The sequence below is a fragment of the Hyphomonas polymorpha PS728 genome (assembly GCF_000685315.1).
GTDB classification, from domain to species: domain Bacteria; phylum Pseudomonadota; class Alphaproteobacteria; order Caulobacterales; family Hyphomonadaceae; genus Hyphomonas; species Hyphomonas polymorpha.
Genome location: NZ_ARYM01000001.1, coordinates 106,532 through 326,971, shown reverse-complemented (window position 1 = coordinate 326,971; position 220,440 = coordinate 106,532). Strand labels below are relative to the sequence as shown.

200 protein-coding genes and 1 tRNA gene (1 of these 201 running past the window's edge) are annotated in these 220,440 nt (G+C 63.1%); 90 read left to right on the top strand and 111 right to left on the bottom strand.

The genetic code is table 11. From position 1 onward, the window contains the following. Positions 1–394 (top strand): hypothetical protein (locus tag HPO_RS20680; protein WP_035593564.1); only part of this gene is annotated, 394 nt, incomplete at its 5' end. Between the two features lie 157 nt (positions 395–551). Here HPO_RS20680 and HPO_RS01600 read toward each other — a convergent pair. Together HPO_RS01600 and HPO_RS01595 are read right to left on the bottom strand one after the other, a co-directional pair. Beyond that, on the bottom strand, positions 552–1,790 hold the full coding sequence (locus tag HPO_RS01600) for an EAL domain-containing protein (RefSeq protein WP_035593562.1): 1,239 nt from the start codon (positions 1,788–1,790) through the stop codon (positions 552–554). Positions 1,791–2,114: 324 nt separating this feature from the next. Then, complete coding sequence (locus tag HPO_RS01595) at positions 2,115–2,948, bottom strand: fumarylacetoacetate hydrolase family protein (RefSeq protein ID WP_035593560.1); 834 nt, start codon at positions 2,946–2,948, stop codon at positions 2,115–2,117. A 111-nt stretch (positions 2,949–3,059) separates the two neighbouring features. Between HPO_RS01595 and HPO_RS01590 the strand changes: the two genes are divergently transcribed. Further along, the gene (locus tag HPO_RS01590; RefSeq protein WP_035593558.1) at positions 3,060–4,724 is read left to right on the top strand and encodes a DUF262 domain-containing protein; all 1,665 of its coding nucleotides are present in this window, start codon (positions 3,060–3,062) and stop codon (positions 4,722–4,724) included. Between the two features lie 6 nt (positions 4,725–4,730). Here the strand turns inward: HPO_RS01590 and HPO_RS01585 are convergent, their stop codons facing one another. The 3 genes from HPO_RS01585 to HPO_RS01575 form a co-directional block, all read right to left on the bottom strand. Beyond that, entirely contained in the window at positions 4,731–5,228 is a 498-nt protein-coding gene (locus HPO_RS01585) for a YciI family protein (RefSeq protein ID WP_035593556.1), read from the bottom strand. A gap of 103 nt (positions 5,229–5,331) precedes the next feature. Next, positions 5,332–7,347, bottom strand: coding sequence for a TonB-dependent receptor family protein (locus tag HPO_RS01580; protein ID WP_035593554.1), 2,016 nt, complete (start codon positions 7,345–7,347; stop codon positions 5,332–5,334). A gap of 70 nt (positions 7,348–7,417) precedes the next feature. Continuing rightward, positions 7,418–7,846 (bottom strand): DUF2946 family protein, encoded by a 429-nt coding sequence (locus tag HPO_RS01575; protein WP_084324094.1) that lies wholly within the window; start codon positions 7,844–7,846, stop codon positions 7,418–7,420. Positions 7,847–7,991: 145 nt separating this feature from the next. Between HPO_RS01575 and HPO_RS01570 the strand changes: the two genes are divergently transcribed. From HPO_RS01570 to HPO_RS01555, 4 genes are all read left to right on the top strand, one after another. Continuing rightward, the gene (locus HPO_RS01570) at positions 7,992–8,759 is read left to right on the top strand and encodes an SDR family oxidoreductase (protein WP_035593550.1); all 768 of its coding nucleotides are present in this window, start codon (positions 7,992–7,994) and stop codon (positions 8,757–8,759) included. After that, entirely contained in the window at positions 8,759–9,130 is a 372-nt protein-coding gene (locus tag HPO_RS01565) for a tRNA-binding protein (RefSeq protein WP_035593547.1), read from the top strand. The genes HPO_RS01570 and HPO_RS01565 overlap by 1 nt, the downstream gene beginning before the upstream one ends. Further along, complete coding sequence (locus HPO_RS01560) at positions 9,127–9,600, top strand: PaaI family thioesterase (protein WP_051612159.1); 474 nt, start codon at positions 9,127–9,129, stop codon at positions 9,598–9,600. The genes HPO_RS01565 and HPO_RS01560 overlap by 4 nt, the downstream gene beginning before the upstream one ends. A 189-nt stretch (positions 9,601–9,789) precedes the next feature. Next, a complete protein-coding gene (locus tag HPO_RS01555) occupies positions 9,790–10,266 on the top strand; it encodes a hypothetical protein (RefSeq protein ID WP_035593543.1) in 477 nt (158 codons plus the stop codon). 3 nt (positions 10,267–10,269) lie between these two features. On the opposite strand, the gene HPO_RS01550 is transcribed toward HPO_RS01555, so the two are convergent. From HPO_RS01550 to HPO_RS01540, 3 genes are all read right to left on the bottom strand, one after another. Further along, the gene (locus tag HPO_RS01550; RefSeq protein ID WP_035593541.1) at positions 10,270–11,166 is read right to left on the bottom strand and encodes a DUF1499 domain-containing protein; all 897 of its coding nucleotides are present in this window, start codon (positions 11,164–11,166) and stop codon (positions 10,270–10,272) included. A gap of 64 nt (positions 11,167–11,230) precedes the next feature. Continuing rightward, positions 11,231–11,578 (bottom strand): DUF3088 domain-containing protein, encoded by a 348-nt coding sequence (locus HPO_RS01545; RefSeq protein WP_035593539.1) that lies wholly within the window; start codon positions 11,576–11,578, stop codon positions 11,231–11,233. Between the two features lie 6 nt (positions 11,579–11,584). Next, positions 11,585–13,177 (bottom strand): long-chain-fatty-acid--CoA ligase, encoded by a 1,593-nt coding sequence (locus HPO_RS01540; RefSeq protein WP_035593537.1) that lies wholly within the window; start codon positions 13,175–13,177, stop codon positions 11,585–11,587. Between the two features lie 120 nt (positions 13,178–13,297). On the opposite strand from HPO_RS01540, the gene HPO_RS01535 reads away from it, so the two are divergent. Beyond that, on the top strand, positions 13,298–14,269 hold the full coding sequence (locus HPO_RS01535) for a glycerophosphodiester phosphodiesterase family protein (protein ID WP_241767847.1): 972 nt from the start codon (positions 13,298–13,300) through the stop codon (positions 14,267–14,269). 10 nt (positions 14,270–14,279) lie between these two features. On the opposite strand, the gene HPO_RS01530 is transcribed toward HPO_RS01535, so the two are convergent. Then, positions 14,280–14,663: a DUF4345 domain-containing protein gene (locus HPO_RS01530; protein WP_035593535.1), complete on the bottom strand. Its 384-nt coding sequence runs from the start codon at positions 14,661–14,663 to the stop codon at positions 14,280–14,282. A 273-nt stretch (positions 14,664–14,936) separates the two neighbouring features. On the opposite strand from HPO_RS01530, the gene HPO_RS01525 reads away from it, so the two are divergent. Next, positions 14,937–15,386: a glyoxalase superfamily protein gene (locus tag HPO_RS01525; protein WP_035593533.1), complete on the top strand. Its 450-nt coding sequence runs from the start codon at positions 14,937–14,939 to the stop codon at positions 15,384–15,386. Positions 15,387–15,402: 16 nt separating this feature from the next. On the opposite strand, the gene pdxH is transcribed toward HPO_RS01525, so the two are convergent. Beyond that, positions 15,403–16,062, bottom strand: a complete 660-nt coding sequence (pdxH, locus tag HPO_RS01520; protein WP_035593731.1) for a pyridoxamine 5'-phosphate oxidase — start codon at positions 16,060–16,062, stop codon at positions 15,403–15,405. An 84-nt stretch (positions 16,063–16,146) separates the two neighbouring features. Between pdxH and aroC the strand changes: the two genes are divergently transcribed. Then, positions 16,147–17,238 (top strand): chorismate synthase, encoded by a 1,092-nt coding sequence (gene aroC, locus HPO_RS01515; RefSeq protein ID WP_035593531.1) that lies wholly within the window; start codon positions 16,147–16,149, stop codon positions 17,236–17,238. Positions 17,239–17,318: 80 nt separating this feature from the next. Here the strand turns inward: aroC and HPO_RS01510 are convergent, their stop codons facing one another. The 3 genes from HPO_RS01510 to HPO_RS01500 form a co-directional block, all read right to left on the bottom strand. Next, positions 17,319–17,819: a porin family protein gene (locus tag HPO_RS01510; protein ID WP_035593529.1), complete on the bottom strand. Its 501-nt coding sequence runs from the start codon at positions 17,817–17,819 to the stop codon at positions 17,319–17,321. A gap of 239 nt (positions 17,820–18,058) precedes the next feature. Then, complete coding sequence (locus tag HPO_RS01505) at positions 18,059–18,559, bottom strand: porin family protein (protein WP_051612158.1); 501 nt, start codon at positions 18,557–18,559, stop codon at positions 18,059–18,061. Between the two features lie 164 nt (positions 18,560–18,723). After that, the gene (locus HPO_RS01500; RefSeq protein WP_035593527.1) at positions 18,724–19,821 is read right to left on the bottom strand and encodes a class I SAM-dependent methyltransferase; all 1,098 of its coding nucleotides are present in this window, start codon (positions 19,819–19,821) and stop codon (positions 18,724–18,726) included. A 141-nt stretch (positions 19,822–19,962) separates the two neighbouring features. Here HPO_RS01500 and HPO_RS01495 point away from each other — a divergent pair, with 141 nt between their 5' ends. Both HPO_RS01495 and HPO_RS19480 read left to right on the top strand, forming a co-directional pair. Further along, positions 19,963–20,730 carry a glycine zipper domain-containing protein gene (locus tag HPO_RS01495; protein ID WP_035593525.1) on the top strand — a complete coding sequence of 256 codons (768 nt, stop codon included), beginning with the start codon at positions 19,963–19,965 and terminating at the stop codon, positions 20,728–20,730. Positions 20,731–20,821: 91 nt separating this feature from the next. Further along, entirely contained in the window at positions 20,822–21,400 is a 579-nt protein-coding gene (locus HPO_RS19480) for a copper chaperone PCu(A)C (RefSeq protein WP_051612157.1), read from the top strand. Here the strand turns inward: HPO_RS19480 and HPO_RS01485 are convergent. Continuing rightward, on the bottom strand, positions 21,397–22,152 hold the full coding sequence (locus tag HPO_RS01485) for a TlyA family RNA methyltransferase (RefSeq protein ID WP_035593523.1): 756 nt from the start codon (positions 22,150–22,152) through the stop codon (positions 21,397–21,399). The two genes, HPO_RS19480 and HPO_RS01485, sit on opposite strands and share 4 nt — an antisense overlap. A 165-nt stretch (positions 22,153–22,317) precedes the next feature. On the opposite strand from HPO_RS01485, the gene HPO_RS01480 reads away from it, so the two are divergent. The 3 genes from HPO_RS01480 (at position 22,318) to HPO_RS01470 (ending at position 28,329) form a co-directional block, all read left to right on the top strand. Next, positions 22,318–23,817, top strand: a complete 1,500-nt coding sequence (locus HPO_RS01480) for an amidase (RefSeq protein ID WP_035593726.1) — start codon at positions 22,318–22,320, stop codon at positions 23,815–23,817. 163 nt (positions 23,818–23,980) lie between these two features. Next, positions 23,981–25,057, top strand: a complete 1,077-nt coding sequence (locus tag HPO_RS01475) for an efflux RND transporter periplasmic adaptor subunit (protein WP_035593521.1) — start codon at positions 23,981–23,983, stop codon at positions 25,055–25,057. Next, a complete protein-coding gene (locus tag HPO_RS01470) occupies positions 25,054–28,329 on the top strand; it encodes an efflux RND transporter permease subunit (protein WP_035593519.1) in 3,276 nt (1,091 codons plus the stop codon). Before HPO_RS01475 ends, HPO_RS01470 begins: the two co-directional genes overlap by 4 nt. Before the next feature lie 20 nt (positions 28,330–28,349). Here the strand turns inward: HPO_RS01470 and HPO_RS01465 are convergent, their stop codons facing one another. After that, on the bottom strand, positions 28,350–28,628 hold the full coding sequence (locus HPO_RS01465; RefSeq protein ID WP_035593517.1) for a hypothetical protein: 279 nt from the start codon (positions 28,626–28,628) through the stop codon (positions 28,350–28,352). 86 nt (positions 28,629–28,714) lie between these two features. Beyond that, positions 28,715–29,140, bottom strand: a complete 426-nt coding sequence (locus tag HPO_RS01460) for a hypothetical protein (RefSeq protein ID WP_051612156.1) — start codon at positions 29,138–29,140, stop codon at positions 28,715–28,717. A 186-nt stretch (positions 29,141–29,326) separates the two neighbouring features. On the opposite strand from HPO_RS01460, the gene HPO_RS01455 reads away from it, so the two are divergent. Then, positions 29,327–30,307 carry a Gfo/Idh/MocA family protein gene (locus tag HPO_RS01455; RefSeq protein WP_035593515.1) on the top strand — a complete coding sequence of 327 codons (981 nt, stop codon included), beginning with the start codon at positions 29,327–29,329 and terminating at the stop codon, positions 30,305–30,307. On the opposite strand, the gene HPO_RS01450 is transcribed toward HPO_RS01455, so the two are convergent. Next, positions 30,308–32,068, bottom strand: a complete 1,761-nt coding sequence (locus HPO_RS01450; RefSeq protein WP_035593513.1) for a DUF4332 domain-containing protein — start codon at positions 32,066–32,068, stop codon at positions 30,308–30,310. 252 nt (positions 32,069–32,320) lie between these two features. Between HPO_RS01450 and HPO_RS01445 the strand changes: the two genes are divergently transcribed. From HPO_RS01445 to HPO_RS01430, 4 genes are all read left to right on the top strand, one after another. Beyond that, positions 32,321–33,685, top strand: a complete 1,365-nt coding sequence (locus HPO_RS01445) for a tryptophanase (protein WP_035593511.1) — start codon at positions 32,321–32,323, stop codon at positions 33,683–33,685. A gap of 76 nt (positions 33,686–33,761) precedes the next feature. Beyond that, positions 33,762–34,412 (top strand): SRPBCC family protein, encoded by a 651-nt coding sequence (locus HPO_RS01440; protein WP_035593509.1) that lies wholly within the window; start codon positions 33,762–33,764, stop codon positions 34,410–34,412. Next, entirely contained in the window at positions 34,412–34,753 is a 342-nt protein-coding gene (locus HPO_RS01435; protein WP_035593507.1) for an ArsR/SmtB family transcription factor, read from the top strand. Before HPO_RS01440 ends, HPO_RS01435 begins: the two co-directional genes overlap by 1 nt. Before the next feature lie 61 nt (positions 34,754–34,814). Next, the gene (locus HPO_RS01430; RefSeq protein WP_051612155.1) at positions 34,815–36,128 is read left to right on the top strand and encodes a cytochrome P450; all 1,314 of its coding nucleotides are present in this window, start codon (positions 34,815–34,817) and stop codon (positions 36,126–36,128) included. 72 nt (positions 36,129–36,200) lie between these two features. Here the strand turns inward: HPO_RS01430 and HPO_RS01425 are convergent, their stop codons facing one another. Continuing rightward, positions 36,201–37,541: an acyl-CoA dehydrogenase family protein gene (locus tag HPO_RS01425; RefSeq protein ID WP_035593504.1), complete on the bottom strand. Its 1,341-nt coding sequence runs from the start codon at positions 37,539–37,541 to the stop codon at positions 36,201–36,203. A 255-nt stretch (positions 37,542–37,796) separates the two neighbouring features. Here HPO_RS01425 and HPO_RS01420 point away from each other — a divergent pair, with 255 nt between their 5' ends. The 3 genes from HPO_RS01420 to HPO_RS01410 all read left to right on the top strand — a co-directional run bounded on the left by HPO_RS01420 (position 37,797) and on the right by HPO_RS01410 (position 40,417). After that, positions 37,797–38,090, top strand: coding sequence for a DUF8200 family protein (locus HPO_RS01420; protein WP_051612154.1), 294 nt, complete (start codon positions 37,797–37,799; stop codon positions 38,088–38,090). A 448-nt stretch (positions 38,091–38,538) separates the two neighbouring features. Further along, positions 38,539–39,390 carry a 3-deoxy-8-phosphooctulonate synthase gene (gene kdsA / locus HPO_RS01415; protein ID WP_035593502.1) on the top strand — a complete coding sequence of 284 codons (852 nt, stop codon included), beginning with the start codon at positions 38,539–38,541 and terminating at the stop codon, positions 39,388–39,390. 16 nt (positions 39,391–39,406) lie between these two features. Then, entirely contained in the window at positions 39,407–40,417 is a 1,011-nt protein-coding gene (locus tag HPO_RS01410) for a glycosyltransferase family 2 protein (RefSeq protein WP_035593500.1), read from the top strand. On the opposite strand, the gene rfbA is transcribed toward HPO_RS01410, so the two are convergent. From rfbA to HPO_RS01390, 4 genes are all read right to left on the bottom strand, one after another. Further along, positions 40,411–41,280 carry a glucose-1-phosphate thymidylyltransferase RfbA gene (gene rfbA / locus HPO_RS01405; RefSeq protein WP_035593497.1) on the bottom strand — a complete coding sequence of 290 codons (870 nt, stop codon included), beginning with the start codon at positions 41,278–41,280 and terminating at the stop codon, positions 40,411–40,413. The two genes, HPO_RS01410 and rfbA, sit on opposite strands and share 7 nt — an antisense overlap. Further along, positions 41,277–42,182 carry a dTDP-4-dehydrorhamnose reductase gene (rfbD, locus tag HPO_RS01400; protein WP_035593495.1) on the bottom strand — a complete coding sequence of 302 codons (906 nt, stop codon included), beginning with the start codon at positions 42,180–42,182 and terminating at the stop codon, positions 41,277–41,279. The genes rfbA and rfbD overlap by 4 nt, the downstream gene beginning before the upstream one ends. Positions 42,183–42,214: 32 nt before the next feature. Continuing rightward, positions 42,215–43,276, bottom strand: coding sequence for a dTDP-glucose 4,6-dehydratase (rfbB, locus tag HPO_RS01395; protein ID WP_035593493.1), 1,062 nt, complete (start codon positions 43,274–43,276; stop codon positions 42,215–42,217). A gap of 195 nt (positions 43,277–43,471) precedes the next feature. Beyond that, the gene (locus tag HPO_RS01390; RefSeq protein ID WP_157532601.1) at positions 43,472–44,944 is read right to left on the bottom strand and encodes a hypothetical protein; all 1,473 of its coding nucleotides are present in this window, start codon (positions 44,942–44,944) and stop codon (positions 43,472–43,474) included. 41 nt (positions 44,945–44,985) lie between these two features. Here HPO_RS01390 and HPO_RS01385 point away from each other — a divergent pair, with 41 nt between their 5' ends. Genes HPO_RS01385 through HPO_RS01375 form a run of 3 tightly spaced genes read left to right on the top strand, consistent with a single transcriptional unit; the run spans position 44,986 to position 47,199 of the window. Next, positions 44,986–45,372 (top strand): GtrA family protein, encoded by a 387-nt coding sequence (locus tag HPO_RS01385; protein WP_051612153.1) that lies wholly within the window; start codon positions 44,986–44,988, stop codon positions 45,370–45,372. A 25-nt stretch (positions 45,373–45,397) separates the two neighbouring features. Further along, positions 45,398–46,450, top strand: a complete 1,053-nt coding sequence (locus HPO_RS01380) for a glycosyltransferase family 2 protein (protein WP_051612152.1) — start codon at positions 45,398–45,400, stop codon at positions 46,448–46,450. Then, positions 46,441–47,199, top strand: coding sequence for a class I SAM-dependent methyltransferase (locus HPO_RS01375; protein WP_035593489.1), 759 nt, complete (start codon positions 46,441–46,443; stop codon positions 47,197–47,199). Before HPO_RS01380 ends, HPO_RS01375 begins: the two co-directional genes overlap by 10 nt. Positions 47,200–47,267: 68 nt before the next feature. Here HPO_RS01375 and HPO_RS19475 read toward each other — a convergent pair whose 3' ends face one another. The 5 genes from HPO_RS19475 to HPO_RS01350 all read right to left on the bottom strand — a co-directional run bounded on the left by HPO_RS19475 (position 47,268) and on the right by HPO_RS01350 (position 54,770). Further along, complete coding sequence (locus HPO_RS19475; protein ID WP_051612151.1) at positions 47,268–51,065, bottom strand: glycosyltransferase; 3,798 nt, start codon at positions 51,063–51,065, stop codon at positions 47,268–47,270. A gap of 112 nt (positions 51,066–51,177) precedes the next feature. After that, entirely contained in the window at positions 51,178–52,350 is a 1,173-nt protein-coding gene (locus tag HPO_RS01365) for a glycosyltransferase family 61 protein (protein ID WP_035593488.1), read from the bottom strand. A 39-nt stretch (positions 52,351–52,389) separates the two neighbouring features. Beyond that, the gene (locus tag HPO_RS01360; protein ID WP_051612150.1) at positions 52,390–53,160 is read right to left on the bottom strand and encodes an ABC transporter ATP-binding protein; all 771 of its coding nucleotides are present in this window, start codon (positions 53,158–53,160) and stop codon (positions 52,390–52,392) included. 11 nt (positions 53,161–53,171) lie between these two features. After that, positions 53,172–53,957, bottom strand: a complete 786-nt coding sequence (locus tag HPO_RS01355) for an ABC transporter permease (RefSeq protein ID WP_157532599.1) — start codon at positions 53,955–53,957, stop codon at positions 53,172–53,174. Between the two features lie 171 nt (positions 53,958–54,128). Continuing rightward, entirely contained in the window at positions 54,129–54,770 is a 642-nt protein-coding gene (locus HPO_RS01350) for a class I SAM-dependent methyltransferase (RefSeq protein ID WP_051612148.1), read from the bottom strand. Between the two features lie 300 nt (positions 54,771–55,070). Here HPO_RS01350 and HPO_RS01345 point away from each other — a divergent pair, with 300 nt between their 5' ends. Then, positions 55,071–56,225 carry a hypothetical protein gene (locus HPO_RS01345; RefSeq protein ID WP_157532597.1) on the top strand — a complete coding sequence of 385 codons (1,155 nt, stop codon included), beginning with the start codon at positions 55,071–55,073 and terminating at the stop codon, positions 56,223–56,225. Between the two features lie 525 nt (positions 56,226–56,750). Beyond that, positions 56,751–57,902: a glycosyltransferase gene (locus HPO_RS21155; protein WP_084324091.1), complete on the top strand. Its 1,152-nt coding sequence runs from the start codon at positions 56,751–56,753 to the stop codon at positions 57,900–57,902. A gap of 201 nt (positions 57,903–58,103) precedes the next feature. Here HPO_RS21155 and HPO_RS01335 read toward each other — a convergent pair whose 3' ends face one another. From HPO_RS01335 to HPO_RS01295, 9 genes are all read right to left on the bottom strand, one after another. Further along, positions 58,104–59,000, bottom strand: coding sequence for a glycosyltransferase (locus HPO_RS01335; RefSeq protein ID WP_051612145.1), 897 nt, complete (start codon positions 58,998–59,000; stop codon positions 58,104–58,106). Positions 59,001–59,039: 39 nt separating this feature from the next. Continuing rightward, positions 59,040–59,654 (bottom strand): PulJ/GspJ family protein, encoded by a 615-nt coding sequence (locus tag HPO_RS01330; protein WP_162173990.1) that lies wholly within the window; start codon positions 59,652–59,654, stop codon positions 59,040–59,042. 23 nt (positions 59,655–59,677) lie between these two features. Beyond that, positions 59,678–61,612 (bottom strand): hypothetical protein, encoded by a 1,935-nt coding sequence (locus tag HPO_RS01325; protein ID WP_157532593.1) that lies wholly within the window; start codon positions 61,610–61,612, stop codon positions 59,678–59,680. Positions 61,613–61,678: 66 nt separating this feature from the next. Beyond that, positions 61,679–63,109 (bottom strand): class I SAM-dependent methyltransferase, encoded by a 1,431-nt coding sequence (locus HPO_RS19470; RefSeq protein ID WP_051612144.1) that lies wholly within the window; start codon positions 63,107–63,109, stop codon positions 61,679–61,681. Positions 63,110–63,205: 96 nt separating this feature from the next. Further along, positions 63,206–64,600, bottom strand: a complete 1,395-nt coding sequence (locus HPO_RS01315; RefSeq protein WP_035593482.1) for a hypothetical protein — start codon at positions 64,598–64,600, stop codon at positions 63,206–63,208. A 341-nt stretch (positions 64,601–64,941) separates the two neighbouring features. Next, entirely contained in the window at positions 64,942–65,361 is a 420-nt protein-coding gene (locus HPO_RS01310; RefSeq protein WP_035593480.1) for a hypothetical protein, read from the bottom strand. 32 nt (positions 65,362–65,393) lie between these two features. Then, positions 65,394–67,571, bottom strand: a complete 2,178-nt coding sequence (locus HPO_RS01305) for a secretin N-terminal domain-containing protein (RefSeq protein ID WP_035593478.1) — start codon at positions 67,569–67,571, stop codon at positions 65,394–65,396. A 72-nt stretch (positions 67,572–67,643) separates the two neighbouring features. Next, the gene (gene gspG / locus HPO_RS01300) at positions 67,644–68,150 is read right to left on the bottom strand and encodes a type II secretion system major pseudopilin GspG (protein ID WP_035593476.1); all 507 of its coding nucleotides are present in this window, start codon (positions 68,148–68,150) and stop codon (positions 67,644–67,646) included. Between the two features lie 25 nt (positions 68,151–68,175). Further along, entirely contained in the window at positions 68,176–69,372 is a 1,197-nt protein-coding gene (locus HPO_RS01295; protein WP_035593474.1) for a type II secretion system F family protein, read from the bottom strand. Between the two features lie 157 nt (positions 69,373–69,529). On the opposite strand from HPO_RS01295, the gene HPO_RS01290 reads away from it, so the two are divergent. The 6 genes from HPO_RS01290 (at position 69,530) to HPO_RS01265 (ending at position 74,845) form a co-directional block, all read left to right on the top strand. After that, positions 69,530–71,290 (top strand): GspE/PulE family protein, encoded by a 1,761-nt coding sequence (locus HPO_RS01290; RefSeq protein WP_051612143.1) that lies wholly within the window; start codon positions 69,530–69,532, stop codon positions 71,288–71,290. Next, positions 71,290–72,312, top strand: coding sequence for a type II secretion system protein GspK (locus HPO_RS01285; protein ID WP_035593473.1), 1,023 nt, complete (start codon positions 71,290–71,292; stop codon positions 72,310–72,312). Before HPO_RS01290 ends, HPO_RS01285 begins: the two co-directional genes overlap by 1 nt. Then, entirely contained in the window at positions 72,305–73,324 is a 1,020-nt protein-coding gene (locus HPO_RS01280) for a hypothetical protein (protein ID WP_035593471.1), read from the top strand. The genes HPO_RS01285 and HPO_RS01280 overlap by 8 nt, the downstream gene beginning before the upstream one ends. Positions 73,325–73,353: 29 nt before the next feature. Next, positions 73,354–73,929 (top strand): hypothetical protein, encoded by a 576-nt coding sequence (locus HPO_RS01275; RefSeq protein WP_035593469.1) that lies wholly within the window; start codon positions 73,354–73,356, stop codon positions 73,927–73,929. A gap of 13 nt (positions 73,930–73,942) precedes the next feature. Beyond that, on the top strand, positions 73,943–74,395 hold the full coding sequence (locus tag HPO_RS01270; protein ID WP_157532589.1) for a hypothetical protein: 453 nt from the start codon (positions 73,943–73,945) through the stop codon (positions 74,393–74,395). A gap of 90 nt (positions 74,396–74,485) precedes the next feature. Continuing rightward, positions 74,486–74,845 carry a pilus assembly FimT family protein gene (locus HPO_RS01265; RefSeq protein WP_035593464.1) on the top strand — a complete coding sequence of 120 codons (360 nt, stop codon included), beginning with the start codon at positions 74,486–74,488 and terminating at the stop codon, positions 74,843–74,845. Positions 74,846–74,862: 17 nt separating this feature from the next. On the opposite strand, the gene rfbC is transcribed toward HPO_RS01265, so the two are convergent. Then, positions 74,863–75,420: a dTDP-4-dehydrorhamnose 3,5-epimerase gene (gene rfbC, locus HPO_RS01260; protein ID WP_051612142.1), complete on the bottom strand. Its 558-nt coding sequence runs from the start codon at positions 75,418–75,420 to the stop codon at positions 74,863–74,865. A gap of 164 nt (positions 75,421–75,584) precedes the next feature. On the opposite strand from rfbC, the gene ahcY reads away from it, so the two are divergent. The 4 genes from ahcY (at position 75,585) to HPO_RS01240 (ending at position 80,193) form a co-directional block, all read left to right on the top strand. Next, on the top strand, positions 75,585–76,994 hold the full coding sequence (ahcY, locus tag HPO_RS01255) for an adenosylhomocysteinase (RefSeq protein ID WP_035593462.1): 1,410 nt from the start codon (positions 75,585–75,587) through the stop codon (positions 76,992–76,994). Between the two features lie 22 nt (positions 76,995–77,016). Further along, a complete protein-coding gene (gene purU, locus HPO_RS01250) occupies positions 77,017–77,874 on the top strand; it encodes a formyltetrahydrofolate deformylase (RefSeq protein WP_035593460.1) in 858 nt (285 codons plus the stop codon). Positions 77,875–77,900: 26 nt separating this feature from the next. After that, the gene (gene metK / locus HPO_RS01245) at positions 77,901–79,082 is read left to right on the top strand and encodes a methionine adenosyltransferase (protein ID WP_035593454.1); all 1,182 of its coding nucleotides are present in this window, start codon (positions 77,901–77,903) and stop codon (positions 79,080–79,082) included. A 172-nt stretch (positions 79,083–79,254) separates the two neighbouring features. Next, entirely contained in the window at positions 79,255–80,193 is a 939-nt protein-coding gene (locus HPO_RS01240; RefSeq protein ID WP_241767846.1) for a HEPN domain-containing protein, read from the top strand. A 253-nt stretch (positions 80,194–80,446) separates the two neighbouring features. Here HPO_RS01240 and HPO_RS01235 read toward each other — a convergent pair whose 3' ends face one another. The 3 genes from HPO_RS01235 to glmS form a co-directional block, all read right to left on the bottom strand. Further along, on the bottom strand, positions 80,447–81,601 hold the full coding sequence (locus HPO_RS01235) for a DegT/DnrJ/EryC1/StrS family aminotransferase (RefSeq protein WP_035593451.1): 1,155 nt from the start codon (positions 81,599–81,601) through the stop codon (positions 80,447–80,449). A 96-nt stretch (positions 81,602–81,697) separates the two neighbouring features. Next, the gene (locus HPO_RS01230) at positions 81,698–82,618 is read right to left on the bottom strand and encodes a hypothetical protein (RefSeq protein WP_035593449.1); all 921 of its coding nucleotides are present in this window, start codon (positions 82,616–82,618) and stop codon (positions 81,698–81,700) included. 36 nt (positions 82,619–82,654) lie between these two features. Then, complete coding sequence (gene glmS / locus HPO_RS01225) at positions 82,655–84,481, bottom strand: glutamine--fructose-6-phosphate transaminase (isomerizing) (protein WP_035593447.1); 1,827 nt, start codon at positions 84,479–84,481, stop codon at positions 82,655–82,657. Between the two features lie 302 nt (positions 84,482–84,783). On the opposite strand from glmS, the gene cysD reads away from it, so the two are divergent. The 3 genes from cysD (at position 84,784) to HPO_RS01210 (ending at position 88,737) form a co-directional block, all read left to right on the top strand. After that, positions 84,784–85,644 carry a sulfate adenylyltransferase subunit CysD gene (cysD, locus tag HPO_RS01220; RefSeq protein WP_051612141.1) on the top strand — a complete coding sequence of 287 codons (861 nt, stop codon included), beginning with the start codon at positions 84,784–84,786 and terminating at the stop codon, positions 85,642–85,644. Further along, on the top strand, positions 85,644–87,575 hold the full coding sequence (cysN, locus tag HPO_RS01215; RefSeq protein WP_035593443.1) for a sulfate adenylyltransferase subunit CysN: 1,932 nt from the start codon (positions 85,644–85,646) through the stop codon (positions 87,573–87,575). Before cysD ends, cysN begins: the two co-directional genes overlap by 1 nt. Positions 87,576–87,666: 91 nt before the next feature. Next, positions 87,667–88,737: a mannose-1-phosphate guanylyltransferase gene (locus HPO_RS01210; protein ID WP_035593439.1), complete on the top strand. Its 1,071-nt coding sequence runs from the start codon at positions 87,667–87,669 to the stop codon at positions 88,735–88,737. A 15-nt stretch (positions 88,738–88,752) separates the two neighbouring features. Here HPO_RS01210 and der read toward each other — a convergent pair whose 3' ends face one another. The 5 genes from der to HPO_RS01185 form a co-directional block, all read right to left on the bottom strand. Next, positions 88,753–90,279, bottom strand: a complete 1,527-nt coding sequence (der, locus tag HPO_RS01205) for a ribosome biogenesis GTPase Der (protein WP_035593437.1) — start codon at positions 90,277–90,279, stop codon at positions 88,753–88,755. A gap of 51 nt (positions 90,280–90,330) precedes the next feature. Beyond that, entirely contained in the window at positions 90,331–91,680 is a 1,350-nt protein-coding gene (locus HPO_RS01200) for an outer membrane protein assembly factor BamB family protein (RefSeq protein ID WP_035593434.1), read from the bottom strand. Next, a complete protein-coding gene (locus HPO_RS01195) occupies positions 91,677–92,393 on the bottom strand; it encodes a hypothetical protein (RefSeq protein WP_035593432.1) in 717 nt (238 codons plus the stop codon). The genes HPO_RS01200 and HPO_RS01195 overlap by 4 nt, the downstream gene beginning before the upstream one ends. A gap of 81 nt (positions 92,394–92,474) precedes the next feature. After that, positions 92,475–93,302 carry a 3-methyl-2-oxobutanoate hydroxymethyltransferase gene (panB, locus tag HPO_RS01190; protein ID WP_035593429.1) on the bottom strand — a complete coding sequence of 276 codons (828 nt, stop codon included), beginning with the start codon at positions 93,300–93,302 and terminating at the stop codon, positions 92,475–92,477. 57 nt (positions 93,303–93,359) lie between these two features. Beyond that, positions 93,360–93,941: an NnrU family protein gene (locus HPO_RS01185; protein ID WP_035593427.1), complete on the bottom strand. Its 582-nt coding sequence runs from the start codon at positions 93,939–93,941 to the stop codon at positions 93,360–93,362. 720 nt (positions 93,942–94,661) lie between these two features. On the opposite strand from HPO_RS01185, the gene HPO_RS01175 reads away from it, so the two are divergent. Together HPO_RS01175 and HPO_RS01170 are read left to right on the top strand one after the other, a co-directional pair. Further along, a complete protein-coding gene (locus tag HPO_RS01175; RefSeq protein WP_035593423.1) occupies positions 94,662–95,744 on the top strand; it encodes a GGDEF domain-containing protein in 1,083 nt (360 codons plus the stop codon). A gap of 235 nt (positions 95,745–95,979) precedes the next feature. Continuing rightward, positions 95,980–98,298, top strand: coding sequence for a putative bifunctional diguanylate cyclase/phosphodiesterase (locus tag HPO_RS01170; protein WP_162173989.1), 2,319 nt, complete (start codon positions 95,980–95,982; stop codon positions 98,296–98,298). Between the two features lie 15 nt (positions 98,299–98,313). On the opposite strand, the gene HPO_RS01165 is transcribed toward HPO_RS01170, so the two are convergent. Beyond that, positions 98,314–100,323, bottom strand: coding sequence for a transglycosylase domain-containing protein (locus HPO_RS01165; protein ID WP_084324089.1), 2,010 nt, complete (start codon positions 100,321–100,323; stop codon positions 98,314–98,316). A gap of 255 nt (positions 100,324–100,578) precedes the next feature. Between HPO_RS01165 and HPO_RS19465 the strand changes: the two genes are divergently transcribed. Then, a complete protein-coding gene (locus HPO_RS19465) occupies positions 100,579–101,037 on the top strand; it encodes a c-type cytochrome (RefSeq protein WP_114104956.1) in 459 nt (152 codons plus the stop codon). An 8-nt stretch (positions 101,038–101,045) separates the two neighbouring features. Here HPO_RS19465 and HPO_RS01155 read toward each other — a convergent pair whose 3' ends face one another. Both HPO_RS01155 and rsmI read right to left on the bottom strand, forming a co-directional pair. After that, on the bottom strand, positions 101,046–101,414 hold the full coding sequence (locus tag HPO_RS01155; protein ID WP_035593418.1) for a YraN family protein: 369 nt from the start codon (positions 101,412–101,414) through the stop codon (positions 101,046–101,048). After that, a complete protein-coding gene (gene rsmI / locus HPO_RS01150; RefSeq protein ID WP_084324088.1) occupies positions 101,404–102,279 on the bottom strand; it encodes a 16S rRNA (cytidine(1402)-2'-O)-methyltransferase in 876 nt (291 codons plus the stop codon). The genes HPO_RS01155 and rsmI overlap by 11 nt, the downstream gene beginning before the upstream one ends. A 47-nt stretch (positions 102,280–102,326) precedes the next feature. On the opposite strand from rsmI, the gene HPO_RS01145 reads away from it, so the two are divergent. From HPO_RS01145 to HPO_RS01135, 3 genes are all read left to right on the top strand, one after another. Further along, on the top strand, positions 102,327–103,628 hold the full coding sequence (locus tag HPO_RS01145) for a penicillin-binding protein activator (protein WP_084324087.1): 1,302 nt from the start codon (positions 102,327–102,329) through the stop codon (positions 103,626–103,628). Positions 103,629–103,727: 99 nt separating this feature from the next. Next, positions 103,728–104,879: a molecular chaperone DnaJ gene (gene dnaJ / locus HPO_RS01140; protein ID WP_035593414.1), complete on the top strand. Its 1,152-nt coding sequence runs from the start codon at positions 103,728–103,730 to the stop codon at positions 104,877–104,879. A gap of 100 nt (positions 104,880–104,979) precedes the next feature. After that, positions 104,980–106,806, top strand: coding sequence for an ankyrin repeat domain-containing protein (locus HPO_RS01135; RefSeq protein WP_035593411.1), 1,827 nt, complete (start codon positions 104,980–104,982; stop codon positions 106,804–106,806). Here the strand turns inward: HPO_RS01135 and HPO_RS01130 are convergent. Continuing rightward, complete coding sequence (locus HPO_RS01130) at positions 106,772–107,422, bottom strand: TetR/AcrR family transcriptional regulator (protein ID WP_051612137.1); 651 nt, start codon at positions 107,420–107,422, stop codon at positions 106,772–106,774. The genes HPO_RS01135 and HPO_RS01130 overlap by 35 nt on opposite strands. A 105-nt stretch (positions 107,423–107,527) precedes the next feature. On the opposite strand from HPO_RS01130, the gene HPO_RS01125 reads away from it, so the two are divergent. Together HPO_RS01125 and HPO_RS01120 are read left to right on the top strand one after the other, a co-directional pair. Next, positions 107,528–108,814 carry an HlyD family secretion protein gene (locus HPO_RS01125; protein WP_084324084.1) on the top strand — a complete coding sequence of 429 codons (1,287 nt, stop codon included), beginning with the start codon at positions 107,528–107,530 and terminating at the stop codon, positions 108,812–108,814. A 1-nt stretch (position 108,815) separates the two neighbouring features. Further along, positions 108,816–110,411 carry a DHA2 family efflux MFS transporter permease subunit gene (locus HPO_RS01120; RefSeq protein ID WP_035593408.1) on the top strand — a complete coding sequence of 532 codons (1,596 nt, stop codon included), beginning with the start codon at positions 108,816–108,818 and terminating at the stop codon, positions 110,409–110,411. A gap of 12 nt (positions 110,412–110,423) precedes the next feature. Here HPO_RS01120 and HPO_RS01115 read toward each other — a convergent pair whose 3' ends face one another. Next, positions 110,424–112,154: a pilus assembly protein TadG-related protein gene (locus HPO_RS01115; RefSeq protein WP_035593406.1), complete on the bottom strand. Its 1,731-nt coding sequence runs from the start codon at positions 112,152–112,154 to the stop codon at positions 110,424–110,426. A 1-nt stretch (position 112,155) separates the two neighbouring features. Beyond that, on the bottom strand, positions 112,156–112,575 hold the full coding sequence (locus HPO_RS01110) for a TadE/TadG family type IV pilus assembly protein (protein ID WP_035593403.1): 420 nt from the start codon (positions 112,573–112,575) through the stop codon (positions 112,156–112,158). Between the two features lie 432 nt (positions 112,576–113,007). Here HPO_RS01110 and HPO_RS01105 point away from each other — a divergent pair, with 432 nt between their 5' ends. From HPO_RS01105 to HPO_RS01095, 3 genes are all read left to right on the top strand, one after another. After that, a complete protein-coding gene (locus HPO_RS01105) occupies positions 113,008–114,258 on the top strand; it encodes an acetyl-CoA C-acetyltransferase (RefSeq protein WP_035593400.1) in 1,251 nt (416 codons plus the stop codon). A gap of 142 nt (positions 114,259–114,400) precedes the next feature. Next, on the top strand, positions 114,401–115,444 hold the full coding sequence (locus tag HPO_RS01100) for a class I SAM-dependent methyltransferase (RefSeq protein ID WP_051612136.1): 1,044 nt from the start codon (positions 114,401–114,403) through the stop codon (positions 115,442–115,444). Between the two features lie 18 nt (positions 115,445–115,462). Beyond that, positions 115,463–116,134 (top strand): pseudouridine synthase, encoded by a 672-nt coding sequence (locus HPO_RS01095; protein ID WP_035593397.1) that lies wholly within the window; start codon positions 115,463–115,465, stop codon positions 116,132–116,134. A 4-nt stretch (positions 116,135–116,138) separates the two neighbouring features. Here the strand turns inward: HPO_RS01095 and HPO_RS01090 are convergent, their stop codons facing one another. Next, positions 116,139–116,570 carry a PaaI family thioesterase gene (locus tag HPO_RS01090; protein ID WP_035593395.1) on the bottom strand — a complete coding sequence of 144 codons (432 nt, stop codon included), beginning with the start codon at positions 116,568–116,570 and terminating at the stop codon, positions 116,139–116,141. Positions 116,571–116,650: 80 nt separating this feature from the next. Between HPO_RS01090 and HPO_RS01085 the strand changes: the two genes are divergently transcribed. Next, positions 116,651–118,483, top strand: a complete 1,833-nt coding sequence (locus HPO_RS01085) for an ABC-F family ATP-binding cassette domain-containing protein (RefSeq protein ID WP_035593392.1) — start codon at positions 116,651–116,653, stop codon at positions 118,481–118,483. A gap of 78 nt (positions 118,484–118,561) precedes the next feature. Continuing rightward, positions 118,562–119,041: a PAN domain-containing protein gene (locus HPO_RS01080; protein WP_035593390.1), complete on the top strand. Its 480-nt coding sequence runs from the start codon at positions 118,562–118,564 to the stop codon at positions 119,039–119,041. On the opposite strand, the gene HPO_RS01075 is transcribed toward HPO_RS01080, so the two are convergent. From HPO_RS01075 to HPO_RS19460, 9 genes are all read right to left on the bottom strand, one after another. Continuing rightward, entirely contained in the window at positions 119,010–120,617 is a 1,608-nt protein-coding gene (locus HPO_RS01075; protein ID WP_035593388.1) for a peptide chain release factor 3, read from the bottom strand. The two genes, HPO_RS01080 and HPO_RS01075, sit on opposite strands and share 32 nt — an antisense overlap. Positions 120,618–120,705: 88 nt before the next feature. After that, positions 120,706–121,074: a hypothetical protein gene (locus HPO_RS01070; protein WP_035593385.1), complete on the bottom strand. Its 369-nt coding sequence runs from the start codon at positions 121,072–121,074 to the stop codon at positions 120,706–120,708. A gap of 78 nt (positions 121,075–121,152) precedes the next feature. After that, positions 121,153–121,557 (bottom strand): hypothetical protein, encoded by a 405-nt coding sequence (locus tag HPO_RS01065; RefSeq protein WP_035593383.1) that lies wholly within the window; start codon positions 121,555–121,557, stop codon positions 121,153–121,155. 105 nt (positions 121,558–121,662) lie between these two features. Beyond that, entirely contained in the window at positions 121,663–122,049 is a 387-nt protein-coding gene (locus HPO_RS01060; protein ID WP_035593380.1) for a hypothetical protein, read from the bottom strand. After that, a complete protein-coding gene (locus HPO_RS01055) occupies positions 122,046–122,381 on the bottom strand; it encodes a hypothetical protein (protein ID WP_035593378.1) in 336 nt (111 codons plus the stop codon). Before HPO_RS01055 ends, HPO_RS01060 begins: the two co-directional genes overlap by 4 nt. A gap of 91 nt (positions 122,382–122,472) precedes the next feature. Further along, entirely contained in the window at positions 122,473–122,838 is a 366-nt protein-coding gene (locus HPO_RS01050) for a DUF1491 family protein (RefSeq protein WP_241767845.1), read from the bottom strand. A 38-nt stretch (positions 122,839–122,876) separates the two neighbouring features. Next, complete coding sequence (locus HPO_RS01045) at positions 122,877–123,179, bottom strand: hypothetical protein (protein WP_051612135.1); 303 nt, start codon at positions 123,177–123,179, stop codon at positions 122,877–122,879. Between the two features lie 98 nt (positions 123,180–123,277). Beyond that, positions 123,278–124,525, bottom strand: coding sequence for a glycosyltransferase (locus HPO_RS01040; protein WP_051612134.1), 1,248 nt, complete (start codon positions 124,523–124,525; stop codon positions 123,278–123,280). A 103-nt stretch (positions 124,526–124,628) separates the two neighbouring features. Next, positions 124,629–126,230: a sensor histidine kinase gene (locus HPO_RS19460; RefSeq protein ID WP_084324082.1), complete on the bottom strand. Its 1,602-nt coding sequence runs from the start codon at positions 126,228–126,230 to the stop codon at positions 124,629–124,631. Positions 126,231–126,390: 160 nt separating this feature from the next. On the opposite strand from HPO_RS19460, the gene HPO_RS01030 reads away from it, so the two are divergent. After that, positions 126,391–127,362 (top strand): hypothetical protein, encoded by a 972-nt coding sequence (locus tag HPO_RS01030; protein ID WP_035593374.1) that lies wholly within the window; start codon positions 126,391–126,393, stop codon positions 127,360–127,362. Between the two features lie 85 nt (positions 127,363–127,447). After that, positions 127,448–127,867 carry a SufE family protein gene (locus HPO_RS01025; protein WP_114106980.1) on the top strand — a complete coding sequence of 140 codons (420 nt, stop codon included), beginning with the start codon at positions 127,448–127,450 and terminating at the stop codon, positions 127,865–127,867. 108 nt (positions 127,868–127,975) lie between these two features. Here the strand turns inward: HPO_RS01025 and HPO_RS19455 are convergent, their stop codons facing one another. The 14 genes from HPO_RS19455 to HPO_RS00955 form a co-directional block, all read right to left on the bottom strand. Then, positions 127,976–128,476: a PAS domain-containing protein gene (locus tag HPO_RS19455; RefSeq protein WP_051612132.1), complete on the bottom strand. Its 501-nt coding sequence runs from the start codon at positions 128,474–128,476 to the stop codon at positions 127,976–127,978. 147 nt (positions 128,477–128,623) lie between these two features. Beyond that, positions 128,624–129,037: a Ros/MucR family transcriptional regulator gene (locus HPO_RS01015; RefSeq protein WP_035593659.1), complete on the bottom strand. Its 414-nt coding sequence runs from the start codon at positions 129,035–129,037 to the stop codon at positions 128,624–128,626. Between the two features lie 180 nt (positions 129,038–129,217). Then, positions 129,218–130,993 carry a Na(+)/H(+) antiporter subunit D gene (locus HPO_RS01010; RefSeq protein ID WP_035593373.1) on the bottom strand — a complete coding sequence of 592 codons (1,776 nt, stop codon included), beginning with the start codon at positions 130,991–130,993 and terminating at the stop codon, positions 129,218–129,220. Beyond that, complete coding sequence (locus tag HPO_RS19450; protein ID WP_051612131.1) at positions 130,993–131,436, bottom strand: hypothetical protein; 444 nt, start codon at positions 131,434–131,436, stop codon at positions 130,993–130,995. The genes HPO_RS01010 and HPO_RS19450 overlap by 1 nt, the downstream gene beginning before the upstream one ends. Positions 131,437–131,461: 25 nt before the next feature. Next, a complete protein-coding gene (locus HPO_RS01000) occupies positions 131,462–132,940 on the bottom strand; it encodes a monovalent cation/H+ antiporter subunit D family protein (RefSeq protein WP_035593370.1) in 1,479 nt (492 codons plus the stop codon). After that, positions 132,937–134,475 (bottom strand): monovalent cation/H+ antiporter subunit D family protein, encoded by a 1,539-nt coding sequence (locus HPO_RS00995; protein WP_035593368.1) that lies wholly within the window; start codon positions 134,473–134,475, stop codon positions 132,937–132,939. Before HPO_RS00995 ends, HPO_RS01000 begins: the two co-directional genes overlap by 4 nt. After that, positions 134,472–134,972, bottom strand: coding sequence for a cation:proton antiporter subunit C (locus HPO_RS00990; RefSeq protein ID WP_035593366.1), 501 nt, complete (start codon positions 134,970–134,972; stop codon positions 134,472–134,474). The genes HPO_RS00995 and HPO_RS00990 overlap by 4 nt, the downstream gene beginning before the upstream one ends. Before the next feature lie 3 nt (positions 134,973–134,975). Next, the gene (locus HPO_RS00985; protein WP_035593363.1) at positions 134,976–135,428 is read right to left on the bottom strand and encodes a Na(+)/H(+) antiporter subunit B; all 453 of its coding nucleotides are present in this window, start codon (positions 135,426–135,428) and stop codon (positions 134,976–134,978) included. Then, positions 135,425–136,036 (bottom strand): DUF4040 domain-containing protein, encoded by a 612-nt coding sequence (locus HPO_RS00980; protein WP_035593361.1) that lies wholly within the window; start codon positions 136,034–136,036, stop codon positions 135,425–135,427. The genes HPO_RS00985 and HPO_RS00980 overlap by 4 nt, the downstream gene beginning before the upstream one ends. Next, complete coding sequence (gene mnhG / locus HPO_RS00975) at positions 136,033–136,401, bottom strand: monovalent cation/H(+) antiporter subunit G (RefSeq protein WP_035593359.1); 369 nt, start codon at positions 136,399–136,401, stop codon at positions 136,033–136,035. The genes HPO_RS00980 and mnhG overlap by 4 nt, the downstream gene beginning before the upstream one ends. A gap of 1 nt (position 136,402) precedes the next feature. Beyond that, a complete protein-coding gene (locus HPO_RS00970; RefSeq protein WP_035593356.1) occupies positions 136,403–136,699 on the bottom strand; it encodes an MrpF/PhaF family protein in 297 nt (98 codons plus the stop codon). Continuing rightward, a complete protein-coding gene (locus tag HPO_RS00965; protein ID WP_233349251.1) occupies positions 136,696–137,151 on the bottom strand; it encodes a Na+/H+ antiporter subunit E in 456 nt (151 codons plus the stop codon). The genes HPO_RS00970 and HPO_RS00965 overlap by 4 nt, the downstream gene beginning before the upstream one ends. 127 nt (positions 137,152–137,278) lie before the next feature. Continuing rightward, positions 137,279–138,481: a DUF2336 domain-containing protein gene (locus tag HPO_RS00960; RefSeq protein WP_035593352.1), complete on the bottom strand. Its 1,203-nt coding sequence runs from the start codon at positions 138,479–138,481 to the stop codon at positions 137,279–137,281. 64 nt (positions 138,482–138,545) lie between these two features. Next, positions 138,546–139,031, bottom strand: coding sequence for a hypothetical protein (locus tag HPO_RS00955; RefSeq protein WP_241767844.1), 486 nt, complete (start codon positions 139,029–139,031; stop codon positions 138,546–138,548). Positions 139,032–139,177: 146 nt separating this feature from the next. Here HPO_RS00955 and HPO_RS00950 point away from each other — a divergent pair, with 146 nt between their 5' ends. Genes HPO_RS00950 through HPO_RS00935 form a run of 4 tightly spaced genes read left to right on the top strand, consistent with a single transcriptional unit; the run spans position 139,178 to position 143,316 of the window. Next, positions 139,178–140,656, top strand: a complete 1,479-nt coding sequence (locus HPO_RS00950) for an MFS transporter (RefSeq protein WP_233349249.1) — start codon at positions 139,178–139,180, stop codon at positions 140,654–140,656. Positions 140,657–140,704: 48 nt separating this feature from the next. After that, positions 140,705–141,763, top strand: coding sequence for an alanine racemase (gene alr / locus HPO_RS00945; protein ID WP_084324081.1), 1,059 nt, complete (start codon positions 140,705–140,707; stop codon positions 141,761–141,763). Between the two features lie 9 nt (positions 141,764–141,772). Further along, positions 141,773–142,555: an MlaE family ABC transporter permease gene (locus HPO_RS00940; protein ID WP_035593350.1), complete on the top strand. Its 783-nt coding sequence runs from the start codon at positions 141,773–141,775 to the stop codon at positions 142,553–142,555. Next, complete coding sequence (locus tag HPO_RS00935) at positions 142,552–143,316, top strand: ABC transporter ATP-binding protein (RefSeq protein WP_035593348.1); 765 nt, start codon at positions 142,552–142,554, stop codon at positions 143,314–143,316. The genes HPO_RS00940 and HPO_RS00935 overlap by 4 nt, the downstream gene beginning before the upstream one ends. On the opposite strand, the gene HPO_RS00930 is transcribed toward HPO_RS00935, so the two are convergent. Continuing rightward, entirely contained in the window at positions 143,313–144,500 is a 1,188-nt protein-coding gene (locus tag HPO_RS00930) for a TIGR03862 family flavoprotein (protein ID WP_035593346.1), read from the bottom strand. The genes HPO_RS00935 and HPO_RS00930 overlap by 4 nt on opposite strands. A gap of 36 nt (positions 144,501–144,536) precedes the next feature. Continuing rightward, the gene (locus HPO_RS00925; protein ID WP_035593344.1) at positions 144,537–144,989 is read right to left on the bottom strand and encodes a hypothetical protein; all 453 of its coding nucleotides are present in this window, start codon (positions 144,987–144,989) and stop codon (positions 144,537–144,539) included. A gap of 139 nt (positions 144,990–145,128) precedes the next feature. Here HPO_RS00925 and radA point away from each other — a divergent pair, with 139 nt between their 5' ends. The 5 genes from radA to HPO_RS00900 all read left to right on the top strand — a co-directional run bounded on the left by radA (position 145,129) and on the right by HPO_RS00900 (position 150,281). After that, the gene (gene radA / locus HPO_RS00920) at positions 145,129–146,511 is read left to right on the top strand and encodes a DNA repair protein RadA (protein ID WP_035593342.1); all 1,383 of its coding nucleotides are present in this window, start codon (positions 145,129–145,131) and stop codon (positions 146,509–146,511) included. After that, complete coding sequence (locus tag HPO_RS00915; RefSeq protein ID WP_035593340.1) at positions 146,504–147,031, top strand: CvpA family protein; 528 nt, start codon at positions 146,504–146,506, stop codon at positions 147,029–147,031. Before radA ends, HPO_RS00915 begins: the two co-directional genes overlap by 8 nt. A gap of 67 nt (positions 147,032–147,098) precedes the next feature. Continuing rightward, positions 147,099–147,977: a hypothetical protein gene (locus HPO_RS00910; RefSeq protein WP_157532585.1), complete on the top strand. Its 879-nt coding sequence runs from the start codon at positions 147,099–147,101 to the stop codon at positions 147,975–147,977. 114 nt (positions 147,978–148,091) lie between these two features. Beyond that, a complete protein-coding gene (gene purF / locus HPO_RS00905) occupies positions 148,092–149,543 on the top strand; it encodes an amidophosphoribosyltransferase (protein WP_035593336.1) in 1,452 nt (483 codons plus the stop codon). 21 nt (positions 149,544–149,564) lie between these two features. Then, positions 149,565–150,281: an SDR family NAD(P)-dependent oxidoreductase gene (locus tag HPO_RS00900; protein WP_035593334.1), complete on the top strand. Its 717-nt coding sequence runs from the start codon at positions 149,565–149,567 to the stop codon at positions 150,279–150,281. A gap of 2 nt (positions 150,282–150,283) precedes the next feature. On the opposite strand, the gene HPO_RS00895 is transcribed toward HPO_RS00900, so the two are convergent. Beyond that, positions 150,284–151,210, bottom strand: coding sequence for a Gfo/Idh/MocA family protein (locus HPO_RS00895; RefSeq protein ID WP_035593332.1), 927 nt, complete (start codon positions 151,208–151,210; stop codon positions 150,284–150,286). A gap of 218 nt (positions 151,211–151,428) precedes the next feature. On the opposite strand from HPO_RS00895, the gene HPO_RS00890 reads away from it, so the two are divergent. The 3 genes from HPO_RS00890 (at position 151,429) to HPO_RS00880 (ending at position 153,731) form a co-directional block, all read left to right on the top strand. Next, on the top strand, positions 151,429–152,451 hold the full coding sequence (locus HPO_RS00890) for an NADP-dependent oxidoreductase (RefSeq protein WP_035593329.1): 1,023 nt from the start codon (positions 151,429–151,431) through the stop codon (positions 152,449–152,451). Between the two features lie 2 nt (positions 152,452–152,453). After that, positions 152,454–153,365, top strand: a complete 912-nt coding sequence (locus HPO_RS00885) for a hypothetical protein (protein ID WP_035593327.1) — start codon at positions 152,454–152,456, stop codon at positions 153,363–153,365. A gap of 99 nt (positions 153,366–153,464) precedes the next feature. Then, complete coding sequence (locus HPO_RS00880) at positions 153,465–153,731, top strand: HU family DNA-binding protein (RefSeq protein WP_035593325.1); 267 nt, start codon at positions 153,465–153,467, stop codon at positions 153,729–153,731. Positions 153,732–153,761: 30 nt separating this feature from the next. On the opposite strand, the gene HPO_RS00875 is transcribed toward HPO_RS00880, so the two are convergent. The 3 genes from HPO_RS00875 to HPO_RS00865 all read right to left on the bottom strand — a co-directional run bounded on the left by HPO_RS00875 (position 153,762) and on the right by HPO_RS00865 (position 157,509). Then, complete coding sequence (locus HPO_RS00875; protein WP_035593323.1) at positions 153,762–155,180, bottom strand: MATE family efflux transporter; 1,419 nt, start codon at positions 155,178–155,180, stop codon at positions 153,762–153,764. Positions 155,181–155,346: 166 nt separating this feature from the next. Next, entirely contained in the window at positions 155,347–156,063 is a 717-nt protein-coding gene (locus HPO_RS00870) for a CPBP family intramembrane glutamic endopeptidase, BDIM_20840 family (protein ID WP_035593321.1), read from the bottom strand. Between the two features lie 69 nt (positions 156,064–156,132). Then, on the bottom strand, positions 156,133–157,509 hold the full coding sequence (locus tag HPO_RS00865; RefSeq protein ID WP_035593320.1) for a class II 3-deoxy-7-phosphoheptulonate synthase: 1,377 nt from the start codon (positions 157,507–157,509) through the stop codon (positions 156,133–156,135). A gap of 153 nt (positions 157,510–157,662) precedes the next feature. On the opposite strand from HPO_RS00865, the gene HPO_RS00860 reads away from it, so the two are divergent. Continuing rightward, positions 157,663–158,970, top strand: a complete 1,308-nt coding sequence (locus HPO_RS00860; RefSeq protein ID WP_162173988.1) for an AAA family ATPase — start codon at positions 157,663–157,665, stop codon at positions 158,968–158,970. Here HPO_RS00860 and gor read toward each other — a convergent pair. The 3 genes from gor to glmU are packed head-to-tail and all read right to left on the bottom strand — an operon-like array spanning position 158,967 to position 162,504. Continuing rightward, positions 158,967–160,352: a glutathione-disulfide reductase gene (gene gor / locus HPO_RS00855; protein ID WP_035593315.1), complete on the bottom strand. Its 1,386-nt coding sequence runs from the start codon at positions 160,350–160,352 to the stop codon at positions 158,967–158,969. The genes HPO_RS00860 and gor overlap by 4 nt on opposite strands. Positions 160,353–160,407: 55 nt before the next feature. After that, a complete protein-coding gene (gene rpiA, locus HPO_RS00850; protein WP_035593312.1) occupies positions 160,408–161,109 on the bottom strand; it encodes a ribose-5-phosphate isomerase RpiA in 702 nt (233 codons plus the stop codon). An 18-nt stretch (positions 161,110–161,127) separates the two neighbouring features. Next, a complete protein-coding gene (gene glmU, locus HPO_RS00845; protein WP_035593308.1) occupies positions 161,128–162,504 on the bottom strand; it encodes a bifunctional UDP-N-acetylglucosamine diphosphorylase/glucosamine-1-phosphate N-acetyltransferase GlmU in 1,377 nt (458 codons plus the stop codon). Positions 162,505–162,585: 81 nt separating this feature from the next. Between glmU and HPO_RS00840 the strand changes: the two genes are divergently transcribed. Beyond that, on the top strand, positions 162,586–163,299 hold the full coding sequence (locus tag HPO_RS00840) for an HAD family hydrolase (RefSeq protein ID WP_035593306.1): 714 nt from the start codon (positions 162,586–162,588) through the stop codon (positions 163,297–163,299). Here HPO_RS00840 and HPO_RS00835 read toward each other — a convergent pair. Continuing rightward, the gene (locus HPO_RS00835) at positions 163,269–163,511 is read right to left on the bottom strand and encodes a hypothetical protein (protein ID WP_035593304.1); all 243 of its coding nucleotides are present in this window, start codon (positions 163,509–163,511) and stop codon (positions 163,269–163,271) included. The two genes, HPO_RS00840 and HPO_RS00835, sit on opposite strands and share 31 nt — an antisense overlap. A 502-nt stretch (positions 163,512–164,013) precedes the next feature. Here HPO_RS00835 and HPO_RS00830 point away from each other — a divergent pair. The 5 genes from HPO_RS00830 (at position 164,014) to HPO_RS00810 (ending at position 168,171) form a co-directional block, all read left to right on the top strand. Further along, positions 164,014–164,088, top strand: a tRNA-Val gene (locus HPO_RS00830). An 88-nt stretch (positions 164,089–164,176) separates the two neighbouring features. Further along, on the top strand, positions 164,177–164,920 hold the full coding sequence (locus tag HPO_RS00825; protein ID WP_035593645.1) for a lysophospholipid acyltransferase family protein: 744 nt from the start codon (positions 164,177–164,179) through the stop codon (positions 164,918–164,920). Then, entirely contained in the window at positions 164,917–166,206 is a 1,290-nt protein-coding gene (locus HPO_RS00820) for a 3-deoxy-D-manno-octulosonic acid transferase (RefSeq protein WP_051612129.1), read from the top strand. The genes HPO_RS00825 and HPO_RS00820 overlap by 4 nt, the downstream gene beginning before the upstream one ends. Continuing rightward, a complete protein-coding gene (gene lpxK / locus HPO_RS00815) occupies positions 166,203–167,189 on the top strand; it encodes a tetraacyldisaccharide 4'-kinase (protein ID WP_035593302.1) in 987 nt (328 codons plus the stop codon). The genes HPO_RS00820 and lpxK overlap by 4 nt, the downstream gene beginning before the upstream one ends. Positions 167,190–167,208: 19 nt before the next feature. After that, positions 167,209–168,171, top strand: a complete 963-nt coding sequence (locus tag HPO_RS00810) for a lysophospholipid acyltransferase family protein (RefSeq protein ID WP_051612128.1) — start codon at positions 167,209–167,211, stop codon at positions 168,169–168,171. Positions 168,172–168,292: 121 nt separating this feature from the next. On the opposite strand, the gene HPO_RS19445 is transcribed toward HPO_RS00810, so the two are convergent. Next, positions 168,293–168,877: a squalene/phytoene synthase family protein gene (locus HPO_RS19445; protein ID WP_162173987.1), complete on the bottom strand. Its 585-nt coding sequence runs from the start codon at positions 168,875–168,877 to the stop codon at positions 168,293–168,295. Between the two features lie 133 nt (positions 168,878–169,010). On the opposite strand from HPO_RS19445, the gene HPO_RS00800 reads away from it, so the two are divergent. The 3 genes from HPO_RS00800 to HPO_RS00790 all read left to right on the top strand — a co-directional run bounded on the left by HPO_RS00800 (position 169,011) and on the right by HPO_RS00790 (position 173,075). Beyond that, positions 169,011–169,619: a superoxide dismutase gene (locus HPO_RS00800; RefSeq protein ID WP_035593299.1), complete on the top strand. Its 609-nt coding sequence runs from the start codon at positions 169,011–169,013 to the stop codon at positions 169,617–169,619. A gap of 197 nt (positions 169,620–169,816) precedes the next feature. After that, positions 169,817–171,406 carry a DEAD/DEAH box helicase gene (locus HPO_RS00795; RefSeq protein WP_035593296.1) on the top strand — a complete coding sequence of 530 codons (1,590 nt, stop codon included), beginning with the start codon at positions 169,817–169,819 and terminating at the stop codon, positions 171,404–171,406. Between the two features lie 370 nt (positions 171,407–171,776). Beyond that, positions 171,777–173,075: a M20 metallopeptidase family protein gene (locus HPO_RS00790; protein ID WP_035593631.1), complete on the top strand. Its 1,299-nt coding sequence runs from the start codon at positions 171,777–171,779 to the stop codon at positions 173,073–173,075. Positions 173,076–173,130: 55 nt separating this feature from the next. Here HPO_RS00790 and HPO_RS00785 read toward each other — a convergent pair whose 3' ends face one another. Continuing rightward, positions 173,131–174,231, bottom strand: a complete 1,101-nt coding sequence (locus tag HPO_RS00785; protein ID WP_035593293.1) for a cytochrome P450 — start codon at positions 174,229–174,231, stop codon at positions 173,131–173,133. A gap of 375 nt (positions 174,232–174,606) precedes the next feature. Here HPO_RS00785 and nadA point away from each other — a divergent pair, with 375 nt between their 5' ends. The 6 genes from nadA to HPO_RS00755 all read left to right on the top strand — a co-directional run bounded on the left by nadA (position 174,607) and on the right by HPO_RS00755 (position 180,914). Beyond that, on the top strand, positions 174,607–175,749 hold the full coding sequence (nadA, locus tag HPO_RS00780; protein WP_035593289.1) for a quinolinate synthase NadA: 1,143 nt from the start codon (positions 174,607–174,609) through the stop codon (positions 175,747–175,749). Positions 175,750–175,824: 75 nt separating this feature from the next. After that, entirely contained in the window at positions 175,825–176,286 is a 462-nt protein-coding gene (locus HPO_RS00775) for a hypothetical protein (RefSeq protein WP_233349337.1), read from the top strand. A 12-nt stretch (positions 176,287–176,298) separates the two neighbouring features. Continuing rightward, on the top strand, positions 176,299–177,888 hold the full coding sequence (locus HPO_RS00770) for an L-aspartate oxidase (protein ID WP_051612126.1): 1,590 nt from the start codon (positions 176,299–176,301) through the stop codon (positions 177,886–177,888). Between the two features lie 44 nt (positions 177,889–177,932). Then, positions 177,933–179,099, top strand: a complete 1,167-nt coding sequence (locus HPO_RS00765) for a hypothetical protein (RefSeq protein WP_035593286.1) — start codon at positions 177,933–177,935, stop codon at positions 179,097–179,099. 92 nt (positions 179,100–179,191) lie between these two features. Continuing rightward, the gene (gene nadC, locus HPO_RS00760) at positions 179,192–180,049 is read left to right on the top strand and encodes a carboxylating nicotinate-nucleotide diphosphorylase (RefSeq protein WP_035593283.1); all 858 of its coding nucleotides are present in this window, start codon (positions 179,192–179,194) and stop codon (positions 180,047–180,049) included. A 55-nt stretch (positions 180,050–180,104) separates the two neighbouring features. After that, positions 180,105–180,914, top strand: coding sequence for an SDR family oxidoreductase (locus HPO_RS00755; RefSeq protein WP_035593625.1), 810 nt, complete (start codon positions 180,105–180,107; stop codon positions 180,912–180,914). On the opposite strand, the gene HPO_RS00750 is transcribed toward HPO_RS00755, so the two are convergent. From HPO_RS00750 to HPO_RS00705, 10 genes are all read right to left on the bottom strand, one after another. Beyond that, a complete protein-coding gene (locus tag HPO_RS00750; RefSeq protein ID WP_035593280.1) occupies positions 180,911–181,567 on the bottom strand; it encodes an O-methyltransferase in 657 nt (218 codons plus the stop codon). The genes HPO_RS00755 and HPO_RS00750 overlap by 4 nt on opposite strands. Before the next feature lie 3 nt (positions 181,568–181,570). Then, positions 181,571–182,707, bottom strand: a complete 1,137-nt coding sequence (locus HPO_RS00745; RefSeq protein WP_241767843.1) for a cell wall hydrolase — start codon at positions 182,705–182,707, stop codon at positions 181,571–181,573. A gap of 451 nt (positions 182,708–183,158) precedes the next feature. Next, entirely contained in the window at positions 183,159–185,876 is a 2,718-nt protein-coding gene (gene ppdK, locus HPO_RS00740; protein ID WP_035593274.1) for a pyruvate, phosphate dikinase, read from the bottom strand. 151 nt (positions 185,877–186,027) lie between these two features. After that, on the bottom strand, positions 186,028–188,172 hold the full coding sequence (gene glyS / locus HPO_RS00735; protein WP_035593271.1) for a glycine--tRNA ligase subunit beta: 2,145 nt from the start codon (positions 188,170–188,172) through the stop codon (positions 186,028–186,030). A 99-nt stretch (positions 188,173–188,271) separates the two neighbouring features. Then, positions 188,272–188,805 (bottom strand): hypothetical protein, encoded by a 534-nt coding sequence (locus tag HPO_RS19440; protein WP_051612125.1) that lies wholly within the window; start codon positions 188,803–188,805, stop codon positions 188,272–188,274. Between the two features lie 57 nt (positions 188,806–188,862). Further along, positions 188,863–189,750 carry a glycine--tRNA ligase subunit alpha gene (locus HPO_RS00725; protein ID WP_035593263.1) on the bottom strand — a complete coding sequence of 296 codons (888 nt, stop codon included), beginning with the start codon at positions 189,748–189,750 and terminating at the stop codon, positions 188,863–188,865. A 263-nt stretch (positions 189,751–190,013) separates the two neighbouring features. Further along, positions 190,014–190,757, bottom strand: coding sequence for a tRNA1(Val) (adenine(37)-N6)-methyltransferase (locus tag HPO_RS00720; RefSeq protein WP_035593260.1), 744 nt, complete (start codon positions 190,755–190,757; stop codon positions 190,014–190,016). Then, complete coding sequence (gene coaA, locus HPO_RS00715; protein ID WP_035593256.1) at positions 190,754–191,713, bottom strand: type I pantothenate kinase; 960 nt, start codon at positions 191,711–191,713, stop codon at positions 190,754–190,756. The genes HPO_RS00720 and coaA overlap by 4 nt, the downstream gene beginning before the upstream one ends. 165 nt (positions 191,714–191,878) lie before the next feature. Then, positions 191,879–192,085 (bottom strand): putative signal transducing protein, encoded by a 207-nt coding sequence (locus HPO_RS00710; RefSeq protein ID WP_035593253.1) that lies wholly within the window; start codon positions 192,083–192,085, stop codon positions 191,879–191,881. Further along, positions 192,085–192,573: a CC0125/CC1285 family lipoprotein gene (locus HPO_RS00705; protein ID WP_035593619.1), complete on the bottom strand. Its 489-nt coding sequence runs from the start codon at positions 192,571–192,573 to the stop codon at positions 192,085–192,087. The genes HPO_RS00710 and HPO_RS00705 overlap by 1 nt, the downstream gene beginning before the upstream one ends. Before the next feature lie 169 nt (positions 192,574–192,742). Here HPO_RS00705 and HPO_RS00700 point away from each other — a divergent pair, with 169 nt between their 5' ends. Next, complete coding sequence (locus tag HPO_RS00700) at positions 192,743–193,756, top strand: polyprenyl synthetase family protein (RefSeq protein ID WP_035593250.1); 1,014 nt, start codon at positions 192,743–192,745, stop codon at positions 193,754–193,756. Between the two features lies 1 nt (position 193,757). On the opposite strand, the gene HPO_RS00695 is transcribed toward HPO_RS00700, so the two are convergent. The 4 genes from HPO_RS00695 to HPO_RS00680 form a co-directional block, all read right to left on the bottom strand. Continuing rightward, positions 193,758–194,858, bottom strand: coding sequence for a glycosyltransferase family 4 protein (locus HPO_RS00695; RefSeq protein WP_035593247.1), 1,101 nt, complete (start codon positions 194,856–194,858; stop codon positions 193,758–193,760). Then, positions 194,822–195,718, bottom strand: a complete 897-nt coding sequence (locus HPO_RS00690; protein WP_035593244.1) for a 4-(cytidine 5'-diphospho)-2-C-methyl-D-erythritol kinase — start codon at positions 195,716–195,718, stop codon at positions 194,822–194,824. Before HPO_RS00690 ends, HPO_RS00695 begins: the two co-directional genes overlap by 37 nt. 11 nt (positions 195,719–195,729) lie before the next feature. After that, complete coding sequence (locus tag HPO_RS00685) at positions 195,730–197,475, bottom strand: tetratricopeptide repeat protein (protein ID WP_051612123.1); 1,746 nt, start codon at positions 197,473–197,475, stop codon at positions 195,730–195,732. 72 nt (positions 197,476–197,547) lie between these two features. Further along, positions 197,548–198,753 (bottom strand): N-acetylmuramoyl-L-alanine amidase family protein, encoded by a 1,206-nt coding sequence (locus HPO_RS00680; protein WP_051612122.1) that lies wholly within the window; start codon positions 198,751–198,753, stop codon positions 197,548–197,550. A 428-nt stretch (positions 198,754–199,181) separates the two neighbouring features. Here HPO_RS00680 and HPO_RS00675 point away from each other — a divergent pair, with 428 nt between their 5' ends. Further along, entirely contained in the window at positions 199,182–201,947 is a 2,766-nt protein-coding gene (locus tag HPO_RS00675; RefSeq protein WP_035593241.1) for an Rne/Rng family ribonuclease, read from the top strand. Positions 201,948–202,040: 93 nt separating this feature from the next. Here the strand turns inward: HPO_RS00675 and HPO_RS00670 are convergent, their stop codons facing one another. From HPO_RS00670 to HPO_RS00645, 6 genes are all read right to left on the bottom strand, one after another. Further along, positions 202,041–204,272: a 3-hydroxyacyl-CoA dehydrogenase NAD-binding domain-containing protein gene (locus HPO_RS00670; protein ID WP_035593238.1), complete on the bottom strand. Its 2,232-nt coding sequence runs from the start codon at positions 204,270–204,272 to the stop codon at positions 202,041–202,043. Between the two features lie 29 nt (positions 204,273–204,301). Further along, positions 204,302–205,507, bottom strand: a complete 1,206-nt coding sequence (locus HPO_RS00665) for an acetyl-CoA C-acetyltransferase (protein ID WP_035593235.1) — start codon at positions 205,505–205,507, stop codon at positions 204,302–204,304. A 19-nt stretch (positions 205,508–205,526) separates the two neighbouring features. Then, a complete protein-coding gene (locus tag HPO_RS00660) occupies positions 205,527–205,967 on the bottom strand; it encodes a PaaI family thioesterase (RefSeq protein WP_051612121.1) in 441 nt (146 codons plus the stop codon). Positions 205,968–205,973: 6 nt separating this feature from the next. Then, positions 205,974–207,149 carry an acyl-CoA dehydrogenase family protein gene (locus tag HPO_RS00655; protein ID WP_035593231.1) on the bottom strand — a complete coding sequence of 392 codons (1,176 nt, stop codon included), beginning with the start codon at positions 207,147–207,149 and terminating at the stop codon, positions 205,974–205,976. A 110-nt stretch (positions 207,150–207,259) separates the two neighbouring features. After that, positions 207,260–209,044, bottom strand: coding sequence for an acyl-CoA dehydrogenase C-terminal domain-containing protein (locus tag HPO_RS00650; RefSeq protein ID WP_035593228.1), 1,785 nt, complete (start codon positions 209,042–209,044; stop codon positions 207,260–207,262). A gap of 110 nt (positions 209,045–209,154) precedes the next feature. Then, complete coding sequence (locus tag HPO_RS00645; RefSeq protein WP_035593225.1) at positions 209,155–209,634, bottom strand: MerR family transcriptional regulator; 480 nt, start codon at positions 209,632–209,634, stop codon at positions 209,155–209,157. Positions 209,635–209,907: 273 nt separating this feature from the next. Between HPO_RS00645 and HPO_RS00640 the strand changes: the two genes are divergently transcribed. Beyond that, positions 209,908–213,474 carry an SEL1-like repeat protein gene (locus HPO_RS00640; RefSeq protein WP_035593211.1) on the top strand — a complete coding sequence of 1,189 codons (3,567 nt, stop codon included), beginning with the start codon at positions 209,908–209,910 and terminating at the stop codon, positions 213,472–213,474. Continuing rightward, complete coding sequence (locus tag HPO_RS20155) at positions 213,471–213,599, top strand: peptidoglycan-binding domain-containing protein (RefSeq protein WP_084324080.1); 129 nt, start codon at positions 213,471–213,473, stop codon at positions 213,597–213,599. Before HPO_RS00640 ends, HPO_RS20155 begins: the two co-directional genes overlap by 4 nt. Positions 213,600–213,610: 11 nt before the next feature. Here the strand turns inward: HPO_RS20155 and HPO_RS00635 are convergent, their stop codons facing one another. Further along, positions 213,611–215,782, bottom strand: a complete 2,172-nt coding sequence (locus HPO_RS00635) for a beta-propeller domain-containing protein (protein ID WP_035593209.1) — start codon at positions 215,780–215,782, stop codon at positions 213,611–213,613. A gap of 131 nt (positions 215,783–215,913) precedes the next feature. Here HPO_RS00635 and nudC point away from each other — a divergent pair, with 131 nt between their 5' ends. Next, positions 215,914–216,831: an NAD(+) diphosphatase gene (gene nudC, locus HPO_RS00630; protein ID WP_051612120.1), complete on the top strand. Its 918-nt coding sequence runs from the start codon at positions 215,914–215,916 to the stop codon at positions 216,829–216,831. 430 nt (positions 216,832–217,261) lie between these two features. On the opposite strand, the gene HPO_RS00625 is transcribed toward nudC, so the two are convergent. Together HPO_RS00625 and HPO_RS00620 are read right to left on the bottom strand one after the other, a co-directional pair. Next, the gene (locus HPO_RS00625; protein ID WP_035593207.1) at positions 217,262–217,726 is read right to left on the bottom strand and encodes a YHS domain-containing (seleno)protein; all 465 of its coding nucleotides are present in this window, start codon (positions 217,724–217,726) and stop codon (positions 217,262–217,264) included. Continuing rightward, positions 217,723–218,271 carry a hypothetical protein gene (locus HPO_RS00620; protein WP_241767842.1) on the bottom strand — a complete coding sequence of 183 codons (549 nt, stop codon included), beginning with the start codon at positions 218,269–218,271 and terminating at the stop codon, positions 217,723–217,725. The genes HPO_RS00625 and HPO_RS00620 overlap by 4 nt, the downstream gene beginning before the upstream one ends. 142 nt (positions 218,272–218,413) lie before the next feature. Here HPO_RS00620 and HPO_RS00615 point away from each other — a divergent pair, with 142 nt between their 5' ends. Then, complete coding sequence (locus HPO_RS00615; RefSeq protein ID WP_233349245.1) at positions 218,414–219,316, top strand: LysR family transcriptional regulator; 903 nt, start codon at positions 218,414–218,416, stop codon at positions 219,314–219,316. On the opposite strand, the gene HPO_RS00610 is transcribed toward HPO_RS00615, so the two are convergent. Then, entirely contained in the window at positions 219,300–220,136 is an 837-nt protein-coding gene (locus HPO_RS00610; protein WP_035593606.1) for a prephenate dehydratase, read from the bottom strand. The two genes, HPO_RS00615 and HPO_RS00610, sit on opposite strands and share 17 nt — an antisense overlap. Before the next feature lie 162 nt (positions 220,137–220,298). On the opposite strand from HPO_RS00610, the gene HPO_RS00605 reads away from it, so the two are divergent. After that, positions 220,299–220,440, top strand: the 5' end (the start) of a protein-coding gene (locus HPO_RS00605) for a c-type cytochrome (RefSeq protein WP_051612119.1). Its footprint extends 632 nt past the window's final position; only the first 142 of its 774 coding nucleotides appear in the window; it begins with the start codon at positions 220,299–220,301; its stop codon lies off the right edge, out of view.

The following is a 220,440-nucleotide window of genomic DNA, read 5'->3' as shown; positions in this document are numbered from 1 at the left end:
GCAGAAAGCCGCCCAGCCCCGCGCCCCCGTCTTCAACATGCGAGAGCCTCAGCCCCGTCCGGAGACGGATCATCTCCCGGTCTCAAGGCTGCCCCGCATCCGCGCCCTGACAGAGGATGTTCTCAGCGCCCCGACCGTGCCCGCTGCGCCGCCGCGCGACCTTTCCGCAGGCTTCGCCCGCCGCCTCGCCGCGCTGCATGGCGCCCTGAACAATCCCCACGCCGTCGCTGCCCGCTGGCTGCGCCGCCAGTTCGCCGGCGCAGCGCCCAAGCCCTGCCCCCTCTCGCCCCACCGTATCCCCGGCCTGCGCAGCGCCCTCCCCGGCCCCGAAAAAGAAACCCTCCGCAGCCTGACAGACATGGCCTTCAGCTTCTTCGCCGCCGACACTTCCTGACGCGCCGCGCCCTGGCCACAATCGATCTCCCCCAGCCTCCCGGCACCCCCGGCGAGGGCGCGATCGCATGTGCCGCGCTCTGCGCCCGAAACGAAACGGCCCGGCAGCCATCTGGCGACCGGGCCGTTTGAAATCACAGCGTGAAACGCGCGGAACTTCAGTGATAGTTCGACAGGCGCTCGATCAGCTCGCGCGGGGGCGCGGTGTCTTCCATCAGGGAGGATTTGATCGGGCGCGGGGCGCTGAACACATGGCCCTGGCCGAAGGGGATCTCGTATTCGAGAATCTCCACCACGCTGGCTTCGTCCTCAATCTTCTCGGCGATCAGCATGATGCCATAACGCGAGAAGGCGGCGCCCACTTCATTGGCCGCCAGTTTGCGGTTGAGCGCGGTCAGCGGGCGAGGGCCCTGCGGGTCGCGCAGCTGGTCGATCAGCTGGCTGCCATTGACCTTGACGAAACGCACCCCCGCCGCCTGCAGGCGCGGCAGGTCAAGGTCGAGGCCCGTCACATGGTCGATGGAGAAGCGGAAGCCGAGCGCCGTCAGCTTGTCCATATTGGCGCGCATCGCGGGCGAGCGCTGCTCAAACCGGTCGGCCCGGATCTCGAAGATCACCGAGCCGGAAAGGTCGCGGTTTTCCATCATGAATTCCAGGAACATCGGGAAGAAGGTCGGGTCTTCCAGCGAGATCGAGGAGATGTTGCAGAACACGCCCACGCGCCGGTCCCGCTCGGCCAGGCGGCGGACGATCTGCACGCAGCGGAACAGCATGAAATTGTCGATCACGCCCATCAGGCTGGCGCGGCGGGCCGCGTCCAGAAAGTCTGCCGGGGTGATATGGCTGCCATCGGGGCGGCGCAGGCGCGTGAAGCCCTCATAGAAGGTCACCCGGCGCTGGGGCAGCGACACGATCGGCTGCAGGTGCAGGTCAACCCGGCCATCCTTCAGCGCGTCGCGCACATCCCGCAGGGCGGCGTCTTCCACCGGCTGAACACGGGCCAGCGCCGTGCTGTCGGTCAGGCGCGTCTCGAAGCTGCGGGTCAGCTTGTCGATCAGCCCTTCCAGCTGGCGCATCTCGTTGACGAGCGCATCCCGGCGTTCGCCCAGTTCGATCTTGACGGTTTCCTCGATGGCATCGGTCCGGGCCTCCACCACATTCATGCGGCGGGCCGTATCGGTCAGCTCGCGCTCGAACCCGTGAACGCGTTCCTCGGCCTGCTTAGCCGCCTTCGCGGTCAGCGAGGTGCGCACCAGTACGTGGATCTGAATGAGGACCGCCGCCAGCCCCGCCCCGCCCGCAATCGACAGCGGCAAGCCCGCCGTGGTCAGCGTGAAGAGGCCGTAGCCGGTCCCCGCGCCTGCGGCGAGATAGAGGAGGATCAAGAAAAAAGTCATCAGGTCAGCACCCGCAAACAGCCCATCAATCTTAAAAATAAGGCGAAATTAGTTAACGAATTGCTGGGAATTGTCCTGATTTGCCCCCTCCCGCAAGCCAGCCGCAATCCGTTGCAAATCAGCCACAACGGCCCGTTTCCTGATGTTCTGGCTACAGAAGGCGCGTGGACACGGGGATTATCAAAGGTTAACCAGGAGCTGTTCCCGGTTGTGAACGCCCCCGGTCCGCGGCCAGTGCTGGCCGGAGCGGGGGCGATCTCGGGGGAGACTGGGGCCTTGCCCACAAGGCGAGGCCCCGTCGTTCCCGCCGGAAGGCGCCCCGGTTCACCCGATTCGCGTCGTGTCAGGCTCGGGAACGATCTCGTTCTCGATATGACCCAGCCCGTCGATCTCGATGCGTACACGGTCACCTGCCTTCAGCCATTTAGGCGGGTCGAAACCCGCGCCGACCCCTGCCGGCGTTCCGGTAAAGATCACATCCCCAGGCTCCAGCGTAAAGGCTGCGGTGAGATGTTCAATCTGCGCCGCAATATCATGGATCATGTCGCGGACATGGCCCGACTGGCGCTGCTCGCCGTTCACATAGGAGCGCACTTCCAGCCCCGGCAGGTCCTCGATTTCATCGGGCGTCACCAGCGCCGGGCCGAACGGGGCATGGGTATCAAAGCCCTTGCCCATGATCATCGTCTGGCTCGCCTTCTGCCAGTCGCGCACCGAATAATCGCAACCGATACAAAAGCCTGCGACGATCTCCATCGCCCGCGCGCGGGGCACATGCCGGCCATGCCTGCCGATCACGGCCACCAGCTCCCCCTCATAATCGAGCTGTCCGGACACCTTGGGCAGGTGGACCGGATCATAGGGCCCGTTGACCGCCGTGGCCTGCTTGTTGAACCATTTCTGCACCTCCAGTTTGGCGGTGTTGATGAAGCTTACGCTCTCGGCGGCATGGGCAGCATAATTGACACCTATCCCCAGAATTTTTCCCGGCCGGGGCACCGGTGCCAGAAGATGCACCACGCTGAGCGCCAGCGGCGCGCCCTTCTCCTTGCCTTCCAGCGCCTCGACAAAGCTGTCGCCTGCAACCGGCACGACAGTATCGCCTTCCAGATGGCCAAACCTGACCAACCCTTCGGCCACGAATCTCACGAGGCGCATATCGTTACTCTCCTGTCACACAAATGCCCAAAGAACCTTGCGGGGTGTTCATCTCGCGTTGTCGGCCCCTTTGGCAAGAGCTAGGGAGGGCGCGAGTAGAAGGGTAGACTAATGCAACTTGGAGTCCGCGCGCAGGAAAGTTCTCTGAGCGAAGTGTTCGCGCCCGGCGAGCGGCTGCGCATGCCTCATTACCAGCGCAGCTATTCCTGGGGCGACCGTGAAGCGCTCGATCTTCTGGCAGATCTCGTCGATGCGATGGACGCCTCCATCGCCCACTTCATCGGCGCGCTCGTCTTCGTGAATGGCGAGGAGCCCGGCCATCTGGAAATCGTCGACGGCCAGCAGCGCCTGACCACGCTCACCATCCTGCTCTGCGTGCTGCGCGATCTGGAGACAGACCCCGCCCTCTCCAAGGAGCTGCACAAGCTGATCGCCGACGAGGACCGCCCGCTGCTGGGGGAAGGCGCCAACTGGCGCATCGCCCTCAACTATGATGTCGGCGCCTTCTTCCGCGATTCCATCCAGACGCCGGGCGCCACGCTGAAGCTCGACAACGAGCCTGGCGACAGCGAAAGCCAGCAGAAGATCATCGCCAACGCCGCCGCCTTCCACCGCGAACTGCGCGAGATGGCGCCCGAGCGCCGCCGGGCGCTGGCCGATGTCGTCACCGGCGGCTGCGCGCTCGTCCGCGTGGTCGTCGACAACAAGGACCAGGGGTTCAAGGTGTTCCGCGTGCTGAATACGCGCGGCAAGGAGCCGGGCGCTCACGATATCATCAAGACCGAACTGTTCCAGCGCGCAAAGTTTACGGCCGACGAAGCCAACGCCTATGCCGAGCGCTGGGCCGAGCATGAGTCCCTCCTCGGCGGCGGCGCCTTTGACGATCTTCTCCGCCAGATCCGCGCCATCCATGACCGCTCGCCCAAGGGCGACCTCTTCGCCGGCTTCCAGAAGGCGGTGCTCAACAAGATCGATCCGCGCACATTCCTTGACGACATGCTGCCAAGCTATGTCGCCGCTTTCCGCGTGGTCGAATCCGGGCAGGACCCGCTGGACATGGGCGCCCCCCAGGGCGTGCTCGACAGCATCAACCAGCTGCGCGCCCTTGAGCACAAGACCTGGCGCGCGCCCGCCATCCAGTTCATTGTCGAACGCGGCCTGACAGACCCGATGGCGCCGGACTTCTTCGCCGCTCTCGAACGCCTCTCCTACATGTCTCAGGTCATGGTGCAGGAGCGCGAAACCCGCAACAAACGTCTCGCCCGCATCACCGAAGCGGTGAAGAATGACCGGGTGCTGTTTGGCAAATCCGGCCCCCTGTCGATCAGCCGCGACGAAGCCCGCAAGCTGCGTGACCGGCTGACGACGCGCTTTGGCACCTATGGCCAGCGCCGCGCCATTGCCCTGCGCCTCTGCGCGGCCATAGCGGGCGGGCGCACCATCCCGCCGGAATCCGACGCTACTGTCGAACACGTCCTGCCGCGCAACCCGCCCGAAGACAGCCACTGGATGATCACCTGGCCCGACCCGGTGAAACGCCGCGAACAGTGCGACACGCTCGGCAATTTCGTTCTGCTCACGAACAAGGTGAACCAGCAGGCAGACCGGCTGGACTATCGCGCCAAGAAGGAAATCTACTTCAATGGCGGCGGCGGGCAGGACTTTGCCCTGACGCGCGACCTGATGGAACAGGATGCCTGGACCTCAGATGTCGTCCGCCGCCGGACGGAAAAGCTCGCCGACATCCTGATGCAGGCCTGGGGCCTGGCGGGCTGAGCCGCCCTACTCCCCAATCCCTTTCTTCTGGATCTTCGCGTGAACCTCGTTCACCTGCATCAGCGCAGCTGAGCCGTAATACTTGCTGTAATCTACCGTGAAGATGCCTGCCTCAATCGTGGGGTCGCTCGCCACCCATTCCTGCGCGGTGGCAATGTAGGCTGTGTTGAGAATGAACAGGCCGCGCCGCCCGTCTTCCCCGCCCAGCGGCCCGGCCAGCACCAGTTTTCCGTCTTCGGCCAGCCGGCCCATATTCGAGAAATGCCCGGCAAACAGCTCCGCCCGCTGATCCTTGTCCGTGATCGCGGCGTCCTGCGGCCCGGTCTTCAGGATCGCCAGCACATAGGACCGCATCCCCAGATCATCCGCCCCCAGCCTTTCGGCCAGCGCCGCATCATAGGCAGGTGGCGTGGCCGTGGCCGCAGGCGTTTTCCCGGCACTTGCACAGGCAACCGGCAGCGCCAGCAAGGCCGCCGACACCAGAAATCGCAGAGCATGAAACATCGAGCCCTCCCTTCAATGAGACGCGCAGTCTGCGCCTTCAAGGGTGGGTCTGGCAAGCAGAGCTGCGGGCCGCCCACGAAGGGGAAGCCCGCAGCCAGCCGGATCAGAAGCGTGCGCGGATGCCGCCGAACACGGCCCGCCGCTCCACCGGATAGTAGATCGCCGAAGCCGGCGTTGCCGTGATCACCGCGGAAATATCCCCGGCGGCCTTCTCCCCGGCGAGGTTTCGCGCGTCGAGGAAGAGGTCGATATTCCCGGTCGCCTGATAGCTGCCGGTCAGGCCCAGCAGGGTATAGCCGTCCGTGCGGGTCGTGTTGTTGTAATCCGCCCAGGCGCCCTCCGGCACCCATTCAAGATTGGGCGCAACCGTGAACCGGTCATGGCTGAAGCGCAGCTCCGCCCGGTAGACATGCTCGGGCACCACCGGCAGCGTATTGTCCCCAAACTCGGCGTCACCGTCAAACTTGAAGTCCGAATACTGATAAACCTGGCGCAGGGTCAGCCAGTCAGTGAACTCCAGATCCAGCCCCGCCTCAATGCCCCGGTGGATGGTCTTGTCGGCATTGAATGTGGAGGCCGGAATATCCGGCCCGACCGTGAACTGCAGCATCTCGCCATCAATATCGGCCGAATAGAGCGACACGTCCCAGCTGGCGATCCCGGCGCGCCCGCGCGTGCCGATCTCTGCCGTCCAGGCCGTCTGCGCATCGACCGGCACGAAGCTCGCAATCTGTGCCACTTCGCTGAAGCCGGGGAACTCAGCCGAGCGGCTGTAATTGGCGTAGAGCTGGATTTCCGGGGCCAGATCATAGAGCAGGCCGAACTTCGGCGAGAACGCGTCAAAGCTGGCCGTCCCCAGAACGTCCGTGGCGGCGCCATTGTTGAAATTGAGCTGCTGTTCCCGCTCGCCTTCGGCATAGATTGCCCCGGCGATCAGGGTCAGCTGATCGGTCACGCTGTAGCGGCCTTCGGCATAGAGGTTTGCTGTCCAGGCTTCCTGATCGGCCTGAAAGGTCAGCGCGCCGCTGCGGCCATTGATGTTGACATAGCGCTTGGCGTCGGTCTCGCCTTCGCGCGCAGCCCCGCCCACGGTCAGGCCCAGCTTGCCGCTTTCCCAGTCATAGCGGGCCCACACACCCCTGTCCTGAGAGGTATAGTCCAGCACCTGGAAGATCGGATGGAACAGCTCCTTGTCATTGAAGAAAGCGCCGATGGCGAGTTCTCCCTCGCCCAGGGCAATCCGTGTCTGGTTCTGCACACGGATCGATTTGATGTCGCGCGCCTGGTCGCCCACGAAATTGCCCTTGGTGGGATTGTTGAGCGCGTCGCTCAGCGTCAGCGCGCCGGGCAGTTCCTGGTCGATGTCATTGAGGCTGAGATAGAAGCGGGTGCTTACCGCGTCCGTCACCTGATAGCCCACATTGCCCTGGAAGCGCACCGAGTCGCGGCGCACATGGTCCCGGTCGCCCTGCGAGGTGTCAGCGCTCACCGCGCCCCAGGCGTCCAGCTTGCCCTTGACGGCGCCGGCCGAGACAAGCCCGCGATAGGTCTCAAAGCTGCCAACGTCGGCGCGCACATAAACGCCCGGCGCGGTTTCGCCCGTCGGCGTCACACCATTGACCGCCCCGCCCAGCGTGCCCGAGCCAAAACGCAGCGCGTTCGCCCCGCGATAGACTTCCAGGTGATCGAAGAAGATCGGCTCCAGTTCCTGGAAGTCGCCATTGTCGTCGGCAAGGTTGATCGGCGCCCCGTCCTGCAACAGCGTGATGCCGCGCATGTGGAAGCCCCGGCTGATGCCCGAACCGCGAATGGAGATCCGCACTTCCTGGCCATAGCGCGGCTGGGTGTAGACGCCCGGCGAGAAGCCGAGCGTATCGCGCATCGACACGAGGAAGCGGTCGGCAAACTCCTCATAGGTGATCACGTCCGTGCCGCCCGGCGTCCTGGCGGCCTGCTCCATCGCGGCGGCGGCGCGGGCGGTTGAGGTGACGAGGATCGTCTCTTCGATCTTCGGCGCGTCTTCGGTGGCTTCCTGCGCCGCGGCGGGCAGCATGGCCCCGAAGGCAAACGACAGGGCGGTCAGGCTCACGGCGGAGCCCTGTTTGAATGTAAGTTTCATGGTGTTTGGATTCTTCAGACAGATAAGGTCCGGGCACGCCCGGCTTTGCCACCCGGTCTCCGGGCAGCGCTCAGATCGTATCTGCCAGGGCGGGCGGCGCCCGCGCGCCCAGCGGCGGCCCGCGGGCCACCTTCACAAAGCGCACCTCGAACAGCGCAACATCCGCAGACACCGGCTGCATCACCGGCGCCTTGAAGGTCACCGCATCGGGCACCGGAACCGGCTGGCCCAGCACGCAGTCCCCGCAATCATGCGGCGGGTCGCCTTGCGTCTTTTTGCCTTCCTTTTCGGCCAGCAGCTTGGAAAGCTCCGCGCCGATGGCCACCGCGCCGGCGGTCTCTCCCGGTGTCGAACAGTAATGGGCCACGAGGTCGGGCGAACGCTCTGCCGCCGCTGCCATGGCCCAGGGCATCACCGCCTGGATCAGCAGCGCGACAACCGCCAGCAGGCGGGCCAGAGAGGCGGTGAGGGAGCGCGACATCGCCGCGCGGTCTAGCATGGCTGCCCCGTACGCAAAGTTGCGTAATCGCCGCAGAGGTGCCAGCCCCCGGAAATTCCCTTACGGAACCCCTAGCGGTTCTGACAGGTACGCCCTAGCGTGCGCCGAGCAAAAAACTTGGAAACGACACAAAGAGGAGCGCCCCATGAGCCTGTTCGACCTTACCGGCAAAACCGCCATCATCACCGGATCTTCGCGCGGCATCGGCCGCGCCATCGCCGAGGCGATGGCAGATCAGGGTGCCCGCGTCGTCATCTCCTCGCGCAAGCCTGGCCCGTGCGAGGAAGTCGCCGCCGAGATCAACAAGAAGCATGGGGACGGCACCGCCATCGCCATCCCGGCCAACATCTCTTCCAAGGAAGAGCTGCAGGCCATGGTCGACGAGACCACCAAAAGCTTCGGCAAGATCGACATCCTCGTCTGCAACGCCGCCTCCAACCCCTATTATGGCCCGATGGCCGGCATCTCGGATGATCAGTTCACCAAGATCCTGCAGAACAACATCATCTCCAATCACTGGCTGGTGCAGATGGTCGCCCCGCAGATGCAGGCCCGCAAGGATGGCGCCATCATCATCGTCTCCTCCATCGGTGGCCTGCGCGGTACCCCGATCATCGGCGCCTACAACATTTCCAAGGCGGCCGATTTCCAGCTCGCCCGCAACCTCGCCACCGAGTTCGGCGCCGACAATATCCGCGTCAACTGCATCGCGCCGGGCCTGATCAAGACCGACTTCGCCAAAGCCCTCTGGGAAAACCCCGAAACCCTCAAACGCTCCCTCACCGGCACCCCGCTGAAGCGGATCGGCGAACCCGAAGAGATCGCCGGCGCAGCTGTCTATCTCGCCTCCAAGGCTGGCAGCTACATGACTGGCCAGATGCTCGTCGTCGACGGGGGCGCCACGGTTACCTGATGCACTACACCGCTTCGCCGGACGCACCCCCTGCGCCCGAAATCACCTTCGAGGATTTCCTGAAGGTAGACATCCGTATCGGGACGATCCTTGAGGCCGCCCCGCTGGAGGGCGCGCGCAAGCCCGCCCTCCGCCTTGTCATCGATTTCGGGCCGGGCGTGGGCCGGAAGAAAAGCTCCGCCCAGATCACAGCCCATTATGAGCCTGACGCGCTGATCGGCCGTCAGGTGGCTGCGGTGGTGAATTTCCCGCCGCGCCAGATCGGAAAGTTCATGTCAGAAGTCCTCACCCTCGGCTTTGCCGACAGCGCCGGAGAGATCGTCCTCTTCTCGCCCGACCAGCCCGTTCCCAACGGGGCCCGCCTCGCATGACCCAGCGCACGCAAATGTCCGCCCAGCAGGACGCCTTCTTCAAGCGCCTGCGCTCTGGCGAATGGGAACTGCCCCCCGGCATCCGCAATCTCGGCATCCGCCCGCAGGACTGGCTGAAGGAAGTCTCCTATGGCCACGTCTATTATGAATGGCCCAATGATGGCAGCCGCGACATTGGCCCGGACCGCGTGTTCGGCGGCTGGGTGGCTGGCCTCTCCGACCACATCGTCTCGATGACGATGGCCAGCGCGCTGGAAGAGGGCGAATGGTTCACCACCACAGAGCTGCAGACCCGCATCTTCCGCCCGGTGCCCAATGGCCTCATCAGAATCGAGGGCCGCCTCATCTCGCGCGGCAAGACCTCCGGCTTCGTCGAGGCCGACTGGCGCGACGAAAAAGGCCGCCACCTCGTCCGCGTCTCCGCCGCCAAGGCCATCCGCACGATGGAAGAGTTGAACCTGAAGCGCTGACCGCGCCCCAAATGCCCACGCTCATCCTGAGCGAAGTCAAGGATGTGCCACACAGCGCAACGCTAGCCCCGGCTCGCCCTTCGACTTCGCTCAGGGTGAGCCGTTTGATAGGTCAATCAATCCGGTTATCTGGAACTCTGGCCAAGTTCGGCGCGTTCTGGCAGCCTGCGCCTCAAAGGAGACCGCCCCATGCTGAAGCCCCTCGCCACTCTTGCCGCGCTTGCCGCCGTATCTGCCCCCGCCGCGCTTGCCTGCAGCTGCCTGCCCTGTGACAGCCAGCCCCCGCTGCTCGAAAGCGAATACACCGCCGGCGCCTTTGTCGGCGAGCTGATGTCGGTGCGCAAGCCCGCGACCGGGAACTTCCCCGCCGAGACCGAGGGCGGCTTCGAATACCCGCCGCAGCTGGTCTACCTCTTCAAGGTCACCCGCAGCCTGAAGGGCGACATGCCCAAATACGTCATGGTGCGCAGCGCATCCAACTCCGCCGCCTGCGGAGTAACGTTCAGTTTCGAGGGGCTGAATGCCGTGGCCGTCTCGCAGGATGAGGACGGGCGCTACCATGCCGGCTCCTGCTCCCAGATGTGCTGGGGCGCCGAGCCCAATCGCAGCCTCATCACCGAAGACACGATGCAGACCTGGCGCGATCCGATGGCCAGCGAAGAGTAAGCCTCAGCCCGGCGCGGACGCCGCCTTGTTGAGCCGCACTTCCAGTTCGTCCAGCAGGTTGCGCACGCGCTTGGCGTTCACGCCAAGGTCTGACAATCCCACCCGGCTCACCGAGCGCACATCAATGCGCACGCCCGCCTCATCGGGGCGTATACGGATGAGAATGTCATCCTTGAAGCCATACCAGAAACTGGTCTCGGTCGCCTCGATGCGCCCCGCTTCCGGTTCGGCCAGCACGATCGTCCAGCCGCGCGCCTCCACAGCGGCCAGCGCGGCGGCATAGCCCTCTTCCGGCGTGCCCGGCGCAATCAGCGGGGCGAGCTTGGGATAGGGTGTGGCGCGCGGCGATTTCTGCTCGCCCGGCACAAACTCCGCCTCCTCCTGCACCTCGGCGACACGCCGCCCGGAAAGCCCCGGCCAGCGCGCATCGGCCTCCGCCGAAATCAGCGGGTCGTCTTCAATCGCGTTCTGCGCGCCGGCCGCTTCCCGCTCGGTCACCAGCGCGTCACTCGGCGCAATCGGGTCGCTCCAGTCGGTCTGGATGTCGTGCAGCGGCGGCAGGCGGTCCATCTGGCCTTCATGCGCGGCCAACCGCCCCATGGTGAGACCGGACACCAGCAGCGCCGCCATCGCCATCATGAACGGCCGCTTGCGCGGCGCCTTCGCCAGGGCGGCAATGCCCGCCGCGAGCGACAGGCCGATCACCGCCGAGACCATCGGCGGCCCGAACTGCAGCGTCAGCGTCTCCAGCCCCGTCTGCCAGCTCCAGAGCCCCGCCCGCGTGCCCAGCGCCGCCACGCCAAACCACACCACTGCGCCAATCGCTGCCAGCAGCGCGGCCCCGGCGAGTTTTCCGCGCCAGCCTGCCGGCTCATTGCCTGTGTATGGGGTGTCGCTCATGGCCGTCCTCATGCTTCGCGCGCGACCCTAGCGATTTTGCCCCGCCCCGCAATGAGGCGCGGTGTCAGGGATGGGCGCGCGGATAACCATGCCGTGTGTGCAGCAGATCGAGGATCGCCATCGGCTCGTTCACGAACTGGCGCCCGTTGAACGATGCCGCTGAGAGAAGCGCGGGCGCCCCCTCTGCCAGGACCAGAACCGGCAGCGACTGGTTGGCCTCTCCGATCAGCGCGGCGACATCGCCGCGCGGCCTTGGAAAGGCAATCCGGCGCACGTCCAGCGCAGGGCGGTGCTCCGGAAACGAAGCCAACACCCCCTCCATCAGCGCGCAGTGCCAGCAATAGAAATCCTGTTCCGGGAATGCCGGATCCCGAAAGCCCGGCTTCAGCAGGAACAGGATATCTTTTTGCATGGCCCCTTACGCCGTCGGCAGCTTGTTGATCTTGCCGGTGGCGCCCAGCGGAATGCTGTCCACAAACTGCACATCATCCGGCGTCCACCATTTGGCGATCTTGCCTTCGAGGCTGGCGAGGATTTCTTCCTTGGTCGGACTTTCGCCGGGCGCGGGCTGGACGATCAGCAGCGGGCGTTCATCCCATTTCGGATGGTAGATGCCGATGGCGGCGGCGTTGGCGACCTTGGGATGGCCCACGGCGATGTTCTCGATGTCGATGGAGGAAATCCATTCCCCGCCAGACTTGATCACATCCTTCGCGCGGTCGGTGATGGTCATCGTGCCGATCTCGTCGATCGTGGCCACGTCGCCGGTATCAAACCAGCCCTCCGCATCCAGAACATGCCCGCCTGCGCCCTTGAAATATCCCGCAGCAACAGCGGCGCCGCGCACCATCAGGCGGCCAGAAGACTGCCCGTCACGCGCCACGTCCTGGCCGTCATCATCCACCAGCTTCAGCTCCACACCAAATGGCGGGCGCCCCTGTTTCAGCTTCTGCTTCATGCGCGCGTCAACCGGCGCATTCTCCAGGTGCGGTGGCAGCGCGCCGAGGGTTCCCAGCGGTGAAGTCTCGGTCATGCCCCAGGCATGCACCACATCCACCTCATACTCCTCCTCGAAGGCCCGCAGGATCTTCTCCGGAATGGCAGAGCCCCCGATCAGAACCTTCTTCAGATATGGCAGTTTCAGATTGTTCTGCTGAAGATGCGTCAGCAGCATCAGCCACACGGTCGGCACGGCAGCCGTCAGCGAAACTTTCTCCGTATCCAGAAGTTCATAGATCGAGGCGCCGTCCATCTGCGCGCCAGGCATCACCATGTTTGCGCCCGTCGCGGGGCAGGACATCGCCAGCCCCCAGGCATTGGCATGGAACATCGGCACCACCGGCATCACCGAGTCCGACGCGCCCATGCCCATCGCATCCTTGCCCATCGTCACCAGCGTGTGCAGCACATTGGAGCGGTGGGAATAAAGCACGCCCTTGGGATTGCCCGTCGTGCCGGAGGTGTAGCAGAGGCCGCAGGCGGTATCTTCCGGGAAGTCGCCCCAGCGCACGCTCTTGCTGCGCCCGTCAATCCAGATGTCGAACGCAATCGCGCCGAGCGTATTCTCCGGCATCGTGTCGGCGCCGGCATAGATCACGAAGGTCTTCACCGTTTCCAGCTTGTCCTTGATCGCCTCGACAATCGGCAGGAAGGTCTTGTCGAAGATCAGAACCTTGTCTTCGGCATGGTTGGCAATCCAGGCGATCTGCTCAGGGTGCAGGCGCGGGTTGATCGTGTGCAGCACGGCGCCAATGCCCATCGTGCCATACCAGCTGGCCATATGCCGCTCGGAGTTCCAGCCCAGCGTCGCCACCCGGTCGCCCAGGCCAATGCCTTCGTCTTTCAGCGCCGTGGAGACCTGTTTCGACATGTCATAGAGGTCGGAATAGGTGATGCGCGCGATATTGCCTTCCACGCGGCGCGTGATGATCTCGCGGTTGCCGTGCTGCAGACGCGCATGTTCGAGGATCTTGTCCACCGTCAGCGGCCAGTCCTGCATAATGCCTTTCATGTAACTCTTCCTCCGGAATAGGTTTTGTCTTCGCTGTCTCTGCGCAGGGTCGTGTCTTGTGATTTATCAAAGCCCTGTCTATTCGGGCAGACGCGCTGACGCAAGGAAAGGACAACGCTGATGTCACGACTTCTGGTAGCGGGCCTTTCTGCCCTTCTCCTTGCCGCCTGCAGCGAGGCCCCGGCCACTGATCCGGTAGACACCCCCATCGTGATCGCGGATCCCGGCAGCACGCCGCCGGCGATGAGCACGGCGCTGACCGCCCCGCTGCCCGATTTTTTCAACTGCCTGCGCGAGAACAATGGCGTCGTCGTCGCCGCCCATCGCGGCGGCCCGGCCATCGGCTTTCCCGAGAACGCCATTGAAACGATGCAATACGGCTTCGAGCGCGGCATCCGCGTCTTCGAGATCGACGTGGCCGAAAGCCGCGACGGCGTCCTCTTCCTCCACCATGATGACCAGTTCGGCCGCACGGTGGACGCGACCGGCTATAATTCCGACACCGACTGGGCCACCATCGCCGGCTACCGCCTGAAGGACATCGACGGCGAGGTGACGAGCTTCCACCCGCCCAAGCTGACTGACGCACTGATCTGGGCCCGCAATACGGGCGCCATTGTCGAACTGGACCGGAAGAAGACCACCTCCTTCGCCAATATCTGGGCCGCCGTTCTCGCCGCCGGCGCCGAGGGCAACGCCATCCTGATTTCCTATTCGGATGAGGAAGCCGCCGAAATCGCCCGTGTCGCCCCGGGCGCCATGATGACCGCCTCGGCCTTTGGCGGGCGCGACATCGAACGCCTTGAAGGCCTCGGCGTTGACCGCAGCCGCGTCATCGCCTGGACCGGCACCCGCGAACCTGACCCCGCCGCCTATGCCCGCCTCCTGGCCGAAAGCGTCGAGCCCGCGTTCGGCACCCTCGGCCGCCCCGGCGAACGCCTCGACGATCAATACTGGGCCGATGACGATGGCAGCGAGTATCAGCGCCTCGTCGATGACGGCGTCGTTCTCATCGCCACGGATGAGCCCTACAAGGTCGCCGAATGGCTGACCGCCGATGACGAAGGCTGGACCTCCTGCGCGACGCCTTGAACCCCCGCCGCTACCCCTTCGCACGCCGGGCGACAAGCCAGACCCACAGGAGGACGAGCGGGGAGCCCAGTTCGATGAACATGCCGGTCAGCTGATAGCTGGTGCCGAGCCCTACGGCCTGCCAGGAAACGTAGCGGGCGAGACCGCCGATGAAGAGGGCCGCGCAGATGATCGCGGCGGTCCGGAAGTGTTTCTCGATCTGCGGGATGATGCTCCACAGCAGCAGGGTGACGATAACATACATCCCGGATAGATACCGGAACTGGTTATCCACCGCCGAAGCCACCGGCGCATGGGGCGACAGCGCAGCCGCGCCCCCCATGACGCCCATCACCGCAAAAGCCAGCGGAACAAGCGAGAAAATTCCAAGGACGATCTGCAGGCCGAGTTTCATTTTGTTTCATCCGGAGTCGATTTTGTCACATCTGGTGCCATCTCTCCATCGTTCCGCACGCATTGGCAATTCTTGACGTTTTCGGCGCGCCGGCGTATTGCGCGCCCCAAGGTTCGGGACGCCCGCCGCTCGCAAGGCTTGTCGCCTCAAGGTGAAGATCCCCCCCGCGCGCCGGCGCGGGATCATGACAGCAGATGAGACCTCCTCTCCCTGCCAGTCCTGCAGCAATGCGAGCCCTGCTTCATCGAGACCGGCGGCAGAAGGAACCTTTTGATGTCTTCCCCCATCACCAATCGCGAGCAGGCGAAAGCCCGCGCCCGCGAAATCCGCGCCGAGCGCGCCCGCAGCGGCGATCCTGTTTCCCATTCCCAGGCGCTCGAACTGGTCGCCCGTGAACTGGGATACCGGGATTGGAACACCGCCTCGGCCCGGCTGTCGAACGAACCTGAAGTGCCCTTGCAGGTCGGAGATTTCGTCTCGGGCAGGTATCTGAAACAGCCTTTTACGGGCCGGGTGCTCGGCGTGAAGGAGCTTTATGACGGGGCCGCGTTTGAAGTGACGATCCACTTCGACGAGGCGGTCGATGTGGTCGAGTTCGACAGCTTCTCGAACCTGCGCACGCGTGTGACGATCACCGTTTCAGCGGCCGGCGTCTCGCAGGCCCGCACCAGCGATGGGGCGCCCCACATGATCGTGGAGCGGACCGGCACCGAAATCGTCTGACGGCCAGGGCGGCGGTTTACGGGTAAAGCCGCACCGTTGCCCAGCCGCCGCTTTCCTTCCGGTAGAAGCGCAACCGGTCATGCATCCGGAAGGCCTGGTCCTGCCAGAACTCGATCTCGGTCGGCGCGAGGCGGAAGCCGCCCCAATGCGGCGGGCGGGGAATGTCCTTGTCGTCGCCATAGATGGACGAGATTTCGGCCACGCGCTGCTCGAACACTGCCCGGTCGGCCAGCGGGCGGGACTGGTCGGACGCGATCGCGCTGATCCGGCTCTGCGCCGCGCGGCTGGCGAAATAGGTGTCGGCTTCGGCCGCGCTGACCGGGGTTACCCCGCCGCGCACCCGCACCTGCCGGCGCTGGCTTTTCCAATGGAAACAAAGCGCCGCCACCGGATGGGCGGCGAGTTGCACGCCCTTTGTGCTCTCAAGATTGGTAAAGAAGGTAAAGCCCTCCTGGTCGACGCCCTTCAGCAGCACAATGCGCACATCCGGCCGGCCCTCGGCATCGACGGTGGCCAGCGACATGGCGTTGGAATCGTTGGGCTCGCTGGCGCGGGCCTGCGCCATCCAGTCCTGGAAGAGGCCGATGGGGTTATCTGTCTCCGGCACCAGCGGGCGGTCGCCCTCGGCAGCATAGTCAGCCGCGCTGGGGCTGGGCGGAATTACAGGAGAGGTCATGGGCACGCCCACCTTTTCGCGGTTTGTAAGCCTTCGTTTTTCATATAGGACGAGGCCCGCAGCCGCGAGAGGATAGCCTGTCACATGTCCCACAATACATTTGGCCACCTGTTCCGCGTCACCACCTGGGGCGAAAGTCATGGGCCGGCGCTTGGCTGTGTCGTGGATGGCTGCCCGCCCGGATTGCCTCTGGACGCGCCGTTCATCCAGCAATTCCTGGACAAGCGCCGCCCCGGCACCTCCCGCTTCGTGACGCAGCGCCAGGAGGCCGATGAGGTGAAAATCCTCTCCGGCGTGTTCGAGGACGACCGCACGGACGGGCCCGTGACCACCGGCACGCCGATCTCGCTGATGATCGAGAACACTGACCAGCGTTCCAAAGATTACCGCGAAATCCGCGACCGCTACCGCCCCGGCCATGCCGATTATGCCTATGACCAGAAATACGGCGTACGCGACTATCGCGGCGGCGGCCGCTCCTCGGCGCGGGAAACGGCCGCCCGCGTGGCCGCTGGCGCGGTGGCACGCCGCGTGCTCGGCGAGGGCGTCGTCATTCGCGGCGCCGTGGTGAAGATTGGCCCGCACATGATCGACCCGGAGCGCTGGAACTGGGCCCAGACGCAGGAGAACCCCTTCTGGGGCCCGGATGCGGCGATGGCCGCGCAGTGGGAGGAGTATCTCGACAGCGTGCGCAAATCGGGCAGCTCGACCGGGGCGATTGTCGAGGTGCATGCCTCCGGCGTTCCGGCCGGATGGGGCGCGCCGGTCTATGGCAAGCTCGACGCCGAACTCGCCGGCGCGATGATGAGCATCAATGCTGTGAAGGGCGTGGAAATCGGCGCAGGCTTTGCCGCCGCCGCGATGAGCGGGGAAGAAAACGCCGACGAGATGCGCGCGGGCAATGGCGCGCCGCGTTTCCTCGCGAACAATAATGGCGGGGTGGCCGGTGGCATCTCTACCGGGCAGGACGTAGTCGTCCGTATCGCGATCAAACCGACATCTTCCATTCTCAACGAGGTGAAATCCATCACCCGCGACGGAGAGGAAGTGGATGTGCGCACGATCGGCCGGCACGATCCGTGCGTGGGCATTCGCGCGGTGCCGGTGGCCGAAGCGATGATGGCCTGCGTGCTGGCGGACGCAAAGCTGCGCCACCGGGGACAGACAGGGCGGTAGCTCAATTATTCTGCCCGCAGAACAAAAAACCCCGGCACGTTCTGTGCCGGGGTTTTTCTATTCAAGTATGCAGGGGAAGCTTAGAAGCGAACCACTGCGCCGATCGAGAACACGTCGGCATCATTGTCGTCGCCTTCATATTTCGTGAAGTCGCCGCGGATGCCGAACCGTTCGGTGGCGAAGAATTTCGCGCCGACGCCGTAAGCAACGCCGTCGAAATCACCCGAAGCCGAGCCGACGCCCGGAACGCTGGCGCTCAGTTCGGAGGTGGCATAACCAACCCGGCCGAACATGTGGAAACGTTCAGAGATCGGAGCACGCACGACGCCGAAAGCGCCGATGGAGTGGTCGAGTTCGACCTTGCCCAGACCAACATCATCGTCTTTCACGCCAATGGATGCCTCACCTTCAACACCCAGGTGACGGGTGAAGAAGTAAGAGCCGCGGCCCGTCAGAGCGCCGAGATCGGCAGAACCGATATCAACGTTCGAATAGCCGGCGCTCAATTCGACATCGCCCTGAGCGAAAGCTGCAGGTGCAGCCGTGAGGGCAATGGCGAGGGAAGCAAGTGCGATTTTCATTATACGCTTTCTCCAAATAACTGCGCTGAGCGCAGGGCGGAAATAGCAATGAAAAATCCGTGTGCCACCTTTCTTCGCAGCAATGTGACAGAAAACCCTAACCCCTGTGTCAGAAAAAGCACGATTAATTACAGGCCCTTAATGTTTACCTTTAGGAAACACTCTGTCCACAGACAAAAAAATCCCGGCGCACAGGGCGCCGGGAAGATGTTTGGGAGGAAATTGGCTGTGGAATTACATCAGAAGCGCATCACGCCGCCGATGGAAACAACGTCGGCATCATTCCGGTCGCCTTCGTGTTTGGTGAATTCACCGCGAATGCCGAAACGTTCGCTGGCATTGAATTTCGCGCCAACGCCATAAGCAACACCCTTGATGTCAGACGCAGCGGCGCTGAGGGCAGGATTGTTGGCGCTGAGTTCGGTTGACGAATAGCCGAGGCGGCCAAAGAGGCTGACGCGGTCGGAAACCGGCGCCTGCATGACACCATAGGCACCGAGCGAATGATCAAGCTCAACCTTGCCAACGCCGAAATCATCGTCTTTCACGCCGACAGAGGCTTCGCCCTCAACACCGAAATTGTTGGTGAAGAAGTAGGTGCCGCGGCCTGTGAGCGCGCCGACTTCTGCCGGGCCGACATCAAAGTTCGAATAGCCGCCGCTGATTTCAACATCTCCCTGCGCAAAGGCAGCGGGCGTTGCGGCGAGAACAACTGCGAGGGAAGCAAGTGCAAGTTTCATGATCTACTTTCTCCTTATTACGGCGCCTGGCTTTCTGGCCGGGCACAGGCAGAGACGTAGCCACGAATCCTCCGTGTTCCATCTTTCCATACAGTCATTTTCCGGCTTTGCCGGAACACTGTGTCCAAAAAATCACGATTAATTGCAGAGACTTAATATAGTTGTCAGAGATGTGTTTTGCGCCAGGCCGTTACCTTGGTGAGGAACGCAAGTGTGCCACACTCCTTAACGAAACCGGCCTGCGTCAATGCGCCGTCCAGATCCCATGCAAGATAGTCCTTGTAATAGGGCTCATGAAAACCATGGGGGAAATATTCGAGTAAACCGTCCAGAGGCGGACGATCCGAGAACTGCAGACTGTCTGCGAGAATAAACAGCCCGCCCGGTTTCAGGACGCGGAATATCTCTGACAGAACCAGCGGGCGCACACGCGGCGGAAGCTCATGGAAAAGATAGATCGACACCGCCATGTCGAAGCTTTCGTTTTCCACAGGCATGGCTTCGGCCATCTCCTGGATCACATCGGCCTGGCGCCAGCGGGCAAGCCGCGCGCGGGCCGCTTCGGTATAGGAAGGCGAGAGGTCAAGCCCCGTCACATTGAGGCGCGGCCACACCTCCAGCACCTTCTCGAGGAAACGCCCGTTTCCGCAAGCGACATCGAGCAGGCTCTGCCGGCGCTGATCGCGCCCCTGCAGCGCCCTGGAAATTTCCGCCAGCGCGGCCCGGCGCATGGCGTCGGCCGTGCCGGAGAAGAGAGCTTCGACCTGCGTGTCATAAAGCTCAGCGCTTTCATCGGTGAACCAGCCGCCAGTCTGGTAGTGGAAATTCTGCAGGTAATAATCGGGATAGCGGTTGGCATTCCTCTGAAGGAAATCGCCGCCCGCCTGAATATCGCGCTGAAGCGCCTTGCCGTCTCTGGCGAGGCGTCTTTCGTCCACCGCCTTCACATCCTGCTGGAACGCGCGGGCGGCCTTGAGCGCGCCGGGAAGCCCCGCGAGGCGGAGTTCGCGCGGCTCAGGATAGAGGCCCGCCTCGATATTGGCCCGGTCCTGCAGGAAAAGCTCGAAATAAGCACGCCGCAGCTCTGCCATGTCGGGCCGGCCGCGGCTTGGCTGGAAGGCAGGCTCACCGGGGCGGTTGAAGCCTTCGGCGCGGGCACGGGCGGCCTGCATCTGGGCCGTATACCAGGCAGACCGCAGGCCCTGCCCGGCCGCATACCGGGCGCGCCCTGCTGTTCTTGCGGCTATCCTGCGCCATTCCATGAGGGGAATATGTGGCCCACAGGGCGGCCCGTCCAGCCAGCTTGGCGGCCGCGCGCGTTCTTCAGGTCCGGTTCAGATTGCCCGCCTCAGTATAAAGGCAACACTGGAGGCCCTCGGCCTTCGATCACAAGGAGTGTGGTGATGATGAAGATGGCGATTCTCGCCTGCGGCGTCAGCCTTCTGGCCGTTTCCCTGCCGGGCGAGGCCCATGCCCAATACGGTTATGGCTATGATCCCTACCCGGCGCCGGCACGCAATGTGCAGTGCGAGCGGCAGAAATCCTCTGACGGCACGGCTGGCGCAGTCGTCGGCGCGGTGGTCGGCGGGCTGATCGGCGGCGCCATCGGCAATAACATCGACAATGACCGCTACTACACCGAATACCGCCGCCGCGGCCCGCCGCGCACCTATAAGGAAAGCCGGTCCAATTCCGGGCAGGTGGCCGTCGGCGCGACACTGGGCGCGCTGGTGGGCGGGCTGGCGGGCAGCGACATCGCCAAGAAATCCTCAACCGACTGCCAGGTGGCCTATGCGCCGGTCAGCAGCTACTCCTCCGTGCCTTACGGCTCGATCCCGCAGACGACCCAGGGCCTTTATGGCGGGGCCGAGGTTATGCGCGGGGCCCCCAATTCCTATCCCCACCCCGCGCCGCAGCCTTATCCGGCATCGAGCTATCCCTCCTCCTATCCGGCGCCCGCGCCTGCCCCATCCTATGCGCCCTCTGGCGGGTATCAGTATGGCGGTGGCCAGCCGGCTTCCGGGGGGCCGGACTGCCGGGTGATCCACCGCGAAACGCAGATGCCCGATGGCCAGGTGATGCGCGATCCGGTGACCGCCTGCTGGAACAACAACACACGCCAGTGGCAGATCCAGGATGGCTGGGGCGAGGAAGAGCTCTACGGTTACTGAGGCAGCCTGACGCGCGGCAAGAAACGGAATTGCCATCAACGGGAAGCTGATGTTCACTCCGCCCCAATGTGGATCTGAACGGAGCTTTCCCATGCGCATGTCCCTGATTACTGCGGCGAGCCTTTCGGCCCTGCTTCTGGCGGCCTGCGCGCCGGCAAATGAGCAGCCTGCTGGTGAGGCTGCTGTGGCCCCGGTGGAAACCGAGGCTGTCCATGATGATCATGCCGGCATGCACGGCGATGACATGGGCACGGAAGCGGACGCGCCGGTTGACCGGGGCATCATCGCCGGAACGCTGGCGCTGGTCGAAGGCAGCGTGCTCGTGCCACCGGCCGGGCGGGACGTGACAGCCGGCTTTGGCACCTTTGCCGCCGGTGCCCGCGCCGTGACGATCACAGGGGCAGAGGCGCCGTTTGCGCAGGCCGTTGAACTGCACACCCATGAGATGAGCGCCGATGGCAAGATGGCGATGCGCAAGGTGGAAACCTTCACCGTTCCCGCCAATGGCGACCATTCCCTGACGCGGGGCGGCGACCATCTGATGTTCTTTGGCGTGCAACCTGACAGCCTGACGCCCGGCACCGCCGTGACGGTGACCGTCCGTGTACAGCTTGAAGATGGCACCACGGAAGATGTGGAACTGCCGATGACGGTTGCCGCGCGCGACTAGATCTGAAGCCTGCGGGCGAGGAAGAGATATTCCCGGTTCCCGTCTCCGCCCTCTATCGGGCTGGGGATGGGGGCTTCGGACTGCCAGCCCATTTCCGACAGGAAGACCGGGAGGCGCGCGAGCGCTTCGCCCACCGCTGCTTCATCGGTGACGATGCCGCCCTTGCCGACATTCTCCGGGCCCACCTCGAACTGGGGCTTGAAGAGGGCAAGGAGGCGCGCGCCCGGCGCTGCGAGGATGAGCGGCACGGGCAGCACCTTGTGCAGCGACACAAAGCTCAGATCACAGACAATGATTTCCGGTGCGGCCTTCAGATGACCGGCTGTCAGGTCGCGGGCATTCAGGCCTTCAAAGGCCGAGACGCGGGCGTCTGCGGCGATCTTCGGATGTAGCTGACCATGGCCCACATCAATGGCCGTGATATGGGCCGCGCCGCGCTGAAGCAGCACGTCCGTGAAGCCGCCGGTGGAGGCACCAAGGTCAAGGCAGGTTTTTCCGGCGACATCGATGCCGAATGTATCAAGCGCATGAGCGAGTTTCAGGCCGCCGCGCGAAACATAGGGGTGGGCCGCTTCCGCCTCGATCCGGGCGCTGCGGGCGATCATCTCAGACGGCTTGCGGACAAGCTGGCCATCGGCCCTGACCCGGCCCGCCGCAATGGCGGCCTGCGCGCCGGCGCGGCTTTCGAAATGGCCGAGGGCGACGAGCAACCTGTCAGCGCGGTCTCGTTCCGGCGAAACGGGCTCTGTCATCTGGGGGCGGTCCTTTCCGGGCTTTCGCGGCAGACTTACCCGTAAAGGGACAGGCGGGGCCAGTGTCAACGTCAGGACAGAGAGGGCTTGCGCTGGCGGGGCTTGCCCGCCACGATGAGCGGCGATGAACTGCAGACATTGCATGGGACCGGGAGCTTTCCTTTCATGACAAGACTGACACGCCGCGCCGCCCTCGCCGGAGGCGCCGCCACGCTCGCCCTCGCCGCCTGCGCGCCCAAAGCGTCCGATACGGCCTCCAAGCCAGACATCGCGCCGGCGCCCCCCGGCTTTCGTGACGGGGTGGCGATCGCCGCCGCCATTGCCGCGGGCGAGACCTCGGCATTGGCAGAAGTGGAAGCGGCGATCGCGCGGGCGCGGGCCGTGGAAGATCAGATCAACGGCATCGTTACCGAAACCTTCGAGATTGCCCGCGCCGATGCCGGCGGGGTGCTTGCCGGGCCGTTTGCAGGCGTGCCGAGCTTCATCAAGGATCTGATCGACTGGCGGGGCGCGCCGACACTGAGAGGCTGCCGGGGCCTTGAGGGGCATGTGGCGGCCACCGACAGCGTGTTTGCCGCCAGATGGCGGCGGGCGGGGATTGTGTCGCTGGGCAAATCAGCGACGCCGGAAGCCGGGCTGATTTCCTCCACCGAGCCGCTCTCCAACGGGCCAACCCGCAATCCCTGGGATGTCTCCCGCATACCGGGCGGATCGTCCGGCGGCGCCGCGGCGCTGGTGGCCGCCGGCGTCGTGCCCTTTGCTCATGCCAGCGATGGGGGCGGATCGATCCGCATACCCGCATCCACCTGTGGCGTCTTCGGGATGAAGCCCTCGCGCGACCGGCTGCCTTATAGCGAGCCCGGCGCGGCGGCCCCGCCGCTTCAGATTTCGGTGAACCATGCCGTGACCATCAGTGTACGGGACTCCGTTGAGCTTTTCCGCGCGGCGGAAGTGCCAGGCGGAGCGTATCCGGCCCTCGGCGAAATCCAGCCCCTGACCCGGCGGCTGAAGATCGGCTTTGCGCCCGAGCCGATTGGCGGAACGACGCTGCATTCCGATACCCGCGCTGCAATCGAAGACGTTGCCCAGCTTTGCCGCGACCTTGGCCATACCGTGATCGACTATACCCTCCCCATGGACGGCCCGAAATTCACTGACGCGTTCATCATGTACTGGGCCGCAGGCGCCGGAGAGTTTGCCCGCCAGGTCAGCGCTTATTCCGGCAAACCGGTCAGCCCTGACATTCTGGAGCCCTGGACCCTGGGCCTGGCAAACATGGCGGCAAGCCGGATGGATGACCTGCCGGGCATCGTCGGCTACCTTCTGGCCTTCGAGGAAGAGTATCACAGCTTCTTCAGTGGCCTCGATATTCTGCTTACCCCGGTTACCGGAAGCCCGGCCGTGGCAATCGGGGAACAGGCGCCCGACAGGGACTTCGACGCGGTGATGGACAGCGTGCTGAGCTTTGTCGCCTACACCTCGCCCATGAATGTGGCGGGCGCCGCGTCGATGAGTGTGCCGCTTTCCTGGTCACCGTCGGGCCTGCCTATCGGGGCGATGTTCTCCGGACGGAGGGGGGATGACCGGCTGTTGTTTGAACTGGCGCTGGAACTGGAGGCCGCCCGGCCCTGGGCAGGGCGCAGACCGGCTGTAACATCGCTGTAATATTCGCAAGAATTAATCAGCCAGATCAAGCAATTAACCAAACTCGTCCAGTCCTTTGCAGGCTGGAAACGGGTGGCGTGCTAGAAATCTTTTAGCACAAACCCTGACTCTTGCGTCGGGATGCCCTATTTTACCGTCCGCCCTCCCAGGAAAGACCCACACAGTGAACCGTTCCGTCCTGATCGCCGCCATCATTCTGGTGGCTATTGTCGCCTACTTCGGACTTCGCAGCGTCATGCGCGGAAGTATCAGCACGGAGCAACCCGCGGCAGAGGCCTCAACCCGTTCCGATGTCCCTCAGGCCCTCGTGATTGAGGCGCAGAGCCAGCGGCATACGATCCGGATTGCCGCCAAGGGCCGCACGGCGCCAGACAAATCAGTGACGCTGAAGGCGGGAACCGCCGGTACGGTGGTGGCGACGCCGGTGCGCGAAGGCACTTTCGTCAAAGCCGGAACCCTGCTTTGCGGACTGGATGTTGAAGCCCGCAGCGCGAGAGTGAAAGAGGCCGAAGCGGCCCGCGACTCCGCCCGCGTGGATTATGAGGCCGCCGTCAAACTCGCCGAAAAGGGCCTCACCCCCGCCAATCGCGAAGCCTCGGCCAAGGCCAGCCTTGATGCGGCCGAAGCAGCCGTGAACTCGGCCAAGGTGGAGTTGTCCCGCACACAGATCCGCGCGCCGTTTGATGGCGTCTTCGAACGCCGCATGGCCGAAGCGGGCGACTATCTTTCTCCGGGCGGGGCCTGCGGCCTTCTGGTGGACCTGGATCCGGTGATCGTGGCGGCCGAGGTGACCGAGGCGCAGGCGGGGCTGCTTCAGGTCGGCATGGCCGCCGAAGTGGTGCTGGCCGATGGCCGCAAGTTTCCCGCCAAGCTGCGCTTTGTGGCACGCACCGCCAACGAACAGACCCGCACCTTCCCGATTGAAGCCGAGCTTGATACCGGCGACGCGCTGGTGGCAGCCGGGATTACCGCGTCCATGTCCATTCCCGCCGGGGAGACGGACGCAACGCTCATCAAGCCATCCCTTCTCACCCTGTCTGACGCGGGCCAGCTGGGCGTGCGCCATGTGACGGAGAACAACACCGTGGCCTTTGCGCCGGTGCGCATTATCGACGAGACGAGCGAAGGCGCCTGGGTGACGGGCCTGCCTGACCGCGTGCGGCTGATTGCGATGGGCCAGGACTATCTCAATGACGGCGTGACGATCAAACCGGTCTCCGCCGAGGGAGCCGGAAAATGACAGGCGTTGTCGATTGGGCAATCGGCCGGACGCGGATGATCCTTACCATCCTGGTCTGCGTGCTGATTGCTGGCACGGCTACCTACATCAACATGCCGAAGGAAGCGGACCCGGATATTCCGATCCCCTTCGTGGCCATCACCGTGCCGCTTGCCGGCGTGACACCCGAAGACGCTGAGCGCCTTCTGGTGCGGCCGATCGAACAGGAGATCCAGTCGCTTGAAGGCCTGAAGACCTTCAACTCCTACGGTACCGAGGGCGCGGCCCAGCTGGTGCTGGAGTTCGAGATCGACGCGGACATCAATCAGGCCGTGCTCGACGTCAAAGACAAGGTGGATATGGCGAAACGCTATTTCCCCGATGACGCCCGCGAGCCGATTGTCACCGAGTTCAACGCGGCGCAGTTCCCTGTGCTGGTGGTCAACCTTTACGGTGACGCGCCCGAGCGCGGCCTTGCCCGGATCGCCGACAACCTCAAGGACCGGCTGGAAAGCAACGGCACGATCCTGGAAGCCCGGGTGCTGGGCAAGCGCGAGGAGCTGCTCGAGATCGTTGTCGATCCGGTGAAGTTGGAAACCTACAACATCTCCTATCAGGAGATCATGGCAGTCGTCTCGGCCAATAACCGGCTTGTGGCGGCAGGCTCCATCGAGACCGGCCAGGGCAGCTTTGCCGTGAAGGTGCCCGGCATTATCCGCACGGGCGCCGACGCGCTCTCCCTGCCGGTCAAACAGACCGACAATGCCGTGGTGACCCTGGGCGATGTGGCCGATGTGCGCCGCACCTTCAAGGACCCCACCGGCTTTGCCACCTTCAACGGCGAGAATGCCCTTCTCATCGAGGTGGTGAAACGCAGCGGCGCAAACATTCTTGATACGGCCAATTTTGTGCGCGAAGCGGTGGCCATCGAGCAGCAATCCTGGCCGCCGACGGTGCAGGCGGTTGTCACCTCCGACACATCCGAGATGATCGGCACGCAGCTGGGCCAGCTGCAAAGCTCGATCATGACGGCCATCCTGCTTGTGATGATCATCGTTGTGGCCGCGCTCGGTCTGCGCTCGGCCGCGCTGGTGGGTATCTCGATCCCCGCGACCTTCGTGATGGCGTTCCTGCTGCTGGGCGCGTTCGGCTTCACGATCAACATGATGGTGATGTTCGGCCTCGTGATCGCGGTCGGTATGCTGGTCGATGGGGGCATCATCGTTACCGAATATGCCGACCGAAAGATGGCCGAGGGCCTGAACAAGCGGGACGCCTATGCGATGGCGGGCAAGCGGATGTTCTGGCCAATCGTCAGCTCTGCGCTGACTACGCTGGCCGCGTTCGTGCCGTTCCTCTTCTGGAACTCGATGCCCGGCAAGTTCATGGCCTACCTGCCGATCACGCTAATTTTCGTGCTGACGGCCTCGCTGATTTCCGCGCTGATCTTCCTGCCGGTGATGGGCGCCACGTTCGGCGCGCGCCCCGGCGGCACCGACGAAGACCTCGCCGCGCTGGCAGCCGACGCAGACCCGCGCAAGGCGAAGGGCTGGCTGGGCGCGTATGTGCGCGTTGTCAGCGAAACGATCCGCCGTCCGCTGATGACCACGGGCGCAGCTTTCGGGCTCGTCGTCCTGATCTTCATGTGGTTCGGCTCGGAGCAGCACAAATCCGAACTGTTCCTCGATATCGAACCCGAACAGGCCTATGTGTTCGTGCAGGCACAGGGCGCCCTTTCCGCTGCGGAGCAGGCTGAGCTGGTGAAACGCGCAGAGGCGGCCATCGCCGACCTTGACGGGATCACGGCGCTGTCCACACGCGCGGGGTCGTCCGGCGGCGGCGGGGTCAACATGGACGCCTCCGGCGGCATGCCGGCAGATACGATTGGCCAGATCCTGATGGATCTGAAAACGACTGCTGACGGGCCCTATAACGGCCGCGTGACGCTTGAGCGCGTTCGTGAGCGTCTCTCCAATGTGCCGGCGCTGCGCTTCCAGATCAGCGCCCGCGAACAAGGCCCGCCCGGCGGCAAGGATATTCAGGTCGCCCTGCTCGGCTTTGACAATGACGAGCTGTATCAGGCTGCCGACATGATCCGGGGATGGATGGAAGCGCGCGGGGACGTGCGCGAGGTGGACGATTCCCGGCCGCTGCCTGGCGTGGAATATCAACTCACCGTCGACCGGTCCGAAGCCGGCAAGTTCGGGGTTGATGTTGCGCAGGTTGGCGCCGCGGTCCAGCTGGTGACCAACGGTATCCTTGTGGGCCGCTATCGCCCGGACGATTCCAATGATGAAATCGACATCCGTGTACGATTTCCGGAAGACGCCCGTTCTGCCTCCGCGCTGGACAGCCTGCGGATCGCAACGCCGCAGGGGAATGTGCCGCTGTCGCTGTTTGTCGACCGTGAGCCTGCCCCGCGCGTCAGCACGATAGAGCGCCGGGATGGCAAGCGGGTGATTTCGGTGCGCGGCAACGCAACCGAACAGGGCGCGGGCGCGGCCATTGTGGCTGAACTCAAGCAATGGATCGACGCGCAGGACATGCCGGCCGGAATTGAGGTGCGCTTTGAAGGCGCTGACGAGGATTCGGCAGATGCTGCCGCCTTCTTCAGCGGGGCTGCTGCGGCCGCCCTCTTCATGATGGCCGTGATCCTGCTCTGGCAGTACAATAATTTCTGGCAGGTGATCCTGACCCTGACCGCCGTGATCATTTCCACGGCCGGGGTTCTCGTGGGCATCAACCTTGTGCTGCCCTATGTCAGCATCCTGATGATCGGCACGGGCATCGTGGCGCTGGCGGGTATCGTCGTGAACAACAATATCGTTCTCATCGATACCTTCAACCGTCTGCTGTCGGACGGGCGCCCGCCCGAAGAGGCCGCGCTGGCAACCGCTGCCCAGCGTATCCGCCCGATCCTTCTGACCACCGGCACGACCGTATGCGGCCTGCTGCCCATGGTGTTGCAGATGACGGTGGTGTTCTCCGAAGGCGCCATCAATTTCGGCGGCGCGACCTCTGAATGGTGGGTCCAGCTGGCAACCGCCGTGGTGTTTGGCCTTGCCTTCTCCACCATGATGATCCTGCTGGTCACGCCCACCTGGTTGCTGGTGCCCTACCGGATGAAGCGCCGGGCCCGTAAGGTCATCAACTGGCTGAAACCCTATGTGCTCAAGGTGCTGAGCTGGCTGCGTGCCCGCAAGGGCGGCGATCGCACGCCGCCGCCATCAGGCAGTGTCGCCGCCAATGAGGACGGCAAATCCTCCAAGGAGATTCTGCCGGCGGCAGAGTAAGCAGGCCGTCAGCCGGCTTCTCAGCCCGCCGGGCGGATACGGTAGACGACGGTGGCGGTCATCACCGCGCCAGCCGGGCCGGCGGCCGAGCCGCTGGTGAAGAGAATGGTGCGTGTCTTGCGGTCGATCCGGGGCGTGTAGACAAGCGCGCCGGGCGCTTCAGCCGTCGCGGAAAGATCGAGCGTCACCGACACCAGATCCAACTGGTCCGGCGCGCAGGCGGCCTCTGCATCGGCGCGGATCGCCTGCATGAGGCGAACGGCGATGGCTTCATCCGCGTGAAGGCTTTCAGTCGTCATGATGGCGGGCCCCTGTCAGTCCTTGGGTCAGTTCTGACGAGGGGCTGTAGCGGGCTTGGAGAGGCTTGAAAAGCCTCGCCCGTGCGTCAGGCTGCGCGGGCAGCCGCTGCGGCGGCAGTCTCGGCATCGTGCGCGATCAGGGCGCCAAGTTGGCCGAGGCCTTCAATCCCGCAGACCTCATGCATCCAGTTGCCGACGGAAGGCAGCAGGCGGCCCATGGTTTCGTGATCGATGCCGGCAGTGCGCAATGCGCCAAACATCTGCTCGACAACCCGGCGGCGGCCGCCGGGGGTGAGTTCGATCAGACGGGCAATTTCACCTGTGGGCGCGCCGATCTCAGCGCCGGCCGAGGCGGCAAGCGCGCGGGCCCCGGGAAGGGTGCGGAAAGTGACAGCCGCTAGCGGCGCCCCCTGCCGGTCGGCGCCATTGAGCAGAATGCCCAGCGCCTTGCGGGCGACGGGCTCCTCGAGACCGTTGGTGTTAGCGATGTGCGCTATGAGATCATTTATCATGGCGAAGGCACTCCTAAGATCCAACGGCCCCGTGGAGCCCGCACTAAACGCGCGGTGTGGTTTCCGATTCCTGAATCGAGTGAATCTTTTTGGGTCATTCATCAAGAAAGGGGTTAAGCGGTGTTAGGCCGGGGTAAACAAACCGTGCGCGTTTGTTTACCTATGGCTTGAGGGAGGGGGCTCTGCATGGTCCGGATCGGCATTCTCGGGGCGGCGAAAATTGCGCCCAAAGCCCTGATCCCGCAGGTAAAAAAGCGGGCAGACTGCAGCGTGGTGGCAATCGCCGCGCGGGATGGCGCGCGGGCTGGCGCCTTTGCCGGCGCGCACGGCATTCCGGAAGTTGTGGAAAGCTATGAAGCCCTGATCGCGCGGCCGGACATAGACCTCATTTACAACGCCCTGCCCCCGCACCGGCACGCGGACCTGTCGATTGCCGCGCTGGAGGCGGGCAAGCATGTGCTGTGTGAAAAGCCCTTCGCCCTCAATGCGCCGGAGGCCCGGCGGATGGCCGACGCAGCAGAGCGCACCGGCAGGCATCTGATCGAAGCCTTTCACTACCGCTTCCATCCCATGTTCCTCGACATTCTGGAAAAGGTCCGCAGCGGCGCCATTGGCAGGCTGTGCGCGATGAAAGCGGATTTCTCCGTGAGGATTCCCTATGCGGCGGAAGAACTGCGCCACCGGCCGGATCTGGGCGGCGGCGCCCTGATGGACCTTGGCTGTTATCCGCTGCACTGGTTGCGGACAGTCGCTGGCAGCGAGCCACGCCTGATCTCCGCCCGGATGGAAGAAGGGGCCGCAGGTATCGACCTTGTTACCGAAGCTGAACTGGAATTTCCCGGCGGTGTGCCCGCCCGGCTGAGAACCAGCATGAAGCCCGATCAGAAGATCAAGGCATTCCTGGCCATAAAGGGCAGTGAAGGCATCCTGCGCGCCACAAACCCGATCCATCCCAGCTTCGGGAACTCGATCTCGATCCAGCGTGGCAGGGACGTCACCCGTTACTCCGTAGGCGGAGAGACCACATATGACTACCAGCTGGCCCATGTGCTGGATGTCATCGCGGGCCGGGCAACCCCTCTTACCGGCGGGGCGGACGCGGTTGCCAATATGGCGATGATCGACGCGATTTATGAAACGGGCGGACTGAAGCCGCGCGGGACGTGATCAGGCGGTTTCCTGCGCCATCTCGATCCATTCCTCGACTTCCTCTTCCTCCAGCGTTTCGCCAGGGCGCAGCACGCGCGAGCCGGCGGAGGTCTGAAGGAACTCCATCGCCAGCTCGAAAATCGTGGCGGCAGACGCATTGGCGAGGTCTTCGCGTGAGGAAATCCCAGCGCCGACGAGCAGCTGCGCGTCATGCACCCGGAGGCCCGGCACTTCGATCATCAGGGTCGCCTGCATCTGCCAGGTCTCGATAGCGTCCACCGTGATGTGACGGACCCCAATGATCTCGGCCGCCTCATCTGGATCGCAGATCAGCAGGTCACCCACCGTCTCTATCCCGGCTCTGGCAAGGTGCACGGCCGTTTTGGGGCCGATCGACGGAGCATCGACCACGGGGGAGTCGAAGGTCAGGGCAGCGCGGTGATGGCGGGCAGCGGCCGGGGCAATGATGGCCGGCGGCCCAGGATCGTCTTCCTCATCGGTCTCGTCTTCAGCGTCTGCCTCAAACTCGTCCTCCAGGTCGTCTTCTTCCTCATAGACGTCCTCGTCCTCATCGTCGGAGGCGTCCAGGTCTGCCTCATATTCGGGGTCGATTTCGTCTTCGGCGTCGTCCTCAAAGTCTTCTTCGGCATCTGCTTCGGCCTCTTCGAGGAGGTCTTCCTCGTCGCCGGCGTCCTCATAGGCTTCGTCCGCAACGGCCTCATCGGCCTCCTCCTCGATCCCGTCGAGGATCTCTTCTTCGGCCTCAGCGGTGTCCTGAAGCAGGTCTTCAGCCTGTTCCTCAGGCTGGACGACCTCCGGCTCCCGCTTTGTGCCCAGCGGGGCGATCGGCTCGGCATTCAGTTCCTTCAGCGAAATCCGGCGCACTTCCTTGGCGTGCTGCTCGCGGATCAGCTTGTCATCCTCCGGCAGGGCGCGGATGACTTTTCCGGTCTTCTGGTATTCCTTGTACATCTTCTCGACCGTGGACCGGTCGGCCATGTCTTCGAGCTTCGCCGTGATCCAGCGCAGCGGGATATCCAGCGTCTCGATATAGCCCTGCAGGGTGAGATTGACCTTGGGCGGAGAAACGGCCGCCTCCTCTATGGCCCGCGTGATGATGGCGGCAAAGCCAGCGGTGGCATAGGCGATCAGATCCACAATGACGGCGCGCATCGTCTCGTCGAGGCCCGAGGGCGGATCGGCGACGCCCGCATCAATGTCATAATGGTCGATAAAGGTGAAATAATGCGCGTGCGCGCGCAGGGCGCCTTCGCGCACCATGTCAGACACGAAGCCGAGCCCATCCGGCACCTTGATATCGGGATACCCCTGCTGGGCGATGCGCGCATCGATTTCCGGGCGCGACTTGGCGATGCTCCACTCCACGGCGCGGTGGATGACGCCTTCTGCCTCGGTCTGGCCGGTATGGAAGGGCTGGATCGGGTCGGCATAGTAATGGCTGAGCACACCGAGCGCCCAGGCCGCGTCGCTCCAGCGTTTGCGGCGCAGCAGGTCAACGGCCACCGCATACCATTCGGCCGCCTTGGCCCGCGCCCCGCCCCATTCGCCCTCGCCGACATGCAGAACATGGTTCTTGAAATCCCGGAAGGTGTCGTCGGGGGCCTTGGCCCCCTTCAGAAGCTGCTCATGATGCACCAGCATCAGCGATTTCCACCCTTCCGCTTCCGGCCCCTCGATCAGGGAGAGCGCATCAAACGCGATGAAATGGTGGGTCGAGCGGCAGCGGTGCGCGCGGATAACGCGTTCAAGCAGGGTCATGGTCTCATCCTGAGAGCAAATCAGGACGCTATTGGTGGCTTGAAATGGTGAATGTGCTGTTAACCTTATTTCACCTTCTGCGCTTGGCAGCGGGCGACCCGGCATGATAAATCCTGCCTATCGCAACAGGCGCTGAGCGCGGCCGTCATCCAGGCAACTGGAGAGGCAACCGCGGCGCGACCAGTTCCTGTGCGCGGGGCATCTGTCACCAGGGCCCCACTCCCAGGAACGTTTCAGCCGGGAGTGCCCCTCATGAAGACCATCATCGAACCTTTCCGCATCAAATCGGTCGAGCCGATCCGCATGACCACGCGCGCCGAGCGCGAGGCCCTGCTGAAGGCGGCGGGCTTTAACCTTTTCAAGCTGCATTCGGAGGATGTGATCATCGACCTTCTGACCGACAGCGGCACCTCCGCCATGAGCGCGGCCCAATGGGGCGCGGTGATGACCGGGGATGAAAGCTATGCCGGGGCGCCGAGCTTCTACCGGTTCGAGGCGGCGGTGAAAGACCTGATGGATTTCCGCCACATCATTCCCGCCCATCAGGGCCGGGCCGCCGAACATCTTCTCTTCACGCTGATCGCCAGGAAAGGCGACCTCATCCCCTCCAACACCCATTTTGACACCACGCGCGGCAATATCGAGGCGATGGGGGCAGAGGCGCTGGATATTCCGATTGCCGAGGGGCGTGTGCCGTCGCTGGATCATCCGTTCAAGGGCAATATGGATCTGGCCGCGCTCGAACGTGTGCTCAATGAACAGGGCCAACGCATTCCCGCCGTGATGATGACCATCACCAACAATGCCGGGGGCGGCCAGCCCGTCAGCCTGGAGAATATCCGGGGGGCGGCCGCGCTGGCGAAAGCCCATGGCAAGGCCTTCTATATTGATGGCTGCCGCTTTGCGGAGAATGCGTGGTTCATCAAGCTGCGCGAGGAAGAGCAGAAAGACCGCTCGATCAAGGAGATCGTGCGGGATTGTTTTGCTGTGGCCGATGGCATGACGATGAGCGCCAAGAAGGATGCCTTCGCCAATATCGGCGGCTGGCTGGCCCTGAATGACGACGCCCTCGCCGAGCGCGCCCGCACCCTGCTGATCCAGACCGAGGGCTTTCCCACCTATGGCGGGCTTGCGGGGCGCGATCTTGACGCCATTGCCCAGGGCCTCACGGAAATCATCGACGAGGATTACCTGCGCTACCGGGTACGGACGAATTCCTATATCGCCGAAAGACTGGACGCGATGGGTGTGCCGGTGGTGAAGCCTGCAGGCGGGCATGCCGTGTTCATCGACGCGCGCGCATTCCTGCCGCATATTCCGCCGCTGGAATATCCCGGCCAGGCGCTGACCTGCGCGATGTATGAAACCGGCGGCATCCGCGCCTGCGAGATCGGCACTGTGATGTTCGGCCGCAAGCCTGATGGCAGCGAAGCGCCTGCCGCCATGGACCTCGTCCGCCTCGCCATGCCCCGCCGGGTCTACACGCAGAGCCATGCGGACTATGTGGTTGAAGTGCTGGAAGAAGTCGCCGCCGCAAAGGACAAGCTCAAGGGCCTGCGCATCGTGAAAGAGCCACCGATGATGCGGCACTTTACGGCGGCGTTTGAGCGGCTTTAGGCGCCCGCGCATTTGCGCTTGACCGAAAAATAAGTCTGAACTTATATAAGTTTTGACTTATAAGAAGGACCTCGCCATGAGCCATGATATTGCCGCCGCAATCGGCGCAACATCCCGCATTGTCCGCAAGCGGGAGCGGGAGGGAAAACCGGCGGAAGCGGTGATCGCCGAGCGGAGCTATCCGACGGATATCGATGATCTCTGGGACGCGCTGACCAATCCCGAGCGGCTGCCGCGCTGGTTCTCCCCGGTCACCGGCGATCTGAAGCTTGGCGGGCGTTATCAGGTGGAGGGCAATGCCGGCGGCACGGTCCTCACCTGCGATCCGCCCAGGAGCTTCACGCTGACCTGGGAATTTGCCGGGAATGTCAGCTGGGTGGAGGTGTACCTGCGCGTCATCTCGGAGGATGAAACGCATCTGCAGCCGGTGCATGAGGCGCATATCGATCCGGAATGGGCCGCCAAGTATGGCCCCGGCGCCACCGGCGTCGGCTGGGATCTCGGCCTGCTTGGCTTGCAGACGCATATCGCAACCGGCTGGGCGAAACCGCCCGAGGCCGACACAGAATGGATGCAGACGGAGGAATACCGCAGCTTTGTCCGCCGCAGCAGCGATGGCTGGCGCGAAGCTTCGGTGGCAGCTGGCAATGACGCCGAAGCGGCACGGCTGGCGGCGGCGAACACGGCCGCCTTCTATCTCGGCGAAGCCCCGCCCGGAGAGAGCTGATGCATGCATTTGATGTTTTGGGCGATCCCGTGCGCCGGCGCATCCTGGAACTGCTGGCTGAGCGCCGGCACGCTTCGGGCGAAGTTGTCGAGGTAATCCAGGCCGAGTTCGGCATTTCCCAAGCAGCCGTGTCCCAGCACCTAAAGGTGCTGAGGGAGAACGGCTTTGCGACGGTCGATGCCGACGGCGCACGGCGCGTTTACACGCTGGATGCCACGCCGATGCGGCAGGTGGACGACTGGCTCGGCCACTTCAGAGGCTTCTGGACGCACAAGCTGGAATCGCTCGCCACCGAAGTCAGCCGGGGCAGGAAAAAGAAATCGGACCGGCGAGACGCTTGACGCCCCTTACGGCAAGTCGCAACCCTTCTCCCTGAGCACAAAGTGCCGGGAGGAAACTGATATGGCAGATGACGGCGCACTGACGCCCTTTCCAGGCTTCAAGCGGGGCCGGATTGATGATGAGATTGTCAATCCGGAGCTTTATGCCAGCGAAGAGATCCATGATGTCTATACGCGGCTGAGGCGGGAAGACCCGCTTCACTGGACGCAGCCCGAAGGCTTCCGGCCGTTCTGGTCTGTCACCAAACAGGCCGACATTCTGGAGATCGAACGCCAGCATCCGATTTTCATCAACAGCGCGCGGACCTATCTCAGCCCGATTGCCGGGGAGGAGTGGATCAAATCCATGACCGGCGACACGCACCTGTTCCGCACGCTGGTCGATCTGGATGATCCCATCCATATGAAGCTGCGCGCACTTACCCAAGGCTGGTTCATGCCGCCCAATCTGCGCAAGCTGGAAGAGCGCATTGCGGGCCTCGCCAAGGAGCATGTCGATCACATGCAGAGCCTTGGGAGCGAGTGCGATTTCGTCAAGGAAGTAGCGCTCTGGTATCCGCTGCGGGTGATCAATTCGATCCTGGGTATTCCGCGCTCGGATGAGAAATTCATCATGAAGATGACGCAGGAGATCTTCGGGCCGGGCGACCCGGATGTGGCCGCCGAAAGCAGCAATGTTTCCGAGGACGGCGCCTCGATGACCAGCGATCAGGGCGTGGACCTGCTGCAGACGGCGCAGGAGCTGTTCGCCTATTTCGGAGCCATCACGGCCGATCGCCGCGCCAACCCGAAGGACGACCTTGCCAGCATCATTGCCAATGGCAAGATTGATGGCGCCCCCATAGGCGAGCGCGAAGCGATGAGCTATTACATCATCGTGGCCACCGCCGGCCATGACACGACGAGTTCGACCGCGTCCGGCGGCCTGCTGCAGCTGATGCGCCAGCCCGATCAGCTGATGAAGCTGAAGAATGATCTCTCATTGCTGCCCAACGCCGTAGAAGAGATGATCCGCTGGGTGACCCCGGTGAAGCATTTCATGCGCACGGCCACGAAGGATTATGACCTGCGCGGCAAGACCATCCGCAAGGGCGACGGGCTCGCCCTCTTCTACTGGTCTGGTAACCGGGATGAGGAGGTGTTTGATCAGCCCTTCGAATTCCGGGTCGACCGGGACGTGAAGAAGCAGGTGGCCTTCGGGCATGGCGTGCACCTCTGCCTTGGGATGCACCTTGCCCGGATGGAAATCAGGGCCTTGTTTGCGGAGCTTCTCCCGCGCCTCAAATCCATCGAACTCGCCGGCGAACCGAAAAACACGCGCGCCAATTTCGTCTCTGGCCTGAAGAGCCTGCCGGTGCGTTTCGAGTTCACCTGATCTCTTGCGCCAAAGAAAAAGCCTTCGCGGATTTCCGCGAAGGCTTTTTTGCGCCTGGAAGGCAGGGCGCGTTTATCTCACCGCGAAATCCGTCGGTTCGGTGCTCTTGCCGCCTTTACCGGTTTCGCCTTTGGGCTGGCCGTGTTTGCCAGGGCCCATGAAGCCGAACATGTGGCCGGCCACCTTGCGGATCTGGATCTCCTCGGAACCTTCGGTAATCCGGTAGCGGCGGTGGTGGCGGTAGATATGCTCGAACGGCTTGTGGCGCGAATAGCCGATGCCGCCATGCACCTGCATGGCCCGGTCGGCCGCTTCACAGACGAGACGGTTGGCGTAGTAGTTACACATCGACACCTTGTCGGAGAGCTTGATCGCCACTTCCGGCTTCGACATCTGGTCCATTTCCCACGCCGTCTTGAAGATCAGCAAGCGGAGCATCTCTGCTTGCGTGGCAAGCTCCACCAGCGGGAACTGGATCGCCTGGTTCGTCGCCAGCGCCTTGCCGAAGGGCTTGCGCTCCAACGCATATTTCACGCTTTCCTGAATACAGTAGAGCGCCGCGCCGCAGGAGGAGGCTGCCTGGCGGATACGGTTTTCATGCACGAAATGCTGCGCGAGCGCCAGGCCGCCTTCCGGCGGGCCAAACACGGCATCTTCCGGCACCCAGACATCCTTGATGGTCAGACGCGGGTGGTCCGTCGGCATGTTGAAGGTCCACATATACTCTTCAATGATCACGCCGGGATCGCGGGCTGGAATGAGCAGGCAGGTGATGCCCTTGGCGTCGCCATCCTTTCCGCTTGTGCGGCAGAACAGCATGATGTGGGTGGCCACATGCATGCCGGTGATCCACATTTTCTCGCCATTGATAAGCCAGCCATCCTTGCCGTCTTTCTTGTGGCGGACAGCGCGGGTTTCCATATGGGTGGCATCAGAGCCGTGATGGGGCTCCGTCAGGCCGAAGCAGGCAATGAACTTGCCTTCCAGCGCGGCGGTGGCGAGGTGTTTCTGGTCGGGCCGCGCAAAGTCGCGCAGCATCAGGATCTGCGGGAAGTTGCCGACGATGGAGTGTTCGTTCTGCAGGTCATTGTGCAGGCCGAGGCCCTTGCGGGCGAAATGCTCGCGAATGATCGCCATGCCGAGATTGGTGCCGTCCTGGCCGCCAAATTCCTTCGGCAGGGCGTAGCGCAGGTGGCCTGCCTTGTCGGCGCGGCGCTTGGCTTCCTTCAGCAGCTGCTCCCATTCGGGACGTGGCAGGCCGCCATTTTCAAAATCGGTACGCGCCCATTCCCGGCGATGGTCGAAAAAGCGCTCATTGTCGTCCTGGGCCTGGAGCGGCTTGATCTCGTCTTCGATAAATTTGTCCAGCACGACCAGATAGTCGGCGATGTCCTTTGGGATGTTGAAATCCATGGGCGTTTCCTCGGGCTGCGTCAGTATGCACTCACCTTACGCCAGCTCTGGCGCTGGACAATTTGTGCCGCCGGGGCAATGAAGCCCGCAGAATGTGCTGCAGCGCAGCAAATGGAACGATCCGTTCTCCAAAATCCTGAATTCAGCACTCTGAACGCTTGACGAAATGTTCAGCGTTCTTTAGCCTGAAAATTAGGCAGCAATGCCCCACCAAAAAAATCGCAGCAACAACCAACCGAACACAGGCAACCTCCCATGCTCCGTTCCGCTATCGCCGCTCTGGCTTTCGCTGGCCTCGCCCTTCCGGCTTTCGCCAGCTACACCTTTGAAACCGCTGAACCTGTCTCTCAGAAGCGCGTCATCGCTGAAAGCGTCGTCTGGACCTGTGATGGCTCCGTCTGCACCGGCGATCTGAAGCGCAAAGCCCCGACCGTGCGCGTCTGCAAGAAGATCGCCAAGGAAGTCGGCGCCGTCACCGCATTCCGCAACACGTCTGCCGAGCTGACCGCTGAAGAACTGGCCGAGTGCAACACCGCCGCCAAGAAATAAGGCTCCCCTCTCCAAGCCTTCCTTCCAAGCCGCCGCGACACACACGCGGCGGCTTTTTTTGCGTTTTGCGGGCATTTCCGAGTTCACCGCGATGTTAACTTACATTTGGCGCAAATCGTGATTAGCTTCTCCTTGCGCTGGATGGTCCAGGGCAAAAGAACGTGCGTGTTGCACGCCTGAAAGGAGGTGATCCAATGTCGAGTGAGAAACCAGGTGAGGCCGTTGGGTCTGTATCCTATGGTGTCTGGCTGGAGCAGCCTCCAGTCCGCGCCTAGAGATACAGGTTCGGCGCTGAAACGCGCCGCGATCTGACGGGCCCCACGGGGCTCACGGGAGCCGCCCTTCGACAGGGCGGCTTCTTTGTTTCTGCAGATGATGAAACAGGTTCGCGATCAGAGTGAATTTGCGCTAACTAGCCGCGTTACGAGGATTCCGGAGTACCCCGACCATGACAGCGCTGACCCACACACCTTCTGGCTGGACCATTGGCGGAAATGGCCCGCTGGCCGTAATGGCGGGTCTCAATGTTCTGGAAGACGAGGGATTGGCACTGGAAGTTGGTACGGAACTGAAACGCATCTGCGGCGGCCTGGGACTGCCCTATGTGTTCAAGGCAAGCTTCGACAAGGCAAACCGCTCCTCGATCAAGTCCTATCGCGGTCCCGGTCTCGAGGCGGGCCTCAGATACCTGGCCAGCGTCAAAGCGAAGCTGGGCGTGCCGGTCGTGACTGACCTGCATGAGCCTTTCCAGGCAGAGCCCGTGGCCGAAGTTGCCGACATCATCCAGCTGCCCGCCTTCCTTGTGCGCCAGACTGATCTGGTGATTGCCGTGGCAAAAGCCGCCGCCAAGGAGAAGGCCCTGATCCAAGCGAAGAAGGCCCAGTTCATGGCCCCCTGGGACGCCAAGAACATCCTGACCAAGATTGCCGAAGTGGCGCCGGAAACCGGCGTCATCCTGTGCGAGCGGGGGGTGAGCTTCGGCTACAACAACCTCGTCGTCGACATGCTCTCCATTCCGGAAATGAAAAAGCTTGGCTGCCCGGTCACCATCGACGCCACCCATGCCGTGCAGCTTCCCGGCGCGGACCCCCGCACCGCCGGCGCCTCCACCGGTGGCCGCCGGGATGGGGTATCCATCATCGCCAAATCAGCCGTGGCCGCAGGCGCTGATGGCGTTTTCCTGGAGTTCCATACCGATCCGGACAAGGCACTTTGTGATGGCCCCAGCTGCCTGCCGCTGTCGGCCGCCAGTGAGCTGCTGACCACCCTGAAACGAATTCATCAGGCACTGAACGGGTAGTGGTCGGCAGCCTGTGATGAGCCCCCCCAGAGTTTCCGTCGTCATCATCAACTATAATGGCGGCGCGTTCCTGCAGCAGGCGGTCGATTCCCTCAGCCGACAGACGGTGCGGGATTTCGAGCTGATCGTATTTGATAATGCGTCGACGGATGGATCTGCCGATACGCTTGACCTATCGGCCGTTCCCGCCGCGCGATTGGTGCGCAGCCCGGGGAACATCGGATTTGCTGGCGGGAACAACCGTGCCGCAGAGCTTGCCACCGGCAGGTGGCTCGCTCTGCTCAATCCCGACACCGTCGCCGAGCCCGACTGGCTGGAAAACCTGCTCGCGGCCGCCGACGCTCATCCTGATTGCCGCAACTTCGCCTCCGCTCAATTTGACCTGAACTCGGCCGATACACTCGATGGCGCGGGAGACGCCTATCTTGTCTTTGGTATTCCCTGGCAGGGCGGGTTCGGGCGGCCGGCAAGCGAACTTCCCGGCATGGGCTGGTGTTTCAGCGCGTGCGGCGCAGCGGCGATGTATGACCTGGCTCTGTTCCGCGATCTCGGTGGCTTTGACGAGCGCTTCTTCTGCTATTGCGAAGATGTTGATCTGGGATTTCGCCTGCAACTGGCCGGGCATGATTGCCTGTTCGTCAACACGGCTGTCGTGCATCATGCCGGCAGTGGAATAACCGGACGGACAAGCGCATTCTCCACCTATCACGGGACACGCAACAGGGTCTGGACCTATTTCAAGAACATGCCCGCCGGGATCCTTCTGGCGACCTTGCCGGGCCATGTCGCGCTGACGCTGTATATTGCGGCCAGAAACGTCTTTACCCCGCGTTTCAAGCCAATGTTGCGCGGCCTCAAGGACGGCGTTGCAGGCCTGCCGCAAATCCGCAGGCCATCTGCCTGGAAACTTCCCCGGCACAGGATGAAAACGCGCCACCTTCTTTCAAGGATGGCCTGGAATCCCTGGCTCATGAGCGCCCGGAAGGCGCATGTCCGTGATCTGACGAACAAGCCTGCCGATCAGTGATCGCTCACGAGCAGGTGACGCAGATAGTCGCCATATTCGTTCTTGTACCCGGCCGCGAGTTTTTCCACCTGCGCGTCGTCAATGAAGCCGCAGCGCCAGGCAACCTCTTCAGGACATGCAACCTTCAGCCCCTGGCGTTTTTCCAGTGTCTGGACGAATTGCGACGCCTGGATCAACCCGTCAAACGTGCCCGCATCAAGCCAGGCCGTGCCCCGCGGAAGGCGCTTCACATTAAGCTGCCCCTTCTGCAGATAGAAATCATTGATTGCGGTGATCTCAAGTTCTCCGCGGGCGGAGGGTTTCACCTCACGCGCGATGTCGACCACCTGGTTGTCATAAAAATAGAGGCCAGTGACTGCCCAGTTGCTCTTGGGCTTTGACGGCTTCTCTTCTATCGAGAGAGCCTTGCCCTCCCGGTCTATCTCGACCACGCCGAATTCGGTTGGGTTTGTCACCTGAAAAGCAAAGACTTCCGCGCCGGACTGAAGCTGGCCAGCCTCTTTCAGATCGCCGCGCAGGCCTGCCCCGTAGAACATGTTATCGCCCAGCGCCAGGGCACTTGAACCGCCGCGCACAAAGTCTGCGCCGATCAGAAATGCTTCAGCAAGGCCGCGCGCCTCTGCCTGCTCGGCATAGCTGAAATTCATGCCCCAGTCCTCACCCGAGCCGAGAAGGCGCTGATAGGCCGGCAGAGCCTCCGGCATTGAAATGATCAGCATGTCGCGTATCCCGGCCATCATCAACGTCGTGACCGGGTGGAAGATCATCGGCTTGTCATACACGGGCAGAAGCTGTTTCGAAACGCCGCGCGTAATCGGGTACAGACGTGTGCCCTTACCGCCGGCGAGAATAATCCCCTTCATGCGCTCCAACCTTTCGTTCTTACGAGTTCTTCGACGACGCTGCGGGTGCTTGACCGCCAATCCGGAAGCGCAACCCCATAGATCGCCGCCAGATGGCTGCAATCCAGCCGAGAGTTGGCAGGCCGCCGCGTCGGTGTTGGATACTCGGCAGTCGTGATCCGTTTTACTTGAGCCGAAGGTCCGCCTGCGGCAGAGCTCACGGCAAATATTTCTTCGGCAAACTCCGCCCAACTGGCTTCGCCGGCCCCCGTCATATGAAAGACGCCGGGAACAATTGCCTTCGGATTTTCAGCATACTGCAGCGCGATGGCCCACAAGGCGGCGGCAATATCGTTCGCGCTTGTCGGGTTTCCCCGCTGATCATGCACAACGGCCAGTTCATCACGGGTATCTGCAACACGCAGCATGGTCTTGGCAAAATTCTTGCCCCAAGGGCTGTAGACCCAGGCAGTGCGCAGGATCACCGCCTGAGGATTGCTTTGCGCAACGCGCTGTTCGCCTTCGAGCTTGGACCGGCCATACACTCCAAGCGGATTGACCGTATCGGTTTCAAGATACGGATCCGGCTTTTCGCCATTGAACACGTAATCCGTGGAGAGATGAAGGATAGGCGCGCCCCGGGCGGCGGCCGCCTGCGCCAGCACGCCGGCCGCTGCTGCATTGACGAGCCTGGCTTCATCCGGCTCGCTTTCTGCCTGATCGACGGCCGTGTATGCGGCGGCGTTGATCACCAGGTGAGGCGCGGTAGCCTCAACCACGCGCGCAATGCTGCCGGCATCCCGGATGTCGAGCTCCGGCCGGCCCAGGCAGACTGCTTGAATACGATCAGCGGGCGCCGAAGCGGCTAGCGCACGGGCAACCTGCCCGCCCCTGCCTGCCACGAGAACCTTTAATCTGGACATCTTGTACTCTTCAAACAGAATAGACTGCCTGATCAGGCATTTACTTTTTCTGCAAGTCCGAGGCGCTGCCCTGAATAGACAGTGTTCCGGAGGGGTCCCCACCAGGCTTCATTGTCCAGATACCAGGCGATCGTCTTGCGAAGCCCGGAATCGAAATTCTCCTGGGCCCGCCAGCCCAGTTCGCCCTCCAGCTTTGTCGCATCAATAGCATAGCGGTGATCATGACCGGGACGATCGGTAACAAATGTGATCAGATTGCGGCGAGGCTCTGCCACCGGGCGCAAACGGTCGAGTTCGTCGCAGATCGCTTCCACAACCTGCAGGTTGGTCCGCTCGTTCCGCCCACCAACATTATAGGTTTCCCCCGGGCGCCCCTTGGACGCGATCAAAGCGAGCGCGCGCGCATGGTCTTCCACAAACAGCCAGTCCCGAATGTTGTCACCCTTGCCGTAAACTGGCAGCGGTTTGCCTTCAAGAGCGTTCAGCGTGACCAGAGGAATGAGCTTTTCCGGAAAATGATAGGGCCCGTAATTGTTCGAACAATTCGACACGACAACCGGCAGACCATAAGTGCGATGCCAGGCTTTGGCCAGATGATCAGACGCTGCTTTCGAAGCTGAATATGGGGAGGACGGATCATAAGGGGTTTCTTCCGTGAACAACCCGTCGGCGCCGAGGGAGCCGTAAACTTCGTCGGTGGACACATGCAGGAAGCGGAAGGCGTCCTGCGCTGCCCGCTCTAGCGTGGCCCAATAGGCCCTGGCCGCTTCAAGCATGCTATAGCTGCCGACTACATTTGTCTGCACAAAGGCGCCGGGACCGGAGATCGAGCGATCGACATGACTTTCCGCAGCCAGGTGAAAAATCTGCTGGGGTTTTTCGCGCGCGATGATCTCCGTCATCACCGGCTGGTTGCAGATGTCCTCGACGATGAGGCGGACCCGCCCGGTTTTTTCTGCGGTCGAGAGGCTCTCGCGGGTGGCTGCATAGGTCATCTTGTCAATGACGACGACCTCGGCGCCGGCCTCGAGCGCCAGGTGACGTGTGAGAGCCGAACCAATAAAACCGGCTCCGCCCGTTACGATGGCTTTCAACAAACGCACGCTCCTGATCGGGCCGGGCAGCCCTGAGCGCCTGCCCGGATTTCCTGCAAAACCTCCTTGGACCAACACCGCGGCGAATTCAACCGGCAGAGGCGGTTGTCACCGCAGCAGGCAGGCCGTATCGCCCGTTACAATAGGGTAACCCCGCCCGGCGCGCCGCGCGTCCCGCTCCTTGCCGGTCACGGGTCAGGGCTGGACAGAAATCAGGAGATCGCCCCCCTCCGCCAGCGCGCACACTGACCCGTGCGCCGGATCACCGCATCTTCCCTGAGACGGCACGCGCTGTCTTACAGCCTCGCATCTTTCATGGGGCCAGAACTGGCACGGTACTATCATCGTGGCACCGAGTTCACGCAAAGGGGTCACCAGCCTGTCGGGCCCGACAAGGTCCTCCTGGAAATACTGGCGCCTCACGCCGGTTGGCAGCGTGCCCTGAACCCGTGCCCCGTACGCCCCTGCGTCGGGAATATCGATATAGACCCAGTCGAAGGTGCCCGCCCCGGCGGGCAGGACGGACCGGATATTCTCAATATGCGCCTGGGAAAATTCGGCATACCACCGGGTCGCCTGCAGGGCCTGCCATCCGGAAGGAAGGCCAATGAAGAGACCGAGGGCGGCAATGATCGCGGGGCGCGCTGCGCCCGCCGATAGCATAACAGGCAGCCATATCAGGCCGGCAGCCATCGGGAGAAGCGATCTGGACTGTACGAGTATGCCTGAGGGAATGACGATCAGGAAAGGCAGGACCATCACCAGAGCGGCGAGCGCCGCGCCGGCAAGATTGTTCAGCTCGATACGTCTTGCCCGCGCGAAACCGAGAACAGATATGAGCAATGCGCCTATCAGGGTGAGCACGCCGGCAGTGGGAAGCCAGAGGAAGACATTTGCCAGGAGCCCCAGTGAGCTGCGGCTAATATTGTCCAGGAGAGAAGACAGATCCTTTGCCGGCCGAGGCAGGCGCCAGGCGGACAGCTCGAGCCCAAAATGACCGAAGACGAATGCATTGATGCCTGCAGCGATAAGATAACCGGCAATCAAGCCCACGCCCCAGGCCACGCATTTGCCGATAATAGCGGCCGCTGCGCGGAAAGCCGGCGCGGGCGCGCCAGCCAGGAAAATGAGCGGGAGCATGAAATAGAAATAGGGAATGGTCGCAAAGAAAAGCGGGCCTGTCAGCGGCACAATCCACCATCCCCAGCGTCTGGCCGCCATCGCCGTCAGCATGAACAGCAGGCATCCTGGCAGAATCGACTCCGGCCAGGTGTTCTGCTCGTAGAAACCCGGAAACAGCAGGATTGTCACGCTGATAGAGGCTGCTGCCAGGCGCGGGAGACCGATCGCGCGCGCAATCGTCCACAGGCCGGCTCCAACACACAGAATGTTAAGGGTCCAGCATAGCCAGCCGGGCAGCGCCCTCAGGCCGTCATAGAGCAGATAGTTCAGCCATCTGCCCTCTTCCCGGACCTTCTGCAGCACGGCCGGCGCGTCGATGTAGTAGAAGGCATCATGCCGCCAATAGGCGGCCTGGATCGCAAAGAACCAGGTGACCAGAAGAAGGATGAGGCCGGCTGCCAGTATGGCGCCCGTTACCGAGTGCGACAGGAAGGCAAGGCGGGGCTTGGTCAGCGGGCTCAGTGTGGTAGAAGGCCGTTCATTCATCGCGAACTTCTTGGACGTAATCATAGGATGATGCTACGCTTATGCACGGTTTAACAGCTCCGGCAATCATCCGCTATGCGATCACGGGCGCCTGCGTCGCCCTGCTGTATGCTGGCCTCTATTTTCTCATGACCCGCCTGGCGCACTGGGATCGTGTTCCGGCCTCGGCCGTTGCCCTGGTCTGTGCCGTCTGCCTGCAATACTTCATGCATGCCGTGTTCACATTCAGGCGCACATGGAAGGACCAGCAGCAGGCAGCACGGTTCGTCATTACTGTGGGGACCGGGCTCTTCGTGTCCCACGGCGTGACGGCCTGGGCCGCGCCCGCACTCGGGATCCCTGAGGCGGCAAGCCTTGTGCTGATCATGCTGGTGCTTCCCTTGGTCAACCTCGTGATTTTTGGCCTTTGGGTGTTCGCGCGCCGCTGAGGCCGGCCGCAGACAGGGAATTTTTATGACACTTGATCAATCCACTGTCTCCCAGGATGCCCGGCCTATCGTCGGCGCCGGGCACACTGCGCTGTCTGTTGTAATTCCCTGCTTCAACGAAGAAGAAGGCCTTGGTGAACTTCTCGACCGGACCCGGGCAGCCGCCGCCGCGCGGTTCCCGGAGAGATTTGAAATCATCCTCATCGATGATGGGTCCACGGACAACAGCTGGGAGCGGATGCGCGCAGCAGCCAGGGCGGATGCACGCATCCGGTTGATCCGACTGTCCCGGAACCATGGGCACCAGCTTGCCCTCACTGCGGGTCTCAGCATCGCCTCGGGCGACCTTGTCTTCGTCATAGACGCTGACCTCCAGGACCCCCCGGAACTGCTGGCCGCAATGGTCGACAGGATGCAGGCCGACCAGGCTGATGTGGTATTTGGGGTGAGACGCCAGCGCGAGGGGGAAACATACTTCAAGAAGTTCTCAGCCTCTCTTTTCTACCGGCTCCTGTCGCGGCATTCAGAGATCGACCTGCCCTTAGATGCCGGAGATTTCCGTTTGATGACGGCCCGGGTGGCGCGCGCTCTGTGCGCGATGCCCGAACAGGAACGGTTCATCCGGGGCATGGTCTCCTGGCTGGGATTGAAACAGGTTCCCTTTGAATATGACCGGGAGCCCCGTTTTGCCGGACAGACCAAGTACCCTCTGAAGAAAATGCTTCGCCTGGCTGGCGACGCCTTCATGGGCTTTTCGATGATCCCGCTCCGGTTCGCCGCGCAATTTGCCGGGTTGATGTTTGCCATACTCCTGGGCGTGACGGGTTATGCCCTTTTCAGTTGGATCGCGTTCGATACCGTATCGGGATGGACGAGCCTGATGGTGCTCGTTGCCTTCACCAGCGCCGTGCAATTCCTGCTGCTCGCGGTCATCGGCGAATATATCGGCAGGACTTATCTGGGCCAGAAGCGCCGGCCCCTTTTCGTGGTGGACGAAGTTGTTGGAGTGGATCCCGTCCATGTCGACAGGGTCCGCCAGGCTCGCTCAGGCTTATCAGACGGAGGACTATGGCTTTGACCCATTTTTACGACAATGCCTTTTATGACTATATCGAGCAGGGGTCCCGCGCGTCCGCCCGTGCGGTGATCACGCGCCTGGCATCTGGCATGGAGATCGCGAGCGTTCTGGATGTGGGGTGCGGGCGCGGGGCCTGGCTGAGTGAATGGCAGCAGGCCGGGTTTGAAGATGTGGTGGGTGTAGACGGAGATTATGTCGAGCGCGCATCGCTCCACATCGCGCCGCAGAAATTCCACGCCCGCAACCTCGAGCAGCCGTTCGATCTTGGCCGCAGGTTCGATCTCGTGCAATGCCTCGAGGTCGCAGAGCACCTGCCGGAAACGGCCGCTGCCGGGTTAGTGACCTCCCTCGCCCGCCACGGGGATGTCATCCTCTTTTCGGCAGCGGTTCCTGGCCAGGGCGGCGAACACCATATCAACGAGCAGCCCCTTGGCTACTGGCGCGAGCGCTTCGAGGATCTCGGCTACAGCGTCTTCGACTTTGTGCGGCCAGGACTGAAGGACAGGCGCGAAGTCATGAACTGGTACAGGTTCAATACGCTGCTTTACGCCAATGAAGCCGGCCAGGCACGCCTCTCCCGCGTGATCCTTGACCAGAGGATCCCGCCGGGCTCTGCAATCCCCGACCGGGAGACGCTGGGTTGGAAGTTCCGCCGCCTGTTAGTGAGGCCGCTCCCCAGAAAATTCATTGACACGATCGCGTCAGCGCGCGCGCGGCGGCTCGCAGACCGGGCGCGCAAGCAGGGCTGAAGACCCATTCGTGTCCCAGGGACCTGCCGTCATGCCAGGCAGGGCGGGGTCCTTTGCAAACGCCTCCCTCAGGTCACCCCCCCCAAGGCCAGGATCTCCCCAATCCTTTCCCTGGCCCGCGCCCGCGAGTAGTGCCGCTCAACGAAATCGAGCCCTCCGCGGGACAGCCGTTGCCAGTGGGCATCGTCCTCAAGCAGCCTCAGTACGGCATCGGCCATGGCGGCCGGACTCTCGGCAATTTCAGCATCGACACCGCTGGTAAGCCCCATGCCTTCAGCCCCGATGGGCGTTGTCACTACAGGAAGCCCGGCCGCAAGGCTGCTGACGACCTTGCCTTTGACCCCGGCCCCATAGCGCAGGGGGGCAATACTCAGCCGGGCCCGGTCGAGATAGGGCTGGAGATCAGGCACCCAGCCGAGCACGTCTATGCGCGGGTCCTGCCCCAGGGCTTCAACCGCTGCAGGTGCATTCGGGCCGATGATCGTCAGCCGGGCATCTGGTTTGCGGTCAATGATGAGAGGCCAGACGTCCCCTGCAAACCAGAGCACCGCATCCGCATTGGGAGGGTGGTTGAAGCCGCCCACGAACGTGATCCCGCTGCGCGGCTCCGGGCCGGGCAGCACGCCGGCCGGCTCGGCAATCCAGGGAAAGACATAAACCTCTGAACCCGGAACGAGTTCCTTGAGGATCTCCTTTTCCTGTTCGGAATGCACGATCGTAACGTCCGATTTTCGGACTGCGTCAACCTCGTCCTTGCGGGTCTGTTCGCTGCGTCGCAGGAGCCCGGTATCTCCCTTAAGCTCTGCCTCCCGCCGTTCGCGCAAATGGTGCAGGTCAGCGACATGGTAGAAGACGGGCTTGCCGGGCAGCTTGCGGCGGATGAGATCAAGATGTTTCCGGGTCGAGGTCACCCGGAAAATCAGGACCGCATCGAACTCATCGCCGCGCTTGTTGAGGAGATCTTCCATATCCGCATAAAATGGCCAATAGAGCGCTTCAATACCGGCCTGCTGGAGGGCAAGGGTCTGGGGCGGCAGGTAGGCAAAGTTGTCTTCCGGTACGAAGCTGACGCGCCAGCCCTCCTGCTGGAAGCCACGCATCATCTCGAAAGTGATCAGGGATCCCGCGTCGCGGTCAGGGGTCGGGGTGACCGTATCGATGACCAGCAGGCGCCTGCGCACGCTGCGCTCGCGTTCCAGTTCGGGGTGCTGCCCGTTCGGGCGGTGAGCCGCAAGCACCTTCTGCCAGCGCGCATGGAAACGCTCGCCATTTGTTACCTGGTACTTCTTGATGCCTGTTCCGGTATCGGTTCCCGAACTGATGCCTTCGAAATGCACGAGCCGGGAGAGCGGCTGGACCACGACCCTCTTGCCCGCTTCACGTATACGGAAGGCAAGATCGGTGTCCTCATAATAGGCATTCTCGTAAGTCTGTGCGTCAAACCCGCCCAGCGCTTCCCAGTCCGCCCGGCGCACGCCGATCGATGCCCCCGAGCAGTAATCACAGTCCCGCATGAAACTCAGATAGGGCTCCATCGGGTTCTGGCCGCGCCCGTAATTCCACGCCGAACCGTCCTGCCAGACGATGCCCCCGACCTCCTGGACCCTTGCGTCCGGAAAGATCAGCTTGGAGCCGACCAGACCAATATCGGGATTGGCCTCCAGCGTATCGACAAGTCCGTCGAGCCAGCCGGGAAGGACGATCGTGTCATTGTTCAGGAGCACGATATGGCGCCCGCGGGCGTGGGAGGCGGCCTCATTGCAATTCCTGAGGAAGCCGAGATTCTGCGGATTGTGAATGACCCGGACACGGGGCAGCGTAGCATTGTCGAGCCAGCGCGTCTGGTCGTGTGAGCCGTCATCGGCAATGATGATTTCGAAAGTGTAGCGGGACGGCCAGCGGTAGACAGAGGCGATCACCGAGAGGGTAAAGGGGAGCTGGTTGTACACCGGCACGATAATGGTCACATCCGGCACAGCCAGGACCGGCCCCAGGCGCCCGCCAAGCTGCGCGCAGCGGGAAATCCAGTCCCGGGCCTGTCCGTCGGACAGCTGGGCGGGCTCCTGGCGCCGGGCCTCAGCCTGGAACGGAAGGGGAAAGGCGGCGCAGTGGTCAAGCCATTCCTCATGGAAGGCCTGCCCGGGGGCTACCTCGGCGAGCAGCCTTGCAACGGGTTGCGGATCGAACGGGGCGTAAGCATAGCCTGCCCCGGCCGCAGTTTGCGAACTGGCCGGAATGCTCTCCCCGGAACGGCGCTCCGGCGCTGTCCCGTACACAGATTGCGGCGATGCTGAGCGCTGCGCTTCCAGCCGACGCCTGTCCCGCCGCGCCGCGATGCGGGCGCCGAGCTGCAAGGTCAGCGTCCACCAGATGACTTTGAGCGCAAGGCGCGCCGCCCTGATCATGCCTGGCGCCATCTGGCCGAGGCGGCGGACCGGCGCGGCAAGCTTCCAGGTCGTGCTGGTGCGGAGAGCGTGGGCCTCTGCCAGCGCGGCGCCCAAGGCCCGGTGACGCTCAAGGGAGACAACCTGTTCCCGTTTGAGGTCCCGTTCGAGATCGGTAATCACCTGCAAGGCATGCGCCCGCTCGGCAGCCAGCGCTGAAGCCTCAGCTGCCTGGTCACGGGCCATGTCTGCGCGGTACTGCTCGTGGACTGACTCGGCCGCTGACAGCCGCTCCCGCATTTCGGCGCGGAGCGCTTCAATCCGCGCCCTGCCGCGCGTTTCCGCCTCCTCAAGTTCGGAGACGAGCCCCTCGCGCTCGGCCTCGAACCTCTTTTTCTCCTCTCGCCGCTCCGCCTCAAGAAGAGCTGCTCTTTCGCGCGCGTCAGAAAGCTCGCTCAGCGCCGCCTCGGCGGCCGCCTGTTGCTGGGCGACCTGCCGGGCAAGGCCTTCCAGTTCGCGGCCCTGAACCTCTTGCCGGAGCGTCATTCGGTCGATTTGCCGAAGCAGGGGCCGGGTGGCTCTAAACCCCTCAAGGATACCGGCCCATCTTGCCGGATCGCCAATAGCAGATGCCCCGGTTTCCGTGCGGGCAAACGCCACAAGGTCATCGTAGAGTTCCTCCACGAACCTCGCTGCCAGGCCTGAGCGGGTCAACTCGCGCCGGCCGATGACATTATGGCGCAAATCCCGGCTCACAAACCCGCTGGCGAAGGCGGAAACTTCCTCGCTCGTTTCGGGCGGCATCGGCAGATCAAGGATCGACGCCATCCGCGCCAGCTGGGCAACAGGATCTTCCAGGACAGCCGAATAGTCGACAAAGACGCGGCAGGCGCCCTCCGTGAGGCCGACCGCCTCAATCATGTGCCTTGCCCAGAGGGCCACGCCTTTTTCCATATCAAACCCGTTGCGCCGCTGGAGCGAGGCCGCCGCTTCCAGCGGGTTGCGCACAGGGATCACGAAGGCCGGCGTGATGCCCATGTCTTCCAGGACACATCGCCAGAAGGGAAACAGAATGGCCGTTCTCGGGTCTTTGAAGCCGAACACGGCGCCGGCGGCCATCTTGCGGGCGATCAGCGCGCCGGCCTGCTGGCGCAGATCTGAAAACTCCGGCCCTTCAAGCGCCCCTTCATTTAACGGTTCCAGCGAATCCCAGCGCCGGCCCGCCCGGGCCAGCAGGGTCTCATTGAGCTCGACAATATCTGTATCTTCCCAGAAACCGGTATCATTCTCGCCCGCCACGGGGGGCATGAGCCGGTCCCCGAGCTCGACACCGAGCACCTTGAGAGCCCGCGTGATCATGCTGGATCCGGACCTGTGCATCGCCAGGACAAGGATGATGCGCTTGCCTGCCTCGTCAGCGCCATCAGGCCGGAGATGTCCATGCGCTGCTGTGTGCCGCTGCAAGCCGCCTTCTGCTGGCATTCTGGTGTGTCCTCTTCTGTGTCGGGCTGATGCGATGTCTAGGCCAATGGAGGGCGGATTGAAACCAGAGAGCGCGCATTTTGACACGCCGCCGGGAGAGAGGAACGGCGCCCTAGCGCACCGCTTCCAAGGCGTCGACCATGAGGTTGAGTTCGGCAATATCTGCGGTCATCCCCCCTGGCCCGGGCAGACACTCCATGAACGCAACCTGGTGTCCCATGGCTTCTGTGAACGCGAAATGCCAGTAGTTCCGGCGCTCGGGAAGCCCGATCACACCCAGCCCCGCCCCGGCTTCAGCGTGGAGGATATTGTGGAGCGCCGATCCGTCCTGGCCAATGATCAGCCGCGCCCGTGCGAAGAGTTCGGCCTGTTCTGCCAGTGAAAGGCTCTGGGGATGGACTGTCAGAAAGCCGCGCGCCGTCAGGGCGGCCTCGACTGCCTCCTCATTGGCGATCGGACGCTGGACCGCCCAGTTCCGGCGGGAGACATAGAGCCGCTCGCCCCGCAGCCCGGACGCCTTGCGGGGCGACGCGGCCCGGAAGGCCTGCCAGGCATCCCGGCAGGTCTGCATATGCACCACATATCCATTCTTCGGAATGGAGGGGGTAAGGGTAGACACCAGGCGGTAGACCTTGTTTTCTTCGAGCGTGGTGACCCGGGGGGGCGGATATCCCATGACCTCGAAGAATTCACGCGCCCAAGGCGGGGAAAAGGGGGTCAGCATGCCAGCCCGCGTCCCGATCGCCGCCTCGAAAAACTCCGAAGCGAGATGCATCCGGGGCACCGCGTCCAGCAGCCAGTGCCCGTATATGTCCTGTCCCGGCATGCCGAGCAGGCAGGACCATTCCTCCAAAGCGCCCGCCCGGACCGGCCCAGGCCCTTCAAACCGCAGCCGCCGGCCGTCGGACGACCAGACCGCTCCGAGCGCGCTTTCGGTATGCCATCTGACATAGTCGGGCGAGCCGCCAAGCCCCTGGCCGATGATGGCGATCCCGGACTCCGGATTGAACAGGAAGCCGTTGCGTCCGGCCAGACACCACCCCTCCAGGTCCAGGGTGGACGGGCCGGAACGGGGCACGCTGGTCCAGACCGCGGCGATCTCTTCGCGGATCTGGGCCGATACCGGGCTGAAAACGCGGACATTGTCGAAGTTGACGGGAAGCGTGTCTTCCGGCGCCGTGGAAACCTCCATCCGACGCCAGGCCTGGGCTTCGCGCAGCGGACGCCCTGCCAGGCCGGCAGCGCGCAATCCTTCAAATGAAAAAACTTCCAGGTCATAGAGCAAGCAGGGGGGTCCTCCGTTTCAGGGCACATGCAGCCGGCGCTATTCGGCAGCGGCTACCTGACCCGGGGCGGCCGCAGACATGTGATGGCGGTACGCGTCGCATACCTCCGCCGGGTCTCCGGTCATCCGGACACGTCCGCCATCAATCCAGGCGACCCGGGTTGAGACCCGTTCGATGAGTTCAAGCGAATGGCTGGCAAGGACCAGCGTTCTGGACCGTGACAGGAATTCTGTGAGGCGCCGCTGGGCGCGCTCGGTAAAATCGATGTCACCGGCCCCCAACCATTCATCCAGCACCAGGACATCTGCCGGGATCGACGTGCACAGGGCAAAGACCAGACGCGCCTTCATGCCTTCCGAATAAGTCTTGTAAGGCAAGTCGATGAATTCCCCGAGACCGGTGAAATCCGGGATTTCATCGCGGGCGGCAAGGACTTCCGCTTTCGTTGCCCCCAGGAGGCGCAGCGGCAGCTCTATATTCTGCCGTCCGGTCAGTTCCGGATGGATACCGATGCCGCGCTCGATCACCGGGATCACCCGGCCTTTTGTCTTCACCTGCCCGCTGCTCGGCGCGATCAGCCCGCCGATCAGGCGCAGGAGCGTCGACTTGCCTGCGCCATTCCGGCCGACCAGCCCGAGGCGTTCCCCGTCACCGATCGTGAGGCTGATATCGGAAAGCGCCCTGACATAGGCTGGCCCCTGTTTCCCCCCGACGCCAATCCGGGAGAGCAGCGACACCTTAAGCGAACGGGAGGATGTGTCGAACACCGGATAGCGCACACTGGCATTGTCGATGATGATGCTCGGCATGAAAGCCTTTCTCAGATCCAGAAATACAGCTTGCCGCGCGAGGAGACGAGGGACACCCAGGCAAGTGCGGCAAGCAGGCAGAGGCATCCTGCGGCCACCGCCCAGTTGAGCCCGCTCGCCGGGGTCCCGTCAATCAGCGGCGACCGCACCAATTCTACCAAATGATAAAAGGGATTGCCCAGCACGAAGATCGCGCGCTCGGGCAGCTGGTCAGCCTTCCAGATGATCGGGGTTAGGAAAAACATGAACGCCAGCCCGTTCTGAATGATCAGCGCGAGGTCCCGGTAAAGCGCGCAGACCGGGCCAAGGGCGATGGCGGCCAGGAAACCCATTACGGTCAGCACCGGAATGGCAAGGACCGCCAGCAGGGCCGTCCAGGTGAAGGTGGTTCCGAAGAAAATCAGAATGGCGCCGAAGACAACAATGTTGTGCATGAGCACAATGAGGTTGCGCAGGGCGATCCGCGCCGCAAGCACCGGGATCGGGATAGGCAGAGATTTCACCAGTCCTTCGGCTTCGACGATGTAGGTACTTGCCTCCCCCAGCAGGAAAGCAATGAAGTTCCAGACGAGTACGCCTGCCGTGATGTAACCGAGGAACTCCTTGAAAGGGAGGTTGAAGATCTGTGAATAGAGGAAAGCCGCTGCCAGGATCGTGATCGACTGGCTGATACTGATCCAGAAGGGACCAATGAGGGATCTCTTATAGCGCAGATAGACATCCTGCCAGGCAAGCAGCGTCCAGACGCGCCAGCGGGAGAACACCGCTTCAAGATCCTGCAGGGCAACCGTCATCATGAATTCCACACTCTACTTCGCGCCTGAACGGCCGATGGCAACCTGCAGACAACCGAGGGATAAGAAACACCTTCTCAAGGCCTGCTCCATCAGGGCTGGTAAAGGCATGGCCTCCGCCGCCCCTTATTCACCAAGCAGAGGGCCCGGACAACCCGGATACTCAGCGCAAGATCACATCGCGCAGATACGGGCTGTGATCTCGTCCAGCGGGAGGACTGGCAGCGTCAGCGAGCGAAACTGGTCAAGCGTACAAGCCTCGATTGCGCTGCGCGTGCCCAGCCAGGGCGCTGTTGCCCGGTGGCCGGGCCAGACGACCACTACCCCCATGCTCCCTTCGACAAAGGCAATTTCGTGGGACGTGAAATCGTGGATATATATAACCGTTTTGTAGACATCCCCCATCCAGTTGCGATCGGCATCCCCCCTGGCAATCTTGCGCCGGACACACTCGGCGTGATCGGGCAAGGCGGCGAGGTCATCGGACGGGTAGCAGTCGTCGACGATCACGATACCGCGGGGCGTACGGCGGGCCCATGCGTTTTCGAAGTCACGCAGGGATTGTTCAAACGTGTGCAAACCGTCAACGAAGGTGCAGTCGAAGCTGCGGTGATCGCGCGCAAAGAACGCGTCGCTTGTTATGGAATGGGCTTCGCCGCCGAGGGTCGCGGTATCGGTCTTGAAATCAGGATCCACTGCCACCTTGGACGCAACTTCGACCTGCCGGAAGGTGACGCCCGCTTCGACCCCTATCTCCAGATAGCTTTGATATTTCATTTTTGAGGCGAGCGTATTGATGATATCTGGGCGTTGCATGTCAGAGCCTCGCAAAAGGATTGCCGCATTGGGAGCGCGGGCTCGCTGGTTCGAGCGCTGGCTTATCTGTATTCCGCGTCCATACGAACCTCTTTACGACCCATAAATCAACCCGCTACCTGACCAGCCCCCGACTCGAGGCACTGTGCTGCCAGAAGCAGGCCCGCTCCAGTAGAATCGATACACCAAAGCATGCGACCGCTCCCCTCCCGTCCTCTTGCCGCCTTCACCATATGCGCGCGAAACTACCTAGCTTACGCCCTGACCTTGCGCAGCAGCCTCAAGGCGGTCGCGCCGCACGTGCCCTTTTTCATCTTCCTGGCTGATGAGGGACTTCCCGATACGGGGGAACATGCCGTGGCAGATGAAATCCGGGACCGCACGATCACTCTTGAGGCGCTTGCCCTGCCCGATGCCCGGGACATGGCCTTCCGGTATACCGTACTTGAACTAGCAACCGCCATTAAGCCCTTCTGCTTCAAACATGTCTTTGACAGGCTCGGTTTTGACAGGGCGGTCTATTTCGATCCCGACATCAGGATGTTTGCCTGGCCCGGGGAGGTGGACGCCGCGCTTGACGAAGGCGCAGCCTGCGCCCTCACGCCTCATATCTGCACGCCCTATACCGACAACGCCCGGCCCGGGATAGCCGACCTTCTGCAGTCAGGCACCTTCAATCTCGGATTTGCAGCCTTTGCGAACGTTCCCGAGGCACGCCGCTTCCTCGACTGGTGGGGGGAACGTCTTGTAACCGGCTGCCTTGTCGACCTTGCGCAGGGCCTTTTCGTGGACCAGCGCTATGTCGATCTTGCGCCCTCCTTCATGGCGTCGCTGCGCATCCTTCGCTCGAAGGGCCTCAATGTCGCCTACTGGAACCTGCATGAACGCCCCGTCACCTGCACGCAGGGGCAGTGGCGGGCGGCGGGCGAGCCCCTCAGCTTCTTTCATTTTTCTGGGGTGGTCCCCGGTAACCCGGCCGTGTTTTCAAAGCACCAGGACCGGTTTGACATAAACAGCGCCGGCGAGGCTGGCGCCCTTGTCTCGCTCTATCTTGAAGAGCTGTCGGCCCATGGGCATGAAACCTGGTCGAAAGTCCCCTATGGATTCGCCCGGTACAGGGACGGCTCGCCCATCCCGCCCCCCGCGCGGCGGCGCCCCTTCCGCCCCGGATCAGATCCCTTTGCCGCTTACGACCATGCCTATTGGGAGGCGCCGAGCGACCGGATAGATCCTTGCGGGGCCCGCCGGTTCACACGCATGATGGAAGCCATCCATTCGGGCCGGCCAGACCTCCAGGCAGCGTTTCCCCTGGCGACGCGCAGAGGGCGGGCTGCCTTCCTGGACTGGTTCGATGCGCACGGGGCCCGCGAGTTAAACCTCCCCGCCGCGCGAAGCTCCCTCTGGGCGAGGTTGCGGCTTGCGGCCCGCCGCCGCGTGCCGGGTCTGCGCCCCTGAGGCAGAGCAGCAGGCGGCCTGATCACGCGGTTGCCCCTCATCCTGACCATCCTCCCGTCCGTCACCGGCCGGCGGGCACCTGCCCCTCCCCGGCCACCCGTCTACCGGGGCTGCAGAGGCGGCTTGCTTTGTTGCGGATCTTTTGCTGGATCTGATGGATTTCGCATGTCGGCGGCAGAGGAGAACACCTTAAGCCTCAGAAGATCCAAGTCAGCAGGAGCGTGTGTTCATCATCCGCCTCTGTCATCACCTAGCACATTCGCGGTCCAATGCTTGATGTCGTTGACCCGCCGAATTCCTGTGGCCCCCTGTTCGGGCGGGTGGGCAATCGGGAACCGCAAAAATCTCGCATTCCGATCAATTTTCTAAGCGATTTGCCACTAGAAGGGGCCGTGCCGCACTTGGTCCAAGGAGCAATCATGGAACTTCCCACCCTTCGCCTTTCTATGCCATTCTGTGCTGCTAATAGACTGCACACAAACGTCTGCCCCTGTGCGTCAGTTCAAGAAACGGGTATTGGCTTTTATGCATTGGAAGTCAGAACTGCGAAGGGCCGTCTTGCCGAGGCCTAGCTCGGCCAGTTTGCGCCGTAGCGGCGCATCCCGTCCGCTCGTAGTTGCCGGCATGTTCAAGACCGGAAACGGTATCGGGCGCGCAGCGCGGTATTGCTATGAAGCGCTTGCCGCGCAGGGTCTCAGGCCCGTTGCCACGGATACAAGTCTGCTGCTCGATCAGGCCGTGACTCTCGCTTCAGTCCCGCTAGCCCAGCTCCCTCTCGCTCGTCACGGGACGCTGATACTTTTCGCCAACCCTCCAGAAATCGAGAGGTGCCTTTTTGCACTCGGTCTCCGGCGCTGGCATGACTGGCGCATCATCGGCGCGTGGGCTTGGGAAACGCCAACCGCACCGGCATCCTGGAAGCGTCAGACTGCTTATGTTTCGGAAATCTGGTCTCCCAGCAGGTTCTGTTCGAAAGCCTTTTCTGCAGCGTATGACCGGCCTGTTATCACCGTGCCTCACTGGGTTCCCCAACGCCGGCAAGCGGGTTACAGGGGCACGTCAGGAAACTCCGCTCTGAGCATACTCACCGTGGCGGATGCGCACTCGTCGCTAGAGCGCAAGAACCCCCTCGCGGCAGTGAACATTTTTCGCTCCGCCTTCCCGCATGCGCCTAATATCCATTTTACCATAAAATGCCGGAACCTGTCTGCCTATCCCGAGTATGCAAGCCGCCTTCGGGACGCAATTGGCTCAGACTCAAGGATCAGCCTGATTGAAGGGACGCTGACAGATGAAGAGCATGAAGAGCTCATAATGGGCGCGGATATCCTCCTTTCACCCCACCGGTCCGAAGGGTTCGGCTTGAACCTTGCTGAAGCCATGTCGCTCGGGAAGTGCGTTGTGGCGACGGCCTGGTCAGGTAATCTTGAATATATGTCACAAGAGAACGCAGCCCTTATTCCTTGTGTCACCGTCCCGGTGCAAGATTCAACCGGCGTTTATCCGGCAATACCGGGCGACCGTTGGGCTCAGCCTGACATTCAGGAAGGCGCCCGACTGCTCAGAAGACTGGCGGCTTCCCCTCAGCTAAGACAGTCGCTGGGCAGCGCCGCACAAGCCTCCCTGCGCCGTACGCTCAGACCCGAGACCTATCTGCAGGCTCTCGGCTGGGAATAGTTCCTGGATAAGCAGACCCGGCTCCGGCCGGGTCCTGCATCGCGGATTTGTATGTATCGCTTCGGCTCTCTTAACAGCCGCTGGCGGCGTCACTTGCCCCCACCCCTGAGGCATGGCCGTCCTGGCTGGCGCCTCCGCTGTCCTGCGAGATCCGGGGCTAACAGCGATTGCGAAACAGGAGATCAGGCCTGACCTAAATTTCTATAAAATCTTTCTGAGACCGGCGCCCCCGAGGGAGCCGTAAAGCTTGAAAGAGCACATGACCTGCCGGTAACTCTCACCTCGGATTTGGGCATACTCGGCGGTAAAGCTTTCCCAGGGAGAAACTTTGGCATTTGTGGCCACACCACCATGTACCTGATGAAATGTGCCTTCCCCAAGGAGCATCACTACCCTGCTATCGGGGCAGGCACAGACCCTGTTCCAGAAATCATGATTGATCAGCCCCCCTCCCGGCGAAACAAACCTCTCATCATAACCGCCCAGCATATCGAAAAAATCCTTGGACAGAAAAACAGCGTTCGTTTCCGCCGGGAGAGAAAACCATCCGTTTAACGATGATCCTGCAAAGCTGGATATCTCGAACAGGCGATATGCGTCAGACTGCCAGTCGACCGAAGCGAGGAGGCGGTCTTCAGCCTCCTGATTGTAGCCTTCTGCAACAGATTCCATCTGAACTTTGGGGCCCAGATGAAAGCCGATGGTGCCGACCACGCTTGTTCCTGAGATCGCAAGCACCTCCCGGGCGCGCGCCAGCAGGCCGGGTGAGGCCATCCGCGCGCCGTCGATCAGGATACCAAGATTGGGGTATTTTGCATGAGCGACCCCCCAGCTTATGGCTCTGGCAGGTGACGCGTTCGGAACCGGGGTCGAAAGCAGCCTGACATTCGCTCCGAAACTGAGGCAGACTTCCGGATTTGCCGGTTCGGAGGAGCCATTGTCTACGACGATAATCTCGTAATCGTCTGCTCCGACATCTTTTTGGAGGCGCGGCGAAAGCGATTCCAGTGTCCGGGGAATTTCCCTCGCCATGTTATAGCAGACGATGACAATTGACAGTCGGAGGTCGCGGCAACGGACTCCTGAAGGGATGGACATTTCGTTTCTCTTCCTCCGCCGACCGGCAATCGCCCTAGCCTATTGAAATTCGCCAGCCAGATCCCTGACACGGACACCTAAGATATCAGTATTGCTGATGGCAATCTCAACACCCGCTGGCCCCCCGCTCTGCTCATCCCAGAGTGCCACCATCCGAGGCAAACCCTGATTGGCAAAGAACTGCTCCATTTGCGCAATTCCAGCCTGATCGGGCATCCCCAAAGGCCAGGATGTGTGCCAGAGCCCGTCCCCGCCGAGATAGCGGAACCCGACATCCTGAGGAATGTCCTCCACTGTCCAGACCCCCTCCTCGGTCACGATCTCCAAAACCTGCAGGTTTGATTCCATGCGCAGGGTTAGGCTGTAGGCTTGCAGGCGCTGGACTTGGTCGAAAAGGCTAAAGGCGCTGACCCCGCTCATCTGTGTCGCCGTGCCGGTAAACGCGTTTTCCTTGTCCTCAGGCCAAGTTGGGAGGGTTGCCGACACGACCGTTTCGACGAGCCGCCTTTGGGCAATGCGCTCGAAGGCATCTCGCGTAGAAGATCTCACGATATCTGCCTGCTGCATCTGCGAGAGGAGTGAGGAGAAAATGAGCATCGAGATGATAGCCATGATGGCAAGGCCAACCATCACTTCGATCAGGGAAAATCCCATCTGTTGTGTCCGGCTCGTTTCCATCAGGCACCCGCCAGGCCAGGCGAGAAACCGGGAAGAAGCTGCTGGCAGAGTGTAAGAAACTCCCGCTTCTGCGCATCCGGCCCGAAGCCGGCCAGGGCGCTGCGTGCGGCGCCTGCGCCAAGGGATGTGCGCAGTTCGGGGTCGCTGGCCAGAGTTTCCAGACACGCTCCCCACTCAGCGTTCGAGCCCGCCAAAAGACCATCCTCGCCTCGTCGGATAGCGTTCTGGAAGGGCAAAGTTGTGCTCGCGATAGTAGGCACTGAGACGATGCCTGCTTCGAAGAATTTGAGTTCGCTCTTGCAGGCACAGAAGCGGTTGCCCGGCTCAAGCGGAGCGAGATTCATATCGAACCGTGAGAGTATCCCAGGCAAGCTGAAGTAATCAACCAAGGGCAGAAAACTGACCCGGGCGCCGAGGTCCATCAAGGGACCGAGGGCTTGCGGGCCCACCGGGCCCACAATTTCGAGCCTGACGTCAGTGAACGTCCGCATCAACTGGGCTAGAGGACGTGCAATATGGGCAAAGTCATGGTCATGGGTCGGAGTCCCGCTGGCATACCCGATGACGATGCCTCTGCCCGCACCACGAGGCTCGAGCTGTTGGCCCTTCCTCAAATGATGATCCGACAAGCCGTTCTTCAGCACCGACACGCGGGGCTGGACGTTCAGCATTTCATCGTGCAGCGCCTGCGTCGTGGCCCAGCCATGGCTCGCCGCCTGGAGGGCGGCGCGGTAACCCCGGGCACGCATCTGCCATTCTTCGCGGACCTCGGGGGGCTTGTCTTCCAGAAACCGGAACACATCAGGCACCATGAGTTCAGGGTCGAAGACCAGATCATCGATATCAAAGACGAGCGGGACCCCTGAGCCCTGCGCTCGGCCGGCCAAGCGTTCGAACCAAACATCCATCTGCCTACGGAATACAATGATTAGGTCACAGGCTGAAGCGATATCTTCTGGAGACTGAAGGCGGGGATCGATGCGGAAAACCCCAGCAGGCTCGCCGATGAGCGCTGAAATCCTGTTTTCCACGCGGTAGATATGACCGCGGCTACCGGGCTCACCCGACAGGAACCCGATCACCGGGCCGCTGCGCGAACAACCAGAAGGACGCCGGGTAAAAGCACGGACCGTGCGAAGCTCGCCGCCCCCCACGGATGCGCCCTCACCCGGAGTGTCGGGCGCGTCCAGAGCGAGATCAAGCGCCTCGCGGGCGGCGTCGAAAACACTGGCAGAGGCCGTAAGGTCCCCTTCGGTAAGCAGCGTGTCAACAGAGCGCGCCATGGTCAGCCAACTGTCCGGGCCGCGGCACGAAACAGCTGCGTCGCCACGCCTTGCTGCGTCTTTCAGGTCGCTCACGGACGCTATGGCCCGCAGGTCTCTGAATGGCACGAAGGAGCGCGGCATGTCCCGGCTATGGCGCTCCAGATCCAAAAGGTACCGCAACCAAAGGAAGACAGCACTCGCCGGGGTGTCGATGGCTGCCGGGGCAAAACGCGGATCCCGGCGACGGCGATACAGCGACAGGGCCACCTCTCTTGCCGGACGCGTTGTCGCTGCCAGGCGGATAACCAGCCCTGCGCGCTGAGCAGCGCTCCGCCAAATGGGGAGAAGCCGGCAGAGGCGTGGATCCTTAATGGCAAAGTCCTGTCCGCCAGCGCGGGCCGCCAATCTTTCGAGAACCTCCCGCGCACTGTCGCCATGGGTCCGGACAAGGGTATCGATCGCCGCGTCGTTCAGAGGCCTGTCACTGCGCCAGTCTTGGCCAGCTGCCTGGAGGATGGAATTGTTCAGGGACACCACCTCGCGGGCTTCCCAGTAGCCTTCGGGATTATCTTCGGCGGGCGGCAGCAGGTCCCCGGGAAAAGCGAGTCCAGACTGCGCCAGTCGCTTCGCCAGGAAGGATGTGCCACTGCGATGCATGCCCGTCAGCAAGTGAAGGGTCTGGTCGCTGGCGGGCTTGCTGAATGAGTTCTCTGACACAGGTGAATATCCCAAAATTCACGCTCTGAACACATAGCCCTTGGTATCGGTACTCCGACGGGCAACATGCCCTGTCAGGGCGCAAAGGTCATCGGCTGCCGGCAATGCGGTTTCATCCTTGGCGGCGATGATCCAGCGCGCAGCAGGATGATACCAGGGAATAGGTCTGCCCCTGAGTCCATGCAGCGCGAGGCGCGCGAGCATGTCTGCCTCTTCATACTCGACGCAGTCAGGGTAATACCAGCCATCAGCGGGTCGAGTGGGCGTTTGCGAGGGAATATAGGAAAACAGGAACAGACCCGACGGCTTTAGCGAAGCGGCGGCCCCCGACAGAAGCTTCTGGAGAAGATCGGGCCCGGTATGGGTGGCCACCGACTGCGCGATGATGAAATCGAACGGCCAGCCGAAACCGGAAAAATCAAAGTTCCCGTTCGTGGAAAAGGCAGGCTGCTTCAGCCGGATGGCGTCCAGCCCCAGCTCGCGCCGGATCGCTTCCTCAACGAGCCAGCCATTGGGATCGACCCCTGCATACCCGCCTTCCAGGAGGAAAGGGATGAGGAGCCGGCCGAGGCGCAGCGAGCCGCAGCCCACGTCCAGCACCTTGTCTTCTTCCCGCAGGCCCAGCCCATGTAGCAGGGCAAACTGTGTGGAACTCATGAAGTCGTAACGCCGGGGCGGGCCGACATAGGCCCGGTAATGGTCTGCGCCCGCCGGCAGGCCAAGCGCGTCCCCGGGGGGTAGGTCGCGCAGGCCGGGGCCAGCCTCAGCGGTCGTATGAAAGGTGAATTCAGCCATGTACTGTCCGCGAGGATGGCCGACATCGCCGAGCCTTCGGACAGTCACGGGCAGCCCTTCGGCCGCCCCCTGAAGGTCAGAAAACCTGTAATGATAGGGGTTTGCATCGAATGACGAGAGGATCCCGCCCCCCCGGTCGGTCACAGCGTCCAGCGGTGCGTCTTCGGCGGCCTCGAAGTAGGTGGCAAAGAGCCGTCCGCCCGCGCGCATCGTATCCGCAAGCCGGGCGAGGCAGAGCCGAACCTGGTTCCAGGGCACATGAGTGAACACCGACTGGGCAATCGCCATGTCAAACTGCGTCGCAAGGGATGAACAGTCAAACCGCCCGTCGGCAACCAGCCGTTCGCGCGGCAGCTTCGGTCCGAGGCCTGCAGGGACGAGTTCGCGTTCATAACCCGCCTCGAGCAGCGCGGCATGGACATCGATCCCCGCATAGCGGCCAGCCTCGAGATAGCGGACGAAATGCACTCCTCCGCGGAGGCTGCCGCAGCCGACATCGAGGAAGTGATGCTCCGGCAAGAGGCCCATCCGCCGGCAGAAATCGAGCTGCCAGGCGCCCATCTCCTCCCAGAGGCCGCCGATCACGCCCCGGTGGTCCCCTTCGCTGATCCTGCGCCCGATCTCCTCAGGTTCCTTATAGATGTTGACTGTCATAATGCGCGCTACCTCAACTGTCCCCGGTTTCATCCTGCCAAAAAAGAAGGGGGGCTATAAGCCCCCCTTCCCCTAGTTCCCAACAGTTAGGAGCTGTTAGTTCAGGTCTTGGTCGATCGTGCCGCCGATGACCTGCTGAACGTTGCCATTGCGAACAACGAACTGGCGGCCAGTGAGGTCAAAAGGTTCCGCTTCGACGGTGAATTCGACATCACCGCGACCGAAGTTGCCAAGGAGCGTCTCGAGTTGAGCAGAGTTCACGACGAGTTCGCCGTTTGCATCGATTGAAGGCGCCACTTGGACAACACCAGGGTTGGTGTAACCAGCCTCAGAGGTGTTCTTCGCTTCCACGAACACCGCCCCGGCGTCCGTGCCAACGAGGTTACCGATGCGGAACACGCTAGAGGTGCCAGAAGCAGCTCCCTGAGTAGCCGACTGCGTCCACGGGAACGTGATCTGGGTCCCGTTGCGCGTGATCGACTGAAGGGCGCCAGAGAACGACGCACCAGCGGTCAGGGGGCTCGCTGCAGCCACAGCAACGTTCACGCTGGCAACGTAGGTCGAACGCTCGATTGCCGTGTCGCCGTCCTCCGAAACCGTAACGGCCTGAACCGATCCGAGTGCGCCACCAGGGAGCTCGATGGTCGCTACGCGGCCAGCCACATCCACATCATCCGCCGACGCACCGCCGATCAGGAAGTCACCCGCAGGGGTAGCCGCAGGATCAAACGCCGCCATGGAACCAGCAACGGAGATGGTGATCGAGTCAACGTCAGCTGCCACCACGTTCGTGTTTGCCAGGTCTTTCTTGACCGTCCGGGCACCAGCACCGTAGTTGACGGTGTTGGCGCGCACGAGGACGTCACCGAGATCGTCGTTGCTAGCACCTGTGAACGCAGTGAACGGCCCGTTAGCTGCAGAAAGATCGGCCGTCGTGGCTACAGCGTCAGGGGTGAACACGGCAGCAAATGCGGGCACCACGTCAACAACGTCCAGAGAGACGCGGCTGGTGCGGTTCGTGTTATCAACATCTGCACCAGCATCAGTTTCAAAACCGATGGACACCGAAACATCGGACCCGGTCAGCACTACCGGCAACGACATCGAACAGATGGTCGGAGTACCCGCGTCACAAAGGTCGGCCCCGGAGATGAGATAGGTGACGGTCGTGCCACCATTCAAACCACCATTCGAAATGACAGAAGTGGTCGTGCCGACGACTTCGCTCCCGTCGAGCGCACCATCAAAAGTTGCGCCTGTGACGGTAACGAAAGCCAACACGTTCCCTGTCGGGAACAAGCCGGCAGACGGACCAAACCTGACAACCAGGTTACCGTCGACAGCGTCCCCGGCATAATCAAGCGCAGACGCAAGCGGCACGGGCTCACCCGCAGCGGCTGCGCCAGAGGTTGCATTTCCCAGGACCACGGCGTGAGCCGCTCCGGCCATAAGCCCAGCAACCGAAACGGTCGCAAGAAACTTTTTAAGCATTACATAGCTCCTAAGTTGAGGTTCGGGGAACTACACCCCCCGCGTCGGGCTGAGCCGATGTCATAACCTAACCCCAGCCGCTGCCCGATCTAGCCAAGCACCTAGAGAAGTGTCAACGCTCAAGTCGGCTGCTTTCGAGGGAATTTTCTCCACCGTTACATTAAATCGACATGCGCGCCGGAAAATCAGCATATTCAGCCTCCTTTTCCGGCAAGCGCGACATTTTTACGACGATATCAGCCAGGACCATTGCAGGCGGGAGGCTGACAAGGGGTCATGTTGGCAGAGATCAGCAGGATTTCGAGGAATTTCCGCGAATCATCCGTAGGCGATTGTATTTTTTAGAAACCGCCTTCATCCAGGAATGGTCTGGTCACCTGCCAGACAGGGCGTTCGAGCCGACCCACAGCAATCGTCCGGGCTCCATCACGAACTTCGTAAGCCAGAACGCTTACAAGAAGGTCGAACCGCCCCGCTGCCCCTTCTTCGGAAAGCGCTGGCCGGACAGGGGCAGACGCCTCTTCCTGCCAGACGAGTTGGTAGGTGCCGATCGCCCCTTCCCCGGCCGCCAGGGCGGCGGGCGGCAGCGCTCTCAGGTAGGCTTCAGCGCGCATTTCTGCCTCTAGCGCCGTATTGCGGGACGCAAGGCGCACTGCACCCTCGGAAATTGTCATCTGGAAATCCATGAGCGGCAGGATACAAAGTCCGAGAATGCCGATCGCGACGACGGCCTCCAGGGTCGAGAAGCCCGCGCTCCCCACTGGGACCTCCCCTCCTGTCTCTTCCTGGTGTGTCATTGCCTGAGATCGGTCCCGAGATAAGTGTCCATATTGCCCGGGTTAGACGTCGTCAGGTTGAAGCGCCCGACCAATTCATCCGTAAACGCCCTTTTCTCATTCCCGTCGCGCACGACATAAGCGGTGATCAGGACGATCAGCTCGGTGCGGTTCTTCGACAAGGTTGTGTTGCGGAAGAGGTTTCCGACCCACGGGATGTCTTTCAGGATCGGCGCGCCGGTCTCATCGCGTGTCGTCGTCTCCTGAATCAGGCCGCCAAGGATCGCAGTGGCGCCGTCCTCGAGCGAGAGTTGCGTCGTCACCGACCGGTTGGAGATTGTCGGGCTTGCGATCTGGGAGGTCGTTGTCTGCACGGCCGTGGAAACTTCCTGGGTGATGGCCAGGTCCACCCGGTTGTTGCCGAAGACGATAGGCTCAATAGAGAGCAGAATGCCGGTCGAGCGGTAATCTACCGACTGGAGGATATCGGTGCCGTTATTGGTGCTCTGCGTATCGGTCGCACGCTGGGAAGTGATGATCGGGACGTCTTGGCCGACCTGGATCTGGGCCGTACCACCCGAACGGGCCGTCAGCCGCGGCGTCGAAAGGACATTGACGAGATTGTTCTTGGCAAAGAAATTGAGTGCCGCTTCCACATTGCCGGTGACCACACCGATAGAGGTGCCCACACTGCCAAGGCCTAGGCCTTCGTTGCCGATGACCGCCTGAAGGTCATTGCCCCCAAGATTGTTGATGAAGAACTCAACACCGAACTGGGTGTCATCCGTCAGGGTAATCTCGGCGATAGTGACCTCGATCATGACCTCGGCCGGCGGACGGTCCATGCGCCGCAGGAGGGGCTGGATCGCCTCATACTGCGTCGGCGTGCCGGTGAAGACGATCTGATTGGAAAGCCTGTTGACCACGATCGATCCGTTGGCAGAACTTATGCCGGTCGGCTGGGACAGCGTCGCACGGGAAATATCTGCGCCGGGCGACGGAGTTTCTGGCATCTGGGCCTGAGACGCAGGCACCTGCCCGGTCATCACCCTGGCGACGACCTGGGAGAGGAGTTCGGCATCGACATTCTCCACGTCATACACATAGACTTGAGGTTCGTTGCCCCGGCGGGTCGGCCGGTCGAGTTCGCTCAGCCAGAAGCGCGCCCGGGCAAGGCCGGCAGGTGACCGCGAGAAGACGAAGAGGTCGTTGGAATACTCAACCGGCATGATCAGGATCGGCTTCTGCTGCGCCTTGTTGGTACTCGCCTGCCAGCCCTCCGCTTCCAGCAGCGAGGTCACCTCTTGGGCAAGCTGGGTCGCCGACCAGAAAACAGGGGAAAAGCGCTCGGCCGTGCTGCCTGCGTAGGCAAGCTCGTCCAGCTGGTCAATGATAGCGATCGCCGCATCAAGGTCCTTGGGAAGGCCTGTCAAGGTCAGGACATTGAGCCGGGAATTGGTCTCGATCTTGAGCGCCTGCTTGTCAGGGAAGGCCTGGCGCAGGATCGATTCCATCTCGTTCGCCGCCACAGCGTCAAGCTCGACGAACTGGACGACGGGACGAAGTTCCTCCGGGATATCGGCGCGGGAACGGGACTTGATGAAACGCGGCATCTTCGCCGCAAGGCTTTCATCAGTAACAATCTGGTAGACCCCGTCCTCAGCAAAGACCCTTAGCCCGTAGCTTTCAAGGGAGAGGCTCACAAGTTCGACGAAATCATCCGAATTCATCCGGCCTGAGGAACGCAGCTGGACGAGTTCGGTGCGGGCGGCGACGCCCGGGCCAGTCACATAGGGAACACCCAGCATGTTGCCGAAGACCACGTCGATAAACTGCGGGATAGCAAGGGCGGGCACGACTGCATCGACTGTCTGGGATTCCGGGACCGGGCGGTCTTCCGGGCCGCCCAGGACCTCCCCGCCCCCTTCTCCGGTGCGGGCTACGCTCGGCACCGTGATCTCATTCGAGCGGTCCTGCGTTGCGGTCGGCTGCTGAGAAGGGGCGAGGGAAGCGTCCGAGCTCCCGGTGGAACGCTCGGACCGGCTGACGGCGTCTCCGATTCGGGTCCCAGTCAGCAGGCTGCCGCTTTCCCGGGGCCCGTCACTGCCCGTGGCGCAGCCCGTTACGCTCAGGGCTCCGATGGCCCAGAAGGCCCATGCTGGCATACGGCGAAAATCATTCTGATTGTTGGTCATGCTCTACTTCCCGCAGTCAGGCGCGCAGCGCCCGAAATAAACACCTGTACGGCCCGCCAGCAGGCCCGGCTCCTAGTTGCCGGCCCGGTCGCCGAGGTCTTCCACGCGCCCGATGTCCGCATCAAGGCCTGCCCCGCCCGGACTGTTGTCCTGCCCGTAGCTGTAAATAACTGGCTTGACCGAATAGCCATCAAAGCGCGCCTCAGGGAGCGAGTACCGATAGGCATTGCCCCAGGGATCAACCGGCAGGCTCCCGTCCAGGTATGGGCCGCGCCAGCTGCTCCGGGTCTGCTCGTCCTGGGGTGGTTCCACGAGAAGGCGTAACCCTTCTTCCTCGGTCGGGAAACGGCCGATCTCAAGACGCATTGTGGCAACCGCCGCTTCCAGCGTCCGAATCTGGGTCTGGGCGGTAGTGACCTTGGACTTGTCGAGCTGGTTGAAGAGCGCCGGGCCGACGAGGGTGGCGATGACCGCCATGATCGCAAGGACGATCAGGATCTCGATCATCGAATAGCCGGCCTCGTCCCTCCTGGCGCGCTTGCGGCAGCCGCGCGGCCTGACCCCTGACACAGAGCTCATCTGCCCTTACTCCACTCCCGGTTAATCATATGTCGAAGTCGTACAGGCTGGTCATGGCAAGCACAATAGACACTACCAGTGTGCCGACGATCAGGGAAACAACGAGAATCGCCACCGGTTCGGCAATGCTGGTAAGGCGCTTGGTCATGGCGGTGATTTCCTCACGGTAGGAATCGGCCGCCAGTACGAGCATCCGGTCCAGCGTTCCGGACTTGCGCCCGGTTGCCATGAGGTCGAGCAGCATGGCGTCGGCGCCCAGCACGTTTGTCTCGAAGGCCTCGTCAAGATGGGCCCCACCCCGCACGTCCCGCCGCACCCCCTCGAGTTGCGCAGCAAACTCCCGCGATTTCACCGTTCGCGCGGCCAGGTCGAGCGCCGGCATCAACTGGGCCCCGTTGGCAAGGGCCACCCCGAGGGTGCGCGACCAGTTCTCGAGATCAACCCGGCGCATGACGGCGCCAAACCCCGGCAGGCGCGCGGCGGCGGCGCGCACCCGCTCGGTATTACCGGCAAGCACCCTCCGTAGGAGGAAGAACAGCCCGCCCGCGCAGACCAGGAAAACAAGCCAGTTGGAACTCAGCCACACCCCGCTGTCGATTACCCAGCGCGACATCGCCGGAATGTCGGCGCCCGAGCGTTCCACGAGGCTGCCAAAGCGCGGGATGACGAAGATGAACATGCCGAGGATGATAAAGGCGCCCACCGAGGCAAGTACGACCGGATAGGAAAGCGCCGAACGCAGCTCGGAGGCGAGCGCGGCATCGGCATCCATCCTGTCTGCTGCGTCAGAGAGCGTCCGGGGCAGCTGGCCCGTCGCCTCCCCGAGCGCTGTCAGGCTGATCACATAATCGGGGAGTTCGGCGAAGTGTTCCCGCAGGCCAGCGGAGAGGCGCTCGCCCTGGCGCAGGTGCTGGGAAAGGCGGGCAAAGCGGCTGCCGACCTCCCCTTCCGCATCGCTGCGGCGAAGGTTGTCGACCGCTTCAAGGAGGGGCACGCCGGCGCTCAGCAGGGTGGCCAGCTGGCGGACTGTGCGCAGCAGCAGCTTGCGGTCCAGGCGGCTGCTGGAGCGCCGGCGGCGCCGGCCGCGGACTTCGGAAAGGTCCACAGGATGAAGGCCCCGTGCGCGGATACGCTCATAAGCCTCATCGCGGGTCGCCCCGGCTTGGCGCCCGTCAACTGCCTTTCCCTGAGGATTGAGTGCCCTGAACCTGTAAACCGGCATTGCGTCCCTGATGGCCCCTCCACTTGGGGTTTTTTGAAGCCGCTTACCCGGTTACGTCAATCCGGCCTGTTGCACCAGCAACTTGCCGCAGCAGCCGGCTCTGGCTATTAAGGGCAGTCAGGGGCTGATTGCGCGCCTTACGGCAGGAAGACCATGCATGACCTCATCCAGTCTCGCCACCGCACTGACCAGCCAAGGGCTGGTGGCTGATGCCGATATAAAGGCAGCCCGGCGGCTACAGGCTGAGACCGGCGGGCAATTCCTCGATTGTCTCGTTCGCATCGGCGCGGTGGATGAGGACGCGCTGATGGCCTGCGCCGCAGCCGCTTGGGGCATTTCCCTGCTCGATGAAGCCGACGTTCCCCGCCATCCCGGCGCCCTGAGCGAAGCGCCCGCAGAGCTGGCGCTCTCCCAGGCATGGCTTGCGTCGAGGCAATGCTTTGCCTGGTGGGACGGCCCACCCGAAGCAGGCCGGCTGGTCGTGGCAGCCTGCAATCCCATAGACCCTCCGCTTAACGAGCAGGTCGAAAGGGCTTCGGAAACCGGCGAGCGGCCGGTCACCGTCACCTGGCGGCTGATGTCGCGGGCCCAGTTCGACATGCTCGCAAGCCTGCTGGGTGAGACGGGCGGCGAGCGCAGCGATCACGAGACCGACGGGGACCTTTCCCGGCTGCGGGAACTGGCCGAAGAAGCCCCGATCATCGACCTAGTCAACCAAGTCTTTGCGGCCGCCATCAAGCACAGGGCGAGCGACATCCATATTGAGCCGCATGAAAAGTATTTCGAAATCCGGCTGCGCATCGACGGAGTAGTTCAGTCCTGGCAGCGCCAGCCTGCCAGCCGGTTTGATGCCGTCAGTACGCGTATCAAGCTTATTTCCGCCATGGACATAGCCGAGCGTCGCCTGCCCCAGGACGGGCGCCAGTCGATACGAATTTCGGGCCAGGCCTTCGACCTGCGCGTATCCTCGCTTCCCGGCGCTTGGGGGGAAAGCCTCGTCCTGCGCCTGCTGCCAAAAAACAAGACCCTGCCAAGCCTTGACCAGCTCGGCCTGTCGGGCCTTGCCCGCAGTCAGTTCTCCACCGTCCTAAACCAGCCCAACGGCATCGTCCTCGTCACCGGTCCGACCGGGTCGGGCAAGTCGACCACCCTCTATACCGGCCTGCAATCCATCAATGACGGCCAGAAGAAGATCATTACCATCGAGGACCCGATCGAATTCAACATGGAGCGGGTGACGCAGGTCCAGGTCAAACCCGATATCGGCCTGACGTTTGCCGCTGGGCTCCGGTCGATCCTCCGCCAGGACCCGGACGTCATCATGATCGGGGAGATCCGTGATCCGGAAACCGCCCGAATTGCCATCCAGGCCTCGCTGACCGGCCATCTCGTTCTCTCGACCCTGCACACGAACTCCTCGCTCCTGGCGATCCCGCGCCTGCTCGATCTCGGGCTTGAGCCTTTCCAGATCGGAGCGGCCGTAAGGGCACTCGCAGCGCAGCGGCTCGTCCGGAAGGTCTGCCCGCACTGCGCCCGCCCGTCAGAGATGCCTGATCAACTCGACCTCCTGCTGCGTTCCTGTGACCGGCAAGAGGCCGAGAAGATCGCCGCCCGCACCGGGCCGGCGACCTGGCAGGCTGGGGAAGGCTGCCCGCGCTGTGCCGGGACGGGCTATGCAGGGCGGATTGCCCTTTTCGAACTCGTGCGCATTGACGCCGAGGTCAAGAGCGCCCTCCTACGCGGCGCCGGCGTTCCGGAACTGGAGAAAGCCGCGCGCCTGCAGGGCTACCGCCGACTTGCCGAGGATGGGCTTGAAAAGGCAAGGCTGGGCATGACGACCGTGGCTGAAGTGCTCAGAGTATCGTCCGAAGACACTGTCCTGGCGCTCGAACCGGACCTGACGGGGAGTGGTCACTGATGCCGGTTGATTCCGAAAAGGGCTTCATCCTTCCAGGCGTCCTTGCCTTCATTGCCGCGACCATGTCGATCATCCTGATCGGAGCGGCCGCCCTCGACCAGGCCCGGGACGTGTCGGTCGCCCTGCAGTCCGACCGCAAGCTCCTGCGCGCGCTCGACAACATGGAAGCCCGGGCGACCTATCTCTTCCTGACCAGCCCGCCGGTCCGCTACGGAGTTTCGCTCTCAGGCGGCGCGCGTGACGCGACCGAGGTGATCCTCGGTACGCCGGCGCCCTCCCGCGTAGAGGTAGAAGCCGCGGCGGCCGAAGACCTCTGGCGGGCCGATGGCGGGAGAATCGCCCTCTTGAGCCCGGGCGTACGGGGCACTGCTGAATATCACGACTTGGCGGGCCTCGTTTCCCTCAACTCGTCCGATCCCGCCCTGATTGCGGCGCTGCTGGAGCGTTTCGGTATCAGCACGGAAGACGCCCTGACCATGACCGCCCGCCTGCGCGACTTCACTGATGAGGACAATATCCGAAGGACCCGCGGCGCTGAGCGCCAGGAGTACCGGCTGCGCGGCCTGCCGCCGCCGCCAAACTCGCCCCTGCGCCGGGTTGCCGAAGCGTCGGGCATCTATGGCTGGGAAGGGTTTGCTCCCCTCGGGTCTGCTGATTTCCTCTCCCTTGTCACCGCCGCCAGCACGGTGCAGGACCCGGTGTGGTCCTTCAGCCCACCGGCTGTACTCGAACTGCGCGCGGCCCTGCCGGTCGTGGCGCGCCGGAACGAAGATGTCCTGGCAACCGTGTCGAGCACCTCCCTCGTTCCGGGCGCGCACGGCCGTCTGACCCTCAGGGCCTATGACGAGGAGACCGGGCGTTCCCGCCTGCGCATCGTGGAGATCAGCCGCACCGTCGGCGCGGCAGCGGCGCCGTGGAGCCGGAGCCTCGTGCTCGACCGGCCCGAACCAGCCGGCACGCCGCCGCCGGAGACCTCCGGCCTTCCCAGCCCCGCTGTTTTCCGCAGGAGCGCTGATGAATAAGATCGCCAGCCTGCACCAAGCCCCACCGAAGATCCGCTTTGCCGGGAAGGTGACTGTGGTTCCCAGGGCAAGCTGCCGCCTCGAGCGGGTCTGGATGCCGGCGCGCACCCAGGAAGGGCTCGATGCGGCCCGCCTGGCTCTTGCCCGCAACAACCTGCGCGCCGGGGAGGCGGTATTCCTGGAGCCCCCGCCTGGCCCTGGGGCAGGGTATGTCAATGCCTGGATCTGTGCGCCCGGCGCGGTATCGGCCCATTCAGTCTGGGTGCCCGAAGGCTTCCTGAGGCTGCCGGGCACGACCGGTACGCGGCTTGTCCAGTGCTCGGAGGGCTATGAAGGGCAGGTTTGGGAGGGCGGCGTCCTGCTGGCTACCCGCTGGTGGGTCCTGCCACCTTCAGCCGGTGACTGGCGCCAGTTCGTCGACGGCGCCGATGCCGCCTATGGCCTGCCTGAAATTGACGCCGACTGGCGCCAGGTGCCAGATGTGGAGATGGTCCCCTGGCGGTCGGACCTCTCCCTTATGAGCCTTGGCAGGGACTCCATCTCGCGGGTCTTCACGCCTGTGAAGCTTGCGGTCTCCGCGCTCCTTATCCTCGCCCTGCCTTTTGGGTATTATCTTGGCAGCCATGTGCGCCTGTCACTTTTCATGTCGGAGGCAAAGGCCCAGATCGCGCTGCTTGATGAGCGCAACCAGTCAATATCCGCTGCCCAGAAGGAGGCCCAATCGGTAACTGCATTTGCAACGGCGATGGCCGCAGCCGGAGACCCTATGATGCTCGCCGATGCGCTAAGTGACCTCAGGCAGGCGCTGGGTGAGAAACCGGCAACGATCACCTTCATGGATATCTCCGGCAGCGCGGCCGAGGTCCGGGTCCGTGATTATCCGGACAATGACATTCCGGACCTGGTTGCCAGGCTCGACGGGACTGACCGCTGGTCGGGAAGCTCGGCCTCGGTCAACCGGGCGGGAGAGCTCGTGATCCGGGGCACGCTGAACCCGGCACGCAAGGATTGAGGCCAGGGATTAAGGCAAGGATCAAACTCATGAGCGACACCTCCTCCCCCGCCACGACCCTGCGGGCACGCATCGAAACCCAGATGACCCCGGCGGCCCGCTACGGGGTGGTCGTCCTGGCACTGCTGCTCTGCATCTTCGGTCTGCGCACCCTGATCGGCTCGGTCGAGGCACTGAGGGTCGAGGCCCGCCGCACGGCCGGGGACCTAGCGCTCCTGTCGGACAGTTCAGCCGAGGAGACTTGGGCCAAGCGGCTTGAGCAAGCCCGTAGCGCCCAGGCCACCTGGGAAGGGCACATATGGACGGCGGTATCGGAAGGCGTGGGCGCCGCGCAGCTTGAGGTCACCCTGCGCGGCCTCTGTAACGAGGCTGGGGTCGCAAAACTTCAGATGACTGTCAGCCCGGAACCGCTCCGGCGCGGCGAGCTGACATTCCTGCGTTTCAGTGTCTCCGGCGAGATGCCGCCGGGAAGCTTCCACACGCTCGCCGCCGGCCTCGGAACCGCGCGGCCCGACCTGCTCGTGACAGACGTGCAGCTTGCCGCCCAGAGATCGGGCGGCGTGACCATCAAGATTGAAGGGCTAGCACCCTTCCGGGCGGGCTGAGATGGGAGCGCGGATGCAGACCCTCCTTCCGGCCATGGCGATCGCCGCAGCAGCTGGCCTCTCGGGCCTCGCCGGCTTCCTCGATCCGCGAGTCGACCTGATGCCGGAGGCTGACAGCCTGCTCGCCTCCTGGTCTTCCCCGCCTGTGCCGGCAGACTATTCAGGCTCCCGGGATCGGATCGTCTTTGACCTTGCCGGCCTGTCCCTGTTCGGCAAGGCGCCTGAACAGGCGCGCCCTGCCGGTGCAGAGGCCACTGCCGAACCACCCCTCAAGCTTATCGCGATCGCGCGGCTCAACGGCAAGGCGATAGCCATGATCGATGAAGGCAAACCCCTTCCGGTGCGCCTCTCTGCCGGCCAGACAACCTCGACTGAATGGCGTGTCGCCACGATCACCGACAATGAAGTCACGCTGGAACGCGGGGGGCAGGCCCGGACCCTTACGCTCTTTCCAGCCGCGAACTGATAAATGGACGGCAAGCTGCCCCATATGCCTCCGCTGGCCGCCTCCGGTAACGGGGTTTGCCATCAACCCGAGAGGGAAACCGGTTACAGTTTGATCGAAATCGTCGTGAGCCTCTCTATCCTTGCCCTCGCTGGCACCATCATCGTGCCAGGTGCCGTAGAGATGGTGGAACGGTTCGATAGCCAGGCGAAGTTCCGGATGTTGGTCGACGAGATCGAAGGCTCGCGGGAGCGCGCGGTCACCCTCGGGCAGCTGGTCGTCCTGGCCGATGGCACCGCCGCTGGCGGCCTGCGGAGACTGCCTGAGGGCTGGCAGGTCAACTTCCCCACCCCGCTGATCTTTTCACCCGCCGCGGTCTGTACCGGCCAGGGCGCGGTGATCGTCAGCCCGTCCGGCCAGCGCCAGTACTACGCCCTTGATACCGCGACCTGCCGCCTTGTCCGCAGCTAGGCAGGCCGGGCAAACGTTCAGAAGGGAGAAGAGAAGCTGCCGAACGCCGGCGCGCTCGCGTCCTTCTCCGACAGGATCGCCGACGCCGCATCGATGCCCCAGTCGATCGCCAGGGCCGAATCATTCCAGAGGACTGCTCCGTCAGCCTCCCTCGAGTAGGGATTATCGACCTTGTAGGCGATCTCGGTGTCCGGCTGGAGCGTTGCGAAGCCATGCAGGAATCCCCGGGGCACGAAGATCTGCACGCCGTTCTCCGCCGAGAGCTCCGCTTTCACCCATTTGCCATAGGTTGGCGAAGTCTTGCGAATGTCGACGGCCACATCGACAATGGCGCCGCGCAAAACCCGCACCAGCTTGGCCTGGGCATAGGGCGGCGCCTGGAAATGCAGACCGCGCACTGTGCCAGCCTGACGCGACAAGGAATGATTGTCCTGGACGAAATCAGCATCAATCCCCGCGGCCTTGAACTGCGCGGCACTATAGGTCTGGCTGAAGAAGCCGCGATCATCCCTGAAGCGCTGGGGCGTCACCAGCAAGACATCTGCAATCTTCAGCGGTTCGACTTTAATCGACATGGGCTTCCTTCCTGGCTCATCCCCGGCCGGGTGCCTTTTGTCACAGCTTGCTGCCGCCTTCCAGCCAACAAACTGAAGCCCGCCAGCCTGCAGCCCCCTGCCCCGCAGTTGCACCCGCGAGGCACACGTGATACCGGCTGAAAAAGATATAAAGGATCGTTGATATGACCGCCAAAGCCCTCCCGAAGGACTATTTCGTCAAGGACATCTCCCTGGCCGAGTTCGGCAACAAGGAGATCGCGATCGCCGAGACGGAAATGCCGGGTCTCATGGCAGCGCGCGAAGAGTTCGGCCCCAGCCAGCCGCTGAAGGGTGCGCGCATTGCCGGCTCCCTGCACATGACGATCCAGACTGCCGTGCTGATCCAGACGCTCGAAGCGCTCGGCGCCGACGTCCAATGGGTCTCCTGCAACATCTACTCGACGCAGGACCACGCCGCCGCCGCCATCGCCGCGGGCGGCACCCCTGTCTGGGCCTACAAGGGCGAAACACTCGAAGAATACTGGGACTATACCGACCGCCTTTTCCACTGGCATGACGGCGGCGCCCCCAACCTCATCCTCGATGATGGCGGCGACGCAACGCTCTACCTTGTCCTCGGCGAAAAGGCCGAAGCCGACCCGTCGGTCCTGAAAAATCCGCAATCGGAAGAAGAGAAAATCCTTTTCGCCCAGATCAGGAAGCGGATTGCCGCCAGCCCTGGCTGGTTCGCCAGGACCAAAGCCGGCATTCAGGGCGTTTCGGAAGAAACCACCACGGGCGTCAACCGCCTCTACCAGATGGAAAAGCGGGGCGAACTGCCCTTCCCGGCCATCAACGTCAACGACTCGGTCACCAAGTCGAAATTCGACAACAAATATGGCTGCAAGGAATCCCTCGTTGACGCCATCCGCCGCGGCACCGATGTGATGATGGCCGGCAAGCGCGCCTTCGTCGCCGGTTATGGGGACGTCGGCAAAGGCTCGGCTGCCTCCCTCTCGGGCTCGGGCGCACGTGTCGCCGTCTCTGAAGTCGACCCGATCTGCGCCCTGCAGGCCGCAATGGATGGCTATGAAGTCACCACGATGGAGGAAGCCGCCCCGCTGTTTGACATCTTCGTCACCGCCACCGGCAACAAGGACATCATCAAGGTCGATCACATGCGCGCCATGAAAGACATGGCGATCGTCTGCAATATCGGCCACTTCGACAATGAAATTCAGGTCGATGGCCTGAAGAATTTTAAGTGGACCAACATCAAGCCGCAGGTCGACATGATCACCTTCCCGGACGGGAAGCGCATCATCCTTCTTTCCGAAGGCCGCCTCGTGAACCTTGGCAACGCCACCGGCCACCCGTCTTTCGTGATGTCGGCCTCCTTCACCAACCAGACGCTGGCCCAGATCGAACTCTGGACCCGCGGCAGCGCGTACGCCAACAAGGTCTACACCCTCCCCAAGCATCTGGACGAGAAAGTGGCCCGTCTGCATCTTGGGAAACTGGGCGTGAAACTAACCGAACTGTCGGGCGAGCAAGCCTCCTATATCGGCGTTGAAACCAGCGGCCCCTTCAAACCAGACCATTATCGCTATTGATCTGGCGGCGGGAGAGCAGCCCTTGTCTCAAACCTTTATCCTCACCCTGAACTGCCCGGACCGGGTTGGCCTGGTGGCCAGCCTTGCCCGGCTGATGGAAGAGCATGGCTGTTTCATCATTACCTCACGCACTTTCGGAGATCCGCAGACGAACCGCTTCTTTGCCCGGCTGGTGTTCAGCCCGCCGGGCAATGGCGGATCCCTGGACGCAGTCAAAGGGGCCATGGCGCCCCTTGCGGCCGAGATTGAAGCCGACTGGCTGATCCGGCCATCGGATGAAAAACTCCCTACCCTGCTGATGGTGTCAAAGTCGGACCATTGCGCCAACACACTGCTCTACGCTGCCCGCCGGGGCGAACTGCCTATCGAGATCACAGGGATCGTGTCCAATCACGACTCCCTGAAATCCACCTTTGCCCATTGGGGCCTGCCCTGGTTTCATGTGCCCGTCACGACGGCCAGCAAGGCACAAGCTGAAACCCGCCTTTATGAAATCATCCAGGAGACGCGCTCGGAACTGGTCGTCCTGGCCCGGTACATGCAGGTGCTCAGCGAGGAGGCCTGCCGCCGCCTGGAAGGCCGCGTCATCAACATCCACCATTCCTTCCTGCCGGGCTTCAAGGGCGCCCAGCCCTATCACCAGGCCCATGCGCGCGGCGTGAAGGTCATTGGCGCAACCGCCCATTATGTCACCGCAGACCTGGATGAAGGCCCGATCATCACCCAGGCCACTGAAACCATCGACCACACCTTCACGCCGGAAGACATGATCGAAACCGGCCGCCACATTGAAGGGATCGCGCTCCTGCGGGCCGTCAAGGCCCATGCAGAGCATCGCATATTCCTCAATTCCGGACGCACCGTCGTCTTCGCCCGATAACGCCCGTTCCCATTAGGAGCCCCAGAATGCCCCTGAAGTCCCATGAGTTCACCAGCGAGAGCGTTGCCGAAGGCCACCCCGACAAGGTCGCCGACCAGATATCGGACGCTATCGTCGACCTGTTCCTGACGAAGGATCCGTCGTCGAAAGTAGCTGTCGAAACCCTCTGCACCACCAACCGCGTGGTTTTGGCCGGGGAAGTGCGCACCAATAATGGCGCCGTGGTCACGCCCGAAGAAATGAATGCAGCCGCCCGCGCTGTCGTGAGGAAGATCGGCTACGAGCAGGAAGGTTTCCATTGGCAGAACATGACCGTGGACAATTACGTTCACGGACAGTCTGCGGAGATCGCCCAGGGTGTCGAAGAAGGCCAGGGCCTCTTCAAGGAAGAAGGCGCCGGCGACCAGGGCATCATGTTTGGCTATGCCACCGACGAGACGCCGGAGCTGATGCCCGCCACTCTCGTCTATTCCCACCAGATCCTGCAGAAGCTCGCCGGGCTGCGCCATTCGGGCCAGAACCCGCAGCTGGAGCCGGATGCAAAGAGCCAGGTCACGCTGCAGTATGAAGGCTCGCGCCCGGTTGGCGTCAATGCCGTCGTTGTCTCCCACCAGCACAAGGCCGGTGTCAGCCAGGACGAGCTGCGCGAGATCATCCGGCCGGTCGTCAAGGAAGTCCTCCCGGAGGGCTGGTTCCCCCCGGAAGACAAGTTCTACATCAACCCGACCGGCAGCTTTGTCATCGGCGGCCCGGATGGGGATACCGGCCTTACCGGCCGCAAGATCATTGTCGACACCTATGGCGGCGCAGCCCCCCATGGCGGCGGCGCGTTTTCGGGCAAGGATCCTTCCAAGGTCGATCGTTCGGCGGCCTACGCAACACGCTACCTGGCCAAGAACATAGTGGCCGCCGGCCTCGCCAGCCGTTGCACCATCCAGGTCTCCTACGCGATCGGTGTTGCTCAGCCCCTGTCGATCTATGTCGACACCCATGGCACAGGCCAGGCCGACGAAGCCCGTATCGCCAAAGCCGTTCGCGAACTCTTTGACCTCTCGCCCAAGGGCATCCGGACGCATCTGAAGCTTGCTAATGCGATCTACGGGCCGACCGCCGCCTACGGCCATTTCGGCCGCACTCCGGGCACGGATGGCACCTTCACCTGGGAAAAAACCGACCTCGCCAGCGAGCTGAAGCGCCTGGTAAACTGATTATCTTTTCCAATGAAGCAGGCCGCTTCCCTCCGGGGGAGCGGCCATTTTCTTTTGGGCTCACACACCTCGCCAGAGCCATTAAAGTACCCTGCTGACGCAAGCTGGCCCCATCCGAGTCACCGAAACTTTCAACCGGGCAAGGAATTGACGCTTTGCACAAAGTGCAGCCATGCCTAATATGCAAGCGATGCGAACCGACCTCGACCATCTCCCTCATGGCAAGCAGCGCGAACTCGCCCGCGTAACTGAAATCCTGTTCGAGGAGTTCGCCGACGCCACGGCGGGCGCTTCTTCGCCGAAGAAGAAGCAAGGCCGCATCCTCAAGGTCATCCTGTTCGGGTCCTATGCGCGCGGGAGCTGGGTGGACGAGCCCCATACCGCCAAAGGCTACCTCAGCGATTATGACCTGCTGATCGTCGTCAACCAGCAGAGCGTCGTGGACTTCGCCACCTACTGGTACCGCGCCGAAGACCGGATCATGCGGGAGACAGGGATCAGGACACCGGTCAATTTCATTGTCCACACGTTGGAGGAGGTGAACAACGCGCTGCGCGAAGGCCAGTACTTCTTCACCGACATTATCAAAGAAGGCATTGCGCTCTACGATCTCAAGGGCAGCATACCCTTCGTGACGCCTCAGCCGCAGACGGCGGAGGAGGCGCTGGCGACGGCTGAGAAGCATTTTGAGCAGCGTATGGAGGGCGTTCGAAGCGCCTTCGAATTCTTCGAATTTGGCCTCAAAGCTAAGCGCTACAATGATGCTGCGTTCATGCTCCATCAGGCAGTGGAGCGTCTCTACACCTGCCTCCTCCTTGTAGAGACGAACTACTCACCATCGACGCACAGCATCAAATTCCTGCGCTCCCTCGCAGAGCAGATCGCCCCGGATCTGATCGCTGTTTGGCCGCGTGAGACAAAGCACGAGCGGCGGCTGTTTGAACTGCTCAAGCGCGGATATATCGATGCACGGTATTCGGAGCATTATATCATAACGGAAGAAGAGCTGGCCTGGCTGGGCAGTCGTGCGGCAACACTTCAGGAGTTGGTAGAAGCCCTTGCCCGAAATAAAATCAGTAGGCTGAAAGCTGACACTGCACGCGAGACGTGACGCCGCCCCGTAACTGATGAGCCCAGATGGCCGACGCGGGCGCCCTATGCAGCAGAGACGGTGAACTTAGCATGCACTGACAACGAGTCTTTACCAAAAAAGAGCATCCCTGCTCTGCCAGTCAATGTCTCCAAACAGCTGCCGTTGCGTCGGCTCACCTCATTATTCGCGTCCTTCAGGAACCAAGACACAGATCCTGTTGAAAGCGGCCCTTTTGGTTCGGGTTTTAAGGTTCGATCCTCTGACGGTCTGGTCACCCGTTAAAGCCAAGCACCGCCTCGATCACCCGGTCTTGATCCTCAGCCCCCAGATAAGGATGCATCGGCAGGGCCAGCACATGCCGGCTCGCCGTTTCAGTGACCGGCAGAGTTCCCTCCGCCGGCGCAAAACGCCCGGCAAAATCCTGCTGGTGGATCGGCACGGGATAATAAACCATGCTCGGAATGCCCTGCGCCGTCAGATGCGCCTGCAGGCCGTCGCGGCTTTCATGCTCGATCACATACTGCGCCCAGACTGACTGGCCGCCCTCGATCACATGTGGTACACGGCGTATCTTGCCTTCCAGGGCCTGCGTATAGCGCCCGGCAACTGCCTCGCGCTTCTCGATCTCATCGGCGAATATCTTGAGCTTCTCCAGCAGGATCGCCGCCTGGATCGTGTCCAGACGCGAGTTCATCCCCACCCGGAGCGACAGGTATTTCGGGTCATGATGGAAGTTGCGCTGCGCGGCGTCTGTCGGGGTCACCTTGCCGTAAACCCGCAGCGACTCGATCAGCTCGGCCAGCGCGCTGTCATTGGTCACTATCGCCCCGCCATCCCCGTAACAGCCAAGCGGCTTGGCCGGGAAAAAGCTTGTCGTGGCAATGTCGGCCCAATCGGAGGGATGCCGCCCATTCAGCGTGCAGCCATACCCCTGCGCGGTATCCGAAATCAGTTTCAGCCCTTCGCGGTCACAAATCGCCTTGATGGCCGGATAGTCCGCTGGCTGACCAAACAGGTCGACCGCAATCACCACCTTCGGCGTCAGCTTGCCTTCCGCCTTCACCCGCGCAATCTGCGCTTCCAGGCTCGCCGGGTCCATATTGTAGGTGTCGGCGTGGATATCCACGAACACCGGCGTCGCCCCGAGCCAGGGAACCACCTGCGCGGTCGCCACAAAGGTAAAGCTCGGGCAGAATACCGCGTCACCCGGCTTCAGCGCCCAGGTCATCAGCGCCAGCGCCAGCGCGTCCGTGCCATTGGCGCAGGAGACCGCATGCTTCGCCCCGCACCAGGCGGCCAGCTGTTTCTCCAGCTCTCCCACTTCCGGGCCAAGAACATACCGCCCGCTCTCGATGACACGCTGCACAGCCGTATTGATCTGGCTTTCGATGCGGCGGCGCTGGGCCTGAAGGTCGATGAATTGCATGGGTCCGGTATCCTGATCTTGAGCCGGCAAGGGCTTGCCGGCGCTGTTTGGCGCGCCTTGCGCGCGCTTTCCAGTCACACTTGGTTTCAGCCTGTGTCAGGAAAACTCTACGCGTTCCTGAGAGAAATAGAACAGCGAGCGGGTCTCATCATCGATCGTGGTGGCGTCGACATGCAGCAGCTTGCGCATGGCGTTCTTCCGGTCCTTGAGCGCATGATCGAAATCCGCCTCAATCAGCTTATCGACCCCAAGGCGCGACATTGCCTCGCGAACCTCCATGTAAAGCGTCAGCGATCCCCCGAGAAACATCGATTCATAGGCAATCTTGCTGGCAATCTTGTCGTGGATATCCCCATAGCCAAACTGGCGTTCCATGACCGACTGGCGCTTGGTAATGAAGTCGATCTCCTGGCGATAATCCGGGTGGCGCAGGTAGATCGATTTGAGGCGTACCATTTCTCCGTCAATGGTCTCCTTCACGTCTTCGGGCAGCGCGTCGGAGAGGATAATGACGATATCAACATCTGATCCCTTTACCATCTCGCCGGAAGCGGCATGCTCGCGTGGCTCGTTATGGGCAAGGAAATAGGCAAGGTCGCCGGCGATGAAGGCGCAAAGCTGGCTGCGGGTTTCGCGGGTAAGCTTCAGGAACACCGCTTTCATGGCCGACTGGGCCAGCGCAATCTTCTCGCGGCTGATCTCGCGGTGCATGTTGGAGAGTGATCCCTGCCGCTCGATCATCTGCTCGCGCTGCCCCGGCAGGCCGAAGAGGGTAAAGGACAGGAAGTCCCGCAGGATCGAGGGGCTGAGCCGCACCTGGTCCTCGCGGGTGATATCATAGCGCAGATAGTAGCTCGCAAAGTGTGAGATCAGGAAAGACTGGCTCCGGAAGCAGGCCTGCCACAACGCCAGCACCGGAATATCCGACATGGCAAAGGCCAGCTCCTTGCCAAGCTGCGGCCCCTTCTCCGAGAGCGTCTGGAGAATGCGCTCTTCTATTTCGCTGATCGATACCACTGCCCTGCTCTTGCGCCTGATTCCGGAAGTCGCAGGTTATTCCACCGTCACCGATTTGGCGAGGTTGCGCGGCTGGTCGACATCGGTGCCGCGTGTCAGCGCCACATAGTAGGCCAGAAGCTGCAGCGGAATGGCCGAAAGGATGGGCAGCGAGATCTCGTCGCCGTCGGGCAGCTCGATCACGTGATCGGCCCGCTTGCCGGCTGCCTTGATGCCAGCGGCATCGGAGATCAGGATCACCTCGGCGCCGCGGGCGCGCACTTCCTCGACATTCGAGATTGTCTTCTCGAAAAGCTCGTCCTTAGGCGCCACGACGATCACCGGCAGGCCCTTCTCGATCAGCGCAATCGGCCCGTGCTTCAGTTCACCTGCGGCATAGCCTTCCGCGTGAATGTAAGACACTTCCTTGAGCTTCAGCGCGCCTTCGAGTGCCAGCGGATAGTACCGGCCCCGCCCCAGGAAAAGGATGTCGCGCTTGCCGGAAATATGCTTGGCGATTTCCTTGATATGCGCAGCTGATTCCAGCGCCTGCGTCACCTTGCGCGGCAAGGCCAGCAGACTACGGACGAATTTCACCTCATCGCCCGGCAGCAGATGTCCGCGTGCCTTGGCGGCAGATAGCGCCAGAATGGCGAGTACGGACAATTGCGCGGTGAATGCCTTGGTCGAGGCAACGCCGATCTCCGGCCCGGCATGGGTCGGCACGATCGAGGCGGCTTCGCGGGCAATCGAGCTTTCCGGCACGTTCACCACGGCAATCGCCGGCGTGCGGTTTTCGCGGCAATAGCGCAGCGCGGCGAGCGTATCGGCCGTCTCACCAGACTGGCTGACGAAGATCGACAGGCCCTTGACCGGCAGCACCGGGCGTCGATAGCGGAACTCCGAGGCGATGTCCGGCTCAAAGGCGAGGCGGGCAAGCTGCTCGAACCAGTATTTCGCAGTGAAAGCAGAATAATAGGCCGTCCCGCAGGCGATCGCAACTGCGCGGTCGGCCTCGGCAAACAGGGAGCGCGCCGCTTCCGGTATGCTGATCGTCTGATCGGCCTGGTTGATATAGGGCATGATCGACCGGGCGAGCGATTCAGACTGCTCGTGGATTTCCTTGAGCATGAAGTGATCATACTCGCCGCGTTCGATCAGCGCGTCATTGACCGCAGAGGTGACGCGCGGACGGTTCACCCGCTCACCGCGCACATTGCGGATGTCGAAGGCGCTGCGGCGCATCACCACCCAGTCGCCCTCTTCCAGATAGGTGACCTCGCGCGTCAGCGGCGCGAGCGCAATGGCATCTGAGCCGAGATACATCTCGTCCTCGCCATAGCCGAGCACCAGCGGCGAGCCTTTCCGGGCGCCGATCACGAGTTCCGGATCATTGGCGAAGATGGCGGCGATGGCAAACGCGCCCTCGAAATGCTTCAGCGCTGCTTCAAAGGCGGCCACCGGGTCGTGGCCCTCGGCCATGTAGGCGTCGATCAGCTGAGCGATGACTTCGCTGTCGGTTTCCGATTCAAACTTGCGGCCGCGCGCCTCAAGATCTTCGCGCAGCTCGCGATAGTTCTCGATGATGCCGTTGTGGACGATGGCAACTGAGCCGGACTGGTGGGGGTGGGCGTTGGTCTCATTTGGCGCGCCGTGGGTGGCCCAGCGCGTATGGGCGATGCCGGTGAAGCCCTTGAGCGGGCTTTCGTTCAGGCGCTCCTGGAGGTTAACGATCTTGCCCTTGGCGCGGCGGCGCTCGACCCCGCCGGCGGCGGCCACGGCGATGCCGGCGCTGTCATAGCCGCGGTATTCCAACCGCTTCAGACCATCGACCAGCCGGCCTGCTACTTCATCCTTGCCTGCAATCGCGACGATACCACACATGATCGGTGCTCCGGTTCTCTGGTCCAGCCCAGCAAATGCTCTGCCATGGGTTTGACCGTTTCCATAAACCCCGGGAGTCGGGCTGCACAATGACGATTTATGTGCATTTGTGACACCGATTGCGGCAGATTCCGGTCTGGCGCCGCGCCTGCTTTCGTTTAGCTTTACTGAAGGGTCAATGCGGAGCGGTCACAGAGCCTTCCTTCTCTCCACAAGGCCCGCTACGGAACGCGCAGAGTGCCAGAACAGGACCAGTAGCCTTGCCCAACCTGACCCATCTAGACCGGCTGGAAGCCGAAAGCATGCACATCCTGCGGGAGGTTGCGGCCGAATGTGAAAAGCCGGTGATGCTCTATTCCATCGGCAAGGATTCAGCCGTGATGCTGCATCTGGCGATGAAGGCTTTCTATCCGGCGAGGCCCCCTTTTCCGCTTCTGCATGTCGATACCGGCTGGAAATTCCGCGAGATGATCGCCTTCCGCGACCGGATGGCAAAGGAGCTGGGCCTGGAACTCCTGGTTCACATGAATGAAGACGGCGTGCGCAAGGGCATTGGCCCGTTCACGCACGGCTCGGCCTATCATACCGATGTGATGAAAACCGCCGCGCTGAAGCAGGCGCTCGACAAGTATGGCTTCGATGCCGCCTTCGGCGGCGCCCGGCGCGACGAGGAAAAGTCCCGCGCCAAGGAACGGATCATCTCCTTCCGCTCGGCTGGTCACCGCTGGGACCCCAAACGCCAGCGCCCGGAGATCTGGAACCTCTACAACACAAGAATGCACAAGGGCGAAAGCCTGCGCGCCTTTCCCTTGTCGAACTGGACCGAGCTCGACATCTGGCAATACATCCGCCGGGAGAAGATCGAACTCGTCCCGCTTTATCTCGCCGCGTCCCGCCTGGTGGTGACCTGGAACGATACCCTCATCATGCTCGATGACGACCGGGTGCCCGCTGAGATCGCTGCGAAGGCCGAGGTCAAATCCGTCCGTTTCCGGACGCTTGGCTGCTACCCGCTCACCGGCGCGGTCGAAAGCACGGCAACAACGCTGGACGAAGTCATCCAGGAAATCCTCCTCACCACCACCTCCGAGCGTCAGGGCCGCGCAATCGACAAGGACCAGTCCGCCTCGATGGAGAAGAAGAAGCAGGAAGGCTATTTCTGATGCGCCTCCATGACGACCTGATCGCCTCCGATATCGGCGCCTATCTGGAGGCGCACGAGAACAAATCCCTGCTCCGCTTCATCACCTGCGGCTCGGTGGATGATGGCAAGTCCACACTCATCGGGCGCCTGCTCTACGATTCGAAGATGATCTTCGAGGACCAGCTGGCCGCACTGGAAAACGATTCCAAAAAGGTCGGCACCCAGGGCGACAGTATCGACTTTGCGCTCCTGGTCGACGGCCTCGCCGCAGAGCGCGAGCAAGGCATCACGATCGATGTCGCCTATCGCTTCTTCGCCACCCAGAAGCGCAAGTTCATTGTCGCTGACACGCCCGGCCATGAACAGTATACGCGCAATATGGCAACCGGGGCTTCCACCGCCGACGCCGCCATCCTGATGATCGATGCGCGCAAGGGCGTGCTCACCCAGACGCGCCGCCACAGCTTCATCGCCAGCCTGCTTGGCATCCGCCACCTGGTTCTGGCCGTGAACAAGATGGACCTTGTCGGCTATCGCAAGGATGTGTTCGACGAGATCGTGGCCGATTACATGGCCTTTGCCGAAGGCTTGCCGGGTAAAGTCAGCATCCGTCCCATTCCCCTGTCTGCCCTGGCTGGCACCAACATGACTGAGCGTTCGCCCGAGACGCCCTGGTATACCGGCCCGAGCCTCATCGAATACCTCGAGACGGTGGAAATCGAAGACGAGCGCGCTGGCCGCCCCTTCCGGCTGCCGGTCCAGTGGGTAAGCCGCCCGAACCTCGATTTCCGCGGTTTTGCGGGCCAGATTGCCAGCGGCAGCATCAAACCCGGCGACAGGATCCGCTCCCTGCCGTCTGGCCGCGAGACGACGATCACCCGGATCGTCACGGCCGGCGGCGATCTGGACGAAGCCGTTTCCGGCCAGTCTGTCACACTGACATTTGCCGACGAGATCGATACCTCGCGCGGCGATATGATCGTCTCCGCCGATCAGCCTGCGGAAGTGTCTGACCAGTTCCAGGTCCACCTTCTCTGGATGAGTGAGCAGCCGCTTCTCCCTGGCCGCCGCTACATCCTGAAAGCAGGCACCAAGACGGTCACTGCCACCGTCAATGCGCCCAAGCATGGCATCGAGGTGAACACGCTGGCGGAAACTTCCGCGCGCACGGCAGAGCTGAACCAGATCGTCGTCACCACGCTGTCGCTGGACCAGCCTATCCCGTTTGATCCCTATAAGGACAATCGCGAAACCGGTGGCTTCATCCTGATTGACCGCCAGTCGAATGACACCGTTGCCCTTGGCCTCGTCGACTTTGCCCTGCGCCGCGCGTCCAACATCCATTGGCAGGCGCTCGACATCAGCCGGGATGCCCTCGCCGAGCAGAAAGGCCAGCGTCCAGCCGTGCTCTGGTTCACCGGGCTCTCCGGCTCGGGCAAATCGACCATCGCGAACGCGCTGCAGAAGCGCCTCTTCGCCTATGGCCGCCATACCTTCATCCTGGACGGCGACAATGTCCGCCATGGCCTCAACCGCGACCTCGGCTTCACCGATGCCGACCGGGTGGAGAATATCCGCCGCGTCGCCAATGTGGCCCGGTTGATGTCGGATGCGGGCCTTATCACGCTGGTCTCTTTCATTTCTCCCTTCCGGGCCGAACGCCAGCTCGCGCGCAGCCTGATGCCGGAGGGCGAGTTCATCGAAATCCATGTCGACACCCCGCTGGAAGTGGCCGAAAGCCGGGATGTCAAAGGCCTCTACAAGAAGGCGCGCGCCGGCGAGATCCGCAATTTCACCGGCATCGACAGCCCTTATGAGCCGCCGCTGAACCCGGAAATCCGCATCAGCACGGCCGACCGGACGGCGGATGAAGCGGCCGAAGAAATCTTTGCCTATTTGGACAAGCTCGGTTTCCTCAGCATCTGGGACGGGCCCGGAAGCGGCATCTGAGCCAGGTTCAACCTCTCAACGGCCTGCAGGTTGCATATCTCGCGCTGATCGGCCATGTCCGCCGTCTGGCAGCAAATGATGCGAGTGACGTATGAATATCCATCCCGTGATCATGTGCGGCGGCGCGGGCACGCGCCTATGGCCCGCATCTGACAAGGCGCGCCCCAAGCAGTTTCACAGCCTCGTTTCAAACAAGACGGTGTTCCAGGAAACGGTCCTGCGCTTCCGGGCGCCAGGCTGTGCGGAGGCCTTTGCCGCGCCGATCATCATTGGCAATGCGGCTTATGCTGACCTGATTGAAGCCCAACTCGCTGAGATCGGGGTCGTACCTTCGGCCATCCTGCTGGAGCCGATGGGCCGGAATACCGCCGCCGTTGCCGCCATGGCCGCGCGCCTGATTGCTGACCGGTTTCCCGGTGGCCTTGGCCTGCTGGTGCCGTCGGATCACTATATCGGGCGGCCCTCCACCTTCATCGATGCGGTCCTTGAAGCTGCTGCCACCGCGCAGGCCGGTTACATCACCACTTTTGGCATCGCGGCCAGCCGTCCTGAAACCGGTTTTGGCTATATTCAGGCCGGCGCGCCGCTTTCCGGATCAGTCGCCCGCGTCGCCGCGTTCAAGGAAAAGCCGGACCTCGCCACTGCGGCCAGCTATCTGGCCAGCGGCCAATACAGCTGGAACGCTGGCATCTTCCTGTTTGATGCCGGAACGCTTCTGGCCGAACTGGAAGCCTTTGCGCCAGATATTCTGGACGCGTCCACGCAGGCGCTCCGCGCCGCGAAAACCGACGGCGCCCGCCTCTATCTGGATCCTGGCATCTTCGCCACGATCCGCAGCACGTCGATCGACTATGCCGTAATGGAGCAAACCCGGCGGGCCGCGGTCTATGCCCCGCTCGACTGCGCCTGGAGCGACATTGGCACCTGGGCCATGATCGGCGACGTTTCAGACCGCACAAACTCACCCGAGCCGGTCAGCATCTCTGCGGGCGAATGCGTCGTTCATGCCGCTGAAGGCATACTGGTGGCACTCGTCGGCGTGGAAGACCTGGTCGTGGTTGCCGATGGCAAGCGCGTGCTCGTCGCCTCGAAGAACAGCGCGCAGGATGTCGGCAAGGTGGTGCAAGCCCTGAAGGATCGCGGGCTGGACAGCTATCTCTGACGAGATAGCGGGCAGCTATTCGTTGCGGCGCTTGTAGCGCGGCGGGCCATCCGGGCCGACCTTGCCGGCATAGGGGTTCTTGCCCTGGCGCACGAACAGGCGGATCGGCACGCCATGCATGTCGAACGCCTCGCGGATACCGTTCACAAGATACCGCTTGTACCCTTCGGGCATCTGATCCCCGCGAGACGCAATCAACACGAATGTGGGCGGGCGCGCCTTCATCTGCGCCATGTAGCGCGGCTTGATCCGCTTGCCTTGCACACTCGGCGGCGGGTGATGCTCAACGGTATGACGCAGCCAGCGGTTGAGGTCGCCGGTCTTCGCCCGCGCGGTCCAGTCCTTGTAGACCTTTACCACCGCCGGCATCAGCTTCTCGGTATTGCGCCCGGTCAGGCCGGAGAGGAACACCACGGGCGCGCCACCCGCATTTGGCATCAGGCGGTTTGCCATGTCGCGGATATGCCGCGCAGCAGCGTCCGTATCCTGAACCGTATCCCATTTGGAGATAACGAGCACCAGCCCCCGGCCTTCGCGCAGGGCGAGGTCGGCGATCTGCAGATCCTGCTTCTCCATCGCCTCATGCGCGTCCATGACGAGCGCGACGATGTCTGCATATTTCAGGGAACGGATGGTCTCGGCGGTAGACATCCGCTCCAGCCGTTCCTGAACCTTGGACTTGCGGCGCAGGCCTGCCGTATCCACAAGACGGATCTGGCGCCCTTCCCATTCCCAGTCGATGGTGATGGAATCGCGCGTGATGCCCGCTTCCGGACCCGTCAGCAGACGGTCAGATTGCAGCAGCTGATTGATCAGGGTCGACTTGCCGGCATTGGGCCGCCCGACGATGGCCAGACGGATTGGCCGGTCTGCCTGCACCGGCGCGGCCGGCGTGTCCACATCGGCTGCCTCGATGGCGGCGACCAGCTCCTCATCCGACATCGTTGTGTCTTCAATGTCGATATGGGCAAGCTTGTCGAGAATGTCGTCGCCGGCGCCGCCGGCATAGTCGGGTTCGGCCTCTTCCAGCGCACGCTCAAACGCTTCCTCGCCCAGGGCGTTGCGGATAGCGTCGTAGAGCTCGGCCATCCCTTCGCCATGCTCGGCCGAAAGGCCCACCGGTTCGCCAAAGCCAAGGCTGAACGCATCGAACACGCCCGCTTCCCCGGCGCGGCCTTCAGCCTTGTTGGCCGCCAGCACGACCGGCAGGTTTGCCTTGCGCAGAAGGGCAGCGAAGGTTTCGTCCTCCGGCGTCACCCCGACGCGGGCATCAACCAGGAACAGCACAAGATCGGCCTCGGCAATGGCCGCTTCGGTCTGGGCGCGCATGCGCGCTTCCAGGCTGTCATCCTTTACATTCTCGAAGCCGGCAGTGTCGATCAGCGACAAGGGCAGCGAGGCAAGGCGGCCTTCGGCCATCTTGCGGTCACGGGTCACGCCGGGCTGGTCATCCACAAGCGCAATCTTCTTTCCAACCAGACGGTTGAAAAGGGTCGATTTACCGACGTTTGGCCGGCCGACAATGGCGAGCTTCAATGGCAAGGCAGACGCCCTCCGCAGCGGCTATGAGCCGGAGGGTCGCCCCGGCCCGAATTATCTGATGGCGATCAGGCGTGCCTTATCCGTCAGGATGTAAAGCTTACCCTGAGCCGCGATGGGCTCAAGATACACCGTATCGCCAAGTTTCAGCGAAGCGGTCTGCTGCCCCGTCTGCGTGGAGAAAGCAAGCAGTTCCCCCTCTGAAGAGGCCACCAGAACCCGGTCAGAGGCAATAATCGGGGAAGAATAGCTGATCCGGTTCTTCTTTTTCTTCTCATTCTTGAACTGCGGCAGCTCCGTTACCCAGAAAGCATCGCCATTCTGGGCGTCGAGGCAGGCGAGTTCGCCATTGATGCCGACAACGAACAGGTAGCGGCCAGCCAGGGCAGGCGCGCGGGTGGACCCGACGGTCTTGCCCCAGACGCGGGTGCCGGTGCGGCCGTCAATAGCCACCGTAGCGCCCGACTGGTTCGAGGCGAAGACGAGGCCCGCCCCGAGGACCGGACGGGAGCCGATATCATTTATCTCGGAAATCGGCGTGAAACCGCCTGCCTGCTGGATCGCATCGGTCCAAAGGCGGCGGCCATTGGAGGCCAGATAGGCAATGATCTCGCCAGAGGAGAAAGGCGCAATCACGAACTCTTCGACCGCAGCAACGCTGGGGCTGCCGAGCACCCGGGCGGTTTCGGAGATGGCCTGATCGCTCCACAGTGTCTGGCCGGTGGCCAGATCAAGGGCGAAGATTTCGTTGTTGTTGGAATTGATGAACACACGGCCATCAGCAATCGTGGGCGAGCCGGTCATAGGCGCACCAAGCGGGCGCTTCCATTTTTCGTCACCATTTGCCGCGTTCAAGGCAGCGACATAGCCGTAGCCACTGGCGACCACCAGCGTATCGCCGGAAACCGCCAGGCCGCCACCGACGGCGGCCTTGTCACGGCTCGAGAGGCCTTTCAACCGTTCCGACCACACCGCGCCGCCATCCGACAGGCGCATGGCGCGCACGGTCTGCTGGGAATCGAGCACATAGATGAGGTTGCCATCGGTGACCGGGGAAGAGGTCAGCGCTGACCGTTTGTTGGAACCCTTGCCGGCAGAGCGGCGCCAGTCGATCTTCAGATCCTGCGCGGCCTGGATATGGCCGGTAACCTTGGCCGGGTTGCCGCCCGCTTCGGGCCAGGCATCGACCGTTAGGGCCGGCGGCAGGTCGATGGCCACGCCGGCGAGGCCGGGCTCGGGCGTTACCTGCTCATCATCCAGCACCATCGCCAGACGGCCAGCTCTTTCTTCAGCGGTCTGCTCCGCCTTCTTGTTGTTCCCAAAGCTTGGCAGGCTGTTGCAGCTCGACAGGGCGAGCGCAGCCGCCAGCGTCGTGCTGGCAAGAATGGTGCGGGCAAACTTCATTGGCCGGTCTCCTGCGGCTCGGCCGGTGCCGTCTCGGCAGGCGCGGCCTCTGTTGCTTCTTCAGTTCCGGTCTGCACCGGGATTGCCGCCAGGGCGATCTCTGCGCGCCGGACCAGCCCCTGCGGCGCGTAAGCGTCGAGGCGCAGGCGGTTATATTCAGTACGGGCGCGGGCAAAATCGCCGGCCTCATAGGCCTTGGCTGCCACCAGTTCCCGCGCCAAGGCGCCGACGGTGCTATCATCGGTCACGAGGCTGCCGAGGGTTGTTTCGAGGTCTGCCAGGTTCAGCTCGTCCGCCTTGAAGTAGGCCGATTTCAGCAGGGCAAGGCGCTCATACGGGCCGCCTTCAACGCCGCCGACCGAGGCGAGCAGCTCGGCCGCGCCAGCGCTATCCCCGCCGCCTTCATACTTGGTCTGAGCGAGGAAATGGGCCGCCAGCGGGGCGAGCTTGGCATCCTCGTTCATGATCTTGGTGAAGGCTTCTTCAGCCTCGGCATAGCGGGCGTCTTCCAGCGCGCGGATACCGTTTTCCAGAGCCAGTGCGCGGGCTTCGCGGCGCGCTTCGGCCTGGGGGGCGAGCACAAACTCGTTGACGGCGACGCCGATGATCAGAGCCGCCACCCCGCCATATACGAAGGGCCGCCACTTCTTCCAAAGGCTTCCCAGCTTTTCCTGGCGAATGCCTTCGTCAACTTCAGTGAAAATGTCGCTCACGCAGGGGCTCCGGCGGGATTGTTGGGGGACTCGGGCGCGAACCTAGACGGCCCAAGGCGGGCCTGCAACGGATCAGCGCTGTTAAGCCCCCTGTTTTCGCAGGCTGTAGGTTTCAGCCGTGCCCGGGAAGCGCCGGGCGCGCACATCTGCTGCATATTCTGCGGCGGCCGCGTCGATCGCCGCCCGCAGATCGGCGTAGCGGCGGACGAATTTCGGCGTCCAGTCGAACAGGCCGAGCATGTCCTGGGTCACCAGAACCTGGCCGTCACAGGCCGCCGACGCGCCAATCCCGATGGTGGGGCAGCTGACTTCAGCCGAGATTTCGGCGGCAAGGTCTTCGGCGACCCCTTCGATAACGATGCAGAAGGCGCCCGCATCGGCGGCGGCGCGGGCTTCGGCAATGACCCGGTCGCGTTCGCCATCGGTGCGGCCCTTGGCACGGAAGCCGCCATCGACATGGATCGCCTGCGGGCGCAGGCCGATATGGCCCATCACCGGAATGCCGCGCTCAACGAGGTGAGCAATCTGGCCAGCGGCATAGGCGCCGCTTTCGATCTTGATGGCCTGGCAGCCGGTTTCCTTCATGATCCGCACGGCGTTCAGGAAGGCCTGATCGGCGTTCGTCTCATAGGAACCAAAGGGCATATCGACCACGACCATGGCGCTTTGCGAGCCGCGCATGACTGCCTGGCCGTGCAGGATCATCATTTCCATTGTGACGCCGACCGTTGAGGGCAGGCCGTGAACCACCATGCCGAGGCTGTCGCCCACCAGAAGAATGTCGCAATGGGGATCAAGGATCGCGGCGGTCGGGGCGTCATAGGCCGTCAACATGACAAGCGGCGTCGCGCCCTTGGCGGCGGCGATGTCCTTGACAGTCTTGCGGGTCGTCTGGGTCTGTTTTGACATGGCCTTGCGATTACCCGGTCGGAACGAGCCGGGCAAGCAATGCCTTTGCCCGGCCAGTTACTGTGGCAGCGCGGGCATGCCGAAGAGGATCGGGTGGAGCCAGAGGAGGATCACCGCATACGCCCCTGCCCCAATGACCACGGCGCCGATATCCCCGATGGCGGAAACCGGCGCGTCCGGGCCGGGGCCGATATCGCCGCGCTTTTTAACGGCAATCCGGTCAATCACCCCATAGGCGAGGAAGCTGCCGAAGAGGAGGACCGAATTGAGCTCGCCATTGGCCAGCAGATGGCCCAGCGCCCAGATTTTCACCGCAGCCAGCATCGGGTGCTTTACCGCCTTCTTGATGCGGCCCGTGGGCAGATAGGCGGCGGCCAGCAGGATCATCGCCGGCAGCATCAGGGCAAGGTTGAGATGGGCAAGGCCGGTGGGCGGGCTGTAGAGGATGGGCGCGGGCCGGGCGGCACCAAAACCCCAGATCATCATCCCAAGACCGACCGCCGAGACCAGGCTGTAGAGCCCCATAAAAGGACCGTATCCGAGACGGGCTTTCAGATCCTTCCCCGGCGCGCGGCTGCGGAAGGCGCTGAACAGATGCGCTCCGAAAAAGATGATGATCCCCAGAATGAGATAGGTCATGGCCGCGCCTCCCAGCGTTTGGCGCATGGTAAACCGATTGCAGGATGGCGGGAAGCGGCGCGTTTGAGGCAGTATGAAGGACCGGAATGCGCAGGAGCGCGGCCGTTTTTTTGGGGGGGTGAAGCTGTTGTCCCGGCCGGAGGGCGAGAGGCCGAGTGTGCCGGGATAGGCTGAGGGGGGCAGGGAAAGCGCTGAGAAAAGGTCCCGGAGAATCGCTTGCGCAATTTTCCGGGATGGCAGGGGGGGCTCCCATACGAGGTCGTCCCAGCTTGGCTTTTCGGCGGCAGGTTTCCTCTAAGCCCGCCAAGGGCCGCCGACCTGGACGATGTGGATGTGGCCCAATTTTGCGAACAAGATCAGCAGGGTACGGAGTTCGGCACCCTGACGTTTGAAGATCCAGCGCAGCTCTAGCCAAAGGTATACCTTGAAGCATACGTCCGTCTGCGGAGGGGGTGGAGAAATAGAGTTTTTCTGCGTGTTTGCTGCAGATTTGGGCAGATTCCTGTTGGACAGGGCTGCGCGATTGGGGTTTTGTCCGGAAACCTCCAAAAAACGCCAAACATACTGCAACGGTATTCAGGATCAGAATTTGGCCAATCCGGACAATCCAGGACAATCCCGGCAACCTTGGCGAAAAAAAAACACCGTAACCGGTATTAACCGTCCTCAAACCCTCTTCTGGTACGACATAACATCTGACAATGACTGGATAGACCCAACATGGGCGCGCAACTGATCGACCGGACCCCGCTGGCCACTGCCTCTGACCCCAGAGCCCAGCTGGATTTTCGAGAAGCGTGCAAGGCTGCCGTGCGGGTGTTTCAGCTCAGCGAGAAATACAAGACCGCGCCCTACCCCAATGCCTATGCGGTGTGGTTTGCCTATTCGACGAAGTCTGATCCGGCGCTGGTAGCCGAGATTGACGAGTTGCTGCTGGGGCAGGACACGATTTCCGCCTATGATATCGAATTGCTGTTCCAGGCCTATCTGGCCGAGGAGCAGAGCGTTTTTGCAACTCATGATCTCAGCCAGGCGATTGGCGACGAGATTGAGGAAGTGCTGGCCGTGATCGGCACCAGCCTGCAGCAGAACTCGGCCTTTTCCGCCACCCTGACGACGCTGGAGCAGGACCTGCCCAAGGCCGCCGCCTCGCCCGAGCAACTCAATTCGCTGGTTTCCGGGCTGATCGAGGAAAACCGCCGGATGAGCGCGATGACGCAGGAGCTGAACCAGGGCCTTGCCCGGTCTCAGAGCCTCATCACGACCCTCAGCGAGCAGCTGGATGAAGTACGCACCCAGAGCCTGCGTGACCCTCTGACCTCCATTCCCAACCGCCGCGCCTTTGACAAGACGTTGGAAGAAGCCATCGAGCATGCCGCCCGCACGCGCGAGCCGCTGTGCGTGGCGATGGCCGACCTTGATCATTTCAAGGCGCTGAACGACACCTTCGGGCATGAGGCCGGCGATGTGGTGCTGCAGAATTTTGCGCGGCTGATTTCGTCCAGCGCGGATGAGCCGCGGCTGGTGGCCCGGCATGGCGGCGAGGAATTTGCGATCCTCTTTCCCGGCAGCCAGCTTATGGAAGCCTATAACCGGCTGGTGAACATCAAGCACCTTTTGAGCAAGACCGTGCATCAGCTGGAAGGAGCACCCGCGCCCCTGCCCGCCGTGACGGCTTCCTTCGGTGTGGCGAAATACGAACCGGGAATGTCTGCCCGCGAACTGATGCAGAAAGCGGACAAATTCCTCTATGAGGCCAAGACCAAGGGCCGCAACCGCGTCTGCGCGCCGGGGATTGGTTAATCCGGCGAGCGAGGGGCGCCGCCCGGCCAACCATGCCGGGAGGTCAGGACGGCCCAACTCCTTACAAGGGCTTAATCAGCTTGCTGAAACTCTCCCGGAGCATCCGGGCGGAGCTTTAACCCAGATCAGCTAATGTGGGCGCTAATTCAGGGGCCCCAAGAGTCTGGCAATGTTAACCGCTTTTGATTTTCAGATCCATTTTGACAAGTTGGTAAAATTCTTAAAGCCGGTTCCGGTGCCCCCGAAACTCCAGCCGGGACTTGAAACCAAGCAGGTTAACTCCATCAACCATCTGATCATGGTGATGCTGCTTGTCGGATTGCTCAATACCGCGATCATCCTGGTCCAGCTTGGCCCGCACGGGGAAAACCCAATGGCCGCGCTCTGGGGTCTGGGACTGACACTGCTCAACGGCATCACCTTCCTGCAGCATCTGCGCGGGATGAAATATCGCCACACGGACGGATTTGCTGCGCGCAAGCTGCATGCAGTGGCAAAAAGCGCAACTGTGCATGGCCTGTTCTGGGGCGCCCTGCCCCTGATGATCGCCCTCAATGCCAGCGACACCGAGTTCATGGCCTGCATCACCATCACCGCAGGCATGATGTTTGGCGGAACCTTCCTGCTCTCCCGCGTGCCGCAGGCAGCCATTTGCTTCATTGTTCCCATCGGTATCGGTCTGCTGAGCGCCAGCCTTCTGCGCGGGGGGCTGACCAGCCATCTGATTGGTGTGCTGTCTGCCGTATACATATTTGTTCTCATCTATTCGGTGCGCTGGGCACACCGGCAGTTTGTTCAACAGTATCTGAGCGAGGCGGCCTTAAGCGAGCAATCTCAGGTCATCAGCCTGCTGCTGCGCGATTTTGGCGAGACGTCTTCTGACTGGCTGTGGCAGACAGGCAGCGATTTCCGGCTGGAGAGCGTGCCCTGCAACGGCAGGGACGCGGACAATTCCAAATCCTTCATGAGCGTGGGGCGCAATTTCTTTTCGCTGTTCCAGAGCGGGGAAAGCCGCCGCAAACTTCAGCAGGCGATGCAGGCGTGCGAGCCATTTCAGGATATCGTTCTGCAGGTGCGCGTATCGGGGTGTGACAATTGCTGGGTCTCGCTCACCGGCAAGCCCATCTATGAAGATGACCGGTTCGTTGGCTTTCGCGGCGTGGCGTCGAATGTGACGCAGGCCAAACAGGCCGAAGACCGCATCGAACGTCTGGCGCATTATGATGATCTGACCGGGCTGCCCAACCGCGCCCATCTGCTGGACCTCCTGGAAGGCTGGGCCAGCGCGCCGCTGGAGATTGCATCCATCCGGGCACTGATCTGTCTGGATCTGGATACGTTCAAGGTGATCAATGATACACTCGGTCATCAGGCAGCCGATCAGTTGTTGCGCCAGGTGACCAACCGGCTGACCGAGCACGCAACCGTCAATGACCTTGTGGCCCGGATCGCCAGTGATGGCTTTGTCATGGCGATTGAGCGGCCAGCCTGCGAGAATGGCCTTGAGAGCTTCATGGACACTCTGAGTGCCTATCTCAATGAGCCTTATTCGATATGGGGCGCAACCATCGTTTCGACGGCCTCAATTGGCTTGCGCAAATTCGACGATCGCAATCTGGACGCACAGATGGCGCTGAAACACGCCGATCTTGCGATGCACGCCTCCCGCAGCAAGGGAAAAGGCCAGTGGGCGATGTTTTCTCCGGAGATGGCGAACAAGGCCGAAGCGCGCCTGCGCGGAGAATCGGATCTGCGCGAAGCGATTGCGCGCGGCGAGCTGTTCCTCGTCTACCAGCCTCAACTGAGCACCGAAACGCAGAAGGTTGTCGGCTTTGAGGCGCTGGTGCGCTGGAACCATCCCAAGCTTGGCATGATTCCGCCCTCGGAGTTTGTTCCCATTGCCGAGGAAAATGGCCTGATCGTAAGCATCGGCGAATGGATCATCCGATCGGCCGCAGCGCAGGCTGCGCGTCTACCCTCCAGTATCCGCATCGCGATAAATATCTCGCCGCTGCAGATGAACGCCACGAGCCTTGTGTCGACGATCGTGCATGCCCTGGCTGCCAACAGGCTGGACCCTTCGCGCATCGAGCTGGAGATTACCGAATCCGTTCTGATGGCCGATACAGGCTTTGCGCTTGAACGTTTGCATCAGTTGCGTGACATGGGCCTGAGAATTTCTCTGGATGATTTCGGCACGGGTTATTCCTCGCTCAGCTATCTGCGGATGTTCCCCTTCCACAAGATCAAGATTGATCAGAGCTTTGTGCGCGGGATCGAGACCGATGCGGAAAGCCGGGCGATCACCCAGGCGACGCTGACGCTGGCAAAACTGCTCGGGCTGCGCTGCACGGCGGAAGGTGTCGAGACGCTGTACCAGGCAGACTTCCTGCGCCAGCATGGCTGTGACGAGCTTCAGGGCTATCTGGTGGGGCGGCCCCAGCCCATGGACGCCATGAGGCATCTGATTGACGCCGCTTCCGAGGACAGCGAGACACAAGCAGCGCCGCAGGAAAACGAATATATCGCGCCCAGAACCGCGATGGCAAACTGACCGGACGCAGGCGGACTATTCTGCCTGCTGAACGTTTCCGCCGCGGCTGGCAGTGCGGGACGAACCTGAGGCGGCGGCGAAGGCCTGAGCCATGCCGCGATAGAAGGTGATGCGCTGTTCCGCCGCCGGATCAAGCACCACGGCGCGGTTTGCCCCGAAGAGGGCTTCCGGTTTCTTGCCCTCATGGGCGACCTTCATGATCTCTGCCCACAGCTCTGCCGGGAGGGCGCCGCCGGTAACGCGGCGCATGGGGCTGTCATCATCATTGCCGACCCAGACGCCGCCGACATAGGCCGCCGTGAAGCCGACAAACCAGGCATCGCGGGACTCCTGGCTGGTGCCGGTCTTGCCTGCGACGGTCCAGTTCGGAACGCGGGCGCGCCCGCCGGTGCCGAAAGAAGCGCTGATGACGCGCATCATCATGGCATTCATCTCGGCGGCAAGGTCTTCCGGGTACACACGTTCCCGCTCGGAGGCGGGATGTTCGAAATAGACCTGGCCGCGCGAGTCCGTGACGCGGGCGATCAGATAGGGCTCCATCCGGTAGCCGCCTGACTGGAACACGCCATAGGCGCGCACGAGTTCCCAGAGGCTGACTTCCTGGCTGCCAAGGGCGATTGAGGGGTAAGGCTTCATCTCGCTGGCAATTCCGAAGCGTTTGGCCAGGGCGGCGACGCGCTCGGGATTGGTTTCGTTGCCAAGCTCTGCCGCCACCGTGTTGGTGGAACGGGCGAGCGCTTCGGACAGCGTCATCGGCCCGTGATATTCGCCGCTATAGTTCACCGGCTGCCATTTGCCGATGGAGATCGGCCGGTCGTTGAACACATCATAGGGCGAATAGCCGTCTTCCAGCGCGAGGGCATAGACGAAAGGCTTGAAGCTGGAACCGGGCTGGCGCTTGGACTGGGTAACGCGGTTGAAGGGCGAGGCGGCATAGTCCACCCCGCCGGTGAGGGCGACGACGGCGCCGGTGCGGTCAAGGATCAGGGCGGAGACCTGGCTGGCGGAAACGGCCTTGCCATCCTTGGCCATGCGGTCCGACAGCAGGGCCTGGGTTTTCTGCTGGACCTTGGGATCAATGGTCAACTGGACGACAGCATCCCCCGGCACGCGCGGCAGGAGCGTCTTCAGGCGCTCGGCGGCAATATCCAGCGCGTAGCCGAGCTGGGGGTCGTAGCGCGGGGCGGGAATGATGTTGATCGGCGCTTCTCGGGCAGCGGCGGCTTCCTGACGGGAGATGTAGCGCTCGCTCTCCATTTCCTTCAGCACATAAAGCTGGCGGGATTTGGCGCCTTCCAGATTGTCGCGCAGATTGAGCTTGGATGGCGCCTTGGGCAGCGCAGCCAGCAGGGCGGCTTCGTGGATCTGAAGCTCAGCCGGGGGTTTGCCGAAATAGAAGCGGGAGGCGGCGTCGATGCCGTAAAGGCCGGCGCCGAAATAGATGCGGTTGAGATAGAGCGAGAGGATCTCGTCTTTCGACATCTTCTTTTCGAGCTGGCGGGCGAGGGTGATTTCCTGCGCCTTGCGCTGCATCGTCTGGCGGCTGTCGAGAACGAGGTTTTTCACCAGCTGCTGGGTGATCGTAGACGCGCCCGAAACGGTTTCGCCGGCAGCGGCATTGGAAATGGCGGCGCGGGCGATGGCGGCTTCATCTGCGCCGTCATGTTCGTAGAAACGCTTGTCTTCAGCCGCGATGAAGGCCTGAGGGACGTGTTTGGGCAGCTCTGCCACCGTAATGGCGCGGCCATAGCGGGGGCCGCGCACGGCGAGCGTGTTGCCCTGCGCATCGACGAACTCAATGGCGGCCTCGCGCTGGGCCTGCCACAGCTCGGACACTTCGGGCAGGCGGGGCATGCCCGAATGCAGGCTCTGCCATTTCCACAGACCCCAGGCGCCACCGCAGAGAGCGATGGCGCCGATGGCGATCAGCAGAATGCGCAGCGGGCTCAGCCGGCGCGGCGAGAGCGCCTGCGCCGGGACACGAATGACCCTCGGCATACGGGGCGGTTGATGGCTGTCGGTCATGCGTGAATGGCCCGGCCTGAATGCTGGAGTGTGCCTGAAACCCGGAGCCTAACTGATAGAAGATTACGGCAGGGTGAAGGCACCAGCTGGAACGGAACGGAGAGTACAGGCCGTCAGGCGCCTCCGGCTAGGGAAAAGTACGGGTTTCGCCTTTCTGCAGGCCGGTGGCAGGGTGGATGTGTGGTATAGGGAAGGTCCATGGCCGATTCTGGCCTGCGCCGCCCTGCCCCAACTTTCTGCAAAAGGAGCCCGCCGATGCGCCCTTCCCTGCCTCTCCGTCCGGCTGCCCTGCTGCTGGCCGCCGGGCTGATGACAATCGCCGCCTGTGAACGCCAGCCGGTCGAGCCGCCGCATGTGCCCTCGCCCGGCGTGGGGCTGGAAACGCCGGCAGAGCCCGAGGGGCCCCTGTTTGATGCCGACGCGCTGGGCATTCCGATGGATGAAGCCTCGATTGCCGACGGCAAGGCGATTGCCGAAACCCATTGCGCGATCTGCCATGGGCTGGATCAGGATGCGAGCCTGAGGGCGGACGCGCCGCCGCTACGCTATGTGCTGTCGCTCTACTCGCCGGAAAACCTGGCCGAAGACTTCCGGGCGGGCATTCATGTGGGCCATGAGGACATGCCGGACTTCGTGTTCGGAGACCTCGGGATGGATGTGCTGCTGGCCTACCTGGTGAGCATCCAGGAGACCCCGCCGACAGCGGTAGAGTGAGGCGCTGGCTAAGCCAGACCGGGGCGCCAGGCATCCTTCAGATGATGCGGCAGGCGGCCGGGGGCCAGCGCGATGATGTCGTAACGCCAGCCATAGTCTGCGAACTTCGGGCGCTGGCCCATCCAGGCCTCGGCGGCACGGGCGATGCGCTGCCAGGACTGGACGCTGACGGCGCCGAGGGCATCGTCCCTGCGGGCGCGGGCCTTCACCTCGACAAAGGCAATCAGCCGGCCCTTGCGGGCGATGAGATCAATCTCTCCCACCGGAAGCTTCACCCGCGACGCCAGGATGGAATAGCCCTTGAGGCGCAGCCAGAGGGCGGCGCGGCGCTCTGCCTGCCGCCCGCGGGCCTCGGCGATCTGGCGCTTAGCCGGCATCTTCCGATTTGATCTGCAGGGCGCGCTGATAGACCTCGCGGCGCGGCAGGCCGAGCGCCTCCGAGACGCTGCTGGCGGCTTCCTTGGTGGGCATGGTTTTCAGGGCGTCGCGCAGGGCGGAGTCGAGATCAGCGGCGGTGGCGGATTTTTCCTCCGGCGGGCCGGCGAGAACGACAATCTCGCCGCGCGGGGGCCCGGCTTCTTCATAATGGCGGGCGAGGCTTTCCAGCGTGCCGCGCCGGGTTTCCTCGAACATCTTGGTGAGCTCGCGGGTGACGGCAGCCTGGCGCGCGCCGCCCAGAACGCTGGCAAGGTCTGCCAGGCTTTCGGAAAGGCGCGGGCCGCTTTCATAGAAGACGAGCGTCGCGGGAACGTGTTTGAGCGAGTCGAGGGCGGCTTTGCGGGCCCCGGATTTGGGCGGCAGGAAACCGGCAAACATGAACCGGTCACTCGGCAGACCAGACGCGACGAGCCCCGCCAGCAGGGCCGAAGCGCCGGGCACGGGATGGACCTTGTGGCCCGCCTCCAGCGCGTCATGCACCAGCTTCCAGCCGGGATCGGACACCAGCGGCGTACCGGCGTCCGAGATCAGCGCGATGCGGCCGCCCGCCGCCAGGCGAGCGAGGATCTGCGGTCTCCGTTCGGCCCCATTATGGTCATGGTACGGGCTGAGACGGGCTTTAATCCCGTAGGCGGACATAAGTTTTGCCGCCACGCGGGTGTCTTCGGCCAGAACCTCATCAGCGGCGGACAGGATGTCCAGCGCGCGCAGGGTGATGTCCCGGAGGTTGCCGATGGGGGTGGAAACAACATACAGGCCCGGAGAAACGGCAACGGGCTGTTGCCCGGCACCGGCGGCGCTCATAGAGTCGCCCTCGGCTGGAATCGAACTGGCGTCGGAAGGATCGGAAGATGACATTGTTGCCACCCTTACTCAGGAAACTCCGGGCGCCAAGCCTTGTGCTGGCCTCGCTGCTTCTGGCGACAGCCTGCGCCTCGGCGCCGGCGCGCCCGCCGGTCTCCATCGGGACAGGCCAGCCGCGCGTCGATCCGGTGACCGGAGAGCCCGTGCAGCCAAAGCCCGGTGAGACGTTTGACACCAGCCAGGTGGACGAGCCCTATTTCCGGGATGATGGCGGCCTGACACCGGATTTCATGCGCGGCAAGGATGTTAAACGCGCCGCTGTGCTGCTGCCCTTTACCCATCCCAGCGCCAATGTGCGCTCGGAAGCCGAAAGCATGCTGGCGGGGGTTGAACTCGCGCTGTTCGAACTGGCCGGGACCGACTTCCTGATCATGCCGATGGACACGGCAGGCCGCGCCTCAACCGCTGAAGCGCGCGCCGATGAAGCCATCAAGGAAGGCGCAGACATTATTCTGGGGCCCCTGTTTGCCGCCAATGTGGGCGGCGTGAAACAGGCGGCCAACCGCAAATCCATTCCCGTGGTGGCCTTCTCCAACGATCCGACCGCTGCCGGTGGCGGGGCGTATCTGGCCTCGGTGATGCCGGAAGAGGAAGTGATCCGCGTGATGGGCTATGCCGCCAGCCGGGGCACGCGCACCTTTGTGTATCTCGGGCCTGACAGCCCGTATGGCCGGCAGGTGGAGGCAGCGATGCGCGCCGAAGCGGCCAGAAATGGCTGGCGGGTGGCCTCCAGCGCGTTCTACCCGGCCGATTCTGGGGCTGGAGACCAGGCACGCCAGATCGCCAGCGTGGTGAAGGCCGAATATGCAGGCTCCAACCAGCGCGTGGGCGTGATGATCCCCGAGCGCGGCACCCGCCTGCTCGCGGTGGCGCCGCTGCTGCCTTATAATGGCGTGGACCTGAAACGCGTGCGCCTGATGGGCACGAGCAACTGGGACGACAGCTCTGTCTGGCGCGAACCGACGCTGGAAGGCGGCATCTTTGCCTCGCCTGACCCGGACAATATGACGACCTTCAAGGACACCTATCGCCGGATCTATGGCCGCGCGCCGACCGACCTGGCGGCAGCCGCCTATGACGCCGCCGCGATGGCGGTAAATCTGTCGGCCACCGGGGCGATCCAGCATTCCGGCGTGACCGATCCCAACGGCTTCATGGGGGTGAACGGCCTCTTCCGCTATCGCCTCGACGGGACCGCCCAGCGCGGGCTGGCCGTGAAGCAGATCGGCGGCGGCGGCGCGTCTGTCGTGGAGAAAGGTATTACCCAATTCCCGCCGGGTGGTAGCTAATTGGCCTGACTTGCGCCTGACTCCGGCCCTTGCGGGGGGCCGGAGGGCGCCCCAAATGACCCGCACAGGGCGGACCAGAGTTCAGGCAGCGACGAAGATATGAACAAGCGCGACTATTATGAAGTGCTCGGCGTTGACCGCGGCGTCGACGAGAAGGCGCTGAAATCAGCCTATCGCAAGCTGGCAATGAAGTATCACCCCGACCAGAATCCGGGCGATGCCACAGCGGAAGAGAAGTTCAAGGAAGTGGGAGAGGCCTATGCCGTGCTCTCCGATCCGCAGAAACGGGCCGCCTATGACCGTTATGGCCATGGTGCCTTCGAGAATGGCGGAATGGGCGGCAACCCGTTTGGCCAGGGCGGCAACCCCGAGGATATCTTCCAGGATCTGTTCAGCCAGGTGTTTGGCGGGGGCTTTGCCTCCAGCCGCCGCCGCAGCGGCCCGCAGCGCGGCGCAGACCTGCGCTATGACCTCGAAATCACGCTGGAAGAAGCCTTCTACGGCAAGGACGAAACCATCCATGTGCCCCAGGCAGTGACCTGCCGCCCGTGCGAAGGCACGGGGGCCGCGCCCGGCACCAAGCCCGAAACCTGCGAGACTTGCGGCGGCCATGGCCGCGTGCGCGCCCAGCAGGGCTTTTTCACCATGGAACGCACCTGCCATATCTGTCAGGGGCGCGGCCAAATCATCCGCAAGCCGTGCAAGACCTGTGGCGGCGCCGGCCAGGTGAAGGAAGAACGCAAGCTGCAGGTGAAGATCCCCGCAGGCGTTGAGAGCGGGATGCGCATCCGGCTTTCCGGCGAGGGCGAACCGGGCAGTGCCGGCGGGCCGAAGGGCGATCTCTATATCTTCGTCGAAGTGGTCGAACACGACATCTTCGAACGCGACGGGCCCAACCTCTATTGCCGTGCGCCGGTGCCGATGACGACGGCGGCGCTGGGCGGCGAGATCGACATTCCGACCATCGATGGCGGCCGTGCCCGCGTGGCCATCCCCGAAGGTGCGCAGACCGGCCGCAAGCTGCGCCTGCGCGGCAAGGGCATGCCGAGCGTACGCGCCAATGGGCAGACCGGCGATCTCTATGTCGAGATGTTCGTGGAGACCCCGCAGAACCTGACCAGCCGCCAGAAGGAATTGCTGCGCCAGTTCTGTGACTGTTCCGGCGCTGACTGCCATCCGGAAAGCGAAGGCTTTCTCGGCAAGATCAAACGCTTCTGGGGCGGCGAAGGCGACGAAAAACGCCCGGTTTGAGCCGGTCGCCGCGATTTTGCCTCGCAGATAAACGATCCATTCTGGATTGATGCCATATTCTCCGTTTAGGTGCTGGGATCAGCAAGCGGAGGACTGGGGCATGGCCAGAGGAAGTGCGTGGCTTCTGGGCGCGGCCGGGATAGTGCTGGCGGCGTGCGCGCATCCGCCTGCGGCACTTACCAGTATCGCCGCCGCCGATCTCAGCAGGCCGGGCCGGGAGATTCCCCCTTTCACGCCGCAGCTTGTCCGCAATGATGCCCCCGAACTCTGCGCGCCTTATGCCGCCGCCTGGGAAAACCAGTTCCGCAGCCCCGGCGAGATGGACGCCGCGGCGATAGACCTGCGCGGAATGCCGCAGGACGCCGCCTTCAGATTTCCGGATACGGACTATACAGGCCGCAAGGATGGCCTCTCGACCTTTCAGCAGGCCGTGCGCCACGATCTTGACGGGGACGGCGAGAATGAGGTGCTGCTGGTGGTCGGCCGGGATATCGGCTGGCGGTATCTGGGCGCGGCGCTCTATGTGTTCGAGGATGAAGCGGCGTTCGATGCCGTGGTAAAGGCCTATGAGGCCCGCGCCCCTATCAGCAGCAGCAAGCAGGGCTGGATCGATCTGGCCGACGCGGCGCTGGGCGGGCCGACGGCGGAGTTTGGCATTGTAGCTCAGGCGCGCCTCTTCCTGAAAGACGGCGCGCTTTACACGGCTTCGCCGGAGACCTACCGCCCGCGCGTGGCGGACATGGAGATTGAAACGCTGCGCCGTGTGTGGCCTGCGGAGAATGCCGGGCCGGTTTGCGAGATCAGGGTTCGTCCGCCAAAGGACGAGCTGGAAGCGATTGCGGCCACCTTCCCGTTTCTTCAGGCGCTGCAGACCATGTATGGCGGGCCGGGCGAAAACCTGATGTGCTATGGCACGATGGGGTGGACCGGAGTTGATCCGCGCCGGTTGCTGGCCGACATTTTCCATCGCCCCCAGGCATCGGCGCAGCCTCTGGAAATACCGAGGGACGATCTTCCGTCCGATGACACGGCGCGCCTGCTTCGCGCACTGAACTGGGGCGCAAGCGATCCGGAAGGCTGGGCAGTGTATCAACGCCTGAAACACGGCGAGCCGGACTTTCTCGCTCAGATGGCGGAGCATTATGCTGCGCGTTTTGACATGACACCCGAGGCGGCAGAAGACGCAGCCCTGCGCGCCTGGCGGGCATTGATGGACAGGGTGTTCTATGCCCGCAGCAGTGACGCCCCACTGGCCTCTCTTGCAATCGAGGGCGAGCCTCCGCTGGTGTTGGAATTGGACGCGGGCGCGGCGGCGCTGGCAGACGCTGCCCTGACCGCGCCCGGCCTGCTCAGCCTGCCGCCTTCTCCTCAGAACCGCGCGGCGCCCCGGACGGCCATTGCTGCCGCGATCCATGCCGGCCTTTCCGCCAGCCGGATCGAGCCGGTGTTTCTGGAGAGCTGGGCATATGTACAGCGGGCGGGCGATAGACGTGAGGCTGTCCGCTTTGCCGGCGGTATTCTGCCCGCAGCCGTTAGCCGCCCGGAAGTGCTGGAAATTGTGCTCAGCGCTGGGATCGATGCCAATACGCCTACGAATTATTTCGGCAAGACGGCGCTGATGTATGCGGCCCAGACCGGGAATATTGAGGCGGCGCGTCTTCTGATTGCGGCGGGCGCCGATGTGAATGCCCGCACCGACAGCCGCGGGGCGGGGAATCCCACAACCGGTTGTGGCCGGCTTGAGCGCGATCGGCGCTCCGCCCTGATGTATGCGGCGGAGAATGCCGGCGAAGACCTGATCCAGCTATTGATCGAAGCGGGCGCCGATACGGCTGCGCGGGATACGCAAGGCAATGACCTCAACTGGTATCTGGATCGCAACCCAGCCCTGCTCAACGGTGGCGCAGGCCGTCCAGGAAGAGGCTGACGGCGTCGTCTACCACCTCGCGGATTTCATCTGCATCCGGAAAATATCCGGGGATCAGCAGGGCGCGGTGAGCCAGGGTGCCGCGAACCATTTCGAGGAAGAAGTGGGCGGCGCGGTGGGGGTCGCGCAGTTTGAGTTCGCAGGCTGCTTCCCGGTCTATCAGATAGGCGGCGACGGCGGCGCGCACTTCGCTGAGGCCTTTCTCGTAGAACTGGCGGGAGAGATCCGGAAACTTTGGCGCGAGGCCGAGGATGACGCGGTAGAGACCGATGCCGGTGGGCGTCAGCAGATGGGCCACGAAGTTCTGGCCAATGCGGCGCAGGCCTTCCTCGGCCGGGGCGTGGGCGGAGAGTTCCAGCTGCAGGGCGCCGGAAAGCTCCTTCACGCGGCGGGTGACAACGGCGAGGAACAGCCCCTCCTTGTCTCCGAACTGGGCATAGAGCGTGGAGAGCGACCCGCCGGCGCGGGCAACGATCTCGGCCATGCTGGCGGCTTCATACCCCTGCTCCAGGAACACATCCCGCGCGGCATCCAGAAACGCCTCACGGCGCTGCGCGGCGCGGCCTGCGCGCCCGGCGGCCGCTGTTTCCGAAGATTTTTCCGAAGACGCAGACATAGGTGAACTTTCACGAATTGGTGTAATTGACATTACACATTTTGGTGGTGTAATCAAGATTACAGTTTCGGGAAATGATCAGCCCGACCATCAGAAACAAGTGCCATGCGCCAACAAACTCTCTCCCCGAAGCCCGCCGCTCAGCCGCTTCCTCCCCGTTCTGAGCCCGGGCCTGCCTCCTCCCAACCGTCCCCGCAAAATCCCGCCGGCCCCGCCGGAAGAGCCGATCCGGAAAATGCCAGCGCAGAGGCTGAGCCGGCAGGCTTCGTCGCGCGGCATCGCCGCCCGATCCTGATCGGGCTTGGCCTGCTGCTGGCTCTGATCATCGGGTGGAAAGGGACCGACTGGTGGACCACCGGACGGTTCGACGTTTCCACTGATAACGCCTATGTGCGCGCCGACATCACGCTGGTGGCACCCAAGGTGCAGGGATATGTCGAAGACGTGGCGGTAAGCGACAATCAGGCGGTGAAGGCGGGCGACCTGCTGATCCGGCTGGAAGGGGCTGACGCTGCCGCACGGATGGAAGAGGCGCGCGCCGCCCTGGCCGCCGCAGAGGCGGAAGCTGCCCGCGCCCGGGCACAACTGGCTTCGCTGAAATCCACCGCGGCGGGCGCCGCAGCCAGCCTCGCCGCCGAAAACGACCGCCTCTCCGAGCTGAACGCCGGGGCCGAAGCGGCCAACGCCAATGCCCGCCTTGCCAAGGACGAGCTGGCGCGGGACGAGCAACTGGCTGAGCGCGGCTTCTATCCCAAGGCCGGCCTCGACACGGCCGCCGCCAAGGCAGACGCGGCCAATGCATCGGCCGATCAGGCAGGCGCCGCCATTGTTTCGCAGAAAAGCCGCATCTCGGTTGCCCGCACATCTCTGGCCCGCGCGCAGGAAGATATTGGCGCTGCAGAAGCCGCCATCGCCAGCGCCGATGCGCAGGTGGCCGCCGCGAAGGCGCGGGTGGAAGCTGCCGCGCTTGACAGTGGCCGGTTTGATATCCGCGCGCCGGTTGACGGGATCGTCACCAACCGGACGGTGGCGCGGGGCCAGCTGGTCAACCCCGGCCAGCAGACGATGGCGATCGTTCCCACACAGAGCGCTTATGTGATTGCCAACTTCAAGGAAACCCAGCTTGGCCGGATGCAGCCGGGCCAGCCGGTGGAGCTGCATATTGATGCGTATCCGGACATGAAGGTGCATGGGACGGTGGAGTCGCTGGCCCCCGCCTCTGGCGGGCAGTTCAGCCTCATTCCGATGGATACGGCGACCGGCAACTTCACCAAGATCGTGCAGCGGGTGCCGGTGCGGATCGCGATTTCGCAGGATGCCCTCGCCACCGGCCTGATGCGGCCCGGCCTGTCGGTGGAAGCGACTGTTTCGGTAAAGCCCGCCAAGAGCTGACATGACCGCCGCGACGGCCTCACCCGGTGCAGGCGCTCCCCCCGCCGCCAGCGCGGCGGAGGAGAAGATACCCCTGACGCTGCATATCGGCTTCTTTGCCATGGTGATCGGCATGTTCATGTCGATCCTCGACGTGCAGATCGTCGCTAGTTCCATCCGTCAGATCCAGGCCGGCGTGGCCGCCAGCGGCGAGGAAATCGCCTGGGTGCAGACCGGGTATCTGATTGCCGAAGTGGTGGGCATTCCGCTTTCGGGATTTCTCAACCGGGTGTTCGGGCTGCGCCGCCTGTTCATCCTGTCGGCGGGCGCCTTTACCGTTACCAGCCTGCTCTGCGCGCTTTCCTGGGATCTCGACTCGCTGATTTTCTTCCGTGCCATTCAGGGCTTTGCCGGGGCGGCCATGGTGCCCACCACAATGGCAGCGGCCTTTACCCTGTTCCCCGGCGGACGCTCGATGACGCAACAGGTGATGATCGGCATGGTGGCCACGCTGGCCCCGTCGATTGGCCCGACACTCGGCGGCTGGGTGACCGAGCATCTGGGCTGGCACTGGCTGTTCCTGATCAATATCGGCCCAGGCATTGCCGCCTGCGTGCTTGTGTATCTGTTCGTACCCAAACAGAAGGGTGACTTCGCCCTTCTGCGCAGGCTGGATGTGCTCGGATTCGCCGCGATGGCCCTCTTCCTGGGCAGCCTTGAATGGGTGGTCGACGAAGGCCCGAGCGCAGGCTGGTTCACCGACCGCAGCATCGTGTATGGGGCGGCCCTCTGCGCGGTGGCGGGCGTGATCTTCTTCTTCCGCTCCTTCACCTATCATACGCCGATTGTCGACCTGATGGTGTTCCGCAACCGGAACTTCTGGTCCGGCGCGATGATTGCCACCATTGTCGGCCTCGGCCTTTACGGGTCGGTCTATATCCTGCCGCTGTTTCTCGGGCAGGTGCGCGGATTTTCGCCGCTGCAGATTGGCCAGATCATGAGTATTTCCGGCATCGCGATGTTCATTGGCGGACCGCTTTCGGGCGCGCTGACGAAGCGTTACGATCCGCGCCTTGTGGTGGGTATCGGTATCGTGCTGGTGACGGCGGGCCTCTGGGGCAATGCGCAGCTGACCGCGCAATCAGGCTTCAACGAACTGATGTGGCCACAGGCGCTGCGCGGGATTGGCCTCATCATGACGATGGTGCCGGTGTCCAATCTGGCGCTGGGCACGCTGCCCCCGCCGATGGTGGCGAACGCATCGGGGCTCTTTACCGTGGTGCGCAACCTGGGCGGGGCCTTCGGCATCGCGGCGCTGAACACGATGACCTATCATTTCACGGCGCTGCACGAGCAGGAAATCGCATCCGGCCTCGACCCGGCGCGGCCGGAAGTGCAGGCCTTCCTGCAGCAGGCCGAAGCGGCGGGCGCGGCCCATGGCCTGGCCGATCCGGCAGCCTCTGCCTATGCGCAGCTGGTGATGCGGATGAAGATCGAAGCGATGACGATGACGTTCAACAATCTGTTCATGGCGATGGCGATGGCCTTCTGCCTGATGCTTCTGGCGCTGCTTGTGCTGAAGAAACCCGTGAATGCGCCCGCAGGCCCGGCGCATTGAACTGCAGCGGATTTACTGGACGAGCACCGGCGCCTGGCAGGTGACGCCATGGACGCGGACATCCGCCTCTCCCAGATGCACGCCGAGCGTTGCGAGCAGATTGAAAACCACACTGTCGACGGGTTCCAGCACGGGCGTCAGGGTTGCAGCAAGGGCTGCCTGCACCAGCGACGGCGTTGCCAGGGACAGGGGCCCGGCATCGATACGCACATCCAGCTCGCGCAGGGCAGAGCCGAGAAGCGATGAGGTAAAATCGCGGGTGGTGGCTGTCTGGCTGCGGTTGGCGTCGATATCTGCGCGGGAGAAGGAAAGATCCGTAGACCGCTCATTTCCGACGCGGACATCTGCCTTCGCCCGCACATCCAGAAGCAGCGTATCGACAATCTTGGTGAGGGACACGTTCATGGTTCGCCCGATCTGGGCAAACTCGTTGCGCTTGATGTCCCCGATCATGACGCGGCCAACCGCGGGCCGGGCCGCGATGGTGACCACCGGCGCTCCGGAGCGGGAGGACTGACAGGAAACGGCGCGCAGCTGGGCCTCGGCCGAAGCGACCTCGACATAGAGCGGGATGCGTACCTTCGCGCCGGCAAGCAACGCAGCGCCAGGCAGTTCAAACTCCACCTTGAGACGGGTCTGCGCCGTGGTGACAACGGCATTGGGGCCCGAGAGGCGCAGCCAGGGAGAGCTCTTGGGGCGCTCCCCGATAACGAGTTCCACGCTGGTTTTCAGAAGGCCGGGCACAGTGGTGCCAAGGTCCAGGGTTGCCTGATGCGCGCCGTTCGAGGCGGTGATCGCAGCGGTGACAAGCTCCATCACCGGCGCCTGAAGGGCGGGCTTGGCACGCGGGTCGTCCGGCTTCAGCTTGCCGGTGCCACCAAGATCGATGGCATCTGCGAGCCGGATGCGCGTCGATTGCGCGCCGGCGTTCTGTTCGATCTTGCCAAGCGCGGCGCGGGTCTGGACAGTCAGCGATCCCGCCTGTCGGATGGCCGCCGCAAGCTGGGCAACGCTGATACGGGTGCCCAGGATATCGTCATAGCTGACACCGGAGAGGCTAAGATCCGTAGCCAGAACATCCAGCATCTCGAACAGGGAGATGTCAGCGCCCAGTAGCGCGTTATAGTCCATCACAGTCAGGTTCAGCTCACTGCCAAGGAGGCTTCCGAGGAGTGCGTTGATGGCGCCGCCCTCCACGCGGGCCAGGCGCGAGCCGACCGAGAAGGCCGCCTCCGACGACGCATAGGCAACGCCGCTGGTGGTCATCATTGCGGGCTCCTTGATGCCAGCGAGGATGAAGAACTCACCAGACCGGACAACCGTGACCTGCACTGCATTGAGGGGCTCACCCCCGGCCTTGAAACGCATGGCCGGGGGGAGCTTGGCATCGGCGATATAGTGGCCTTTGACGACCTCGGCCCACGCGCGGGAGGGGAAGCGCGGATCGCGGCGCGTGGGCCATTCTTCCTTTTTCAGAAGCTGGACATCGCCCATGCCATTTTCGGTAAGCAGCGTGAGAACATGACTTTCCGCTGAATTCAGGTTTGCAGCCGCAGTGATGGCGGCAAGGTCTGTCAGGGATTGCAATTCGCGTCGCTGAAGGCTGACACTGCCAAGGTCTACCGCCATTGCCATCATCAGAATGGCCACCGGCGAGATCAGTGCGGACATGATCGCAACATTACCCGTCTCGTCCCGCGCCTGCCGAAGGCGCGCCGCAAGAAGTGCGCGCAAGGGGGCCATTTCAGAACCCTCCCGCCCGGATCACGGAGACGTGCCGGATGGTCTTGCCGGGCAGCGGGAGGGGCGGGCCCAGATTCCAGATCGGCAGGCTCGCCGCGTCATAGGTGACCGTGACGTAGATCAGCTCGGGTTGATCGGCATCTGCGGTCACTTGAACCGCAAGATCGTCGGACCGGATGAGGCCGTTTCTGCCGACCGACGCAAAGGCCGTGGCCGAGGCAAGCGCCTGGCGCTCATTCAGATCGAGACCCGCCAGCGCGGCGCGGGCGGAATTGGCCGAAATCTGCTGAACGGTATGGGCCGCGCCGAAGTAGAGACCGTAGGCAAGCAGAGCGACGATCATGAACAGGAAGACCGGGGAGATAATGGCAAACTCCAGCGCGGCTGTGCCCGACTCGTTTTTCAACCCTTTGTGGACCATCCACTGCCTCCATCGCTTGAGCCGGCAATCTCCTTCCTGGCTAAACCCGGCCTGACTGCAGAAAACACTGCAGTTCTGATTATTCGCCCCATGATGGCGGCCGTGTCGTTTACAGGGTGTAAAAGTGAAGCGGCAATCTTAACGCGTAAAAATCCTGGAGGCTGCCTGGAGGGGGATAGGAAAAAGTTCAACCAAATCAGGAGGTGAAATCCGCTTCCTGAGAAGGATGGCCGGAGGAATTGGTCTGAAACCGGACACCCATCCTGTTATTTCAGTCAGCCTCCGGACGACCCGGATCAGACTTAACGGCCGGAAAATGATCGCACCCACTGCCCCGGCGTCACGGCTTCCCATGCTCCTTACGCACGCGTAAGCCTTGAAAACAGACGCTGCCTGAGCGCGCCTATCATTAAAAAGACAGGGAGTAACAACATGGCTGATGCCTTTATCGTTGATGCCGTCCGTACGCCGCGCGGCGTTGGCAAGGTCGGCAAGGGCGCCCTCGCCCATATGCACCCGCAGCATCTTGCGGCCACCGTTCTCAGCCAGCTGCGCGACCGCAACAAGCTGGACACCGAGACCGTCGACGACATCATCTGGGGCACGTCCAGCCAGCGCGGCGCGCAAGGCGGAGACATGGGCCGCATGGCCGCCCTCGACGCCGGCTATAACGTCAAGGCTTCGGGCGTAACGCTGGACCGTTTCTGCGGCTCGGGCATCACCACGGTGAACCTCGCTGCAGCGCAGATCATGTCGGGCATGGAACAGTGCGTCATCGCCGGCGGCTGCGAAATGATGAGCTACACGGCTGCTTCGGCAGATCCGAAATCGCCGCCGATGATGGACGCGGGCAACCTGCGCCTGCGCGAGCGTCACCCCCAATCCCAACAGGGCTGCTGCGCCGACGCCATCGCCACGCTGGAAGGCATCGACCGTGAAGCTGTTGACCGCCTCGCCGTTGTCTCTCAGGAGCGCGCAGCCCAGGCGATCAAGGAAGGCCGTTTCAACAAGTCGGTTGTGCCCGTTTACAATGTCGACGGCACGCTGGCCCTCGACCATGAAGAGTTCCCCCGCCCCGGCACCACGATGGAAAGCCTCTCGGGCCTGAAGACCGTGTTCAACATGTTCTGGAACATCCCGGTCGACGACAAGGGGACGACCTATGGCAGCCTGATCGAGAGCCGCTACCCGCAGCTCAAAGGCAAGATCCAGCACGTGCACCATGCCGGTAACTCCTCGGGCGTCGTGGACGGCTCGGGCGGCGTTCTGCTCGCCTCTGACACCTACATGAAGAAGCACGGCCTGAAGCCGCGCGCCCGCATCGTGGCAACCGCCAACATGGGCGACTGCCCGACGCTGATGCTGAACGCCCCTGTCCCGGCCGCGAAGAAAGTGCTCGAGAAAGCCGGTCTCACCACCAGCGACATCGACGTCTGGGAAATCAACGAGGCCTTCTCGGTGGTTGCCGAGAAATTCATCCGTGACCTGAAACTCGACCGCGAGAAGGTGAACATCAATGGCGGCGCCATGGCGCTCGGCCACCCGATCGGCGCCACTGGCTCGATCCTCATCGGCACCGCGCTGGACGAGCTTGAGCGGTCGCAGAAGCGCTATGGCCTCGTCACCATGTGCGCCGCTGGCGGCATGGCCCCGGCCATCATCATCGAGCGTCTCGACGCCTGATTTTCCCGTCAGGGAAACGAAGAAACCCCGCCGGTTTGCGCCGGCGGGGTTTTTCTTTGGCGGACGCGCCACGGTAAAATCCTCTGCCTCCGCCGCGCGAGATGGCTTTCCTCCGGGCAATTGGGCGGCTATCGCTGCCCGGATGATGGATACAGTTGTTTTTGATACCCTGTTGCTGGCGCTCGAAACGGGCGCCGTTCCCGTGCCTGAAACCGGCCCGATCCTGGTGCTGAACGCCGAACCGGGCGGATGGCTGGCGCAATTGCCGAAGGAGCGGGTGGTCTGCCGCACGAGCCTGAAGCCAGCCTATGACGCGCTGAAGGCGGCCGGTTACTCCGTATTGGAGCCCGATAGCGTGGAGATTCCCGAGGCCATGCTGACCATCGTGGTGCCGCCCCGGCAGCGCGACTATGCGCGCGCGCTTTATGCCCGCGCCCTGTTGTCGGCGCCCGAGGGCGGCTATGTGCTGGCGAGCCTGCCCAACACGCTGGGCGGCAAGACGGCGGAGAAGACGCTGGCCGAGATCGCCGGGGATGCCGAAAGCCTTTCGAAGCACAAATGCCGGGCCTTCTGGACCGTGAAACATGCCAGCCTCGTGAACGAGGATCTGGCGCAGGACTGGATCGAGGAAGACGCGCCCCGCGAGATCGAGCCGGGCCTCTGGAGCCGGCCGGGCCTTTTCAGCTGGGACCGGATTGATCCGGGCAGTGAGCTTCTGGCCGACAGCGTGCCGGAATATACCAAAGGCATTGGCGTCGACATCGGCGCGGGCAACGGCTTCCTCAGCCGCGAAATCCTGCGCCATTGCGCGAACGTTGAGCGGATGGACCTGTTCGAAGCCGATTACCGCGCCCTCTTCTGCCAGGAGCAGACGATGGCGGAGTTTGCCGGGCGCTGCACCCTGACCTGGGGCGACGCGCTGAAGGATATGCCACGGGCGACCTATGATTTTGCCGTGATGAACCCGCCTTTCCATACGGGGCGGGCGGACAATTCAGAACTTGGCCGCGCCTTCATCCGCGCCGCTGCCGCCACACTGAAACCTTCAGGCACGCTGTGGCTGGTGGCCAACCGCCACCTTCCGTATGAGGCAGAACTTTCCGCCTGCTTCCGAAGCCAGGAAATGCTGGAAGATGAAGACGGCTACAAGATCATCAATGCCGAAAAGCCCAAGCGCCAGAAATGATCAGGACGTGATCAGGGCATGAACGACACACGCAAGCTGGCAAAGTATCTCGCCGGGCTCGGCTATGGCTCGCGCAAGGAAATGGAAGTTGCAATCCGGCGCGGCCGCGTGACGGGCTGGGGCGAGGAGGTGCGCTTTGACGGCGAGCCGCTGGACCCCGCGCCCGGCATGGTGCTGATGCTGCACAAGCCGGCGGGCTATACCTGCTCGCATCAGGATCAGGGCCGCCTTGTCTACGATCTTCTGCCACCACGTTTCCTGAAGCGGGATCCGAAGATTTCATCCATTGGCCGGCTGGACGCCGACACAACAGGACTTATTCTGTTTACGGATGATGGCGCCCTGCTGCACCGGCTGATCTCGCCCAAGTCAGACATCCCGAAAACCTATGAGGCCACCCTCGCCCGCCCGCTTGAAGGACACGAGGCGGCGCTGTTTTCATCCGGCACGCTGGTCCTGCGCGGCGAAGACAAGCCCTGCCTGCCTGCCACGCTCGAAGTCACCGGCGAACGCATCGCCCGCCTCACTCTCACCGAAGGCCGCTACCACCAGGTGCGCCGCATGTTCGCCGCCGCCGGCAACCATGTCGAAACACTACACCGCGCGAGCTTTGGCTCGCTGGTGCTGGGTGATCTGACTGAGGGGGAGTGGCGACTGCTGACGCCGGAGGAACGCGCTCGCCTGGGCTGAGCGTCTAGCCGGCCTGAAGGACCTTGAAGGTAGCACTGGCGCGGGCCACCGGCACCCCGTCTGCCCGCACCAGGCAATCGGCAAAGCAGATCGACCCGCCCGCCTTGACGAAATGCGTGTCGGTGGCGAGCCACTGGCCGATCCTGGCCGACCCGAGATAGTCGGTGTTGAGGGTGATTGTGACGAGACCGCCGGGCGCTCCGCGGCCGTCCTCCTGAAGGGCCGCCACGCACGAAAGCCCCATGGCATTGTCAGCCAGGGAGGCGATCAGACCGCCGTGGACGAGCCCCCGCGAGTTACAATGCGCTTCTGAAAGGACAAGGCCAATGGAAACCTCCCGCGCCAGCGTTTTCGAGAAGAGCGGTTCCCATGGATTGGTAAAGCGCGATTTGCGGAAATGCGGGCTGTACCCTTCGGGGACCGTGGATTCTGTCATGAATTGAGTTTGCAGATGGCCTCGCCGCTTGTCCAGTCATCCCCTAGCGCGGCGCGCCACCAGCCGCTATCTCCCTCGCCATGGCTCAACCTCCCCTGATTACCCTCACCGATGTGCGCCTTTCCTTTGGCAATACGCCCCTGTTCGAGGGCGTGACGCTCGCGCTTTCCAAGGGAGAGCGGGCGGCGCTGGTCGGGCGCAATGGCGCAGGCAAGTCCACGCTGATGAAGATCGTCTCGCAAGCCGCTGAGCCCGATTCCGGCGAGGTGTGGCGCCAGCCAGGGGTGACCTTCGCAAATGTCGCGCAGGAGCCCGATCTCACCGGCTATGCCACTGTTCTGGACTATGCGAGCGACGGGCTGGAGGCCGCCTATATGGCGCAGGCCGAGCTGATGGAATTCGGCATTGATCCGGCGGCTGACCCCAAAACGCTTTCCGGCGGGCAGATGCGGCGCGCCGCGCTGGCCAAGGCGTTTGCGCAGGAACCGACGATCCTGCTGCTCGACGAGCCGACCAACCATCTTGATGTGCCGATGATCGAATATCTGGAAGGCCGGCTGAAAGCCTTTAACGGCGTTGTGCTGGTGGTGAGCCACGACCGGCGCTTTCTGGAGAATATCTCCACCAACACGCTGTGGCTGCGCCAGGGCAAGGTGCTGAAAAGCCCCGAAGGCTATGTGAAGTTCGATCAGTGGGCAGAACAGATCGAGGAGGAGGACGAGCGCCAGCTGAAGCGGATGACGACCCACCTCAAGGATGAGCAGCACTGGCTGGCCCGCGGCGTCACCGCGCGGCGCAAGCGCAATCAGGGCCGCCTAGCCCGGCTGCGGCAGCTGAAGGTGGAGCATGCGCAGGTGCGTAGCGCGCTGAACGACCGCAAGGCTTTGGCGACGATTACGGCGGATGCGGGCGACTCCCTCAGCAAGAAGGTGATCGAGGCCAAGGGCCTTTCGAAAACCTATCAGACCCCGGAAGGAACTGATCTCGTCATCGCAAAGGATCTCGACCTGCGCATCCTGCGGGGCGACCGGATCGGCATCATTGGGCCCAACGGGGCGGGCAAGACGACCCTCGTGCGCCTTCTGCTGGGCGAAATACCGCCCGATGCCGGTACGCTTTACCATTCCAAAACGCTGCAGGTGACCTATCAGGACCAGACGCGCGACACGCTGAATGCCAGGGACACGATCTGGGAAGCGCTGGCGCCGGAGGGCGGGGATTCGATCATGGTGCAGGGGCACCAGCGCCATGTGGCCGCCTATGCAAAGGACTTCCTGTTCAAGCCCGAACAGCTGCGCCAGCCTGTCGGCGCGCTTTCGGGCGGGGAACGCAACCGGCTGGCGCTGGCCATCGGCCTGGCGCGCACGTCAAACCTTCTCGTGATGGACGAACCGACCAACGACCTTGATATGCAGACCCTCGACCTTCTGGAAGACATGCTCCTGAATTATGAGGGCACGCTGATCCTCGTCAGCCACGACCGGGCCTTTCTGGATGCGACGGTGACAAGCTGTCTCTCGCCCATCGGCGGGGGCGAATGGATCCAGACTGCGGGCGGCTGGAGCGACGCGCAGGAACAACTCAAAGACGTGCGCCGCAAGGGGGCTCCGAAGGCGGAGCCTCAGAAATCGCCAGCAGCCGCGCCGGCACCGGCACCGGCCAAGCCCAAACCGCAGACCAAGCTCTCCTACAAGGACGAGCACCGCCAGAAAGAAATCAACGCGCTTATTCCCAAACTCCAGGCGGAGATTGGGAAGCTTGAGGCCGACCTTGCCGACCCGCAGCTCTATGCCCGCGATCCCAATGGCTTCAACAAGAAGTCTGCCCGCATCGGCGCAGCGCGCGATGAGCTGGAAGGGATCGAGATGGAATGGCTGGAGATCGAAGAAAAGCGGGAAAGCCTTGGCAGCTAACCCCCGATTTTAAGGCAAACGCTTCGTTAATACGGGGCGGGTAGCCTTGTCGGCGGATAATTGCCGGAGCCCGAACCCATGCGCCTTGCCACGCTGATCGCCGCCGCCTGCCTTGGCCTTGCCGCCAGCGCCCATGCCGATGGCAAGGATGGCAAGACGCTCTCGGTCCCGCCGATTGCGCCGCTGGAAGCCACCGGAGCGATGCAGGAGGCCGCCTACACCGCGCCGCCGAGCCATGAGCCCAACACCTATCGCTTTGGCGCGACCTATTCTGTCACCGACACCGGAACGGCGCTCATCTGCGAAACGGCCTGTGATGGTGACGCCAGTTGCAAGGCATGGTCATTCGTGGACACCTATGGCGCCTCGCCTGCCCGCTGCGAACTGAAGGCAGGCCAGGGGCGGAAGGAAGAAAACCCGCTCGCCACTTCCGGCGTGGCTACAAAGCTGAAAACGGCAACCCTGGGCGATATGCCGGTGCCTGCCCCGGCACCCGCAGCCGATCCCGGCCAGCTTCGCGGCGGCGTTACGCCAGAGCCCTTTCCTTCGTTGCCGTAAAGCGGATGCCAGGGTTTTTCTCCTGGGCATAGCCAACATCCCACGCATTCTTTGCAAGGTATACGGGCGCGCCATCCAGGTCCGTGCCAGTGGCTGACTTGTTCCGCTCAAGGAACTCTTCGAGTTTCTTCGGATCGTCCGATGCCATCCAGCGGGCAACGTTATAAGGCGCCTGCTCGAACATGACTTCGAGATTATATTCGGCCGTCATCCGCTCGATCATTACTTCGAACTGAAGCTGGCCCACGGCGCCGACGATCATGTCAGACCCGATGGCGGGCAGGAACAGCTGGGTAACGCCCTCCTCGGCGAGGCTTTCGAGCGCCTTGCGCAGATGCTTGGCCTTCATCGGATCTTTCACCCGGGCGCGGCGCAGAAGCTCGGGCGCGAAGTTCGGGATGCCGCCGAACTGGATGTCGCCATTTTCTGACAGGGAGTCGCCCACGCGCAGCTGGCCATGGTTGGGTACGCCGATCACATCGCCGGCATAGGCAGTCTCGGCGATTTCCCGGTCCTGCGCCATGAACATCAGCGGATTGTGGATGTTGAGCTGTTTGCCGCCCGTGGTTTTGAGGCGCATGCCGCGCCGGAACTCGCCCGAGCAGAGCCGCAGGAAGGCCACGCGGTCGCGGTGGTTGGGATCCATGTTTGCCTGGATCTTGAAGACAAATCCACTGACGGAAGGATCATCGCGCGAGATCATCACCTCGGCGCCCTTCTTCACCGCCTTCTGGGCGCGCGGCGCCGGGGCATAAGAATGCAGCGTGCGCAGCAGTTCCGCCACACCGAAATAGCGCAGCGCAGAGCCGAACACCACAGGCGTCATGTTCCCCGCGCGGAAGGCTTCCGGATCAAACTCCGGCAGCAGGCTGCGGGCCATCTCGATGCCTTCCACCATTTCGGCGAACACGTAGGGGTCGAGATTGGCTTTAAGGCTCTCAGGCTCGCCGGAGATTTCCGTGGCCGGACCAATACGGGCAGGCTCGCCGGGGCGGCGCTCGAACTGCAGGAACTGGTTGCGGGCAAGGTCCAGCATGCCGGCAAAGCGCTGGCCGCTGGCAGCGGGCCAGTAGAGGGGCGCAGTGTCGAGCTGCAGCTTGTCCTGCACTTCATCGAGCAGCGCGATGGGCTCAAGCGCTTCGCGGTCCATCTTGTTGATGAAGGTGACGATGGGGATGTCCCGCATACGGCAGACTTCAAACAGCTTCAGCGTCTGCGGCTCGATACCCTTGGCGGCGTCGAGCACCATGACGGCGCAGTCAGCGGCGGTCAGCGTACGGTAAGTGTCTTCGGAGAAGTCCTCGTGGCCCGGCGTGTCGAGCAGGTTGAACATGAAGCCGTCAAACTCGAACGTCATCACCGAGGCCGAAACCGAGATGCCCCGGTCGCGCTCGATCTTCATCCAGTCAGACTTTGTGCGCCGCGCCTCACCGCGCGCAGCCACCTCACCGGCCGCCCGGATGGCGCCGCCCGCCAGCAGCAGGTTCTCGGTCAGCGTCGTCTTGCCCGCGTCAGGGTGGGAGATAATGGCAAAGGTGCGCCGCCGGGCGGCTTCGGTAATGTGCGACATGGGCATGGACCGGTCTTCAATGATCTGGCCGTGGCCCTAACCGATTTAGGCCGTGGATAGAAGGGGCTGCCTGCCTTGGCGAGCCAGAAGCTGCTCAGGCCGCCCGCGTCCAGAACGCGCCCGTATCCGCGCCGCGGCCTTCGGCGAGGCGGGTGCGCACGGCGTCGAGGATGGCTTCCGGCAGGATCGTCAGGCGGGCTTCGGCCACGCGGCCATCATGCACCGGAAACAGCGCGGCATTGGCGCCGGTCTTGGCGATGATCAGCGCGGCGAGGTCGTCGACCATCGCCCGGTCGGGTACCTCTCCCCGGTCATGCACAGCCTGCAGGCGCCTGCGCACCAGCTCCATCGCCTCCCGCGGCCGCATCCCATGCACATCGCCGCCGAACACGGCCTTGCGGACGAGCAGCCGCATCTCCGGCGCCTCGATGTCGGTCACGATGTCATTCAGAAGGAACAGCATTGCCGCCCAGGCCCCCGATTATCCCAGCAGGCCACAACCTGCTGGGATAGGGTAAACAGGCGGTTTATGCCGCTGGCCTCAGCGGTTGAGTTTCAGCCCGAGGGCTTCCATCAGGGCGCCGGTGCGGGCATTTGCGCCGCAAGCGCCTTCATGCGCGTCAATCGCGGTCACGAGTTCTGCCTCGGCGGCGTCCCATTCCGGCTGGCGGTCGGTCCAGTCGAGCTCGGCTTTACGGATTTCGGCGCGGAAGAAATCAATCTCCGCCTGACGCTCGGGCGTATTGCCCTTGGTATCGATTTCCTTGCGGACGAGGCCACGCTCCTTTTCGGCTTCCTCAAACCGGGTCTGCACGGCCATCCGCTCATTATTGGCCGCCTTCACGGCAAGGCCCGCCTTGTTCACATCGGCCACATAGGACTCGCAGGCAAAAGCGGCGGGGGTCAGCGTCAGCGCAGCCATCGCGCAGGCAATGATCAATTTCATGGAATCTCCTCCTGTCAGTGAAGGGAGGATGCCTCGCACATTGCGTTCTGGCCAGATTACAGTCGCATCAGTCTTGCGGCAGAAAAGGGGCGCGGCGCCTGCGCCTCACTCGGCCGGGCAAGCGGCCTGGGCTGCCTTCAGCTCCGCATGCAGCGCGGCCGCCTCGTTTCTGAAGGCCAGGGCGACCAGATACTCAGCTTCACCTTGCGCCATTTCCTCAAGGAACTGATCTTCGTCTATGGCGCCGTCGTCAAATTCGTACTCGACCCACAAAAGATAATCGATCAGCAGGTTCAGATCGGCATCCTTCTGACGTTCATTGGCGCTGGCGGCGCGGATCGCCTCGTCCAGTTCAGGGCCGCAGGCTGGGACGCCGCCTTCAAGCGCGGCAGGTGTAACGCCCTCTTCGACCGGCTGCGCGCTGCTTTCTGTCAAAGCGCTCACGGCAAAAGAGACGGCGAAGAAAACGGCGAAGACACTTACGGCTTTCATGGCTCGGCCGCTCCGCATTCGATGTATTTCTTCCTTAGGGCCGCGAGCCGGTCTTCGGCTGCGGCATGTTCCGCCTTGGCGGCGCGATGCTTGTCTTCTGCTTCCATAAGGAGACGCGACTCCTCCTGGGCATCAATGATGCCTTCTTCATAGTCCATCGAGATCCAGCCGATCATTTCGTAAGCCTCTCTGGCCACCCACGAAAGCCGGGCTTCGTTGGTCCGCGCCTCGGCTGTGGCCCGGTCAAGCTCGGGTCCGCAGGCCGGTATGTCAGCCATGGCGAGCGGCGCAGCGCAGAGGACAGCGGTGGCGATCAATGAGAAGCGAAGCATCTTCTGAGTTCCAAGGTGTGGACCGGAAAGGCTATCCAGCCAGCTAAAGGCTTTCCGTCAGGAATGTCTTCCACCTGTTCAGGGGGCTGCTTCAGGGCCCATCTGATCCGGGGGGATCCCCTTCAACGTCTTCTGTCAGGAAATGCCGGCCTTGCCGGTCTTCGATCTCGATAACCCAGAGATCGCTGTCGCGCGCTTTCGCGCGGCGGACGTATTCGTCCACGGCGGCTTCATCCGGGCCGATCCCCTGGACCGCCAGGTTCAGGAAGATACGCTCGCCCTCGAGGTTCATGGAAGGAATATAGGCTGCGGCCGTGCCATCGAGACGGGCAACCTTCACCAGCACATCGCCGCGATCTTCATCGCCGTGCTGGGTGACGAACGCGCTGGCCCCGGCAAGATTTGCCCGGCGGATCAGCGCGTCGGTCCATAGTCTGGCTGGCAGGCGTTCCATCATCGGTCCGAATGTCCCGTGTCACGCCTGCCCGTCAAGCATCAGGCGCCGCCAAAGGCACACTGCATGCCGGTGCTCATCATCGCGCCCATGATCTTGGACTGTTCGTCAGCCGGGAGGTTGTCGAGAACTTCACCGCCCTTTTCTTCCCCCTGCGCCATCGCCTTGGCGACCGTGTTGAACGTCTTGGCGTCGAGACTTTTTTCCAGGCCATCGGCGATGCAGGAACACATTGCCTTGTCCTCACCCGCATCGGTGCAGGCTTTCACCATGGTTGCCTTGGACCCGCCCGTGCCACCACATGCTGCCAGCGCAAGCGCCAGCGCGCCTGCCACAATTGCCATTCTCATTTTGAGATATCCCCTTGGCTGATAGTAATAGGCAAGCGTGACACGCTTCGCGGGGCTATGCCACCGCTTTTTCGGCGCGCCTGGAGGCGGGCTCAAAGACCGAACGCAAAAGTCAGCCGGTCCCTCAGGATCGTCCGGTTCTGGCTTGTCAGGCCCTTGTTGCGTGCCGCCGCGGCCATTCTGGCCAGGCCTCCGCGCGCTTCCGGAGAGCGTATGATGTGGAGGCAAGCCTGCGCCAGATCGTCTTCTCCCAGCACGCAGATGAAGTGTTCGCCTTCGGTCAGCCCCAGGCCTTCGGCCCCGACCGGCGTGGTGATGACCGGAACGCTGTGCTCGAGCGCGTCAATGATCTTTGTCTTGATGCCCGTGCCCTGAAGGATGGGCGCCACCAGCACGGCGTTGCCAGCCAGGAAAGCGGAAAGGTCAGGCACGAAGCCGGCCACCTCGACCTTCTTGTAGACCGCATGGGCCAGCGGCTTGCCGGCTGCCTGGAAACAGTAATCCGTATCCGAACTGCCTGTATTCTTGCTCACTTGAACCGCTGCGCGGTCCAGCAGCTCCAGCGCTTCGGCGTTGGGCGCGTAGCCGGCATTGCCAATGAAGACGAAGCGGACACTTCGGCTGAAATCCTGTTGGGGAACCGGCAATTCGTTGATCAGAGGCGGGAAGGCAACAACATCAGCCCTGCCGGGGCAATCGGTTCGCATCTCATCGGCTTCCAGGGCCGACACCATCAGGATCGCATCAAACACGTCCGCAGCACGCCGCTCGGAGCGGTCCATCAGGCTCTTTTCCACACGCAGTAACAGCTTCTTGAGCCTTGGGACCAGGAAACGGATGGCACCTGGAAGCCGCGCCTCGAATGTGCCGCCCAGATCGCCTGCCGTCTCATTGGTCAGCATCCGCTGGTACCGCTTCGACAGGCGGTCATCCATGTCGAGGACAAGGCGAATGCCCGGATAGTGGCGATGAATGGCCAAAGCGAGGTGGGAGAGGCGCGCCATGTCGAACACGATCACATCCGGGCGAATGCGCTCCACCGCTTCCATGACGGCCGCAGTCGCAGGCCCATTCAGAAACAGGTGGCTCTGCAGCGGCAACAAGGGACGCCTGAGCATACTCCCGGCAATCCCCATCATCCCGGACATCTCCAGTATCCCGGAAGAGGTGATAAAGTCTGGCGCAGGCTTCTTCGGCGGGTCGCCGAAAGAAAGCAGATGCACCTCACCAAGTGTCGCTGCAAATTCGAGCGTCTGCACAATCATGCGCTGACGCCCCATTTCGACCGGCCACGGCCAGCGTGTCGCTATATAAAGTACCTTCACAATGTCCCACCACATTCCCGGAGCGCGTCCTACCACAACTCCGTAAAGTCCCATCGTCTGAAGCGTGCCTCAGAACCGCGTTAACCCAGAAATACACACAAACACGGCGAAAAGGTGGTCATTCCGCCGCTTCATCGAGCGGTCTGAGATCGGCGTCACTGGCGCGAGGCAGGATCACCTCTGCCTTGGTTCCCCGGCCCGGTTTCGAACTCAGGCGCAGCTCACCGCCATGCAGCTCTGCAAACCGGCGCACGACCGACAGGCCAAGCCCGGTCCCGGCCTTGGCGCCCGTCGCCTGCGCAAAGGGCTGGGTGAGGCGGGCAAGATCGGCGGCGGGAATGCCCGCGCCCCTGTCCTGAACGCTGAGGATCGCAGCTCCCCCCTCAATCCGGGTTTCCAGGGTAACGGTCTTGCCATTGCCGGAATACTTGATCGCGTTGGAGACCAGGTTCTGCCAGATCTGGCGCACGGCGCGGGCGTCAGCCTCTGCCCAGGCCTCGCCTTGGGATTTCAGCTTCAGCGTTACCCCGGCGCGGTCAGCGTGACCTTTCAATTGGCGCATGACGGACTCTGCGGAGGCCGACAGATCCACAGGCTCGGGATCAAGGCGGGGTTGGCCAGCCTCGGCGCGGGCCAGGTCGAGTATGTCATCGACCAGTAGCAGCAGGTCCGTACCGCTCTCATGGATGATTGCCGGATAATCCGCATACACCTCGGGCATCGGCCCCATGAGTTCTGCCTGCATGATCTCGGCATAGCCCAGAATGGCGTGCAGGGGTGTACGCAGGTCATGGCCCAGAGAGGCGAAGAAGGCCGTGCGCCTTTTCAGTTCTTCCTCGAAGTCCGCGCGCGCATCCTCCTGAGGGTCGGGCAGCCCCGCCGGCGGCGCGAAGAGGAGTATCGCTGCGCCGCCAGAACTGGTCTCGGCGGCAATCAGAACACGCTGCCCGGAAATCAGCGTGGCTTCCCCGGTCACGCATGCGCCCGGCTGAGTAATATCGCCGGGCAGCCCGCCTGGTTCGAAAAGTGAGGTCAACGCCGCGCCCGGCCTCAAGGCCCGCAGCCCAAACGTGTCCCCGGCCGCGCCGCGCAGGCGGCCTTCCGGCGTCACATCCAGCAGCGCGGCGCCATGTCCGGGCAGAGGCGGCACCATCGGGCGGGCGGGGGCCGCAGCATGGTTGGAGGTTTCCGGTAGCGCAGCGGCGTCTGGTTGGAGTTTCTGTTGGAGTTTTTCTGCCAGTCCGGAATGCACCAGCATCCACACCATCAGCGCGGAAACAACGAGCCCGGAAAAGGCAAATGGAACCGCTACGGCCCCGGCCCATCCGGCAGGCTGAGGCACCCAGCCAAGGGCCCCGCCCACCAGCACCAGGAACAGGGCGAAGGTTGCAAAAACCCCCGCTTCGGCGGCCATGCGGCGGGCGCCGGCCAGAAGCCCGGCCAGAGGCGCCGCCAGTAGCAGTATGGTTAAGGGAGAAGCGCCCCCACCGGTCAGAATCAGTCCGGCAAGAGCCACCACCGTCCAGGCAATCACGACCAGTCCGCGCCAAAGCGAATCACCTGCCGGAACGAGGCTTCCCGCGATTCCGGGCACGCTCGCGGTAACCATGATCGCAAGCACCGGCCACAGGGGCGCACCTGCGATCAGGCCCGCAAGCCCGCTGCCGCCGCACAATGCGAGCCAGGCAACGTGAACAAACTGTAATCGCTTCTGCGACATACGGGGGTCCAAGCGTTAACACCCCAGAGAGATTTATTAGGCATTTTCTGCCAGAACGATCACCTGCTGTATTTGTAATGTGGCAAACAGACAAGGCGAGGTTCCCCCGTCAGGGAAGTTAAGGCATCACTATCGCGTGTCGCGTGAGGGAGAGAGAAACATGGCTGCATTGCGGGTTTTCGCAGCGGTTCTGGCAGTAGCTGGGCTTGCCGGCGTATCGATAGCTCAAGGCAAGGACCCGGTCTCGGAAAAGGCCGCCGTCTATATGACCTACCAGTCCGACGCAGATAAAGTCGGTGGTAAACCTTTCAAATCTTCGGGCGACATTGATGCCGCCCTTGAAACGCTCGGCTCCTACAATGCCGATCAGCTGACGCGGGGCTGGATTTCCTACTCCGCCCTGGTCGCCTCGCAGGATCCCGATTTCCGCGCCAACGTACGCGATATCGAGGCCTTTTATGGCCGTGACCGTGTGGTCAACAGCTTCGCCACCGGTGGGGGCTATGCCCGCTCGCTCAAAGGCGGTGACGATGCGGTCGGTTCTGCGATCGCTGTGACAGATGAAGATCTCGCACGGCTTTATTCCAACGCTGCCATCGTCAAGGAGCAAGGTTATTCCCTTCAAGGCTATGGCTGGGCCAAGTCGCGCATCCGCGATGGCAGCCGCCGCGCGGAAAACGTCAAAGTGCTGCAAGGCAAAGGCCAGGCGGCCGACAATCTTATCCTCGCCGCCCTCGTCGCGCCCAGCGCCACGCCGCTTTCAGACACCAATGCAGCCGGCGTGACGACAGCCGTTGCGACCGCATCTGATGTGGCAACGGCCGTACGCCTGCCCACCTTCCTCACCGGTAGTTTCACCGGCGGCAAGAAGAAGGTGAAGTATGGCAAGGAGCCGGTGGCAAACCAGATCGCTTCGGTGGCTGCGCTGCGCATTCTGGGCGCCGACGCGGTTGAAGAAGCCAAGCTCAGCCGTGTGATGCTGGAGCCCAGCGTCCAGAGCTGCATGAAGATGCAGAACCTTCAGCTGCAAGGCTGCGTCGCCGGCGTGGGTCAGGAGTTTGAGGTTCCCCACTGCATCAGCCAGCACGCGCTTGCCGAAATCGCTGACTGCCTCGGCGCCGTTTACAAATAGGCGCAAGCTGCAGATTTTCATTGAACCCCGGCGCAGCGCCTGCGCCGGGGTTTATTTTTTGCCCCGCTTGCCCCAGATGACGCCGATGAGCATTCAAGACGCCGCTGCCGACATCCGAGAAGAATTCTCCTGGCTGGAGGATTGGGAGGCTCGTTACGCCCACATCATTGATCTGGGTAAGCAGAACCCGCCGCTGAACGCCGAGGAGCGCACCGAGGAGAACAAGGTGCGCGGCTGCGCCTCGCAGGTCTGGATGGTCACCCGGATCGAGAATGGCCAGATCAAGGTGCGGGCCGAATCCGATGCAATGATCGTTTCCGGACTGATCGCCCTGCTCATCCGGCTGTATTCCGGATCGGACCTGAAGGAAGCGGCGGCCTTCGATGCGGAAAGCTTCCTCGACGAGATCGGCGTCAAAGGCGCTCTGACAGCGCAGCGGTCGAATGGGCTCGCTTCGATGCTGGCGCGCATCCGGCGCGATGCCGGGGCCGCGCTGGCAGGCTAGCGCCTTCAGCGCCCCCTGACGGCAAGGTCATAAGCCGCAATCAGCGCAGAGAGGGCTGTCTTGGGCCTCCGCCTCCGCGGCAAGCAAGCGCCCGGAAAATGCTGGGGATCAGGCGGCAAAACGCGATCTGGGATGTTGGATAAGCCGGTCATCCTTGGGGATGGTCCGGAGCAAGCGGCGGCTTGGCAGGAGCTCGTCATGGCACAGAACCTGGCTGAGCGCGCCATCATCACCCACCAGCGGTAAGCGGAGCCAGGCATGGATACGCCCGCCGGTCTCGATGATGCCGCCCACCGGCTCGCCCCGCTCCAGCGCGGCTGATAGTCCGAGAGCATAACACTCGCCATGAGCTCCGGCGATTTCAGTCAGGCGCATGCCCCGCACCTCGACACCGAAAATCTCGCGCAGCCTCGATCCGGCGATCCGGAACCGGCATTCCCCGGCCCCATCCACTTCGACGATTGAAATACAGGCCAGCGCGCTGCGCAGGGCGCCGGGATCGATATTGTCCCGCGCAACCCGGCCATGGCCATCACGGCGCGATTGCCAGTGCTGGATCAGCACTTCCTGAGCATCGGTGATGCCTGCAAAAACATTCTGTTGACGCATGACTGCCGCCCCCGCGGTGATTCGATAAGAATCACCTATCGCGCGAGTAGACTCCGGGATCAAGAGTCAACGAAGGAATTTGTTAACATAGATTAGCGAAATATTTCATTTCGATTTCGCAACGACCCGCGTTTTCTTGCGCTATGCTTAGCGTTCTTGCCGGCCGAGACCCATTTTCTTGGCCAGTTTTGAACGTTGCGCGGAATAACCTGGCGCCACCATGGGATAGTCTGCCGGCAATCCCCACTTCTCGCGATACTCATCCGGCGACATGTCGTATTTGGACCGCAGGTGGCGCTTCAGAGATTTGAATTTCAGCCCGTCTTCCAGGCAGATCAGATAGTCGTGCTGGATGGATTTTTTCACCGAAACCGCCGGTTTGAGCCGCTCCGGTTCACTTACCGGGTCGCCGAGCTCCACAAGAGAGCGGTGAACATTGCGAATCAAATCCGGAAGTTCAGTCGTTTGCACCGCATTATTCCGGACATACGCAGCCACGATTTCTGTAGCATATACAACGAAATCGTTCGACCTGACCGATACGTTCTCTTCTTCCGGCATACCCAGCACCCCATCGATTACTTGGGAAGCGTATGTCACCTCTGACAAACGTCAAATACAGAAATTCCGACACTGGCTGCCGGACTGCTTCCATTGAGGCTTTATTGCACCAGTGAGAGTAGGTTCGAATGGAAAAAATCGGCCAGCCAAGATGAACCGGCTGGCCGTTTTGTTATCCCGCTATGCCGACAGGAAAGACATCAGCAGTACGGCCGCCAGGATAACGGCGGTCCAGATGGATGCCCCGCCGGACAAGCCGCCCCGCGCGATCTCGCCTCGCGGACTGAAGGCAGATTCCAACCGCTTGTAGGCCCGCTCCGACAACCGCGTGAACAGAGTGGACGTTGCCGGCCCCATCTTGCCCCAGACGGTGCCCGACCATTGGACAAAGCCATAGCCGGCCTTGCGGTAAAACCAGTCGGTATCGAGGATCGTGCCGGGCTTCTCGGCCGGATAGAGCGCGAAACGCTTGAGCAGGATGAAGGCGAAGGTGGCCAGCACCAGAAGCTGCATCTGGGTCAGGATATGTTCCAGCGTGAAGGGCTGGTAGCTCGAGGCCTCAATCGGATAAGGCAGGAGGCTGTAGAGCCACTGATAGCCAAAGCCCGGAATGATCGCCGGCAGGCCGACAGCGATACACAGGAACGCCGCCATCCCCATGGCCAGAAGCATGTTGAACGGCGCTTCCTTCACCCGCTTGCCACTGTCATGGCCGAAGAAGGCAAAATACGGGATCTTGATGCCTGAATGCTCAAGCACACCGGCAGAGGCAAAGAGCAGCATCAGCCAGACAACCACCATGGGGGGATCCGACACGCCTTCATAGGCCACCGCGCTCATCGTCAGCGATTTGGCCACAAAGCCGGAGAATAGCGGGAAGGCCGAGATCGACAGACCGCCGATGATACAGAACAGCGTCGTCCAGGGCATGGAGCGGTAAAGCCCGCCCAGTTCCGACGCCTTGGTCGTCCCCGTCCGGTAAAGCACCGCGCCCATGCTCATGAACAGCAGGGCCTTGTAGATGATGTGGGCAAAGGCATGCGCGCTGGCGCCATTGAGGGCGAGCGCATTGCCAACCCCGGCTGTGCCCACGCCGATGGCGCAGATCATGAAGCCGACCTGGTTGTTCAGCGAATAGGCCAGAACCCGGCGCAGATCGTTTTCGATCACCGCGAAGAAGACCGGGAAGACGGTCATGATCGCGCCGATCCAGATCAGCGCATCGAAACCTGGGAACAGGCGCGCGAAACCATACACCGCAAGCTTCGTGGTGAAGGCAGACAGAACCACCGCTCCGACCACGGAGGCCTTGGGATAGGAATCCTGCAGCCAGTTATGCATGAAGGGGAAGGCCGCCTTGATGCCGAGCGCGATGAAAATGTAGATCGCACCGGGATCGCTGAAGCTCTGAAAGGCTTCAAGTGACAGCGTGCCATTGTACCGCCAGACATAGGACAGGCCATCCAGCAGGATCACGCCCGACAGGATCTGGATCACCAGATAGCGCATCGAGGCAAAGTAGGCCGCACGCGTGCCTGCCTGCAGGATCAGGAAGACCGAAGTGATCGCGGTGATTTCCCAGAAGACGAACAGCGTCATCAGGTCGCCGGCGAAACTCGCCGAAACGGCCGCGCCGGCATAGGCCAGCGCCATACCGTCCTGGCGGGGATTGTTCGTGTGCAGCGCATAGATGGCGTTCAGCAGCGACGCGATGAGGAAGGCGAGGCCGAAAATGAAGTTCAGGCTGTCGACGCGGTAGAAGCTGAAGGTAATGTCGAGTGCTTCGGCGGTCAGCAGGTCCACTTCATGCGGCGCCATTACGAGCAGCGCGATCGCGGCGATGGGCGTGCCAACGGTGAGCACCTGGCGGACCTGGCGGTATGGGATGAACAGGGCGGCGATGCCCACAAGGATCATCAGCCAGCCGGGATTGAGGGCAGCAAGCCAAGCCGGCATCATTCTTCTCCCTCAAACGCTTTGGGTTCGCCCGCATTCAGGCGGTCAGCAATAGCTGGATCGATATCGGCGGGCGGGCCGCTGAGATCGCCATAATAGTTTTCGTCGCGGCGCAGCAGCTTGCCCAGCGGCCAGCCCATCAGCACAACGAAGGAGAAGGCCGCAAAGCCCCAGAGGGCGTAGAAGCCCACTGCATTGGCGATCCCGATCTTCTCATGACGGGGCACAATCAGGTCCAGCAGAACCAGAATGATCGACAGGGCCGCCATGCCCCAGAAGATGATCCCGCCAATACCCTTCTTCTCGGTCCAGCCAAAGAGAACGCGGGACATGGGATGGATACCGTCGTCCGGGGTCCGGCTCATGGCATTGACCTTTTCGGCCGCCGTTTTCACGAAGCGGCCAGACGTATCCCGTACGGGAGGGGTCGTGTCGTTGCTCATGGCAGCGCGGCCTCCTGAACTGTGGTTATGGCCGCATCGAGCGCGGGGCCAGGAAGTCACCCATCGGATCGACCAGCAGGAAGAGGATGAGGCAGAGGAAGGCCGTGAACAGCGGTGCCGCCACCGTCAATGCGGGTGCCCCGCCCGGCCGTTTAAACTCCTTCACCGGAGCTTCCGGCGGCGGCGGCATCAGCGCCAGGATCGGAATCGGCAGCAGATAGGCAATGTTGAGCACCGAGGATGCGATCAGGATGAACGGCACCCAGTCTGCCCCGCGGTCGACCGCGCCCTGCATCAGCTCATATTTCGGCCAGTCCCCGGCAAAGGGCGGCACCCCGATGATCGACAGAGAGGCCATGAAGAAGGCGATGAAGATCAGCGGCATCTTCCGGCCGAGGCCGCGCATGTCGGAGATGTTGGTGAGGCCCGTGGCCACATAGATGGCGCCGGCGCACATGAAGAGCGTGATCTTGGCGGCGGCGTGGGCAGCGATCTGCAGCGAACCGCCCATGAAACCGGCCTTGTCTGCCAGCATGGCGCCGAGGGTGACATAGGCCAGCTGCGCCACGGTCGAATAGGCAAGACGCGCCTTGAGATTGTCCTTGGTCAGCGCAATCAGCGACGCCACCACAATGGTGATACACGCCACATCCATCAGGAATTCGCGGGAAGGTGTCGCATTCAGCAAGTCTGCGCCGAAGATGTACATCGACACCTTCAGCACCGTGAACACCCCTGCCTTCACGACGGCCACCGCGTGCAGCAGCGCAGAGACCGGCGTTGGCGCGACCATCGCGTTGGGCAGCCAGAAATGGAACGGCATGAGCGCGGCCTTGCCGATGCCGAACACGAACAGCAGCAGCAGGGCGCTGGCCACGGCCGGCGAGATCTGGACATTCGCCAGAAGACCGCCATCGACAAAATCCAGACGCTGACCGGCCACGAACCAGGTCCACATGATCGCGGTCAGGAAGAAACCGATGGAAGTGCCAAGCAGGGTCAGCAGGTAGATGCGTGCGCCGCGCTGGGCTGCGGCATCTCCCTTGTGCGCGACGAGGGGATAGGTCGACAGCGTCAGCACTTCATAGAAGATGAAAAGCGTGAACAGATTGCCCGCAGAGGCAACGCCCATGGCGCCGCAGATGGCAATGGCAAAGCAGATGTAGAAACGCGTCTGGTTCCGCTCGCGGTTCCCGCGCATGTAGCCGATGGAATAGAACGAATTCACGATCCAGAGACCGCTGGCCACGACTGCAAACAAGGCGCCAAGCGGTTCCAGCTTGAACGCAATCGCCAGCCCTGGCGCCGCCTGGCCGACAAACAGTTCCGGGCGCACCCCGGACGACACCAGCGCCGCCAGCTGGATCACCACGGCAAACAGCGCAATCGATCCGACAATCGTGACGCCTTCCCGGATGTTCGGGAACTTGCCCATGGCGGCAATGCCCGCCGCGATCAGCAGTGGCAGGATAAGGACCGCCGCAATGAGGGTTTCCGGGTTCATCGGAACGCCTCCACACCAAGGGCAGCCACCGCCCCGTCACGGGCAAGACCCAGCGGGAAGTCGGCGGCGATGCCGAAATAAAGATTGGCGAGCGCCAGTATCCAGAGCGGCACAAGGATCAGCAGCGGCGCCTCCTTATGGGTTTTGCGCGGGTTGAGCGGCGGCTGGAAGAAGGCCGCCTGAAGAATACGGCCGACATAGAAGACAGCCAGGAAGCTCGAGAAAACGACGAGCAGCACCGCCCACCACCAGCCCTCGGCAAACAGCGCGTAGCCGAGCTGCAGCTTCGACATGAAGCCTGCCGTCAGCGGCACACCAATCAGCGAGAGACCGGCAATGGCAAAGGCCGTCATCGTCCACGGCGCCGTGCGGCCAAGGCCGGCAAAGTCGCGGATCGTCGTACCCTGATGGGTCATCACGATCCCGGCGATCGCCATGAACAGCGCGCCCTTCATCAGGGCGTGATTGAAGAGGTGAAGCAGGCCCGCAGCGACACCGGGGGCCGTCGCCAGCGACACGCCCAGCAGCATGTACCCGACCTGCGCGACGGAGGAATAGGCCAGCACACGGCGCACATCGGTCTGGAACACAGCCTGGAAACTGCAGATCACCATCGCAGCTATTCCGAGCGGCGCGAGCACCCAGGAGAAACTTGCCAGTTCGAAGCTGTATTCCGGGCGGAAGACGGTGAACAGGAACCGCACCAGAGCGTAGAGCGCCACCTTGGTCGCCGTTGCCGACAGGAAGACGGTAACGAAGCTCGGGCTGTAGGAATAGGCGTTAGGCAGCCATTGGTGGAGCGGCCACATTGCCGCCTTCAGGCCGAGGCCGACAATGATGAAGGCGAAGCCGACCTGGACCGAACGATTGTCAGTCAGCGCGGGCAGACGATCTGCGATATCGGCCATGTTCAGCGTGCCGGTGGCCGCATAGAGGAAGCCGATGCCAACAATGTAGAAGCTGGCGCCCAGCGTTCCCATGATCAGATAGTTGAAGGCCGCCGGCAGCGCGCGCCGGTCACGCCGCGCCCCCATGGCAACCATCACATAGGTCGCCAGCGAACTGATCTCGAGGAAGACGAAGAGGTTGAACGCGTCCCCGGTGGATGCCACGCCCAGGAGGCCGGACATGCAGAGCAGGAAGGCCGCATAGAACATGCCGAGCTTGTTGCGATTGCTGAGCTCGGACGTGATCGTCGGCCAGGAAAATACCGAAGCCAGGAAACCGATACCGGTCACCAGCAGCAGGATCATCGCATTCAGCGCATCGGTCCGGAACTCAATGCCGATGGGCGGTGGCCAGCGGCCGATCTCATAAGAGAGTATTCCCGTCGGCGAGGACTGCACCAATGCCAATGTGACGATGGCCAGGTAGAAGGAAACGCCCGCCGTCAGCACGGAAATAAGCCAGGCTGCGCGCCCGTTGGGCAAGATCGCCACGAGCGGCGCGATCAGCATCGGCACCGCAACGAGCAGCACCGGCGCGTGCGCAAGCGCCCAGGCGGGCGCGGAGGTCAGCACGGATTCCAGCGTCATGCCGAAGCCTCTTTGATGTCTTTGTCTGCTTCGAGTTCCTGGGCGAGCGCGGTTTGCATGTCGATCTCGCGAACCTCATCAGCTTCGATGGTGCCGTAAGCTTCACGGATACGGACGATCAGCGCGAGGCCAAGCGACAGCGTGGCGACACCGACGACGATAGCCGTCAGCATCAGAACGTGCGGCAACGGATTGGAATAGGCGTGATGCAGGTCTGCAAACCGCTCGCCTGTCGCCGCCAGTAAAGAGTCAGGACCATTCACGCCATCATGTACGGGGTCGGAATGATAAGGGGTATCTTCCGGCAGAAGGATCGGCGCCGTTCCGCCGCTGACCTTGGCAAGCGACACATAAAAAAGGCAGATCGTCGTCTGGAAGATCGACAGGCCGACAAGGCGCTTGATGAGATTTTCTGCAGAAAAGGCGATATAAAGGCCGATCATCATAAGACAGATGATTGCCCAGTAGCCTGCGCGTTCGAGAACAAATTCGACCATGGCTTACCAGTCCTCGTCACGGATTTCAGCCACGCGGCCGGCCAGCGCGTAGAAGATGGTAATCATCGCGCCGGTGACCGCAAACAGCACACCCAGTTCCACGATGATGATGCCTGCATGCTGACCGTCATGACCGCCCGGAGGCTCGCCGAACAGCGCCTGGTATTCCAGGAACAGCCCCCCCTGCATCATCGACCAGAAACCGACGCCGACATAGATCAGCACACCAACGGCAGCCAGCGTCCGGGCGAATACCGGCGGCACAGCGCGCATCGTAGTAACGAGGCCGAATGTCAGCGAATGAAGGATGATGGCAACGGCCAGCACCACGCCAGCCTGGAAGGCCCCGCCCGGCCCCACTTCACCATGGAACTGGACGTAAAATCCGTAGATCACGATCAGCGGAATGAAGCACTTGCCTATGACGCGCAAAATCACGTGATGATCACTCTTCATGATGCATCGCCCTCTTTGCCCTTGCGCTTCTTGTTCCGCAGCGTTTCGGCAAGAGACCGCTCGCCAAAGCCCAGCAGCATGGCAACGGCCAGACCGGCAACAAAGACCACGACCGTTTCGCCCATCGTATCAAAGCCACGATAGCTAGCCAGAACCGAGGTCACGACGTTCGGAACGCCCGTATCGAACCAGTTCACATGCACATAGGTCATGCCCGGTCCGGTATTGGCGGGGGAATTGGGATCGCCGAGGCCCGGCAGGTCGACGGTTGCGTAGATCAGCATGGCAGCAGTGGCGCCGCAGACCAGGAACGGGCCGAGTTTCGACAGCGGCTTCTCCGGCTTGGCGGTCCGTGCCGTCAGCAGCATCGCCCCCAGAAGCACCGCTGTGGACATGCCCGCCCCAACCGCTGCTTCGGTATAGCCCACATCGACAGCATCCACCGCGATATACCAGGCCGCGGAGACGAGCGAATAGACGCCCGACAGCATGACGATCGCAAACAGGCTGCGCAGTCTTGCAATGGCAAGCGCCACAATGAACAGGATAGCCAGAAGCGTGATGTTGATCAGCAGCGGGCCGGCATCTGCCGTAAACAGCTCCCTCATGCTTCGTCCTCCGGATTAGCAGCACCCACCGGGCCAATCCGCGGCTGCAGGCCGGCCACATGCGCGGCATTCACCAGCGCATGTGAAGCTGTCGGGCTGGTGAGGAACAGGAATATGAAAATGCAGAGCAACTTGACCAGGACAAGCCAGTTGGGCGCCATCAGCGCCATGCCGATCAACAGCAGCGCGGCGCCGGATGTATCGGTCACGCTGGCCGCGTGAAGGCGGGTGTAGAAGTCGGGAAAGCGCAGCACACCGATGGCGCTGACAATGCAGAGAAACCCGCCGGCAAGGCATGCCAGCCCGCCCAGCGGATGACGCAGGAACTCCCAGAAATTTCCAATGTTCGCAAGGAATTCGCCCATGTCATTCACCGCCTTTGGCAGGATCAACCCGCCGGGCAAGAGGCACCTGGAAAGAACGGTAGCGGAAGAATTTCAGGATCGCGATCGTGGTGACGAAGTTGATCAGCGTGTAGATCATTGCGATGTCCAGAAAGTCGGGCCGGCCCATCACATAGCCGAGCAGCCCGATGACCAGCACGGTTTTGGTGCCGAAGGCGTTGACCGCCAGAATGCGGTCATAGAGCGTCGGCCCCATCAGCGCGCGCACGAGCAGAAGCACCATTCCGATCAGAATGGCGATCAGAGCAGCAGCGGTCATACGCGGCCCTCCTTCGGGTCGCAGGCGGCGGCACAACGTTTGTCCATTTCGATGAAGCCCTCCGGCTCCGTGCCGGACTCGTAGAGCCCATGCACGAGGAGCTTGTCCCCTTCGATCTCCACAGTCACCGTGCCCGGCGTCATGGTGATCGAGTTGGCGAATGTCACTCGGGCGAGGTCGGTCTTGCAGGTGGTTTTGATCTTCGCGAGCGTGGGAGTGATGTCGAGATCAGCGCGCAGGCACGCCCGGATCACAACCCAGTTCGACTTCACGACTTCAACCGCCAGCCAAGGATAATATTTCATCAGCTGAGGCAGCCGCACATACGGCGCGCCTTCGCGATCGATGATGTCCAGCCGGTAAGCCAGTATCATCGTCAGCAGCACCGAGGCGCCGCCAAATCCGAGCATCAGCGGCTTGTAGTGGCCCGAATTACCGAGCCAGAAAGCCACCAAGGCCGCCAGTAGTCCCAAGAAATACGCCACAGCGCCCCTCAGCTCCGACCGATCCCAATTTGGTGAACGACCCACCTAAAGGGCGCGGGCCCGCTTGAAAAGCCCGTTCGCCCCGAAAAAGACACTAACGCCCGAAGACGAGGCGGGCGGTGCGTTGTGCGGTCGAGAACGCAGCCTCTTCATTGGCGGGCTCTCCCAAGGATTGGGCGTGGCGTAGCGCCGCAGGCGAGTAAGCCGAGGACAAAGCCCAGTTCCAATACCGCAGTGTTGTCTGCGCCTTGAGCACCGAAAGGACCTCATATGTTTCCGCAACCAGTTGGAATTGCGGATGAGGCATGCCGGGGTCTAGCTCCAGCGGACGGCGTAATGCCGTCCACAGCATCGCGAGATATTCGCGCTTCAGACCGGTTGCCTTGCAGAGTACAGCCAGGGCTTCCCCGCCCGGATCGGACAATATCTTGGCGGCCGTCACCGGCTTGATGCCTGAGAGATACCCGATCTCCTGGGCAATCTTGGCTTCCATGCCCTCGCTGGCCGCAGCATGAACCGCGTCTTCAAGACTCTCATACGGGCTGCGCTCAATCGCAGCGCGGTTGCGCTGGCGCCTTTCGATCAGCTGCAGCGCCTTGCGCGTGACGGGATCCTGCCAGCCTTCTGCCGCTGCCATTTCAAACACGTCCGAGCAGAGGGAGATCATCTCCTGACGCTCGGCCGCATGGCGTGTCAGTATCTTCCGCCGCGTGGCGGCATCTGCCCACCAGAACATTGCCATCGCATGAGAGGGCTTCAGTTCAATCCGGTCAGCCAGCAGCGGGCAATAACCGGGCTCGTCCCGGGAAGCGGCGATCAGCCTGTCCATGGTCGTCTCGGCGAAGGCCGCTGTCCGGTTTGCCAGCAGCTCGCGCACGACATGAGGCTCACCCACATCTGAAATGGCAGCGGTGACGGCCACAGAGAGGTTGCGCCGGCGGGCCACCGCCAGCCTGTGTTCGGGGGTAGTCTGCCGGACGATCTCCGCAAGGTCGCAATCGTCGAACGCCTCGCTTTCTTCCAGCAGAGGCCGCGCGACTGCAAAGTTCGACTGGGCAAGATACCGCAGGAGCCGCCGGGGCGCCTCACGGCTGCCCGCCAGGCGCGCGGAACACATCACACGCTCGCGCTCGCCGGCATGAAACAGCATATCGAGCAGAATATCGCCGGCCATCTGCCGGTCCTGCGGCGGAATGCGGGACGCCGGCATTGAGACAACATCCAGTATCCGGCGGAGAAGCGCTTCCTGAGCAGCCCCTACCGGCAGATGTGTCCTGGATTCTGTGGCGTCAGCCATGCGCAAACCTCGGGCAGCGCCCGGCAGATTTGCATCAATTGATTAATGAGAAATGGAGCCAGGTTTACGCTTGCCGCCAGTATTGAGCAGGCGTCAGCACCCGGCTGGTGCGCGACCGCCCCGGGTGCACGACCAGCAGCAACAGGCTGAGCGCCAGCAGGATCACCGCCACCAGGAAATGGGTTCCGCCGTCAAGCGCCCCATCCGGCATGGCAATCTCCCGGCCCAGCCAGGGAGAAAGATGCAGCGCAACGCCGGTGCCGAAAATCAGCACGGCAATCACGGCCCCCAGCCGGCGGCTGAAGGGCAAAAGGATCAGGATCGCCGCCACAAGCTCCAGCAGCCCGGCAACAAACCGGCCAGCCGGCTCGAACAGCGTGATCCCTGATTTCTCGGCCAGCGCGGCGAACACGGCGTGCTGCCCCGGCGGATCGAAGAATTTCACGTCTCCTGCAACCGGTGCCGGCCAGGGATGCAGCGTCAAATGGAGGAACATCGCCGCCAGAGCCAAGGCGATGCCCCAGCTGACCGCGTACCGGAACGTCCGCATTGGAAGAGACCTCACCCACATGGTTTACAAGTCATAAAAAACCTATCGGCACAGTCCTGCCTTTGCAACCATGCCCGGCTGCTGCTAGCGGTCGGGTTCCATTATCGGCAGGTTTGTATGAGTATGCGCCGCGTGGGGACCAATCAGTGACAGAAGACGCCGGAAAAGACGCCGAAGAAACGCGCGCGCAGGAAACCAGCCCGGCCGCCGTGGATGCGACCGTCAACGTGACGTCACCGGTCAGCGGCGTCAGCGAAGCGATTACCGCCGGCGCATCCTTTCTGGTAACCGCCACCAACTGGCGGGCCAGGAAACTGCGCCGCGGCGTGAAGATCGAACTGCCCGCCTATCTCGGTGTCCAGTGCAGCTGGTTCATGGCGTTCGGGCTACAGCTTGTCCTCTTTCCGTACCTGATCACCGGGCGAAACCACCTGCATCTGGACGGCCTCGCGCTCGGTCTTGCCAATATGGCCCTGTCGGCCCCGTCAGTGGTGTTCCTTCTGATTGGCGGCGTGGTGGCAGAGCGCGCCGATGGCCGCCGCCTGCTCATCCTGCTTCATCTTCTCGCTGCGGTGCCATCCCTCTTTCTCGCTTTGGCTGTGTCACGCGGAGAGCTGAGCTATCTGGCAATGATCTTTTACGCGCTGGCCATCGGCACCATTGGCGCCTTCATGATGCCCGCGCGCGACGCCATCGTGAATGAAGTGGTCGAGCGGCGGATGCGCGTCGGCTCAAGCGTGACCCTGCAGCTGGGGGTGACGCTCGCCACCATGGCGCAGTTCCTCGCGCAGATCGGGGGGCTCGTCCTGGCCGGCTATGCCGACAAGGCGACCCGTATGCCGCCCTGGCTTGGCGGGTTCTCGGTCGGCCCGATTTCGGCCAGCACCCTGCTGATTGTTCAGGGCATCGCGCTGGCCTGCGGCGCAGGCTTTGCCCTCTTCATGGCCCGCGGGCGCCAGGTGCGCACAGGCCGCAAGGGGCTCGGCGCGGCTGTCGGAGACATCCTCGATGGCGTGAAAGCCGTGCGCAGCGATGCAAAGCTCTCGGCCATGACACTGCTGATGTTCGGTGTCGGCGTGTTCGTGATCGGGTCTTTCCTGGTCGTGCTGCCGATCATCAACCGGGATGTCTACCATTTCGGCTCGTCCGGTATCCGGGACATGTTCGTCACCTTCTGGATGGGCGCCTTTGCTTCATCCGTCGTGCTGGCGATCTTCCGCCGCATCAAGCGCCAGGGCCGCCTGCTGTTGACCGCCCAGTTCATCGCATCTGCCGGCATGATCCCGATGCTCTGGGTAGTGCCGCACTGGGCGTTCCTGATGATCGTGTTCATCTGGGGCAATGCGGCGGGCATCTCCATCGCCATGAGCCGGTCGATCGTCCAGGACGCAGCCCCAAAAGAGAAACTCGCGCGCGTCCTTTCCATTTACCAGCTTGGCTTCATGGCAGGGGCCCCTTTCGGCGCCGCGCTGATGGGGCTGCTGGTCGACCTTTTCGGCCCTCAGAAGATCGCCGTGGTGCCTGCCGGCGGCATGATCCTGCTGATCCTCTGGATGGTGTTCTTCACGCCTGTCTGGAACATGAAGGGGTCTGCCTGGGTCGCCCATCATGAAGGCGGCAAGTAGCAGGCGGGCAGGATGACAAGGCGCTGAAACTCGCCTAGCGATGGGCCCATGAGCCACATGCCCCGCGCCACGGTCCTGACCGGTAATATTGCCGATAATTGGAGGACGCTTGATGCCCTGCATCCGGGCGCAACCACGGCAGCTGTCGTCAAGGCAGATGCCTATGGTCTGGGCATCGCGCGGATTGCGCGCGCCCTGCGGATTGCCGGCTGCCAGACGTTCTTCGTGGCTTATCCGGAAGAAGGCGCCGCTGTCCGCAAGGCGGCCGGCAAGGCGGCCCGCATCTTTGTGCTGAACGGGCCCATGCCCGGCCGGGATCTCGCCCTTTACCGGGACGCAGATCTCACAGCCGTCCTTTCCAGCGAGGCCCATGTCCTCCTCTGGAACAATACCGTGCAGGGCTCCTGCGCCTTGCAGTTCAATACCGGGATGAACCGCCTCGGCCTGCCGACAGACCTGGGCGAGAAGGAACTGGCCGGCCTGCGGCGGCTGCAGCCGGTGCTGGTGATGAGCCATCTTGCCTGCGCCGATGAGCCGGACCATCCGATGAACGCGCAGCAGCGCAAGGCCTTCAACGAAGTGGCTGATGCCTTCCCTGACACCCCTGCCAGCCTTGCCAATTCCAATGGCTGCTATCTGGGCAAGAAGTTCGCTTACGACCTGACCCGCCCCGGCCTCGCCCTGTATGGCGGCACCCAGCCTCCGGCAGGGATCGATCTGAAGACCGCCGTGATCCTTGAGGCCAGCATTCTCTCGGTCTTCACCGGGCGCGCCGGCGGGCATGTCGGCTATGGCGCCACTCATACGCTGACCGAGGACCGCCTTCTGGCCACCTGCAGCCTTGGCTATGCCGATGGCATACCCCGCTCCGGCGGCGGCCAGATGACCGCCTGGCTGGGCGATCTGCCGTGCCCCGTCCTGGGGCGTATTTCGATGGATCTGATAACGATCGACATCACGGGCTGCACCAAACAACCGAAAATCGGCGAACGGGTTGAATTTCTGGGCGAGAACGCCAAACTCGAGGCGCAGGCATCTGCCTGTGGCACGCTGGGTTACGAACTGCTGACAGGCCTTGGCCCCAGAGTGCAACGTGTTTACCGCTGAGGCCTGACCATGCAGAATCCCTTTCAACTTATTGGCCGGGCTGTGCTTGGGCTGTTTGCCGAGATTGGCCGCCTTGCGGTGTTTTCCGCGCAGGTCATGGGCGCTGCCTTCACGCCCCGCTGGTATGGCGGCCAGATCCTCAGCCAGATGGTGAAGATCGGCTTCTACTCCCTGCCCGTGGTCGGCATGTCGGCCGTGTTCATCGGCGCGGCCCTCGCGCTCAACATCTATGAAGGCGGCAGCCGCTATGGCGCCGAACAGTTCGTGCCCAGCATCGTGGTGCTGGGTATCACCCGCGAACTTGGCGTCGTGATCACCGGCCTGATGCTGGCCGGCCGCGTGACCGCCGGTATCGCCGCCGAAATCGGCGCGATGCGGGTCACCGAACAGATCGACGCGCTGGAAACGCTCTCCGCCTCCCGCTTCCGCTACCTCTACGCCCCGCGCTTCATCGCGGCGCTGATCACCCTGCCCATGCTGGTGGCGCTGGCTGACGTGATCGGCGTCATGGGCGGCTGGCTCGTCAGCGTCTATGGCCTCGATTTCGATTCCACCGTCTACCTGCGCAACACGCTCGACTTCGTCACCCGGAACGACATTCTCGCCGGCCTCATCAAGGCAGTCGTCTTCGGCGGCGTGATCGCGGTCATGGGTTGCTATCAGGGCGACCGCAGCCAGGCAGGCGCCACCGGCGTTGGCCGCGCGGCCACGCTCTCGATGGTTGGCGCAGCGGTGCTGATCCTTGCCTTCAACTACATCATGTCCACCATCTTCGTGGAGATCGGCCTGTGACAGCTTCCCTGCTCAAACTTGAAGGCGTCGAGAAATCCTTCGGTCCCAAGAAGGTGCTGCGCGGCGTCGATATAGATGTCGCCCCTGGCCAGAGCCTCGTGATCATCGGCGGCTCGGGCTCAGGCAAATCCGTAATGCTGAAAAACGCGCTCGGCCTGATGTCTCCCGACGCTGGCCGCATCGTTTTCGATGGGCAGGACGTGACGAACGCCAAGGGCAAGACGCGCGAAGCCATGCGCGCGCGCATCGGCATGCTGTTCCAGGCGGGCGCGCTCTTTGACTCGCTCACCGTCTGGGAAAACGTCGCTTTCCGCCTGATCAATTCCGAAGGCATGAGCCGCAGGCAGGCCAAGGAACGCGCCATCGAGACGCTGAAGAAAGTGCGCCTCGGCGCCGATGTCGGCGGGCTTTATCCGGCAGAGATTTCCGGCGGCATGCAGAAGCGCGTCTCGCTCGCCCGCTCGATCATTTCCGAGCCAGACCTCATCTTCTTCGACGAGCCAACCACCGGCCTTGATCCGATCACGGCAGATGCCATCAACGACCTGATCCTCGAAATGGTCCGCGGCCTCGGCGCCGCCGCCGTGACGATCACCCATGATATGGCCAGCGCCACCAAGATCGCCGACGAAATCGCCATGCTGCTCGACGGCAAGATCATCTGGCGCGGCCCGGCGAAGGATGTGTATGCGAGCGGCAACGAATACGTAGACCAGTTCGTCAACGGACGAGCTGAAGGGCCGATCCAGCCGGCGATTTAGACAAACCGCGCAACACCCCGCCCCATCGCCAAGCACGCCGTGAGCAGATAGCCGCCCGTCGGCGCGTCCCAGGCCACCATTTCGCCCACACAATACGTACCCGGAATAGCCTTGAGCATAAGGCGCTCATCGAGCGCCTCCCAGGCGACGCCGCCGGCGGTAGAGATGGCAGTATCAATCGGGGCGGTGCCCGTCAGCGTGAGGGGCAGCGCCTTGATCAGGCGGGCGAGCGCGCCCGGCTCTCTCGGCGGCGCCCCGCGCGTCACCTCATTCACCAGCGCGGCCTTCACGCCGTCGAGCTTTGCCGCCTTCCTCAGGCGGTTTGACGCGGATTCCTTCGGGTTCACGCCGCCCAGTCTCGCCGCAAGCGTCCCTTCCTCCGTGTCCGGCAGAAGATCAACCAGCAGCGTCGCCGCGCCCCGGCCCGCCAGTTCCTGCCGGAGCGCCGCCGACAGCGGATAGACTGCGCCGCTCTCGATGCCCGCCTGCGTGATGACGAAATCCCCGCGCTGCGTCCGCCCGCCTGCGCTCAGCGCCACGCCCTTCACAGGCGCGCCTTCCTGCGCCGCCAGCATCCGCGCAGACCAATCCACCGTGAACCCGCAATTGGATGGCGCAAAGGGCTCGATCTCCACCCCGCGCGCGGCCAGAATGTCCGCCCACGCCCCATCCGATCCAAGGCGCGGCCAGCTTGCCCCGCCCAGCGCCAGAATGGTTGCGTCTGCCTCCACGCGCGTTTCGCCCTCAGGCGTATCGAAGACCAGCGCGCCGCGCTCACCCCAGCCTGTCCAGCGATGGCGCGTGTGCAGCGTGGCGCCGCCCTCGCCCAGCCGCGCCAGCCAGGCGCGCAGCAGAGGAGAAGCCTTCATACCGACGGGAAACACCCGGCCGGAAGAGCCCACATAGGTCTCAATGCCCAGCCCCTTCATCCAGGCGGCTATCTCCGCCGGGCCGAACGCCTCCACCATCGCCGCAAGCCGGCCGTCCGGCGCAGTATACCGGGAACGGAACACGCCCTCGTCTTCGGAATGGGTGATGTTGAGGCCGCTCTTGCCCGCCATCAGGAATTTACGCGCCGGGCTCGGCATCGCGTCATAGATCGCCACGCGCGCGCCGCGTTCCAGCGCCGCTTCCGCCGCCATCAGGCCCGCCGGCCCCGCCCCGATGATCGCAACCCGTTTCATCCCGTCCCTTTAGCGGGCGGGCGCAGGCGTGGCCAGCTAGTCGGCCGTTGGCGGCGCGGCGCACTGGCCGAGGATGGCCACAAGGGAGTAATCTTCTCCCCAGAATACGCCTTCGGCGAGGTCCCAGGCCGTTTCCGTCTGGTTCTCGATGTAGACTTCCGTTTCGGCGTCGAGTTCGCCCATGCCGAGCCCCATCTTGAGGGCCGCCTGCCGCTCCCATTGCGCTGAGGCGTCCCGCGCAGCGGCCTGGCTCAGCGCCGGATCAAGCTTCCCTAAAACCACCTCACCGAGCTCATCGTAGGCAAAGACTGACCAGACGTGCCAGAACGCCGCGCAGGTCCAATAATGGTTTGCGGTCACGGGCTTGTCGCTTGAGGCCTTGCCGTGGGCGAAGGCGCCATTGATGTTCGAAGAATCGTCAAACTCCGCCATCGCGGGCAGAGAGGTGGCGGCCAGAAGCGCGGCAACGGCGAGCGTGCGAATAATCATGGATGATCCCCTTTGGGCTATCTGTGCCCCCACAAAGCCGCGCTGAAAACCACCGGTTCAGGTGGGCTTGCTGTTTGCGCTGCCACGGGCGCACGCCTAGACTCCAGCGCTCTGAAATACCTGCTGGAACCGATTCCCCATGGCGAAACCGCCCACCTCTGCCTTCGTCTGCCAGAATTGCGGCGCCGTTTACGCCAAATGGGCCGGACGCTGTGAAGCCTGCGGGGAATGGAACACGCTGGTGGAAGAGGCCGTCTCCGCCCCGCCCGGCGCGCTGAAGGCAGAGAAAGCCGGCACAAAGCGCGGGCCGAAAGCCGAATTCATTGCCCTCGATGCGGAAACCGAAACGCCAAACCGCATCGTCATCGGCGTGGACGAACTCGACCGCGTGTTCGGCGGCGGCATCGTGCCGGCCTCTGCCACGCTGATCGGCGGTGACCCCGGCATCGGTAAATCCACGCTCCTGCTGCAAGCGGCTGCGCGCCTTGCCCGCAATGGCGTGAAGACAGTCTATGTCTCCGGCGAGGAAGCCGCCGCCCAGATCCAGGAACGGGCAAAGCGCCTGAAGGTCGCCAACTCCCCCGTCCAACTCGCCACCGAGACAGACCTGCGCAAGATCCTCGCCGCGCTGAAAGAGGCCTCACCCGATTTCGTGGTGATCGACTCGATCCAAACGCTCTGGTCCGACAGCCTGGAAGCGGCCCCCGGTTCGGTCGCGCAGGTCCGCGCCTGCGCGCAGGAACTGGTGCGCTGGGCGAAGAAGTCCGGCGCCGCGCTCGTGCTCGTTGGCCATGTCACCAAGGAGGGCACCATCGCCGGCCCCCGCGTGGTGGAACACCTCGTCGATGCCGTCTTCTATTTTGAAGGCGAGCGCGGCCACCAGTTCCGCATCCTGCGCGCGGTGAAGAACCGCTTCGGCCCGACGGACGAAATCGGCATCTTCGAGATGCATCAGTATGGCCTCGCCCCGGCCAAGGAGCCGTCTGCCCTCTTCCTCTCGGCCGAAGATGAAGGCAGCGGCGGCACAGCGGTGTTCGCCGCCATGGAGGGGTCCCGCCCCGTGCTGGCCGAGGTTCAGGCGCTCGTCGCCAAAAGCCCCTTCGGAACGCCGCGGCGCAGCGTGATCGGCTTCGACTCCGGCCGCCTCGCCATGCTGATGGCGGTGCTGGAGACGCGCTGCGGGGTGAATTTCGCCGGAATGGATGTCTATCTCTCGGTCGCAGGTGGCTACCGGATCAACGAGCCGGCAGGCGATCTTGCCGCCGCCGCCGCCCTGCTTTCCTCACTCGCTGGAAACCCTGTTCCGAAGCGTTCGGTCTTCTTCGGCGAAATCGCGCTTTCTGGCGCCGTCAGGCCAGCGCCGCGCATGGATCAGCGCCTCAAGGAGGCCGCCCGGCTGGGCTTCCGCACCGCTTTTGTGCCTGAGGGCGCACCTTCAGCAGAGAGCGGCTTGACGGTGACGCCGATTGCAAGGCTTATCGCGCTCGTCGACTTACTCGCGCCGGACGCGCCTGATGCTTGAAAACATTTCAGCTTTTGACGGCATCGTCGTCGGTGTGATCATCGTTTCGGCGATCATGGCCTTTGCGCGCGGCTTCCTCCGGGAACTGGCCACGCTCGGCGCCTTCATCGGCGCGCTGGCAGCAGCCTACTATGCCCGCAAATTCTTCAGCACGACGGTCGCCGGCCTGCTGCCGGAAGGCAGCCACCCGCTGGCGCCCGACATCATCCTCGTCGTCTCCGCCTTTCTGATCGTCTATGTGATCGTGGCCTGGTTTGGTCAAAGCCTGTCAAAATCGATCATGACCAATGGCGAAATCGGTCTGTTCGATCATATCGCCGGCCTCGTCTTCGGTATTTTCCGCGGCTTCATTGCGCTGGTCTTTTTTGCCGTGCTGCTCAACGTCGCCGTCGAGCATGACCGCGTGCCCCCCTTCATCTCCGAAAGCTTCAGCTATCCCTATCTTGAGCAGATTGCCGACAGGGTGACCGGAGAGGCCGAAGAAGCCAGCCGTGAAATCAGTGCCCAGCGCCAGCCATAATCGCGCTGCTTGCCAGGCGGGCCGGGCCAGCTAGTCTCTGCTCCAGCACTTTTTCGGGGGACACGATATGAAGCCGTTCTGCATGCCGGCCCTTGCCCGCCACCTGCTCCTTGCCGGCGCTGCGTCCGCCCTGCTCGCCGCCTGCGCGACCCAGCCAGCCCCGCCGCCACCGGCAGAGCCCCCGGCGCAGCGGCAAAGCGTGACCGACACGCTGAAGGCCCATGCCATCCCGGTCGCGGCGCTGAAGCCCGAGGATCCCGGGATCGCCGCGCTCGCACGCGCGGTGTCAGGCGCCCAACTCGTCAGTTTTGCGAGCGGCTGGTCAGCGTCGCAGGAAGACGAGGATCTCAAAGGCGCGCTCACCGAGGCTCTTGTCCACTCCGGCCGACTGGGGCTGCTGGTGCTGGATGTGTCCTGCGACGGCGCGGAGGTGCTGAACGGCTACGCCAGCGGCAACGCCACAAGCATGCTGGCTGCCGACGTGGTCAGGTCCGCGCCGATTGAGCAGAGCCAGAAAACCGCAGCTCTGGCAGACATCCTCACGGTGCTGCGCGGATGGAACGCCGTAAACCCGGACCGCCCTGTGCAGGTGTCGGGCAAGCATTGCAAGGCCGCAGCCAGCGCCGATCCGGAACGGGTGTCAGTCTTCTGGGGCCTCGATCAATTGCCGGCCCATACCGGAGAGAAAGATCTCGCCGCCGCGGCCCTGCAATATGGTGAGCCGTCCGGAAACCATGTCTGGCTGGTGCAGACCGATGATGAAGGGCTTTCCGGCATCCTTCCAGCTTCCGGCTGGATTGACCTGCGTGCCCTTCCCGGCACCTCAGACGTTGTGACCTGGCGGCAGGACCGGGCAGTTACCGAGCCCCTTCTCCGGCCGCAACATCCCTCGTCTGCGGACATTCTTTTCCGGCATGCCGGGCGCACCCCATCAGCCCCGCTCTGAGACACGCGCTGTGATTTGATGACAAGAATGTCACTGCCGGGCTTTCGCCCGCAGAAGAACCAGCCTATATCCCCGCCTAGGCATAGGCCCCCACCAGCAAAGCCGGAACGTCCGATGGTCTTTTTCGATCATGATGACGATAAACCCCGCGAAGAATGCGGCGTTTTCGGAGTCTTTGGCAGCCTTGAAGCAAGTCTGCTGACAGCCCTGGGGCTTCACGCCCTGCAACACCGAGGACAGGAAGCGGCCGGCATCGTCAGCTTTGACGGCAAGCGATTCTCCTCCGAGCGCCATATGGGCCTCGTCGGTGAGAGCTTCGGCGGAGACCTTCGCCAGCGCCTTCCCGGCCACGCCGCCATCGGCCACAACCGGTACTCCACGCAGGGCCGCCCCATGGCCCGCAATATTCAGCCGATCTTTGCAGACCTTGATACCGGCGGCTTCGCCGTGGCGCATAACGGCAACCTGACCAATGCCCGCATCCTGCGTCAGGAACTCGTCCGCAATGGCGCCATCTTCCAGTCCACGATGGACACCGAAGTCATCCTTCACCTTGTCGCCCGCAGCCCGAAGAAACGCTTTGTCGAGCGCCTCGTCGATGCAATGCACCAGATCGAAGGCGGCTATGCCCTTGTCGGCATCACCGGCAAGAAACTGATCGGCGCACGTGATCCCATCGGCCTGCGCCCGCTGATCCTCGGCCGTCACGGCAAATCCTATGTCCTCGCCTCGGAAACCTGCGCGCTGGATATCATCGGGGCCGAGTTTGTCCGCGAGATCGAAAACGGCGAAGTTGTCGTCATCAGCGAGGAAGGCATCGAATCGATCCGCGCCTTCCCGCCGCGCCCGCCCAGCCCGTGCATCTTCGAATATGTCTATTTCGCCCGCCCGGACAGCTTCATCCAGGGCCGCTCGGTCTATGAAGTGCGCCGCCGCATGGGCCAGCAGCTGGCTGCCGAAACGCCTGCCGATGCCGATGTGATCGTGCCCGTGCCCGATTCCGGTGTTCCGGCTGCCCTCGGCTTTTCGGAGGCTTCCGGCATCCCGTTCCAGATGGGTATTATCCGGAACCATTATGTCGGCCGAACCTTCATCCAGCCGACCCAGACGGGCCGGCAGACCGCCATCTCGAAAAAGCACAGCCCCAACCGCGCCGTGCTTGAAGGCAAGCGCGTGATCCTCGTCGACGACTCCATCGTGCGTGGCAACACGTCGAAAAAGATCGTCCAGATGGTGCGCGAAGCCGGTGCCCGCGAGATCCACTTCCGCTCGGCCAGCCCGCCGATCGTGAACCCGGATTTCTATGGCATCGACATGGCTGCCAAATCCGAACTCTTCGCGGCCATCCATACCCATGAGGAAATGGTCCGTGAGCTGAAGGTGGAAAGCCTTGGCTTCCTGTCGGTGCCCGGCCTCTACAAGGCCATCGGCGAACCGGTGCGCGACGGTATGCAGCCGCAATTCGCGGACCACTGCTTCACCGGCGAATATCCCACCCCGCTGGCCGACCATCAGCGCGACCAGGCGGACAAAGAGCGTCAGCTCTCCCTGCTGGACGATGTGTAAGCCTCGCGCTAAAGCCGCGCGATGACAACCAAACCCCGTCTCGTTCTCGTCACCGGCGCCTCGCGCGGCATCGGCCGCGCCGTCAGCCTTGAGCTTGCCCGCCAGGGCAATATCGTCATCGCCATTGCCCGCTCCAAGGCGGCCCTGGAAAAGCTCGATGATGAAATCCGGAAGCTCGGCTCTGAAGCCGTACTCGTGCCAATGGATCTCAAAGACACCAAAGGGATCGAGACCCTCGGCAAGATCATCGCCGAGAAGTTCGGCAAGCTCGACGGGTTCGTCGCCAATGCCGGCCTGCTGGGGACGCTTGGCCCGCTGGAAACCTGCGGCCCGCGCAGCTTTGAGGAAACCATCCAGGTGAACCTCACGGCCAATGCCCACCTCATCCGAGCGCTCAGCCCCTCTCTTCACCGCTCTGAAAACCCGCGCGCCGTCTTCATCACCTCCGGGGTCGTCCCGCGTCCGCGCGCTTTCTGGGGGCCCTATCAAGCCTCCAAGGCAGGCCTGGAAGCCCTCGTCAAAGCCTGGGCCGATGAGAGCGAAAAGATGCCGCTGCGGGTGAACCTGTTCGACCCCGGCGCCGTGCGCACCGGCATGCGCGCCGAAGCCATGCCCGGCGAAGACCCGATGACCCTGCCCACACCGGAAGAGGTTGCCAAGGAGCTCGTGAAGCTGGTTTCTCCGGAAGAGACCCGCACCGGCGCCCGTGTCGTCTACCGAGAGATCGCGGTCAACTGAGCCTACTTCGCCGGGGCGCCCGCCAGCGCCTTTGCCTCGGCTGCTTCCGCCATTGCCACGGCAGCCACCGCGCCGTGCGCGGGCACAGGGCTGCGCGCAAGGCCAAGGCAAGCCGCGTAGAAGCCTTCATCCGCCGCGCCCAGCGGGTCAGGCAGGTCAGCGGCAATATCTACGCGCACTTCATAAGGCGTCGTGTTCTTCAGGCGCCGCGTCAGGAAGTCGATGTCGATTTCGCCGGACGGATAGACCACGCGCATCGTGCGCTCGCGGAACTCGGCCGCGCGGCTGGCGCGCAGTTTCGCCTTCCCGCCGCTGGCATAATCGAACACCGCTTCGGCCTCGTCGATATGCGCCGAATGCACCTTTCGGCCGGTCGCCTCGACATGGGTGAACTCCCGGCCGAGCATCATGGCGGCCAGGTCCAGGTCATGGATCATGAGATCCCAGATCACCGACACGTCTCCGGCGCGGCCACCCGGCGCGGGCGGACCGGAGCGGACCGACTCGATCAGCAGCGGCGTTTCCTTGATGGCGAGCACGCCCATGGCCATCGCCACGAAGCGTTCCTGATGGCCCACCTGCAGAATGCGGCCCCGGGCGGCAGCTTCATCGGCAAGATCACGCGCGGCAATGCCCGTCAGCGCGAGAGGTTTCTCCACCAGCACATGGCAATGTGCCTCGATGGCCTGGCGGGTGAGCGGCTCATGCCAGACTGCAGGCACAGCGATCACAACTGCGTCGCACTGGCCTAGGAATTCGGCATAATCGGAATAGCCCTGCGCGCCGAAAGTATCGGCCAGTTTCTGGGCGCGGGCGAGGTCCACATCGAAGATACCGACAAGGTCTGCGCGTGCCGAAGCGGCGGCTTTCTGTGCGTGATAGTTTCCGAAGACGCCGGCGCCTGCAACGCCCACCCTGAGCCTGGTCATTCCTGCCCTGATCCTTTTTTCTGGGCCGACATGACATGTGCCGGGGCGCCTCGGCAACCCTTGGCCTCAGGCCGGGACTGCTGCGCGGACGCGGGAATCTTCGATACACCCCCTTCACATACCGGGTCTGCCGGGTCATCTGGAGGGGACTATGCCGGACACATCCGGGACAAAACCGGACAATTCCGGACACAAAAATCACAAGGGAAGGAACTGCCATGTCCAAGCTCACCTCCACTGATTGGAGCCTCGCCGCCCGCCCCGTGGGCATGCCGAAGCTGTCCGACTTTGCCAGCCGCCAGGTGGAGGTCGCCGACCCGCAGCCCGGCGAAATCCAGGTGGTGAACACATGGATGTCGGTCGATCCCTACATGCGCGGCCGGATGTATGACCGGGAGAGCTATGTGCCGCCCTTCCAGATCGGCGAGACGCTGCAGGGCGGCGCGGTCGGCCGGGTGACGGCGTCCGCCCATCCCGATTTCAAGACGGGCGATCTTGTCTCCTCCATGCTCGGCTGGCGCACAGCCTGGGTGGCCGCGCCGCAGGCCGCCATGGTGCAGAAGCTGCCGAATACCGGCCTGCCCGAGAGCGCCTATCTGGGCGTGGCCGGCATGCCGGGCCTGACGGCCTATGCCGGTCTCTTGCGCGTGGGGGAACTCAAGGAAGGCGATACCGTATTTGTCTCCGGCGCGGCGGGCGCAGTGGGCTCCACGGTTGTCCAGATCGCCAAGATCAAGGGCTGTACCGTCATCGGCTCTGCCGGCGGGGCGGAGAAGTGCGCCTTCGTCAAATCGCTCGGCGCCGATCATGTGATCGATTACAAACAGGCGCAGGGCTTTGACGGCCTCACCGCAGCGCTGAAGGCGGTCGCCCCCAAAGGCATCGACGTCTATTTCGACAATGTCGGCGGCGACCATCTGGCCGCGGCGATTGTGGCTGCCCGCCCCTTCGCGCGCCTCGCCCTTTGCGGGATGATCGCGCAGTATAACGAGACCGGCAAACCCGAAGGCCCGCACAACATCATCCAGGCCGTCGGCAAGCAGTTGAAGCTTCAGGGCTTTATCGTCTCGTCACATGCGGATATGACCCCCGCCTTCCACGCCGACATGGCCAAATGGATTGCCGGCGGGAAAATGAAATATGAGGAAACCGTGATGAACGGGATCGAGAAAGCGCCCGACGCTTTCCTCGGCCTCTTCACCGGCGCAAACACCGGCAAGATGCTGGTAAAACTGGGATAGACATGGCTGCTCTTTTTGACGCCTACATCATGGTTGACTGGAGCGCGGCAGCCAAGCCGTCGCTCGGCGCCAATTCGATCTGGATCGGCATTCTGGCGAAGGATGCGCGTCTCAAGCTGCAATATCGCGGCGTGAACATCGACACGCGCCTGAAGGCCCGCGCCTTTCTCGAGGACATGGTCGCCAAGCTGACCAAGCGCGGCGACAAGGTGCTGATCGGCTTCGACTTTGCCCTCGGCTTTCCGGCGGGCACTGCGGCGGCGCTGGGCCTCGACACGTCGGCCCAGGCCCCGTGGCAGGCGACCTATGCCCATCTTGCCAGCAAGCTGAAGGACAAACCGGACAATTCCAACGCCCGCTATGCCATCGCGGCGGGTCTCAACTATGCGATCTCCAAAAGCGCCTTCCCCTTCTGGGGCGCGCCGGCACGCGATGTCGTCTCCACCCTTTCGGCCACCCGGCCCGATTATGAGGGCGGCGTGTTGCCGGAATACCGGATCTGCGAGAGCTACCTTAAAGAGAAAAAGATCGGCCAGCCGAAATCGGTCTGGCAGCTCGCCTATACCGGCTCGGTAGGCAGCCAGACGCTGACAGGCATCCCGCACGTCCATGCCCTGCGGCAGGCCTGGCCCACATCCCGCATCTGGCCGTTCGAACTCGGCACAGAGCCCCTTACCGCAGAGGCGCTCGAGGGAATCGACGTGGTTATGGCGGAGATCTACCCCGCGCTGGTGAAGGCCAAACCGGAAAAAGGTGAGGTTGCTGACGAAGCGCAGGTTCGCGGAATCGCCCGCCACTACGCCGATCTGGACGAAAAAGGGCTCCTGGCAGCGGCTTTTTCCACAGCCAAATCATTTTCCCCTGAACAAAACCGGCACATCACCGAAGAAGAGGGCTGGATTCTCGGCGTTTAGCCCGTGTTTATAGGGCGCTCGACGTATTCACGGGCTACGAATCGTGGGTAAGTCGGCCCAATGGCGTGCAAACGTCATTTAACCTAGAGGAGAACCCCTATGAACAAGGGTGAACTGACCAAAGCGGTGGCAGCAGCTTCCGGCCTGTCGCAGAGCGACGCTGGCAAAGCCGTCGACGCTCTTTTTGACACCGTCGCTTCGGCAGTGAAGTCACGCCAGCAGGTTGCAATTGCCGGCTTTGGCACTTTCTCGGCCAAGACCCGGAATGCGCGCGAAGGCCGCAACCCGGCAACCAAAGAAACCATCAAGATCCCCGAGAAAACCTCTCTTGCTTTCAAACCGGCATCGGCTCTGAAAGACATCTAAGGTTCCGGCCCCCACGGGAGCCTTTCCGGATCAGGCGGCGCGTTCCACACCGGGGCGCGCCGCTTTCCATTCCAGCAGGATCACCTGCGCCGTACCGGCCGCGAAGACGCCGATGAACGCCCCCTCCAGCACGCCTGAAGCGCCCCGCCCCAGCGGAATGGCCAGCCAGTAGCAGACCGGGATCATCACCACGAAGAATGAACCAAGATGGATGGCGCTGGGCAGCCAGACCATGCCCTGCGCGCGCAAGGCAAAGGAGGCCGTCGCCTGCAGCCCGTCAAACACCGTGGCCGCCGCCGCCAGCCACAGCAGCGCGGCAATGGCCGGCGCAATGGCAATGCCGCCGATAACAGCGTCCTCGCGCACCAGCAGCCGCGAGATCGGCCCGGCGAGGCTGATCAGCAGCACGCCAAGCAGCACCCCCATCACCAGCGTGGCGACCACGCCCAACCGGCCGGCATTGCGCACCTCTTCCGGATTGCCCCGGCCGATGGCCTCTGCCACGCGCACGGAGGTGGCCGTGGCGATGCCGAGATAGAACATGAAGCACACGCCCATCACCTGCACCGAATAGCCATAGACGGCATTGGCCGCGATGGAGACCCAGGTGGCGATGATGAAGGTGACGTTGAAGCCGCCCCATTCGGCGATGTTGGAAATGGCTGTGCCCGAGCCCACCGAAAGCTGGCGGCGGGCTTCCCCCTTCTCCGCCTCCGGCGAGCGGCGGAAGCCGGGGGTGAGCGCGGCCACGAAGATCAGCATGACAACGGCGATCAGCCAACGCGTGATGGTGGTGGCCCAGGCCACGCCCTCAGCCCCCATCTGCGGGAAGCCCCACCAGCCGGCAACCAGCGCCAGGTTGGCCACAAGGTTAATCGCCACGCCCGCATACATCACGATGGTAACGAGCAGCGGACGGCGCAGCGCCTCAAGATAATACGAACAGGCCTGCGAGATCATGTGCCCGCCAAGCCCGAAGGCGAGGATGCGGGTGACCGCCGCGGTGGACGCGGCAACCACTTCAGGCGAGGCGGTCGCAGCCGCTTCCTCGCTGGCCGGGGCGATGGTGACGAAGACCCAATGGAAGAAGGGATCGGCAAAGGGCACCAGCGCCACCGTCAGCACCACGCCCAACAGGATGGCCCACCACAGCCCACGCCGGAAGACCCGGCCAGACCCAGCCGCCCGGCCCGTGCCCAGCATTTCGGAGGTAAGCACCTGAACACCCAGCAGGATGCCGATGCCAAAGCCCAGCGACACGCCGATTGGCAGCCAGGCAGAGAGCACATAAGCCAGCTCGCCCGGCGCATACTGGCCGAGCACGATGGCATCTGTCAGGCCCATGAGCATCATGGCCATACGGCTGACGGCGATAGGCACCGACAGCCGGATCAGATCTGCAATATCCTTTGCCCGCGCCCAGGCGGGCAGGCGCGACGTCGCCGCCATGACTGCCCTCCCTTTGATCTTATCCAGGCCTCTGCCTGATTTCTGAGCAGCCGGGCGTGATGCCCGAAAGACAGTCAGAGAGCAAGCCGTCCGGGCAAGGATTTTTCCGGCGATGCCTGAGAGCAACAGGCAGGGCGAAGGCGCGCCCCCATCGGGGGGCTTTCTGTCAGAACAGGGTCGAGGCGCCGTTGGCGATGTTATGGGCGATCACTGGCAGCAGCAGGCTGCCGGTGCGCTCGCGCAGCCATAGCAGCAGGAAGGCCGGCAGGCCCGTCATCGCAAAGGTCATCAGGTCCAAATCCACCGCGCCTGCCTTGTAGCTCAGCGCATGGGTGATGCCGAAGAGAAGGCTGGTCAGCACGCCGCCATAGCCGATGGGCGCGCCGGCAATTCCGATCCGCCCACGGAAGGCCTCATTGAGGGCGAGCAGCAGCGCGCCACGATAGAAGAGTTCTTCGTCCAGCCCCGGCATGGTCCACTGGAAGGCGATGGTTTCCAGGCTGTCCGGTTTCCCGTCTGCCCCGCTCAGCGCCAGCCAGAAGAACAAGCCGGCGAGCGCGCCGAACACCCCCAGTGCCCCGCCCCAACGCGGCCCCTGGTCCAGCGTCATGCCGCAACGCTTCCAGCCGAAGGCGGGCAAAGCCATGACGATCAGCGTGCCGGCAATCGCCGCCAGCTTGCCGGCCCAGTTCCAGTCTGCCTGAGGGAACGGGTCCGGGATCATCCAGAAACCGCGTGTCAGCAGCGCCTGATAGACAAGGTTGAGCGCCAGCGCCGCCACCAGCCACCGCCACCGGAAACCGCTGCGGAAAACGGCCGCGCCCAGCAGGCCAAGCCCTGCCAACACCCCCGTCTCGATCAATGTCCGGATCAGCTCGTTCATGCATCCTGCCTCCTCTGCCGATGCTTAGATGCAGCGGCAGAGGAGTTTGGATGCAGGCTATGCCGGGTTTTATCCCGCCTTGCGCGCGCCAGCGGCGTCGGCTTCGGCGGCCTGCAGCTTCTCGGCAATCAGGAAGGCGAGTTCCAGGGCCTGTTCGCCATTGAGGCGGGGGTCGCAATGGGTGTGGTAGCGGCTGGAGAGGTCTTCTTCGGAGATCGCCTGCGCGCCGCCGATACATTCGGTCACGTTCTGGCCGGTCATCTCGAAATGCACCCCGCCCGGATAGCAGCCCTCGGCCGACAGCACGTCAATGAACTGGCGCACTTCGGAGAGAACGCGGTCAACAGGCCGCGTCTTGAAGCCGGTGCCGGTTTTCAGCGTGTTGCCGTGCATCGGATCACACGACCAGACGACCGTGCGGCCGGATTTCTTCACCGCGCGGGCGAGCGGCGGCAAGCCAGCCTTCACGCCTTCCGAGCCGAAGCGCGAGATCAGCGTGATGCGGCCGGGCTCGTCCTTCGGGTTCAGCGTGTCGATCAGGCGGAGCAGCTCATCTGTCTCCATGCCGGGGCCGCACTTGATGCCGATGGGATTTTTCACGCCCTTGCAGAAATTGACATGGGCGTGATCCACCTGCCGCGTGCGGTGGCCGATCCACAGCATGTGGGCGGAGGTGTCATACCAGTCGCCGCTGGTGGAATCGATGCGGGTCATCGCTTCCTCATAGCCCAGCAGCAGCGCCTCGTGGCTGGTGTAGAACTCCACCTGCGACATCTGCGGAACGCTTTCAGCGTTGAGGCCAACGGCTTCCATGAAGCGCAGCGAAGCAGAGATCTGGTCGGCCAGCTTCTGATAGCGCTCGCCCTGCGAGGAGCGATCCACGAAGCCGAGCATCCAGCGCTGCACGTTGGCAAGGCTGGCATAGCCGCCCTGGCTGAAGGCGCGCAGCAGGTTCAGCGTGGCGGCCGATTGCGAATAGGCCTGGATCAGGCGCTCTGGGTCCGGAATGCGGGACTCAGGAGTGAATTCCATGCCATTGATATTGTCGCCCCGGTAGGAGGGCAGCGTCACGCCATTGATTGTCTCGGTCGGCTCCGAGCGCGGCTTGCCGAACTGGCCGGCAATCCGGCCCACCTTCACGACGGGCTTGGCCGCGGCAAAGGTCAACACCACGGCCATCTGCAGGATCACGCGGAACGTGTCGCGGATGTTGTCCGGGTGGAATTCCTTGAAGCTCTCGGCGCAGTCCCCGCCCTGCAGCAGGAACGCCTTGCCGGCGGCCACATCGGCCAGCCGCGCCTTCAGGCGCCGGGCCTCGCCGGCAAACACCAGCGGCGGAAAGCTCCGGAGGCGGTTTTCAACAGCTGCCAGGGCGGCCGCGTCAGGATAGTCCTGCGGGATGTGCTTGGCAGGCAGGTTGCGCCAGTCGGAAGGATGCCAGGTCATTGCTCGGGTCTCACTCAGTTTTCGCCGCGATAAAACATATGAGCGCCCATTGCTCAAGTTTCACCATAATTTCACTGCAAGAAGATGGCGGAATCGCGGGCTGTCCCGTTAAAAGGCCGGTCCAGACAGAAGATTCATGCGCCGCGGGGCCAGATGTCGCACGTGTATATCAGCCATTCGGGCAAAGACCCGGACGCCCTGCTCGCTTTGCATGAGGCGCTGCGGGCAGCTTCCGTTACGGTATTCCACCCCGGCGAAGACACTTCCCGCGCGGAAGCCGACGCCGCCATCGACCGGGCCTTTGCGATCATCGTGCTGGTGTCCGCCGAGGGCGTGCGCTCCCGGCGCGTGCGCCAGGATGTGGAGGCCGCCAAGGCGATGGGCCTCAAGCTCATCCCCTACCAGGTCGACAAGGCGCGCCTCAACGGCTTCTTCAAGCAGGAAGTCCAGCCCCATCTGCGCCTCTCCTCTGCCATGCCGGACGGCCTCGACCAGCTCGTCGCTGAAACCCAGGAAGCCTATCGGAAGAAATGCCCGGTCATCGCCGTGATGAACCTCAAGGGCGGGGTCGGCAAAACCACCGTCACGGCGCAGGTTTTTGGCGCCTGGCAGGAGGCCTTCGGGGGCCGCGTGCTGCTGATCGACCTCGATCCGCAATATAACCTCACCCAGACGTTCTACCCGATGGATCTCGCCGACGCCTCCTCCGCGCAGGACCGCTCGGTCATCTCCCTCTTCGAGCGTTCGCGCTTGCATGCGCGCGACGCGGCCTCGCCTGCCGAAAACTGGCTCGGCCTCACCATCCAGCCTTTCACCCCCGCCCCGCGCGATCAGTTCGTACACCCCGTTCTGGGCGTGGACGGCCCGCCGGGACGCCTCGACATCATCTCCGGCCAGTTCGAGATTTCCAAATACGCTTTCTCGGGCGACCCGGACGCTCTGGCCGCCGTGAAGCAGCATTTCCTGCGCAGCGTGGACCATTATCGCAGCGAATATGACCTCATCGTCTTCGACACCAACCCCAACGCCACCTTCCTGACGCGCTGCGCGCTGGAGGCGGCAGACCGGGTGATCGCCCCGATGCATGCCGACATCTACTCGCTGCGCGGCGTGCGCCTGCTCAATCAGGTGATCTGCAATCAGATCGAAGAGGCGAGGCGCCCGGAGCTGTCGATCCTCTTCAACGCCGTGAACCGGAACGAACAATCCACCTTCGAAGCCGATGCGCGCAATGGGGTGTTTGACGAGATTGCGGGTTTCCCGCTGTCAGAAGCGCTGCTGACCGCTGCCCTGCCCCGCTCGGCGCATTTTGCCGTCAAAGCCCCGCAGGAAGGCCAGCCCGCCTGGCGCCAACTGGTCATCCATGCCGGGCGGGGCGGCGGCCTCAAACCCATCCGCGAAAGCCTGAAACAGGTCGCGCTGGAAATCCGTGATTTGAATGAGAGGAAGAAGGGGCACTAAACCCCTTCCGGCACCCATTTCGTCCGCATCGTGACGAGTTCTTCAGCGGCGGACGGGTGCAGCGCGCAGGTCTGGTCGAAATGCTGCTTGGTGGCGCCCATCTTCACGGCAATCGCCGCTGTCTGGATCATCTCGGCGGCGTCATCGCCCACCACATGCACGCCCAGCACGCGCTGATCGGAGGCGCGCACGACGAGTTTCATGAATGTGCGCGTCTGGTCGCCGTTCAGCATGTTCTTCATCGGGCGGAACTTCGTCTTGTAGATGTCGATCTCGCCATAGGTCTTGCGCGCTTCGGCCTCTGAGATACCCACCGTGCCGACTTCCGGCTGGGTGAACACCGCCGTCGGAATATTGGCGTGATCCATCTTCCAGGGCTTGCCGCCAAACTCGGTATCGGCAAAGGCATGGCCCTCGCGGATCGCCACAGGCGTCAGCGCCACACGGCCGGTCACATCACCCACCGCCCAGATATTCTCGACATTCGTGCGCGACCATTCATCCACGATCACATCGCCATTCCCGGCCAGCTTCACGCCCGCCTTGTCACATCCGAGATCGTCCGTATTCGCCCGGCGCCCCACGGCCATAAGCACAACATCGGTCTCAATTTCCGTGCCGCTGCTCAGCGTCACCGTCAGGCCGGCATCAGTCTTCTCGATGGAATTGAACACGCATTTCGTCACCACCCGCACGCCGGCCTCTTTGAGGCCTTCATGCACGGCGAGGCGGATTTCATCATCAAATCCGCGCAGCACGGTATCCCCGCGATAGACAAGGCAGACCTCCGTGCCCAGCCCGGCAAACACATGCGCAAACTCGACCGCAATATACCCGCCGCCCGCAATCACCATGCGCTTGGGCAGCTCGGTCAACTCGAACACGCCGTTGGAATCGATCACATGCTCAACGCCGGGAAGTTCCTCCGCCGACGGAAGCCAGGGCCGCCCGCCCACAGCGATCAGGATCTTCTTCGCGGTGATCGTCTTGCCGGATTTTTTGAGGCGCAGCGTATGTTTGTCCACAAACTCTGCCCGGTCATCGAACACATCGACGCCCGCATTCTTCAGGTTGCGGTCATAGATGGCTGACAGGCGGTCCACTTCGGCATGCAGGCCCACCATGAACTTCTCATGATCGTAGGAGACATCCCCCACAGACCATCCGTATCCGGCAGAAAGTTCGATGTCTTTTCCATACTTGCTGGAATACACCATGAACTTCTTGGGCACGCAGCCGCGCACAACGCAGGTGCCGCCCATCCGGTATTCCTCGGCCAGACCCACCTTCGCGCCCGCCTGCGCCGCAATTCTCCCGGCGCGCACACCCCCCGATCCGCCGCCAATCACGAACAGGTCATAGTCATAGGCGGCGTCGGTCATGGGATATTCCTTGGATTTCTAATGAATTACCGGCAGCAGATGTGAGGCGTCCGCCTCAGTATTCAATAATATGCGCGCCATTTTCGTCACCGATGATCACGGTGCGGGCGAGGCCGATGAAGAGGCCATGCTCCACCACGCCGGGCACCCCGGAGAGGAAAGCGGCCGTCTTTGCCGGGTCGGGAATGCGTCCACAATGGCAGTCGAGAATATGGTTGCCGCCATCGGTGACCAGCAGGTCCACACTGCCCGGCGCCTTGCGCAGCTCGATGCGCGGGCGTTCCACGCCGGAGGCAACCAGCGCGTCATGCACCTTCTTCGCGGTGATGGTGTAGCCGAACGGCGTCACCTCCACCGGCAGCGGAAACGCCCCGATATGCGGCACCTCTTTGGAGCTGTCGGCAATCACCACCATGTGATCGGAAGCGTTGGCGATGATCTTCTCGCGCAGCAGCGCCGCCCCGCCGCCCTTGATCAGCACCCCGCCAGGGCCAATCTCGTCGGCGCCGTCGACGGTGAGGTGAATGCGGTCCACCTGCTCGAACGGGATCAGCGGAATGCCGAGGCTGCGGGCGAGGTCCCGCGTCTGCACACTGGTCTCGATACAGCGCACCAGCAGGCCATCGGCAATCTCGTCGGCCAGCATCTCGATGAAGAACTTCGCCGTCGATCCGGTGCCAAGGCCAATCGTCATGCCCTCTTCGACGAAATCCATCGCGGCGGCGGCGGCGTTCTGCTTTTCGGTATCGCTGGCCATGAGAGGCTTTCCGTTCTGCTAGTCCTTGCCTTTGGTGCGGGCAGCCTTTTCGGCGGCCTTCTTTGCCCGGTAATTCTTCGCCCAACCTTCGCGGGTCACCTGCTGGCCCCGGCCCACGGCAAGCGCGTCATCGGGCACATCCTTGGTGATCACGCTGCCAGAGCCGACATAGGCGCCGTTCCCGATCCGCACCGGCGCAACGAGGGAAGAGTTGGAGCCGACAAACGCCCCCTCGCCCACATCCGTCTGGTGTTTCAGATAGCCATCATAATTGCAGAAAATCGTGCCCGCGCCGATATTGGCGCCCGCGCCGATGGCGCCGTCGCCCAGATAGGCCAGGTGGTTTGCCTTGGCGCCCTCGCCCATGGCAGTGTTCTTGGTTTCCACGAAATTGCCAATGTGAACGTTTGCGGCCAGCACCGTGCCCGGCCGCAGCCGCGCATAAGGGCCAACACTGCAGCCCGCGCCAACGACCGCGCCTTCGAGGTGGCTGAACGCGCGGATCTGCGCCCCGCCCGCTACCTTCACGCCGGGCCCGAACACCACATTCGGCTCGATCACGGCGTCGGGGCCGATCTCGGTATCGTGAGAGAAGAACACCGTTTCCGGGGCCACCAGGGTGACACCGGCCTCCATCAGCGCGCGGCGGCGGCGGCTCTGGAAGATCGCTTCGGCCTCGGCGAGGTCCACCTTGGAATCGCAACCGATCAGATCATCCTCACCCGAAACTGCCACCGCGCAGCCAATGCCTTCGGCGCGCGCAAGCCCCACAAGGTCGGTCAGGTAATACTCGCCCTTGGCATTGTTGTTGGTCACCTTTGCCAGCAGGCGGAACATGTCGCCCGCGCGGCCTGCCATGACGCCTGAGTTGCAGAGGCGCACCCTGAGCTGGTGCGGCGTGGCTTCACGCGCTTCAACAATGGCTTCCAAGCTGCCATCCTCGGCAGTGATCAGGCGGCCATAGAGGCCGGGGTCTTCGGCCTCAAAGCCCAGCACGCCCAGCCCGGTCTTGCCGGAAAGTGTGCCGAAAAGCGCTTCAATGGTCGCCGCCGGCACCAGCGGGCTGTCGCCATAGAGCACCGCCAGGTCGCCCTCAAACCCAGCCAGCGCACCCTCAGCGCAGCGCACCGCATGGCCGGTACCCTGCGGCGGGTCCTGATAGGCAATGGCAATGTCGGGATGGTGCTTTTCCAGATGCGCAATCAGCACGTCCTGCGAGGGATGCACCACTGCGACGATTTTCTCTGCGCCAACATTCCGCGCCAATGCGATTGACCAGTCGACCATCGGCCGCCCGGCGACGGCATGCATCACCTTGGGCAGGGGCGACTTCATCCGGGTTCCCTTGCCGGCAGCAAGGATGACGGCGGCGCGCTGTTTGGGCGTGTCAGTCAAGTGCGGGCTCCCTCTCGCTTTCCTCTGCCCCATCGCCTAGACGAAACCCCGCATCTTGGCGAGGGCGAAGGAGGGTCTGGCATGGCGGAAATGGGCAGCTTCGAGGGCTGGACTGTCGCTTTCGATCTCGACGGCACGCTGGTGGATACCGCGCCGGACCTGCTGGGCGCGCTCAACCATGTGCTTGCCGATGCCGGCCTTGCCCCGGTGGGCCTGCCGACGATTGCCACCCTGATCGGTAATGGCGCCCGCGCAATGATGGAACGCGGATTTGGCGTGCACGGGGTTAACCTGCCGGCGCCAGACATGGACGCCGCCTTTGATCGCTTCATCAGTTATTATGTGGAGAACATCGCTGTCGGCTCGCGCCCGTTTGAAGGCTGCGTCAACGCGCTGGATGCTCTGCTGGATGCGGGCGCCACACTCTGCGTCTGCACCAACAAGCGCCAGGATCTCAGTGAGCGGCTGATCAGCGAGCTTGGCCTGACCACCCGCTTCGCCGCCATTCTTGGCGCGGACCGGGCAACCAATCGCAAGCCGCACCAGGATCATGTGTTCGAAGCCGTCCGCGCGGCGGGCGGCACACCGGCCCGCGCCCTGTTCGTGGGCGATAGCCGAACAGATGAAAGGGCAGCCCGGAATGCCGGACTGCCCTTCCTGTTTGTGACCTTTGGCTACGAAGCCGAAACAGTCGAAAATCTCGCGCCCGATGCGGTCATCGGCCACTATTCCGAATTGTTACCAGCTTTGTCAGTCCTGAGGGATCAAGCCGTCGCTTCGTTGCGCGGACGGTAAGTCGGGCGCGAAGACCCAACCTCACCGGCAGCGCGGCGGCGCGGCATGCCATTGACCATATTGGAACGCACGTCGCAGCGGGCGCTCCGCATCGCGGGAACAAAACCTGCGTCCACGAGGTCTACGTCGACCTCATAACCGCGCTCTGCCCAATACGAATTGATTTTTTCACGGAGGCGCTTTGCGCCTTCTTCGTCACACCAGTCTTTCACTCTGCTCTCTCCAGGCGATCTTATCGTTTTTGAAGTTGAGACAGCCCTATGGGGGGCCATCTGTGCCTGTCCTTCTTAAGGTTCATCACGCGGACCTTGCCGGCCCGTCTGTGTATGTCCGGTAGATGACAATGTTTGCCGGGTTTCTCAAGAGCAATTCTATATAACATTTTCTTAAACTAAGAAGATGAACAACTGTTCATCATGAACGCTCATTCATCTGGCGTTCATCTTGTGATCCTGATCAGGGTATTGCCCGTTTAATTGCAACCGTTTGCAGTTGCGGCGCACAATCCCAGCGCCTGCCGCCATCTACCCTCATAAGAAGTATAACGCACACGCCCGCTCGCGTATCATGCAATTCCGCATGGCTTCAACGACGATCCATGCGTCCACATTTCCGTACTTAACCACGAAAACCCACCTTCGCCTATCTCGCAGCTGCCTTGCGATATGTGCTTGACCTCATCCTGAAGCAAGATTACCCACCCCGCTCGCGGTCGGGCGATTAGCTCAGCGGTAGAGCACTGCCTTCACACGGCAGGGGTCACAAGTTCGAACCTTGTATCGCCCACCATTCTCCTTTCCGTCCGCGTTCTTGCCGGTTCCCCAGCTTTCTGAACTGTTCAATGGCGCAGGGCGCGAAGCGCAGTATAAGCCGCTCGATGAAAGCGTTTTTCCGCTCTGCCCCTGTTGTTGCCGTGCTCGGATTCCTCATCTGGGCCTGGATGGCGCTGGTCGGCCGCACGGTGCGCTGGATGATCGAAGGCGAAGCCGAAGCGCGCGCCGCGCTGGCCGTGGAAAAGCCCGGCCTCATCGTAGCGTGCTGGCATGAGACCATCCTGCTGATGCCGGCAGGTTGGAACCGCGCGGTGCGCCACTGGCCGGAAAAGCGCGGCCGCGCCGCCATGATGATCTCCCTCTCCCCCGATGGCGAACCCGTCGCCCGCGCCATCAAACACCTCGATCTGGATGTCGTACGCGGCTCTAAGGGCAACAAGAAGAAGACGAACAAGGACAAAGGCGGCATGCGCGCCATTGCCGAGGCCGCCAGCCGCCTGCGCAGCGGCGGCTATGTCTGCATGACGCCGGACGGCCCGCGCGGCCCCCGCCGCATCGCCAGCCAGGGCGCCGTGACCCTTGCCCAGCGCAGCGGCGCCGCTGTTCTGCCCTATGCCATCTCCACCCGGCCCGCCCCGCGCCTGAAAAGCTGGGACCGCTTCATCATCCCCCTGCCCTTCACGCGCGGCGCCATTGTCTTCGGCCCGCTGCTCGTTTGCCCCCGCGAGGCATCGCCCGAGGCGTTGCAAGAAGCGCTGCAACGCGGCATGGATGAGGCAACCCGGCGTGCCGAAACGCTTGCCGGATATCCCGAACAACCCGCCAGGCCGGAGCTTATGACAGAATGACGCCTGCGTTATTCGCCTACCGGCTTACCACCTATGCCGCCTCGCCCTTCCTCGGCTTTGTGCTGAGCGACCGGGCGCGCAAGGGCAAGGAAGACTATCTGCGCCTGCATGAGCGCTACGCCAAACGCCTGCCGCCGCGCCGGCCCGGCCCGCTGGTCTGGCTGCATGGCGCGAGTGTCGGTGAAAGCGGCCTGCTGCTGGAGCTGGGCCGCCGCATGATTGCCGAGCGCCCCGGACTGATGCTGGTCTTCACCAGCCAGACCGTCACTTCCGCCCGCGTGCTGGGGCCCCTGCTTCCCGACAACGCCATTCATGCCATGGCCCCGCTCGACACGCCCCAGGCCGCCCGCCGCTTCATCCAGCACTGGAAGCCGGACCTCTGCGTCTTCGCAGAAGGCGAGATCTGGCCAAACCTGATCCATGAAGCCCGCAAGGCAGGGTCTCGCACTGCGCTCGTCAATGCGCGGATGACGCAGAAATCCGCCGAAGGCTGGCAGAAGGTGCGCAGCCTGTTCCGCCAGCTTGTCGGGAATTTCGACATTGTTCTGGCCGCAGATCTCGATACCGGCCAGCGGCTGGAAAATCTGCTCGGCCGCCCGGTCCGCGCGGCAGGCAATCTCAAATCCGCCCTGCCCCCGCCCGGCGCCAATGAGGTGGAGATGAGCCGCATCGCCGCCAACTTCATCGCCGGGCGCCGCTGCCTCTTGGCCGCCTCCACCCATCCGGGTGAGGAGGAACTCTTCCTCGACGCCGCCGCCACGCTGCACGAAGATGTCGCCCTGATCATTGCCCCGCGCCATCCCGAGCGCGGCGACGAGATCGAAGCCCTGCTGAAACAGCGCGGCCTGCGCCATGCCCGCCGCAGCAAGGGCGTCCAGCCCGACAAGCGCGACCGCGTGCTGCTGGCCGACACGATGGGCGAGATGGGCACCTGGCTGCGCCTGGCCACGGCGGTCTATCTCGGCGGCGGCCATGCCGAAGGCGTTGGCGGGCACAACCCGCTCGAGCCGATCCGCCTCAACCGCCCCGTCGCCACCGGCCCGCGCGTCCATAATTTCGCAGACCTGATGGCAAGCCTGGAGGCGACCGGCCTCGTCCACACGGTCGATGGCCCGGCCGCCCTGCACACTTTCCTGCAGGCGCCCCCGCCGGTGCCCGAAGATGCGCTGGCCAAACTCGCCGCCGAAGCCGACGAGCCGATGCTGCTGACGCTCGGCGTGCTGCTGCCGCTGCTGCCCAGGCCGCTGCTGGAAGGCGCGGGCGCGGCCTCGGAGGGGCGGCGGTGAGAGCGCCGCATTTCTGGTCGGCCGGCCTTGATCCGCAATCCCGTGAAGCTGCCCCGCTCACCCGCCTGCTGCTGACGCCCTTCTCGATGCTCTATCTCTGGGGGCTCCGGCGGAAGCTGGCGCGCGCCGTGCCCGACAGCGCCCCCGTGCCGGTCGTCTGTATCGGCAACCTCACCACCGGCGGCGCCGGCAAGACGCCGGTAACCGAAGCCATCCGTAACCGGATCACTGCCCGCGGCCTGCGCGCCGCCAGCCTCTCGCGCGGCCATGGCGGAAAAGAGCGCGGCCCCCTGAAGGTTGACGCTGGCGCGCACACTTACCGCGATGTGGGCGATGAGCCGCTGCTCCTGGCCGCCACCGGCGAGGCCTGGATCGGGCGCGACCGTCCGGAAGCGGCCCGCGCCATCGCGGCGGCGGGCGCAGACGTAATCGTCATGGATGATGGCCATCAGAACCCGTCCCTGAAGAAAGACCTCACCTTCATCGTGATTGATGCGGGCGCGCCCTTCGGCAATGGCCAGGTGCTGCCCCAGGGGCCGCTTCGGGAAAAGGTGCCTGAAGGGCTCGCCCGCGCCGATGCCGTCGTGCTCATGGGCGAAGGCCCGGTGCCGCGTGAAGTTACCGCCAGCGGCCTGCCCGTACTGCGCGCGCGGCTCGCCCCGGCGGAGGCCCCGCCGCTCGGGCCCCTCGTCGCCTTTGCCGGCATCGGGCGCCCGCAGAAATTCTTCGACAGCCTGGCCGAGGCGGGCGGTCATCTCTCCGACGCGGTGCCCTTCGGGGATCATCATCCCTATGCCAAAGGCGACATCCAGTTCCTCCGCAGCCTGGCACGCGATCATGGCGCGCGCCTCGTCACCACCACCAAGGATCATGTCCGCCTGCCGCCGGAAGTGCGGCAGGAAATCCACGCCTGGCCGGTAACCGCAGTATTCGAGGATACCGCAGCGCTTGACGCGGTGCTCGCGCCGCTCTTCAAAAGCTGACGGAAAGCTGACGCAGCCCATGAACGACCAGACCCCCACCGCCTATGTCCGCCCGAAGGACATCGATAACCGCGCCAGCTTCGGCCAGCGGCTGCAATGGCGCCTGGAGACCATCGCCTGGGATCTCATCTATTGGGGGCCCATGAAAATGCTGGGGCCGGACAAGGCCTCCGATTTCGGCGGCTGGCTGGTGAAGAAGATCGGCCCGCTTCTCTCTCAGCACAAGACAACCCGGCGCAACCTCCGCCTCGCCTTTCCGGGCTGGAGCGAGGAACAGGTGGAAGCCACCGCGCTCGCCGCCTGGGAAAGCGCCGGGCGCACGGCGGGCGAGTTGCCGCATCTGCCCAGTATTGATCCCTATACGTCCGGCCGCGTCGAGATTATCGGCCTCGACGTGCTCGATGCCATCCGCGACAGCGGCAAGGGCGCCGTCTTCATCTCGGGTCATTTCGCCAATTGGGAAATCATGCCGGCGGCGATCACCAAACGCATTCCCCATGCGGTGATGACCTACCGTGCCCTGAACAATCCGCACATCGACAAGCGCATTGCAGAGCTGCGCCATGATTATGGCACCGCCGTCAACGCGCCCAAGGGCATCGGCACACGCGAGCTCATGCGCTCCCTCGCCAAGGGCGCCCCCGTCGCGCTGATGAATGATCAGAAGTTCAATGAAGGCATCCCGGTGCCCTTCTTCGGCCATGCCGCGATGACCGCGCCCGGCCCCTCGCGCCTTGCCCTCAAATACCAGGTGCCCATCGTTCCGGTATCGACCACGCGCACCGGCCCCGCCCGGTTCCGGATCGAGTTCCACACGCCCTTCATTCCTGAAAACACCGGCAATCAGGAAGCCGATGTGAAACGCTCGGTCGAGCGCATCACCGCCTTCATCGAAGCCCAGGTGCGCGCCCATCCCGGCCAATGGTTCTGGCAACACCGCCGCTGGCCGAAGGAAGCGTGGAAAGAGGCCGGCGTGCTGTAAGGCACAAAAAAACTCCAACGCGGTTGGAGTTTTCAGGCTTGCCGTTGGAGTTTTTCCTGGAGTTTTTTGCGGACTTATCCCCGCTTTTTCGGAGCGCTTATCCACGCATTCCGGGCACTCTTCAGACCTCGCCGGTATTGATCGCCTTCATGATCGAAAACCGCTTGGTGAACGGGTTGGGCTTCTTCCCTTCGCAATAGAGTTTGCGTAGCCGGTAATGGGCAATCGCCGGGCGCATCTGTTTGGGCGCGGGCGAGACGATCGGGCCGAATGCCTTGGACGCATGGCGGCGCGCGGCGGCATAGGCGGCGGCGACCGTCTGCAGATCGCCTGCCCAGTTATGCGCCGGGATCAGGATATTGGCCGCCGTCAGGCCAAGCCAGCCTTCGGGCTCGCGCGCGCGGTCATTCTCCAGGAAGGCGGTCTGATAGCCATCGACCAGCTTCTGCAACGCGCCGGGCTTCAGGCGGCCTGCTGCAATCTCTTCAGCCAGCGCCAGGCACACATCATGCCCGCGCGGGGGCTTTCCCTCGGCGATTTCCTGGATCGCTTCGCGCCACCACTGGAAGCGGATCAACCCCAGCGTCTCTTCCGAAACCGCCTCGCGCACCCTGACAAGCTCGTAAGCGAGCGCGTAGAGCGCGATCAGCGCCCGGCGCTCGGCGGCAGGGGCAAACCGGCTGGAAATCCACCGGTCCTCGTCCACACGCCGGACTCTTTTGTCAATTTCTTCCCAAGGGGTTTGGGTCAGGGGTCTGGTCTCGTTTGACATGGCCCCCATATGTGCGAAACCGCTCGCGAGCGAAAGAGACCAAAACCCGCGCAAAGAGGACACCGCCATGGCCTTCACCCTCCCCGAACTTCCCTACCCCCGCAACGCCCTTGCCCCCCATATCTCGGAAGAAACCCTGAACTTCCACTATGGCAAACACCATCAGGCGTATGTGACCAACCTCAACGGCCTTGTCGAAGGCACCGACCTTGCCGGCAAATCCCTTGAGGAAGTCATCAAGATTTCTGCCGCCGACAAATCCAAGGCTGGCATCTTCAACAACTCCGCCCAGGTGTGGAACCACACCTTCTACTGGCACTCGATGAAACCGAATGGCGGCGGCAAGCCCCACGGCAAGGTGGCCGAGCTGATCGAGCGCGACCTTGGCGGCTATGACAACTTCGTCAAAGAGTTCAAACAGGCTGGCGCCACCCAGTTCGGGTCTGGCTGGGCCTGGCTCTCCTACAAGGGCGGCAAGCTGGTGATCTCGAAGACGCCGAACGCTGAAACGCCCCTCACGGAAGAGGGCACCACGCCCCTGATGACGATGGATGTGTGGGAACATGCCTACTATCTGGACTACCAGAACCGCCGCCCCGACTACATCGACACCTTCCTCAACAGCCTCGTGAACTGGGACTTCGTGAACCAGAATCTGGCCGATGCCGGCGCGTAAGGCCTTCTGAGACTGCACAAAAAGCGAACGCCCGCCCTTCCCCGGCGGGCGTTTTTGCTATATGGGGCGCACATCAAACGCTCCGGGCATGGGATTCGCCCGGCTGTGGCTGGTCAGGCATGGGGTCTGGCAGACGCAGGACAGAGCCGCCAATACGGGCGGCCGGGCAAATCAACCAGACATCCCGGAGACTACACTTGACCGACACCCAGACTGTAACATTCGCTGACCTTGGCCTGGCTGAGAACATTCTCAAGGCCGTTACCGAAGCTGGTTACACCATCCCTACCCCGATCCAGGCCGAAGCCATTCCGCATATCGCGATGGGCGGCGACGTGACCGGCATCGCCCAGACGGGCACCGGCAAGACGGCCGCCTTCGTGCTGCCGATGATCCAGCGCCTGTCCACCGGCCGGGCCCGCGCACGGATGCCGCGCTGCCTGATCCTCTGCCCGACGCGCGAGCTTGCCGCGCAGGTGGCCGAAAACTTCGAGAAGTATGGCAAATACCTGAAGCTCACGATGGCGCTGCTGATCGGCGGCGTGTCGTTCAAGGATCAGGAAACCCTGCTCCAGCGCGGCGTGGACGTGCTGATCGCAACGCCGGGCCGCCTGATGGACCAGTTCGATCGCGGCAAGCTGCTGCTGATGGGCGTGGAAACGCTGATCATCGACGAAGCTGACCGGATGCTCGACATGGGCTTCATTCCGGACATCGAGAAGATTTGCACCAAGCTGCCGGCCAACCGCCAGACGCTTCTTTTCTCCGCCACCTTCCCGGCCGACATTCAGCGTCTTGCCAAGACCTTCCAGAAAGATCCCAAGAAGATCGAAGTGGCCCGCCCCGCGCAGACCGCCGAGACGATCTCGCAATTCGTGGTCAAGCTGCCGACCAATGACGGCAAGGCTCGCCGCACGGCGCTGCGCCGCGTGATCGAAGCGACCAATGTAAAGAACGGCATCGTCTTCTGTAACCGCAAGGTCGAGGTGGACATCGTCGCCGCCTCGCTGACCAAGCATGGTCATGACGCCGCGCCGATCCATGGCGACCTGCCGCAAAGCGTGCGTTCCGAAACGCTCCAGCGCTTCCGGGATGGCAAGCTGAAACTGCTCGTGGCCTCCGATGTGGCCGCGCGCGGGCTCGACATTCCCGATGTTGGCCACGTCTTCAATTTCGGCCCGCCGCCGAAGGATGAAGACTATGTGCACCGTATCGGCCGCACGGGCCGCGCCGGTCGCAAGGGAGAGAGCTATACGGTTGTGACGCCTGCGGACGATAAGTCCTGGGGCTTCGTGCTGAAGATGATCAAGAAGGACGTTCCGGAATTCATGCCGGAAGGCCTGCTCGAGGAACTTGAAACCCTTCCCCCCGAAGAAAAGCGCGACCGCAAGGGCGGACGTGACCGCGACCGCGGGGAGCGGGGTGGCCGCAGCGCCCGGGGCCGCAATAGCGACCGCAGCGACCGTGCCGAGCGCAGCCCGCGCCGCCGCGAGCAGGAAGACGGCGATGTGGCCGTTGCCGAAGCGCCCATTGCCGTTGAGGTGGTGGACGCCGTGGAAACGGTCGAGGCCCCTGCTGTTCAGGAAAAACCCCGCCGCGAGCGCCCTGCCCGCAATGAAAAACGCCGTGAGCGGAATGACGACCAGCCGCGAGGCGAAAAACGCGAGCGTGATCGCGACCGCCCGCAGCGCGATTACAAGCGCAAGGATGACGATCTGATCCTGGAGCCGGCGCCTGACCGCGTGGTCGGCTTCGGCAAGGACATTCCGGCTTTCCTGAAACGCTAAGGCGTTTCCCACGAACTCTTCCGGCCGGCCGCGCTCTCTGGGCGCGGCCGGTCTGCGTTTGGGGGAAGCGTACAACTCTGCCTGCGGCTCCAGAGACTCCCGGGACCAGAATTTGGACAAATCCGAACAGTTCCGGCCACTGCCTGGGCGCCCCCTTCCCCCTTGCGGCATTCCTGACTAGGCTTGAGGCCGTTGAGGGAAATCTGTTTCAAGGGGTGATACCATGATGATCCGCCGGAGTTTGCTTGTTGCCGTGATGGCGCTGGGCCTGGCCGCGTGCGGCGGGGACAAGCCGGAAGATGGCGGCGCGCCCAGGGAGTTGCGCCCGGACAATGGCGCGGCCGTATCCACCGCAAGCGCCGTGAGCGGCATGCCGGTGGGCGAGCTGCGCTCAGCCGATCCGAGCCTCGTGGAGCTCTACAAGAAACTGCACGCCAATCCCGAGCTTTCCTTCCGCGAGGTGGAAACGTCCAAGCTGATGGCGAACGAATTGCGCGCGCTGGGCTTTACGGTGACCGAAGGCCTTGGCGACACCTGGGTGCGCGAGAAGGCCATGAAGGACATTGGCGAGGTGAAGCCGGGCGTCGGCGGCTATGGCGTGGTCGGCGTGTTCGAGAATGGCAGAGGGCCCACAATCCTCATCCGCGCGGATATGGACGGCCTGCCCGTGCCCGATCAGACAGGCTTTGACTTTGCCTCCAAGGTGATCTCGCAGACCTGGACCGGCGTGGAGAGCCCGGTGATGCATGCCTGCGCGCATGATATTCACATGACCGTCTGGGTCGGCACCGCGCGGGAGCTGATCAAGAACAAGGACAAGTGGAAGGGCACCCTGGTGATGATTGCCCAGCCGGCCGAGGAGATTGGCCTGGGCGCGCAGGCGATGCTGGCGGACGGGCTCTACACGAAATTTCCGCTCCCGGACTATAATCTGGCGCTGCATGTTTCGGCCAGCGCGCCGGCGGGTGTGATCAACTATTCTTCGGGCTTTGCGCTGGCCAATGTCGACAGCGTCGACATTACCGTGAAAGGCGCGGGCGGGCACGGCGCCTATCCGCATACGACGCGCGACCCGGTGCTGATCGGCAGCCATATCGTGGTGGCGCTGCAGAGCCTTGTCTCGCGCAATACCAACCCGCTCGATTCTGCCGTGGTGACGGTCGGCTCGTTCAAGGCAGGCGCCAAGCACAACATCATCGCGGATGAGGCCGAGCTTCTGGTCACCGTGCGCTCCTATGACGATGCAACACGCAAGATGCTGCTGGACGGGATCAAGCGCATTGCCGAAGGCCAAGCCACCGCCTTTGGCGCGCCCGCGCCGGAGATCAAGATCGAGAGCGACTATACGCCCGCCACCTATAACGATCCCGACCTGACCGAGCGGGCGATGAAAGCGGTGGCCAGGAAGCTGGGCGCAGACAATGTGCGCGCGGTGCCGCCAGTGATGGGCGGGGAAGACTTCAGCCAGTTTGCCCGCACGGATGAAAAGATCCCTGGTCTGATCTTCTGGCTGGGCGCGGTGTCGCCCGACCGGTTTGCCGCCTCGCAGATGGATGGCATGCCCCTCCCTTCGCTCCACTCGCCGCTGTTCGGGCCAGACTATGATCCGGCGATCGCCACCGGCGTGGAAGCGATGACCACGGCGGCGATGGATCTGTTCAAGGACTGAAGGCGGCCCTCCCCTGGCCGGGGAGGACCGCCCAGCCCCCTGCGGGAGCAGACCGTTACCAGCTGATCTTCAGCGGTGGCATGTCTGACGGCTGGAGAATGTTCCAGACGCCGGTATCGCCTTCAATCTGCGGCTGCCGCGCGATAAAGAAAGCCAGCAATGCCTGCAGCGTGGCGCGCACGAGGGCATGGCCGAGGCAGGCATGCTGGCCCATGCCGAACATCAGGGGCCGCGCCTCCTGACGCGCAGGATCAAACCGCTCAGGCCGGTGAAAGGCCAGCGGGTCGTGATTGCCCGCAGCCCAGAGCATGGAGAGCGCCGTTCCGGCCGCGATTTCGGTTTCGTCCAGCCGGAGGGGCGCGGTGGTGAGCCGCATGGTCATGGGAGCGGGGCCGGCAAGGCGAAGCAGCTCGTTCGTGCACTGAGGGGTGGCGGCGAGGGTATCCCGGTTTTCTGCAGCGATGCGCAGGCAGGCGGCAAGACCGGTGGTGGAAGTTTCAATGGCATCGAAGACCATGCCGGCGATAAGGTCTGCAGCCTTCCCTGCCCCGACCGCCGCCTCCAGAGCGCGGCTGAAGGGCGCGTCATTGGCGAGCGCGGCGAGGGAAAGCGCCCGCGCCTCAAGGGCGGCGGCCTCGGCCAGCGCGGCCTTTGAAAGGTCCGGCGCCATCGAGAGGACATGGGCCATGTCGGCGACGGCCTGCTCCAGTGCAAGCGCAGCCTTCTCGTTATAGCCGATCACCGAGGCCCAGACAGCGCGCACAACCGGCGCAATCACCTCCGTCCTCAGATCAAGGCCGGTGGCCTGACGAGGGAGCCCCGCCACGGCCGCTTCAGCGATGGCGGACACATCCACAAGGTTCAGGGCAGCGATGAGAGCGGCGCGATCTGCCCGGTGGGCCGGGCCGGATTTGGTGAAGACCGAGCGCACCAGCAGGTTATATATGGCCGGGGTATCGGCCATCGCTGCCGCGTCCGGCGCCATGCCATCTGCGGCAGGGTTGCGAGCCAGCGCCGAAAGCTGGGCATGGCCCAGAACGGCGAGGCCGCCCCAGGGGGCCTTCTGTATACGGTCACCGGCGGCGAGATCGGCCTCGAAGGCAGCGGCAAGGGAGGGCCAGCCCGTGGGCTGGTCAAAGGTGGTGAAGGTTTTCATGTGAGTAAGTCCTGAAAAGCAAAGCCAAGCGCCCTGCACGGCGGCAGGGGCAGTGAAACGGATGTTTCAGGGCTTAGCGTTTCCGGACGGACTGCATGACGGGGCTTCCTGTTGAGGACCGAGCTTAAACGGGCGCCGGCCAGCGGGTCCAGACCCAGTTTCAATAAAGGCAGGATTTAGGCAGCGGCCTTGCTTTGGGGGGGGGTCTGCGCTAGATACCCTTTTGCTCAGACTGCGTATAAGGTTCACGCCTCCGTCGCAAACGAGCCCTGAAAGCCAGAGCGTTTTTGAGGGAGCCCTTGAAACGCTTCTTTTCAGGCCTAACTTATACTCAAATCGAGCATAATTAGCTCGATTGGTTGAAGGAGGTTCACCATGGCGCGTTTGATCGATGCTGGTCCCGGCTGCCCTACCCCCACCCCGCTGCGCGGCAAATCCGGCGCAGAGGCGCGCGGCCTTGTCTATGACGAGGCCGTGAAGGCGGAAACCGATCCGCTCTATCCGCTGGTGCAGGATTTCGTGACGCCGATGGAATGGCCCGCGATTGCGCCGCTGGTGGCCGGTATCAACCGGCTGAAGCGTGAGAAGAACGCGGTGATCCTGGCGCACAATTACATGACGCCGGACATCTTCAGCCTGGTGGGCGATTTCCGGGGCGACAGCCTGCAGCTGGCGCGCGAAGCCGCGAAGGTGGACGCGAAGGTGATCGTGCAGGCCGGCGTGCATTTCATGGCCGAGACCTCGAAAATCCTCGCCCCGGAGAAGGCCGTGCTGATCCCCTCGCTGGAGGCGGGCTGCTCGCTCGCCAGCTCGATCACGGGCGCCGATGTGCGCCTGATAAAGGAGAAGTTCCCGAACTATCCGATCGTGACCTATGTAAATTGCACCGCCGAGGTGAAGGCTGAGTGCCACATTACCTGCACCAGCTCCAACGCGGCGCAGGTAGTGGAAGCCATCGCGAAGGAATGGAATTCGGACACGGTGATCCTGGTACCGGACCAGTATCTGGCGAAGAATGTGGCCGCCCAGACCGGCATCCGTATCCTGACCTGGCCCGGCGCCTGCGAAGTGCACGAGCAGTTCTCTGCCGAAGACGTGAAACAGCTGCGCGAGGCCCATCCGGGCGTCGTCATCCTGGCCCACCCCGAATGCCCGCCCGAAGTGCTGGAAGCGGCCGACTATGCCGGCTCAACCTCGGCGCTGGCCAATTATGTGTCGGAGAAGCGGCCCAGCAAGGTGGTCCTGCTCACCGAATGCTCGATGAGCGACAATGTGGCGGCGGAAAACCCCGGCGTGAACTTCATCCGTCCGTGCAATCTCTGCCCGCACATGAAGCGCATCACCCTGGAAAACATCTATGACTGCCTGGTGACGGGCACGCATGAGGTGACCATTCCGGAAGATGTGCGGGTGCGCGCGAAACAGGCGCTGGACGCGATGCTGGCGCTGCCGAAGATGGAGCGGCCGCTCGATTTCGTGACCGGCCTCAAGCCGATGGAACTCGAACTCGTCATCTAGTGCGTAAACCGGGTTGCCAGAGGTGGCCCGGAGGGTTGAAGTCAGCATGGCGTGTTCAGGAGGATGACCTTGCGGATGTTCGGTGGACGGATTGCAGCGGTGCTGGTGATGGCCTGCATGATGGCGAGCCCGGCGCTCGCCAATTCGGGCAAAAGCAAGGACCCGTCAGATGTGCTGGGCAGCTGGAGCTTCCAGACCAGCCCCTATCGCAGCGGCCAATGCGTGATGAGCGGCACGATGCGCCTGTCTCCGCATCCGGAAGAAGGGCGCTATACGTGCGAACTGACGGCGGTCGAGATGTGCTCCATGTGGGGCCGCTCGGTTGTGCGCCAGTCCTGCGAGGCGCGCCGGTTTGGCGACCAGGTGTCAATCCGCTCCACCATCGAGGAGATGCTGGAATCGAAATTTGAAGGCCTGCTCTATGTTCCTGACAATTTCACGCTGACGATCCAGTCTCACGAACGCATGTTCGGGGCCCTCGTCTCTGCTGTCACCGCGCCGGTGGAGTTCCGCCGCGCGAATGACGGCATTTCCTGATCGGACAGAACCATGCTTGCGGGGACAGATGACCGCCTCCAGGCCGGCGCGGGGGCCGCGACGGATGTGCTGATCGTCGGGGCGGGCCTTGCCGGCCTGTTCCTGGCGCTGAAGCTGGCGCCCCGCCCCTGCCTGGTCGTCTCGCCGGCCCCGCTGGGTCAGGCGTCCTCCTCTGCCTGGGCGCAGGGAGGCCTGGCCGCCGCGCTCCACCCGCTCGACAGCCCGGCGCAGCATGCCGCCGATACCGTGGCCGCCGGAGCGGGCCTTGTGGACCCGGTGATCGCACGGCTGATCGCCGAAGATGGCCCGGCCCGCGTGCGCGATCTGGTGGCCCTCGGGGTGCCGTTTGACCGTACGCCGGACGGGCAGCTGGCCCTGTCTCTGGAGGCAGCTCATTCCCATCCGCGCGTGGCGCGGGTTTCAGGAGACCTTGCCGGCAAGGCGATCATGGACGCGCTGGTGGCCGCCGTGGCCGCGGCCCCGCATATCGAGCTGATCGAGGGGGCGCGGGCCGAAGCGCTGTTGCAGGATGTGCACGGACGGATCGGCGGGGTCATTCTGCGAGGCAACAATGGCCGCCCGTTTGTAAAAGCGGCGCGGGAAACCGTTCTGTGCACGGGCGGGTCGGGCGGGCTTTACCGCGTGACGACCAACCCCAAGGAAGCGCAGGGCGAAGCCATCGCCATGGCGCATGTGGCCGGCGCCGTGCTGGCCGACCTGGAGTTTGTGCAGTTCCATCCCACCGGCATCGACATTGGCCGCGACCCTGCGCCGCTGGCCACCGAGGCGCTGCGCGGGGAAGGCGCCACGCTGCACAATTCTGACGGGCGCGCCTTCATGGCCGACTATCATCCGCTGGCAGAGCTTGCCCCGCGCGATGAGGTGGCCCGCGCCATTCATGCCGAGCGCGCAGCGGGACGCGGTGCATTCCTCAATTGCATCACGGCGGTGGGCGAAGAATTCCCGCACCATTTCCCGACCGTATTTGCCGCCTGCATGAGCGCGAACATCGACCCCCGCCGCGACATGATCCCGGTGGCCCCTGCCGCGCACTATCATATGGGCGGCATCGTGTCCGACCTCTGGGGACGCTCCACCCTGGACGGCCTTTCCGTATGCGGAGAGTGCTCGTCCACCGGGGCGCACGGCGCCAACCGGCTGGCCTCGAACTCGCTTCTGGAAGCGGTGGTGTTTGCCGAGCGGATTGCCCGGCGCCTGCGCGACGCAGACCTTTCCGAAGCGGGCGCCAGCAGCGGCGCCGTCACTCCGCGCCTCACCGGGCCGGACATGCTGGAACTGCGCGAAGCCATGTCGCGCCATTGCGGCGTGGTGCGCGCGGCGGGCGGGCTGACCGAGCTGCTGAACCTGATTGAGCGGCTGGAAGCCGGCTGCCCCGGCGCGCCACAGCTGACCGCCGCGCGCCTGATCGCCAGCGGCGCACTGGCCCGCACCGAAAGCCGCGGCGGCCACTTCCGCACCGACTTCCCCGAAACCGGCGCGCCCGAACGCCAGTTTGTTTTCCGCAGCGACACGCTCGCGTCAAAGGTAATCGGAGACAAGGAAGAGAACCCGGGCGGAACCTTTGGTTGCCAGCTGGCCTAGCGAACGCTAGCGTAAGCCTGCCATCATCATGGGAGGCGAACCTCATGCGCACTGGTTTCAAGACCGCAATTACTGCGATCCTCCTCTCAACATCCGCGATCTGGCAGGGCGCCGAGGCGCAGAATGACGCTCTCGGCTATTTTCCGGACCGGGCATCTCTTCACAAGGAGCTCTGGGAATCCTACGCCTACGTAACCTCTGGCGAAATCAACCCAAATGTCATCGACTGGACTATCCAATTTGCATCCGCCTACGGACGAGAAGATCTTATCCAGGACGTTGTCGCGAGATATGTCAGCCAGCCCTGCATTTCTGAAGACCCGTTCGATCCGGAGAAAATAAGAGAGGCGGTCAAGGCGCACCAAGTGACGATCATCAACGAAACCCACCATTCCCCTGATGACCGGCAGCGCATACTCGATATGGTCCCAATCTTCGCAGAGGAAGGCTTCACCTACTATGCCGCGGAAACCTTTCAGGATGGCGTTGCCACGGACGGGAATAAAACCGGGCTGGATGCGGGATTTTATTCCACGGAGCCATTTCATGGCAGGCTTCTTAGAGAACTGGCGCGCCTGGGGTTTGAGTTTGTTCCGTTTGAAGCGCGGCTAACAGACCGCGTGGACGGCGACCGGCGCATTCTGCGCGAACAGGTGCAGGCTCAGAATATTATAGATCGAATACTGAAGGAAAATCCTGAAGCAAAGATTTTGATCCATGTAGGATGGGCACATGCCTTTGAGATACCCGAGGATGAACACGGCATGGCTTGGATGGCCCAAAGACTGAAAGAAAAGTCGGGCATTGATCCATTGACTATTTCCCAGACCTTTTGCCGCGCCGCCGGAGACAAGGCGGTCCTCATTCGGAGCGACAGTGAAGGCGGAGAGGATAAGCTCTATGCAACAGACTTGGCCATCGGCGCTGCCGGATGGTCTTTCACGGACGGACGCCCAACCTGGCATCGCCGCTTGGGATTTCAGCCGGTGCCTGTTCCGGCCGTTTTAAGGGATGACGACCTGCCCGTAATCGTGGAAGCGATGCCAGAAGGCGCGGACGAGCTGACTGTTCCTGACGACAGGCTTCTGATTGCTCCTGGAGAAAGCCATGTTCTCATGCTGCCAGAGGGCACTTATGAGCTTTTCAGCTTCACGCAGGCGGGCCAGATGCGCGGCCCTGTGCGAATAGAGGTGAACTCCGTCGCGAAATGATCTGCCCGCGGGTAAACCTTCGGTCATCCCTTGTTTTTATGGAACGGGGATTGTTCTAGTGGTTTCAGATTACCAATGCGAGGCGTTTGCCGATGACACCCTATATCCCCCCTCTTTCTCCGATCATCCTTGATCCGATTGTGCGCCTGGCGCTGGCCGAAGATCTGGGACGGGCGGGAGACCTGACGACGGACGCGACCATTCCGCCGGAGACGCGGCTTTCGGTGGTGATCGCGGCGCGGAAACCCGGCGTGATTGCGGGGATGGACGTGGCCGCCTATGCCGCGCAGCTGGTAGACCCTGAGCTGAAACTGCAGATCGAAAAGCCCGATGGCAGCGCGCTGACACCCGGCGATGTGGTGGCGCGCCTTTCCGGCTCTGCGCGCTCCATCCTGATTGCCGAGCGCACGATGCTGAATTTCCTGGGCCGGCTTTCCGGCGTCGCCAGCCTGACACGGAAATATGTCGATGCAGTAGCCCATACGCAGGCGAAGGTTGTCTGTACGCGGAAGACCACGCCGGGGCACCGCGCGCTGGAGAAGCGCGCCGTGCGCTGTGGCGGGGGCACGTCTCACCGCTACGGCCTGGATGACGCCATCCTGATCAAGGACAATCATATTGCCGCCTGCGGGGGCTCGATTGCCGCGACGCTGGAGCGGGCCAAAGCCTATGCCGGGCATCTGCGGATGATCGAGATCGAGGTGGATACCCTTGCCCAGCTCGAAGAGGCGCTGAAGCATGGCGCACACGCCATCCTGCTGGACAATATGGACCTTGCACAGCTGCGCGAGGCCGTGGCGATGACCGCCGGGCGGGTGGCGCTGGAGGCTTCCGGTGGGGTAACCTTGGAGACGGTGGGCGCAATTGCCGAGACGGGCGTGAACTTTATTTCGTCCGGCGCGCTGACACATTCGGCGCCCAATCTTGACCTTGGCCTCGATGTGGTCTGACAGTCTCCGCCAGAAACACTGGCACGGCCGGTGACAGATCATGGCGGAGGAAAACATGGCAGGCGCAAACGGCCGCAAGGCAATCTTCATCACGGGCGCGGCCTCGGGCATCGGCGCGGAAACAGCGCGCTATTTTGCGCGCAAAGGCTGGTTCTGCGGCCTGTATGACATCAACGAGACGGGCCTGAAGTCGGTCGCGGCCGAGATCGGCGCAGACGCCTGCCACCTCGCCAAACTCGATGTGACCAAACGCGCCGACTGGGCCGCCGCCATGGAGGGCTTTGGCGCCGCCACTGGAGGCAAGATGGATGTGCTGTTCAACAATGCCGGCATCGGCCGCCATGGCTGGTTTGAGGATGTGCCACCCGAAGATTCCGACCTTGTGATCGACATCAATGTGAAAGGCGTGATCAACGGGGTTTATGCTGCCCTGCCCCTGCTGAAGGCAACGCCCGGCGCGCGCATCATCAACACCGCGTCAACCGCCGGCATTGTGGGCGCGCCGCAACTGGCGGTCTATTCCGCGTCGAAATGGGCCGTCCGTGGACTGACAGAAGCGCTGGACGCGGAATTCCGGGATCTGGGCATCCGTGTCACCACGCTGATGCCCTGGTTTGTGGATACGCCAATCCTCGAGATGGGGAACAAGGAAGGCGCCAATGTGAAAATGTCCGACCAGATGAAGGAAAACGGCGCCAAGGTTTATCCCGTCTCCATGGCGGCGGAGAAGGTGTGGGAAGCCGCGCAAGGCGACGACATCTATTACATGGTGGGCGGGGACGCAGAGAAGGCACGTTTCATGACACGCTGGCTGCCCGGCATTGTGCGCAAGAATATCCGGAAGAATGTTCCGGCGAGGGATTAACGCCGGATCGCCAGGGCGAGGCCATCATGGCCCTTGAGGCCCACCTGCTGAAGCACGATCGCTTCAAACTGCGGGTGGGCTGAAAGCTCTGCAAGGAAGCGCGCAGCGCCCTTCGCCAGGGGATCATCCGCCAGCGGATCAAGCACCGCGCCCTTGCGCACAACATTGTCTGCCAGCAGCAATCCGCCAGGGCGCAACAGGCGCGCGGCCTCCGCAAGATATTCCGGATACTCATCCTTGTTGGCGTCAAGGAAAACGAGATCGAAGGGGCCGGTGAGGCTGGCCAGCGACGCAAGTGCCGGGCCGGGCAGGATCAGCGTCTGTGAGCCGATGCCGGCCTCGTTGAACGATGTGCGGGCGAAGGCGGCATAGGCGGGGTCGAGTTCCAGCGTAACCAGCTCGCCATCGGCCTGAAGCGCGCGGCCAAGCCATACGCCGGAATAGCCGCCCAGCGTTCCGATTTCCAGAATACGGCGGGCGCCGATGAGTTTGGCGAGCAGGTAGAGCAGCTTCCCCTGCCCGGCTGACACTTCAATGTGCGGCAGGCCCGCCTCTGCGGCCCGCTGGCGCAGCCGGATGAGCGCCTGATCCTCGGATCCAAAAAGGCCGTCGATGAACTGATCGACGGCCTCAAAGATCTGGTTGTCTGCCATGGCCTACTGGGCGGCGGCGCGGGCGGCTTCGAGCTGGCGGGCGAGATAGTCGTCGATGACAACCGGCGCGGGCACAGCGGCCTCCTCGGCGACCGGCGCGGCCTCAGCCGGAGCGTCCGCCTTCACGGTTTTCACCGTCTGCACCGACATCAGGCGCGGCGCAGGCGCCGAGACCGTGCGGGTGGAGGTGGTGACACCGGCGGGCGCAACCGTGGGCGTGATGGTGTAATAGCCGTCATCGGCCGCGCTGGAGGCGTCTGCAAAGAGCAGGCCTTCGTCGAGGGCGGCCATATCGGCTTCCTTCGTGGCGTCGAGCTCAGCCAGGCGCAGTTCGGTCTGGCGCTTGCGGGCCTCGAAATTGCGCTCCACGCTCGCCCATTCGGCGCCGCGCGGGAAACGGTAGAAGATGTGCAGGCCAACCTGCTTGGTCTTGATCAGGCCGGCATTCCAGACCGGATCAACATAGGTGGCGTGATAATGGGTGGCCCCGCCCGTGCGGTCCTCATTGAGGCCCATCATGACATGCGCGGCAATCCGCTGGGCCCGGTCCCACGCCTCCCCGGCCGGCTTGTTCCGGTCCATCGACCCGTCACAGGTGAAGGTGAACTGGCAGCCGGTGGTGCGGGTGGCGCCCTGGAACACGACGCCGCAAACGCTGTCGGGATAGCGATGGTCGCGAACGCGGTTGGCGATCACTTCGGCCACGGCGATCTGGCCGTTGATCGGCTCCCAGGCCGATTCGTAATAGACGGCCTGCGCCATGCACATCATTTCAGCGTCGATCGTTTCGGCGCGCTGGATCTGCTCAGGGCGGAAAGAAGCAAGCGATGCGAGGGCCGCGCCATCGCGGTCGCGCATGGCATAGCGGCTCATCGAGGAGTCGATGTCGCGCTTCAGGGTGTATTCGACCGTGCGCAGCCAGGGCGAGTCCATCAGGGCCGGCGTGTGGCCGGCGGTGCGGACAGCAAGGCCGCCATCTTCATAGAGGGCAAGACGCTCGGCTTCGGCGCGGAATTCCGCGTCGGCGCGCAGGCCTGCCTGTTGTTCAGAAATCGCCGGAAGCGAAACGGACGCTGTAACCGCTACAACGGCAACCATGCCGCCGCGAATGAAAACGTCGCGCTGTTCCTGGTCGGTCATTCCAAGCCACCACCGTGTGAGCTTTTCACGCAGCCCTTTAACCCGGGACACACTCACCCGGCCTGGTTTAAGAAACCTTAACATCACCGCTCCTCTTTATCCCCGGCCGGCAATTATTGGTTTGCCTGAAGCCCCGGAGTGTCCGAGATTTATTCGTTTCTATTCGGCCGAAAGTGCCCGGCCAGACCCCGCAGGGACCGGAGGGACTTGGCCCACCCGCAACTATCTAGCAATATTTCAGCCAGATTCCTGAGTGACAATTCAGAAAGCCTTGGAACCGGGCCGAATCCCGGGATTCGCGCATCACACGAATAAACCGGTATAATTATCTGAAAAATAAAAGGAAAACGGAGCCGCAAGCGGCTCCGTTCCCTGTGCATGAAATGTCAAGTTGTTGCACAAATGCAACGTTCAAGGCCATCCGGCTTTTGGGCCGAACCGCCCGGAAGCGCTACTTTTTCGCTCCGCGGATGGCGGCCTGTGCCGCTGCGAGACGGGCAATCGGCACCCGGTAAGGCGAGCACGACACGTAATCGAGACCGGCGCGGTGGCAGAATTCGACCGATGCCGGGTCCCCGCCATGTTCACCGCAGATCCCCAGCTTGATGTCGCCCCGCGTCTTGCGGCCGCGCTCGGCGGCGATCTTGACGAGTTCGCCCACGCCTTCCTGGTCCAGGGTGACGAAGGGGTCTTTCTCGTAGATGCCCTTTTCCGAATAGGCCGGCAGGAACTTGCCTGCGTCGTCACGGGAGATGCCGAGGGTGGTCTGGGTGAGATCGTTGGTGCCGAAGGAGAAGAATTCGGCGGCCTGCGCGATTTCCCCTGCCGCGAGCGCGGCGCGGGGCAGCTCGATCATCGTGCCGACCATGTAATCAAGTGTGACGCCCGTTTCGGCGAAGACCTTCTTGGCCGTCTCGTCCACCAGCTTTTTCAGGATGTCGAGTTCGCGGTGGGTGGCCACCAGCGGGATCATGACTTCCGGAACCGGCTTCAACTTGCCTTCCTTCGAGACATTCACAGCCGCCTCGAAAATGGCGCGGGCCTGCATCTCGTAGATTTCAGGATAGGTGATGCCGAGGCGGCAGCCGCGATGGCCGAGCATCGGGTTGGACTCGTGCAGATCTGCCGCGCGGCGGCGCAGCTCCTCAGCGCTGAGGCCGGACGCCTTGGCCACACCGGCAATATCTTCATCGGTATGCGGCAGGAATTCATGCAGCGGCGGATCAAGCAGGCGGATGGTGGCCGGGCGCTCGCCCAGGATGTGGAAGATTTCCTCAAAGTCCGAGCGCTGCATCGGCAGCAGCTTGGCAAGCGCCTCGCGGCGGCCCGTCTCGTCATTGGAGAGGATCATCGTGCGCACGGCCGGGATACGCTCTTCCTCGAAGAACATATGCTCGGTGCGGCAGAGGCCGACACCTTCGGCGCCGAATTCGACCGCGGTACGCGTGTCCAGCGGCGTTTCGGCATTGGCGCGAACCTTCAGCTTGCGGCGCTTGTCGGCCCAGCCCATCAGCTCGCCGAAATCACCCGAAAGGTCGGGATTGATCAGCTCGACCGCGCCGGCGATGACGCGGCCATTGACGCCGTCCACCGTGATCATGTCGCCCTTCTTGAAGCTGCGGCCACGGGCGGTGAACTCGCCTTTGGCGGTGTCGATGCGCAGGTCCGACGCGCCGCAGACGCAGGGGCGGCCCATGCCGCGCGCCACAACAGCGGCGTGGCTGGTCATGCCGCCACGCGCGGTAACGATGGCGCGGGCAGCGTGCATGCCCTTGATGTCGTCCGGGCTCGTCTCGACACGGACGAGGATCACATCCTCGCCCTTGGCCGCCATATGGAAGGCTTCTTCGGAATCGAACACGACCTTGCCGACGGCGGCGCCGGGGCTGGCGGGCAGACCCTTAAAGGCTACATCATAGTTCGGCTTGCCGAGCTTCTTGTTCTCGTCATCGCTGGGGATGCGCGGGTGCAGCAGCTGGTCAAGGGCCGCCGGGTCAATCCGCAGCAGCGCCTCATCTTCCGTGATCAGACCTTCGCGAACCATGTCCACGGCAATCTTCACGGCGGCAGCGGCGGTGCGTTTGCCATTACGGGTCTGCAGCATGTAGAGCGTGCCGTCTTCGACGGTGAACTCGATGTCCTGCATGTCCTTGTAGTGACGCTCGAGCGTGGCGGCGACTTCGACCAGCTGTTTGTAGACCGCCGGCATCGCCTCTTCGAGCGGGGCATCGGAGGAGCCGAGCGTGTTGGCGCGCTCCCGCGAGATCGGCGCAGGCGTGCGGATGCCGGCAACAACGTCCTCACCCTGAGCATTGATCAGGTATTCGCCATAGAAAATCGGCGAGCCATTGGACGGGTCGCGCGTGAAGGCAACGCCGGTGGCAGAGGTGTCCCCCAGATTGCCGAACACCATGGACTGCACGTTGACAGCCGTGCCCCAGCTTTCGGGAATATCGTTCAGCTTGCGATAGATGATCGCGCGGTCCGACATCCAGGAATTGAACACTGCGGAAATGGCGCCCCAGAGCTGTTCGCGCGGGTCTTCCGGGAACGGGCGGCCGAGTTCCTTCTGCACGGCCTCCTTATAGCGGACGATGACCTCTTTCCAGTTATCGGCCGAGAGGTCCGTGTCGAGGTCGAGGCCTTCGCGCTCTTTATAGTCATCGAGGATGTGTTCGAACTCGTCATGGCCCATGCCGAGGACGACGTTGGAATACATCTGGATGAAACGGCGATAGCTGTCATAGGCGAAGCGGTCGCCTGCCTTGCCCGCGAGGCCGGCGGCAACTTCCTCATTGAGGCCAAGGTTGAGCACCGTGTCCATCATGCCCGGCATCGAGGCGCGCGCGCCCGAGCGGACGGAGACGAGCAGCGGATTGGCCGGATCGCCAAAGCCCTTGCCGGTCTTGGCTTCAAGGTCTGCCAGCGCAGCGGCGACCTGGGCCTCCAGCGTGGCGGGATAGGCGCGGGCATTTTCGTAATACGCAACGCAGACAGCCGTTGAAATCGTGAAGCCGGGCGGCACAGGCAGGCCCAGCTTTGCCATTTCGGCAAGGTTTGCGCCCTTGCCCCCGAGCAGGTTACGCATCGAGGCATCGCCATCGGCGGTTCCGCCTCCGAAAGCGTAAACCCATGTTTCGTCAGCGTTTTTTACTGCGGCGTTGCTCATACGAAGCGTTCCCCGTGTTCAGCTTTGATCTTCCGGCCCCCAAGGCTGGCGGCCAGCTTGCAAGTCCTATGCTGCATGCGCGTGCGAATTGCCAGTCATGCAAATGCCGCGCCCTCTTATCGGGCCCCTATATCGGTAGGATGGGGCCGCCTCAGCCCTCGATTTTCGAGAAATCGGCCACCTTGTGGAGCGCGCCGCGCACCGCCAGCAGCAGAGCGAGACGGTTTTCCCGCACTTTGGCATCCGAATCGTTGACCATTACGCCGTCCAAATACGCATAAACTGGCCCGCGCAGGCCAGCGAGCACGCTCATGGCGCCAACAAAGTCCTCCGCCTTGAGGGGCGCTTCGAGCGCGGCTTCGGCCTCGCTCAGCGCTTTCCAGAGCGCCTGCTCCTCGGCGGGGCCCTTGGCGATGAGCGCGGGATCGACCGTCAGCCCTTCCAGCAGCGCGCCCTTCTTCTCTTCGGCCTTGAGGATGTTGGCCGCGCGGCGATAGCCCGCCAGCAGCGTGGCACCATCCTCGGTGGCGAGGAAGGCGGCGAGCGCCTCGACGCGCTTGACGATGAGGACGAGGTCATCCTCGCCGAGGGCGAAGACGGCGTCGATCAGATCGTGGCGCTTGCCCTGGTCGCGGAGGACTTGCTTGAGGCGATCGGCGAAGAAGGCAGGAAGATCAGCAGTTACATAATCGTACAAGTTCTTTCGAACTTGGATCACGCCTACCTCTGCTACATCGCCAGAAAAGCCGACTGGACCAGATGCCGATACATCAACACCTGTATTGTCCATATGCAGGATGAAGGTTTCGCGCAGTGAAAACCGAACCTTGTTTTCTAACACCAACCGAACCACCCCCAACGCTGCTCTGCGCAGCGCAAACGGATCTTTCGAACCGGTGGGTTTTTCATCAATCGCCCAGAAGCCGACGAGGGTGTCCAGCTTGTCGGCGAGGGCGACGGCGATGGAAACCGGATCGGTAGGGACCGAGTCGCTTGGGCCTTGGGGTTTGTAATGGTCGCGGATGGCGTCGGCGACGCGGGCGTCTTCACCGGCGGCCAGGGCGTAATAGCGGCCCATCACGCCCTGAAGTTCCGGAAACTCTCCGACCATTTCGGAGACGAGATCGGCCTTGGCGAGGCGCGCGGCGCGTTCTGCCAGATCAGGGTCTGCGCCCACTTTCGGGGCGAGTTCGCGGGCGAGCGCGGCGACGCGTTCCACCTTGTCACCCAGGCTGCCAAGTTCTTCCTTGAAGGCGATGATTTTCAGCTTTTCGCCCATCGCCTCCAGCGGCGTCGCCTTGTCCTTCTCCCAGAAGAAGCGGGCATCCGAGAGACGCGCGGAGAGAACGCGGGCATTGCCCTCAGCGATCTTCTTGCCGCCATCGCTGGCGGAGATATTGGCGACAACGATGAAGTTTGGCGCGAGCTTGCCGGTCTTCTTCGAATTGGCCGCGAAGTATTTCTGGTGCGTGCGCATCGAGAGGGTTATGACCTCTGGCGGCAGGTCCAGGAAATCCGGATCCATCTGCCCAAGGACGACCACGGGCCATTCGGCAAGCCCGGTCACTTCTTCCAGAAGGCCCTTGTCTTCGATCCATTGCAGGCCCGCGCTGGCGCAGACCCTGGCGATGCCCTCAAGGATCATCCTACGGCGATCCTCGCGGGAGAGGATCACATGCCCCTTCCCTTCCAGCTGAGCCTTATAATCCGCCCACCCCGTAACCGTGTAGGGCCCGCGGCCATGCACGCGGTGGCCTTCGGTGGTGTTGCCGCTGGCAACGCCGCCCACTTCCAGGGGAACGATCTTGCCATCCAGCACACAGACAATGCCCTGCAGCGGACGCACCCAGCGAAGCTCCCCGGTGCCCCAGCGCATGGATTTGGGCCAATGGAATTCGCGGATGATGGCGGGCACAGCCTCGGCGATCACATCCTTCGCGTCCCGGCCCGGAACGGTGGAATAGGCAACGTAGAAGTCGCCCTTCTTGGGATCGGAAACGACCTGCGCTTCGCTGATATCCTTCAGCCCTGCCCCGCGCAGGAAGCCGGCCACGGCCTGTTCCGGCGCGCCCACCTTGGGGCCTTTCTTCTCTTCGCGCACATCGACAGAGCGCGCGTCCAGCCCTTCGATCACTGCCGTGAGGCGACGCGGGCCGGAAACGGCAAAGGCATTCTTCCAGCCAAGGCCAGCCTCTTTCAGCTTGCCCGTCAGGGCGGCCAGAAGGTCAGCCTCCGCCTTCGCCTGCATGCGCGCGGGGATTTCTTCGGAGAAGAGTTCGATCAGGAGTTCGGACATGGGCCCTGCAATCGCCGGAATTAGGGGTGGGCACGGCTTACAGCTACGGGCGGCAGGGTCAAGCGGGCGGGGCTATGGATTGCGCAGCGGCCGCCGGCCTCAGACCCCGCAGGTGCCCTCGATGGGGATGATTTCACCCTGTACCGGGTCCACAATCCGGATTGTGCCTTCATAGGCGCGGTATTCGAAGCCTTCGTCCGTTTCCGTCAGCGTCAGCTGAACTTCTACCGGCCGCTCGGCATTGCGGTAGGTCCAGATGGCGGCGCCCTCCTGTTCTGTCTTGGAGACCTCTTCCAGGCCGACCGCCTGCCCGTCCAGCCCGATGGCCGCAGGCGCCGGAACACCGGCGATTTCGGTGATGAACAGCGCGCCGCCGAGCTCGCCGTTTTCGGCCTGACGCTGGAAGCGGCAATAGATTTCAACGGTGGTGGGCTCAAACGGCGTGAGCGCCAGAGTGTCTGCGGTGTCAGGCTCACCCGCAGGCGGAGTTTGCGCGGCTGCCCCCACCGCCGGAGAGTGGGAAGCCGCCGCCTCCGGCGTCCCCGCGCTCACGCTTTCCGCCTGGGGGGAAGGCTTGCAGGCAGCGGCGGAGGCCGCCAGCGTCAGCGCAAACAGGGCGTAAAATGATTTCATCGGAAATCTCCTCTGGCGCTATCAACGCCTGAGCCCGAGATCCGTTCACCCGAAGTTTCAGGCCTGCTGCTCGGCCCACTGGGCAGCGGCGCCGCGCGCAAGGTCTCGCACCCGGGCGATATAGGCTTGCCGCTCGGTCGGGCTGATGGCGCCGCGGGCGTCGATCAGGTTGAAGGTGTGCGAGGCTTTCAGGGCATAGTCATAGGCGGGCAGCGGTTTGCCGGCCTCGCGCAGGGCGACCGACTGGCTTTCACAATCGGCAAACCAGCGCTTCAGCATCTCCACATCGGAATGCTCGAAGTTGAAGGCGCTCTGCTGGCGCTCGTTTTCCAGGAACACGTCGCCATAGGTCAGCGGAACGGCCGAGTCCGGATCGTTGAAAGGCAGATCGTAGACATTATCGACGCCGAAAACATACATGGCGAGGCGTTCCAGGCCATAGGTCAGCTCACCGGAAACCGGGAACACGTCGAGCCCGCCAACCTGCTGGAAATAGGTGTACTGGCTGACTTCCATCCCATCGCACCACACTTCCCAGCCAAGGCCCCAGGCGCCGACGGTGGGGTTTTCCCAGTCGTCTTCGACGAAACGGATATCATGCACCGCCGGGTCGATGCCGATGCGGTAGAGGCTTTCGAGATAGAGATCCTGAAGGTTTGGCGGGTTCGGCTTCAGGATGACCTGATACTGGTAATAATGGCCGAGCCGGTTGGGGTTTTCGCCATAGCGGCCATCCTTGGGGCGGCGGCTGGGCTGCACATAGGCGGCGCGCCAGTTCTTGGGGCCCAGCGCGCGCAGCACGGTGGCCGGATGCAGCGTGCCGGCACCGACTTCCATGTCATAAGGCTGAAGGATCGCGCAGCCCTGCGCCCCCCAATAGGCCTGCAGCGTCAGGATCAGGTCCTGGAAGGATTTCGGCTTGGCGTAGGCTTTTGGGGCAGACATGCGGGGCGTTCCGGCGTTTGATACACTCCCGCACCTAGCGCCGCCCGGGAAAGTTCGCAACCGGGCGCCGCCTACCACCAGCCTTTCTTCTTGCCCGGGCTGTTATGGTCACGCGTGCCGAAGGCGCCGTAGATGGCGATGAACAGGCCAAGCGCCAGGCTGGCGATGAAGAGAAAGGTGAACATGGGAGCGGTCCCCCGGCGTCAGATTGCCGTCAGGTTCAGTTTGAGGGCTTTTCTGCGCGGTTCAAGGGTAAATCGCCGCTACCATGCTACGGGATGGCCTTCGATGATAGCCTGGGCTGCCGGTGTTCGCGCGCTGCCGTCGTCCGTATGCGTGATCAGGGGCGGCAGAAGGGTGAGCGGGCCGCGCTTCAGCCCCTTGCGGCCGCGCACCAGTACGCGCCGGGCTGGCTCGCCTGTCTTGGAGGCAACCGGTAGTACGGTAATCTCGCCCGCCTGACGGTCCAGCTGGGCCAGGATGCGGGCAAGCTCGGCCGCGCGGTGGACAAGGATCACCGGGGCGCGGGGCTTTGCGGCATGAATCATCGCCTTGATCCACCCTTCCAGCGGGAGGGTCTCGATATAGGCCGCCGCCTTCCCTTCCCCCGGCTGCGAAATTTTTCCGGGTTCAAAATAAGGCGGGTTGGCAAACACAAGGTCAAAGCGGTTTTCGTGGGGCTTAACCCATTCTGACGCTTCGGTATTTTCGATAGTGACGCGGGGGGAAAACCCGTTCAGGCGGGCGCCCTCTCGGGCCATTCTCGTGACATTTTCGGACAATTCGAGACCGGTGAACGCCACGCCCGGCATCCTCCAGGCCGCCGGCAGCAACGCGCCGCCACATCCGCAGCCAAGCTCCAGCGCCTCGCCCTTGTCCAACACCGGCAGCGCGGCGGCGAGAAGGAGGGAATCAAAGCCTGTGCGAAAGCCCTTCACCGGCTGAACGAGGCGGACCCGGCCCTGATAGACAGTGTCTTCCGTGGTCTCGTCTTCGGGCGCGGTCATAGCCGCCTCAGGGCGACTTCGCTGACGAGATGGTCTGCCCCCTTGCGCAGAATGAGATCGGCGCGCGGGCGGGTGGGCAGGATATTCTCGTGCAGGTTTTTCAGGTTGATGTTCTCCCAGAGGCCGATGGCGGTTTGCAGGGCTTCGGCTTCAGAGAAGGTGGAATACCGGTGGAAGTAGGACTCCGGGCTGCGGAAGGCGGTTTCCCGCAGGCGCATGAAGCGGGCGATATACCATTCCCGCAGCAATTCCTCATCGGCATCGATATAGATCGAGAAGTCGAAGAAATCCGACAGGAAGGGCACGATCTTGCCATCGCGGGGCAGGTCCCGCGTCTGCAGCACGTTCAGCCCCTCGAAGATCAGGATGTCCGGCCGGTCGACCGTCACGTATTCGCCGGGGATCACGTCATAGGTCATGTGGGAATAGACCGGCGCGCGGACATTGCGCTCGCCCGACTTGATGGTGGAGAGGAAGCGCAGGAGCGCGCCGACATCATAGCTTTCCGGAAAGCCCTTGCGCTGCATCAGCCCCTGCGCCTGCAGCACAGCGTTGGGATAGAGGAAGCCGTCTGTGGTGACGAGATCGACCTTCGGGCTGGCAGGCCAGCGGCCGAGCAACTCCTTGAGGATACGGGCGGTGGTCGATTTGCCGGCCGAAACCGAGCCGGCCATGCCGATGATGAAGGGCGAGGGTGCAGCATCGGGCGTGCTGAAGAAGGCGCGGCGCTGATGGAAAAGGCGCTGGACCGTCTCGACATGCGCCGAGAGCAGCCGGGATAGTGCCAGATAGATGCGGCGCACCTCGTCCAGATCAACCGGATCATAAAGGGAGGAGAGGCGGCGGACTTCATCCTCGGTAAGCGTCAGCGGTGTATCGGCCCGGAACTGCGCCCATTCGGCGGCTGTGAAGACATGATAGGGCGAATACCTGCCCGCCGGTTCAAGCTGGTGCATAGGCGCGATCCCGTCGGCTCCGAAATGTCCCGGCAAGGCCCGGACGCCTGCCGAAGATATAAGAGGATCGGCCATACGCGCTACACCCCTAGTTAAATTCGGGATTTTCTCTTGAGGACTTTGGCCCGCGGTTCAAGTCCGACGCAAGGGAAGGAAAACGGGCCTCTACTCCCGGCGCAATTCGGCAAGCAGGGCATCGGCGCGCAGCTTGTCGTCGCTCTTAACCATCAGCCTGCGCGGAAATGCGCCGATATTGCCCTCGACCGCCGAGATATGCTGATCGGCAACAAAGCCCTCTATGCCCGCCTCTGCCAGCAGATGCTGGGCATAGGACAGCTTAACCGGGTCGTTGGTGCGGAGTACTTCTTCCATTACTGGATCTGGCCGCGCAGGTTCATATCGACCGAGCGGGCATCATAAACGGTGGCCTTGTCGGGCTTGGGATTGGCGCCGGTGACGATCTCCAGAACCGCCGTAGCTTTTCCGCTCGAGCTTCCCCCGCCCAGCGGGATGCCGAAACCCACCCCGACGCCAACGCTGGACGAGCGCCCGTAAGAACCAGTGCCGCCGCCGATGCTGATGGAGGAGCCGCCGCTGCGGTTTGCCTCGGCGTCCAGATATTCGGAGGTGACCTCAAACCAGTCCCTGCCCTCCATGAGCGTGATCTCGGACGCTCGCAGCAGCGCCAGATTGCGCGCCTTGCCGGGGTCCTGGTCAGTGTAGGCAATCCTGTGCCGGCCCGCCTCGATCTGCTGGGAGGTGTAGCCCATGGCGCCTTCCCTGGCGGCCGGGCCGTAAACCGGGGTTGTGGCGCAGGCGGCCAGCGAAAGCGCCCCGAGGGCAATGAGCAGAGGTTTCATGGGGGTCATACCGAACTAAACGCACCGACCTGTCAGGTGGTTGCACGCTATCCTATTGCCGCGCCCGCGCCAATGCGCTCAAAGGCATGCGGCCCGGTGCCACGTCGAGTTGCCCGGGTATTTGCGTAGATTTACCTATGTTAAGACCCCCGCTGCCGGAGTGCCCCGTTTGACCCTCGCGCCAAAACCGAAGAGCAAGGCCCAGCTCTCCTCGATCACGGAGCGTATGCAGGCACTTGTTGCAGACGACCTGATCGCCGTGGAACGCCTGCTGGCAGAGCGGGCGGCAAGCCCGGTGGCCGTCATTCCAGACCTTTCGGGCTATATCGTCTCGGCTGGTGGCAAGCGCCTGCGCCCGATGATCACCCTGATCGCCGCCCATGCTGTGGGCAAGGCGACCCATGCGACCCATGCGCTGGCAGCCGCTGTGGAGTTCATTCACACCGCCACCCTGCTGCATGATGATGTGGTGGACGAGAGCGACCTGCGCCGGGGCAAACCCGCCGCCAAGGCGATCTGGGGCAACAAGGCCTCGATCCTGGTGGGGGACTTCCTGTTTGCGCGGGCGTTTAATCTCCTGGTCGAAGCCAACAGCCTGGAGATCCTGAACCGGCTGGCCACGGCCTCAACCGTGATTGCCGAAGGTGAAGTGCGCCAGCTGGCCGCGATGGCCGCGCGCGACCTGCCGACCGAGGAATACCTCGCCATCGTTGAGGCCAAGACCGGCGCCCTGTTTGAAGCCGCCGCCGAGACGGGTGCAATGTCTGGCGGGGGCGAAGAACACGCCGACGCGCTGGCGACCTATGGGAAGAATCTGGGCCTCGCCTTCCAGATCATTGATGACGCCCTCGACTATGGCGGGACCACTTCGGTGATCGGCAAGTCGGTCGGCGATGATTTCCGCGAAGGCAAAATCACCCTGCCGGTGATCATTGCGCGCCGCCGGGGATCAGATGAAGACCGGGCTTTCTGGGACCGGGCGCTGAACCCGGAAACGCAGGAAGATTCCGACCTCGCCCACGCCGTTCACCTGATCCGCGCCACTGGCGCGGCCGAGGCCACCGTGCAGGAGGCTGAGGCCTATGCAGCGCTTGCCAAGGGCGCGCTGCGCACGCTGCCGACATCGGCCTATCGTGACGCGCTGGAAGACCTCGCTGATTTCTGCGTGAGCCGGGCTTACTGAGCTATTTGCCTTCGGCCGCAAGACGGCGGCCCAGCGTGACGCGCTGCCAGATCCAGAGCCCGCAGCCCAGCAGCAACAGCCCTGCAAACAGGCTGGCCGCAATGCCTGCGCCCTGACGCGCGCCGGTGATCGCGGCGAGCCCTGTGATGAGGCAGAAGCCCCACCAGAGACCGGCGACCTGCAGATGGCTCCAGCCCGCGCGCAGGAACAGCTGATAGGCATGATCCCTGTGCGCCTGCATCAGCGGGCGGCCCAGGCGTGCCCGCCAGATGAGCGTCAGAAACACATCGATCAGGATCGGCAGGACAAGCGTTGCCGGAACCCAGGCGGAATGGATGACAGCGGTCGCGAGCCCTGCCCCGCCGATCAGTGCGCCGATGGCGAGAGAACCGGTGTCGCCTGCATAAAGGCGGCCAGCCAGGTTCCAGGCAAGGAAGCCGCACAGCGCCGCAATCGCCGCCACCAGCAGCAGGAAGAGGATGCCCGGCGCGGCTCCCGGCGGGGGCGCGACGATGACCGCCAGCGCGGCGAGCAGGATGGCGGAAGACCCCATGGCGATGCCATTGGCCCCATCCAGAAAGTTCACCGCGTTGGCCATGACGAACAGCCAGAGCGCGGCGCACAGGATGCCGATGAAGACAGGCAACGCGAGCCCGCCATCACCGAATCCGGGCAGCCAGAGCTGCGTGACATGCGGCCCATAGATCGCGGCAAAGACGGATGCGGCCGCGAGCACCAGCAGCTTGCGGCCGGCGGGAAGGTTGAGCCTGTCATCGGCAAATCCGAGAAGGCCTGCAATCAGCATAAGGAGCATCGGCCCGGCCAGCGCGCTTTGCGCCAGGGCAGCGATGGGATTATCAAGGCCGCCCGGCAGCAGAAGACTCCCGGCGAGGAGCGCGGCGCCGATACCGGCCAGAACCCCAAGTCCCCCGGCGCTGGGCACCGGCCGGGCCTGCGTCTTCCGGCCGCCATCCGGCGCATCCTTGGGGCCCAGACGGATCATCAGGGCGCAGACGAGGAAGCTGACGATCAGCGGCACCACGGCCCAGACAAGGGAAAGCCCGATCATGGCGCGCGCCCCAGGCGGCAGGCTGCCGTCCACCAGTGCTTCCTCGCCGCGTCATTGCGGAGGACGACCATCGCGCGCTCGGCAAAGGCGATGGCCTCAAAAAGGGCAAGGCAGGTGGCGCCCGATCCGCTCATCCGGGCGAGGAGGACGCCGGGCTGGGCGCGCAGAAAGGTGAGCGCTTCCGCAATCTCCGGCACCATTGCGATGGCAGGCGCTTCCAGATCATTACGCTGCTCGTGCAGCCAGGCAGCGACGGCTTTGGCATCCTGAAATTCCGGCAGCGGATGGATTTCGGCAAAGCCTGCGCCGCCGCCTGCCTCATCATGGGCGCGGAAAACCGGCCCCGTGGGGCATGGCACGCCGGGATTGACCAGGAGGGCATCAAGCGGCGGCAGAGACGGCACCGGCGTGACGCGCTCCCCTTCCCCGCGCATCAGGGCAGGCTGGCCGGAAAGCGCCACCGGTACATCGCCGCCAAGCCGGGGCGCGATGGCGGCGGCATGGGCGGGGTCTATATCCCAGAGCTTTGTCAGCAGGCGGAGGGCTGTTGCCGCATCCGACGAGCCGCCGCCGATGCCGGCGGCAACGGGAAGCCATTTCTGCAGCGTCAGCCGGGCGCCCTGGCGCGTGCCCGAGGCGGCCTGAAGCGCGCGGGCCGCCTTGAGGACGAGATTGTCCTCAAGCGTTCCGGCTTCAGCCGCGCGAGGGCCCGAGACCTCAAGGCTGATCGTATCTGCGGGCTCGGCTTGCAGATGATCTGCAGCCCGCCCATCGGCAAAGACGACGAGCGAATCGAGATCATGCCGGCCATTGGATTTCGGCGGGCCGACATGCAGGTAGAGGTTCACCTTGGCAGGCGCCCAGCCGGAAAGGCCCGTTTCCGAGATAGTCATGTCCCCGCCCTTCAGGGAGTTTCCGGCACACCGGCCGGAGGCGCAGGCGTGGGGGCTGCCTCGGGCGCGTCTGGCCCGAGCTTCGAGTGCAGCTTGGCATTGATCCGTTCCCGGTCTTTCTCGGTGGGGTCCAGCGTCAGGGCCCGTTCCCACTGGAACGTCGCTTCAAGCTTGCGGCCTGCGCGCCAGTAAGCGTCGCCCAGATGGTCGTTGAGAATGGGGTCGCCCGGGACGAGTTCGACGGCACGTTCAAGATAGTCGACGGCTTCCTCATACTGGCCGAGCTTGTAATGAGCCCAGCCGAGGCTGTCGATGATGTGGCCCGACAGCGGCTCCAGGATCACCGCGCGGCGGATGAGGGCGAAGCCCTCTTCGAGGTTTTCGCCCCGGTCGATCCAGGAATAGCCGAGATAGTTGAGAACGGTGGCGCTTTCCGGGCGCAGTTCAAGCGCATGTTTCAGGTCGGCCTCGGCTTCCGGCCAGTTGCCTTGACGCTCCCGCGCGGCGCCGCGCGCGAAGATCACGCGCCAGTCTTCCTTGGCGCCGTCGCTCTCGATGATCTCGCTGAGCACAGCCTCGCCCTCGGCATAGCGTTCCAGCGAGATGTAGAGATCGGCCAGCTGAAGCTGAAGACTGCGATCCGGCGTTCCGGCCAGCGCTTCATCCGCCACGCGGAGGGCCTCATCGCTCTTGCCCTGCGCGTTCAGGAGGCTCGCTAGCTGGCCCTGCGCATTGGCGTAATAGGGAGACGGTACCGGCACCTGGCGCAGCACACGGATGGCATCATCGCGCCGCCCGCCATTCTCCAGCGCCTGCGCCCAGAGGGACCGGGCAACCTGAAGGTCCGGGTCCAGCGCCAGCGCCAGCACAAAATAGACCGAGGAGAGATCATCATTGGTCTGATACATCAGCGCGGCCGCCGGAACGTACAGCGCCAGCGCGGCCCCTTGACGGGTGGTCAGCCGGCGCGGCTTGATCTGCTCTCCCGCCTCGATGCGGCGGGCAAGCTCGGCCAGGGCCGCATTCGTGCCGACCTCGGCCCGGAACGCCTCAATGATTTCAAGCGCGCGCCCGGTGTCTCCGCGCGCAGCGAGAAGTTCGGCATGCGCCTCTACGCCAATGGCGAGGCGGGCGCCCGATGCCCAGACACGCTCGAAATTGGCAAGGGCCTGATCCTCGGCGCCGCCCGACATCTGAAGCAGGCCAAGCATGTAGAGGGTGGGGCTGTCATAACGCAGGTCGCCGGTCAGCCCCTGCTCAAGATAACCCGTCGCCAGAGCAAGGCCGTCCTTGTCCAGCGCGCGCCAGGCCGACATGCTGTTGGCGATATTGCGGTTGAAAGGCTGAAAGGCCGACTCTTCCAGATAAGGCCGTGCCTTTTCAGGCTTGCCCCGCACAATGGCATCGACAGCGAGCGTGAGCCGGACGAGGCTTGCCTCACTGCCGGCTGCCAGCGCGCGGCTGGAAAGCCCGGCTGCCGCCGGATAATCCCCCGCCAGCAGCGCAGAGAAGACCGCGCGCTCAGCAATCGAGGCCTGCTCGGGCATGACATCAATGATGGCGGCATAGCGCCGGGACGCGGTCTCCGGGTCATTCGTCAGCGAGGCAATCCGCGCGATCATGAAATCCCGATAGGCCTGCGCTTCGGCCGGGCGGTCGCCGGTAAAGTCGTAGGATGGCCCGTGCGGAACGGAGGAGGCACAGGCCCCGAGGGCGAAAAGGCTGGCCAGGAGGATCGGCGAAAGGATGCGTTTCATGGGGCAAACACTTGCAGTATCCGATGGGCGCTACAAGTGGCGCGCAGCGGTCTGCCACGCGCCATTTGGGCGCTATTGCGAGGCGATCCGCAGGTCCTGACGGTCAAAATAGGTATCGATGGCGTTCTTGATGGCGCGCACCGATGCCTGGCGGCCCTTGTCCGACTGAAGGCGCTTGGCGTCGTCGGCATTGGTGAGGAAGCCAAGCTCCAGAAGCACAGCGGGCACATCCGGCGCGAGCAGCACATAGAAGCCGGCGCTGCGGTGGGTGTTGCGCAGGACCGGGCCCGCCTGCTCAAGCTCGGGCAGCAGCAGTTCGGCAAATTCGGCCGAGCGCGTCTTGGTCTCGCGTTTGACCAGATCGGAGAGGATGCCGGTGAGCCGCTGGGGCGTGCCATCCTCAATCGGGATCACCCAATTGTTACGGCTCGCTTCCCGGTCGATCCGCCCCTCCCCGCGCGCGGATATGGTGTAGACCGAAGCCCCCGCAACCGAGCTGGACCCCGCCGCATCCGCATGCAGCGAAATGAACAGCTCGGCGCCCCAGTTGCGCGCCTTGGTCACCCGGTCTTCGTGATCGACATAGACATCGGTGTCACGCGTGAGCTTGACAACATAGCGGCCATCGGCCTCCAGCAGGTCTCGCAGGGCAAGGGCCGCCTTCAGGGTGACATCCTTCTCCCGGCCGCCATTGATCGCCATGGCGCCGGGATCCTTCCCGCCATGGCCCGCATCAATGACCACGACATGCCCCTTGCTGCGCGGGGGCGCTTTCCGGCCGGCTGCGGCGCCGCTCGCGCCTGCCAGGAGCGCCGTCTGATTTTCAGCCGCCTTCGCGGCGTCCGTCTCCGCCTTGGCCAGCCGGCGCTGGTCGCGCTTGGCAAGGCTGGAGAAGCGGGCCTCCGACACGGTGTCGAGATCGACGATCACGCGGTAGGATTTTTCGGTGCCTGTTGGCGGCAGGCGCAGGACGCGCGCCACCGACATGGGCCGGTCAAGCGCGAATTCCAGCCGCCCCGGGTTCAGCGACCAGACGGTCACCCCACCGCCGCCGGGGCCTTCCGTCGAATAGGCGTTCGACCTTAGCGGGAAAATGATGCGCCGCACACCGCCAATTTCGGTGGCATAGGCTTCCGCCTCCTCGGGGGCGTCGGTCCAAATCGTGATTCGGGTCGGCGCCCCGTCGCCCACCACGCGCACTTGTGACACGTCCGCAACGGCGCCAAAAACGGCGCCAAAGCAAAGTATTAACAAGACTGAAACAATACGTGTCAGCATCAGCTCTGCAGGGTGGAAGGGGCAGTCGCTGCCCAATTTCAGGTCACTGACGTGGATACCCACAGGAAGATTAACCCAGCCTTGACCGCAGATTAGCTGTTACAGCACCCCCAGCGGGAATTTGGCTCTTTCAATTGCAGGGAAAATTGGGCACTATTCTCATGTGGCCGCCGTAAAGGGTCGGCCCAACGGTTTCCCAACAGCGCACCCCGGCCCGGCTTCCCCGGAAAGGCAAGCGGGCGGCGCGCTCCGGAAAGCAGGAAAAATGCGCACTGGTGCCGCGAACACTGCAGGTTTGATCGACTCGCCGAGGCGAGACGGCTCCCTGCGCCCGCAAGGCGCCTCCCTCACCACTTATTCCGGCCTGCCAGCCAACCAGAGGCGCCCTGCGCCCTGGCGAGCGGCGCCGGACCGAAAGGTTCTGTTTAATGAGCAGACTGATGCTGATCGACGCCGCCCACCCCGAAGAAACGCGGGTGGCAATCGTCAACAATGGCCAGGTTGACGATTTCGACTTCGAGGCAACCGGCAACGAACAACTCCGCGGAAACATCTATCTCGCCAAAGTGACCCGGGTGGAGCCCTCGCTCCAGGCGGCCTTTGTCGAATATGGCGGCAACCGCCACGGCTTCCTCGCCTTCAGCGAGATCCACCCCGATTATTACCAGCTGCCCGCTGCGGACCGCGAACTGCTTCTGAAAGAAGCTGCCGAGGAGGCCGCCGCCGCCATCGAGGATGATGATGACGGCCCCTACGTGCCCCACGGCATGAGCGCCGAGCTGGAAAACGGCGGCAACGGCGAAGCCGTCAGCGCCGATGACAGCGATGACGAAGACGGCGACGAAGACGACACCGACGCGGACGCTTCTGCCGATGCAGAGGGCGATGGCGAGGATGACGGCGAAGAAGCCCGCCCGCGCGCCGCAAAGCCCGAGCGCCGGGGTGGCCAGAAGAAGGCCCAGCGCACGCCAATCTCCAAGCGTTACAAGATCCAGGAAGTGATCCGCCGCCGCCAGGTGATGCTGGTACAGGTGGTGAAAGAAGAGCGTGGCAACAAAGGCGCGGCCCTGACGACCTATCTGTCGCTGGCCGGGCGCTATTCCGTGCTGATGCCGAACACCCCGCGCGGCGGCGGCATTTCCCGCAAGATCGTCAATTCGGCTGACCGCAAGCGCCTGAAATCCATCGTTTCAGAGCTGGATGTGCCCGAAGGCCAGGGCCTGATCGTGCGCACGGCCGGCGCCAAGCGCACCAAGGCCGAGATCAAGCGCGACTATGACTATCTCTCGAAACTGTGGGAACAGATCGTCGAGAAGACCCTCTCCTCCGAGGCCCCGGCGCTGATCAATGCCGAAGGCGGCCTTGTTCACCGCGCGATGCGGGACATGTTCGACAAAGAGATCGAGGAAGTCTGGGTCCAGGGCGATGAAGCCTATCGCGAGGCCAAAGACCTGGCCAAGATCATCATGCCGAGCCAGGCCAAGAAGGTTCAGCAATGGCGGGAGGAAGACCCGCTCTATGTCGCCGAGGCGGTCGAGAACCAGCTCGATTCCATCTATTCCCCGGTCGTGCAGCTGAAATCGGGCGGCTATCTGGTGATCAACCAGACCGAAGCCCTCGTCGCCATCGACGTGAACTCCGGCAAATCCACCCGCGAGCGCAACATCGAGCAGACCGCCGTGCGCACCAATCTGGAGGCTGCCGAAGAGGCCTGCCGCCAGATGCGCCTGCGCGACCTTGCCGGCCTCATCGTGATCGACTTCATCGACATGGAGGAGAACAAGAACAACCGCGCCGTCGAAAAACGCCTGAAGGAGTGCCTGAAGGTGGACCGGGCGCGCGTTCAGCATGGCCGCATCTCGCAGTTCGGCCTGATGGAAATCTCCCGCCAGCGCCGCCGCCAGGGCGTGCTGCAGGCAACGTCTGACCCCTGCCCGGCCTGTAACGGCACCGGACGGCGCCGCTCCATCCCGTCGGCTGCGCTGCAGCTGATCCGGGCGATCGAGGCGCGCGCGGCTACCGGCGGCCTCAAGGGCATCGGTGTGAAGGCGCCGACGGATGTGGCGCTCTACATTCTCAACAACAAACGTGAAGCGCTGATCGAGATTGAGCGGGTCGCAGGCTTTGCCATCTCGATCCATTCCTCCGAAGACATGCTGCCCGGCGATTTCGAGATCAATGCCGAGCGGGATCCGGGCGCCAAGCCGAAGAAACGCCCGACGCCGCGCTCGCTGATGAAGCCGACGCCGCCGTCTGTCCGCGATGAGGATGACGAGGACATCGAGGACGAAGACCTGATCGAGGCCGATGACGAAGCCGGCGATGAGGACGAGGCGGGCGAGCCCCGCAGCTCCGAAGCCTCTGACGAGAAACAGGGGGGCGGCCGGCGCCGCCGGCGCCGCCGCCGGGGTGGCCGCAGCCGTGGGGAAACCCGCGAAACCGGTCTGGAAGTGGTGGATGCCGAACGCCCTGCCGATGCAGAGGCAGATGCGGACACCGGCGACGAAGACGATGACGACGAAGACGGTGACGAGACCGCTGGCACTGCCGAGGCGGGCTCTGACGACAGCGATGCTGCGCGCAAGCGCCGCCGCCGGGGCCGCCGGGGTGGCCGCCGCCGCCGCAGAGGGGGCGAAGGCCGTGGCGAGGGCGGCGAGATTGCCGCCATTGCCGATGGCGGGGCTTTCCTCGATGGCCTCTCGGTCAGCGCCGATGTGATGCTGTCGGAAGAAGAACCTGCGATTGGCCTGCCCGCGCCCGTTGAAGCGCCGCAGGTCGAAGCCGAAACGGCCGAAGAGCCGGTTGCGGCTGAGACTCAAGGTGAGACGGTTGAGGCGGAGGACGCGCCTGCGCCCGCCGCTGACGAGCCGCGCACGGGCCGGTCCCGCTCGCGCCGTGGTCGGGGCAGCAAGTCTACGCCGGAGGAAACGCCCGCTGCAGAGGCCGCCCCTGCTGTGGAAGCTGCGCCCGAAACGCCGGAGCCTGTTGCAGAAGCAGAACCCGTTCATGTGGAGCCCGCCCCCGTGGAAGCGCCCGCGCCGCAAGCCGCGCCGGAGCCGGAGCCTGCCATGGCGCAAGCCGAGGCCACGCCTGTAGCGGCTGAGCCGGAACCTGCGCCGGCACCGGCCGCCCCTGCCCCAGCCGAGCCCACCGGCCCGAAACGCAGCGGCTGGTGGAACCGCGGGAAAAAGTAATCACCTGATCCATCAGGTTACGGACAAAACAAAAAAGGCCGGAGCAGTTGCTCCGGCCTTTTGCATTGTGACGACCGAAAGGTCGCGGCTGCTTTACGCAGCCGCCTTCTTCTCTCCAGCCGGCGGGAAACGGTCGTAGAAGGATTGGCCCTTCTCCGCCATTTCGCGCAGGAGTTTGCCGGGGCGGAACCGCTCGCCATACTTGTCGGCAAGGCGGTCTGCCTCGGCGACGAAAGCGGGCACGCCCCAGATGAGATCCATGTAGCTGACGCAGCCGCCGGTATAGGGCGCGAAGCCCCAAGCGAGGATCGAGCCGATGTCGCCATCACGCGCGTCCTGGATCACGCCTTCCTCAAAGCAGCGGGCCACTTCGATCGCCTGACGGATCAGGAGGCGATTGGTCAGCTCTTTCTTCAGCGCCGGCGGGCATTCATCGATCTTGACTTCGACCTGCTCATTGAGGTCCGGCCAGATGCGGTCGGGCTTGCCCTGCTCGTTATAGTCGTAGAAGCCCTTGCCGGCCTTGCGGCCCACGCGGCCCTTGTCTTCGACAATCCAGGCCATCATGCGACCCAGCGGGGCTTCATTATAGTCAAAGCCGGTCGCCTTGGCGGTTGCCCGACCAACCTTGAGGGCGGTGTCGAGGCCAACAGAGTCAGACACTTCCAGCGGGCCCATCGGCATGCCGGCCTGACGGCCAACGTTTTCGATGATCGCCGGCTTGATGCCTTCCGACAGCATCTCCAGGCCTTCCTGGGTGTAGGTGCCAAAGCAGCGCGAGGTGTAGAAGCCGCGGCTGTCATTGACGACAATCGGCGTCTTCCGGATCTTCAGCACATAGTCGATCGTCTTGGCGAGGGTTTCCTGGCTGGTTTCCTTGCCCATGATGATCTCGACCAGGCCCATCCGCTCGACCGGCGAGAAGAAGTGGATGCCGATGAACTTGTCCTTGCGCTTCAGTGGCGTGGACAGCTGGGTGATCGGCAGGGTCGAGGTGTTGGAGCCAACGATGGCGTTCTCGCCAAGGGCGGCTTCCGCATCGGAGAGCACCTTGTGCTTCAGATCGATGTCTTCATAAACGGCTTCAACGATCAGGTCGCAGTCTTCCAGAAGCTTATAGTCCGTGGTCGGCGTGATGAGGGAGAGCAGCGCATCGCCCTTCTCCTTCGTGCTCTTGCCGCGCGAGATATCCTTCTCCACGAGGCGGACGGAGTATTGCTTGCCCTTGTCAGCCGCTTCCTGCTTCACATCGACCAGCACCGTGCGGATGCCCGCGCGGGCCTGCTCGTAAGCTATACCAGCGCCCATCAGGCCAGCGCCGATGATGCCGACTTTCTTGATCTCTGCCTTCTCAAAGCCTGAAGGGCGGTTTGCACCTTTCGACAGGGCCTGGGTGGAGAGGAACAGCGAGCGGATCATCGCCTTGGCTTCCGGGCGCTGCTGGGTGTTGATGAAGTAGCGCGTCTCGATCCGCAGGCCGGCATCGATCGGCACCTGGATGCCTTCATAGATGCAGGAGAGGATGTTCTTCTGGGCCGGGTAGTTCCCGTAGGTCTTCGCCGCCAGCATCATGTTGGACATGGTGGCCACCTGGCCAGCGCCAGGCGATTTGTGCGGCACGCCGCCGGGAACCTTGAAGCCTTTTTCGTCCCAAGGCGCTTTCGCCTTCGGGTTAGCCTTCACCCAGGCCTTGGCGCGGGCAACAGTCTCCGCTCCCGGAGCAAGCTCCTGAACCACGCCCATGGCATGGGCCTTCTCGGCATTGAAGCTTTCGCCCTGAAGGATCAGCGGAAGCGCGGCCTGCACGCCGACGAGGCGCGGCAGGCGCTGCGTGCCGCCAGCGCCCGGCAGAAGGCCGATCTTGGCTTCGGGCAGGCCGAACTGGATGCGCGGATTATCGCTGGCCGCAACGCGGTAATGGCAGGCGAGCGCCACTTCGAGGCCGCCGCCAAGGGCCAGGCCGTTGAGGGCAACCGCCACCGGCTTGCCGCAGGTTTCCAGCTTGCGCAGCGTGCCGTTGAGGGCAAAGCCAGCTTCGAACTGTTCTTTCTTCAGTTCGTCGGCAGACTTTTTCTTCTCGCCGCCGCCGCTGCCGGCGCGGTCGCCCATCTCGCCAAGGTCTGCCCCGGCGCAGAAGCCGGTTTCCTTGCCGGAAGAAATGACCAGGCCCTTGATGTCCGCGTTGGACGCAACCTCATTGGCAATGGCGATGATGTCCGCCACCGCCTTGCCGGTCAGCGTATTCATGCTGCGACCGGGCACGTCGAAGATGGCGTGAGCGATGCCATCGGCATCGATGTCGAATTTGAATGTCTCGAGTTTCATGATCTTGTTCTCAATATTCCGTATCGTGATTAGACGCGCTCGATGATCGTGGCGGTGCCCATGCCGGCGCCGACGCAGAGCGTGATGAGGCCAGTTTCCTTGTCGGAGCGCTCAAGCTCATCGAGCACCGTTCCGAGGATCATGCCGCCGGTGGCGCCCAGCGGGTGGCCCATGGCGATGGCGCCGCCATTGACGTTCATTTTCTCGTGCGGAATGTCGAGCAGCTTCATCATCAGCATGACGACGGATGCGAAAGCTTCGTTGAGCTCATAGATGTCGATGTCGCCAACATTCATGCCGGCTTTCTTCAGCACCTTCTGCGTCACATAGGTCGGGCCGGTCAGCATGATGCCCGGCTCCGAACCGATGGAGGCCATGGCGCGAACGCGGGCGCGGGGTTTCAGGCCCATCGCCTCGCCCATTTCCTTCGAGCCGAAGAGAACGGCAGACGCGCCGTCCACGATGCCCGAGGAGTTACCGGCATGGTGAACGTGATTGATCTTTTCCAGCTCCGGATAGCGCTGCTTGATGACTTCATCGAAGCCCATGGCGCCCATGCCCGCAAAGGATGGGTCCAGCGCGGCGAGGCTCTGCATGGTGGTGTCAGGGCGCATATGCTCGTCATGGGCAAGGCGGATGCCGCCCATCTGGTCGCGCACCGGAACGATGGACTTGCCAAAGCGGCCTTCCTTCCAGGCCTGCGCGGCGCGGCGCTGGCTTTCCAGCGCGAAGGCGTCCACGTCATCGCGGCTGAAGCCATACTTCGTCGCAATCGTATCGGCGCCGATACCCTGGGGCGTGAAGTAGGATTTGAGCGCAATCTGCGGGTCGGTGGACCAGGCGCCGCCAGCCGCGCCCATGGGCACGCGGCTCATGCTTTCCACGCCCCCGCCGATGGCCATGTCGGCCTCGCCGGTCATGACTTTCGAGGCGGCCATGTTGCAAGCTTCCAGGCCGGAGGCGCAGAAACGGTCAACCTGAACCCCGGCCGTGGTTTCGGCATACTCGGCATTCAGCACCGCGATGCGCGCGATGTCGCCGCCCTGCTCGCCCACGGGCGAGACGCAACCGAAGACGACGTCGTCGACCTTGGAGGTGTCGAGATTGTTCCGGTCACGGATGGCCTGCAGCACCTGCGTGCCGAGGCTGAGCGCGGTGATCTCGTGCAGCGCGCCGGAGGATTTGCCTTTGCCGCGGGGCGTGCGCACGGCGTCGTAGATATAGGCTTCGGGCATGGGGTGGCTCCTTTGGAAGTCAGGATCTTGGGGTTTCGGCCGGTGCCTTCACCGGGTTGAGCGTAAGCGAAGCGGTGGCTCTCGCGGCTTCCTTGCCGCGGGAGTCGAAAAGGTCGGCCTCGGCGAACACCATCGCCCGGCCGACATTGCGAAGCCGCGCGGCCACCTCGATGGGGCCAACGCGGACGGGGCGGAGGAAATGCGTGTGCAGATCCACCGTGGAAGGATATTTCGATGTGCCGGCCTTGATGGTCGTCAGCATGCCGATGGCATCATCCATCATCGCCACGAGATAACCACCCTGGATATAGCCGGCGGGATTTGTGAATTCCGGGCTGCCATTGAACCGGACGCGCGTGGTCATCGCCTTCGCGTCCAGCTCAACAAGCTCAAAGCCGAGGGACACCGAGCTGCGCGCGGGGTTTGGGAAGACTTCGCGGAGCAGGTGCCGGTCAGGCATGATACCTCAGAGCGTCCTCGCGATCAGCATTTTCATCACTTCGTTGGCGCCGCCATAGATGCGCTGGACGCGGGCATCGGCATACATCTGGGCGATGGGATATTCATCCATATAGCCAAAGCCGCCATGCAGCTGGAGGCATTCGTCGATGATCTTGCACTGAAGATCCGAGATCCAGTATTTCGACATCGAGGCCGTGGACGCATCCAGCTCCTCCTTCAGGAGAAGCTCTGTACAGTGATCAGCGAACACTTTTGCGACAGTTGCCTCGGTCTTGCATTCAGCGAGCTTGAACTGGGTGTTCTGGAAATCGAAGATCGTCTGGCCAAACGCCTTGCGGCCTTTGACATAGTTCACGGTCTCGTGGATGGCGCGCTCGATCATGCCGACGCCCTGAAGGCCGATGATATGGCGCTCCTGCGGGAGTTTCTGCATCAGCTGGATGAAGCCCTTACCCTCTTCCCCGCCCAGCAGGTGAGCGGCCGGCACACGCACGTCGTCGAAGAACAGCTCGGAGGTGTCGGCGGCGTGCTGGCCCACCTTGTCGAGGTTGCGGCCACGGCGGAAGCCGCCTGCGCCTTCAACCGCGTCTGTCTCGACACAGATGATCGAGATGCCCTTGGCGCCCTTGCTCGGGTCTGTCTTCACGCAGAGGAGAATCAGGTCAGCTGTCTGGCCGTTTGAGATGAAGGTCTTCGAGCCATTGATGACATAGTGATCGCCGTCCAGCTTCGCCGTCGTCTTCATGCCTTGAAGGTCAGATCCTGCGCCCGGCTCGGTCATCGCGATGGCGGTGACGAGGTCGCCGGAGCAGATTTTCGGCAGCCAGCGCTGCTTCTGCTCTTCGGTGCCATAGGCGGTGATGTAGGGGGCGATGATGGCATTGTGCAGCGTGATGCCAAAGCCGTCGATGCCCTTCCATTGCTGCTGCTCAATGATGATGGCCTCATGGCGGAAGTCCCCGCCTGCGCCGCCATATTCTTCCGGAACCGACGCGCCGAGCAGGCCCATCTCGCCGGCCTTCTTCCAGATCTCGCGCGGCACGATACCGGCCTTGCGCCAGGCGGGCACATGCGGGGCGCATTCCTTCTCGAAGAACTGGCCCACAGCATCGGCGAAAATGTCGAGCTCTTCATCCTGGCGCCAGGCAGCCTTGGGGACGTTCAGAGGGCTCTCATGCATCGGTATCTCCACATCTTGTCGTAGCGTAAAGTTGCCGCTTACGTTCACGTCAGCATGTAAGCGTGGCGGCCCGGATTCTCCAGCCGTGCCGCCACGTCAGGGATACCGCGTCAGAATTGCGCGGCGTCGAGCGCCATCATGGCGGCCGCGCCGGTCTTCACCTTGATGAGGTGGGCGCCGGCATCGGGCAGCATCCGCTCGACAAAGTAACGGCCGGTGGCGATCTTGGACGCATAGAACGGGTCGCCGCCCTCCTGCTTTTCCAGCGCAATCTTCGCCATGCGGGCCCACATATAGGCCAGCGCGGTGAGGCCCATCAGGTGCAGATAATCATGGCTGGAAGCACCGGCATTGTTGAAGTCGCTCATGCCATTCTGCATCAGCCACATCGTGCCATCCTGAAGCTGGGCACGGACGGTTTTCAGGCCCTCGATGAAGGGCTCAAGGCCTTCCATCTTTTCATTGGCAGAGATGAATTCGTCGATCTCGCCGAAGAAGGAGAAGACCGCGCGGCCCCCGTTTGCGCCGAGTTTACGGCCAACGAGATCCAGCGCCTGCACGCCATTGGTGCCCTCATAGATCAGGGTGATGCGGCAATCGCGGACGATCTGCTCAAGGCCCCATTCGCGGGTGAAGCCTGAGCCGCCATGCACCTGCAGGCCGAGATTGGCGCTCTCATAGCCCTTGTGCGTAAGATAGGCTTTCACCACCGGCGTCAGCAGGGCCATATAGTCGCCTGCCTTCTCGCGGACTTTCTCGTCGGGAGATTTGTGCTGCAGGTCGCCCTGGAAAGCCATCCAGTAGGTGAAGGCGCGGCCGCCCTCGATGAAGGCTTTCTGTTCCAGCAGCATGCGGCGCACATCGGGATGAACGATAATCGGGTCTGCCGGCTTTTCGGGAGCCTGCGCGCCCGTGAGCGAGCGGCCCTGAACGCGGTCCTTGGCGAAGTCGAGCGAGTTCTGATAGGCTATCTCTGCCTGGGAAAGCCCCTGCAGGCCCACGCCAAGGCGCGCTTCGTTCATCATCACGAACATCGTGCGCATGCCCTTGTGCTCTTCCCCGACGAGCCAGCCGGTGGCGCCATCATGGTTCATCACGCAGGTCGCGTTGCCATGGATGCCCATCTTCTCTTCCAGGCCGCCGCAATAGACGGCGTTGCGCTCGCCGAGGCTGCCATCTTCGTTGACCAGGAATTTCGGCACGAGGAACAGCGAGATGCCCTTGATGCCTTCCGGGCCGCCTTCGATGCGGGCGAGAACAAGGTGGATGATGTTGTCGGTAAGGTCCTGTTCGCCGCCGGAAATCCAGATTTTCTGGCCGGTGATCTTGTAGCTGCCATCCGCTTGCGGAACGGCCTTGGTCTTGATCAGGCCGAGGTCAGTGCCGCAATGGGGCTCGGTCAGGTTCATGGTGCCGGCCCATTCGCCCGACGCCATCTTCGGCCCGTATTTCTGCTTCTGCTCGTCAGACCCGCCAGCCATCAGCGCCTGGAAAGCGCCATGGGTGAGGCCGGGATACATGCCGAACGCCATGTTCGAGGAGGAGACCATCTCGGTCCAGGCGATGTTGACGACATGGGGAAGCCCCTGCCCGCCCATATCCGGCTCGGTCGCCAGCAGCGGCCAGCCATTCTCGACCAGCTGCTTGTAAGCATCGGGGAACCCATCCGGCGTCTTCACGCTGGCATCAGCAGCGCGCTTGCAGCCCTGCTTGTCGCCCACCGCGTTCAGCGGGAACAGCACATTCTTGGCGAACTTGGCGCCCTCATCGAGGATCTGGTCGACTGTCTCGGGCGCGGCATCGGCAAAGCCCGGAAGGTTTGAATAGTTCTGCAGCTCAAGCACTTCGTGCAGCACGAACTGCATGTCACGGACGGGGGCATCATAACGGGGCATCTTCAGACGACTCCTTGGAATGAGTAAGTTTGGCGCCTTCAATGCCAAAGCGCGTTGGAAAAGTCATTCCAACGCGCTTCATTATCTTCAAAAATGTCAGTAACGGTCAATCAGACTTCGTCGAGCTGCTTGCGGGCAACCTGTTCATAAGCGGCTGCCTGGCGCTTGGTCTCTTCCGACGGGCCAGGATTTTCGACGATGCCCTGCAGCCAGTCGATGCCCTTATAAAGTTCAGTCAGGGCGGTATCGATATCCTGGCGCTGGACTTCCAGTTCGCGGGCCTGCTTGCGGAATTTCTCCAGCATCATGCGCGTCTGGGCACGTTTGCCGTCATTCAGCGCATAGAGGTCGAGAATTTCACGAATGTCGGCCAGCGGCAGGCCAAGACGCTTCAGGCGGACGATGATGGTGAGGCGCGCGCGGTCGCGGTTGGAATAAAGGCGCATCATGCCGTCGCGGGCCGGATGCAGCATGTCCTTGTCTTCATAGAAGCGCAGGGCGCGGGGCGTAACGCCAAACTCGCGGGCGAGTTCGGAGATCGTGTAAGTACGTGATTCTGCAGCAGAAATGGATGAAGTTGGCTTGTGCATGGCTGTCTCCCTTGAAGTGCAATTTTTATTGTTCTTATTATTAGTCAGCGCAGACTATCCAGCTTTCCGCGTACGTCAACGTCAATTTTCCGCTTACGCGAACGGAAAGTGTTGGCACGCCCTCTGACAGCTTCCTGCAGCCAGGCTAGTCCCCGGAATTAACAGAATTAACGCGCCCTTAAGGGAATAAGCCGCATTTCTCCCGAAGTATGAACAAATCGGCCGTTCGCCTTAACCCGGCGCAGCGGTGCGGGTGCGCAAGGAGTGGGCGCGATGAGCCAGACGGGGCCCTGGAGCGTAAAAGGGATAGATCAGCGTGCCCGGGAAGCCGCGCGCGAAGCCGCGATGGCTGAGGGAATCACGCTGGGTGAGTATCTCAACCGCCTGCTGATGTCGGCTGACGAACCTCATTATGAGGAGATGCGCTCTCCTTATGAGGGGCCGTCCTATGGCAATCCGTCCTACCGCAATCCGCCCCGCCCCCCGCGCAGCGACTATCGCGGCGAGCCCCGTCCCCAGCAGGACGCCGCCACCGCGCTTGAGCGCCTTTCCCGCCGCATCGAGGCCACCGAGGCCCGCTCCACCCTCGCCATTACCGGCATCGACCATACCGTGCTGGGTCTCGTCGCCCGCATCCAGAATGCCGAGCAGACCAGCGCCGCCGTGGCCGGCCATGTCGAAGGCCTGATCGATGAGATGCGCGAAACGCATGAGGCGCTGCAGGCCAAAGTCCGCCGGATGGAGCAGGACGAGACCGGCAAGCAGAACATTGAAGCCCTGAAAGCGCTCGAAGCCGCCCTCGGGAAGCTCGCCAATCATGTTTACGAAGAAGCCGAGCTGACCCAGAACGAAGCGCTCGCCATCAAGGGCCGCGTCGAGTCCGGTTTTGCCGATGTCACCGAGCGCGTCGAGACCATCGACACCCGCGTTCAGCGCACACTATCGGAAACTGCCGCCCGCATCGACCGCGCCGTCGAACAGGCTGAGCAGCGCGCCGAAGGCGTCACCCGCCACCTCTCCGAACGGATGGGGCAGCTGGAAACGGAAGTGCGCGAACAGGCATCAAAACTCGAAAGCCGGTTTGATGATCTGGAACTGCAAACCGCCGCCAGCGCCGCCGACACTCAGAAGGCAGAGGAACGCCTGAACGCGGTTGAGGATGACGTGTCCGGCGCACTGTCCTCGATGGAGGCAACGCTCCTGCGCGTTCAGGAACGCCTGAACCGCGCCGAGACCACAACCGACGCAGCCCTGAAGGGCCTTGAATCCACCTTCGCTTCGCTCGACGAACGCATCGATGCCGTCGCCAAGACCGTTGACCCGGAACTGGCCGATCGTCTGCGTAAGGAATTTGACGCACGCTTTGAAGACATCACCCAGCTTGTGCGCTCCACCGTCGACAATGCGCGGATGGAACTGGCCGGTGAGATCACCCGCGCCGCCGAACACGACGCAGAAACCGAAACGCAGCTGCGCACCGAAATCGGTGAACTGAAGGCGCGCCTGGCGGAAGTGGAAGCGCGGGATCCCGAAGAACTGACCTCCGGCGTGCGCGAAGAAATCGAGCGCCTCGGCACAACCGTCACGGAACGGATCGATGCGCTGGCAGAGCATGTCGAGACCCGCCTGGAAGAAAGCGAGATCCGCGGCGCCGAAGCCATCGAACAGGTTGGCGAGCAGGTCACGGTTGCGGCGGTCCGCCTCCAGAAGCGTCAGGACGAAGCCCTCACCGCGCTTGCCCAGGAAATCGAAGCCAGCCGCAAATCGGCCGATGCGCGCCTCTCCGACGCGCTGGCGAGCGTGTCCGAGCGCCTCGAAGAGATTCACAATCAGTCCACCGACTCCCTCTCCCCGATGCAGCGCGCCATCGCCACGCTGGCCTCGCGCCTCGAGAGCCTGGAAGCCTTCACCGTGCCGCCCGGCGCCGAGCTGCCGCCCCCTGCCCTGACCCCCGAACCGCCCACGAGCTTCACCGAAGAAGTCGCCGCCGATCCCTATGCAGAGACGGAAACCTCTGCCGAAGATAGCGATGAGGACGCGCATGGCGAGTTTGAAGCCGGCCTTCCCGAAATCGCCTTTGAAGACCTGGTGCCGGATGCTCCGCAGGCCGAAGAAGCAGACTTCAGCTCCGGCTTTGAAGACTGGGACGCGCCCGCCGAGACAGACGCAGAAGCCCAGCCGGAAGAAGAAAGCCCCTTCGGCTCAGATTTCGAAGCCATTCGCGCCGCCGTCGAGCGCCTGAGCAATGTCAGCGCGCAAGCCGCCGCGCCCGCGCTGGAAGAGACCGAAGACAGCGCGCCCGAGCTCGCCGCGCCTGCGATCAGCGAAGATGTGTTTGACGACGCATTCGAGCACGACTTTGAAGATGATCTGGACGACAGCCAGTTCATGGCCGGTATTCCCGATACGGCCCCGCCGGATATCGGGGCAGAAGACTATGATCCGTTGGCAGAACTCGCCGGGCTGGAAGAAGCCCGCAGCGAGGCACGCGAGTCGGACATCTTCGATGACGAGATCGAAGGGGCGCCCTTCATCGCCGAAACACTGCCGAATGCTGATCGCGATGATGCCTCCGGCCTGATCGACACGCTGGACAATGCCGCCACCGACCGTGACGCGGAAACAACCGACTACATCGCCCGCGCGCGCCGCGCCGCGCTGGCCGCGGCCGACACGCAGGGCAAGCCCCGCCGCACGCCGGTCTCCCCGGCCAAGCAGACAAAGCCCTCCAGCAATCGCGCGCCGCTGCTGATTGCCGCCTCCGCTGCCGTGCTGACCGGCGCGGCCGCCGGCGGTTATCTCTACCTGCGCGGCAAGCAGCCGCATGATCCCTCCCTCTCCGGGCCGGTCGACACCTATGTTGATCCGATCTTCGCCTCTGCGCCACCGATCGAGGCCGACCTCCAGCAACTGGCGAGGCTCGACGCGGCCGCGGGCTCTCTCCCGCTGCAGGGCGTCCCTGCCGAAGAAGACGAACTCTTCGACAGCGCCGCAGGCGCCATCGAGGAAGACATCTTCGGCTTGCCCGGCGCCGTGGCTGCCGAGACAGCCCCCGCGCCTGCGCCGGCCGCTGCGCCCAAGGCACCCCCGCCGGCAGACGTGCCGACCATCGCCTCCCTCAGCCCACAGCCCACCGCCAGCTATCCAGCCATCCCGGCCGTGGTGACGGTCGAGTCTGAAGCCAATGCCGGCAATGCGATTGCCCAATACCAGCTGGCGCAAAGCTATCTGACGCAGAATGATCTGGACGCGGCCATTCCCCTGCTGCGCCGCGCCGCCCTCAAGGGCGCAGCGCCTGCGCAGTATGACCTCGGCAAACTCTATGAGCAGGGCCTGGGCGTTGATCAGGACATGATCGAGGCGCGCAGCCTGATCGCCAAGGCGGCTGTGGCAGGCCATGTCGGCGCGATGTACGATCTCGCCCTCTTCATGGCCGAAGGCGAAGGCGGCGAACTGGATGAAGCCGGCGCCGTGGAATGGTTCAGCAAGGCCGCCGATCACGGCTTCCTGGACGCTCAATACAATCTCGGCGTGATGTATGCCGAAGGCATCGGCGCCGGGCAGGATCTGGCCGAAGCGCTCTACTGGTTCGAACTGGCCTCCCGCAAGGGCGACAGCGCCGCTGCTCTGGAAGTCCGCAACCTGACCGGCCGTCTGCCGCCGGAAACCGTGCGCGAAGTTATGGAAGCCGCCGATGTGTGGAGCGAGCTGCCAAGCATCGCGCTCGCCAATGGCCGCTTCGGCGCCCAGCGCTGGAACACGGGCAACCCGCTGCAGGTTCAGGCCGTGCAGACGGCGCTCTCCCGGCTTGGCTATCTCTCCAGCCAGCCTGACGGGTGATCGGTCCGCAAACGGCAAATGCCATCCGCGAGTATCAGCGCAGCGAAGGTCTCGCCGTAACCGGCACCGTGACGCCCGAGCTGATCGAGCGCCTCAACACCGGCGCGTCGCGCGGCCGGGGCTGAGGCGCCCTTTCCTAGTCTGCCAAGGGCGCGGTGAGGTCGATCCGGCCAATCTCGGTGACCTTGCCGTCTTCAACGCGGCCTTCCACCAGTTCGGAATTGATCAGCGCCAGCACGCGCCCGCCGGTGAAGATCGGGCGGGCATTCCCATACCAGTCGATACAGGACACTTCGCAGGTGTAACCGGTCTCCGAAGGCAGCTGCGGATCGCGGCGCGTGGCGTCCAGCATACCGGCCTCCGCCAGGCCACCATCAGGCGCCGCCGCAATATAGCTCATGTCGGAGCTGGCCGACCACCACCACCAGCGATCCGCCTCCTCTGACCGCGGAACAGTCGGCAGGCCGATCAGGCCCGCCCCATCGGCGCCAATGCCGCTGTTGAAGGCGTGGCTGCGGCTCTCGCTCTCATAGCGCCCCTTCAGCGTGATCGTTCCGGAGATGCGCGGCTCCGCTCTGAGGTCGATCAGCGACAGGCTGAGGCCTTTGTTGTCATGGTATCCGGTCAGCGCCATGTATGGCCCCGCCCGCTCGGCGCGGATCACGTCATGCGTCAGCTCCACCGTCACCGGCTGGTCCGGCGCATCGACCGGCACAATGATCGCGCGGCCCGCATCCCGTGTCTCGCCATCCCCTGGCGGCCAGCTGCCCCAGCCTTCGCGCGCACCATAGACCAGATGCTTTTCCGTGAAGCGGGCTTCATAGTCAGAGGCGCCCGGCGTCGGCAGGTCAAAGTAACGTCCGCCAGCGGTATCGTGGAACACGTCATCGAGCTCACTCAGCGGCACGTCGAAGAAAGTGAGATCGGCTTCATCCTTGCTGTCCCAGCTATCACAATCGCGGTGGCGCCAGTCGAGCACGGCACGGAAGGTGCCCGCGTCCATATCCATCGAGAACTGGTTCTGCGGCGCGCCGCGCACGCCGAGCACCGCCGGCTTCGCCCCATCAGTAGGCAGACGCACCAGCGCTGAAGGCGCAAGATCGGCAAGCTGCGGGCGCGGGCCTTCCGAACATTCCGGATAGCGCGCACGCTCACCGAGATCCCGCTCCCGCTCATCATCGGTAGGGCTCATCCAGAGCCAGAAGGCATCCTTGGTCACCAGGAACTCATGCGTCTCGGTTCCGACAATCGCGGTCGCCTTGCAGGCAGGCACGGTGCCATCGCTGACCCCGGCAATATCGCACACCGTCACTGTATGGATCACCGGCTTCAGCGTCTGCTGAACCGGCATCCAGATGTCGGTGGCGCTGAACAGCGGGCGGCCATCTTCAAGCTCCGTACGCTCACGGAACCCGTCCCCCTCCTCCTGGCGCCATTCGCGGATCACCGGGATCTCCAACTCATCCCACCATCCCCGGCCCACCAGATAGATCGGCGTATGGATGACCAGCTTTCCGTCGATCATCCGCGTCGCATAGTTGGAGCCGGAATAATAATCGTTGGAAGAAATGTAGAAGGTCGCCTGCCGCGTCACCTTCCCATCTTCGCCAAGGTTCAGCACCGTGTATTCGGTGGCTTCCTCGCGATAGGAATATCCGGTCACCAAGATCGTGCGCCCGGCGACGAGCACTTCATCATACCAGGTGTCTTCATGGCTGGAGCGATAGACATTCGCGCGGTCTGCCAGCTTCAGGCCCGGCTCTCCGCCCGGCATCAGGTCGGTCACGAAGAGGCGCCCATCCTGAAGGATCACCAGATGCTGGCCGATCTGCTTGATGATGCCGCCTTCATCCACGCCGGCTTTCTGGTTGTTGGTGATCTCGGGATTGTCTGCCGACCCCGGAACGGCGCTGCCGGTCACGGTGACTTCCTGCGAAGGCGCAGCCTCCGCTGCCGGCGCAGGCGTGCCAACCGCCATCGCCATATCCGCCGTAGGCGCCGGCGCGGAAAGCACCGGATAGGGCCGGCCGATGCCGCGCGCGTCAGCGGCCTCGCGCGTTGCCCGGATCCAGTCCTTGAATTCCTCTTCGCTGCGGAACTTCGAAAGCGATGTTGCGCGCAGCCCGGCAAGCGCCGGGTCTTCAAACGCGGCGAGCGTTTCGTCCTGCTCCGGCACTTTGAAATCCGCATAGCGGTTCTGGTCGGCTGCAGGCGGCTCGGGCGGATCCACGAAGGTCTGCCGGGGTGAAAAATAAGCGCAGCCGCTGACGGCAAGTGCGACCAGCGGCAATCCGAGATAGCGTTTCATGATGTGCGTCCCCTCAAACGTATGCGCACACTACCGCATGCGACTGCGGCGGAGTAGTGGCAGACCCGTGGCAAGGCTGGCGCGGCGTCCGGTGTTCCCTTCTCCGAAAAACCGATCTAGTCCTCTGGCCCATGACGAACTCGAACGACATGCCCCTCGCCGCCAAGCCCATCAACCGCGCCGCCCACCGCCGCAATGATGAGGCCTGGCTTGAAACCGCCATCCAGCAGGACAACGCCCTGATCCTCATGCTGCGCGCAGGCGAACCTTTTGTCGCCAGTGATGGCGGGCTCTACTGGTTCGGCCCCGAAGCGCTGCGCATCTCGCCCGGCAGCCCGCGCCTCTTCCTCGGCGAAGACAAATCCGGCGCGCCGGTCTTCGCGCTCGACCTTCCGGCAAAGTTCGATGTGGCCAGCTCCCTGATCGCCGGCGCAGGAGAGTTCCTCGATTTCCGCCAGGCGTCTGCGCGCATGCCGGACATGGATGCCAACTGCGCGTCCACCGCGCGCAGTCTTTTCCTGTGGCACCAGAGCCACAGGTACTGCGCAAAATGCGGCGGGCAGAATGGCATCGTCGAAGCGGGATGGAAGGCACAGTGCGCCGCGTGCGGCGCCGAACATTTTCCGCGTACCGATCCTGTCGCCATCATGCTTGCCGTAAGAGGCGAGCGTGCGCTGATCGGTCGTCAGAAGTTCTGGCCTGCCGGCTTCATGTCCTGCCTCGCCGGCTTCTGCGAACCAGGCGAAACGATCGAGCAGGCTGCCTCGCGCGAGATGATGGAAGAAGCCGGAATCCAGTGTGATCCCGCCAGAGCAGAGTATGTTGCCTGCCAGCCCTGGCCCTTTCCTTCCTCGCTGATGATGGGCTTTATTCTGCCTGCTGACTCAGAGGAAATCGTCATCGACTCAAAGGAGCTTGAGAGCGCGCGATGGGTCACGCGCGAAGAGATGCGAGACATCCTCAACGGCACGCATGGCGAACTCTTCTGCCCGCCGCCGACCGCCATTGCCCATCACATCATGAAGGTCTGGGCCTTCCGGAACGATTGATCGTGTACGGACTGCTACACGGATTCTCCTCATTTGTGAAAATCAGGAGTTGATTTCTCCCGAATCACGATATTATTGGCTGGCCAGATGATAGGAGATCAGACATGGCAGTTGCAAAGAAACCCGCCGCTAAAGCTGCCACCAAAGCAGCCCCGGCAAAAAAACCGGCCGCTAAAAAACCGGCCGCGAAAAAGAAGTAAGTCTACGGACAATCTTCACATGAAACGGGCGAGCTGGTCTCGCCCGTTTTTTTATATTCAAATCAAGGCATTATGACACTGCTCGCCCCGCGCCGCCGATCATTGATCTGCCGCTGATGTTTTACATACCGCGCGCATCTCTTTTCGCCGCAGCGTCTTCTTCAAACCCTGAGAGCCCCCGGCTTCCCCGGCCTGCGGATGCCTGCGCAACCGGTCCCTGCGTGCCCGGATCACCTCTTCCGGTTGAGGTCTGGCCAGATCTCGTCGGCCTGCGCGATGAAGCCCGGGATGTCGCCTTCCCACTTCTCCTGAACCGCTCCGTTATAGTTCAGGTAGAGCTTGCCATCGACAATCTTCCAGAAGCGCGCATCGCCCTTGGCGTGGTAGCCTTGGCTGACAGCCCAGGCGCAATACCCTCCATATTGAGGGGCGTACTTTTCCGGATCCCCGAGAAAGGCATCGCGATTGGCCGCGCTGACAAATCGGAAAATCGCGCCCTTGTATTCGGCGGTGAAATCCTTTGACCCCTTGCTGGGTTTTCCGTCCTTGAAATAGGCAACCGGATCATACCCCTGCACTGCAACATCAGAGAAGAGGTCGGTATAGACCGGCGGCTCTGCGGCAGCAGGCGCAGGCAGGATCAGCATGGGCGAAGCCGCCATCAGAAGGGCAACAACAAGCGTGCGGGGTTTCATCCGTGAGGAACCTTTTCTTTTGAAGCCAGTTCTTCTGAAGGCAGTTCTTCTGAAGGCAGGGAAGCTGGCGCCGGAACCAGCGCGCGGGAAAGCGCGCGTCCGGCTTCGAACAATGTCTCGCGCCCTGCGATGAGCATCCCCAGCGAGGAGAGCCACACCACAACTGCCATTACAAACAGGCCACCGCCATCATCGTCGGGATCAACGCCCAGCGGCGTGAAGAGATGAAAGCTCACCGCGCCGGTCATGATGGCGGCGGCGATCAGCGCGCCGATGACCCGCAGGCGCTTCAGGCGCGGCGCAAGGCTGGCAAGCAGCAGCGCGGACGCCACAAGCTCTGCGCTGCCGATAACATACTGGCTGAAGAGACCCGTCTGCGCGAAGAGGCCCGCCGCGCCCAGGCTTGCCGCCCAAGCATCGAGCTTGCCAAAGATGGTCTGCGTCTCCGGCGCGTTGGTAAACTTGAAGCGCAGGCTGTCGAGAAACACGCCTGCGGCGGTCAGGCTATAGGCCGGCCCGGCAAGATTTTTAAGATGAATGGCCAAGGGCCCCTCCCCATATGTCTGGTGGCCTCATATGCGCCCGCTTGGGTTTTTGCGGCAAAGCAAGTAGTCGTGAATACTCTACACAGCCGCGTGATGGCGGCCCGTCAGTTTCCGGAGGACCGGTTTGGACAGAATTGAAGCCATGCAACTGTTCGTGCGGGTTGCCGATGCCGGCAGCTTTTCGCGCGCGGCTGCCGATCTCGAACTGGGCCAGCCGACTGTCTCGCGGCGGATCCAGGATTTGGAAGCCAGCCTTGGCACAACCCTCTTCCAGCGGACGACCCGCGCCCTCAGCCTGACCGAGGCGGGCGAGCGCTTCTATCGCCGCGCGGTCGATATCCTCACCGAGTTTGATGAAGCCGAAGCCGAAGCGCGCGGGCTGGAACATTCACCGGTCGGGCTGCTTCGCGTGTCCTGCTCGCACTCCTTTGCCCGGCGGGTCGTCGCGCCTGCCGTGCCGGTCTTCCTCGCCGCCTATCCCAGCATCCGGTTCGACCTTGTCTCTGACGATTCGCTCACGGACCTTGTTGCCGAAGGGGTCGACATTGCCTTCCGCCTGGGAGAGCTGCGCGACTCGCGGCTGATGGCAAAGAAACTCGGAGAGGCGCCGCAGGTACTCTGGGCGTCACCCGATTACATTGCCCGCCACGGCGCGCCGCAGACGGTGGAAGAGGTCGTCAATCATAATGCCGTCGTCTTCCGCCACACGCGCCAGACGGTCTGGGATCTGCGGCGCGGCGAGGAACATTTCGAAGCGCGCGTCGATGGCCCTTTCCGCGCATCCTCAGGTGAGACACTGCTGGAAGCCGCCGCGGGCGGGCTTGGCATTCTGCTGGCGCCTGCCTGGCTCGCGTCTGAATGTTTCGGGGATCAGCGTCTGGTCCGTGTGCTGCCGGAATGGCAGGGCCCTTCCCTGCCGATCCATGCAGTGTGGACTTCCGGAAAGCTGCGCGGCAAGGCGCGGCTGTTCGTGGAACATATTGAACCGGCCATCGCGCATGCCTGCTCGATGGCACGGCTGGAGGCGGCTACAGCCGCGCGTTGATCGCCTTCGGGAAGACGCCGAGGATCTTCAGCGACTGAGAGAAGAAGCCAAGTTCTTCCAGAGCGAGCTGCACCGGGCGCTGGTCGGGATGCCCTTCAATCTCAGCATAGAATTGCGAAGCCTCGAACGAGCCGCCGACGAGATAGCTTTCCAGCTTCGTCATGTTGACGCCATTGGTGGCAAACCCGCCGAGCCCTTTATAGAGCGCCGCCGGGATGTTGCGCACCTCGAAGATGAAGGCGGTCTTGGCCGGGCCGTCGCCGGCATCGATTTCGGCAGGCTCGCGCGACATGATGACGAAACGCGTCGTGTTATGGGCCGCGTCCTCGATGTTCTCCGCCAGGATTTCGAGGCCGTAGACTTCCGCAGCCAGGCGGGGGGCAATCGCGGCGATGCTGGGATCGCCGAGTTCGGAAACCTCCCGTGCCGCCCCGGCGGTGTCGGCAGCGGTCACCGGGTCAATGGCATGCTTGCGCAGGAAGTTGCGGCACTGGCCCAGCCCCATGATATGCGAGCGGGCCTTCCGGACATCACCCAGTTTCGTCCCAGGCAGAGCCATCAGCTGAAACCGGATGGGCAGGTAATATTCCCCGGTGATGTGCAACTGGGTGGTGGGCAGCAGATAGTGAATATCGCCCACCCGGCCGGCGATGGTGTTTTCCACCGGGATCATGGCAAGGTCCGCATCGCGGCGTTCCACCGCGATGAAACAGTCCTCGAAGGTCCGGCAGGCCATCGGCTCGAAGCCCGGGAACGCTTCGCTGCAAGCGATATGCGAGTTCGCGCCGGGTTCGCCCTGATAGGCAATTTTGCTGGTCATGCCGGAAATCCCTGTCTGAATGACCCCCGGCATGCGTCTGATCGCCGCGACGGCGGGGGGAAGCGCCCCGAACAGGCACCCGTTATATTGTGCGCTCCCGGTTAGCGTGCCAAAAGGCGCGCGCCAAGACAGAATAACGCTACAGATTCGAAGGAATGCCTCATGGGAGAGCTCGGTCTAAACAAGATCTTCGGAGCGCTGCTCGCAAGCGCGCTCGGCATCATGTTCCTCATGCAGCTCCCGAACGTGGTGTTCGCCAGCGGCGCTGGCCATCACGGCGATGAGCACGGTGAGGCAGCCTCGC

Excerpts from the sequence above, each read along its gene's own strand:
- HPO_RS01305 (WP_035593478.1), bottom strand. The coding sequence starts at position 67,571 with ATGACCAACAATCAGAATGATTTTCGCCGTATGCCAGCATGGGCCTTC.
- HPO_RS01110 (WP_035593403.1), bottom strand. The coding sequence starts at position 112,575 with ATGGTCCACAAAGGGTTGAAAAACGAGTCGGGCACAGCCGCGCTGGAG.
- HPO_RS00890 (WP_035593329.1), top strand. The coding sequence starts at position 151,429 with ATGTCCAAGCTCACCTCCACTGATTGGAGCCTCGCCGCCCGCCCCGTG.
- HPO_RS01070 (WP_035593385.1), bottom strand. The coding sequence starts at position 121,074 with ATGCTGTTCCTTCTGAATGACATCGTGACCGACATCGAGGCGCCGGAG.
- HPO_RS01280 (WP_035593471.1), top strand. The coding sequence starts at position 72,305 with ATGAATAAGATCGCCAGCCTGCACCAAGCCCCACCGAAGATCCGCTTT.
- ppdK (WP_035593274.1), bottom strand. The coding sequence starts at position 185,876 with ATGAGCAACGCCGCAGTAAAAAACGCTGACGAAACATGGGTTTACGCT.
- HPO_RS00745 (WP_241767843.1), bottom strand. The coding sequence starts at position 182,707 with ATGACCGACCAGGAACAGCGCGACGTTTTCATTCGCGGCGGCATGGTT.
- HPO_RS00770 (WP_051612126.1), top strand. The coding sequence starts at position 176,299 with ATGCTTGCGGGGACAGATGACCGCCTCCAGGCCGGCGCGGGGGCCGCG.
- mnhG (WP_035593359.1), bottom strand. The coding sequence starts at position 136,401 with ATGGGCGAATTCCTTGCGAACATTGGAAATTTCTGGGAGTTCCTGCGT.
- HPO_RS01135 (WP_035593411.1), top strand. The coding sequence starts at position 104,980 with ATGGCCAGAGGAAGTGCGTGGCTTCTGGGCGCGGCCGGGATAGTGCTG.
- HPO_RS00895 (WP_035593332.1), bottom strand. The coding sequence starts at position 151,210 with ATGACCAGGCTCAGGGTGGGCGTTGCAGGCGCCGGCGTCTTCGGAAAC.
- HPO_RS01470 (WP_035593519.1), top strand. The coding sequence starts at position 25,054 with ATGACAGGCGTTGTCGATTGGGCAATCGGCCGGACGCGGATGATCCTT.
- HPO_RS01145 (WP_084324087.1), top strand. The coding sequence starts at position 102,327 with ATGACATTGTTGCCACCCTTACTCAGGAAACTCCGGGCGCCAAGCCTT.
- HPO_RS01210 (WP_035593439.1), top strand. The coding sequence starts at position 87,667 with ATGAATATCCATCCCGTGATCATGTGCGGCGGCGCGGGCACGCGCCTA.
- rsmI (WP_084324088.1), bottom strand. The coding sequence starts at position 102,279 with ATGAGCGCCGCCGGTGCCGGGCAACAGCCCGTTGCCGTTTCTCCGGGC.
- HPO_RS01430 (WP_051612155.1), top strand. The coding sequence starts at position 34,815 with ATGGCAGATGACGGCGCACTGACGCCCTTTCCAGGCTTCAAGCGGGGC.
- HPO_RS01590 (WP_035593558.1), top strand. The coding sequence starts at position 3,060 with ATGCAACTTGGAGTCCGCGCGCAGGAAAGTTCTCTGAGCGAAGTGTTC.
- HPO_RS01125 (WP_084324084.1), top strand. The coding sequence starts at position 107,528 with ATGCGCCAACAAACTCTCTCCCCGAAGCCCGCCGCTCAGCCGCTTCCT.
- nadC (WP_035593283.1), top strand. The coding sequence starts at position 179,192 with ATGACACCCTATATCCCCCCTCTTTCTCCGATCATCCTTGATCCGATT.
- HPO_RS01330 (WP_162173990.1), bottom strand. The coding sequence starts at position 59,654 with ATGGGATTTTCCCTGATCGAAGTGATGGTTGGCCTTGCCATCATGGCT.
- HPO_RS01100 (WP_051612136.1), top strand. The coding sequence starts at position 114,401 with ATGATGGATACAGTTGTTTTTGATACCCTGTTGCTGGCGCTCGAAACG.
- HPO_RS00820 (WP_051612129.1), top strand. The coding sequence starts at position 164,917 with ATGACGCCTGCGTTATTCGCCTACCGGCTTACCACCTATGCCGCCTCG.
- HPO_RS01290 (WP_051612143.1), top strand. The coding sequence starts at position 69,530 with ATGACCTCATCCAGTCTCGCCACCGCACTGACCAGCCAAGGGCTGGTG.
- HPO_RS00635 (WP_035593209.1), bottom strand. The coding sequence starts at position 215,782 with ATGAAACGCTATCTCGGATTGCCGCTGGTCGCACTTGCCGTCAGCGGC.
- HPO_RS00860 (WP_162173988.1), top strand. The coding sequence starts at position 157,663 with ATGTCGCACGTGTATATCAGCCATTCGGGCAAAGACCCGGACGCCCTG.
- HPO_RS00750 (WP_035593280.1), bottom strand. The coding sequence starts at position 181,567 with ATGGCAGACAACCAGATCTTTGAGGCCGTCGATCAGTTCATCGACGGC.
- HPO_RS19440 (WP_051612125.1), bottom strand. The coding sequence starts at position 188,805 with ATGAAATCATTTTACGCCCTGTTTGCGCTGACGCTGGCGGCCTCCGCC.
- rfbC (WP_051612142.1), bottom strand. The coding sequence starts at position 75,420 with ATGTCGATTAAAGTCGAACCGCTGAAGATTGCAGATGTCTTGCTGGTG.
- HPO_RS01525 (WP_035593533.1), top strand. The coding sequence starts at position 14,937 with ATGTCTTCCCCCATCACCAATCGCGAGCAGGCGAAAGCCCGCGCCCGC.
- HPO_RS00980 (WP_035593361.1), bottom strand. The coding sequence starts at position 136,036 with ATGAGGGAGCTGTTTACGGCAGATGCCGGCCCGCTGCTGATCAACATC.
- glyS (WP_035593271.1), bottom strand. The coding sequence starts at position 188,172 with ATGTCCGAACTCCTGATCGAACTCTTCTCCGAAGAAATCCCCGCGCGC.
- HPO_RS00670 (WP_035593238.1), bottom strand. The coding sequence starts at position 204,272 with ATGAAACTCGAGACATTCAAATTCGACATCGATGCCGATGGCATCGCT.
- HPO_RS01045 (WP_051612135.1), bottom strand. The coding sequence starts at position 123,179 with ATGGCAATTGTGGCAGGCGCGCTGGCGCTTGCGCTGGCAGCATGTGGT.
- HPO_RS01425 (WP_035593504.1), bottom strand. The coding sequence starts at position 37,541 with ATGGATTTCAACATCCCAAAGGACATCGCCGACTATCTGGTCGTGCTG.
- HPO_RS01030 (WP_035593374.1), top strand. The coding sequence starts at position 126,391 with ATGGCTGCATTGCGGGTTTTCGCAGCGGTTCTGGCAGTAGCTGGGCTT.
- cysN (WP_035593443.1), top strand. The coding sequence starts at position 85,644 with ATGCGCCTCCATGACGACCTGATCGCCTCCGATATCGGCGCCTATCTG.
- HPO_RS00955 (WP_241767844.1), bottom strand. The coding sequence starts at position 139,031 with ATGCGGACGTTCCGGTACGCGGTCAGCTGGGGCATCGCCTTGGCTCTG.
- pdxH (WP_035593731.1), bottom strand. The coding sequence starts at position 16,062 with ATGACCTCTCCTGTAATTCCGCCCAGCCCCAGCGCGGCTGACTATGCT.
- HPO_RS01130 (WP_051612137.1), bottom strand. The coding sequence starts at position 107,422 with ATGTCTGCGTCTTCGGAAAAATCTTCGGAAACAGCGGCCGCCGGGCGC.
- HPO_RS00915 (WP_035593340.1), top strand. The coding sequence starts at position 146,504 with ATGCTTGAAAACATTTCAGCTTTTGACGGCATCGTCGTCGGTGTGATC.
- HPO_RS00995 (WP_035593368.1), bottom strand. The coding sequence starts at position 134,475 with ATGACGCTGGAATCCGTGCTGACCTCCGCGCCCGCCTGGGCGCTTGCG.
- dnaJ (WP_035593414.1), top strand. The coding sequence starts at position 103,728 with ATGAACAAGCGCGACTATTATGAAGTGCTCGGCGTTGACCGCGGCGTC.
- HPO_RS01535 (WP_241767847.1), top strand. The coding sequence starts at position 13,298 with ATGTCACGACTTCTGGTAGCGGGCCTTTCTGCCCTTCTCCTTGCCGCC.
- HPO_RS00840 (WP_035593306.1), top strand. The coding sequence starts at position 162,586 with ATGGCGGAAATGGGCAGCTTCGAGGGCTGGACTGTCGCTTTCGATCTC.
- HPO_RS00785 (WP_035593293.1), bottom strand. The coding sequence starts at position 174,231 with ATGAAAACCTTCACCACCTTTGACCAGCCCACGGGCTGGCCCTCCCTT.
- HPO_RS00885 (WP_035593327.1), top strand. The coding sequence starts at position 152,454 with ATGGCTGCTCTTTTTGACGCCTACATCATGGTTGACTGGAGCGCGGCA.
- HPO_RS01460 (WP_051612156.1), bottom strand. The coding sequence starts at position 29,140 with ATGATAAATGATCTCATAGCGCACATCGCTAACACCAACGGTCTCGAG.
- gspG (WP_035593476.1), bottom strand. The coding sequence starts at position 68,150 with ATGAGCTCTGTGTCAGGGGTCAGGCCGCGCGGCTGCCGCAAGCGCGCC.
- HPO_RS00680 (WP_051612122.1), bottom strand. The coding sequence starts at position 198,753 with ATGCTGACACGTATTGTTTCAGTCTTGTTAATACTTTGCTTTGGCGCC.
- HPO_RS01505 (WP_051612158.1), bottom strand. The coding sequence starts at position 18,559 with ATGAAACTTGCACTTGCTTCCCTCGCAGTTGTTCTCGCCGCAACGCCC.
- HPO_RS01410 (WP_035593500.1), top strand. The coding sequence starts at position 39,407 with ATGAGCCCCCCCAGAGTTTCCGTCGTCATCATCAACTATAATGGCGGC.
- HPO_RS01560 (WP_051612159.1), top strand. The coding sequence starts at position 9,127 with ATGACCCAGCGCACGCAAATGTCCGCCCAGCAGGACGCCTTCTTCAAG.
- HPO_RS01455 (WP_035593515.1), top strand. The coding sequence starts at position 29,327 with ATGGTCCGGATCGGCATTCTCGGGGCGGCGAAAATTGCGCCCAAAGCC.
- HPO_RS01540 (WP_035593537.1), bottom strand. The coding sequence starts at position 13,177 with ATGAAAGGCATTATGCAGGACTGGCCGCTGACGGTGGACAAGATCCTC.
- HPO_RS01335 (WP_051612145.1), bottom strand. The coding sequence starts at position 59,000 with ATGTCCATCCCTTCAGGAGTCCGTTGCCGCGACCTCCGACTGTCAATT.
- HPO_RS01510 (WP_035593529.1), bottom strand. The coding sequence starts at position 17,819 with ATGAAAATCGCACTTGCTTCCCTCGCCATTGCCCTCACGGCTGCACCT.
- HPO_RS01200 (WP_035593434.1), bottom strand. The coding sequence starts at position 91,680 with ATGAAGTTTGCCCGCACCATTCTTGCCAGCACGACGCTGGCGGCTGCG.
- HPO_RS00705 (WP_035593619.1), bottom strand. The coding sequence starts at position 192,573 with ATGAAACCTCTGCTCATTGCCCTCGGGGCGCTTTCGCTGGCCGCCTGC.
- nudC (WP_051612120.1), top strand. The coding sequence starts at position 215,914 with ATGACGAACTCGAACGACATGCCCCTCGCCGCCAAGCCCATCAACCGC.
- rpiA (WP_035593312.1), bottom strand. The coding sequence starts at position 161,109 with ATGGCCAGCGATACCGAAAAGCAGAACGCCGCCGCCGCCGCGATGGAT.
- HPO_RS00675 (WP_035593241.1), top strand. The coding sequence starts at position 199,182 with ATGAGCAGACTGATGCTGATCGACGCCGCCCACCCCGAAGAAACGCGG.
- HPO_RS01565 (WP_035593547.1), top strand. The coding sequence starts at position 8,759 with ATGCACTACACCGCTTCGCCGGACGCACCCCCTGCGCCCGAAATCACC.
- HPO_RS01240 (WP_241767846.1), top strand. The coding sequence starts at position 79,255 with ATGCCTAATATGCAAGCGATGCGAACCGACCTCGACCATCTCCCTCAT.
- HPO_RS00825 (WP_035593645.1), top strand. The coding sequence starts at position 164,177 with ATGAAAGCGTTTTTCCGCTCTGCCCCTGTTGTTGCCGTGCTCGGATTC.
- HPO_RS00970 (WP_035593356.1), bottom strand. The coding sequence starts at position 136,699 with ATGACCGCTGCTGCTCTGATCGCCATTCTGATCGGAATGGTGCTTCTG.
- HPO_RS00875 (WP_035593323.1), bottom strand. The coding sequence starts at position 155,180 with ATGGCGGCGACGTCGCGCCTGCCCGCCTGGGCGCGGGCAAAGGATATT.
- HPO_RS01375 (WP_035593489.1), top strand. The coding sequence starts at position 46,441 with ATGGCTTTGACCCATTTTTACGACAATGCCTTTTATGACTATATCGAG.
- HPO_RS00990 (WP_035593366.1), bottom strand. The coding sequence starts at position 134,972 with ATGGTCGAATTTGTTCTCGAACGCGCAGGCTACTGGGCAATCATCTGT.
- HPO_RS01500 (WP_035593527.1), bottom strand. The coding sequence starts at position 19,821 with ATGGAATGGCGCAGGATAGCCGCAAGAACAGCAGGGCGCGCCCGGTAT.
- HPO_RS19460 (WP_084324082.1), bottom strand. The coding sequence starts at position 126,230 with ATGTCGCAGAAGCGATTACAGTTTGTTCACGTTGCCTGGCTCGCATTG.
- HPO_RS00925 (WP_035593344.1), bottom strand. The coding sequence starts at position 144,989 with ATGATTATTCGCACGCTCGCCGTTGCCGCGCTTCTGGCCGCCACCTCT.
- HPO_RS19455 (WP_051612132.1), bottom strand. The coding sequence starts at position 128,476 with ATGCGTCAACAGAATGTTTTTGCAGGCATCACCGATGCTCAGGAAGTG.
- radA (WP_035593342.1), top strand. The coding sequence starts at position 145,129 with ATGGCGAAACCGCCCACCTCTGCCTTCGTCTGCCAGAATTGCGGCGCC.
- HPO_RS01445 (WP_035593511.1), top strand. The coding sequence starts at position 32,321 with ATGAAGACCATCATCGAACCTTTCCGCATCAAATCGGTCGAGCCGATC.
- HPO_RS01075 (WP_035593388.1), bottom strand. The coding sequence starts at position 120,617 with ATGCCCATGTCGCACATTACCGAAGCCGCCCGGCGGCGCACCTTTGCC.
- HPO_RS00775 (WP_233349337.1), top strand. The coding sequence starts at position 175,825 with ATGTTCGGTGGACGGATTGCAGCGGTGCTGGTGATGGCCTGCATGATG.
- HPO_RS01485 (WP_035593523.1), bottom strand. The coding sequence starts at position 22,152 with ATGACAGAGCCCGTTTCGCCGGAACGAGACCGCGCTGACAGGTTGCTC.
- HPO_RS01050 (WP_241767845.1), bottom strand. The coding sequence starts at position 122,838 with ATGATGGAACGCCTGCCAGCCAGACTATGGACCGACGCGCTGATCCGC.
- HPO_RS01355 (WP_157532599.1), bottom strand. The coding sequence starts at position 53,957 with ATGATGACGGTTGCCCTGCAGGATCTTGAAGCGGTGTTCTCCCGCTGG.
- HPO_RS00985 (WP_035593363.1), bottom strand. The coding sequence starts at position 135,428 with ATGAAGAGTGATCATCACGTGATTTTGCGCGTCATAGGCAAGTGCTTC.
- HPO_RS01450 (WP_035593513.1), bottom strand. The coding sequence starts at position 32,068 with ATGACCCTGCTTGAACGCGTTATCCGCGCGCACCGCTGCCGCTCGACC.
- coaA (WP_035593256.1), bottom strand. The coding sequence starts at position 191,713 with ATGCACCAGCTTGAACCGGCGGGCAGGTATTCGCCCTATCATGTCTTC.
- HPO_RS01420 (WP_051612154.1), top strand. The coding sequence starts at position 37,797 with ATGCTCCGTTCCGCTATCGCCGCTCTGGCTTTCGCTGGCCTCGCCCTT.
- HPO_RS01295 (WP_035593474.1), bottom strand. The coding sequence starts at position 69,372 with ATGCCGGTTTACAGGTTCAGGGCACTCAATCCTCAGGGAAAGGCAGTT.
- HPO_RS01360 (WP_051612150.1), bottom strand. The coding sequence starts at position 53,160 with ATGCCGAGCATCATCATCGACAATGCCAGTGTGCGCTATCCGGTGTTC.
- gor (WP_035593315.1), bottom strand. The coding sequence starts at position 160,352 with ATGACCGACGCCGCCTATGACTATGACCTGTTCGTGATTGGCGGCGGA.
- HPO_RS00940 (WP_035593350.1), top strand. The coding sequence starts at position 141,773 with ATGCAGAATCCCTTTCAACTTATTGGCCGGGCTGTGCTTGGGCTGTTT.
- HPO_RS01285 (WP_035593473.1), top strand. The coding sequence starts at position 71,290 with ATGCCGGTTGATTCCGAAAAGGGCTTCATCCTTCCAGGCGTCCTTGCC.
- HPO_RS00910 (WP_157532585.1), top strand. The coding sequence starts at position 147,099 with ATGAAGCCGTTCTGCATGCCGGCCCTTGCCCGCCACCTGCTCCTTGCC.
- rfbD (WP_035593495.1), bottom strand. The coding sequence starts at position 42,182 with ATGTCCAGATTAAAGGTTCTCGTGGCAGGCAGGGGCGGGCAGGTTGCC.
- HPO_RS01015 (WP_035593659.1), bottom strand. The coding sequence starts at position 129,037 with ATGCCGGAAGAAGAGAACGTATCGGTCAGGTCGAACGATTTCGTTGTA.
- HPO_RS00765 (WP_035593286.1), top strand. The coding sequence starts at position 177,933 with ATGCGCACTGGTTTCAAGACCGCAATTACTGCGATCCTCCTCTCAACA.
- panB (WP_035593429.1), bottom strand. The coding sequence starts at position 93,302 with ATGTCAAAACAGACCCAGACGACCCGCAAGACTGTCAAGGACATCGCC.
- HPO_RS01545 (WP_035593539.1), bottom strand. The coding sequence starts at position 11,578 with ATGCAAAAAGATATCCTGTTCCTGCTGAAGCCGGGCTTTCGGGATCCG.
- HPO_RS01465 (WP_035593517.1), bottom strand. The coding sequence starts at position 28,628 with ATGACGACTGAAAGCCTTCACGCGGATGAAGCCATCGCCGTTCGCCTC.
- HPO_RS00655 (WP_035593231.1), bottom strand. The coding sequence starts at position 207,149 with ATGCATGAGAGCCCTCTGAACGTCCCCAAGGCTGCCTGGCGCCAGGAT.
- HPO_RS00930 (WP_035593346.1), bottom strand. The coding sequence starts at position 144,500 with ATGAAACGGGTTGCGATCATCGGGGCGGGGCCGGCGGGCCTGATGGCG.
- HPO_RS00800 (WP_035593299.1), top strand. The coding sequence starts at position 169,011 with ATGGCCTTCACCCTCCCCGAACTTCCCTACCCCCGCAACGCCCTTGCC.
- HPO_RS00660 (WP_051612121.1), bottom strand. The coding sequence starts at position 205,967 with ATGCCTGACCGGCACCTGCTCCGCGAAGTCTTCCCAAACCCCGCGCGC.
- HPO_RS00640 (WP_035593211.1), top strand. The coding sequence starts at position 209,908 with ATGAGCCAGACGGGGCCCTGGAGCGTAAAAGGGATAGATCAGCGTGCC.
- HPO_RS01065 (WP_035593383.1), bottom strand. The coding sequence starts at position 121,557 with ATGAAATTGATCATTGCCTGCGCGATGGCTGCGCTGACGCTGACCCCC.
- HPO_RS00625 (WP_035593207.1), bottom strand. The coding sequence starts at position 217,726 with ATGAAACCCCGCACGCTTGTTGTTGCCCTTCTGATGGCGGCTTCGCCC.
- nadA (WP_035593289.1), top strand. The coding sequence starts at position 174,607 with ATGGCGCGTTTGATCGATGCTGGTCCCGGCTGCCCTACCCCCACCCCG.
- HPO_RS21155 (WP_084324091.1), top strand. The coding sequence starts at position 56,751 with ATGCATTGGAAGTCAGAACTGCGAAGGGCCGTCTTGCCGAGGCCTAGC.
- HPO_RS01555 (WP_035593543.1), top strand. The coding sequence starts at position 9,790 with ATGCTGAAGCCCCTCGCCACTCTTGCCGCGCTTGCCGCCGTATCTGCC.
- glmS (WP_035593447.1), bottom strand. The coding sequence starts at position 84,481 with ATGTGTGGTATCGTCGCGATTGCAGGCAAGGATGAAGTAGCAGGCCGG.
- HPO_RS01235 (WP_035593451.1), bottom strand. The coding sequence starts at position 81,601 with ATGCAATTCATCGACCTTCAGGCCCAGCGCCGCCGCATCGAAAGCCAG.
- HPO_RS01275 (WP_035593469.1), top strand. The coding sequence starts at position 73,354 with ATGAGCGACACCTCCTCCCCCGCCACGACCCTGCGGGCACGCATCGAA.
- HPO_RS01055 (WP_035593378.1), bottom strand. The coding sequence starts at position 122,381 with ATGCTTCGCTTCTCATTGATCGCCACCGCTGTCCTCTGCGCTGCGCCG.
- HPO_RS01350 (WP_051612148.1), bottom strand. The coding sequence starts at position 54,770 with ATGCAACGCCCAGATATCATCAATACGCTCGCCTCAAAAATGAAATAT.
- HPO_RS01570 (WP_035593550.1), top strand. The coding sequence starts at position 7,992 with ATGAGCCTGTTCGACCTTACCGGCAAAACCGCCATCATCACCGGATCT.
- HPO_RS01155 (WP_035593418.1), bottom strand. The coding sequence starts at position 101,414 with ATGCCGGCTAAGCGCCAGATCGCCGAGGCCCGCGGGCGGCAGGCAGAG.
- HPO_RS00900 (WP_035593334.1), top strand. The coding sequence starts at position 149,565 with ATGACAACCAAACCCCGTCTCGTTCTCGTCACCGGCGCCTCGCGCGGC.
- HPO_RS00725 (WP_035593263.1), bottom strand. The coding sequence starts at position 189,750 with ATGTCTGCCCCAAAAGCCTACGCCAAGCCGAAATCCTTCCAGGACCTG.
- HPO_RS01435 (WP_035593507.1), top strand. The coding sequence starts at position 34,412 with ATGCATGCATTTGATGTTTTGGGCGATCCCGTGCGCCGGCGCATCCTG.
- HPO_RS01080 (WP_035593390.1), top strand. The coding sequence starts at position 118,562 with ATGCGCCTTGCCACGCTGATCGCCGCCGCCTGCCTTGGCCTTGCCGCC.
- cysD (WP_051612141.1), top strand. The coding sequence starts at position 84,784 with ATGCACATCCTGCGGGAGGTTGCGGCCGAATGTGAAAAGCCGGTGATG.
- HPO_RS19475 (WP_051612151.1), bottom strand. The coding sequence starts at position 51,065 with ATGCCAGCAGAAGGCGGCTTGCAGCGGCACACAGCAGCGCATGGACAT.
- HPO_RS01495 (WP_035593525.1), top strand. The coding sequence starts at position 19,963 with ATGATGAAGATGGCGATTCTCGCCTGCGGCGTCAGCCTTCTGGCCGTT.
- HPO_RS01090 (WP_035593395.1), bottom strand. The coding sequence starts at position 116,570 with ATGACAGAATCCACGGTCCCCGAAGGGTACAGCCCGCATTTCCGCAAA.
- aroC (WP_035593531.1), top strand. The coding sequence starts at position 16,147 with ATGTCCCACAATACATTTGGCCACCTGTTCCGCGTCACCACCTGGGGC.
- HPO_RS01315 (WP_035593482.1), bottom strand. The coding sequence starts at position 64,600 with ATGCTTAAAAAGTTTCTTGCGACCGTTTCGGTTGCTGGGCTTATGGCC.
- HPO_RS00720 (WP_035593260.1), bottom strand. The coding sequence starts at position 190,757 with ATGACCGCGCCCGAAGACGAGACCACGGAAGACACTGTCTATCAGGGC.
- HPO_RS01270 (WP_157532589.1), top strand. The coding sequence starts at position 73,943 with ATGCAGACCCTCCTTCCGGCCATGGCGATCGCCGCAGCAGCTGGCCTC.
- HPO_RS01040 (WP_051612134.1), bottom strand. The coding sequence starts at position 124,525 with ATGTGGTGGGACATTGTGAAGGTACTTTATATAGCGACACGCTGGCCG.
- HPO_RS01105 (WP_035593400.1), top strand. The coding sequence starts at position 113,008 with ATGGCTGATGCCTTTATCGTTGATGCCGTCCGTACGCCGCGCGGCGTT.
- HPO_RS00865 (WP_035593320.1), bottom strand. The coding sequence starts at position 157,509 with ATGACCTGGCATCCTTCCGACTGGCGCAACCTGCCTGCCAAGCACATC.
- ahcY (WP_035593462.1), top strand. The coding sequence starts at position 75,585 with ATGACCGCCAAAGCCCTCCCGAAGGACTATTTCGTCAAGGACATCTCC.
- HPO_RS01480 (WP_035593726.1), top strand. The coding sequence starts at position 22,318 with ATGACAAGACTGACACGCCGCGCCGCCCTCGCCGGAGGCGCCGCCACG.
- HPO_RS00665 (WP_035593235.1), bottom strand. The coding sequence starts at position 205,507 with ATGCCCGAAGCCTATATCTACGACGCCGTGCGCACGCCCCGCGGCAAA.
- HPO_RS01095 (WP_035593397.1), top strand. The coding sequence starts at position 115,463 with ATGAACGACACACGCAAGCTGGCAAAGTATCTCGCCGGGCTCGGCTAT.
- HPO_RS01380 (WP_051612152.1), top strand. The coding sequence starts at position 45,398 with ATGACACTTGATCAATCCACTGTCTCCCAGGATGCCCGGCCTATCGTC.
- rfbA (WP_035593497.1), bottom strand. The coding sequence starts at position 41,280 with ATGAAGGGGATTATTCTCGCCGGCGGTAAGGGCACACGTCTGTACCCG.
- HPO_RS00690 (WP_035593244.1), bottom strand. The coding sequence starts at position 195,718 with ATGACTATCTCGGAAACGGGCCTTTCCGGCTGGGCGCCTGCCAAGGTG.
- HPO_RS01575 (WP_084324094.1), bottom strand. The coding sequence starts at position 7,846 with ATGCTAGACCGCGCGGCGATGTCGCGCTCCCTCACCGCCTCTCTGGCC.
- HPO_RS01580 (WP_035593554.1), bottom strand. The coding sequence starts at position 7,347 with ATGAAACTTACATTCAAACAGGGCTCCGCCGTGAGCCTGACCGCCCTG.
- HPO_RS00645 (WP_035593225.1), bottom strand. The coding sequence starts at position 209,634 with ATGCACAAGCCAACTTCATCCATTTCTGCTGCAGAATCACGTACTTAC.
- HPO_RS01530 (WP_035593535.1), bottom strand. The coding sequence starts at position 14,663 with ATGAAACTCGGCCTGCAGATCGTCCTTGGAATTTTCTCGCTTGTTCCG.
- HPO_RS01010 (WP_035593373.1), bottom strand. The coding sequence starts at position 130,993 with ATGCCGGCTTGGCTTGCTGCCCTCAATCCCGGCTGGCTGATGATCCTT.
- HPO_RS00610 (WP_035593606.1), bottom strand. The coding sequence starts at position 220,136 with ATGACCAGCAAAATTGCCTATCAGGGCGAACCCGGCGCGAACTCGCAT.
- HPO_RS00880 (WP_035593325.1), top strand. The coding sequence starts at position 153,465 with ATGAACAAGGGTGAACTGACCAAAGCGGTGGCAGCAGCTTCCGGCCTG.
- HPO_RS01175 (WP_035593423.1), top strand. The coding sequence starts at position 94,662 with ATGGGCGCGCAACTGATCGACCGGACCCCGCTGGCCACTGCCTCTGAC.
- HPO_RS00710 (WP_035593253.1), bottom strand. The coding sequence starts at position 192,085 with ATGGAAGAAGTACTCCGCACCAACGACCCGGTTAAGCTGTCCTATGCC.
- HPO_RS01185 (WP_035593427.1), bottom strand. The coding sequence starts at position 93,941 with ATGACCTATCTCATTCTGGGGATCATCATCTTTTTCGGAGCGCATCTG.
- HPO_RS01585 (WP_035593556.1), bottom strand. The coding sequence starts at position 5,228 with ATGTTTCATGCTCTGCGATTTCTGGTGTCGGCGGCCTTGCTGGCGCTG.
- purF (WP_035593336.1), top strand. The coding sequence starts at position 148,092 with ATGGTCTTTTTCGATCATGATGACGATAAACCCCGCGAAGAATGCGGC.
- HPO_RS00790 (WP_035593631.1), top strand. The coding sequence starts at position 171,777 with ATGCCGGTGGGCGAGCTGCGCTCAGCCGATCCGAGCCTCGTGGAGCTC.
- HPO_RS19465 (WP_114104956.1), top strand. The coding sequence starts at position 100,579 with ATGCGCCCTTCCCTGCCTCTCCGTCCGGCTGCCCTGCTGCTGGCCGCC.
- HPO_RS00960 (WP_035593352.1), bottom strand. The coding sequence starts at position 138,481 with ATGGCTGACGCCACAGAATCCAGGACACATCTGCCGGTAGGGGCTGCT.
- HPO_RS01440 (WP_035593509.1), top strand. The coding sequence starts at position 33,762 with ATGAGCCATGATATTGCCGCCGCAATCGGCGCAACATCCCGCATTGTC.
- kdsA (WP_035593502.1), top strand. The coding sequence starts at position 38,539 with ATGACAGCGCTGACCCACACACCTTCTGGCTGGACCATTGGCGGAAAT.
- HPO_RS01025 (WP_114106980.1), top strand. The coding sequence starts at position 127,448 with ATGAGCATTCAAGACGCCGCTGCCGACATCCGAGAAGAATTCTCCTGG.
- HPO_RS00615 (WP_233349245.1), top strand. The coding sequence starts at position 218,414 with ATGCAACTGTTCGTGCGGGTTGCCGATGCCGGCAGCTTTTCGCGCGCG.
- alr (WP_084324081.1), top strand. The coding sequence starts at position 140,705 with ATGAGCCACATGCCCCGCGCCACGGTCCTGACCGGTAATATTGCCGAT.
- metK (WP_035593454.1), top strand. The coding sequence starts at position 77,901 with ATGCCCCTGAAGTCCCATGAGTTCACCAGCGAGAGCGTTGCCGAAGGC.
- HPO_RS01595 (WP_035593560.1), bottom strand. The coding sequence starts at position 2,948 with ATGCGCCTCGTGAGATTCGTGGCCGAAGGGTTGGTCAGGTTTGGCCAT.
- HPO_RS01550 (WP_035593541.1), bottom strand. The coding sequence starts at position 11,166 with ATGAGCGACACCCCATACACAGGCAATGAGCCGGCAGGCTGGCGCGGA.
- HPO_RS01165 (WP_084324089.1), bottom strand. The coding sequence starts at position 100,323 with ATGACCGACAGCCATCAACCGCCCCGTATGCCGAGGGTCATTCGTGTC.
- HPO_RS00810 (WP_051612128.1), top strand. The coding sequence starts at position 167,209 with ATGAACGACCAGACCCCCACCGCCTATGTCCGCCCGAAGGACATCGAT.
- HPO_RS19480 (WP_051612157.1), top strand. The coding sequence starts at position 20,822 with ATGCGCATGTCCCTGATTACTGCGGCGAGCCTTTCGGCCCTGCTTCTG.
- HPO_RS00685 (WP_051612123.1), bottom strand. The coding sequence starts at position 197,475 with ATGAAACGCATCCTTTCGCCGATCCTCCTGGCCAGCCTTTTCGCCCTC.
- HPO_RS00650 (WP_035593228.1), bottom strand. The coding sequence starts at position 209,044 with ATGCCCCGTTATGATGCCCCCGTCCGTGACATGCAGTTCGTGCTGCAC.
- HPO_RS01060 (WP_035593380.1), bottom strand. The coding sequence starts at position 122,049 with ATGAAAGCCGTAAGTGTCTTCGCCGTTTTCTTCGCCGTCTCTTTTGCC.
- HPO_RS01085 (WP_035593392.1), top strand. The coding sequence starts at position 116,651 with ATGGCTCAACCTCCCCTGATTACCCTCACCGATGTGCGCCTTTCCTTT.
- HPO_RS01600 (WP_035593562.1), bottom strand. The coding sequence starts at position 1,790 with ATGACTTTTTTCTTGATCCTCCTCTATCTCGCCGCAGGCGCGGGGACC.
- HPO_RS00870 (WP_035593321.1), bottom strand. The coding sequence starts at position 156,063 with ATGAACGAGCTGATCCGGACATTGATCGAGACGGGGGTGTTGGCAGGG.
- HPO_RS01120 (WP_035593408.1), top strand. The coding sequence starts at position 108,816 with ATGACCGCCGCGACGGCCTCACCCGGTGCAGGCGCTCCCCCCGCCGCC.
- HPO_RS01115 (WP_035593406.1), bottom strand. The coding sequence starts at position 112,154 with ATGGCCCCCTTGCGCGCACTTCTTGCGGCGCGCCTTCGGCAGGCGCGG.
- HPO_RS19470 (WP_051612144.1), bottom strand. The coding sequence starts at position 63,109 with ATGACAGTCAACATCTATAAGGAACCTGAGGAGATCGGGCGCAGGATC.
- HPO_RS01385 (WP_051612153.1), top strand. The coding sequence starts at position 44,986 with ATGCACGGTTTAACAGCTCCGGCAATCATCCGCTATGCGATCACGGGC.
- HPO_RS19450 (WP_051612131.1), bottom strand. The coding sequence starts at position 131,436 with ATGAGCAACGACACGACCCCTCCCGTACGGGATACGTCTGGCCGCTTC.
- HPO_RS01000 (WP_035593370.1), bottom strand. The coding sequence starts at position 132,940 with ATGAACCCGGAAACCCTCATTGCGGCGGTCCTTATCCTGCCACTGCTG.
- HPO_RS00755 (WP_035593625.1), top strand. The coding sequence starts at position 180,105 with ATGGCAGGCGCAAACGGCCGCAAGGCAATCTTCATCACGGGCGCGGCC.
- HPO_RS01390 (WP_157532601.1), bottom strand. The coding sequence starts at position 44,944 with ATGAATGAACGGCCTTCTACCACACTGAGCCCGCTGACCAAGCCCCGC.